This window comes from Sanguibacter keddieii DSM 10542, assembly GCF_000024925.1.
GTDB lineage: Bacteria > Actinomycetota > Actinomycetes > Actinomycetales > Cellulomonadaceae > Sanguibacter > Sanguibacter keddieii.
Genome location: NC_013521.1, coordinates 1,774,126 through 2,004,811, shown reverse-complemented (window position 1 = coordinate 2,004,811; position 230,686 = coordinate 1,774,126). Strand labels below are relative to the sequence as shown.

206 protein-coding genes, 7 tRNA genes and 1 pseudogene (2 of these 214 running past the window's edge) are annotated in these 230,686 nt (G+C 71.9%); 75 read left to right on the top strand and 139 right to left on the bottom strand.

Translation table 11 applies throughout. The features are described 5' to 3' along the window. From SKED_RS08820 to SKED_RS08775, 10 genes are all read right to left on the bottom strand, one after another. A protein-coding gene (locus SKED_RS08820; RefSeq protein WP_012866794.1) for a PH-like domain-containing protein crosses the window boundary here: on the bottom strand, positions 1-242 show its beginning. It extends 325 nt beyond the left edge of the window; the window shows 242 of its 567 coding nt (coding positions 1-242); its start codon is at positions 240-242; its stop codon lies beyond the left edge, outside the window. Next, the gene (locus SKED_RS08815) at positions 239-1,585 is read right to left on the bottom strand and encodes a dihydroorotase (protein WP_012866793.1); all 1,347 of its coding nucleotides are present in this window, start codon (positions 1,583-1,585) and stop codon (positions 239-241) included. The genes SKED_RS08820 and SKED_RS08815 overlap by 4 nt, the downstream gene beginning before the upstream one ends. Further along, positions 1,582-2,631 carry an aspartate carbamoyltransferase catalytic subunit gene (locus tag SKED_RS08810; RefSeq protein ID WP_012866792.1) on the bottom strand — a complete coding sequence of 350 codons (1,050 nt, stop codon included), beginning with the start codon at positions 2,629-2,631 and terminating at the stop codon, positions 1,582-1,584. The genes SKED_RS08815 and SKED_RS08810 overlap by 4 nt, the downstream gene beginning before the upstream one ends. Next, positions 2,628-3,284: a bifunctional pyr operon transcriptional regulator/uracil phosphoribosyltransferase PyrR gene (gene pyrR / locus SKED_RS08805; RefSeq protein ID WP_012866791.1), complete on the bottom strand. Its 657-nt coding sequence runs from the start codon at positions 3,282-3,284 to the stop codon at positions 2,628-2,630. The genes SKED_RS08810 and pyrR overlap by 4 nt, the downstream gene beginning before the upstream one ends. A 147-nt stretch (positions 3,285-3,431) precedes the next feature. Next, positions 3,432-4,805 carry a DHA2 family efflux MFS transporter permease subunit gene (locus SKED_RS08800; RefSeq protein ID WP_012866790.1) on the bottom strand — a complete coding sequence of 458 codons (1,374 nt, stop codon included), beginning with the start codon at positions 4,803-4,805 and terminating at the stop codon, positions 3,432-3,434. 104 nt (positions 4,806-4,909) lie between these two features. After that, on the bottom strand, positions 4,910-6,634 hold the full coding sequence (locus SKED_RS08795) for an AMP-binding protein (RefSeq protein WP_012866789.1): 1,725 nt from the start codon (positions 6,632-6,634) through the stop codon (positions 4,910-4,912). A gap of 227 nt (positions 6,635-6,861) precedes the next feature. Continuing rightward, positions 6,862-7,278, bottom strand: coding sequence for a transcription antitermination factor NusB (gene nusB, locus SKED_RS08790; protein ID WP_012866788.1), 417 nt, complete (start codon positions 7,276-7,278; stop codon positions 6,862-6,864). A 1-nt stretch (position 7,279) separates the two neighbouring features. Next, the gene (gene efp / locus SKED_RS08785; protein ID WP_012866787.1) at positions 7,280-7,843 is read right to left on the bottom strand and encodes an elongation factor P; all 564 of its coding nucleotides are present in this window, start codon (positions 7,841-7,843) and stop codon (positions 7,280-7,282) included. Positions 7,844-8,111: 268 nt separating this feature from the next. Beyond that, positions 8,112-8,546, bottom strand: coding sequence for a type II 3-dehydroquinate dehydratase (locus tag SKED_RS08780; RefSeq protein WP_042437902.1), 435 nt, complete (start codon positions 8,544-8,546; stop codon positions 8,112-8,114). Positions 8,547-8,608: 62 nt separating this feature from the next. After that, positions 8,609-9,181: a hypothetical protein gene (locus SKED_RS08775; RefSeq protein ID WP_012866785.1), complete on the bottom strand. Its 573-nt coding sequence runs from the start codon at positions 9,179-9,181 to the stop codon at positions 8,609-8,611. 186 nt (positions 9,182-9,367) lie between these two features. Here SKED_RS08775 and SKED_RS08770 point away from each other — a divergent pair, with 186 nt between their 5' ends. Beyond that, positions 9,368-10,507, top strand: a complete 1,140-nt coding sequence (locus SKED_RS08770; RefSeq protein WP_012866784.1) for a hypothetical protein — start codon at positions 9,368-9,370, stop codon at positions 10,505-10,507. A gap of 15 nt (positions 10,508-10,522) precedes the next feature. Here SKED_RS08770 and aroB read toward each other — a convergent pair whose 3' ends face one another. The 23 genes from aroB to SKED_RS08655 all read right to left on the bottom strand — a co-directional run bounded on the left by aroB (position 10,523) and on the right by SKED_RS08655 (position 35,319). Beyond that, the gene (gene aroB, locus SKED_RS08765; RefSeq protein ID WP_012866783.1) at positions 10,523-11,710 is read right to left on the bottom strand and encodes a 3-dehydroquinate synthase; all 1,188 of its coding nucleotides are present in this window, start codon (positions 11,708-11,710) and stop codon (positions 10,523-10,525) included. After that, complete coding sequence (locus SKED_RS08760; protein ID WP_012866782.1) at positions 11,707-12,273, bottom strand: shikimate kinase; 567 nt, start codon at positions 12,271-12,273, stop codon at positions 11,707-11,709. The genes aroB and SKED_RS08760 overlap by 4 nt, the downstream gene beginning before the upstream one ends. 2 nt (positions 12,274-12,275) lie before the next feature. After that, complete coding sequence (gene aroC, locus SKED_RS08755) at positions 12,276-13,463, bottom strand: chorismate synthase (RefSeq protein ID WP_012866781.1); 1,188 nt, start codon at positions 13,461-13,463, stop codon at positions 12,276-12,278. A gap of 89 nt (positions 13,464-13,552) precedes the next feature. Next, complete coding sequence (gene pilO, locus SKED_RS08750; RefSeq protein ID WP_012866780.1) at positions 13,553-14,347, bottom strand: type 4a pilus biogenesis protein PilO; 795 nt, start codon at positions 14,345-14,347, stop codon at positions 13,553-13,555. Beyond that, the gene (locus tag SKED_RS08745) at positions 14,347-15,042 is read right to left on the bottom strand and encodes a pilus assembly protein PilN (protein WP_012866779.1); all 696 of its coding nucleotides are present in this window, start codon (positions 15,040-15,042) and stop codon (positions 14,347-14,349) included. Before SKED_RS08745 ends, pilO begins: the two co-directional genes overlap by 1 nt. Further along, positions 15,039-16,100 (bottom strand): type IV pilus assembly protein PilM, encoded by a 1,062-nt coding sequence (gene pilM / locus SKED_RS08740; RefSeq protein ID WP_012866778.1) that lies wholly within the window; start codon positions 16,098-16,100, stop codon positions 15,039-15,041. Before pilM ends, SKED_RS08745 begins: the two co-directional genes overlap by 4 nt. Before the next feature lie 112 nt (positions 16,101-16,212). After that, a complete protein-coding gene (locus SKED_RS08735) occupies positions 16,213-16,998 on the bottom strand; it encodes a prepilin peptidase (RefSeq protein ID WP_012866777.1) in 786 nt (261 codons plus the stop codon). A 12-nt stretch (positions 16,999-17,010) separates the two neighbouring features. Next, complete coding sequence (locus SKED_RS08730; RefSeq protein WP_012866776.1) at positions 17,011-18,660, bottom strand: pilus assembly PilX N-terminal domain-containing protein; 1,650 nt, start codon at positions 18,658-18,660, stop codon at positions 17,011-17,013. Next, positions 18,660-19,292: a prepilin-type N-terminal cleavage/methylation domain-containing protein gene (locus SKED_RS20290; protein ID WP_012866775.1), complete on the bottom strand. Its 633-nt coding sequence runs from the start codon at positions 19,290-19,292 to the stop codon at positions 18,660-18,662. The genes SKED_RS08730 and SKED_RS20290 overlap by 1 nt, the downstream gene beginning before the upstream one ends. Beyond that, positions 19,289-19,702, bottom strand: coding sequence for a type II secretion system protein (locus tag SKED_RS20285; protein WP_169310139.1), 414 nt, complete (start codon positions 19,700-19,702; stop codon positions 19,289-19,291). The genes SKED_RS20290 and SKED_RS20285 overlap by 4 nt, the downstream gene beginning before the upstream one ends. Before the next feature lie 94 nt (positions 19,703-19,796). Next, entirely contained in the window at positions 19,797-20,228 is a 432-nt protein-coding gene (locus tag SKED_RS08715; RefSeq protein ID WP_042437897.1) for a type IV pilin protein, read from the bottom strand. 135 nt (positions 20,229-20,363) lie between these two features. Next, positions 20,364-21,614, bottom strand: coding sequence for a type II secretion system F family protein (locus SKED_RS08710; protein WP_012866772.1), 1,251 nt, complete (start codon positions 21,612-21,614; stop codon positions 20,364-20,366). Further along, positions 21,614-23,170, bottom strand: a complete 1,557-nt coding sequence (locus SKED_RS08705; RefSeq protein ID WP_281044383.1) for a type IV pilus twitching motility protein PilT — start codon at positions 23,168-23,170, stop codon at positions 21,614-21,616. Before SKED_RS08705 ends, SKED_RS08710 begins: the two co-directional genes overlap by 1 nt. Positions 23,171-23,240: 70 nt before the next feature. Further along, complete coding sequence (locus SKED_RS08700; RefSeq protein WP_012866770.1) at positions 23,241-24,914, bottom strand: GspE/PulE family protein; 1,674 nt, start codon at positions 24,912-24,914, stop codon at positions 23,241-23,243. 193 nt (positions 24,915-25,107) lie between these two features. Continuing rightward, on the bottom strand, positions 25,108-25,962 hold the full coding sequence (locus SKED_RS08695; RefSeq protein WP_012866769.1) for a shikimate dehydrogenase: 855 nt from the start codon (positions 25,960-25,962) through the stop codon (positions 25,108-25,110). Further along, positions 25,959-27,146 carry an endolytic transglycosylase MltG gene (mltG, locus tag SKED_RS08690; RefSeq protein ID WP_012866768.1) on the bottom strand — a complete coding sequence of 396 codons (1,188 nt, stop codon included), beginning with the start codon at positions 27,144-27,146 and terminating at the stop codon, positions 25,959-25,961. The genes SKED_RS08695 and mltG (SKED_RS08690) overlap by 4 nt, the downstream gene beginning before the upstream one ends. A gap of 168 nt (positions 27,147-27,314) precedes the next feature. Then, a complete protein-coding gene (gene mltG, locus SKED_RS08685) occupies positions 27,315-28,481 on the bottom strand; it encodes an endolytic transglycosylase MltG (RefSeq protein ID WP_012866767.1) in 1,167 nt (388 codons plus the stop codon). An 88-nt stretch (positions 28,482-28,569) separates the two neighbouring features. Then, positions 28,570-29,073, bottom strand: a complete 504-nt coding sequence (gene ruvX, locus SKED_RS08680) for a Holliday junction resolvase RuvX (protein WP_012866766.1) — start codon at positions 29,071-29,073, stop codon at positions 28,570-28,572. Beyond that, on the bottom strand, positions 29,070-31,757 hold the full coding sequence (gene alaS / locus SKED_RS08675; protein WP_012866765.1) for an alanine--tRNA ligase: 2,688 nt from the start codon (positions 31,755-31,757) through the stop codon (positions 29,070-29,072). The genes ruvX and alaS overlap by 4 nt, the downstream gene beginning before the upstream one ends. 259 nt (positions 31,758-32,016) lie before the next feature. Continuing rightward, a complete protein-coding gene (locus tag SKED_RS08670; protein WP_012866764.1) occupies positions 32,017-32,391 on the bottom strand; it encodes a hypothetical protein in 375 nt (124 codons plus the stop codon). Beyond that, entirely contained in the window at positions 32,391-32,765 is a 375-nt protein-coding gene (locus SKED_RS08665; RefSeq protein ID WP_012866763.1) for a DUF948 domain-containing protein, read from the bottom strand. Before SKED_RS08665 ends, SKED_RS08670 begins: the two co-directional genes overlap by 1 nt. A 212-nt stretch (positions 32,766-32,977) precedes the next feature. After that, positions 32,978-33,604, bottom strand: coding sequence for a 30S ribosomal protein S4 (rpsD, locus tag SKED_RS08660; protein WP_042437894.1), 627 nt, complete (start codon positions 33,602-33,604; stop codon positions 32,978-32,980). A gap of 242 nt (positions 33,605-33,846) precedes the next feature. After that, positions 33,847-35,319: a replication-associated recombination protein A gene (locus tag SKED_RS08655; RefSeq protein WP_012866761.1), complete on the bottom strand. Its 1,473-nt coding sequence runs from the start codon at positions 35,317-35,319 to the stop codon at positions 33,847-33,849. Positions 35,320-35,463: 144 nt separating this feature from the next. Here SKED_RS08655 and SKED_RS08650 point away from each other — a divergent pair, with 144 nt between their 5' ends. Then, positions 35,464-37,749, top strand: coding sequence for an MMPL family transporter (locus SKED_RS08650; protein ID WP_012866760.1), 2,286 nt, complete (start codon positions 35,464-35,466; stop codon positions 37,747-37,749). A gap of 92 nt (positions 37,750-37,841) precedes the next feature. Here SKED_RS08650 and SKED_RS18965 read toward each other — a convergent pair whose 3' ends face one another. The 3 genes from SKED_RS18965 to hisS all read right to left on the bottom strand — a co-directional run bounded on the left by SKED_RS18965 (position 37,842) and on the right by hisS (position 41,913). Continuing rightward, the gene (locus SKED_RS18965; RefSeq protein ID WP_012866759.1) at positions 37,842-38,618 is read right to left on the bottom strand and encodes a GNAT family N-acetyltransferase; all 777 of its coding nucleotides are present in this window, start codon (positions 38,616-38,618) and stop codon (positions 37,842-37,844) included. Then, positions 38,615-40,387 carry an aspartate--tRNA ligase gene (aspS, locus tag SKED_RS08640; RefSeq protein ID WP_012866758.1) on the bottom strand — a complete coding sequence of 591 codons (1,773 nt, stop codon included), beginning with the start codon at positions 40,385-40,387 and terminating at the stop codon, positions 38,615-38,617. The genes SKED_RS18965 and aspS overlap by 4 nt, the downstream gene beginning before the upstream one ends. Before the next feature lie 125 nt (positions 40,388-40,512). Beyond that, the gene (hisS, locus tag SKED_RS08635; RefSeq protein WP_012866757.1) at positions 40,513-41,913 is read right to left on the bottom strand and encodes a histidine--tRNA ligase; all 1,401 of its coding nucleotides are present in this window, start codon (positions 41,911-41,913) and stop codon (positions 40,513-40,515) included. Positions 41,914-42,171: 258 nt separating this feature from the next. On the opposite strand from hisS, the gene SKED_RS08630 reads away from it, so the two are divergent. Together SKED_RS08630 and SKED_RS19750 are read left to right on the top strand one after the other, a co-directional pair. Then, positions 42,172-43,851 (top strand): DUF349 domain-containing protein, encoded by a 1,680-nt coding sequence (locus SKED_RS08630; RefSeq protein WP_012866756.1) that lies wholly within the window; start codon positions 42,172-42,174, stop codon positions 43,849-43,851. Between the two features lie 109 nt (positions 43,852-43,960). Next, positions 43,961-44,590, top strand: a complete 630-nt coding sequence (locus SKED_RS19750; protein WP_012866755.1) for a hypothetical protein — start codon at positions 43,961-43,963, stop codon at positions 44,588-44,590. Here the strand turns inward: SKED_RS19750 and SKED_RS08620 are convergent. The 9 genes from SKED_RS08620 to SKED_RS08580 all read right to left on the bottom strand — a co-directional run bounded on the left by SKED_RS08620 (position 44,542) and on the right by SKED_RS08580 (position 54,377). Beyond that, positions 44,542-46,869: a RelA/SpoT family protein gene (locus SKED_RS08620; protein WP_012866754.1), complete on the bottom strand. Its 2,328-nt coding sequence runs from the start codon at positions 46,867-46,869 to the stop codon at positions 44,542-44,544. The two genes, SKED_RS19750 and SKED_RS08620, sit on opposite strands and share 49 nt — an antisense overlap. A 45-nt stretch (positions 46,870-46,914) precedes the next feature. Beyond that, positions 46,915-47,448 (bottom strand): adenine phosphoribosyltransferase, encoded by a 534-nt coding sequence (locus SKED_RS08615; protein WP_012866753.1) that lies wholly within the window; start codon positions 47,446-47,448, stop codon positions 46,915-46,917. Continuing rightward, complete coding sequence (gene secF / locus SKED_RS08610; RefSeq protein WP_012866752.1) at positions 47,445-48,560, bottom strand: protein translocase subunit SecF; 1,116 nt, start codon at positions 48,558-48,560, stop codon at positions 47,445-47,447. Before secF ends, SKED_RS08615 begins: the two co-directional genes overlap by 4 nt. Next, entirely contained in the window at positions 48,560-50,704 is a 2,145-nt protein-coding gene (gene secD / locus SKED_RS08605) for a protein translocase subunit SecD (RefSeq protein ID WP_012866751.1), read from the bottom strand. The genes secF and secD overlap by 1 nt, the downstream gene beginning before the upstream one ends. Before the next feature lie 101 nt (positions 50,705-50,805). Further along, positions 50,806-51,189: a preprotein translocase subunit YajC gene (gene yajC, locus SKED_RS08600; protein ID WP_012866750.1), complete on the bottom strand. Its 384-nt coding sequence runs from the start codon at positions 51,187-51,189 to the stop codon at positions 50,806-50,808. A 129-nt stretch (positions 51,190-51,318) separates the two neighbouring features. Then, positions 51,319-52,386, bottom strand: a complete 1,068-nt coding sequence (ruvB, locus tag SKED_RS08595) for a Holliday junction branch migration DNA helicase RuvB (protein WP_012866749.1) — start codon at positions 52,384-52,386, stop codon at positions 51,319-51,321. Further along, positions 52,370-52,990: a Holliday junction branch migration protein RuvA gene (gene ruvA / locus SKED_RS08590; protein ID WP_012866748.1), complete on the bottom strand. Its 621-nt coding sequence runs from the start codon at positions 52,988-52,990 to the stop codon at positions 52,370-52,372. The genes ruvB and ruvA overlap by 17 nt, the downstream gene beginning before the upstream one ends. Before the next feature lie 52 nt (positions 52,991-53,042). Continuing rightward, positions 53,043-53,612, bottom strand: a complete 570-nt coding sequence (ruvC, locus tag SKED_RS08585; RefSeq protein WP_012866747.1) for a crossover junction endodeoxyribonuclease RuvC — start codon at positions 53,610-53,612, stop codon at positions 53,043-53,045. Between the two features lie 6 nt (positions 53,613-53,618). Beyond that, a complete protein-coding gene (locus SKED_RS08580; RefSeq protein WP_012866746.1) occupies positions 53,619-54,377 on the bottom strand; it encodes a YebC/PmpR family DNA-binding transcriptional regulator in 759 nt (252 codons plus the stop codon). Positions 54,378-54,716: 339 nt separating this feature from the next. Between SKED_RS08580 and SKED_RS19970 the strand changes: the two genes are divergently transcribed. Beyond that, a complete protein-coding gene (locus tag SKED_RS19970) occupies positions 54,717-55,436 on the top strand; it encodes a hypothetical protein (protein ID WP_012866745.1) in 720 nt (239 codons plus the stop codon). Here SKED_RS19970 and SKED_RS08565 read toward each other — a convergent pair. The 11 genes from SKED_RS08565 to SKED_RS08520 all read right to left on the bottom strand — a co-directional run bounded on the left by SKED_RS08565 (position 55,318) and on the right by SKED_RS08520 (position 65,182). Further along, a complete protein-coding gene (locus tag SKED_RS08565; protein WP_012866744.1) occupies positions 55,318-56,688 on the bottom strand; it encodes a DEAD/DEAH box helicase in 1,371 nt (456 codons plus the stop codon). The two genes, SKED_RS19970 and SKED_RS08565, sit on opposite strands and share 119 nt — an antisense overlap. Positions 56,689-56,760: 72 nt before the next feature. Further along, entirely contained in the window at positions 56,761-57,378 is a 618-nt protein-coding gene (locus SKED_RS08560) for an NUDIX hydrolase (protein WP_012866743.1), read from the bottom strand. After that, a complete protein-coding gene (locus SKED_RS08555) occupies positions 57,368-58,072 on the bottom strand; it encodes a hypothetical protein (RefSeq protein ID WP_012866742.1) in 705 nt (234 codons plus the stop codon). The genes SKED_RS08560 and SKED_RS08555 overlap by 11 nt, the downstream gene beginning before the upstream one ends. Continuing rightward, entirely contained in the window at positions 58,069-59,277 is a 1,209-nt protein-coding gene (locus tag SKED_RS08550; RefSeq protein WP_012866741.1) for a glycosyltransferase family 4 protein, read from the bottom strand. The genes SKED_RS08555 and SKED_RS08550 overlap by 4 nt, the downstream gene beginning before the upstream one ends. After that, positions 59,277-60,230: a phosphatidylinositol mannoside acyltransferase gene (locus SKED_RS08545; RefSeq protein WP_012866740.1), complete on the bottom strand. Its 954-nt coding sequence runs from the start codon at positions 60,228-60,230 to the stop codon at positions 59,277-59,279. Before SKED_RS08545 ends, SKED_RS08550 begins: the two co-directional genes overlap by 1 nt. Positions 60,231-60,233: 3 nt before the next feature. Next, positions 60,234-60,881: a phosphatidylinositol phosphate synthase gene (gene pgsA / locus SKED_RS08540; RefSeq protein WP_012866739.1), complete on the bottom strand. Its 648-nt coding sequence runs from the start codon at positions 60,879-60,881 to the stop codon at positions 60,234-60,236. Next, the gene (locus SKED_RS08535; RefSeq protein WP_012866738.1) at positions 60,875-61,453 is read right to left on the bottom strand and encodes an HIT family protein; all 579 of its coding nucleotides are present in this window, start codon (positions 61,451-61,453) and stop codon (positions 60,875-60,877) included. The genes pgsA and SKED_RS08535 overlap by 7 nt, the downstream gene beginning before the upstream one ends. Next, positions 61,450-63,480, bottom strand: a complete 2,031-nt coding sequence (gene thrS / locus SKED_RS08530) for a threonine--tRNA ligase (RefSeq protein ID WP_012866737.1) — start codon at positions 63,478-63,480, stop codon at positions 61,450-61,452. Before thrS ends, SKED_RS08535 begins: the two co-directional genes overlap by 4 nt. Before the next feature lie 150 nt (positions 63,481-63,630). After that, complete coding sequence (locus SKED_RS20280; protein ID WP_012866736.1) at positions 63,631-63,801, bottom strand: hypothetical protein; 171 nt, start codon at positions 63,799-63,801, stop codon at positions 63,631-63,633. An 85-nt stretch (positions 63,802-63,886) separates the two neighbouring features. Beyond that, a complete protein-coding gene (locus tag SKED_RS08525) occupies positions 63,887-64,240 on the bottom strand; it encodes a DUF1801 domain-containing protein (protein WP_012866735.1) in 354 nt (117 codons plus the stop codon). 123 nt (positions 64,241-64,363) lie between these two features. Further along, positions 64,364-65,182: a metal-dependent hydrolase gene (locus tag SKED_RS08520; RefSeq protein ID WP_012866734.1), complete on the bottom strand. Its 819-nt coding sequence runs from the start codon at positions 65,180-65,182 to the stop codon at positions 64,364-64,366. Between the two features lie 253 nt (positions 65,183-65,435). Here SKED_RS08520 and SKED_RS19470 point away from each other — a divergent pair, with 253 nt between their 5' ends. Then, on the top strand, positions 65,436-66,263 hold the full coding sequence (locus tag SKED_RS19470) for a helix-turn-helix domain-containing protein (RefSeq protein ID WP_012866733.1): 828 nt from the start codon (positions 65,436-65,438) through the stop codon (positions 66,261-66,263). Here the strand turns inward: SKED_RS19470 and SKED_RS08510 are convergent. Continuing rightward, positions 66,203-66,595 (bottom strand): VOC family protein, encoded by a 393-nt coding sequence (locus tag SKED_RS08510; RefSeq protein WP_012866732.1) that lies wholly within the window; start codon positions 66,593-66,595, stop codon positions 66,203-66,205. The two genes, SKED_RS19470 and SKED_RS08510, sit on opposite strands and share 61 nt — an antisense overlap. Positions 66,596-66,605: 10 nt before the next feature. Further along, entirely contained in the window at positions 66,606-68,192 is a 1,587-nt protein-coding gene (locus SKED_RS08505; RefSeq protein ID WP_012866731.1) for an amidohydrolase family protein, read from the bottom strand. 236 nt (positions 68,193-68,428) lie between these two features. Here SKED_RS08505 and SKED_RS08500 point away from each other — a divergent pair, with 236 nt between their 5' ends. The 3 genes from SKED_RS08500 (at position 68,429) to SKED_RS08490 (ending at position 70,796) form a co-directional block, all read left to right on the top strand. Continuing rightward, positions 68,429-68,977, top strand: a complete 549-nt coding sequence (locus SKED_RS08500; protein ID WP_012866730.1) for a flavin reductase family protein — start codon at positions 68,429-68,431, stop codon at positions 68,975-68,977. 123 nt (positions 68,978-69,100) lie between these two features. Then, positions 69,101-69,547, top strand: coding sequence for a cupin domain-containing protein (locus SKED_RS08495; RefSeq protein ID WP_012866729.1), 447 nt, complete (start codon positions 69,101-69,103; stop codon positions 69,545-69,547). A gap of 10 nt (positions 69,548-69,557) precedes the next feature. Beyond that, positions 69,558-70,796, top strand: coding sequence for an acetamidase/formamidase family protein (locus SKED_RS08490; RefSeq protein ID WP_012866728.1), 1,239 nt, complete (start codon positions 69,558-69,560; stop codon positions 70,794-70,796). Positions 70,797-70,895: 99 nt separating this feature from the next. Here the strand turns inward: SKED_RS08490 and SKED_RS08485 are convergent, their stop codons facing one another. The 7 genes from SKED_RS08485 to SKED_RS08455 all read right to left on the bottom strand — a co-directional run bounded on the left by SKED_RS08485 (position 70,896) and on the right by SKED_RS08455 (position 78,800). After that, the gene (locus SKED_RS08485) at positions 70,896-71,696 is read right to left on the bottom strand and encodes a creatininase family protein (RefSeq protein ID WP_012866727.1); all 801 of its coding nucleotides are present in this window, start codon (positions 71,694-71,696) and stop codon (positions 70,896-70,898) included. After that, positions 71,674-73,038 (bottom strand): FAD-binding oxidoreductase, encoded by a 1,365-nt coding sequence (locus SKED_RS08480; RefSeq protein WP_012866726.1) that lies wholly within the window; start codon positions 73,036-73,038, stop codon positions 71,674-71,676. Before SKED_RS08480 ends, SKED_RS08485 begins: the two co-directional genes overlap by 23 nt. A gap of 145 nt (positions 73,039-73,183) precedes the next feature. Continuing rightward, a complete protein-coding gene (locus SKED_RS08475; RefSeq protein ID WP_012866725.1) occupies positions 73,184-74,365 on the bottom strand; it encodes a substrate-binding domain-containing protein in 1,182 nt (393 codons plus the stop codon). A gap of 178 nt (positions 74,366-74,543) precedes the next feature. After that, complete coding sequence (locus SKED_RS08470) at positions 74,544-75,521, bottom strand: ABC transporter permease (RefSeq protein WP_012866724.1); 978 nt, start codon at positions 75,519-75,521, stop codon at positions 74,544-74,546. Next, complete coding sequence (locus SKED_RS08465; RefSeq protein ID WP_081448069.1) at positions 75,518-76,333, bottom strand: ABC transporter ATP-binding protein; 816 nt, start codon at positions 76,331-76,333, stop codon at positions 75,518-75,520. Before SKED_RS08465 ends, SKED_RS08470 begins: the two co-directional genes overlap by 4 nt. Before the next feature lie 5 nt (positions 76,334-76,338). Beyond that, positions 76,339-77,760: an amidohydrolase family protein gene (locus SKED_RS08460; protein ID WP_012866722.1), complete on the bottom strand. Its 1,422-nt coding sequence runs from the start codon at positions 77,758-77,760 to the stop codon at positions 76,339-76,341. Next, positions 77,757-78,800 carry an MBL fold metallo-hydrolase gene (locus SKED_RS08455; protein ID WP_012866721.1) on the bottom strand — a complete coding sequence of 348 codons (1,044 nt, stop codon included), beginning with the start codon at positions 78,798-78,800 and terminating at the stop codon, positions 77,757-77,759. Before SKED_RS08455 ends, SKED_RS08460 begins: the two co-directional genes overlap by 4 nt. Before the next feature lie 191 nt (positions 78,801-78,991). On the opposite strand from SKED_RS08455, the gene SKED_RS08450 reads away from it, so the two are divergent. The 5 genes from SKED_RS08450 to SKED_RS08430 all read left to right on the top strand — a co-directional run bounded on the left by SKED_RS08450 (position 78,992) and on the right by SKED_RS08430 (position 83,778). Beyond that, entirely contained in the window at positions 78,992-79,720 is a 729-nt protein-coding gene (locus tag SKED_RS08450) for a helix-turn-helix domain-containing protein (protein WP_012866720.1), read from the top strand. Positions 79,721-79,729: 9 nt separating this feature from the next. After that, positions 79,730-80,353: a pyridoxine/pyridoxamine 5'-phosphate oxidase gene (locus tag SKED_RS18960; RefSeq protein ID WP_012866719.1), complete on the top strand. Its 624-nt coding sequence runs from the start codon at positions 79,730-79,732 to the stop codon at positions 80,351-80,353. 67 nt (positions 80,354-80,420) lie between these two features. Further along, entirely contained in the window at positions 80,421-82,028 is a 1,608-nt protein-coding gene (locus SKED_RS08440; RefSeq protein WP_012866718.1) for an AtzH-like domain-containing protein, read from the top strand. Next, positions 82,025-82,795 carry a cysteine hydrolase family protein gene (locus tag SKED_RS08435; protein WP_012866717.1) on the top strand — a complete coding sequence of 257 codons (771 nt, stop codon included), beginning with the start codon at positions 82,025-82,027 and terminating at the stop codon, positions 82,793-82,795. The genes SKED_RS08440 and SKED_RS08435 overlap by 4 nt, the downstream gene beginning before the upstream one ends. After that, the gene (locus tag SKED_RS08430) at positions 82,792-83,778 is read left to right on the top strand and encodes a bile acid:sodium symporter family protein (RefSeq protein ID WP_012866716.1); all 987 of its coding nucleotides are present in this window, start codon (positions 82,792-82,794) and stop codon (positions 83,776-83,778) included. The genes SKED_RS08435 and SKED_RS08430 overlap by 4 nt, the downstream gene beginning before the upstream one ends. A gap of 66 nt (positions 83,779-83,844) precedes the next feature. Here SKED_RS08430 and SKED_RS08425 read toward each other — a convergent pair whose 3' ends face one another. The 9 genes from SKED_RS08425 to SKED_RS08385 form a co-directional block, all read right to left on the bottom strand. Beyond that, on the bottom strand, positions 83,845-85,320 hold the full coding sequence (locus SKED_RS08425; RefSeq protein WP_012866715.1) for an SDR family oxidoreductase: 1,476 nt from the start codon (positions 85,318-85,320) through the stop codon (positions 83,845-83,847). A gap of 134 nt (positions 85,321-85,454) precedes the next feature. Next, positions 85,455-86,600 carry a YihY/virulence factor BrkB family protein gene (locus tag SKED_RS08420; RefSeq protein WP_012866714.1) on the bottom strand — a complete coding sequence of 382 codons (1,146 nt, stop codon included), beginning with the start codon at positions 86,598-86,600 and terminating at the stop codon, positions 85,455-85,457. A gap of 184 nt (positions 86,601-86,784) precedes the next feature. Next, a complete protein-coding gene (locus SKED_RS08415) occupies positions 86,785-87,378 on the bottom strand; it encodes a type 1 glutamine amidotransferase domain-containing protein (protein ID WP_012866713.1) in 594 nt (197 codons plus the stop codon). 110 nt (positions 87,379-87,488) lie between these two features. Continuing rightward, complete coding sequence (locus tag SKED_RS08410; RefSeq protein ID WP_012866712.1) at positions 87,489-88,538, bottom strand: NAD-dependent epimerase/dehydratase family protein; 1,050 nt, start codon at positions 88,536-88,538, stop codon at positions 87,489-87,491. Next, a complete protein-coding gene (locus SKED_RS08405) occupies positions 88,535-89,782 on the bottom strand; it encodes a zinc-dependent alcohol dehydrogenase (RefSeq protein WP_012866711.1) in 1,248 nt (415 codons plus the stop codon). The genes SKED_RS08410 and SKED_RS08405 overlap by 4 nt, the downstream gene beginning before the upstream one ends. A gap of 107 nt (positions 89,783-89,889) precedes the next feature. Further along, positions 89,890-90,813, bottom strand: a complete 924-nt coding sequence (locus tag SKED_RS08400; RefSeq protein ID WP_012866710.1) for an SDR family oxidoreductase — start codon at positions 90,811-90,813, stop codon at positions 89,890-89,892. Positions 90,814-90,915: 102 nt separating this feature from the next. Then, positions 90,916-91,617, bottom strand: coding sequence for a GAF and ANTAR domain-containing protein (locus tag SKED_RS08395; protein WP_012866709.1), 702 nt, complete (start codon positions 91,615-91,617; stop codon positions 90,916-90,918). Further along, positions 91,614-92,327: an ANTAR domain-containing protein gene (locus tag SKED_RS08390; protein ID WP_012866708.1), complete on the bottom strand. Its 714-nt coding sequence runs from the start codon at positions 92,325-92,327 to the stop codon at positions 91,614-91,616. Before SKED_RS08390 ends, SKED_RS08395 begins: the two co-directional genes overlap by 4 nt. Before the next feature lie 293 nt (positions 92,328-92,620). Next, positions 92,621-94,600 (bottom strand): cytochrome c biogenesis protein CcdA, encoded by a 1,980-nt coding sequence (locus SKED_RS08385; protein WP_012866707.1) that lies wholly within the window; start codon positions 94,598-94,600, stop codon positions 92,621-92,623. Between the two features lie 229 nt (positions 94,601-94,829). Between SKED_RS08385 and SKED_RS08380 the strand changes: the two genes are divergently transcribed. After that, positions 94,830-95,537 (top strand): fasciclin domain-containing protein, encoded by a 708-nt coding sequence (locus SKED_RS08380; protein WP_012866706.1) that lies wholly within the window; start codon positions 94,830-94,832, stop codon positions 95,535-95,537. Positions 95,538-96,215: 678 nt separating this feature from the next. Here the strand turns inward: SKED_RS08380 and SKED_RS08375 are convergent. The 6 genes from SKED_RS08375 to SKED_RS08350 all read right to left on the bottom strand — a co-directional run bounded on the left by SKED_RS08375 (position 96,216) and on the right by SKED_RS08350 (position 102,323). Beyond that, positions 96,216-96,917, bottom strand: a complete 702-nt coding sequence (locus SKED_RS08375) for an anti-sigma factor (RefSeq protein ID WP_217167965.1) — start codon at positions 96,915-96,917, stop codon at positions 96,216-96,218. 16 nt (positions 96,918-96,933) lie between these two features. After that, the gene (sigK, locus tag SKED_RS08370; RefSeq protein WP_012866704.1) at positions 96,934-97,509 is read right to left on the bottom strand and encodes an ECF RNA polymerase sigma factor SigK; all 576 of its coding nucleotides are present in this window, start codon (positions 97,507-97,509) and stop codon (positions 96,934-96,936) included. A 540-nt stretch (positions 97,510-98,049) separates the two neighbouring features. After that, positions 98,050-99,882, bottom strand: a complete 1,833-nt coding sequence (locus tag SKED_RS08365) for a choice-of-anchor G family protein (protein WP_012866703.1) — start codon at positions 99,880-99,882, stop codon at positions 98,050-98,052. Next, positions 99,879-100,877 carry a hypothetical protein gene (locus tag SKED_RS18955; protein ID WP_012866702.1) on the bottom strand — a complete coding sequence of 333 codons (999 nt, stop codon included), beginning with the start codon at positions 100,875-100,877 and terminating at the stop codon, positions 99,879-99,881. The genes SKED_RS08365 and SKED_RS18955 overlap by 4 nt, the downstream gene beginning before the upstream one ends. 52 nt (positions 100,878-100,929) lie before the next feature. Next, the gene (locus SKED_RS08355; RefSeq protein ID WP_012866701.1) at positions 100,930-101,628 is read right to left on the bottom strand and encodes a signal peptidase I; all 699 of its coding nucleotides are present in this window, start codon (positions 101,626-101,628) and stop codon (positions 100,930-100,932) included. Continuing rightward, the gene (locus tag SKED_RS08350; RefSeq protein WP_042437889.1) at positions 101,625-102,323 is read right to left on the bottom strand and encodes a SipW-dependent-type signal peptide-containing protein; all 699 of its coding nucleotides are present in this window, start codon (positions 102,321-102,323) and stop codon (positions 101,625-101,627) included. The genes SKED_RS08355 and SKED_RS08350 overlap by 4 nt, the downstream gene beginning before the upstream one ends. A gap of 452 nt (positions 102,324-102,775) precedes the next feature. On the opposite strand from SKED_RS08350, the gene SKED_RS20850 reads away from it, so the two are divergent. Together SKED_RS20850 and SKED_RS08340 are read left to right on the top strand one after the other, a co-directional pair. Next, positions 102,776-105,391, top strand: coding sequence for a helix-turn-helix transcriptional regulator (locus SKED_RS20850; protein WP_042437887.1), 2,616 nt, complete (start codon positions 102,776-102,778; stop codon positions 105,389-105,391). Positions 105,392-105,568: 177 nt separating this feature from the next. Beyond that, positions 105,569-106,609, top strand: a complete 1,041-nt coding sequence (locus SKED_RS08340; protein ID WP_012866698.1) for an iron-siderophore ABC transporter substrate-binding protein — start codon at positions 105,569-105,571, stop codon at positions 106,607-106,609. Positions 106,610-106,628: 19 nt separating this feature from the next. On the opposite strand, the gene SKED_RS08335 is transcribed toward SKED_RS08340, so the two are convergent. From SKED_RS08335 to SKED_RS08325, 3 genes are read right to left on the bottom strand one after another with little or no spacing between them, the layout of a single operon-like run. Then, positions 106,629-107,180 (bottom strand): GbsR/MarR family transcriptional regulator, encoded by a 552-nt coding sequence (locus SKED_RS08335; protein ID WP_217167963.1) that lies wholly within the window; start codon positions 107,178-107,180, stop codon positions 106,629-106,631. Further along, positions 107,173-107,874 carry a response regulator gene (locus SKED_RS08330; RefSeq protein WP_012866696.1) on the bottom strand — a complete coding sequence of 234 codons (702 nt, stop codon included), beginning with the start codon at positions 107,872-107,874 and terminating at the stop codon, positions 107,173-107,175. The genes SKED_RS08335 and SKED_RS08330 overlap by 8 nt, the downstream gene beginning before the upstream one ends. Continuing rightward, positions 107,871-109,127, bottom strand: coding sequence for a sensor histidine kinase (locus SKED_RS08325; RefSeq protein ID WP_012866695.1), 1,257 nt, complete (start codon positions 109,125-109,127; stop codon positions 107,871-107,873). Before SKED_RS08325 ends, SKED_RS08330 begins: the two co-directional genes overlap by 4 nt. 130 nt (positions 109,128-109,257) lie before the next feature. Here SKED_RS08325 and SKED_RS08320 point away from each other — a divergent pair, with 130 nt between their 5' ends. Then, complete coding sequence (locus SKED_RS08320) at positions 109,258-109,851, top strand: hypothetical protein (RefSeq protein WP_012866694.1); 594 nt, start codon at positions 109,258-109,260, stop codon at positions 109,849-109,851. A gap of 13 nt (positions 109,852-109,864) precedes the next feature. On the opposite strand, the gene SKED_RS08315 is transcribed toward SKED_RS08320, so the two are convergent. Continuing rightward, complete coding sequence (locus SKED_RS08315) at positions 109,865-110,833, bottom strand: family 43 glycosylhydrolase (protein ID WP_169310120.1); 969 nt, start codon at positions 110,831-110,833, stop codon at positions 109,865-109,867. A 139-nt stretch (positions 110,834-110,972) separates the two neighbouring features. Here SKED_RS08315 and SKED_RS08310 point away from each other — a divergent pair, with 139 nt between their 5' ends. The 5 genes from SKED_RS08310 to SKED_RS08290 all read left to right on the top strand — a co-directional run bounded on the left by SKED_RS08310 (position 110,973) and on the right by SKED_RS08290 (position 116,487). Beyond that, complete coding sequence (locus SKED_RS08310) at positions 110,973-111,686, top strand: GntR family transcriptional regulator (protein ID WP_042437885.1); 714 nt, start codon at positions 110,973-110,975, stop codon at positions 111,684-111,686. A gap of 11 nt (positions 111,687-111,697) precedes the next feature. Beyond that, positions 111,698-113,509, top strand: coding sequence for an allophanate hydrolase (gene atzF / locus SKED_RS08305; RefSeq protein WP_012866691.1), 1,812 nt, complete (start codon positions 111,698-111,700; stop codon positions 113,507-113,509). 145 nt (positions 113,510-113,654) lie between these two features. After that, positions 113,655-114,620, top strand: a complete 966-nt coding sequence (locus tag SKED_RS08300; protein WP_012866690.1) for an ABC transporter substrate-binding protein — start codon at positions 113,655-113,657, stop codon at positions 114,618-114,620. Between the two features lie 76 nt (positions 114,621-114,696). Further along, positions 114,697-115,665, top strand: coding sequence for an ABC transporter permease (locus SKED_RS08295; protein WP_012866689.1), 969 nt, complete (start codon positions 114,697-114,699; stop codon positions 115,663-115,665). Positions 115,666-115,677: 12 nt separating this feature from the next. Then, entirely contained in the window at positions 115,678-116,487 is an 810-nt protein-coding gene (locus SKED_RS08290; protein ID WP_012866688.1) for an ABC transporter ATP-binding protein, read from the top strand. Between the two features lie 91 nt (positions 116,488-116,578). Here the strand turns inward: SKED_RS08290 and SKED_RS08285 are convergent, their stop codons facing one another. From SKED_RS08285 to SKED_RS08275, 4 genes are all read right to left on the bottom strand, one after another. Next, positions 116,579-116,848, bottom strand: coding sequence for a DUF7218 family protein (locus SKED_RS08285; protein WP_012866687.1), 270 nt, complete (start codon positions 116,846-116,848; stop codon positions 116,579-116,581). Between the two features lie 107 nt (positions 116,849-116,955). Continuing rightward, complete coding sequence (locus SKED_RS08280) at positions 116,956-117,234, bottom strand: SRPBCC domain-containing protein (protein WP_245534622.1); 279 nt, start codon at positions 117,232-117,234, stop codon at positions 116,956-116,958. Continuing rightward, positions 117,231-117,401: an SRPBCC family protein gene (locus SKED_RS20685; RefSeq protein ID WP_245534621.1), complete on the bottom strand. Its 171-nt coding sequence runs from the start codon at positions 117,399-117,401 to the stop codon at positions 117,231-117,233. The genes SKED_RS08280 and SKED_RS20685 overlap by 4 nt, the downstream gene beginning before the upstream one ends. A gap of 96 nt (positions 117,402-117,497) precedes the next feature. Further along, positions 117,498-118,124 (bottom strand): nucleoside/nucleotide kinase family protein, encoded by a 627-nt coding sequence (locus SKED_RS08275; RefSeq protein WP_012866686.1) that lies wholly within the window; start codon positions 118,122-118,124, stop codon positions 117,498-117,500. A 156-nt stretch (positions 118,125-118,280) separates the two neighbouring features. Here SKED_RS08275 and SKED_RS08270 point away from each other — a divergent pair, with 156 nt between their 5' ends. The 3 genes from SKED_RS08270 (at position 118,281) to SKED_RS08260 (ending at position 121,264) form a co-directional block, all read left to right on the top strand. Next, on the top strand, positions 118,281-118,922 hold the full coding sequence (locus tag SKED_RS08270; RefSeq protein ID WP_012866685.1) for a malonic semialdehyde reductase: 642 nt from the start codon (positions 118,281-118,283) through the stop codon (positions 118,920-118,922). Positions 118,923-119,021: 99 nt separating this feature from the next. Further along, the gene (locus tag SKED_RS08265) at positions 119,022-120,491 is read left to right on the top strand and encodes a sensor histidine kinase (RefSeq protein ID WP_086015192.1); all 1,470 of its coding nucleotides are present in this window, start codon (positions 119,022-119,024) and stop codon (positions 120,489-120,491) included. Then, a complete protein-coding gene (locus SKED_RS08260; protein ID WP_012866683.1) occupies positions 120,488-121,264 on the top strand; it encodes a response regulator in 777 nt (258 codons plus the stop codon). Before SKED_RS08265 ends, SKED_RS08260 begins: the two co-directional genes overlap by 4 nt. A gap of 28 nt (positions 121,265-121,292) precedes the next feature. On the opposite strand, the gene SKED_RS08255 is transcribed toward SKED_RS08260, so the two are convergent. Next, the gene (locus SKED_RS08255; RefSeq protein ID WP_012866682.1) at positions 121,293-122,135 is read right to left on the bottom strand and encodes a helix-turn-helix transcriptional regulator; all 843 of its coding nucleotides are present in this window, start codon (positions 122,133-122,135) and stop codon (positions 121,293-121,295) included. Between the two features lie 117 nt (positions 122,136-122,252). Between SKED_RS08255 and SKED_RS08250 the strand changes: the two genes are divergently transcribed. Beyond that, a complete protein-coding gene (locus SKED_RS08250; RefSeq protein WP_012866681.1) occupies positions 122,253-123,023 on the top strand; it encodes an SDR family oxidoreductase in 771 nt (256 codons plus the stop codon). Positions 123,024-123,122: 99 nt separating this feature from the next. Here the strand turns inward: SKED_RS08250 and SKED_RS08245 are convergent, their stop codons facing one another. The 5 genes from SKED_RS08245 to SKED_RS08225 all read right to left on the bottom strand — a co-directional run bounded on the left by SKED_RS08245 (position 123,123) and on the right by SKED_RS08225 (position 128,417). Then, on the bottom strand, positions 123,123-125,249 hold the full coding sequence (locus tag SKED_RS08245) for a bifunctional copper resistance protein CopD/cytochrome c oxidase assembly protein (RefSeq protein ID WP_012866680.1): 2,127 nt from the start codon (positions 125,247-125,249) through the stop codon (positions 123,123-123,125). A 147-nt stretch (positions 125,250-125,396) separates the two neighbouring features. Next, a complete protein-coding gene (locus SKED_RS08240; RefSeq protein ID WP_143755697.1) occupies positions 125,397-126,086 on the bottom strand; it encodes a hypothetical protein in 690 nt (229 codons plus the stop codon). An 80-nt stretch (positions 126,087-126,166) separates the two neighbouring features. Further along, positions 126,167-126,238, bottom strand: a tRNA-Val gene (locus SKED_RS08235). A 101-nt stretch (positions 126,239-126,339) separates the two neighbouring features. Continuing rightward, on the bottom strand, positions 126,340-127,227 hold the full coding sequence (locus SKED_RS08230) for an aminotransferase class IV (protein WP_042437883.1): 888 nt from the start codon (positions 127,225-127,227) through the stop codon (positions 126,340-126,342). Positions 127,228-127,232: 5 nt separating this feature from the next. Further along, positions 127,233-128,417 carry a chorismate-binding protein gene (locus tag SKED_RS08225; protein ID WP_012866677.1) on the bottom strand — a complete coding sequence of 395 codons (1,185 nt, stop codon included), beginning with the start codon at positions 128,415-128,417 and terminating at the stop codon, positions 127,233-127,235. Between the two features lie 229 nt (positions 128,418-128,646). Here SKED_RS08225 and SKED_RS08220 point away from each other — a divergent pair. The 11 genes from SKED_RS08220 (at position 128,647) to SKED_RS08170 (ending at position 134,059) form a co-directional block, all read left to right on the top strand. After that, positions 128,647-128,718 (top strand) — tRNA-Gly (locus SKED_RS08220). A gap of 43 nt (positions 128,719-128,761) precedes the next feature. Then, positions 128,762-128,832, top strand: a tRNA-Cys gene (locus tag SKED_RS08215). A gap of 58 nt (positions 128,833-128,890) precedes the next feature. Then, a tRNA-Val gene (locus SKED_RS08210) sits at positions 128,891-128,962 on the top strand. A 310-nt stretch (positions 128,963-129,272) separates the two neighbouring features. Next, a tRNA-Gly gene (locus SKED_RS08205) sits at positions 129,273-129,344 on the top strand. A 41-nt stretch (positions 129,345-129,385) separates the two neighbouring features. Continuing rightward, positions 129,386-129,456 (top strand) — tRNA-Cys (locus tag SKED_RS08200). A gap of 67 nt (positions 129,457-129,523) precedes the next feature. Beyond that, positions 129,524-129,595 (top strand) — tRNA-Val (locus SKED_RS08195). Positions 129,596-129,685: 90 nt separating this feature from the next. Further along, positions 129,686-130,147: a hypothetical protein gene (locus SKED_RS08190; RefSeq protein ID WP_012866676.1), complete on the top strand. Its 462-nt coding sequence runs from the start codon at positions 129,686-129,688 to the stop codon at positions 130,145-130,147. A gap of 90 nt (positions 130,148-130,237) precedes the next feature. Beyond that, positions 130,238-131,902 (top strand): sensor histidine kinase, encoded by a 1,665-nt coding sequence (locus tag SKED_RS08185; RefSeq protein WP_012866675.1) that lies wholly within the window; start codon positions 130,238-130,240, stop codon positions 131,900-131,902. Further along, positions 131,899-133,083, top strand: a complete 1,185-nt coding sequence (locus SKED_RS08180) for a diguanylate cyclase (RefSeq protein ID WP_012866674.1) — start codon at positions 131,899-131,901, stop codon at positions 133,081-133,083. The genes SKED_RS08185 and SKED_RS08180 overlap by 4 nt, the downstream gene beginning before the upstream one ends. A 59-nt stretch (positions 133,084-133,142) precedes the next feature. Continuing rightward, positions 133,143-133,664 (top strand): hypothetical protein, encoded by a 522-nt coding sequence (locus tag SKED_RS08175; protein ID WP_012866673.1) that lies wholly within the window; start codon positions 133,143-133,145, stop codon positions 133,662-133,664. Positions 133,665-133,759: 95 nt separating this feature from the next. Next, positions 133,760-134,059 carry a DUF4235 domain-containing protein gene (locus tag SKED_RS08170; RefSeq protein WP_012866672.1) on the top strand — a complete coding sequence of 100 codons (300 nt, stop codon included), beginning with the start codon at positions 133,760-133,762 and terminating at the stop codon, positions 134,057-134,059. 87 nt (positions 134,060-134,146) lie between these two features. Here the strand turns inward: SKED_RS08170 and SKED_RS08165 are convergent, their stop codons facing one another. Beyond that, positions 134,147-134,449 (bottom strand): hypothetical protein, encoded by a 303-nt coding sequence (locus SKED_RS08165; RefSeq protein WP_012866671.1) that lies wholly within the window; start codon positions 134,447-134,449, stop codon positions 134,147-134,149. Between the two features lie 123 nt (positions 134,450-134,572). Between SKED_RS08165 and glgX the strand changes: the two genes are divergently transcribed. From glgX to treZ, 3 genes are all read left to right on the top strand, one after another. Further along, positions 134,573-136,735 carry a glycogen debranching protein GlgX gene (glgX, locus tag SKED_RS08160; RefSeq protein ID WP_012866670.1) on the top strand — a complete coding sequence of 721 codons (2,163 nt, stop codon included), beginning with the start codon at positions 134,573-134,575 and terminating at the stop codon, positions 136,733-136,735. 114 nt (positions 136,736-136,849) lie between these two features. Beyond that, positions 136,850-139,390: a malto-oligosyltrehalose synthase gene (gene treY, locus SKED_RS08155; protein ID WP_012866669.1), complete on the top strand. Its 2,541-nt coding sequence runs from the start codon at positions 136,850-136,852 to the stop codon at positions 139,388-139,390. Next, entirely contained in the window at positions 139,387-141,288 is a 1,902-nt protein-coding gene (gene treZ / locus SKED_RS08150; protein ID WP_012866668.1) for a malto-oligosyltrehalose trehalohydrolase, read from the top strand. The genes treY and treZ overlap by 4 nt, the downstream gene beginning before the upstream one ends. Positions 141,289-141,381: 93 nt before the next feature. Here treZ and SKED_RS08145 read toward each other — a convergent pair whose 3' ends face one another. Together SKED_RS08145 and zapE are read right to left on the bottom strand one after the other, a co-directional pair. Then, positions 141,382-142,431: a zinc-dependent alcohol dehydrogenase family protein gene (locus tag SKED_RS08145; protein WP_012866667.1), complete on the bottom strand. Its 1,050-nt coding sequence runs from the start codon at positions 142,429-142,431 to the stop codon at positions 141,382-141,384. 25 nt (positions 142,432-142,456) lie between these two features. Beyond that, entirely contained in the window at positions 142,457-143,503 is a 1,047-nt protein-coding gene (gene zapE, locus SKED_RS08140) for a cell division protein ZapE (protein WP_042438869.1), read from the bottom strand. Positions 143,504-143,630: 127 nt separating this feature from the next. On the opposite strand from zapE, the gene SKED_RS08135 reads away from it, so the two are divergent. The 5 genes from SKED_RS08135 to SKED_RS08115 all read left to right on the top strand — a co-directional run bounded on the left by SKED_RS08135 (position 143,631) and on the right by SKED_RS08115 (position 146,998). After that, a complete protein-coding gene (locus tag SKED_RS08135) occupies positions 143,631-144,134 on the top strand; it encodes a SufE family protein (protein ID WP_012866665.1) in 504 nt (167 codons plus the stop codon). Beyond that, entirely contained in the window at positions 144,127-145,026 is a 900-nt protein-coding gene (locus SKED_RS08130; protein ID WP_245534620.1) for a dihydrofolate reductase family protein, read from the top strand. The genes SKED_RS08135 and SKED_RS08130 overlap by 8 nt, the downstream gene beginning before the upstream one ends. Before the next feature lie 63 nt (positions 145,027-145,089). After that, positions 145,090-145,575: a hypothetical protein gene (locus SKED_RS08125; protein WP_012866663.1), complete on the top strand. Its 486-nt coding sequence runs from the start codon at positions 145,090-145,092 to the stop codon at positions 145,573-145,575. Between the two features lie 98 nt (positions 145,576-145,673). After that, on the top strand, positions 145,674-145,961 hold the full coding sequence (locus SKED_RS08120) for a DUF427 domain-containing protein (protein WP_012866662.1): 288 nt from the start codon (positions 145,674-145,676) through the stop codon (positions 145,959-145,961). Positions 145,962-146,116: 155 nt separating this feature from the next. Next, on the top strand, positions 146,117-146,998 hold the full coding sequence (locus tag SKED_RS08115) for a hypothetical protein (protein WP_143755696.1): 882 nt from the start codon (positions 146,117-146,119) through the stop codon (positions 146,996-146,998). Positions 146,999-147,119: 121 nt separating this feature from the next. Here the strand turns inward: SKED_RS08115 and SKED_RS08110 are convergent, their stop codons facing one another. After that, the gene (locus SKED_RS08110) at positions 147,120-147,314 is read right to left on the bottom strand and encodes a hypothetical protein (protein ID WP_012866660.1); all 195 of its coding nucleotides are present in this window, start codon (positions 147,312-147,314) and stop codon (positions 147,120-147,122) included. 121 nt (positions 147,315-147,435) lie between these two features. On the opposite strand from SKED_RS08110, the gene SKED_RS08105 reads away from it, so the two are divergent. Next, entirely contained in the window at positions 147,436-148,050 is a 615-nt protein-coding gene (locus SKED_RS08105) for a helix-turn-helix domain-containing protein (protein ID WP_012866659.1), read from the top strand. A 50-nt stretch (positions 148,051-148,100) separates the two neighbouring features. Here SKED_RS08105 and SKED_RS08100 read toward each other — a convergent pair whose 3' ends face one another. Next, complete coding sequence (locus SKED_RS08100) at positions 148,101-148,757, bottom strand: DUF1028 domain-containing protein (protein WP_012866658.1); 657 nt, start codon at positions 148,755-148,757, stop codon at positions 148,101-148,103. A gap of 131 nt (positions 148,758-148,888) precedes the next feature. Between SKED_RS08100 and SKED_RS08095 the strand changes: the two genes are divergently transcribed. Genes SKED_RS08095 through SKED_RS08080 form a run of 4 tightly spaced genes read left to right on the top strand, consistent with a single transcriptional unit; the run spans position 148,889 to position 154,001 of the window. Further along, a complete protein-coding gene (locus SKED_RS08095) occupies positions 148,889-150,421 on the top strand; it encodes an ABC transporter substrate-binding protein (protein ID WP_012866657.1) in 1,533 nt (510 codons plus the stop codon). A 60-nt stretch (positions 150,422-150,481) separates the two neighbouring features. Further along, complete coding sequence (locus SKED_RS08090; protein ID WP_012866656.1) at positions 150,482-151,447, top strand: ABC transporter permease; 966 nt, start codon at positions 150,482-150,484, stop codon at positions 151,445-151,447. Continuing rightward, entirely contained in the window at positions 151,444-152,409 is a 966-nt protein-coding gene (locus SKED_RS08085; RefSeq protein ID WP_012866655.1) for an ABC transporter permease, read from the top strand. The genes SKED_RS08090 and SKED_RS08085 overlap by 4 nt, the downstream gene beginning before the upstream one ends. Next, positions 152,406-154,001, top strand: a complete 1,596-nt coding sequence (locus tag SKED_RS08080) for an ABC transporter ATP-binding protein (protein ID WP_012866654.1) — start codon at positions 152,406-152,408, stop codon at positions 153,999-154,001. Before SKED_RS08085 ends, SKED_RS08080 begins: the two co-directional genes overlap by 4 nt. A 67-nt stretch (positions 154,002-154,068) precedes the next feature. Here the strand turns inward: SKED_RS08080 and SKED_RS08075 are convergent, their stop codons facing one another. From SKED_RS08075 to SKED_RS08060, 4 genes are all read right to left on the bottom strand, one after another. Next, positions 154,069-154,683, bottom strand: coding sequence for a hypothetical protein (locus SKED_RS08075; protein ID WP_012866653.1), 615 nt, complete (start codon positions 154,681-154,683; stop codon positions 154,069-154,071). Positions 154,684-154,758: 75 nt separating this feature from the next. After that, a complete protein-coding gene (locus SKED_RS08070; RefSeq protein WP_042437878.1) occupies positions 154,759-155,289 on the bottom strand; it encodes a hypothetical protein in 531 nt (176 codons plus the stop codon). A gap of 251 nt (positions 155,290-155,540) precedes the next feature. Beyond that, a complete protein-coding gene (locus SKED_RS08065; protein WP_012866651.1) occupies positions 155,541-155,732 on the bottom strand; it encodes a hypothetical protein in 192 nt (63 codons plus the stop codon). A 108-nt stretch (positions 155,733-155,840) separates the two neighbouring features. After that, positions 155,841-156,725, bottom strand: a complete 885-nt coding sequence (locus SKED_RS08060; protein ID WP_012866650.1) for an intradiol ring-cleavage dioxygenase — start codon at positions 156,723-156,725, stop codon at positions 155,841-155,843. 174 nt (positions 156,726-156,899) lie between these two features. Between SKED_RS08060 and SKED_RS08055 the strand changes: the two genes are divergently transcribed. Then, positions 156,900-157,265: an SdpI family protein gene (locus SKED_RS08055; protein ID WP_012866649.1), complete on the top strand. Its 366-nt coding sequence runs from the start codon at positions 156,900-156,902 to the stop codon at positions 157,263-157,265. Positions 157,266-157,300: 35 nt separating this feature from the next. Here SKED_RS08055 and SKED_RS19965 read toward each other — a convergent pair whose 3' ends face one another. Beyond that, positions 157,301-157,900, bottom strand: a complete 600-nt coding sequence (locus tag SKED_RS19965) for a hypothetical protein (RefSeq protein WP_143755695.1) — start codon at positions 157,898-157,900, stop codon at positions 157,301-157,303. Between the two features lie 312 nt (positions 157,901-158,212). Here SKED_RS19965 and SKED_RS18950 point away from each other — a divergent pair, with 312 nt between their 5' ends. Then, positions 158,213-159,721 (top strand): leucine-rich repeat domain-containing protein, encoded by a 1,509-nt coding sequence (locus SKED_RS18950; protein ID WP_052293879.1) that lies wholly within the window; start codon positions 158,213-158,215, stop codon positions 159,719-159,721. Between the two features lie 68 nt (positions 159,722-159,789). Here the strand turns inward: SKED_RS18950 and SKED_RS08045 are convergent, their stop codons facing one another. Next, positions 159,790-161,037: a carboxylate--amine ligase gene (locus tag SKED_RS08045; RefSeq protein WP_012866646.1), complete on the bottom strand. Its 1,248-nt coding sequence runs from the start codon at positions 161,035-161,037 to the stop codon at positions 159,790-159,792. Positions 161,038-161,040: 3 nt separating this feature from the next. Further along, positions 161,041-162,480, bottom strand: coding sequence for an NADP-dependent phosphogluconate dehydrogenase (gndA, locus tag SKED_RS08040; protein WP_012866645.1), 1,440 nt, complete (start codon positions 162,478-162,480; stop codon positions 161,041-161,043). 198 nt (positions 162,481-162,678) lie between these two features. Between gndA and SKED_RS08035 the strand changes: the two genes are divergently transcribed. The 5 genes from SKED_RS08035 (at position 162,679) to SKED_RS08015 (ending at position 169,286) form a co-directional block, all read left to right on the top strand. Then, positions 162,679-163,257 (top strand): DUF3000 domain-containing protein, encoded by a 579-nt coding sequence (locus SKED_RS08035; protein WP_012866644.1) that lies wholly within the window; start codon positions 162,679-162,681, stop codon positions 163,255-163,257. An 85-nt stretch (positions 163,258-163,342) separates the two neighbouring features. Next, on the top strand, positions 163,343-164,656 hold the full coding sequence (locus SKED_RS08030) for an HRDC domain-containing protein (protein ID WP_012866643.1): 1,314 nt from the start codon (positions 163,343-163,345) through the stop codon (positions 164,654-164,656). Between the two features lie 16 nt (positions 164,657-164,672). After that, complete coding sequence (locus tag SKED_RS08025; RefSeq protein ID WP_012866642.1) at positions 164,673-165,662, top strand: lipid II:glycine glycyltransferase FemX; 990 nt, start codon at positions 164,673-164,675, stop codon at positions 165,660-165,662. Positions 165,663-165,854: 192 nt separating this feature from the next. After that, positions 165,855-167,099: a thiolase family protein gene (locus SKED_RS08020; RefSeq protein WP_012866641.1), complete on the top strand. Its 1,245-nt coding sequence runs from the start codon at positions 165,855-165,857 to the stop codon at positions 167,097-167,099. A 9-nt stretch (positions 167,100-167,108) separates the two neighbouring features. Then, a complete protein-coding gene (locus tag SKED_RS08015; RefSeq protein WP_012866640.1) occupies positions 167,109-169,286 on the top strand; it encodes a 3-hydroxyacyl-CoA dehydrogenase NAD-binding domain-containing protein in 2,178 nt (725 codons plus the stop codon). A gap of 116 nt (positions 169,287-169,402) precedes the next feature. On the opposite strand, the gene SKED_RS08010 is transcribed toward SKED_RS08015, so the two are convergent. From SKED_RS08010 to dxs, 4 genes are all read right to left on the bottom strand, one after another. After that, positions 169,403-169,786, bottom strand: a complete 384-nt coding sequence (locus SKED_RS08010) for a VOC family protein (protein WP_012866639.1) — start codon at positions 169,784-169,786, stop codon at positions 169,403-169,405. A gap of 79 nt (positions 169,787-169,865) precedes the next feature. After that, the gene (pflA, locus tag SKED_RS08005; protein WP_012866638.1) at positions 169,866-170,729 is read right to left on the bottom strand and encodes a pyruvate formate-lyase-activating protein; all 864 of its coding nucleotides are present in this window, start codon (positions 170,727-170,729) and stop codon (positions 169,866-169,868) included. A gap of 94 nt (positions 170,730-170,823) precedes the next feature. Further along, positions 170,824-173,103 (bottom strand): formate C-acetyltransferase, encoded by a 2,280-nt coding sequence (gene pflB / locus SKED_RS08000; RefSeq protein WP_012866637.1) that lies wholly within the window; start codon positions 173,101-173,103, stop codon positions 170,824-170,826. A 133-nt stretch (positions 173,104-173,236) separates the two neighbouring features. Beyond that, positions 173,237-175,129 (bottom strand): 1-deoxy-D-xylulose-5-phosphate synthase, encoded by a 1,893-nt coding sequence (dxs, locus tag SKED_RS07995; RefSeq protein WP_012866636.1) that lies wholly within the window; start codon positions 175,127-175,129, stop codon positions 173,237-173,239. A gap of 198 nt (positions 175,130-175,327) precedes the next feature. Here dxs and guaB1 point away from each other — a divergent pair, with 198 nt between their 5' ends. Together guaB1 and SKED_RS07985 are read left to right on the top strand one after the other, a co-directional pair. Next, positions 175,328-176,782, top strand: a complete 1,455-nt coding sequence (gene guaB1 / locus SKED_RS07990) for a GMP reductase (protein ID WP_012866635.1) — start codon at positions 175,328-175,330, stop codon at positions 176,780-176,782. After that, positions 176,779-177,492 (top strand): NUDIX hydrolase, encoded by a 714-nt coding sequence (locus tag SKED_RS07985; RefSeq protein ID WP_012866634.1) that lies wholly within the window; start codon positions 176,779-176,781, stop codon positions 177,490-177,492. The genes guaB1 and SKED_RS07985 overlap by 4 nt, the downstream gene beginning before the upstream one ends. Positions 177,493-177,541: 49 nt before the next feature. Here the strand turns inward: SKED_RS07985 and SKED_RS07980 are convergent, their stop codons facing one another. Continuing rightward, positions 177,542-178,834: an alpha/beta hydrolase gene (locus tag SKED_RS07980; protein ID WP_012866633.1), complete on the bottom strand. Its 1,293-nt coding sequence runs from the start codon at positions 178,832-178,834 to the stop codon at positions 177,542-177,544. Positions 178,835-179,023: 189 nt separating this feature from the next. Between SKED_RS07980 and SKED_RS07975 the strand changes: the two genes are divergently transcribed. Both SKED_RS07975 and SKED_RS07970 read left to right on the top strand, forming a co-directional pair. After that, on the top strand, positions 179,024-179,854 hold the full coding sequence (locus SKED_RS07975; RefSeq protein WP_012866632.1) for a type 1 glutamine amidotransferase: 831 nt from the start codon (positions 179,024-179,026) through the stop codon (positions 179,852-179,854). Further along, positions 179,847-180,836 carry an aminoglycoside phosphotransferase family protein gene (locus SKED_RS07970; protein ID WP_012866631.1) on the top strand — a complete coding sequence of 330 codons (990 nt, stop codon included), beginning with the start codon at positions 179,847-179,849 and terminating at the stop codon, positions 180,834-180,836. Before SKED_RS07975 ends, SKED_RS07970 begins: the two co-directional genes overlap by 8 nt. A 19-nt stretch (positions 180,837-180,855) precedes the next feature. On the opposite strand, the gene SKED_RS07965 is transcribed toward SKED_RS07970, so the two are convergent. The 5 genes from SKED_RS07965 to SKED_RS07945 all read right to left on the bottom strand — a co-directional run bounded on the left by SKED_RS07965 (position 180,856) and on the right by SKED_RS07945 (position 188,106). Then, on the bottom strand, positions 180,856-181,299 hold the full coding sequence (locus SKED_RS07965; protein ID WP_012866630.1) for a DUF1801 domain-containing protein: 444 nt from the start codon (positions 181,297-181,299) through the stop codon (positions 180,856-180,858). A gap of 151 nt (positions 181,300-181,450) precedes the next feature. Continuing rightward, positions 181,451-184,207 carry an aconitate hydratase AcnA gene (acnA, locus tag SKED_RS07960; RefSeq protein WP_012866629.1) on the bottom strand — a complete coding sequence of 919 codons (2,757 nt, stop codon included), beginning with the start codon at positions 184,205-184,207 and terminating at the stop codon, positions 181,451-181,453. Between the two features lie 207 nt (positions 184,208-184,414). Beyond that, positions 184,415-186,793 carry an HAD-IC family P-type ATPase gene (locus SKED_RS07955; protein WP_012866628.1) on the bottom strand — a complete coding sequence of 793 codons (2,379 nt, stop codon included), beginning with the start codon at positions 186,791-186,793 and terminating at the stop codon, positions 184,415-184,417. A gap of 282 nt (positions 186,794-187,075) precedes the next feature. Further along, positions 187,076-187,483 carry an ImmA/IrrE family metallo-endopeptidase gene (locus SKED_RS07950; RefSeq protein WP_012866627.1) on the bottom strand — a complete coding sequence of 136 codons (408 nt, stop codon included), beginning with the start codon at positions 187,481-187,483 and terminating at the stop codon, positions 187,076-187,078. A 149-nt stretch (positions 187,484-187,632) separates the two neighbouring features. Then, positions 187,633-188,106 carry a helix-turn-helix domain-containing protein gene (locus SKED_RS07945; RefSeq protein WP_143755692.1) on the bottom strand — a complete coding sequence of 158 codons (474 nt, stop codon included), beginning with the start codon at positions 188,104-188,106 and terminating at the stop codon, positions 187,633-187,635. A gap of 251 nt (positions 188,107-188,357) precedes the next feature. Between SKED_RS07945 and SKED_RS07940 the strand changes: the two genes are divergently transcribed. Continuing rightward, entirely contained in the window at positions 188,358-188,624 is a 267-nt protein-coding gene (locus SKED_RS07940) for a helix-turn-helix domain-containing protein (RefSeq protein WP_012866625.1), read from the top strand. 42 nt (positions 188,625-188,666) lie between these two features. Here SKED_RS07940 and SKED_RS07935 read toward each other — a convergent pair whose 3' ends face one another. From SKED_RS07935 to SKED_RS07925, 3 genes are all read right to left on the bottom strand, one after another. Beyond that, the gene (locus SKED_RS07935; protein WP_012866624.1) at positions 188,667-189,995 is read right to left on the bottom strand and encodes a class I SAM-dependent RNA methyltransferase; all 1,329 of its coding nucleotides are present in this window, start codon (positions 189,993-189,995) and stop codon (positions 188,667-188,669) included. A gap of 196 nt (positions 189,996-190,191) precedes the next feature. After that, positions 190,192-191,868, bottom strand: a complete 1,677-nt coding sequence (locus tag SKED_RS07930; protein WP_012866623.1) for an HNH endonuclease signature motif containing protein — start codon at positions 191,866-191,868, stop codon at positions 190,192-190,194. Positions 191,869-192,161: 293 nt separating this feature from the next. Continuing rightward, a complete protein-coding gene (locus SKED_RS07925; protein WP_042438860.1) occupies positions 192,162-194,171 on the bottom strand; it encodes an APC family permease in 2,010 nt (669 codons plus the stop codon). A gap of 129 nt (positions 194,172-194,300) precedes the next feature. On the opposite strand from SKED_RS07925, the gene SKED_RS07920 reads away from it, so the two are divergent. Together SKED_RS07920 and SKED_RS19465 are read left to right on the top strand one after the other, a co-directional pair. Beyond that, the gene (locus SKED_RS07920; RefSeq protein ID WP_042438859.1) at positions 194,301-194,951 is read left to right on the top strand and encodes a potassium channel family protein; all 651 of its coding nucleotides are present in this window, start codon (positions 194,301-194,303) and stop codon (positions 194,949-194,951) included. Beyond that, positions 194,951-195,700 (top strand): potassium channel family protein, encoded by a 750-nt coding sequence (locus SKED_RS19465; protein WP_012866620.1) that lies wholly within the window; start codon positions 194,951-194,953, stop codon positions 195,698-195,700. The genes SKED_RS07920 and SKED_RS19465 overlap by 1 nt, the downstream gene beginning before the upstream one ends. Here the strand turns inward: SKED_RS19465 and SKED_RS07910 are convergent. The 4 genes and pseudogenes from SKED_RS07910 to dut form a co-directional block, all read right to left on the bottom strand. Next, positions 195,657-196,376: pseudogene (locus SKED_RS07910) on the bottom strand (DUF3159 domain-containing protein); the annotation flags it as partial. The gene SKED_RS19465 and the pseudogene SKED_RS07910 overlap by 44 nt on opposite strands. Positions 196,377-196,440: 64 nt before the next feature. Next, positions 196,441-196,809, bottom strand: a complete 369-nt coding sequence (locus SKED_RS07905) for an OB-fold nucleic acid binding domain-containing protein (protein ID WP_012866618.1) — start codon at positions 196,807-196,809, stop codon at positions 196,441-196,443. Next, on the bottom strand, positions 196,809-197,555 hold the full coding sequence (locus SKED_RS07900; RefSeq protein WP_012866617.1) for a DUF3710 domain-containing protein: 747 nt from the start codon (positions 197,553-197,555) through the stop codon (positions 196,809-196,811). Before SKED_RS07900 ends, SKED_RS07905 begins: the two co-directional genes overlap by 1 nt. Before the next feature lie 130 nt (positions 197,556-197,685). After that, on the bottom strand, positions 197,686-198,159 hold the full coding sequence (dut, locus tag SKED_RS07895; RefSeq protein WP_012866616.1) for a dUTP diphosphatase: 474 nt from the start codon (positions 198,157-198,159) through the stop codon (positions 197,686-197,688). An 83-nt stretch (positions 198,160-198,242) separates the two neighbouring features. Here dut and SKED_RS07890 point away from each other — a divergent pair, with 83 nt between their 5' ends. Next, positions 198,243-198,752, top strand: coding sequence for a DUF3093 domain-containing protein (locus SKED_RS07890; RefSeq protein WP_012866615.1), 510 nt, complete (start codon positions 198,243-198,245; stop codon positions 198,750-198,752). Positions 198,753-198,874: 122 nt separating this feature from the next. On the opposite strand, the gene SKED_RS07885 is transcribed toward SKED_RS07890, so the two are convergent. Further along, positions 198,875-199,174 carry a DUF4193 domain-containing protein gene (locus SKED_RS07885; protein ID WP_012866614.1) on the bottom strand — a complete coding sequence of 100 codons (300 nt, stop codon included), beginning with the start codon at positions 199,172-199,174 and terminating at the stop codon, positions 198,875-198,877. Positions 199,175-199,462: 288 nt separating this feature from the next. Beyond that, the gene (locus SKED_RS07880) at positions 199,463-200,314 is read right to left on the bottom strand and encodes an inositol monophosphatase family protein (RefSeq protein ID WP_012866613.1); all 852 of its coding nucleotides are present in this window, start codon (positions 200,312-200,314) and stop codon (positions 199,463-199,465) included. A gap of 162 nt (positions 200,315-200,476) precedes the next feature. Between SKED_RS07880 and sepH the strand changes: the two genes are divergently transcribed. Then, a complete protein-coding gene (gene sepH, locus SKED_RS07875) occupies positions 200,477-201,616 on the top strand; it encodes a septation protein SepH (RefSeq protein WP_012866612.1) in 1,140 nt (379 codons plus the stop codon). Positions 201,617-201,760: 144 nt separating this feature from the next. Here sepH and SKED_RS07870 read toward each other — a convergent pair whose 3' ends face one another. From SKED_RS07870 to SKED_RS07860, 3 genes are all read right to left on the bottom strand, one after another. Then, entirely contained in the window at positions 201,761-202,942 is a 1,182-nt protein-coding gene (locus SKED_RS07870; RefSeq protein WP_012866611.1) for an alkaline phosphatase family protein, read from the bottom strand. After that, positions 202,939-203,559 (bottom strand): DUF5998 family protein, encoded by a 621-nt coding sequence (locus SKED_RS07865; RefSeq protein ID WP_012866610.1) that lies wholly within the window; start codon positions 203,557-203,559, stop codon positions 202,939-202,941. The genes SKED_RS07870 and SKED_RS07865 overlap by 4 nt, the downstream gene beginning before the upstream one ends. Before the next feature lie 125 nt (positions 203,560-203,684). Next, positions 203,685-206,489, bottom strand: coding sequence for a bifunctional acetate--CoA ligase family protein/GNAT family N-acetyltransferase (locus tag SKED_RS07860; protein WP_012866609.1), 2,805 nt, complete (start codon positions 206,487-206,489; stop codon positions 203,685-203,687). 110 nt (positions 206,490-206,599) lie between these two features. Between SKED_RS07860 and SKED_RS07855 the strand changes: the two genes are divergently transcribed. The 5 genes from SKED_RS07855 (at position 206,600) to SKED_RS07835 (ending at position 215,559) form a co-directional block, all read left to right on the top strand. After that, positions 206,600-209,074 (top strand): DNA gyrase/topoisomerase IV subunit A, encoded by a 2,475-nt coding sequence (locus SKED_RS07855; RefSeq protein ID WP_012866608.1) that lies wholly within the window; start codon positions 206,600-206,602, stop codon positions 209,072-209,074. Between the two features lie 121 nt (positions 209,075-209,195). Next, complete coding sequence (locus SKED_RS07850) at positions 209,196-209,915, top strand: LpqN/LpqT family lipoprotein (protein ID WP_012866607.1); 720 nt, start codon at positions 209,196-209,198, stop codon at positions 209,913-209,915. A 110-nt stretch (positions 209,916-210,025) separates the two neighbouring features. Beyond that, a complete protein-coding gene (locus tag SKED_RS07845) occupies positions 210,026-210,904 on the top strand; it encodes an NAD-dependent epimerase/dehydratase family protein (RefSeq protein WP_012866606.1) in 879 nt (292 codons plus the stop codon). A gap of 89 nt (positions 210,905-210,993) precedes the next feature. Next, complete coding sequence (metH, locus tag SKED_RS07840; RefSeq protein ID WP_012866605.1) at positions 210,994-214,524, top strand: methionine synthase; 3,531 nt, start codon at positions 210,994-210,996, stop codon at positions 214,522-214,524. A gap of 75 nt (positions 214,525-214,599) precedes the next feature. After that, entirely contained in the window at positions 214,600-215,559 is a 960-nt protein-coding gene (locus tag SKED_RS07835) for a phosphotransferase (RefSeq protein WP_042437869.1), read from the top strand. On the opposite strand, the gene SKED_RS07830 is transcribed toward SKED_RS07835, so the two are convergent. Continuing rightward, complete coding sequence (locus SKED_RS07830; protein WP_012866603.1) at positions 215,513-216,757, bottom strand: DUF418 domain-containing protein; 1,245 nt, start codon at positions 216,755-216,757, stop codon at positions 215,513-215,515. The two genes, SKED_RS07835 and SKED_RS07830, sit on opposite strands and share 47 nt — an antisense overlap. Positions 216,758-216,850: 93 nt before the next feature. Between SKED_RS07830 and SKED_RS07825 the strand changes: the two genes are divergently transcribed. After that, positions 216,851-217,390 carry a TetR family transcriptional regulator C-terminal domain-containing protein gene (locus tag SKED_RS07825; protein ID WP_012866602.1) on the top strand — a complete coding sequence of 180 codons (540 nt, stop codon included), beginning with the start codon at positions 216,851-216,853 and terminating at the stop codon, positions 217,388-217,390. Positions 217,391-217,412: 22 nt separating this feature from the next. On the opposite strand, the gene SKED_RS07820 is transcribed toward SKED_RS07825, so the two are convergent. From SKED_RS07820 to SKED_RS07790, 7 genes are all read right to left on the bottom strand, one after another. Then, entirely contained in the window at positions 217,413-218,264 is an 852-nt protein-coding gene (locus tag SKED_RS07820; protein ID WP_012866601.1) for an ECF transporter S component, read from the bottom strand. Continuing rightward, complete coding sequence (locus SKED_RS07815) at positions 218,261-219,904, bottom strand: ABC transporter ATP-binding protein (RefSeq protein WP_012866600.1); 1,644 nt, start codon at positions 219,902-219,904, stop codon at positions 218,261-218,263. Before SKED_RS07815 ends, SKED_RS07820 begins: the two co-directional genes overlap by 4 nt. Continuing rightward, positions 219,901-221,007 (bottom strand): CbiQ family ECF transporter T component, encoded by a 1,107-nt coding sequence (locus SKED_RS07810; protein ID WP_012866599.1) that lies wholly within the window; start codon positions 221,005-221,007, stop codon positions 219,901-219,903. The genes SKED_RS07815 and SKED_RS07810 overlap by 4 nt, the downstream gene beginning before the upstream one ends. Continuing rightward, positions 221,004-221,780, bottom strand: coding sequence for a hypothetical protein (locus tag SKED_RS18945; protein WP_012866598.1), 777 nt, complete (start codon positions 221,778-221,780; stop codon positions 221,004-221,006). The genes SKED_RS07810 and SKED_RS18945 overlap by 4 nt, the downstream gene beginning before the upstream one ends. A gap of 9 nt (positions 221,781-221,789) precedes the next feature. Continuing rightward, positions 221,790-222,854, bottom strand: coding sequence for a prenyltransferase/squalene oxidase repeat-containing protein (locus tag SKED_RS18940; protein WP_012866597.1), 1,065 nt, complete (start codon positions 222,852-222,854; stop codon positions 221,790-221,792). 139 nt (positions 222,855-222,993) lie between these two features. Continuing rightward, positions 222,994-224,049, bottom strand: coding sequence for a GNAT family N-acetyltransferase (locus SKED_RS07795; protein WP_143755691.1), 1,056 nt, complete (start codon positions 224,047-224,049; stop codon positions 222,994-222,996). A 148-nt stretch (positions 224,050-224,197) separates the two neighbouring features. After that, positions 224,198-226,327: a DNA gyrase/topoisomerase IV subunit B gene (locus tag SKED_RS07790; protein WP_012866595.1), complete on the bottom strand. Its 2,130-nt coding sequence runs from the start codon at positions 226,325-226,327 to the stop codon at positions 224,198-224,200. Between the two features lie 202 nt (positions 226,328-226,529). On the opposite strand from SKED_RS07790, the gene SKED_RS07785 reads away from it, so the two are divergent. Together SKED_RS07785 and SKED_RS07780 are read left to right on the top strand one after the other, a co-directional pair. Continuing rightward, a complete protein-coding gene (locus SKED_RS07785; protein WP_012866594.1) occupies positions 226,530-226,751 on the top strand; it encodes a DUF7455 domain-containing protein in 222 nt (73 codons plus the stop codon). A gap of 303 nt (positions 226,752-227,054) precedes the next feature. Then, positions 227,055-227,510, top strand: coding sequence for a hypothetical protein (locus tag SKED_RS07780; RefSeq protein WP_012866593.1), 456 nt, complete (start codon positions 227,055-227,057; stop codon positions 227,508-227,510). 113 nt (positions 227,511-227,623) lie between these two features. On the opposite strand, the gene SKED_RS07775 is transcribed toward SKED_RS07780, so the two are convergent. The 3 genes from SKED_RS07775 to SKED_RS07765 form a co-directional block, all read right to left on the bottom strand. Beyond that, positions 227,624-229,174: an RNA polymerase sigma factor gene (locus SKED_RS07775; RefSeq protein WP_012866592.1), complete on the bottom strand. Its 1,551-nt coding sequence runs from the start codon at positions 229,172-229,174 to the stop codon at positions 227,624-227,626. A 329-nt stretch (positions 229,175-229,503) separates the two neighbouring features. After that, on the bottom strand, positions 229,504-229,914 hold the full coding sequence (locus SKED_RS07770) for a universal stress protein (RefSeq protein WP_012866591.1): 411 nt from the start codon (positions 229,912-229,914) through the stop codon (positions 229,504-229,506). Positions 229,915-230,019: 105 nt separating this feature from the next. After that, on the bottom strand, positions 230,020-230,686 hold the 3' portion of the coding sequence (locus SKED_RS07765) for a DUF4192 domain-containing protein (protein ID WP_012866590.1). 488 nt of this gene lie beyond the right edge of the window; 667 of the gene's 1,155 nt are visible here — the last part of the coding sequence; its start codon lies off the right edge, out of view; the stop codon is at positions 230,020-230,022.

Below are 230,686 nucleotides of genomic sequence, written 5' to 3'. Positions count from 1 at the left end.
CCGAGGTCGCGCGCCGCGACACGGTCGAGCCAGTCGCCCGCCGTCGTCGTCGTCACGTACGTGCCCTCGATCGGCTCCGAGCGCGCCGCACCCAGGTCCGCCTCGGCCGGCACCGCCGCCAGCGCCGACACCTTGGCCGCGCTGCGCGCCTGGAGCGACCGCCACCCGCGCCACATGATGACCAGCAGCAGGGCACCGACCGACAGCATGATCGCCACGGCGACCGGGAGGGGCAGGTTCACCGCGCCACCTCCGCCTGCTCGACCGGACGACCCTCGAAGACGGTCGCGCGTCCCCGCAGGAACGTCGCGACGACGGCGCCCGGCAGCTCGTAGCCGCCGAAGGGCGAGTTCGCGCTCGCGGTGGCCTGCTCGGCGGGGACCACGGTGCGGGTGGCGGCCGGGTCGACCAGCACGACGTTGGCGGGCTCGCCGACCTCGAGGGGGCGGCCCTGCGGGCGCGGGCCCTGATCGATCCTGCCGATCCGGGCCGGAGCGGTCGAGAGGACCCGGGCGACGTCGGCCCAGGTCATCCGGCCGGTGTCGACCATGGTCTGCTGGACGACGCTGAGAGCCGTCTCGAGGCCGGTCATGCCGAAGGCCGCGGCCGCCCACTCGCAGTCCTTGTCCTCGCGGGTGTGCGGGGCGTGGTCGGTCGCGACGATGTCGATGGTGCCGTCGGCCAGGCCCTCGCGGACCGCCTCGACGTCGGCAGCGGTGCGCAGCGGCGGGTTGACCTTGAACAGCGGGTCGTAGCCGCGGGCGAGCTCGTCGGTGAGGATCAAGTGGTGCGGGGTGACCTCGGCGGTCACGTTGATGCCCCGGGCCTTGGCCCAGCGGATGAGGTCGACGGAACCGGCGGTCGACAGGTGGCACACGTGCAGGCGCGAGCCCACGTGCTCGGCGAGCAGCACGTCGCGGGCGATGATCGCCTCCTCCGCGACGGCGGGCCAGCCGGCCAGGCCGATCTCGGCGGAGACGACGCCCTCGTTCATCTGGGCGCCCTCGGTGAGGCGGGGCTCCTGGGCGTGCTGGGCGATGACACCGTCGAAGGACTTCACGTACTCGAGGGCGCGGCGCATGAGGACCGGGTCCCACACGCACTTGCCGTCGTCGGAGAACACGCGGACCTGCGCGGCCGACGAGGCCATGGACCCGAGCTCGGCGAGGTGCTCCCCCGCCAGCCCGACCGTGACGGCGCCGACCGGGTGGACGTCCGCCCAGCCTGCCTCGGAGCCGATGCGCCAGACCTGCTCGACGACGCCGGCGGTGTCCTGGACGGGCGTGGTGTTGGCCATGGCGTGCACGGCGGTGAAGCCGCCGACGGCTGCGGCGCGCGTCCCGGAGGAGATGGTCTCGGAGTCCTCGCGGCCCGGCTCGCGCAGGTGCGTGTGCAGGTCGACCAGACCCGGCAGGGCGACCAGGGCGGAGCAGTCGACGACCACGGTCTCGCCGGTCTCGCCGCTGGCGTCTGCGGTGAGCGTGCCGGCGGGAGCGACAGCCTCGACGACCCCGTCGGCGAGGACCATGTCGACACGGTCGCCGCCGAGGGGCGACACGTGGGAGAGGAGGTACCTGGTGGTCATGACTGTCCTGCTTCCTTCGGGGAGACACCGTGCTTGTCGGACGCCTCGTGCGTCACGTCTCCCGCGAGCAGGAGGTAGAGGACTGCCATGCGGACGGCGACGCCGTTGGCGACCTGCTCGACGATCACGGCGCGCGGCGAGTCGGCCGCCTCTGCCGAGATCTCGAGGCCGCGGTTCATCGGGCCGGGGTGCATGACGATCGTGTGGTCGTCGAGCAGCCGCAGGCGGCGGGAGTCGAGACCGTAGTTGCGGGTGTACTCGAGCGGGCTCGGGAAGAACCCTCCGCCGGAGCTGCTCATGCGCTCGCGCTGGACGCGCAGCATCATCACGGCGTCCGGCCGGCCGTCGCCGAGCACCGCGTCGAGGTCGTACGACACGTCGCAGGGCCAGGCCTCGACCCCGACGGGGACGAGGGTCGGCGGCGCGACGAGGGTGACCCGGGCACCGAGCGTGGTGAGCAGCTGGACGTTGGAGCGCGCGACGCGCGAGTGCAGCACGTCGCCGACCACGGCGACGTGCAGACCCGCGAGGTCCTGGCCGACGCCGGCGCCGGCCAGCGGCGCGCTCGTCGGGTCGGTCGCGTCACGACGGGCACCCGAGAGGTGCCGGCGGATCGTGTAGGCGTCGAGCAGCGCCTGCGTCGGGTGCTGGTGCATGCCGTCGCCCGCGTTGATGACCGCCGAGTCGACCCAGCCTGCGTTCGCGAGGGTGTGCGGGGCGCCCGAGGCCTGGTGGCGGATCACCACGGCGTCCGCACCCATCGCCTGGAGGGTCAGCGCGGTGTCCTTGAGGGACTCGCCCTTGGAGACGCTCGAGCCCTTGGCCGAGAAGTTGATGACGTCGGCCGAGAGCCGCTTGGCGGCCGTCTCGAAGGAGATCCGGGTGCGGGTCGAGTCCTCGAAGAACAGGTTGACCACGGTGCGCCCGCGCAGCGTCGGGAGCTTCTTGATCTCGCGGGACTGCGTGGCGGCCATCTGCGCCGCGGTGTCGAGGATGCGGATGGCCTCCTCGCGCGAGAGGTCTGCGGTGGTGAGCAGGTGCTTCATCGTGACGCCTCCCCCGCGGCCTGCGCCGTGGTCGCCTCGGGCGACGTGGGCCCCTGGCTGATGAGCACCGCGTCGTCGCCGTCGATCTCCGCGACGCGCACGTGGACGCGCTCGTGGACCGAGGTGGGCAGGTTCTTGCCGACGTAGTCCGGGCGGATGGGCAGCTCGCGGTGCCCGCGGTCGACGAGCGCGGCCAGCTGGACGGCGCGCGGGCGGCCGATGTCGCTGATCGCGTCGAGGGCGGCGCGGATGGTCCGGCCGGAGTAGAGGACGTCGTCGACGAGGACCACCACCTTGCCGTCGATCCCGGCTGCCGGGAGCGTGGTGGTCCCGATGGCGCGTGGCGGCTGGCGGTGCAGGTCGTCGCGGTGCATGGTCACGTCGAGGGTGCCCACGAGGCCGGCGGCGTCGAGGCCGGGCTCGACCTCCGCCAGGCGCAGCGCGAGCCGCTCGGCGAGGGGGACGCCACGGGTGGGGATGCCGAGGAGGACGACGTCAGAGCCGCCCTTGTTCCGCTCGAGGATCTCGTGGGCGATGCGGGTGAGCGCCCGGGCGATCTCGGGGGCGCCGAGGACCTCTGTCGGCGCGGGGGGCTCGACGGGTGCGGTCTGCTCGGTAGCGGGTCGTTCGGGTACAGCAGGGCCAGACGTCATCTGGCGACCTCCTTCTCCGCCTCTCTGGACGGCTCTTAAAGGATGTCTTGCAGGATGTCTCCCACCTTACCGCGACGCCGGGCACGCCTCACCCACGCACGCGCATCGTGAGACGGGTCCGCTCAGGGGGCCGGTGAGACGGCCTGGTCAGGGAGCCCGGTCAGGCGCACGGGCACCGTCGCGGATGCCGAGCCAGCTGACGACGCCGCCGAGGGCGAGGAGGACCGCGGTGAGGACGAGGGCGCGGTGGAAGCCGGCGAGGTCGAGGGTCGGGCCGATCACCACGCCGGCGCAGGCGATGACCACCAGCCCGGCCACCCGGGAGACCGCGTTGTTGACTGCCGAGCCGATCCCGGCGTCCTCGGCCGGGATCGAGGCGAGGATGGCGGCGGTGAGCGGCGCGACGGTCGCTGCCAGCCCGAGACCGAACAGCAGCACCCCGGGCAGGATCTGCGTGAGGTAGACGGCCTCCTCGGTGGTGGTGAGCATGAGCAGGTACCCCGCGGAGGCGACGAGCGGGCCGACGGTCATGAAGACCCGCGCACCGTAGCGCCCCGCCAGGGCGCCTGCGCGGGAGGACAGGGCGAGCATGAGCAGGGTGACCGGGAGCATCGAGAGCCCGGCTGCCGTCGCGCTGTAGCCGGCGACCTGCTGGAGGAAGAGCACGAGGACGAAGCCGCCGAAGGCCAGCGCGCCGTAGACCGCTGCGGTCGTGAGGTTGCCGGCGGAGAAGTTGCGGACGGCGAAGAGCCGCAGCGGCAGCACGGGGTCCGGGGCGCGTCGTTCCCAGAGGACGAAGGCGACGAGCGCGGTCACCCCGAGCACGAGCGGCGCCCAGACGAGCGGTGCGGACCACCCGAGCCGCCCCTGCTCGATGAGCGCGAAGACTGTCCCGGCGAGCCCGAGGGCGACGAGCGCGGCCCCGACGACGTCGACGCGGCGTGACGTGTCGCGCGCTCCCCCAGGTGTCGAGCGGACCAGCCAGACGGTGAGCGCGACCGGCACGACGTTCACGGCGAAGACCCACCGCCAGGAGGCGGTGTCGACGAGGATCCCGCCGAGGAGCGGGCCGGCGATCATCGCCGTCCCGGTCCACGCGGTCCAGGTCCCGATCGCCTTCCCCTGGGCCTCGCCGCGGAAGGTCGCGACGATCATGGCGAGGGAGCTGGGGACGAGCAGCGCCCCTGCTGCTCCCTGGAGCGCGCGGGCTACGACGAGTACGAGGCCCGTCGGGGCGAGGGCGCAGAGCAGCGAGGTGATGCCGAAGCCGACCAGTCCCCAGGTGAGGACGCGCCGCCGGCCGAAGACGTCGGAGAGCGAGCCGGCGACGAGGATGAGGGCGCCGAGCGTCACGAGGTACGCGTCGACCACCCACTGCTGGAGCGCGAGCCCGTCGAGGACTCCCCCGTCGAGCTCACCCGCGATCGCCGGCAGCGCCACGTTGACCACCGAGCCGTCGAGGAACACGACGAAGGACGCGAGGATCGCGACGACGAGGACGCGGCGTTCGACAGTGGTCACAGCGCCCAGGCTAGACCTGGGCGGGAGGCGCTGCGCACCAGGCCCAGCGCGTTGCGTACCGGGCTCCGCGCATCGTGCGAGCGGACTTCACCGCGGGCGTCGGCTCACGCCCCGGCGATGACCTGCTCACGGACGACGCGACGCAGGACCTTGCCGATCTGGGAGCGGGGCAGGTCCTTCATGATGACGAGCTGCTTGGGCAGGGCGTAGCGGGCGACGTTCTTCTCGCACCAGGCACGGACGGCCTCGAGGTCGACGCCGCTGGCGTCGCGGGCCAGGACGAGGGCGGCGACGACCTTCTCGCCGAGGTCTCCGCCGGGCAGACCGACGACGGCGACGTCCTCGACACCGGGCATGGTGCGCAGGCAGTCCTCGACCTGGGACGGGAAGACCTTGAACCCGCCGGTGATGATCATCTCCTTGATGCGGTCGACCTGCTGGACGAACCCGCCGTCGTGCATGACGACCACGTCGCCGGTGCGGACCCAGACCTTGCCCTCGAGCTCGACGAGGGAGTCGGCCGTCTCCTCCGGGCGCTTCCAGTAGCCGGAGAACACCTGCGGGCCGCTGATGAGGAGCTCGCCGCGCTCCCCCGCCGGGAGGATCTTCGTGGGGTCGTCCTGGTCGACGACGAGCACGTCGGTCGACGGGAAGGGCAGGCCGAGCATGCCGGGCCGGCGCTCGTCGGACAGCGGGCTGCCGAGGGCGACCGGGGAGGTCTCGGTCATGCCGTAGCCCTCGATCGCGAGGCCCCCGGTGACCTCCTCCCAGGCCTGGGCGGTCGCGAGCGGGATGGGCATCGCGCCGCAGATGGCGTAGCGGAAGCTCGAGAGGTCGGCGGGGCCGGCCTTCGCGGCGGCGGACAGGCGGTCGAGCATCGGCGGGACGGCCGGCAGGAACGAGCCGGGGAGCCGCTTCTGGGCGGCGAGCACGGCATCGACGTCGAACTTCGGGAACAGCACGAGGGTCGCGCCGATGCGCATGGCATAGGTGAGGCAGAGCATGAGGCCGAAGGCGTGGAAGAACGGCAGGACGCCGTAGACGACCTCGTGGCCGCCCTCCTCGACGGACTCGCGCTCGGCGCCGGTCCACTCGGTGCCCTGGACGACGTTGGCGACGAGGTTGCGGTGGCTGAGCATCGCCCCCTTGGGCGTGCCGGTGGTGCCTCCCGTGTACTGCAGGAGCGCCAGGTCCTCGGCCTCGGGGTACGGGTGGTCTGCGGCGAGCGGCTGGGCCTTCGCGACGAGCTCGTGCCAGTAGACGGTCCCTGCGGGCAGCGTCGCGCGCATGGTGGCCTTGAGCGTCTTGGCCTTGCTGATCGGGAGCGACAGCGCGAGGCGCTTGAGGGTCGGCAGGTCGCGGGACATGTCGACGGCGACGACGGTGCGGACCGGCGTCTGGTCCTGGACCTCGAGGACCTTGACGGCCGTGTGCTCCCAGCAGATCGCGACGACGGCACCGGAGTCGCTCAGCTGGTGGGCGAGCTCCGCCGCGGTGTAGGTGGGGTTGTGCTCGACGACGACGGCACCGATGCGCAGCGCGGCGTAGAAGGCGACGACGTGGCTGGAGAGGTTCGGGAGGGCGATCGCGACCCGGTCACCGGGGCCGACGCCGAGGTCGAGCAGGACGGTCGCGGCGCGACGGACCTGGTCGAAGAGCTCGGCGTAGGTGGTGGTCGACCCCATGAAGTCGAGGGCGGCGCGGTCGGGGAACCTCTCGGCCGCGCGCTCGAGCGACGCGGTGAGCGGTTCGTCGGGCACGGTGATGTCGTGCGCGACTCCGGGCGCGTAGGAGGACAACCACGGGCGGCTTTCGATGGACGAGGTCACCTGACCAGAATAACTTACGGACGCGTAGGTTACGGGGTCGTAGGTCCTGGTCCGCCAGACCCTCGCAGAACCTCCTCACCTGGTGGGAGGGGCGCGCAGACGATACGACAGGAACGCCCGTCGCGCGAGGCGGGCGGGGTCGCGGAGACACGAGAAGGGCCGGACCTCGTGGAGGTCCGGCCCTTCGGGGAGAGCGGCTGCTGCGCAGACGCAGCGGCGGCGCGTGCTCAGGCGAGGATCGTCGGCTTCAGCTCGAGGATCCGACCGAGGAGCCCGTTGACGAACACCGGGGAGTCGTCGGTCGAGAGCGAGCGCGAGAGCTCGACGGCCTCGTCGATCGCCACGGCGTCGGGGACCTCGTCGTTGAAGAGGATCTCCCAGGTGCCGATGCGCAGCAGCGCACGGTCGACGGCCGGCATGCGGTCGAGGGACCACTCGTGCGAGTAGGTCTCGAGGAGCTCGTCGATACGGTCGAGCTGCTCGAGCACCCCCTCGACGATGTCGACGGAGTACTGCGGGAGGGACGCCTCGGTCCCCGGCTCGGCCACCCGGTCCGCGAGGAGGGTGATCGGGTCGAGGTGACGCTGCTCGGCCTCGAAGAGCACGTCGAGCGCGCGCTTGCGGGCCTTGGTCCGGGCTCCCACGTCAGTCGTTCACTCGGCCGAGGTAGCTCGAGTCGCGGGTGTCGACCTTGACCTTGGTGCCCTGCTCGAGGAACAGCGGGACCTGGATCACGTGGCCGGTCTCGAGCGTGGCGGGCTTGGTGCCACCGGTGGAACGGTCGCCCTGGAGGCCCGGCTCGCTGTAGGTGATCTCGAGGATGACCGACGGCGGCAGCTCGATGTAGAGGACGGTGCCCTCGTTGGTCGCGACGTTGACGACCTGGCTCTCGAGGAGGAAGTTGGCGGCGTCGCCGACGACCGTCTCGGGGATGTTGATCTGGTCGTACGTGGTCTGGTCCATGAACACGTAGTCCGTGCCGTCCTTGTAGAGATACTGCATGTCGCTCTTGTCGACGGTCGCAGTCTCGATCTTCAGGCCGGCGTTGAAGGTCTTGTCGACCGTCTTGCCCGAGGTCACGTTCTTCATCTTGGTGCGGACGAACGCGCCACCCTTGCCGGGCTTGACGTGCTGGAAGTCGATGACGGTCCAGAGCTGGCCGTCGAGCTTGAGCACAGTGCCGTTCTTGATGTCGTTGGTGGTAGCCACGGTGGTCTTCCTGTCGAGTGTTCAAGGATCAGGCACCCGACGACCACCCGACGAGCCGACGAGCACCACCGGAAGGGTGAGGCTGAGGGCTGACCAGGGAGCGGACCGCACGAGAGCGTGGGCCAGTCTACCTCAGCCGATCCACCGCACCCCGAGCCCTCGGGCACGGGGCCACCCCCTCGCCGTCGAGGCACGGTGTGCGGCTGTTCGTCGCTCGCCTAGGTGGCCCAGGGAGCACATGAGGTGCTTGGCACACTATTTCTGCTGCTCAGCCGGCGAGAGCGATCAGCGCGAGACGGTACGAGTCGAAGCCGAAGCCCGCGACCGTGCCCGTCGCGACGGGGCCGACCACCGAGAGGTGGCGGAACTCCTCGCGGGCGTACGGGTTGGAGATGTGCACCTCGACGAGCCGCAGTCCCCCCTTGGTCACCTGCGCAGCCGCGTCGCGGAGGGCGTAGGAGTAGTGCGTGAAGGCCGCGGGGTTGAGCACCACGTCCGTGCGCGTGTCGACCGCCTCGTGCAGCCAGTGCACCAGCTCGGTCTCGTCGTCCGTCTGACGGACCTCCACCTCGAGGCCGAGCTCGCTCCCCCACCGGGCGCCCGCCTCGACGAGGTCGGCGTAGGACAGCGCCCCGTAGACGTCGGGCTCGCGCACGCCGAGACGTCCGAGGTTGGGTCCGTTGAGCAGCAGCACACGTGTCATGCCCGGGAGCCTAGTACGGGGCGAGCACCGAGGGCGTGGACGCCCACCGACGGACGTCGCGCTCAGGTGGCAGCGGTCTGGACCTCGGTGACCTCCGGGTACCGGTCGGTCGACTCGACAGCATTCCCGGCCCACCACTCGCGCCGACCGTCGTGCGACCGCACCCGGACCGGTCCGCCGATCCGGCCCGCGCGCCCGGTCCGACGGAAGATCTCCACCGAGACCGGCCCACGGATCTCGTCGTGCTCCGCGCTGCGCGGGAGGGTGAGGTGCAGGTACGGCCGCCCACGGGCCCCGTGCTCGTCGGCGTCCTTGTAGGCGACCACCTGACGTCCTTGCGCGTTCGAGGTCCCGAGTCCGCGACCCGTGCGGGTCTCCACCGGGACGCCGCGCGCGGCGACCGACCAGCTGCGACGGTCGGAGACCGCCATGAGCAGCACCCCGACGGCGAACGGCGCGAGGAGCACCACGAAGAAGGAGCAGGCCCACCCGGCGGTCTCACCCCACAGCACCACGGCCCCCACCCCGGTCCCCAGGGTCGCGGCCCAGAGCAGCGCCACGCCGATCCAGAGACTCGAGGAGAGCGAGGCGCGGGCGGCCCGGAACGCGGAGTTGACAGGGCGGGAAGGCGTCATGGCCTGATCGTGCACGCCGCTCGGCGGCACCGCACCCGCCCACGATGGGGACCTCTGCCCGGTGGGGCCGGGTCGGGCGGGGCCGGAGGATTCACCTCCGACACCGCGACCCGGCCGCGGCCGAGCGCGAGGTCTTCTGCCACGATGAGCCCGCGCAGACCGTGGTTCGACAGAGGAGCAGACCGCATGAGGATCCTGTTCGACGGTGACGTACCGGTCCACTACGGGTTCCTGCACCTCCGGGCTGACGGCCACGACGACCCGGATCTCACGGCGGCCCGGGGCGGGCAGGCGAACGGCCTGTGCGGCGCCGCCGTCCCCGGAGGCCTCGCCCTGACCACCGGGACGCACACCGGGGCAGTCCCGGTGCGTGCCGAGCTGCACGACGCGGAACCTCCGCTCGGAGAGCACTGGGAGGACGTGGTCGAGGTCCCGCTCGAGCTGGCCGCCGGGGAGTACCTGCTGACCGCCTTCGGCTGGGCCGTGCAGATCGGCACGCTCCCTGCCGGGTCCTTCCGGGCGCGCTGGTGCGCCACGCGGATGGACGAGGGGTACGACGGTGCACGCCTGGACGACGACCCGGAGACCGACCGGTACCTCCTGCAGCTGTGGCCCGCTCCACCCGCGCCGGACGCCGTGGTCCGCCTGGGGAGCGACTGCGCCGCCTACTGGCACGGGGTCGCTGCCACGACGGACGCGCCGCCACCACCTCCGACGCCGGAGATGGTCGCCGAGCTGGAGGCCGAGGCGGAGCGAGCCCGGGAGGCCGCCGTGACAGCCTGGGACGCCGCGCTCGAGATCGAGGCATGGGGCGGCCGCGCGCCGACCGCGCAGCTGCGCGCCGTCGGCGGACGTGCGGCCCAGCTGGCCGGGCTCGACCGGGAGCTGGTGGACCTGCTCGCGGCGATGCCTGCACGACAGCAACGTCACCTGGCGGTCGAGGCGGCCCGGCACGCGTGCGACCTCGCCGGCGTGGGAGACGTCGCCCTGGTCCGGGAGGCCCTCGCCGCTGCCCGCGACGGCGGCCCGCTGCCCCACCCGTGGGGAGACTGGTCGGCCACCTGGGACGCTCTCGTCCCTCCCGACGAGCAGACCGCGGACGAGCTCGTCGCCGAGGTCCAGCTCGTGCTGAACCTGGGAGGCGACCGCCCGGTCCTCGCCCCTGAGGCGACTGCCATCGACGCCGTGCTCGCGGCCGGGGAGAGCGACCCCGCGCGTGCTGTCATGGGTGCGGTCGACGCCCTGGCGCGCGGGCAGCGGGACCCCCGCACCGTCCTGGACCAGGTCCGCCGGCACCTGGCCGACGGTGCCCCGCCGTTCGGCTAGCTCGGGTCCGGTCGGCTAGAGCGAGACGGCCCGACTGGTCGGGGCGTCGGCGCTGATCTCGGCGTAGGCGGCGGCGAGGAGCGTCGGGTCGGGCCCCTCGAGGCGACCGACCTTGCCGATGTCCTCGAGGACGACGAAGCGGAGCAGGTCGCCGCGGGACTTCTTGTCGCGGCGCATCACGGCGAGGAGCTGCTCCCAGCGGTCACCGCGGTAGGTGAGCGGCAGACCGACAGAGGCGAGGATGGAGCGGTGCCGGTCGACGACCTCGTCGTCGAGGCGACCCGCGAGGCGGGCGAGCTCGGCCGCGAAGACCATCCCGACGGACACGGCGGCACCGTGGCGCCACGCGAAACGCTCGACCTGCTCGATGGCGTGCGCGAGGGTGTGCCCGTAGTTGAGGATCTCGCGGAGCGACGCCTCCTTGAGGTCCTGGCTCACCACGCGTGCCTTGACGGCGACGCTGCGCTCGACGAGCTCGCGGACGACGCCCCAGAGATGGTCGTCGATGCTCGCGGGCCAAGAACCGAGGGCCTCGGCGTTGGCCTCGACGAGGTCGAGGATCACGGGGTCGGCGATGAACCCGGTCTTGATGATCTCGCCGAGCCCGGCCACGAAGTCCCACTTGGGCAGGGTCTCGAGGGCGACGAGGTCGCAGAGCACGCCGACCGGCGAGTGGAAGGCACCGACGAGGTTCTTGCCCTCGGCGGTGTTGATGCCGGTCTTGCCGCCGACGGCCGCGTCGACCATGGCGAGCAGCGTCGTGGGGATGTGCACCACGGCGATGCCCCGCAGCCAGGTGGCGGCGATGAAGCCGGCGACGTCGGTGGTCGCTCCGCCGCCGAGCGAGACGATCGCGTCGCTGCGCGTGAAGTCGGACTGCCCGAGGACCTGCCAGCAGAAGGCCACGACATCGACGGACTTCGCTCCCTCGGCGTCGGGGATGACGGCGAGGAGCGCCTCGTAGCCCTGGGCGAGCAGGTCTTCGCGGACCACGGCGGCCGAGGCCTCCATGGCCTCGGTGTGCACGACGAGCACCTTCTTGACGTCCGCGCCGAGCAGGCGGGGCAGCTCGCCGAGGAGCTGCTTGCCGATGACCACGTCGTAGCTGTGCTCGGCGTCGACGCGCACGACGGCGGGCGGCTGCGCTGCTGCCCCGGCGCTGGTGTCGGGAGTGGTCGCGCTGGTGGTCGTCTCGTCGGTCACGACGGGTCCTCCGGTGGGGTCGGTCGGGCCAGGGCCACGTGGATCTCACGGGCCACCTGGGCGGCGGTCTTGGCGTCGGTGTCGACGCGGTGGGTGGCGACCCGCTCGTACACGGGGCGGCGGGCCTCCATGAGGCTGGCCCACTTGGCACGGGGGTTGCCGAGCAGCAGCGGTCGCGCCTGGTTGAAACCGACGCGCGGGGCGACGTGCGTGAGGCTGACGTCAAGGAACACGACGGCTCCCCCGGCCTGCGCGTAGGCGGTCAGCGCCGCCTCGCTCAACGGGTCGAGGACAGCGCCACCACCGAGGGCGAGCACGCCGTCGTGGACCGCGAGGGCGGTGGTGACGGCCTCGCGCTCGAGCGCGCGGAAGTGCGGCTCGCCGTCGTCGACGAAGATGTCGGCTATGGCCTTGCCGGCGGAGGCCTCGATGTCGGTGTCGGTGTCGCGCAGGGCGACGCCGAGCAGCCCGGCGAGCAGCCGGGCGGTGGTCGACTTGCCGGACCCCGGGGGGCCGATGAGCACGACCGTCGGGCTCTGCGCCTGCTCTCCGCTCGGCACCACGGTCAGCGCAGCAGCTCGGGGATGGCCGCCAGGTAGGTGTCAGCGTTGCGCTGGACCTCGCTCACGGAGTCACCACCGAACTTCTCGAGGACGACGTCGACGAGCGTCAGCGCGACCATCGCCTCGGCGACCACGGCCGCCGGCGGGACGGCGCACACGTCGGAGCGCTGGTGCTGCGCGGTCGCCGGCTCCCCCGTCGCGACGTCGACCGTCGCGAGGGCGCGCGGCACCGTCGAGATGGGCTTCATCGCGGCGCGGACCCGCAGGACCTCGCCGTTGGTCATGCCACCCTCGATGCCACCGGCACGGTTGGTGCGACGGCGCAGACGGCCGTCCTCGTCGCGGTCGATCTCGTCGTGCGCCTGCGAGCCACGGCGCGCCGCGGTGCGGAAGCCGTCGCCGACCTCGACACCCTTGATCGCCTGGATGCCCATGAGCGCCGCGGCCAGCTTGGCGTCGAGACGACGGTCGCCGTGCACGTAGGAGCCGAGCCCCGTGGGGACGCCGTAGGCGAGCACCTCGACGACACCGCCGAGGGTGTCGGCGGCCTTGTGGCACTCGTCGATCTCCGCGACCATCGCGTCGGAGGTCGACTTGTCGAAGCAGCGCACCGGGTCGGCGTCGAGGTACGCGACGTCGTCGGGCGTCGGGAGGACGGCGTCCTCGGGCGTGAAGACCGGGCCGATGCTCGTCACGTGCGAGACCAGGCGGATGCCGAGGGCCTGCTCGAGGAACTTCGCCGCAACCGTGCCGAGCGCCACGCGGGTGGCCGTCTCGCGCGCCGAGGCACGCTCGAGGACCGGGCGGGCGTCGTCGAAGGCGTACTTGCGCATGCCGACCAGGTCCGCGTGCCCCGGACGGGGACGCGTCAGCGGCGCGTTGCGGGCACGGTTGAGCAGCTCCGGGTCGACCGGGTCGGACGCCATCACGTCCACCCACTTGGGCCACTCCGTGTTGCCGATCTCGACGGCCAGCGGACCACCCTGGGTGATCCCGTGCCGCAGTCCGGCGAGGATGCGCACCTCGTCCTGCTCGAACTTCATCCGAGCGCCACGGCCGTAGCCGAGACGACGACGAGCGAGAGCGTCCTGGATGTCCGAGGTGAGGACCTCGACACCCGCCGGGACACCCTCGATGATGCCCACCAGGGCAGGACCGTGCGATTCACCAGAAGTCAGCCAACGAAGCATGCCCACATCTTCCCACGGACCAGGCACGACGACGCCGGGCGCCCGAGTGTCGGACGCCCGGCGTGGGCGGGTGGTGCTGGGGGTGCGTGTCAGGGGGCGACGACGACGCCGAAGGGATCACGCTCGGACGGGTCGACGGGGACCACTCCCTCGAGAGGGTCGACTGCTGCCTCCGCGAGGACATCCGTGTAGACGTAGGCGTAGACCGTGACCGTCACCTCCAGGTTCCCCTGGCCTTCCACCATCTGCGTCGGGTCGACGGTCGTCACGACCGGGTTGGACGCCAGGTAGTACCGGCTCGAGCCAGTCTGCAGCCCGTTGAGGAACCCGCGCGTCTGGTCGATCCCAGCGGTGAACGACACGTGGACGGGGAAGAGCACGAGCGAGTCCACCCCGTCCGGGGTCCACACGGGTGGAGCCGCGGTCTCCACAGGCTCAGCTGCCGCCTCGGTCGTCTCGGCGTCGGTCGGCTCAGCAGAGTCCCCCTCGGCTGGCGCCGCAGCCGGAGCGGGCGTGGTGGCGAACCCTGGCATCTCTGCGAGGCTCGTGGCCGCGTCAGCCGTCATCTCGTCGATGACGATCCCGTTGTTCGAGGCGATGAGGTCGATCTCGTCGAACATGTCTTCGATCTCGGGCTGCGTCGGCAGCTTCACCTGCGTGGCGGCGAGCTCAGACCGGTAGCTGTCGATCTGGTCGAAGTCAGCCTTGAGCGCGGCAACGCGCTGCTGGAGTGCGTCGTTCTCGCCGATGAGCGTGGTCTCCTGCTCGCGGATCGACGCTTCCTCGTCGACCCGCGGTGAGATGAGCAGGAACCACCCGAGGACCGCGAGAACGAGGCACACGATGGCCGCGAGCCCGATCCAGGCTCCTTGAGTCTTCGGCATCAGCCCGTACCTTCCATTCCAGCAGCGTTCGACAGAGCGGTCTCGAGGACACGGACGGTCACGGTCGTCTCGAACCACTCGAGACCCTCACCATCGACCTGCGACGAGACGAGAACCCGGGCGTCGGCGAAGCCGGGCACACGGTTCAGCGCACGGCTCCACGCGGTGACGTCGGGCCGGGTCGCCGAGGTGGCACCGATGGTGATCATGCCGAGGCCCTCGTCCTGCAGAGGGTCAGCAGAGGTGGGCGGACCCGCGGTCGGGTCGGCAGTCTGGGCCGTCAACGACGTGATGAGCACGCCCTCCGGGGTCGCACCGGCCACGTAGGCGAAGAAGTCCGACCAGCGCACCTCCGTGCTCGAGGCGAAGAGGAGCGCTGCCTGGGTCGTGACGAGCCGCGCCTTGACTGCCGTCACCTCGATGTACTTGCTCTGCTCGAGGAGCAGGTCGCTCGTCCTCTGCTGCTCGCGCTCGAGGTCGGCCTGCGCGTTGTCGACCCGCATCGAGGTGAAGAAGACGATGATGACGACGAGGACGACGAAGCCGAGCATGGCGTAGACGAGCTTGCGCTGCAGCCCGCGGATCCCACGGGCGGCGACGGTCTCCTGCGGCAGCAGGTTGACCTGCGCGCGCGGCGGGACGCCGTCGAGCATGGAGGTCTGCTGCGGTCGGCGGGCGATCTTGAGGGCGGTCATGCGGCAACTCCCTGTGCGAGTCCCATCGCGATGGCGAACGTGGACTCACGGTCCTTGACGAGCTCACGGTCAGCGGTCTTGGCCCACGTCACGTGCTGGAAGGAGTTCCCGAGCACTGCCGGCAGGCGTGCGGCGCTCGAGAGGTACTGGCCGAGGCCGGAGAGGTGAGCACCTCCACCGGTCAGCACGAGCATCTCGACCGGAGGCCCGGCGACCTGCGAGGCGTAGTAGCTCAGCGTGTTCCGGACAGCCTCGACGAGGCCACGCGCTGCGGTGTTGACCGCGTCGGCGGCGTCGGCGAGGTCCGGCTGGACCTGCTGACCGACGCCCAGCTGGCGCTTGAGGCGCTCGGCGTCCGCGTCGGCGAGCTTCATGGCGCGGGCGACGGCGTCGGTCGCGTCCTGACCGCCTGCGGCAAGCACGCGGGCCAGCAGGGGCACGCCGCGGTCCGCCACGACGACGTTGGTGACTCGCGCGCCGATGTCGACGCAAGCCACCGTCCGCTCGGCGAGGTCCCCGATGACGACCGACCGGAGCAGCGCGAAGGCGGAGAGGTCGACCACCTGCGGGACAAGACCTGCGCCTTCGACAGCCAGCACGTTGGCCGACACGGTGTCCTTCACGGCAGCGACGAAGAGACCGCGCATGGCGCGGCCGTCAGCACCGTCGACCTCGCCCGTGGGGTAGAAGTCGAGCAGCGCCTCGTCGACCGCCATCGGCAAGGTCTCCTGCGCCTGGTAGACGAGAGCCTGACGCAGGTGCGCCATCGGCATCACGGGGAGGTCGAGCTGACGCACGACGACACGCTGGTTCCCGACACCGATGATGACGTTCTTGTCAGAGAAGCCAGCCTTGCTCCACAGCCGCTTGATGACCGAGCTCACCAGCGAGGGGTCGACGACCTCGGCGTCACGGACCGCCCCCGGAGGGAGCGGCGCCTCGGCGACCCGTACGACGGACCCGAGGCCTCCGGTGCTCCCTGGGTGCGTGGGGGCGAACTCGACAGCCCGCACCGCGGACGTGCCGATGTCCAGCCCGATCGTTCGTACCTTGGCCACCGGTGCGCCTCCTCAAGATGTGCTCCGAGCCCGGCGACCTGCCGAGCCCGTCGTGAGGTGATCGGCACCCTCGGCGCAGAACTTGAGCGTGCGGTGGGCGAAGTCCTCGGGGCTAGAGGAACAGACCGAGGTAGCCGTCCCAGGCTTGCTGCCCGACCCCGATCCCGACGGCTGCGCCGAGGAGCATCCACGGCCCGAACGGGATACCTGAACCGCGGCCGGCCTTCTTCCGCACCACCAGCGCCACCGCGAAGAATCCACCGAGCAAGAACGCCGCCATGGCGCCGACAGCGAGGACACCCCACCCGAGCCACCCGAGGTAGACGCCGAGGACTGCTGCCAGCTTGACGTCGCCGAATCCCATCCCAGCCGGGTACGCCACGAGCATGAGGAAGTACGCACCGAAGAGCACCGCTCCCCCGAGAGCTGCACGCCCGAGGCTCCCCCAGTCTCCGGCCAACGCAGCGGCCACCGTCAGGAGGACGACTGCGACCACGATCGACGGCAGGACGATCGCGTCCGGCAGACGGTGCACGTCGATGTCGATGAGAGCGAGGGCCACCGCCACAGCCGCCAGGTAGAGGTACGCGACGAGCACGACCGCCGATGCGGCGTCGTCGACCGGGAACCGCCAGGCGACGAGCGCGAAGAGCACGCCTGTCCCGAGCTCGACGAGCGGGTAGCGCACCGAGATGGGCTCCGCGCAGGTCCGGCACCGTCCACGCAGCACCAGCCAGGACAGGACCGGGACGTTGTCCCGAGGCTGGATCGGCGTGTCGCACCGCGGGCACGCGCTCGGAGGGCTGACGAGCGACGCACCCGCTGGCACGCGGTAGACGACCACGTTGAGGAACGAGCCGATGAGCAGGCCGAAGAGACCGACGAGGACAGGGATCACCGGAGGAGCATCTCAGCCGGTGATGTCGCGGAGGTACTTGAGCGCAGGCGCTCCGGTCGTGCCCTCCGAGCCAGAGGCGCCCGTCTTTGAGAAGGTGAGGTCGAGCTTGGTCGACGCGTTGAACTGGCAGCTGTACACCTGACCTCGGATCTTCGGGGGGTTCTGCGTCCCGATGGAGATCTCGTTGGCCGAGTAGAGCAGCACCGACGTCTTACTGTCCTGGTTCCACGCACCAGAGCTGAAGCTGATGCTGCTCTTCTTCAGCGAGGCCGCGCAGCTGGTCTGTGCCGCCGGGTACGGAGTCATGATGTAGAGCGAGTGCTCCTTGCCGTCTGCGGACTCGATCTTGATGTCTCCGTTGATCTTGATCACGTCGGAGAAGATCACCGCATCAGCGCTCAACCGGAACGTGATCCCGGCACCGAGGGTGAGGGTCCCTCCGCACTCTGTGCTGCCGGTCGTGTCGAACACGGTGTTCTCCTTGACCTCCAGCGGTGCGGCGAACTGCGAACCTCCCCACTCCATGGAGCACGGAGACATAGACACGTACTGGTTCCTCAGCGGGTTGATCGATCCCACCCACGACTTGCGCGCGAAACCGGTCCACAGCGGATCGTCCTGGCGGATCTTGGGGAAGTTCATGCTCGTCGCGCTCTCCCCGCTCGGCGGAGCGCCCACATTCTGTCCCTCGCGTGCACCCGGGTACCGCTTCATGAACTCGCCGTACCACCACCCGTTGGCTTCCTTGCCGCCGGCGATCTTGCCCGACACGTTGATCGATCCGTTCACCGTCAGGGTGGAGTCGTTGACCGGGAGGTCTCCGCGGACGGCCAGGCTGCCACCGGCACGGATTCCGTTGCTGGCGAGCACGCTCCCGCCTGTCCAGATGTCTCCCGACACCGCGCAGTCGGTCCGGAAGTCTCCCGTTCCCTGGACGTAGAGGTTCTTCCCGATGTTGTGAGACCCCTTCTGCGCCTTCGCCGGGCAGGAGAAGTTCCCGCCGCTGTAGACCGAACCGTTGACCGCACAGGGCCCCGTGCTGAAGGTGACGTCTCCTACGGCGTACAGGTTGCCCTCGACCTGCTGCGAGCTCGAGCACGTCCAGTTCCCGCCAGTGATCACGTCAGCACCAACGCCCCGGACGGAGAGATCTGTGTTGACGTTGGCGCCGCTGCCGGCGTAGATCGCGGCGTTGAACGTCGGCGACGAGGAGGTAGCCGACTCGATGAGTGCCTCCACGGTCCGGACGTTCCCGCCGGTGGACCCGACGCCCGACGCCGCAGCATCTCCCCGGGCGAGCAGGACGACAGACTTCGAGGTCGAGGTCGGGCACCCCACCGGCAGTGAGCTCGTCGCGGTCCCGGAGGACGACGGGTGGATCGTCACGGTGAACTTCGGGGAGCCGCTCGGAGAGCTGACGGTGCCTGAGGTGCACTTCCCCGACGCGATCTGAGCACGGACGTAGTCGACCCCCGCCTCGGCGGCCGCTCGGGCCTGGACGCTCGCGCGGGTCTCCGTCGTCATCCGGACGTTGAAGAGGGACGTCGTGACGATCGTGCTCACCAGGATCGTCAGCACCACCATGATGCCGATGACAGCGACTAGTGCGCCTCCGTCGTCGGGTCCGCGCCGGATCCGCGCGCTCAGGGACTCTCGCGACACTAGAAACATCCTCCACTGGTTGATGCCAACGCCTGGACTCGCGGCGCGACGGTGGTCTTCATGACGACGCCGGCGCCCGGCGTCCTCTCGGCGGTGGCCTGGGTCTCGAACTGGATGCCGTACGAGCCGACCGCAGGAGTCGTGAAGATGTCCCCGGTCGGCGGCTTCACGTCGGCGACCGCGAGGGTCCAGCCAGACGGCGGCCCGGACGAGAACGCCGACGCACTGACCTTCAAGGACGCCTTCTGCGCGCTGCTCCGCGTGTAGATCGCACCGTGTGTCGCTCCTGCGGCGGGCGGCACGTAGATCCAGGCCTGGCAGCGCCACGGCTGAGAGCCGTCGCCACCACCGGTGTGCGTGACCAGGAGCGTGTCCGCCTCGAGCACGCCTCCCTGAGAGGCGTTGCGGATCGCCCGTTCCATAGAGGACATCGTGACCTGGGCATCGTTCGACGCCTGGCTGGACCCGACCACCTTCTGCTGCCCCTTGAGCCCGTTGAGCAAGAGCGTGCCGGCCAGCGCCAGGACCAGCCCGAAGAGGAGGATGACCACGAGGAGCTCGACGAGCGTGAAACCACGGTCGCTCGGAGCGTCACCAGTGGTGCGACGGAGTCGTGCGTGAATGGACCTCACGAGACGTACACCTTTGTGTCGGCGCTCGAGAGCACCCTGCCCGCAGGGAACAGCGGTGTCAGGGCGGCCGTCGAGACACGGACCGTCACGTCGAGCAGGCCCGTCGTGGCGCACGCGGACAGGTTGGGGAAGGAGATCTCGCGGGTCAGCTGGACCCCACGGGCGTCCGTGGTGGTCGTCGCTGGAGGAGCTGTGGACGGGCAGCCTCCCGTCCCGAGAGACGCACGCTGGGTCTCCAGTCCGTCGTTGACGAGCTGCGTCGCCGTGGCAATAGTCGACATCTTCGCGGTGGCGCGGACTCCTCCGATGATCACGGGTGCGAGGACGACAGCGAGGATGGCCAGCATCATCATCGAGACGATGATCTCGACCATCCCGAATCCCGCGTCGTCGCGATGGTGATCGCTCACTGAACTCCGCCTCTGTGCGTGCTGAAAGAAAGGGGAACCACGGATTCCCGCTGCCGCTCGGTCAGCGGCAGCGGGAATCTCAGGGAAGAAGCTACTACTTCTCGGTGATCGTGCCGGCTTCGGTGGTCTCGAACACCTTGTCCGTGGCCGAGGTCACCTGGATGGTGAAGGTGCCGTCTGCGAGATCGACCGAGCTGGCGGTCTCGTTGAAGGTGACACCCTCGCTGAGCGCGATGGTGGTCACCTCACCGGTCGGAGTCGGCGTGATGGCGACCGAGTCCGTGCCGGTCAGCGCGATGCCGGTGACCTTGGTGTTCTCCGACATGACGACGGCGATGTTCGTGCGCAGCGTCGCGAGGTCAGCCTTGGCGGCCGAGTCCTTCGCCTTGTTCTGCTGGTTGAGGTAGAGCGGGACCGAGATCGCGGCGAGGATGCCGATGATGATCACGACGACGAGGAGCTCGACGAGGGTGAAGCCCTTGTCGCCGTCCTTCTTGTTCATGGCCTTCGAAACGCGAGCAATCATGTTGATTCTCCGTGGGAGTAGTCGTTGTTCAGAGCTAGGGAGCGACGTTCGCGGTTTGCCCGCGTGTCCGTCACGAGATCTTCATCGGCGGCCCTGACCTGCACCTTGAGCAGCTCGACGAAGTTTTTCTCGGCTTCACCCCATGAGATCGAAGATCTTGAAGATCGGCATGTAGAGGGCGATGATCATGCCGCCGATGATGGCCCCGAGGAACACGATCATGAGCGGCTCGAGGAGCGACGTCAGCTGTTCGGTGGTGGACTCGACCTCTTGGTCGTAGAACTCCGAGATCTTCGCGAGCATGAGCTCCATCGACCCGGCGTCCTCGCCGACCGCGATCATCTGCGTGACCATGGGCGGGAACACGTCGTGGTGCGCGAGCGGACCGGACAAGGACTCACCGGTGCGCACCGACTTCTCGACGTCCCGCAGCGCGTTCTCGATCGCCCAGTTCCCCGAGGTGCTGCCGACGATGTCCAGCGCCTGGAGGATCGGCACCCCCGCCCCGAGCATCGTCGAGAAGTTGCGGGTGAAGCGGGCGATGGCGATCTTCTGGAAGAGCTTGCCGAACACGGGCAGCTTGAGCTTGAAGGGGTCGGACTTCGACCGGACCTCCTCGTCGTTCTTGTGCCGCTGCCACCAGATCCCGACCACCGCGGAGACCACCAGCACGAGCGGCAGCAGCCACTTCATCCACGACGACAGCAGCACGAGGAACTGCGTCGGCGCCGGGAGCTCTCCACCGAGGCCCTCGAACATGTCCTTGAAGATCGGCACGATGAACAGGAGCATGCCGATCACCGCGGCGATCGCGATGAACAGCACGACCACCGGGTACGTCATGGCCGACTTCACCTTGGCGCGCAGCTTCACCTCGGCCTCGAAGTTGTCAGCGGCGGAGAGCAGCGACTTCTCGAGGAACCCGCCGGTCTCGCCAGCACGGACGATGTTGACCATGATCGGCGGGAACGCCTCGGGGTGCTTGACCAGTGCGTTGGAGAGCGACAGCCCGGTCTCGACATCGGACCTCACGATGCCGAGAACCTTGGCGAGCGGCTTGTTCTCCGTCTGGTCCGCGAGGATCCCGAGGGTGCGGATGAGCGAGAGACCGGCCGAGACCATCGTCGCCATCTGACGCGCCATGATCGCGAGGTCGGACAGCCCGATCCGATCAGAGATCCCCGGGATGTTGATCTCCTGCTGAAGGCCCGTCGTCTTGATCTCGGTGACCGAGAGCGGGACGAGGTTCATGGTCTTCAGACGAGAGGCGACCGCACCCTGGTCCAGGGCCTCGATCCGCCCCTTGACGATCTTCCCCTTCGAGTCGCGGACCGTGTACTCGAAGGTCCGCTTGCCCGAGGCTGTCTTGACGTCTGTCGATGCCATCAGTGACCACTCGCTCCGTATGACTGTCCGCCCATGCCGGCGGCGGCGAACCCTGCGCCTGTGGATCCGCCCGAGCGTCCGCTCAGCCGGTTGAAGTCCTCGATGTGGTGGCACTTCTCGAGGCCGGTCTCGTAGGAGATGCGTCCCTGACGGACGAGGTCCGCAAGGTGCTGGTCCATGGTGTGCATGCCCTGCTGCTTGCCAGCCTGCATCGCGGAGTACACCTGGTGGGTCTTGCCCTCGCGGATGAGGTTGCGCACCGCAGGCGTCGCGACCATGACCTCGGTGGCGACGACGCGACCCGGGCCGTCGGAGCGCTTGCAGAGGGTCTGGCAGACCACTCCCTGCAGGGCTCCGCCGAGCTGGGTGCGAACCTGCCCCTGCTGCTCGGGCGGGAACACGTCGATGATGCGGTCGATGGTCTGCGCGGCATCCTGCGTGTGCAGGGTCGCGAAGACGAGGTGGCCGGTCTCGGCGGCGGTGAGCGCGACGGAGATGGTCTCGAGGTCGCGCATCTCGCCGACCAGGATGATGTCGGGGTCCTGGCGGAGCACGTGCTTGAGGGCGTTGGCGAAGCTGTGGGTGTCCGCCCCGACCTCGCGCTGGTTGATGAGCGACTTCTTGTGGCGGTGGAGGAACTCGATGGGGTCCTCGACCGTCATGATGTGGTCGGAGCGCGTCCGGTTGGCGAGGTCGATGATCGACGCGAGCGTCGTCGACTTGCCCGAGCCGGTGGGCCCGGCGACGAGGACGAGGCCGCGGGGCAGGTTCGCGAAGCTCGAGACGACCGGGGGGACGCCGAGCTCTTCGAGGGGCTTGATCTCGTACGGGATGAGGCGGAACGCCGCACCGATGGACTCACGCTGCTGGTAGAAGTTCACACGGAACCGGGCCAGGCCCCGCACGGAGTACGAGAAGTCGAGCTCGAGGTTGGCCTCGAACTTCTCGCGCTGCTTCTGCGTGAGGATCGCGTACAGCGTGCGCTGCAGGCTCTCGGAGGCGACCTCGGGCTGACCGTCGACGGTCTGCAGCGAGCCGTTCACGCGGATCTTCGGGGCGGACCCCGCCGTGAGGTGGAGGTCGGAGGCCCCGGCCTCGACCATGATGCGCAGCACGGCGTCGAGGACGATGTCGTCGGCCTGCGTGGGGCGGCTCAGGCCGGTACGGCCAGCACCTGCGGGCGGGGCGTCCACGGGACGTCGTGCACCCTGCTGGGCTGCGGCCGGCTGCGCCGACGTGCCCGGGGCGGGGTGCGTGGGCTGCCCCGGGTGCTGGGACACCGGGGCTTGGTGCTGGGACACCTGGGCCTGGTACTGGGGTGCCGGAGCGCCGTACTGGGGCACGGGGGCGCCGTACTGGGTCCCCGGTGCAGGAGGCTGGGCGTGAGGAGCCGCAGACGCGGGCTCGGCCGCGCGCCGCGGTGCCTGCGGGGGGAGCCCAGCCGGCGGACCTGCGTCCGCGGGCGCCGGTGTGGGCTGCCAGCCCGTGATGCCCTGCTCGGCCAACGACCGTCGGGTCACGAACGGCGCGGTCTCCCCCGCAGTTGTCTCACTCACTGGCTACCCCTCAGGTCGGTTGTCGCAGGTTGCTGCGGCTCGTAGGTCATCGGCTCTTCATGCCCCGGACTTAAGCGACGACGCGGAGGATCTCCTCGATCGACGTCTGCCCGGCGACGACCTTCATCCAGCCGTCGTCGCGCAGGCTGCGCATGCCCTGGGCCACGGCGGTCTTCGCGATCTCCGCGGAGGAGGACCCGGCGACGGCGTGACGCTCGATGTCCTCGGTGACGCGCATGACCTCGTGGAGGGCGAGACGACCCCGGTACCCGGTGCCGGAGCACGTGGTGCAGCCGCCCGGGCGGTGCAGCACCGGCTTGGGCTCACCCTCCGTCCACGGGAACCGCGCGGCGACCAGCTCGACCTCGCTGGGCTCGTAGGGCTCCTTGCACTTCCCGCAGAGCCGACGCGCCAGTCGCTGCGCCACGATGCAGTCGATGGCCGACCCCACGAGGAAGGGCTCGATGCCCATCTCGACGAGGCGGGTGATGGCGGACGGTGCGTCGTTGGTGTGCAGGGTCGAGAGCACGAGGTGACCGGTGAGCGCGGCCTCGATGGCGATCTGGGCGGTCTCGTGGTCACGGATCTCACCGAGCAGCACGACGTCGGGGTCGGAGCGCAGGATCGAGCGCAGCGCGCCCGCGAAGGTCAGGCCGGCCTTGGGGTTCACCTGCACCTGGTTGATGCCGGGGAGGCGGTACTCGACGGGGTCCTCGACGGTGATGACGTTGATCTCGGGCTTGGACACCGCGTTGAGCGTCGCGTACAGGGTCGTGGACTTGCCGGACCCGGTCGGGCCGGTCACGAGGATCATGCCGTAGGGCTTGTTGTACGCCTCGGAGTAGACCTCGTAGTTCTCCTCGCCGAAGGACAGGTCGCGCAGGTCGAGGCTTGCCGTGGAGTTGTCGAGGATTCGCATGACGATCTTCTCGCCCCACACCGTCGGCAGGGTCGCGACACGGAGGTCGATCTTTCGGCCGTTGTGGGTGACGGACATGCGGCCGTCCTGGGGCTTGCGGCGTTCCGCGATGTCGATGTCCGAGAGGATCTTCACGCGGGAGATCACTCCCCCGGTGATGTTCTTGGGCGACCTCTGCATCTCGTGGAGCACGCCGTCGATGCGGTACCGCACGCGGAGGTCGTGCTCGCTCGGCTCGATGTGGATGTCGGAGGCGCGGTCCGTGATGGCCTGCGTGACGATGAGGTTCACGTACCGGACGATCGGCGCGTCGTCGTCGACGGAGTCGCCGATCTTGGAGAGGTCGACGTCGTCGACGCGCTGCTCCTCGGTGAACGCGTTGGTGAGGTTGTCCATCTCGTCGTCCGCGCGGACGAACCGGTCGATGGCGCGTGAGAGGTCCTCGTGCGTGGCGACGACCGGCAGCACCTGCATGCCGGTCGACGAGCGCACGTCGTCGACGGCGAGCACGTTGCCCGGGTCGGCCATGGCGAGGACGAGGGCGTCGCCCTCGAAGGCGATGGGCAGCACGGTGTAGCGCCGGCACACGGCGCCGGTGAGGCGGCTGACGGCCGCGCGGTCGACCGGGAAGGTGTCGAGGTCCACGAACTGCATGCCGACCTGCGCGGCCAGTGCCGACACGAGCTGGCCCTCGGAGAGGACACCGAGCTCGACGAGCACACGCCCGAGGCTGGTCCCCCGGACCACCTGCTCGTCGAGGGCAGCCATCAGCTGGGCCTCGTTGACGAGGCCTTCCTCGAGCAGGATCTCTCCGAGCTGCTTCATGACCTCTCCTCACCTCGCCGGCGCGGAGGGGCCCCCACCGGCAGTCTTGACGTGAAGACTGTCTCGGCACGGGGAGGCTCGACCTTGAGCGGGAGTAGCGCACGTCACGTCCGAGGACGAGACGGCCGTGCCCGGTGGGCGGACGCCTGAGGCCTCGACGGACCTCGAGCCTCCGGGTCGACGAGCAGGCGCCTCAGGCCGCGAGGGCCGCCTCGAGCGCGTCGTCCATCGCCGCCACGGGCGCCACGTGCCCGGTCATGAGCCGGACCTGCTCGGCGGCCTGGTGCAGCAGCATGCGCTGCCCGGGCACCGTGGCACCGTCGAGCGAGCTCCACGCGGCGGTGAGCGCCGTGACCCGGGGGTCGTAGGACACGTCGATGAGGACGCCCTCGACCGTGCGGCCCGAGGCGGCCAGCTCCGCAGCGACGGCGTCCGCGCCGTGGGCTGGGAGGGTCGAGACGACGACGTCAGCCCCGAGCGCGGCCTCAGCGGCCCCGGCGATCGGGTGGAACCGCGGTGCGAGCCCCATGCGGTGCGCGGCGCGCTGCAGGTCGCCCGTGCGCCCGAGGGAGCGGACGAACACGTCGACCGACGTGATCCCCAGCTCGGCCAGCGCAGCGAGCGTCGACGACGCGGTCGCCCCGGCGCCGAGGACGATGCCGGTGCCGCGACCGGTCGGCCCCTCTCCCCCGGCGCCCCCTTCACGCAAGGCGGCGACGAGCCCGTAGACGTCGGTGTTCGCCCCGATGAGGGTCCGCGACGTACCGGTCCCCTGGAACACCACGGTGTTCACCGCGCCCGTCACGACGGCCAGCGGGTCGACGTGGTCGAGCATCGGCATGACCGTCTGCTTGAGCGGCATCGTCAGGCTCAGACCTGCCCAGGTCTCGTCGAGCCCGTCGAGGAACCCCGCGAGGGTCTCCTCGGTCACGTCGACCGCCTCGTACTCCCAGCCGTCGAGGCCGAGCGCCTCGTAGGCGGCGCGGTGCAGCACCGGGGAGAGCGAGTGGCTGATCGGGTGACCGAGGACGGCGGCGCGAGAGGTCACCCGCGTGCGTCCAGCCACGCCTGGTACTCACGGCGGTTCACGTTGTGCTCGTCGTTGGTCTCCGCGAACTTGGTCTCCCCGGTGTCGGGGTTGACCGTCACGAAGTAGCGGTACGGCGTCTCCGGCGCGTTGAGCACCGCCTCGATCGCCGTCCGGCTCGGGGCAGCGATCGCCGTCGGCGGCAGGGTCGAGTTGAGGTACGTGTTGTACGGGCTCTCCGTGGCGCGCTGGTCCGCGGTGGTCGACGCGTCGGGCGAGGTACCGAACATGTAGTGGACCGTCGAGTCCATCTGCAGCCGCATGCCGTCCTCGAGACGTCCGTCGATCACTCCTGCGACGAGCGCCTGCTGCTCGGCGTCGAGGTTGCCGGCCTCGCGCTGGATGATCGACGCCTCGGTGAGCACGCGCTGGCGGTCCTCCACCGGGACGCCGAGCTCGTCGAGCATCGTCACCGTCCCGGCGACCATCTCGGCGATCATCTCGGTCGGGGTGGCCTCGTCGCTGAACTGGTACTGCTTGGTGGCCAGCCAGCCCTCGTAGTTGCGGAGGTCGTCCGCGGGGAACACCTGGGCCTCGGCAGGCAGGCCGGTCGCCGCGACGTCGACCATGGCCGCACGGAGGTCCTCCTCGGAGACACCGGTCACGGAGACGATCCGGGCGATGGTGTCCTCGACGGTGGTCCCCGGACGCTGGTCCACGAGGAAGTCGGTGCGGTTGCCGGTGTCGAGGAGGAACTCGACGGCGCGCGCCGAGGACATCTCCTCGCGCAGCGTGTAGGTCCCCGGCTGGATGGATCCGGAGGACGGGTTGGCGTTGAAGGCCGAGATGAAGGCGGGGACGGAGGCCACGACGTTGGCCTCGACGAGCTCCTGGCCGATCGCGGTCCCCGTGGCGCCCTGGGCCACGGTCACCCGCACCTCGCCCGTGCCGGGACCGGGGAAGTCCTGCGCGGCCTCAGAGCCGCCGAGGCTCAGCCCACCGAAGAAGTCTGCTCCGCGGTTCCAGGCGAGGTAGCCGCCGACACCGAGCACGGCCAGGGCGACGACCACGGCCACGAGGGCTCGCCGACGGCGCTTCGCGGCACGTCGACGTGCCTCGCGCAGCGCCCGCTTCTCAGCACGGGAGAGCTGTCGCTCGTCCTCCGGCTGGTCAGAGACGGCGGGTCCTTCGAAGAGATCGTTCACCGGTTGGAGCCTCCACTGTCATGACATGTGCTCTGCGCCCCCCACAGACAATCAGACAACCTACTGCACCATGGTCCTCCAGGACATCTTCCCACCGTGGAGCCCCCCGCGTCTCACCCGGTCAGGTCGGACATCCGGCGCGATCGCGACCGCACGTGAAGGCGCTGGTCAGCCGTTCGCGTCCAGCCAGGCCTGGTAGGCCTTGAGGCTGTCCTGGTACTCGGTGTAGGTGTCGGAGAACTGGATCTCGCGGGTCACCGGGTCGACCATGAGGAAGTAGACGGCGTCGGAGTCCGCGGGGGCGAGCACCGCCTGGAGGGCCTCGGCGCTGACCGTCGAGATCGCCGACGGCGGGAGACCGGCGTTGGCGAAGGTGTTGTACTCCGACGGGTCCTGGCGGTCTGCCTGCGTCACCGCGTAGTCGTCAGGCCGGCCCAGGGCATAGCGCACGGTCGAGTCACGCTGCAGGTTGGTGCCCGCGGCGAGACGGTTGTCGATGACGGCCGCGATACCGGCGAGGTCCTCCGGCAGCGCCCCCTCCTTCTCGACGAGCGACGCCTTGGTGAGCACGGCGACACGGTCCTCGACCGCGACCCCCAGGCCGTCGAGCGTCTCGACGGTCGTGGCGACCATGGTCGCCAGCATCTGCGTGGGGGTCGAGTCGAGCCCGAAGTGGTACGTCCCGGGTGCGAGCCAGCCCTCGTAGCGGCCGCCGGCCTCGTCCGGGAGCCCGGTCGAAGCGGTGTCCGCGAAGGCCTCGTCGACCTGGTCGATGCCGACACCGGTGACACGGGACAGCTCGGTCTTGATCTCGGGGACCGTGAGGCCCGCCTTGACCTCGACCGTGAGGTCCGCGAGGTTCTCGGGGTCGAGGAGCGCAGCGATCGCGTCGGCGGCGCGCATCTGCCGGAACACGTTGTAGGTCCCCGGTGCGATGGACGGCGCGTCGGGCGACTCGGCGTAGGCGGCCGTGAAGACCTCGACCGAGCTCACCACGCCGGCGTCCACGAGCGTCGCCCCGAGCAGCTCTGGGGTCGTCTCGGCTGCCACGGTCACCTGGACCGGCTCGCCGCCCGGCCCCGGGAAGTCGACGACGGGGTCCTTGGTGACCGCGACGAGGGACGGCTCGTCGGTCGACGAGAACATGTCGGCGCCCCGGGTCCACATGAGGTAGAACACGGCACCGATGACGAGCACGCCGACCAGCACCGAGAGCAGCACGGTGCGGCGCTGCTTGGCGGCCTTCGCGCGCTCGGCGCGCACCGCGTCCCGGCGGGACCGGGAGGCCTCGCCGCGGGTCGGTGCCACCTCGGGTGCTGCGCCCTGCTCGTCCACCGTCGCCGTACCTTCTCTCGATCACTCTCGTGTGCCGCTGCCCGCGGTCTGACCTCCGGGCCCGTCCTCCTCGGACGGGCGCCTGGCGCTACGCCTCGACGACCTCGCCGGGCCGTCGGCCCGAGCCACGCTCGAAGTCGAGCGCCGACTGCAGGATCACGACGGCGGCGACCTGGTCGACCACCGCGCGGTGCTTGCGCCCCGCCCGGCCGGAGGCGTGCAGCGCCTGGTGCGCCGTGACGGTGCTCATCCGCTCGTCGACCAGACGCACCGGGACCGGCGCGACCAGACGGGCGACCTGGACAGCGTACGCACGTGCCGACGCCGACGCGGTGCCCTCGGCGCCCGAAAGGTGCCGAGGGAGCCCGACGTACACAACCTTCACACCGCGCTCGACCACCTGCTCCGCGAGAGCCGCCAGGTCCGTCGGCACCGCGGCCGGGTTCTTGGCCGCGGTGACCACGTCACGCGGGAGCGTCTCGACCGGGGTGGCGATGAGCCCGTCGGGGTCGCTCACCGCGACCCCGACGCGCACGCTGCCGACGTCGACGCACAGGCGTGCGCCGCGCTCGAGCGCCTGGTCGTCGCTCACGCCAGCTGGGCCGCGACGCCGTCGCGCAGACCTGCGAGGGCCGCGGGCACGGCCGTGACGTCCTGGCCACCACCCTGCGCCATGTCGTCCTTGCCGCCGCCACCGCCGCCGAGGACGCCCGAGGCGGCCTTGACGAAGGCTCCGGCCTTGAGGCCACGCTCACGGGCGGTCGCGTTGGTGACGACGACGACGAGCGGACGGTCCTTGCTCACGCCGGCCACGGCCACGACGGTCGGGGCGGACTCGCCCAGACGGCCACGGACGTCGAGCGCGAGGGCGCGCAGGTCGTCGGCCGAGGCCACCTCGCCGGCGTCGTGCGTGACGACGCGGGCGTCGCCGACCATCTCGGCCGAGGCGGCGAGCTGGCCCGCCGCGGCGAGCAGCTGGCCCTGGCGGACCGCGGCGAGCTCCTTCTCGGCCTCCTTGAGGCGCGTGATCAGTCCGCCGATGCGGTCCGGGAGCTCCTCGGTGCGGACGTTGAGCATGCCGGTGAGCTGGCCGACGAGGGCGTGCTCCTTGGCCTGGAAGCCGTAGGCGCCGTCGCCGACGAGCGCGTCGACGCGCCGGACGCCCGAGCCGATCGAGGCCTCGCCGAGCAGGGTGACGAGACCGAGCTGGCCGGAGCGCTTGACGTGCGTGCCGGCGCAGAGCTCGCGCGACCAGTCGCCGCCGATCGAGACCACACGGACGCGGTCGCCGTACTTCTCGCCGAACAGCGCCATGGCACCGAGGGCGCGGGCCTCGTCGATGTTCATGACCTGCTCGGTGACCTCGAGGTCCTCGGCGAGCTGGGTGTTGACGCGCTCCTCGATCTCGGCGAGGGCACCGGTCGGCACCGCCTGGCTCGAGCGGAAGTCGAAGCGGATGCGGCTCGGTGCGTTCTCCGACCCGGCCTGGGTCGCGTCCTTGCCGAGCGACTCCTGGAGCGCCTTGTGGATCATGTGCGTGGCCGAGTGCGCACGGCTGATGGCCTTGCGGCGCGCGGTGTCGATCGTCGCGGTGCCGGACTCCCCCATCGTCACCACGCCGTCGACGACGCGTCCGCGGTGGACGGAGAGGCCCTTGATGGGTGCCTGGACGTCGTCGACCTCGATGGTCCCGCCGCCGTCGAGCACGATGGTGCCCTGGTCGGCGAGCTGGCCACCGGCCTCGGCGTAGAAGGGCGTCCGGTCGAGGATGACCTCGACCGTCGCGGGTGCGGTGGCCACCGGGCCGGGCACTCCGTCGACGATGAGGCCGACGATGGTCGAGCGCGCCGTGGTGTCCGTGTAGCCGAGGAACTCGACCGGGGCGCCGAGCCCCGTCTGCAGCGCCTCGTAGGCGGCCTTGTCGGCGCCGCCAGAGCGCTTGGCGAGGGCGTCGGCCCGTGCGCGGGTGCGCTGCTCCTGCATGAGGGTGCGGAACGCCGTCTCGTCGACGGTGACGCCGTGCTCGGAGGCCATCTCGAGCGTGAGGTCGATCGGGAAGCCGTAGGTGTCGTGGAGCTGGAAGGCCTCGGCACCGCCGAGGACGGCCTTGCCCGGGCCGGACGTGGACAGCGCCGAGCCGACGGCCGTCTCGAGGATGGTGGTCCCGGCCGTGAGGGTGCGGCGGAACGCCTCCTCCTCGGCGAGGGCGATCGACAGGATGCGGTCCGAGCCCTCCCCGAGCTCGGGGTACGAGGCCTTCATGACCTCGATGCTCGCCGGGACGAGGGCGGGCAGGGCCGGCTCCTCGACGCCCAGCAGGCGCATGGCGCGGACCGAGCGGCGGATGAGGCGGCGCAGCACGTAGCCGCGGCCCTCGTTCGAGGGGCGGATGCCGTCGCCGATGAGCATGACGGCGGAGCGGATGTGGTCGGCGACGACACGCATGCGCACGTCGTCGGCCTCGACCGCGCCGTAGGTCTTGCCCGAGAGACGCTGGGCGACCTCGATGACCGGGAACACCTCGTCGATCTCGTACATGTTGTCGACGCCCTGGAGCAGGAACGCGACGCGCTCGAGGCCCATGCCGGTGTCGATGTTGCGCGAGGCGAGCGGTCCGAGGATCGGGAAGTCGTCCTTGGTGCCGCCGTCGGCGCGCTCGAACTGCATGAACACGAGGTTCCAGATCTCGATGTAGCGGTCCTCGTCGACGACGGGGCCGCCCTCGGCGCCGTACTCGGGGCCGCGGTCGATGTAGATCTCCGAGCAGGGCCCGGCCGGGCCTCGGGCGCCGGTCGACCAGAAGTTGTCCCGCATGCCGCGCGACTGGATGCGCTCGTCCGTCAGGCCGGCGACCCGCTTCCAGATCTCACGTGCCTCGTCGTCCTCGTGGAAGACCGTGACCCAGACGAGCTCGGGGTCGAAGCCGAGCTTGCCGTCGTCGACCGAGCCCGTGATGAAGTCCCACGCGTAGGCGATGGCCTCTTCTTTGAAGTAGTCGCCGAACGAGAAGTTGCCGTTCATCTGGAAGAAGGTGCCGTGGCGGGTCGTCTTGCCGACCTCTTCGATGTCCAGGGTGCGCACGCACTTCTGCACGCTCGTCGCGCGCTTCCACGGGGCGGTCTGCTGTCCGGTCATGTACGGGATGAACGGCACCATGCCCGCGATGGTGAACAGCGTCGAGGGGTCCGGCGAGACCAGAGACGCCGAGGGGACCACGGTGTGACCGCGGTCCTCGAAGTAGGTGAGCCAACGCTGGCGAATCTCGGCGGTGCGCATGAAGTCCTCTGGCTGGGCGGGATCGGGGTGGAGCACCGTCGTCGGGCAGACGACGTGCACACAGGGCGCCCGAGCGGACGGGCGCGGTCAATCGTAGTCGCCCCGCACGCCGAACCGTTCAGCCGACCCTCCACCACCCACGCGACACGCGCGCGGGGGTACCGCGTGCGGTACCCCCGCGAGCGTGTCGCGTGCTCGTGGGAGGGAGGAGCGGAGGGCGAAGGCCGGGGCAGGGTGTTTCAGGGTGAGGCGGGGTGGGTCAGAAGGAGTAGCCGAGCTCGTCGTCGTCGGGGTCCTCGAGGTCGCTGTGGCGGCCGTGGGCGCGGGCCGACCCGGGGCGTGCGGCGCCGGGGCGCGACGTCGCGTCGCGGCGGGCACGGAGGTCGTCGACCGACCCCTGGGTGCGGGCCAGGAGCGAGTCGCTCAGCTGCTCCGCACGCTCGTCGCGCGCGGCGCGGAAGTCGTCGAGGAACCTCGACGCGGCCTCGGAGAGCGCCGAGCCCGTGGCCTGCGCGGTGGCCGTCGCCTGGTCGACGAGGGTGGCAGGTGCGTAGCGACGCACGACCTGGCGCCCCTTGACCACCACCACCACGGTGAGGGCGACGCCGGTGCCGAGCCAGAACAGCCGCGACATCAGCTGTCCTTCCCGGCGCCGCGGACGCGCGACACGCCCTGGCCGAAGGCCTTGCGGACGCCGTAGGAGAAGGCCGCGACCTTGACGATCGGCGCCCCGAACGCGGCCGCGTAGAGGCCGGTGAGGGCCGAGACGTTCTGGCTGACCTCGGCGGCCGAGGTCGTGATGGTGTCGACCTTGACCAGCTGGGAGTTGGCGCTCGCGACGGTCTGCGCGGACTCGTCGAGGATCGGCACCGAGTGCTCGGTGAGGTCCTTGATGCTCTCGGTCGTGGTGTCGAAGACCTTCCCGAGCTTGACGAGCGGGACCGCCAGCAGCCCGACGAGCGCGACGAACGCGACGGCCGCGATGAGTCCTGCGATGTCACCGATCACTGAGTACTCCTGCACTGTTCTCCGGGTCGCACGAGACCCGGGGCGAAGACGGGCGGCACCGTGCGCCACCTGCCTGAGGGCTGGTGCGACCATACCCGCCCGCGGGCGCTCGACGCATGCGGGTCGTGGACGGCCCAGGACGCACGACACCCCGCCCGCAGGGTCTGCGGACGGGGTGTGGTGGTGGAGCAGGTGCTCCGGGGTGCAGCGGGTCAGCGCGAGTAGTGCTCGACGACCAGCTGGACCTCGCAGGTCACGGGGACCTCGGCACGCTTCGGGCTGCGCGAGAGCACGAAGGAGAGCTTCTCGAGCGAGACCGTGAGGTACCCGGGGACGGCGGGGAGGACGTCGCGGTGGGCGCCGGCAGCGGCGACCTGGAACGGCGTCATCGACTGGCTCTTCGGCTTGACCTGGACCGTCTGGCCCGGCTTCACCTTGAACGAGGGGCGGTCGACGATCTTGCCGTCGACGAGGATGTGGCGGTGGACCACGGCCTGGCGGGCCTGGAGCGTGGTGCGGGCGAAGCCGGCACGGAGCACCAGGGCGTCGAGACGGACCTCGAGGAGCTCGACGAGCGCCTCACCGGTCAGGCCCGGAGCCTTGCGAGCCTCTTCGAAGGCACGGGCCATCTGCTTCTCGCGGAGGCCGTACTGGGCGCGCAGACGCTGCTTCTCACGGAGACGGACCGCGTAGTCCGACTCGGTGCGGCGGCGGGCACGGCCGTGCTCGCCGGGCGGGTAGGGACGCTTCTCGAAGTGCTTGACGGCCTTCGGGGTGAGCGCGATGCCCAGCGCGCGGCTCAGGCGGACCTGGCGGCGCGAACGGGTCACTGAAGACATAGAGAGTTCTTCCGTTCCTGTCGTGGAGTGTTCGATCACACGCGGCTGCGGTGCAGCAGCGTGCGGGACCAGCCGACGGAGACCCACGATCGTGCACGAGACGTGCTCGAGCGGGTCTCACCGGGCCGAGGTCCCAGGCGGTCACCCGTGAGGGCAACCTGAGAAGTCTAGCAGCAGGTAGAGGTAGGCCGGTCACAGCCGCTGCACGTCACGACCTCACGACCTGAGGCGCGTCCGGCGCCTCAGGACGACTCGCCCCGCAGGATCTTGCGCACGCGCTCCATCCGCTCGCCGACGGACCGCTCGAAGCCACGGTCGCTCGGGCGGTAGTACTGCGTGCCGACGAGGTCGTCGGGGAGGTACTGCTGGGTCGCGACCGCGTGCGGCGCGTCGTGCGCGTACCGGTAGTCCTGACCGTGCCCCAGGGCCTTGGCTCCCGAGTAGTGGGCGTCGCGCAGGTGCGGGGGCACCGTGCCGACCTTCCCGGCCCGGACGTCGGCGAGGGCGGCGTCGATGGCCGTGTAGGCCGCGTTCGACTTCGGGGCCGACGCGATGTGCACGACGGCCTCGGCGAGGATGATCCGCGCCTCGGGCATCCCGATGAGCGCGACGGCGTTCGCCGCGGCCGTCGCCGTCTGGAGCGCGCTCGGGTCCGCCATGCCGACCTCCTCGGCCGCCGCGATGACGACGCGTCGCGCGATGAACCGCGGGTCCTCCCCCGCCGCGATCATCCGCGCGAGGTAGTGCAGCGAGGCGTCGACGTCAGAGCCGCGCATCGACTTGATGAAGGCGCTGATCACGTCGTAGTGCTGGTCGCCGTCCCGGTCGTAGCGCACGGCGGCCACGTCGATCGCGCGCTCCATGGTCGCGAGGTCCACGGTGACGAGGGCGGCGCCGTCGTCAGCATCCTCGTCGGCCGCATCCTCGTCAGCGTCAGTCTCGGCAGCATCAGTCTCGCCGCTCGCGCCGTCCGGCTTCCCGACCAGCTCTTCCTCACGGTGGTCGGAGAGCGCCGCCCCGGCCGCCGCCTCGAGGATGGTGAGCGCCTTGCGCGCGTCGCCGCCGGCGAGCCGCAGCAGGTGGTCCTCGGCGTCGTCGTCGAGGCGCACCGTGGCGGCGAGCCCGCGCTCGTCCTCGACCGCGCGACGCACGAGCGTCCGGACGTCGTCGGTGGTGAGCGGCTGCAGGGTGAGCAGCAGCGACCGCGACAGCAGCGGGGAGTTCACCGAGAAGCTCGGGTTCTCGGTGGTCGCGGCGACGAGCGTCACCCAGCGGTTCTCCACGCTGGGCAGCAGCGCGTCCTGCTGCGACTTGGAGAACCTGTGCACCTCGTCGATGAACAGGACGGTCTCGGAGCCTCCGGTCGCCAGGCGCCGGCGGGCGTCCTCGATGACGGCGCGGACGTCCTTGACGCCCGCCGTCACGGCGGAGAGCTCGACGAACCGACGCCCGGAGCTCGTCGCGATGAGGTAGGCGAGCGTCGTCTTGCCGGTGCCCGGAGGGCCCCAGAGGATGACGGAGCCGGGCGCCGCCCGGCGGGACGAGTCGTCGGCCGGCTCGACGAGCCTGCGCAGCGGTGAGCCCTGCACGAGCAGGTGCTTCTGTCCCGCGACCTCCGCCAGCGACGCCGGACGCATGCGGACGGCGAGCGGGGAGCCTGCCCCGACCCGCGGGACGCCGCTGGTGTCCTGCGTCGTCGAGTCGAACAGATCCATGCGGACAAGCGTAGGTCCTCCCACCCACGCCGCCCGCCGCGGACGCCGCCTGACGGTGCCTCTCGGCTCCCTGCGCGTCCGGCGGTCGCGCTCACGAGACGTCCGGCGACCGCGCGACGTAGCCCCGAGGGCCCGCGGGATGGGATGCTGGCCTGCGTGTTCGAGAACCTAGGCCGTCGCATCAGCGACCACCCCCGTACCGCCATCTCCGTGTGGGCCGCGCTGACGACGCTCGGCGTCGCCCTGGCCCTCTTCGGGGTGCACGGCGAGAGCCTGTTCTCGCGGCTCACCACCGGCGACCCCGCGGTCGCGGGCTCCGAGAGCTACGAGGGTCAGCGGATCCTCGCGACGGTCGACGAGGACGGCGAGGACGTCACGCTCATCGTGGACAACCTCGCCCCGACCACCGACGGCCTCGCCGAGGTGCTCGAGCCCGCCCTCGCGGACGTCGCGGCGGTCGACGGCGTGGAGACGGTCCTCGACCCGGTGTCCTTGCCGGACGGCCCCACGAGCCCCGCGGGAGCCCTGCTGACCGCCGCCGACGGCGACGGGTTCGTCGTCATCGTCTCGGTGAGCGGCGACCTCACGGCCGACCAGGCCTCGGCCACCGTCGCGGAGGTCGTCACGGCCCTCGACGCCACCACCGCGCAGCTCCAGGCCTTCGAGCCGGAGACCACGGGCCTGGTCGGCGCGACATCGTTGGTCATCGATGCGATCACCCACCAGGTCGAGCGCGACCTCACCACCGGCGAGGCGATCGCCCTCCCGGTCGCGCTGCTCATCATGGTGCTCGTCTTCGGTGGGTTCCTCGCCGCCGCGATGCCCATGGCCGGCGCGCTGGCCTCGATCGGCACCGGCCTCGGCGTGCTCCTCGGGCTGTCGTACCTCATGGAGATCGACGCCTCGATCGTCAACGTGGTCACCGTCCTGGGCCTCGGGCTGTCCATCGACTACGGGCTGCTCGTCGTCTCCAGGTTCCGCGAGGAGCTCGTCCGGCTCGACGCGCTCGCGCCGACCGACGCGGACGCCCCTCGGCGACGCAGCCGCAAGGACACCGTCGTCGCCGACGCGCTCGTGCGCACCATGGCCACCGCGGGCCGCACCGTCGCGTTCTCGGCCCTCACGGTCGCGATCTCCATCGCGGGCCTCCTCGTGTTCCGCCCCGACATCCTGCGCGCCATCGGCGCCGGCGGGGTGTCGATCATCCTCGTAGCCGTCGCGACGGCCCTGACCCTGGTCCCCGCGCTGCTGCGGCTCGCCGGCCGTCGTCTGGTCCGCCCCGGCGTCCTCACCAAGGTCCCCGGTGCCGACCGCGTCCTGCGCCACACCGCGGCCGTCGACCGCGACGAGGGCGTCTTCTCCCGGCTCGCCGAGCGCGTCCAGCGCCGACCCGGCTGGGTCGCGGCCGGGTGCGTCGTGGTGCTCCTCGGCCTGGCCTCCCCCGCCCTCGGCCTGCAGATGCGCAACTCCGGGATCGAGATGCTCCCGGCGTCGTCGGACCAGCGCCAGTTCGTCACGCGGCTCGCCGAGCAGTTCCCCTCGACGTCGTCGCCCGAGATCGTCGTCGTGGCCGACGTGGACATCACCGACCAGATGACCGACGGGTCGATCACCGGCCCGCTGGCCGACTGGGGGGTGGACGTCACCGCGATCCCCGGCGTCGACACCGTCTCGGCGCCGGTACCCGAGGGCAGCTACTCCGTCGTCGGCATCACCCTGGACTCGGGCGACGCGGGCGGCCAGGAGGCCCTCGACGTGGTCGCCGAGATCCGCGCCCTCGACCCCGGCTTCGACACCTGGGTCACGGGCCAGGCGGCAGGGCAGGCCGACTTCGTCTCGGCCCTCGCCGACCGGGTCTGGTGGGCGGTCGCGATCGTGGTCCTGGCGACCTTCGTGCTGCTGTTCCTCATGACCGGTTCCGTGGTCATCCCGCTCAAGGCGCTGCTGACCAACGCGATCTCGATCAGCGCCTCGATGGGCATCCTCGTGTGGGTGTTCCAGGACGGGCACCTGTCCGGCCTGCTCGGCTTCACCTCGACCGGGGGCATCGAGACCTTCGTGGTCGCGCTCGTCGTCGCCTTCGCCTTCGGGCTCGCGATGGACTACGAGGTGTTCCTGCTGTCGCGGATCAAGGAGCTGTACGACTCCGGGACAGACCCCGACACGGCGGTCCGGCTCGGGCTGCAGCGCTCGGGCCGCATCATCACCTCGGCCGCGGCGATCATCATCGTGGTCTTCGCCGGGTTCGTGTTCGGCGAGCTGCTCATCATCAAGCAGGTCGGCTTCGCCCTGGCGGTCGCCGTGCTCATCGACGCGACGATCGTCCGCATGCTGCTGGTGCCCGCGACCATGACGCTGCTCGGCCGCTACAACTGGTGGGCGCCGGCGCCGCTGCGCCGCGTGCACGAGCGGCTCGCGATCATCCACTGACCGAGGGCACCCACCCACCGAGGGTCCCGGCTGCCCGCACCGTCCGCAGAGGACGAGCCGCGGGCAGCCTGCCGGAGATCAGGTCGGCGTGGTCACCCGGTCTCGACCTCAGCCGCCCGCACCGACATGAACTGGTGCGCGAGCGTGAAGCCGAGCCGGGTGTAGACCCGGCGTGCGACGTCGTTCGACGCGTAGAGCCCGAGGTGCACCATCGGTGCGCCGACGGCGGGGACCCGCCGCAGGCCGTCCTCGACCGCGGCGGCGAGCACGGCACCGGCCAGCCCCTCGCCCCGGTGCTCCGGGTCGACGCCGAGGGAGACGAGGTGCGACGGCGCACCGGGGAACACGTCGATCGACCCGACGGTCGCGAGCAGACGCGTCCCGTCCCTCACGCCCCACCAGGCCGTGAGCCGTGGGTCGCCCGGGAGCGTCGAGGCGACCGGGTGCGCCCGGTCGAGGCACTCCCTCACGAGCGCGTCGGCCTCGGGGCCGAGCGAGAAGCGCTCGACGGTCCGTGCGGCGCCTGAGAGACGCAGCGGCGCCCCCGTCCACATCCAGTCCCACTCGGACACCCGGTGCGCGCCCACGAGCACCTCACGCACGTCGGCAGGGACCCGCTCCCACGTCCCGCGCTCGAGGGTCAGGGTCCGGGGGCCGAGCGCGGCGAAGGCCGCCGCCGACTGCGTGAGCCGCCGGGCGACGGCCTCCGGGGTCCCGATGCCGACGAGCGACCGACCCAGGTGGTCGTCGAGCACCAGCACGCAGCCCTGGTCGTCCCAGGCGTGCGCGAGGAGCTCGGCGTCAGCGCGCTCCCCCACGAGGTAGGGGTCCGCGCTCCACGGGGTCGGCAGCGAGCCGACGGTCGTCACTCGACAGGAGGCTTGGGCGTGCTGTCGACACCGGCTTCCTTGCGCTGCTGCGCGGTGATCGGAGCCGGGGCCTGGGTGAGCGGGTCGAAGCCGCCGCCCGACTTCGGGAAGGCGATGACGTCGCGGATGGAGTCCGACCCGGTGAGCAGCGTGAGGATGCGGTCCCAGCCGAAGGCGATCCCGCCGTGGGGCGGCGCGCCGAAGGCGAAGGCGTCGAGGAGGAAGCCGAACTTCTCCTGCGCCTCTTCCTCGCCGATGCCCATGATCGCGAAGACGCGCTCCTGGACGTCGCGGCGGTGGATACGGATGGACCCGCCACCGATCTCGTTGCCGTTGCAGACGATGTCGTAGGCGTAGGCGAGAGCCTCGCCCGGGTTCTCCTCGAAGGTGTCGATCCACTCCGGGGTGGGCGAGGTGAAGGCGTGGTGGACCGCGGTCCACGCACCTTCGCCGACCGCGACGTCGTCGTCCTCGCCCGTGGGCTTGAACAGCGGCGCGTCGACGACCCACACGAAGGCCCACTGGTCTTCGTCGATGAGACCGGCCTTCTTGCCGATCTCCAGACGAGCCGCACCGAGGAGGGCACGGGCGTCGGTCGGCTTGCCGGCCGCGAAGAACACGGCGTCACCGGGCTTGGCGCCCGTGGCGGCCGCGAGGCCCTCGCGCTCGGAGTCGGAGAGGTTCTTGGCGACCGGACCGCCGAGCTCGCCGTCCTCGGTGAAGGTGACGTAGGCGAGACCCTTGGCGCCACGCTGCTTGGCCCACTCCTGCCAGGCGTCGAAGCCACGGCGCGGCGTGGAGGCACCGCCGGGGAACACGACGGCCCCGACGTACGGCGCCTGGAACACGCGGAAGGGGGTCTCGCTGAAGTACCCGGTGAGCTCGGTGAGCTCGAGGCCGAAGCGCAGGTCGGGCTTGTCGGAGCCGTAGCGCTCCATGGCGTCCTTGAACGTCATGCGCGGGATGGGCGTCGGGATCGTGACACCGATGAGGTCCCAGAGCGCGACGAGCAGCTGCTCGCCCAGGGCGATGACGTCGTCCTGCTCGACGAAGCTCATCTCGACGTCCAGCTGGGTGAACTCCGGCTGGCGGTCCGCACGGAAGTCCTCGTCGCGGTAGCAGCGGGCGATCTGGTAGTAGCGCTCCATGCCGGCGACCATGAGCAGCTGCTTGAACAGCTGCGGGGACTGCGGCAGTGCGTACCAGGACCCGGGGGCCAGGCGTGCGGGCACCAGGAAGTCGCGGGCACCCTCGGGCGTCGACCGGGTGAGGGTCGGCGTCTCGATCTCGACGAACTCCTGAGCGTCGAGCACGCGGCGGGCCGCGGCGTTCGCCTTGGCGCGCAGGCGCAGCGCCTTGGCGGGCGCCGGGCGACGCAGGTCGAGGTAGCGGTGCTTGAGGCGCGCCTCCTCGCCGATGGTCTCGGTGCCGTCGAGGGCGGTCGAGACCTGGAAGGGCAGCGGCGCCGACTCGTTGAGCACGACGACGTCGGCCGCCACGAGCTCGACCTGGCCGGTCGCGAGGTTCGTGTTCTCGTTGCCGTCGGGGCGCTGGGAGACCTCGCCGGTCACCTGCAGCACGAACTCGGAGCGCAGCGGGTGGGCGACGGACTCGTCACGGATGACCACCTGGGCCACGCCGCTCGCATCACGCAGATCGATGAAGGCGACGCCTCCGTGGTCACGACGACGGTCGACCCACCCGGTGAGGGTGACGGTCTGGCCGATGTGCTCGGCGCGCAACGATCCGGCGGTGTGAGTGCGTAGCACGAAGAAGCCTCTCAGACGGTGGTGGGGCAGAGGACCGCCGGCAGAGCCGTACGGTCGGGGACAAGTCTAGAGGGCCAGACCATCCCCTGGTGATCGGTCGCGGGCAGGCCCGGACCACGGGCAGGTCAGGGCTGGTCGACGGGGAGCACCCGCGGCCACCAGTCGTCGGCGCCGGGCTCCCACGTGGCGGGGTCGGCCTCGACCTGCTCGCCGGAGCGGATGTCCTTGACCTGGTGCGGGACGGGCTCGCCGTCCGCGCCCAGCCCGGCCGGGAACCAGACGAAGGGCACCCCGCGACGGTCGGCGTACCTGATCTGCTTGCCGAACTTCGCGGCGCTCGGCGCGACCTCGACGGGGATCCCGCGGGCACGCAGCGCGACGGCGACGGCCTCGGAGGCCGGACGGGTCTCGTCGGAGGTGACCGCCACGACCACGGCGCTCGGGACCGAGCGGGACGCCTGGACCAGGCCCTTGCCCACCAGGCGCGAGACGAGCCGCGAGATGCCGATCGAGAGCCCGACGCCGGGGTAGGTGTTCGCCCCGTCGGAGGCGAGCGTGTCGTAGCGCCCGCCCGAGCAGATCGACCCGAGCTCTTCGTGGCCGACGAGGACCGTCTCGTAGACCGAGCCCGTGTAGTAGTCGAGCCCACGGGCGATCTTCAGGTCGGCGACCACCACGCCCGGTGCGCGCACCGCAGCCGCCTCGACGAGCGCGCCGAGCTCGGCGAGCCCCTCGTCGAGGAGGTCGGACTCGATCCCGTGGGTCGTGGCGAGCGCGCGCACGCGGTCGACGACGGTGAGGTCCTCGCCCGAGATCGAGGCGAGCTCGAGGCAGGCCTCGGCCTGCTCCTGGGTCGCACCGAGGTCGGCGACGAGCGCGGCCGCGACCTTCTCGGGCCCGATCTTGTCGAGCTTGTCGATGACCTGCAGGACGCCGTCGACTGCCTCGAGGCCCAGCCCGCGGTAGAAGCCCTCGGCCACCTTGCGGTTGTTGACGAGGATCTTCACCGGCGGGACACCCACGGAGCGCAGCGCGCCGAGGGCCTCGGCCATGACGAGCGGGACCTCGACCTCGAAGTGGTAGGGCAGCGAGCCCGCGCCGACGACGTCGATGTCGGCCTGCACGAACTCGCGGAAGCGGCCGTCCTGGGGGCGCTCGCCGCGCCACACCTTCTGGATCTGGTAGCGCTTGAAGGGGAAGGCGAGGTGCCCGGCGTTCTCGAGGACGTACCGCGCGAAGGGCACGGTGAGGTCGAAGTGCAGACCCAGCCCCTGCTTGTCGGCCGCCGACAGGTTGGCCTCGGCCTTCTCGTCCTCGGTCGCCTGCAGACGGTTGAGGACGTAGACCTCCTTCGAGGTCTCCCCCTTGCGCAGCAGCTGGTCGAGCGGCTCGACGGCTCGGGTCTCGATCCCGACGAACCCGTGGAGCTCGAAGGTGCGCCGCACCGAGTCCAGGACGTGCTGCTCGACGATGCGAGCCGCGGGGAGCCATTCGGGGAAACCGGAGAGGGGTGTGGGGCGTGCCATGAGACGACATTCTTCCAGACCCGGCGGTCGACCGGCGCCCTCGCCCAGAGCACGGGCCGGCGCGCTCGTGCCCGGATCGCAGAAATCGTCAGCGCGGAGGCGCAGACTTCCCTAGACTGTGGGGAGCCCGTGGCGCGGGTGCCGTTCGGCGCGCGCACACGGACCGAGTGCACACATCGGCCTGGGGTACCCCAGGCAGTCGCTGGCCCGCGGGAGCACGCCTCTCGCACGAGCCATCATCCAAGGAGCGCAGTCCCCATGAGCGAGAGCACCGACAACACCACGGATGCCGTCCCGGACGCTGTCACGACAGCCGACGACGCTCAGGGAGCGTCGACGCCGGCGCAGCCCCAGGCTGCCGAGGCCCCCGCCGCGGTCGAGACCGCCGAGCCGGAGACCACCGAGCCCGCCGAGGCCGCAGCCGAGACCGAGCCTGCTGCCCCTGAGGCAGCCGAGCCCGAGGCCGCTGCGTCGACCAGCGAGTCCACCGAGCCCGAGCCGGCCGCAGCGCCCGCAGAGGCTCCCGCTGCCCCGGCCCCCGCCGCTCCCGCAGCACAGGGACGCCCGACCCCGCGTCCGGTCCCCCGCCCGGTGCCGCGCCCCGCGGCACGCCCGCAGGCCGCAGCGACCCCGAGCGCGGCCGAGCCCGCCGCCGCGGCGATCCCCGACGAGAGCGCCCAGACCCAGGCCGCCCTCGCCTTCGGGCGCGTCGAGGAGGACGGCACCGTCTACGTGACCGAGTCCGCCGGAGAGCGCACCGTGGGCCAGTTCCCCGGCGTCACCCCGGACGAGGCCATCGCCCTCTACGTCCGCCGGTTCCTCGACCTGCAGGCGAAGGTCGCGCTCTTCGAGGCCCGCCTCGGCACCGCGGAGCTCACCACCAAGGAGATCGACTCGACGCTCGCCAAGCTCGGCGAGGAGGTGGCCGAGCCGGCTGCCGTCGGAGACCTCGACGGCCTCCGTGCCCGCGTCGAGGCGCTGCGCACGGTCGCGGCAGGACGTCGCGCCGAGCTCGAGCAGGAGCGCTCCGCAGCCAAGGCCACCGCGCTGGCGGCCCGCACCGAGATCGTCGAGGCGGCCGAGAAGCTCGCGTCGACCGACCCCTCCCGCATCCAGTGGAAGCCGGCGGGCGAGGAGCTCCGCTCGCTCCTCGAGACGTGGAAGGACGCCCAGCGCAACGGACCGCGCCTGGACCGCCCGAGCGAGGAGGCGCTGTGGAAGCGGTTCAGCCACGCCCGCACCACCTTCGACCGTGAGCGCCGGCACTTCTTCGCCGAGCTCGAGAAGCAGAACTCGGGCGCCAAGGCCACCAAGGCGGCCCTGGTCGAGGAGGCCGAGAAGCTCTCGACCAGCACCGAGTGGGGCGCGACGGCCGGCGCGTACCGCGACCTCATGACCCGCTGGAAGTCTGCGGGCCGCGCCAACCGCAAGGACGACGACGCCCTCTGGGCACGGTTCCGCGGGGCGCAGGACGCGTTCTTCGCGGCCCGTGACGCTGCCAACGCCGAGATCGACGCCGAGTACGGCGAGAACCTCGTGGTCAAGGAGGCCATCCTCGCCGAGGCCGAGGCGCTCCTGCCCATCAAGGACCTCGCCCAGGCGAAGGTCTCGCTGCGCAGCATCCAGGACCGCTGGGAGGCTGCCGGCAAGGTGCCGCGCGGCGACGTCCAGCGTGTCGAGGGCCGCATGCGCGCCGTCGAGACGGCCGTCCGCGACGCGGAGCAGGCCAAGTGGACCCGCACCAACCCCGAGACCCGCGCACGCGCCGAGGGCGCCGCGGCGCAGCTCGAGGCCGCGATCGTCGGGCTCGAGGAGGACCTCGTCAAGGCCCAGGCCAAGGGCGACGCCCGCAAGATCAAGGATGCGGAGGCGGCGCTCGCCGCACGCCGCTCCTGGCTCGAGCAGGTCGTCAAGGCAGCCGAGGACGCTCAGGGCTGACCTCAGGTACGTCTCAGGGCTCGTAGAGCCTCGACCCACCGGCGGCGCTCGTCCACAGGACGGGCGCCGCCGGTGGCGTCTCCGGGCACGGTCCGGGCACGCTGGTGCGGTGACGACGCTCGCCTACCTGCTCGCAGACACCCCTCGGGTGGGTCCGCTCGTGACGCCGCGCTCCCCCGGGTGCACCGGCGCCGCCTGGGCGTCGCTGCTGCGTGACGGGTACCTCGTCGAGGTCCGCGACGGCTACGCCCTCGTCGCCGGGGTCGCGGAGTCAGCCGGGCTGAGGGCCTGCACCTTCGCCCAGGAGGTCACGGGAGGGCTCGTCCTGGCTCGCTCGTGGGCGGCGTGGGTGCACACCGGAGGCCCGCCTCCCCGCGGGAGGACGTGCGTCGTCTACCGCCCCGGCACCTCCCGGCCGAAGGCCAGGGCGTGGCTCGACGCCGTCCAGGCGCCGCTGCGACCCTGGGACGTCACCGAGCTGGGCGGGGTAGCGCTGACCACCCCGGTGCGGACCGCCATGGACCTGGCCACGTGGAGCACCGAGGACGACGCGCGACGGGCGCTCCTGCGGCTCGCGGCCGCCGGGACCGACCTCGGCGAGGCGGCCCTCCAGCTGGACCGCACCGCAGGCTGGCGCGGGTCGGCCGTGGCCAGGCGCAGGATCGACGAGGCCCGACGCGCAGCAGGCACTCAGGCGTGGACGACGGGCTCCGCGGCCTTCGAGCCCGTGATGCGGTAGACGTCGAACACCCCGTCGATCTTGCGGACGGCCGTGAGCACGCTCGCGAGGTGGCCGGGCTCGGCCATCTCGAAGACGAAGCGCGAGAGCGCGACCCGGTCGCTCGAGGTCGAGACCGTCGCCGAGAGGATGTTCACGTGGTGGTCCGAGAGCACCCGGGTCACGTCGGAGAGCAGACGGGAGCGGTCGAGCGCCTCGACCTGGATCTGCACGAGGAACAGCGCGCTGCTGCCCGTGGTCCACTCGACGTCCACGATCCGCTCGGGCTGCGACCGGAGGGCCTCGAAGTTGGCGCAGTCGGCGCGGTGCACGCTGACCCCCTGGCCCCGCGTGATGAACCCGACGATCGAGTCCCCCGGGACCGGGGTGCAGCACTTGGCGAGCTTGACCCAGATGTCGTCGACACCCTTGACGACGACGCCCGGGTCGCCGGTCCGCGCCCGGCGCTGCGGGTGGCCCGGCCGGGCGATCTCGGCCATGTCCTCGGCGTTGCTGTCCTCGCCGCCCATCGCCTGGACGAGCTTCTGGACGACGTTCGCGGCTGAGATCTGCCCCTCGCCGACCGCGGCGTAGAGCGCGGACACGTCGGCGAAGCGCATCTCGTGCGCGGTGGTGACGATGGACTCGTGCGACAGGATGCGCTGGATCGGGAGGTTCTGCTTGCGCATCGCCTTCGCGATCGCGTCCTTGCCCTGCTCGATGGCCTCCTCGCGGCGCTCCTTGGAGAACCACTGCCGGATCTTGTTCTTGGCGCGCGGGCTCTTGACGAAGGCCATCCAGTCACGCGACGGCCCGGCCGTCTCGGACTTGGAGGTGAGCACGTCGACCACGTCGCCGTTGTCGAGCGCGGAGTCGAGCGGGACGAGCCGACCGTTGACCCGGGCACCCATCGTGCGGTGCCCCACCTCGGTGTGCACCGTGTACGCGAAGTCGACGGGGGTCGAGCCCGCAGGCAGGGCGACCACGTCGCCCTTGGGGGTGAAGACGTAGACCTCTCCCCCGCTGATCTCGAAGCGCAGCGAGTCGAGAAACTCCGACGGGTCAGCGGTCTCGCGCTGCCAGTCGACGAGCTGGCGGAGCCACTGCATGTCGTTGCCGGCGGCGTCGGCGCCGTCCTTGGCGGCCTCTTTGTACTTCCAGTGCGCGGCGACGCCGTACTCGGCGCGGCGGTGCATCTCGTGGGTGCGGATCTGGATCTCGACGGGCTTGCCGCCGGGGCCGATGACCGTCGTGTGCAACGACTGGTACATGTTGAACTTCGGCATCGCGATGTAGTCCTTGAACCGTCCGGGGACGGGGTTCCACCGCGCGTGGAGGGCGCCGAGCGTCGCGTAGCAGTCGCGCACCGAGTCCACGAGGACGCGCGTGCCGACGAGGTCGTAGATGTCGGCGAAGTCGTGACCGCGGACGATCATCTTCTGGTAGATCGAGTAGTAGTGCTTGGGCCGGCCGGTGACCGTCGCCTTGATCTTCGAGGTCCGCAGGTCCGCCGTGATCTGCTCGCGGACCAGCGCCAGGTACTCCTCGCGCGCCGGCGCCCGCTCGCTCACCAGGTGCACGATCTCGTCGTACACCTTGGGGTAGAGGGTCTGGAAGGACAGGTCCTCGAGCTCCCACTTGATGGTGTTCATGCCGAGGCGGTGCGCGAGGGGCGCGTAGATCTCGATGGTCTCGCGCGCCTTGCGCTGCGCGGAGGACGACGGCACGAACTTCCAGGTGCGGGCGTTGTGCAGGCGGTCCGCGAGCTTGATGACGAGTACGCGGATGTCGCGGGCCATGGCGACGACCATCTTGCGGACCGTCTCGGCCTGCGCGGCGTCACCGTAGGTCACCTTGTCGAGCTTGGTGACGCCGTCGACCAGCATGGCGATCTCGTCGCCGTAGTCGCGACGCAGCTGGTCGAGCGAGTAGTCGGTGTCCTCGACCGTGTCGTGCAGCAGAGCCGCGGCGAGCGTGGGAGGCGTCATGCCGAGCTCGGCGAGGATGGTCGAGACCGCGACGGGGTGCGTGATGTACGGGTCGCCGCTCTTGCGCATCTGGCCGCGGTGGGCCTTCTCCGCGGTGACGTAGGCACGCTCGATGATCGAGACGTCGGCCTTCGGGTGGTTGGCGCGCACCGCGCGCAGCAACGGCTCGAGCGCGGGGGTGCCGACGGCGTGCCGCGAGCCGAACCTCACGAGGCGAGACCGGACGCGGCTGGCGGAGCTGATGCCGAGCGGCGGCGTGCTCACGGGGGCCGGGTCGACGGGCGCGTCTGTCGAGCGGGTGTCCTCAGTCATGCGCGCCTCCTCCTGACCTTCGGGACGAGCCCCGAAGATGCGATTCTACGACCCGGCCAGCAGCACCGTGGACACGGAGCGCCCTGCCAGCCTCTCGCGGCCTCCGAGGCCGTCGAGCTCGAGCAGGAACGCGAGGCCGACCACCTCGGCACCGAGCTCCTCGAGGAGCTGAGCGCCCGCTGCGGCGGTGCCGCCCGTGGCGAGCACGTCGTCGACGAGCATGACGCGAGCACCGGCAGGGACGGTGCCCTCGCGGATCTCGATGGTCGCCTCCCCGTACTCGAGGCCGTACGTGGCCGAGCGCACGGGAGGCGGCAGCTTCCCGGCCTTGCGGACGGGGACGAAGCCCAGCCCGAGACGGAAGGCCAGAGCCGCGCCGACGATGAACCCGCGCGCCTCCATGCCGGAGATGAGCTCGACGTCGTCGGGCACGAGCGCCGCGAGGCGGTCGACCGCCTCGGTGAGGGCGTCCGGGTCGACGAGCAGACCGGTGATGTCCTTGAACACGATCCCGTCGCGCGGGTAGTCCGGGACGTCCCGGATGTACGACGCGAGGTCCTCGACGCGCGTGCGGGTCACCGTGATCCCTTGCGCTTGCGGGGCTGTGCGGCGTGGCCCTGGTGCGAGCCCGGGCTCAGCTGGCCGACGTACTGGACCTGCGAGGTCTCGGCATCCTCGGCGCCGGTGTCGCCCGAGCCGTCCGCGGCAGAGACCTTCTCCGCGCGGCGGGCGAGCACGGTCTTCGTGTGCTCGACGATGGCGGGCTCGCGCATGCGCAGGGTCACCTCGAGCGGCGTCGCGAGGAAGATCGACGAGTAGGTGCCCACGGCCATGCCGACGAACAGCGCGAGAGCGATGTCGCGCAGGGTGCCGGCGCCGAGGATGAAGGCGCCGATGAACAGGATCGACGCGACCGGGAGCAGCGCGACCACCGAGGTGTTGATCGAGCGGACGAGGGTCTGGTTCACCGCGAGGTTGGCACGCTCGGCGTAGGTGCTCCGGGTCTGCTTGGTGATGTCCGCGGTGTTCTCCCGGACCTTGTCGAAGACCACGACGGTGTCGTAGATCGAGTACCCGAGGATGGTGAGGAACCCGATCACCGTCGCGGGGGTGACCTCCCACCCGATGAGCGCATAGACGCCCGCCGTGATGATGAGGTCGTGGAACAGCGCGACGAGCGCCGCCGCCGCCATGCGCCACGCACGGAAGTACACGGACATGACGAGGGTGACGAGGACGAGGAACACGACGAGGCCGGTGAGGGCCTTCCCCGAGACGTCGGCTCCCCACGACGGGCCGATGAACGAGCTGGTGACCTCGTCGGCGCTCACACCGTAGGCGGCGGCGAGGGCGTCGCGCACCGCGACGACCTCGTCCTCGTCGAGCGCGGCGGTCTGGACCCGCAGAGCGCTCGAGCCGACGCTCGAGATGCGCGGCTGCTCGGCCGGGGCGACGCTGGCCACCGCGTCGAGAGCCTCCTGCTGGCTCAGCGTCGACACGTCGGACACCGTGAACTCGGAGCCGCCGCGGAACTCGATGCCGAGGTTGAACCCACGGGTCAGCAGGACCACGAGGCTGAGCAGCACGATCACCACGGAGGCGATGTAGAACTTGCGACGCTTGCCGACGATGTCGTACGACTTCCGGCCGGTGTAGAGGTCGTTGCCCCACTGGGCGAATCCGACGGCCATCAGAGGTTCCCGTCCTTGCGCTCGTCGGACGCGGGCGTGCCGTCGGTCCGGGTGTCGTCAGCCGGCGGGGTGCCCGCCGGGTCGTGCTCGGTCTCGGCCTCCGAGGAGTCGGACGCCTCAGCAGCGTCGGACTTCTGCGCGGCAGCCTCGGCCGCGGCCAGGGCACGACGCTCGGCGATGGTCATCGTGGGCGCGGCCGTGGCAGCGCCGGCGGGGACCAGCTGCTTCTTCTTCTTCTTGCCCGTGGGCTCGGCGGGGCGGTCCTCGGTGAGGCCCGGGGTCGCAGCCGCCGTGGCGGGCGTGACCACGCGGCCACGGCCCGCGTAGCGGACCCCCGTCGCGCCGAGGCGGTGCGGGTCGAGGCCGGACGCCGGGTGCCCGTCCGCGAAGAACCGGGTCCTGGCGAGGAGCTTCATCAGCGGGTGCGTGAAGAAGAACACGACGATGAGGTCGACCAGCGTCGTGAGGCCGAGGGTGAAGGCGAACCCGCGGACCCCGCCGACGGCGAGGAAGTAGAGCACCACGGCAGCGAGGAAGTTCACCGTGTCCGAGGCGACGATCGTGCGGCGCGCGCGGTCCCACCCGGTGTCGACCGCGGACGTCAGAGACCTGCCGTCGCGCAGCTCGTCACGGATGCGTTCGAAGTACACGATGAACGAGTCGGCCGTGATGCCGATCGCGACGATGAGGCCGGCGACTCCCGGGAGGGAGAGGCGGTATCCCTGCGTCCACGACAGCAGGGTGATCATCCCGTAGGTCACCAGCCCGGCGATGAGCAGCGAGGCGACGGTGACGAGACCGAGGGCGCGGTACTGGAACAGCGAGTAGACGACCACGAGGAGGAGGCCGATGAGCCCGGCGATCATGCCCTTCTCGAGCTGCTCGCTGCCGAGGGTCGCCGAGATCTGCTGCTCGCTCTGCACCTCGAAGGTGAGCGGGAGCGCACCGAAGTTCAGCTGGTTCGCCAGTGCCGTCGCGGTCTCGCGCGTGTAGCTGCCCGTGATCTCGGCACGACCGTCGGGGATCGTCGCCGTGACACCGGGCGCCCCGATGACCTGGTTGTCGAGGACCATGGCGAACATGTTCGGTGCCAGGGTCGGGTTCTCCGTGGAGATCCACTGGGCGTACGTCGGCAGGGTCGCGAGACGCGTCGTCACGTCGGCGAACTTGTCGGTCCCGGCAGCGGTGAAGCGCAGGTTCACGGCCCAGGTGTTGAGCGCGACGCCCTGCGAGTTGACCTGGAGGCCGGAGCTGGCGCTGTCGATCTCGGTCCCGGCGATCTCCATCGGGCCGAGGATGTACTTCATCGTCCCGTCGACCGAGCAGACGGCGATGGGCGACGCGGGGTCCTTGGGCGCGGTGCCCGCGGCGCTCGCGTCGGGGCTGCAGGTCAGCGCCTGGAACTCGGCGAGGAGCTCGGGGGTGATCTGGGCGAGGTCGCTCGGGTTGGACGGGAGCGGGACCTCGGCGTCCGTCGTGGGCTCCACGGCAGGCTCGGTCGCGTCGGTCGTGGGCTCCACGGCAGGCTCCGTCGCCGCGTCCGTCGTCGGCTCGACGGCCGGGTCCGTGGCTGCGGCGACGCCGCCACCGGAGCCGGACTCGGCCGGCTCGGTCGTCGCGTCGGTCGCGGGCTCCTCAGGAGCGTCGGTGGTCGCACCGTCCTCGGGCGCGACGTCCTCGGTGGGCACGTCGGTCGGCGCCGTCGGACCGGTCGTCGGGTCCTCCGTGGGCAGGGCCGTCGGGGCCACCATCGAGAAGGAGAGGACAGGCCGGAACTGCATCTGCGCAGACTCCCGGACCAGGTCGAGCGTCTCCTGGCTCGGCTGGCCCGGCAGGGCCACCACGATGTTGCTGCCACCCTGGCTGGTGATCTCCGCCTCGGAGACGCCCGAGGAGTCGACACGCTGACGGATGATCGCGATCGCCTGGTTGATGTCCTCGGAGGTCACCGTCTGACCGTCCGTGGTCACGGGCTGCAGGATGATCTGCGTGCCGCCCTCGAGGTCCAGGGCGAGCTTCGGCGACCACGAGGCGTCAGACTGCCACGTCCCGATGCCGATGCTGCCGAAGAGGACCAGGACGATGATCCCGAGCCCGATGAGCGACCGTCCCGGACGGGAGGTGGAGCGGTTGGTGGTGGCCAACAGAGTGTCTCTTCTCGTGCGGGCGTCCGCTGCTCACGGCAGCGGGCGCTCAGACCACGCCCCGCCCTGCCCGGGCGGGAGCGTGGAACGGGTGGATGGGGCTACTTGCCGTTCTCGTCGGACTTCTTGTCGATGAGGCTCGAGATGTCCTCAGGGATGTCGAAGGCGCGCTCGTCCTTGGCGTCGACGGCAGCGGCCGTCTCGATCGAGGAGCCCTCGACGACGATGGCGTCAGCGGGCGGGTCCACGAGCTTGGCGATCGCGGCACGGAGCCAGCGCGACGTGTTGCCCGGGGTGGTCTCGAGCGTGATCGCGTCGTCCTCGACGGCGACGATCGTCCCGAAGTAGCCGGAGCCGGTCATGACCTCCTGGCCGACGGCCAGGTTGTCCCGGAAGGACATGGCCTCTTTCTGACGCTTGCGCGAGCTGCGGGTCATGAAGACCATCGCGACCGCGGCGAGCAGGAGGATGAAGATCGTAGTCATGACGTGAGATCACGTCTCCGTTCTGCGTAGGGAACTATCGGAGTCTAGGCGCAGTGGCGCCCAAGAGACTAACGCCCCGACACGCCAGAAAGTGCCCGCTCTCCCCCGGTGGGGTATCAGGGCCGTGCGTCACGCGAAGAGCGTCGCCCCGTCGGCCGGCGGGGTCAGTCCGAGGTGCGCCCAGGCTGCCGGGGTCGCGACCCGACCGCGGGGTGTGCGTCCCATGAGTCCCTCGCGCACGAGGAACGGCTCGGCGACCGTCTCGACGGTCTCCGGCTCCTCGCCGACCGTCACCGCGAGCGTCGTGAGCCCGACGGGCCCTCCGGCGAACCGCGTGCACAGCGCACGGAGCACGGCGCGGTCGAGCCGGTCGAGGCCGAGGTCGTCGACCTCGTAGACCTCGAGGGCTGCGCGCGCGGCCCGCAGGTCCATCGACCCGTCACCGCGGACCTCGGCCCAGTCGCGCACCCGGCGCAGCAGCCGGTTGGCGATGCGGGGTGTGCCGCGCGACCGGGACGCGAGCTCGCTCGCCGCCTGCGGCTGGAGCGCGGAGCCGAGCAGCCCCGCGGACCGCGTGAGGACCCGCTCGAGCTCGTCCGAGGAGTAGAAGTCGAGGTGCCCCGTGAAGCCGAAGCGGTCGCGCAGCGGCGCCGGGAGCAGCCCCGCGCGGGTGGTCGCCCCCACGACGGTGAACCGCGGGAGCGTGAGCGGGATGGCGCTCGCCCCGGCCCCCTTGCCGACGACGACGTCCACCCGGAAGTCCTCCATCGCCACGTACAGGAGCTCTTCGGCCGGCCGGGCGAGGCGGTGGATCTCGTCGATGAACAGCACCTCGCCCTCGTCGAGCGAGGAGAGCACGGCCGCGAGGTCGCCCGCGTGCTGGATCGCCGGTCCCGACGTCACGCGCAGGGACGCACCCAGCTCGGCGGCGATGATCATCGCGAGGGTCGTCTTGCCGAGCCCGGGCGGTCCCGAGAGCAGGACGTGGTCGGGCGAGGAGCCGCGGCCGATCGCCGCGTCGAGCACGAGGGAGAGCTGGTCGCGGACCACGCGCTGCCCGACGAACTCGTCGAGGCGTCGCGGGCGGAGGGCCGCCTCGGCCGCCCGCTCGAGGTCGCTCGCGTCCGAGCCTGTCAACCGGTCCGCCGCGAGGTCGAGCCCGTACGCGTCCGCGTCGACCTCATCCACGGTGGCCACCGAGGACCTTGAGCGCGGACCGGAGCACGACGGGGACGTCGGAGGTCGTCACAGAGGTGGCGCCCGACTCTGCCAGGACCGTGCCGATCGCGTCCTCGGCGACCTTCGCGGACCACCCCAGGCTCACGAGCGCCTCGACCACCTGGTCGCGCTGGTCCCCGAGGCCGGCGGTGGGCGCGACGGACCCGCCGTCGAGCCCGGTCGGCTGCCCGAGCTTGTCGCCCAGCTCGAGGATGAGACGCTGCGCACCCTTGGCACCGATCCCCGGGACACGGGTGAGCGCCTTGACGTCGCCACCGGCCAGCGCACGGCGCAGCCCGTCGGGGGTGTGGACGGCGAGCATCGCGAGGGCCAGGCGGGGACCGACACCGCTGACCGTCTGCGAGGCCTCGAAGACGGAACGCTCGTCGTCGTCCGAGAAGCCGTAGAGGGTGAGCGAGTCCTCGCGGACCACGAGCGACGTGGCGACCGAGGCCTCGGCGCCGACCCGCAGCGTCGCGAGCGTCGCGGGGGTCGCGTAGACGAGGTAGCCGATGCCGGCGACGTTCAGGACGGCACTGTCCAGACGGACGGTCTGGACGGTTCCGGACAGGGACGCGATCACGGTCTCACCGATCTGCTGGGACGAACATGTGTACGAACAACCGTAACAACCGCTACCGGGTGCCCTTCGCACGACGCGCCGACTGCTCGGCCGCCGCCCATGCCCGCTGCGCCGGCGTCTGGGCGAACCGCTCGGCCTTGTCGAGGATCGCCGACGGGCGCCAGAGGTGGCAGATCGCCAGGGCGAGAGCGTCGGCGGCGTCGGCCGGGCGCGGGACCTCGGACAGCCCGAGGATCTGGGCGACCATCTTCTGCACCTGCTCCTTGCCCGCCCGCCCGCTGCCGGTGACCGCGGCCTTGACCTCGCTCGGGGTGTGCATCGCGACGGGCACCCCACGGCGCGCGGCCGCCACCATCGCCAGGCCCGCCACCTGCGCGGTCCCCATGACGGTCGAGACGTTGTGCTGGGCGAAGACCCGCTCGACCGCCACGACGTCGGGCGTGTGCGCGTCCATCCACGCGTCGAGCTCGGTCGCGATCTGCAGCAGCCGGGCGTCGACGGTGTCGGTCGGTGGCGACATGGCGACGCCGACCGCGACGAGGCGCGCACGGCGCCCCGTCACGGAGTCCACGACACCGATGCCGCAGCGGGTCAGGCCAGGGTCGACGCCCAGGACTCGCACGACGCGTCAGTCGTCGTTCTCGAGCTCCGCCATGACCTCGTCGGAGGCGTCGAAGTTGGCGAAGACGTTCTGCACGTCGTCGGAGTCCTCGAGGGCGTCGACGAGGCGGAGCGCCTTGCGGGCGCCCTCGGCGTCGACCTCGACCTGCATCGAGGGGTGGAAGACGACGTCGGCCGAGTCGTACTCGATGCCGGCCTCCTGGAGCGCGGTGCGGACCGCGACGAGGTCCGTGGCCTCGGAGAGCACCTCGAAGGACTCGCCGAGGTCGTTGACCTCTTCGCCACCGGCCTCGAGGACGGCCTCGAGGACCGAGTCCTCGTCGGTGCCGTCCTTGGGCACGATGACGACGCCCTTGCGGGAGAACAGGTAGGAGACGGACCCGGGGTCGGCCAGCTGGCCGCCGTTGCGGGTGAACGCGATGCGGACCTCGGCGGCCGCGCGGTTCTTGTTGTCGGTGAGGCACTCGACGAGGAAGGCGATGCCGCCGGGGCCGTAGCCCTCGTACATGATCGTCTGGTAGTCGGCGCCGCCGGCCTCCTGGCCGGAGCCGCGCTTGAGCGCGCGCTCGATGTTGTCGTTCGGGACAGAGGTCTTCTTGGCCTTCTGGACCGCGTCGAAGAGCGTCGGGTTGCCGTTGATGTCACCGCCGCCCGTGCGGGCGGCCACCTCGATGTTCTTGATGAGCTTGGCGAAGAGCTTGCCACGCTTGGCGTCGATGACCGCCTTCTTGTGCTTCGTGGTGGCCCATTTGGAGTGACCTGACATGCCTGAGTACTCCTTGCGAACGATCGGTTCGGACAGCTGCTGTGGCGCCCTGCGGCGTCGAGCGGCCGGCTCCGCGGACCGGCTCCGGTCGGTGCTGACCGGTGCCCGCGCGTGTCGTTCGCTCGGCGCAGCCGCGCCGGACTGCGTCGATCTTACCGGGAGTCGAGCAGCGGTGCGGTCGGGCGGGCTGCGCCCGGCGCGGCTCGGTCGGCTCGATGGTGACCGGTCCCCCTGGCGGGCAGCCCGCCGAGCGCTACGCTCGACTCCTCGTCGAGGACCGTGCGCACCTCACCAGACCCGACGACCGCGACCCGCCCTCGACCGCACGGAGCACCCCTGATGAGCCAGCCGTACACGTCTCCCCCACCAGGACGGTGGCAGCCGGCAGGCGGCCCCTACTCGCTCCGCACCCCGAAGACCTCGACGACGGGCGGCCGGGTGCTCACTCTCCTGGGCGTGCTGGCTCTCGTCGTGGCGACCGTCCTCCTGATCATCGGCATCCGGTCGATCGCCGACGTGGTCGCCGACCCGCTGGACGGCGGCCCGGGGTCGATCGTCATCGCGCGGGGCGAGGCCGGCCAGCCGCTCGAGCTCGACGCCGAGGCCGGGCGCACCTACTCCCTCGTCTCGATCGACCGCACGAGCGGGCGCACCATGCCGTCGTCGACGGAGGTCACCGCGCCGGACGGCAGTCCGACCCGGGTGGTGCCCGAGGACGACTCGACGGACCTGGACCTCAACGGTGCCTCGGTCACCCGCTTCGCGTCGTTCACCGCCGGCCCGGCCGGGACCTACACGATCGACGTGGTCTCGTCGCAGACCCGGTCCTGGGACGTCGCCGTGGTCGACCCGAGCGCGGTCGAGGGCCTCGCCCGCGACATCGGGGTCGGGGTGGTCCTCGTGGTCGCCGGTGTCCTCGGCGGCCTGCTCGGGCTCGCGCTCACGGTCGCCGGTGCGATCTGGTGGGGCGTGCGCCGCTCGAACCAGAAGAAGGTCGCGGCGTCGTCGGCCTCCGGCTACGGCTACCCGCCGCCGGGCTACCGACCGCAGGGCTACTGACGGCGGGGGCCTCCTCGCCCGGGACCCGCGGTGCTCGGGCCGAGCGGAGCGCCTGGCCCGAGCCGGTGGTCCTCGACGGCCGCACGAACGGCGCCACCTCGCCGACCAGCCGGGTCACGACGACGTCGCCCACGGTCACCTGCTGGTGCTTCGCCGTGATCTTGGCCAGGCGCAGCAGGTCGCGCACCTCGCCCTGCTGCTCGGGGAGCATGATCGTCACCACGTCGCCCGCGCGCCCGGCACGAGCCGTCCGGCCCGAGCGGTGCAGGTAGGACTTGTGCTCGGCCGGCGGGTCCACGTGCACCACGAGCTCGACGCCGTCGACGTGGATGCCGCGGGCGGCGACGTCCGTGGCGACCAGCACCCGGACGAGCCCCGAGGTGAAGGCCTCGAGGTTGCGCTCGCGCACGTTCTGGGCGAGGTCACCGTGCAGCTCGACCGCGGGGATGCCCTGCGCGGTGAGGATCTTGGCGAGCTTCTTGGCCTGCAGCCGGGTCCGGGTGAAGAGCACCCGGCGCCCCGTGCCCGACGCGAGCCGTGCGACCACGGCGGCCTTCTCCCCGGGGTCGGGGACGGCGAGCACGTGGTGGGTCATGGCCGCCCCGGAGGACCGCGGGCTCTCGACGACGTGCGTCACCGGTCGGTCGAGGAAGCGGTCGACGAGCTCGTCGACGCCGTGGTCGAGGGTGGCGCTGAACAGCAGCCGCTGGCTCCCCCGCGGGGTCTTCTTCATGATGCGCCGCACACCGGGGAGGAACCCGAGCTCGGCCATGTGGTCGGCCTCGTCGATGACCGACACCTCGACGGCCTCGAGCGTGAGCGCCTTCTGCTGGAGCAGGTCCTCCAGCCGTCCGGGGCAGGCGATGACGACGTCGACGCCGCCGTTGAGCGCCGACACCTGGCGCCGCTGCGTCACCCCGCCGTAGATGACGGTGGTGACGAGCCCGAGCGACCGTGCGAGCGGCGCGAGGGTCGCCTCGATCTGGTTGGCCAGCTCGCGGGTGGGGCACAGCACCAGCGCGCGCGGCACGCGCACGGCGCGCCGCGGCTTGGTCGCCGCGAGCCGGGTGACCAGCGGCAGCGCGAAGGCGAGCGTCTTGCCGGACCCGGTGCGGCCGCGGCCGAGGACGTCCTTGCCCGCGAGGGTGTCCGGCAGGGTCGCGACCTGGATCGGGAAGGGCGTGGTGATGCCCTGCCGTGCGAGCTCGTCGCACAGGGCTGCGGGCAGGGAGAAGTCGGTGAAGCTCGTCATGACGGTGGTGCCTCTCGTACCCGGGGGTCTCCAGTGTGCCTGACCCTGCCGGACGGCGGGGCACGCTCGTGGCTAGTCGCGCTCCAGGCCGATCGCGCGGACGACGCCGTCCCACCCGCCGAGCAGCCCGTCGACGATGTCGGCGAGCTCGCGCGGGAAGACCTCGTCCTCGGTGCTGCGCAGGTCGGCGGTGGTGGTCCACGCCATCTCGTCGATGAACCCGGCCTCGATCTCGGTCCAGCCGTCGCGGACCAGCGTGCCGTCGTGCGTCACCCGCGCGTAGAAGAACTCCTCGTGCTGCAGGCAGCTCTCGCGGGCGAAGTCGAAGATCGCCGACCGGGTCACCACGGGGCCGACGAGCTCCTCGACGGAGAGCCGGAGCCCGGACTCCTCGAAGACCTCGCGGACCGCGGCCTCCCGGGACGTCTCCCCCGGGTCGATGCCGCCGCCGACGGTGAACCACCAGTGCCGGGTCGGCTCGTCGGCGTCGTGCCCGCGGACCAGCAGCACGCGGTCCTGCTCGTCGACGAGGATCACGCGCGCCGCAGAGCGTGTCCGCAGGCCTGTGGGCCCGACCGTCCACCCGGCGTCGAGCTGCAGGCTGCGCTCCTGCGCGTCCTGCAGCTCGCGCTGGTCGTCGCGCTGGTCGACCGGCTGGCCGCCAGGCTCGACCGGTGCGTCAGGCTCCACCGGTGGCCCCGGGCATCGCACGCGGGCGGCGCAGCGCCACCGGCCAGGTGTCGTCGAGCTCGACCGTCTGCGGCATGGAGGCGCGACCGGCCAGGCGGACCGCACGCACGAGGACCTTGGCCCGCATGCGCTGCGCCTGGTCGACGGCCTCGTTGTGGAACCGGCGGGCGAGCTGCACGCGGTACCAGGCACCCGCGAGGTCGTCGAGCAGCACCCCGGCCTCGGGGAGCTCGTAGAGGTCCTCGACCTCGGCCGGGTCGTCGAGCACGGCACGCAGGGTCGACGACAGGGTGCTCTCGGCCTGCGACCTCTCGTCGCCGAGGTCGCCCTCGAGCGCCCGGGAGACGGTCCCGCGCGAGGGGCCGCGGCCGGCGCGGCCGTCGGCCTGCGGCTCGCGGACGAGGGGCTCCAGGTCGGGGACCGCGACGGCGAGCTCGCGCTCACCGTCGGAGGAGCCCGAGGAGGCGTCCCGGGTCGCCTCGAGCAGGAGCACGGAGCTCACGGGGTCGAGCACGCCCGAGGTCGCGAGCTCGGCCGCGACGGCGGACCGTCGGAGCAGCTGGGCGTCGAGGGCGAGCCGGGACGCGACCACCTTGCGGTGCAAGCGGTCGAGGCGGGTAGCAGACACCCACACGAGCCACCCGAGCACCAGCACGACGGCGATGACGATCACCGCGGTCTCGGACCAGGTCATCGGGCCACCTCCGTCCGGCCGCCACGTCGCCTGCCGGTGACGGAGGTCGGGTCCTCCTCGACGCCGCCGAGGGCGCGCGAGGCCTCGAGGACCATCTCGTAGACCGTGAGCACCTGGCTGGTGACCGTCGACCAGTCGTACTGGCGCACCGCCGTCGAGGCCAGGGCCGTGCGTCGCGCACGCTCCTCCGGGTCGGACAGGGCCTGCAGGACGGTGCGTGCGAGGTCGGCGCTGTCACCCACCTGGAACACGTAGCCGGCGCGCCCGTCGTCGAGGACCCGCTCGAAGGCGCCGAGGTCGCTCGCGACCACGCAGGCGCCGGCGCTCATGGCCTCGACCAGCACGATGCCGAAGCTCTCGCCCCCGGTCTGCGGCGCGATGTAGAGGTCGACCGAGGACAGCAGCGCGGCCTTGTCCTCGTCGGTGATCGACCCGAGGAACTCGACCGAGGAGGCGTGCTCGCCGAGCTCGGCGAGGGCGGCGTCACGGCCGTCGTCGCCGCGCCCGGCCACCAGGAACCGCGCACCGGGGACGGCGCGGAGGATCTCCGGGACAGCACGGGTGAGGACCGGCAGGCCCTTGCGCGGCTCGTCGAGGCGCCCGAGGAACGCGATGGTCGGCGCCTCGGCGGTGCCCACCCAGCGTGGGTCGGCCTCGGCCTGCTCGAAGGTGTCGACGTAGACCCCGTTGGGGATCACCACGGCATCGCCGCCCATGTGCTCGACGAGCGTGCGCCGGGCGTCCTCGGACACCGCGATGCGCGCGGAGATCTTCTCGAGGCTCTGCCGCACGAGGGGGTAGGCGGCCTGCAGCGCGCGCGACCGGATGAGCGCCGTGTGCATGGTCGCCACGATGGGCCCGCGGGCGATCCACAGCGCGAGCATGCTCAGGCTCGGGGTGACCGGCTCGTGGAGGTGCAGGACGTCGAACTGCCCCTCCTTGAGCCAGCGGCGCACCTTGGCGGCGGTGCGCGGCCCGAAGGTCATCCGGGCGACGGACCCGTTGTACTTGACCGGGATCGCCTTGCCGGCCGACGTGATGTAGTCCGGGATGGGGGTGTCCTCGTCGGCGGGCGCGAGCACGGAGACGGTGTGCCCCTGGGCCATGAGCGCCTCGGCGAGGTCACGGATGTGGAACTGGACGCCCCCGGGGACGTCGAAGGAGTACGGGCAGACGATCCCGACCCTCAGGCTTCGCGTGGGCATCAGCTCTCCGACTTCTGCACGGTGCGTGCGTAGCGTGCCGCGTCGAGGTCCTCGACGAAGACCTTCTGCAGCATGTGCCAGTCCTGCGGGTGGGCACGGATGTCGCCGGCGAGGTCGTCGACCCATCGCTGGGTGACCACCTGGACGCGCTCCTTGGTGGTGCCCTCTGCCGGCACCGGGATCGACGGGTGGAACCTGATGACGATGCCCCACGGCGTCCCCGCGGCAGCACGGCGGGCGCCGGTCAGGCGCTCGTAGTAGATGCCGGCGGCCATGAGGGGCGCACCCGTGGACACCGCCAGGGCGGCAGGGCCGGCCGCGACGCGCGCACGAGCACCGAGGTAGTCGACCTCGACGCCGCGGTGCGAGAGGTCGCGGTCCGCCAGCAGGCAGACGATCCGACCGGGCTTCTGCGCGGCCCGGAGCAGCGAGCGGAACACGCCGGGGTCGCCGGCCGTGAGGATCTCCATGCCGAGGTCCTCGCGGAAGGCCTTGAACTCCTCGTAGAGCTCGGGTGGCTCGAGCCGCTCGGCCACCGTGAGGACGGGGGCGATGTGCACGCTGGCGTACACGCCGGCGAGGTCCCAGTTGCCCTGGTGCGACAGGGCGATCACCGGGGTGACGCCTGCAGCCACGAGCTCACGGGTCTCGTCGTAGCCGACGACCCGGACGCGCGCCTCGACCTGCTCGGGGGTCGCGTGGCGCATGACGAAGGCCTCGCCGTAGTAGCGCATGTAGGAGCGCATGCCCGCGCGTGCCAGCCGGCGCAGCTCGCGCGGGCTCGCCGTCGGCCGCGCCCGGGCGAGGTTGCGCGTGAGCTGCTGCACGCCGCCGGTGCGCATCAGCCAGACGACGTCGGCTGCGACCACCGTCACGCCGCGCAGGACGGGTGCGGGGACGGCTCCGGCGTGCCGCCACGCGAGGTGGAAGAGCCGTCCGGCGTCGAGCGCCACCCCTCAGCCCTCGACCGTCGTGGACGGCTCGGCGGCCGTCGCGGCCAGCGCCTGGCGATGGACCGTCGCGACCCGCTGGCCGACGGTGACGACGCTCGCGAGGGCGAGCACCACGAGGGCGACGACGAGCACGACGACGGGCAGGCCGAGCCCGACGACGCCGGCGGCCACGAGGGACACCACGAGGCGTTCGGCGCGCTCGGCGATCCCGACGTCCGCGGTCATCCCGAGCCCTTCGGCTCGTGCCCGGGCATAGGAGACCATCGATCCGACGACGAGGCAGGCGATCGCTGCCGCGGCGCCCCAGACGCGGGTCGGGCCGTCGTGGTGCAGCAGGAAGTACGCGGCGAGACCGCAGAAGATCGCGGCGTCGGCGAGCCGGTCGAGCGTCGAGTCGAGGAACGCGCCCCAGCTGCCCGAGCGCCCCGCCAGGCGGGCCATGGTCCCGTCGAGGGAGTCTAGGAAGGCGAAGAGCCCGATGATCACCGCTCCTGCGACGAGGTGGTCGGTCGGGAAGGCCCAGAGCGCGGTGACGAGCACCCCGACGGTCCCGAAGACGGTCACCGCGTCGGGTGAGACCTTCGCGGCGAGCAGCGCCTTCGCGAGGGGGTGGAAGAGGCGGCCCATGAGGCCCCTCAGGCGGCTCAGCACGGCTCGTCCTCCGGTGTGGTCGTGGTCGTGTGCGGGGTGGCGGGCCAGGCGTCGGCGAACAGGTCGCGGGTCTGGGACAGCAGCTGCGGCAGCGCCTTGGTCCGCCCCACCACCGGGAGGAAGTTCGCGTCGCCTGCCCAGCGCGGGACCACGTGCTGGTGCAGGTGCGCCGCGATGCCGGCACCGGCCACGGCCCCCTGGTTCATGCCCAGGTTGAAGCCGTGCGGACCGGAGACGGCCCGGACGACCGACATGGCCGTCCGGGTCAGCTCGGCGACCTCCACGACCTCGTCGGTCGTGAGGTCCGTGTAGTCCGCGACGTGCCGGTACGGGCACACCAGGAGGTGCCCGGAGTTGTACGGGTAGAGGTTGAGCACGACGTAGGCGTGCTCGCCCCGGGCGACGACGAGGCCGTCCTCGTCGGAGAGCGAGGGCACCCGGCAGAACGGGCACTCGTCGGAGGACGCGTCGGCCGGCTTGTCCTGCCCGCCGATGTACACCATGCGGTGCGGCGTCCAGAGACGTTCGAGCCCGTCGGGCTCACCCGGGTGGTCGGATGCCTGCTCGCTCACACCTGGACCCGGTCCCGGACTGCGGCGAGGACGCGCTCGATCGCCTCGGCGACCGGGACACCGTTCTCCTGGCGGCCGTCGCGGTAGCGGAACGACACGGCCCCGGCCTCGGCGTCCTCTCCCCCGGCGATGAGCACGAAGGGGATCTTCTGCGTGCTGGCCGTGCGGATCTTCTTGGCGAACCGGTCGCTGCTGTCGTCGAGGTCGGCGCGGACGCCGGCCTTGCGGAGCTGGGCGACCACGTCGGCGAGGTAGTCGTTGAAGGGCTCGGCGACGGGGACCGCGAGGACCTGCACGGGCGCGAGCCAGGCCGGGAAGGCGCCCGCGTAGTGCTCGGTGAGCACGGCGAAGAACCGCTCGATCGACCCGAAGAGCGCACGGTGGATCATCACCGGACGCTGGCGGGTGCCGTCGGCCGCGGCGAACTCGAGGTCGAACTTCTCGGGGAGGTTGAAGTCGAGCTGGATGGTCGACATCTGCCAGGTGCGACCGATCGCGTCCTTGGCCTGGACGGAGATCTTGGGGCCGTAGAAGGCGGCGCCGCCCGGGTCCGGGACGAGGTCGAGCCCTGAGGCGACCGCGACCTCCTCGAGGGTGCGGGTGGCCTCCTCCCAGGCGTCGTCGGTGCCGACGGACTTCTCCGGGTCACGGGTCGACAGCTCGAGGTAGAAGTCGTCGAGGCCGTAGTCCTTGAGCAGGCCGAGCACGAAGTTGAGCGAGGTGGTGAGCTCGTCCTTCATCTGCTCGCGGGTGCAGTAGATGTGCGCGTCGTCCTGCGTGAAGCCGCGCCCGCGGGCCAGACCGTGCACGACGCCGGACTTCTCGTAGCGGTAGACCGTGCCGAACTCGAACAGGCGCAGCGGCAGCTCGCGGTACGAGCGTCCGCGCGAGGCGAAGATGAGGTTGTGCATCGGGCAGTTCATGGGCTTGAGGTAGTAGTTCTGCCCGGCCTTGCGCACGGTCCCGTCAGCGTCGACCTCCTCGTCGAGGTGCATGGGCGGGTACATGCCGTCGGCGTACCAGTCCAGGTGCCCCGAGGTGAGGAACAGCTGCTCCTTGGTGATGTGCGGGGTGTTGACGAAGGAGTAGCCCTCCTCGACGTGCCGCTTGCGGGAGTACTGCTCCATCTCGGAGCGGATGATGCCGCCCTTGGGGTGGAACACGGCCAGCCCGGAGCCGATCTCGTCCGGGAACGAGAAGAGGTCCAGCTCGCTGCCCAGGCGTCGGTGGTCGCGGCGCTCGGCCTCGGCGAGACGCTCGAGGTGAGCCTTGAGCTCGTCCTTGGTGGGCCAGGCGGTGCCGTAGACGCGCTGCAGCTGCGGGTTCTTCTCGCTGCCGCGCCAGTAGGCGGCGGCCGAGCGCATGAGCTGGAAGCCGTTGCCGATGAGGCGGGTGCTGGGCAGGTGCGGGCCGCGGCACAGGTCTTCCCAGGCCACGTCGCCGTTGCGCCTGACGTTCTGGTAGATGCTCAGCTCGCCGGCACCGACCTCGACCGAGGCCCCCTCGCCCGCGGTGTCGCTCGAGCCCTTGAGGCCCACGAGCTCGATCTTGTAGGGCTCGTCGGCGAGGTCGACGAGCGCCTCGGCCTCGGTGACGACGCGCCGGCGGAAGGTCTGGCCCTCCTTGACGATGCGCATCATGGCCTTCTCGAGGGCCTTGAGGTCCTCGGGGGTGAAGGGCTCGGCGACGTCGAAGTCGTAGTAGAAGCCGTCGGTGATGGGCGGGCCGATGCCGAGCTTCGCGGTCGGGTTCACCTGCTGGACCGCCTGGGCGAGGACGTGCGCGGCGGAGTGGCGCAGCACGTCGAGGCCGTCGGGCGAGTCGATGGTGACCGGCTCGACGACGTCTCCCTCGGTGAAGGTGCTCGCGAGGTCCTTGAGCTCGCCGCCCACGCGCACCACGACGACGTCCTTGCGGTCGGCGAAGAGCTCGGTGCCGGTGGTCGCGGTGGTCACTGTCGTCTGCGTGCCGTCGAGGGTGATGGTGACGTCGGGGTGCAGCGCTGACGACTCGGGCGACTCGGGCACGGTGGTCTTCTCCTAGGACGATCGAGGGGCGCCCTCGTGCGAGAGCGCCCCTCGATGGTACCGACACCTGTGGGACCCGTGCCGCAGGCCACCGGCCGCGTTGCTGGTGGCCTGCTGATGGCCGGCTGGTGTCCGGGCGGAGGAGGTCGGTCAGTCGTTGGCCTTCTTCGCCTTCTCTGCCAGCTGGTCGACCTTCGCGTCGACGGAGTCCGGCGCCACGGACTTGATGGCGTCCGCGACGGAGTCGATCTTGTCGTCCGTGAGGAAGTCCTTCGCCTTGCCGGCGAAGTCTCCGAGTCCACCCTTGCCCTGCTCGCTCATGGTCTGCTCCCTCTGGTGGTGTGCTCCTGGTGTGCACCACCGGCGCGCACCGGCGGTACGTCAGAACCTAGTCCTGTGACACCCGTCACGCAGCAGGGAGGTCGTCGACGGCCTGGAGCCAGCCCGAGATGGTCGCCTCCCCGATGTCGTCGACGGTCGCGATCTTGGTCGAGGCCATCTGCGCGGAGCCGCTCCCCGCCAGCCTGCCGGTGGCGTCGTCGATGCGCTGGCCCTGCCAGAGCATCAGCGTGACGTACGCGCTGTAGGCCTTGAAGCCGGCGACGGGGGTCTTGCCGTCCATCCACACGGGGTGGCCGTGCCACATGACCCCGTCACGCCCCTCCAGGCCGGCGTCGAGGATCTCGACGAGACGCTCCGCGACCTCGCGCAGCGGTGGAGCGAGCCCGGCGACGTACGTGGTGACGGGGGTCGATGCCATGAGGGTCCTGCCCTTCGGTCGAGACCTCCGGTCGTCGCGGAGGGCTGTGGTCAGCAGCATCGCACCCGTGCACGTGTCCCGCCCCTCGGCGGGTGGCCCGGCACGACGCTTCACCCAGGGGCCTCAGCCGAGACCGGCGACGCCGGCGGCGCTGGCAGCACCGGCGGTGCCGCGACCGATGCCGTCGACGAGCCGCCCGGCCGCGACGACGACCAGCGCACCGGCGTAGAGGCTGAGGACGGCGGTGAGCGCCTGCTCCCGTGCCGACCCGGTGCGGCCGAGCACCGGCAGCGCGACGTACCCGTTCGGCAGCCACACCCGCCGGAGCACGGGGGCCTTGCGGAGCCTGCGCGGCGGCCTGACGAGGAACGGCCAGAGCAGCGGCAGCCCGCCGGTGGTGAGGAGGTCGCCGACGAGGTGGACGAGGAACCCGACCAGCACGGCCTGCGGGAGCCACTCGAGCTGCTCCGGCGCCCAGGCGAGCACGGCCACGGTCACCACCGTCGCACCGAGCCAGAGGTTGACCACCCCGGACCGCCCGAGGTCGAGCGCCTTGTTCGCGAAGGCGACCAGGGCCAGCAGCACCAGGGCCGACCCGAGCGGGATCGTGCCGAGCAGCGGGACCGTCGCGGTCAGCCGGTCCGCCAGCCCGGTGAGCAGCGCGGCACCGACGGCGGCGATCGCCGTGTGGAGCCCGTGGCGGTGACCTCCCGACGCCGCTCCGGCAGCACCGGCCAGGCCGCGGGTGAGGAAGCCGCCCGAGCGTGCGATGGTCGCGGAGTGGTGGTCGGCGTCGGGCAGCAGGGCGGCGCCGGCGGTGACGAGCGCTCCGATGATGACGCCCTGGGGCGGGAGAGGGTGCGTGCCGAGGGCGATCGGAGCGGTCGAGGTGAGCGCGACCCAGGCGGCAGCGCCCGAGACGGCGTGGCTGGCGCCCATCATCGGCGCGAGCCCCTTGCCGTGCGCAGGGTGGCGGCGCGTCGGGCGCGTAGGGCGTTCACTCGGGTGCTCCTCGGGTGGTGCGGGACGTGCCGTCGGGCCGGCCCAGGCTCGGCTCCGGGTCGGCTGGCTGCCGGCGCTGGGGCGTCGTGCCGTCGGCGGGAGAGCCGAGGTTATCACCGACCCGAACACGTGTTCGACCGCCTCGCCGAGCGTCGGGCTCGGCCGAGCGGGCTGCGTGGTGGACGATGGGTCCGTGTACAGCGAGCGGAGGTCCGCGGTCCCGGGCGGGACGGTGTGGCAGGTCGAGCCGTCGACCGCGTCGGCCCCTGCGGACGACGGCGCCGCTCCCCCGGTGCCCCGCGTGGCCGACCTGGTCGTGCCGGACGGGAGCATGGACATCCTGTGGTCCGAGGGGCGCCTGCTGGTCGCCGGCCCCGACACACGGGGGCACCTGGCGCCGCTGGGGCCCGGCAGGAGCGCGGCAGGCCTGCGGTTCGCGCCCGGGGCGGCTCCTGCGGTGCTCGGCGTCCCCGCCCACGAGCTGGTCGACCGTCGCGTCCCCCTCGAGGACCTGTGGCCCGCGACGGTGGCGCGACGCCTGTCCGACGCGGTCGAGCGGACGGTGTCCGGTGGCCCGACCGCCGGCACCGCTGCGCGCGTGGCAGGGGTGGTCGAGCGCGACGTCAGCCGTCGTCCTGGGGCGGACGGCTCCACAGGAGACGCCGTGGGTCGCGGCGTGATGCTCCGCATGGCGACCGCGGGCGCGGGCGTCGCCGAGGTCGCCCGGGCCACCGGGTGGTCGGAGCGCCAGCTCCGCAGGCACAGCCACGACCTCTTCGGGTACGGGCTCACGACGCTGCGTCGGGTGCTGAGGCTGCAGGCGGCGGTGCGCCTGGCGGCGCAGGGCTGGACGCTCGCCGAGGTCGCGGCCCGGTCCGGCTACGCGGACCAGGCGCACCTGTCGCGCGAGGTGGTCGCGCTCACCGGCCGGACCCCGGCGGTCGTGCTGCCGCGCCCGGCTCAGCCGAGCGGGGCGAAGAGGTCGACGGGGTTGCCGTCGGGGTCCAGCACGGTCGCGTAGCGCTGCCCCCAGAAGGCGTCCCAGGGCTGGTGGTGCACGGTGGTGCCCGCGGCCTCGAGGGACGCGGTGACAGAGTCGACCTCGGCGGGCGAGTCGCAGAGGAAGGCCAGCGAGCTGGCGTGGCCTCCGGTGGGAGGCGTCCACCCGGGGTCGAAGCTGCGGATGGTGTCGACGGTGTCCCAGGCGAGGCGCAGCCCTCCGGGCAGGGTGACCTCGACGTGCGGCTCCGTGTCGGCCTCTGCGGGGATGTCGAGGCCGAGGAGGCGGTAGAAGGCGAGCGAGCGGGGCATGTCGGCGGTGACGAGGCCGACGAGGTCGAGTCGAGGAGTCATGCGTCCGAGGCTAGCGGGGCTGGGCTGCGAGGTCTTGGACGGATCGGCCACGCTCCGAGGGCACGGGCAGCACGGGCAGCACGTGGCCCCGTCTCGCGGCGGCGCGCTCGAGGACCGCCTCGTCCGGGACGTGGTCGAGGTGCATGCCCTCGGACCGCGCACCGTGGACGATGCGTGCGTGCAGCTCGAGCGTGGCCTGCGGTGCGAGCGGGTTCGTCGAGACGCCGTCGCGCGAGGCGAGGCGCCCTCCCTGGTAGACGCGCGTGAGGTTCCGGAGCCCGCAGGCCATGACGTAGGTCGCGTAGACGTCCCACACGGGGCCGGTGTCGGGGTGCCGGGGGTCGACGACGAGCAGGTCGGCCTGCTTGCCCACCTCGAGGCTGCCGACCGACGCGGCGGCGCCGAGCACCTCTGCGGAGCCGAGGGTGTGCATGCGCAGGATCTCGCGCGGGGTCATGACGGAGGCGTCGCTGTGCCGGGCGCGGACCGTGTAGAGGCCGATGCGCATGTTCTGGAAGGGGTCGGACACGTCGGTGCAGGACTGGTCGTCGAGCCCCATGCCGATCCGCATGCCGAGGTCGCGGAACCGTGCGACGTCGGCCATCCCCGAGCCGAGCCGACCGTTGGAGGTCGGCTGCCACACCATGGCGCTGCCCGTCTCGACGGCGCGGGCCACCATGTGGTCGGTCGGGTGCACGAAGTGCCCGAAGAGGAAGGTGGGCCCGAGCGCTCCTGCGGCGTCGTACCAGTCGAACTTGGCGCGCTGGGTGTCGAGGTTCTCGGCCGTCTCGACGAAGTGCGCCTGGTTGCTCACCCGGTGGGTGCGCATCGTCAGCGCCTCGAGCTCGGCGGTGCGCGCGGCGGCCGACCACTGGACGGCCCCCATGATCGAGGTCCCGAGGTGCTGGTCGGCAGGCGCACGGGTCAGGCTGTCCTCGACGGTCTGGGCGAAGGCGTCGAGGGCCTCCGCCTCGGTGAACGCCTCGTCGTCGAGCCGGACGCTGTGGACCACGCGCAGGCCTGCGTCGACGCACCCGTCGAGCTGGCGCGTCACGTAGTCGGTGCCACGGATGCGCGCCGGTGCGTTGTGCCCGGTGGCGGCGTCGTAGAGCCAGGCGACGCGCGAGTGCGTGAAGTTGTACGCCGAGGTGATGCCGTTGTCGACGAAGTCGAGGCTCCCGTGGAGCGTGTACCAGTAGACGTCCTCGGCGCCCGAGCCGAGCAGCGCCTCGTTGTTCTTCAGCACCCAGGGGTAGAGCGTCTCGGAGTGCGCCAGGCCGCGCAGCCCTGAGGTGTAGATGTGGCTGTGCGCGGAGACGAACCCCGGGGCGACGATCGCACCGCGCGCGTCGAAGACCTCGCCCTGGTCGACGGCAGGTCCGCGAGCGCCGTCGGGTTCGGAGACCTCTCCGGTGGCGGTGGTGGTGGGCGGTTCGCCGGGGCCGATGCCGGTGATGCGTCCGTCGTGGCCGACGGTGAGCCACCCGACGTACCAGTCGGGGTGGGTGGTGGTGCCGGGGTCGGCCATGGGGAGGAGGAGCGCGTTGACGATGGTCAGGCGTGGTGCGGAGGTGGGGCGGGTCGTAGCGGTGGTCACAGGAGGCTCCTGGTGTGCCGGCGTCGTCGAGGTCGCTCCGGGTGGGGAGGCGTAGGCGTGCTCGCGTCGGCGGCTGTCCCGGACACTACGGTGCTGGTGGCGGCGTCTGGGCGTGTCTCACGTGGTCGTTCCACAACGTTTACACGCCGGAAACCGGGGTCTTCTCGTCTGTAACACATCGCCTCTAGCGTGAATGTTGATCACATCAACATCGTCGAGAGCACGAGGAGGTACCTGTGAGCACTGTCGTCCGGACCATCACCGGCACGCTGCCCGGGCAGGACGTCGGCGCCGCGTTCCGCGAGGCGATGTCGACCCTCGCCGGGGGTGTCTGCGTCATCACCACCGACGACGGAGGCACGCCGACCGGGCTGACGGTCACGACCGGGTTCAGCGTGAGCATGGACCCGCCGATCTTCGGCGTGTGCGTCGACAACACGTCGCGCACCCTCCCGGCCCTGCTGGCCCGGGGTGCCTTCGTGGCCAACGTCCTCGGCGGGCACGCCTCCCGGGTGGCCTCGGCCTTCGCCAGCCGTGCGGAGGACAAGTTCGCCCCGGAGTCGGGGCCGGTCGCGCGGGCGACCACGCGTGAGGGGCTGCCCTGGCTGCCGCGGGACAGCGTCCGTGCGGTCGCGTGCACCGTGTCCCGGGTCGTCGAGGCCGGTGACCACACGCTCGTGCTGGGCCACGTCACCGAGGTGCTGCGGCCCGAGGAGGAGCACCCGCACGCGCTCGGCTACCTCGCCCGCACCTTCCACTCCTTGCCGACCCGCCCGGCGGCCTGAGCCGTCGGGCCCTGTCCCGCCCCACCGTGCTCCCCCGCTCCAGCCATCAGTCACCGAAGAGCCACCGAAGCCCCACCGCCCCGCCCGCACCACCGCCCCGTCCGCACGTCGAGAGGAACCACCATGTCCGGCGCAGCACCCATCATCCGCAAGCTCTCCGACATCCCCGGCTACCTGATCTCCCCCGACGACACGGTCCGGCTGGCCGAGCTCGCGGGGCCGTCGCACGGGACGGGCACGAGCGTGTTCCTCGAGATCTGGGAGCCGGGCGGCGCGCAGCCGCTCAACTCGCACGAGGACTCGGCGGAGATCTTCATCGTGCTCTCCGGGCAGGCGGAGGCGCACAGCGACGCGGACGTGCACGAGCTGGTCGCCGGGGACGTGCTGATCCTGCAGCCCGGGTCGGAGCACCGGATCCTCAACACCTCCGCGGACCAGCGTCTCTACACGATCACGATCATGGCGAACGACGGCGGCTTCGCGAGGCTCGTCACCGACGGGACCCCGGCCCCGCTGACCGCCGAGGACCTGGGTCACCTGGTGGCCTCGCTCGCACCGACGGCGGTCTGAGGGCTCGCGCGTGACCAGCACCGAGACGATGTCCAGCAGCGAGACCGCGGCGGCGCCGTCCCTCCCGGGGGCGGCGCCGTCCGTCGCGTCCGGCGTGCGCGTCATGCAGCCGCTCGGCGACCGGCCGGTCGCACCGTCCGACGTCCCGGGGTACCTCCCGGCGACGCCGGAGACGGTGCTGTGGGGCCGGCTGCCGTGCGCGTCCGACTCCCCCGTGCTGAGCGTCGACCCGGGCCAGGAGGTCTGGGTCGACACGGTGAGCCACGAGGGGATCCTCGAGGACCAGGGCCGCGACCCGGTGGCGTTCTTCACCGGGCACGGCGTGCCGGGCGAGGACGTGCTCGACGACGCGGTCCGGGTGGCCCGGGAGGTCGCCCACGACCCCGCGGTCGACGGTCCGCACGTGGTCACCGGACCGGTCGAGGTCCGCGGCGCCCTGCCCGGTGACGTGCTGTCGGTGACCGTCGTGGACCTGCGCCTGCGTGCCGGGTACGGGGTCGTGTCGAGCCGGCACGGGCGCGGTGCCCTCCCGGGAGAGATGCCCGACCCGCGCTCGCCCGGTCCGGTCTCGCTCCTGTGCACGGTCGAGGACGGCCCGGACGGCCTCTCCGGCTCCCTCCCCGCCGGGCCTGGCGACCCGCGCCGGGTGCGGTTCCCGCTCGCCCCGTTCCTCGGGACGACCGGGGTCGCGGTCGCCGGTGGCACCCGCCCCCACTCCGTCCCACCGGGGCAGCACGGGGGCAACCTCGACGTCTCCGTGCTCGGGGTCGGGTCGACCCTGCACCTGCCCGTCCAGGTGCCCGGCGCCCTCGCCTACGTGGGCGACCCGCACTTCAGCCAGGGTGACGGGGAGGTCGCGCTCACCGCCTTCGAGGCGCCGCTGCGCGCCCTGCTGCGCTTCGACCTCGTCCGGCAGGGCGACGCGCACGGCGCGGGCGACGCGTCCGCGAGCGCGCCAGGTCCCACGACTACCCCGGGTCCGACCGGACCGTGGGCGGAGACCGACGAGCTGCTCGTGGCGATCGGTCTGGACGCCGACCTCGGTGAGGCGGTGCGCGACGCCACGCGGTGCGCTCTCGCGCTCCTCGAGCGGGAGGGGATGCACCCCGCCCACGCCTACGCCTATCTCTCGGCGGCCGGTGACTTCGCCGTGTCGCAGGTGGTCGACCAGGTGTGCGGGGTCCACGGGACCATCCGCAAGGCCGACCTCCGTGAGCTCCGGGGACCTTCGGCTCCCCCGCAGGTCTGAGGCACCGGCGCGAGAAGAGGTCCGTGCCCCTCCCGGGGTACGGACCTCTTCTCGTGCTCCACGCGTCACGCTGCGGTGCGTCGTGGCGTTGGGTGCGGGTCAGCCGATCTCGAAGACGCTCGCCTCGACGATGGCAGCGGCGACCTTCGACACGGCTCCCTCGAAGAGCACCTTGCCGTGGTCGGCGGTCGCACCGGTCGGGTCGCCGATCACGCCGCCAGGGCCGAAGTCGTCGGAGGTCCAGCCGAAGCTCACGGCCTTGCCGAAGCCGATGTGCTCGTACTGCGCCATCCGCTCGGGGACCTGCCGGGTGGCGAGGTCCATGTGGACGAGGTCCGGCCGCAGGTGCAGGACCATCGAGGTCTCCCCCCGTCCCCCGTGCACCCCGAAGCCGTTCTCGGGGTCGACGTCGGGCGCCAGGCCCCCGCCCTGGTCGCGCGGCATGCTCGAGTGCGCGAAGAAGGTCTTGAGGCCGAACCGCCGGTGCAGTTCGCGGCAGGCCACCTGGCCGAGCGCCGAGTTGCCGCCGTGGCCGTTGACGAACATGAGCCGCTCGACCGGCGACACCGCGAGCGAGCGCCCGATGTCGACCAGGGTCGCCATGAGCGTCTCCCAGCCGAGCCAGATGGTGCCCGGTGCCCAGTGGTGCTCGTCGGACTTGGTGTACGCCAGCCCGGGCAGCAGCAGGGCGTGCGCGGCACCGGACTCGGCGACGGTGGCCACGGCCGCCTCGGCGACGCTCGACGCCACGAGGTGGTCGGTCGAGACGGGCAGGTGCGCGCCGTGCTGCTCGATCGCGCCGAGCGGGAGGACCGCGACGGTGCTGGGCGGCAGGGCGCCGACCTGCTGGTAGGTGAGGTCGATGAACCTGGGGGCGTCAGGACGCTGGGGTGCGGGCAACGAGAACCTCGTTCCTGGTGTCCACCCGTGCGGGGGCGGCACCGTCTCGGTCGAGCTTGAGCTGGTTGAGCAGACCCTTGGGGTCTGTGACGGGGGCGGTGACGAGCGCCTCGGCGACGTGGCGGTCGACCATCCACTGGTGCGGGCTGTGGATGCCGACGCCGAGCGCCTCGAGGGCCTCGAAGCCGGCGAGGACCTGCGCCTCGGACTCGTAGTCGGCGACGTACATGCCGAGCGGGCCCTGCGTGCGCAGCTCGAGGTGGACCATGGCGTTCGGGTAGACCGTGCGGACCAGGTCCGGGGTGTCCCACAGGGCACGGCCGCCCACCTCGAGGTGGAAGCACGGGTACCCCGACTGCTGCAGGAAGTACACGGGGTGGTTGTAGGACATCGACGAGAGCCGGTCCGTCTCGGCGTAGTCCTCGTAGACGGCCACCACCTCGCCGCCCGCGGCGACCACGCGCCGGCGGACCTCGTCGACGGTCGACACCTCGAGGATGACGCGCAGGCTGGTGCGGGTCGCGTCGAGCTCGACCGGGGCCGGCAGGGTCCCCACGAGTCCGGGCTCGTCGAGGGACGCCAGCCGGGGCAGGACCGCGAGGTCGGCCAGGGTGCGGTGCACCGCGAGCGCTTGCCCGTAGTCGGCGAAGGCGGCGTACAGCGCGACCCACTCGCGCGCCGGGTCGGTCCGCACCGTGAGCTCGGTGGCGACCCCGGTGACCCCGTAGGTGTGGATGTACGGGACCGTGGCGCTCCCCTCGACACGGAAGTCCGTCCCGGACCCGTCACAGGGGGCGATGGTCATCGCGCGGACGAACCCGTCGGCGGTCGTGCCGTGCTCGACCGTGCCCGTGCCGGCGGAGCCGCCGGCGACGAAGCCACCGATGCTCGAGCCCTTGGTGGACGGGAACATCCAGAGGTCCTGCCCGGTGGCGCGCACCGCGTCGTCGACGACCGTCAGCCTCGCTCCGGCCTGGGCGGTGACGAAGCCGTCGCCGACCTCGAGCACCTGGTCGAGGCCGCGCAGGTCGAGGACCGCTCCCCCGGTGAAGGGGGTCGCCTGCCCGTAGTTCCCGGTGCCGGCACCGCGTGGCACCACCGGGACGTCGTGCTCGTAGGCCAGGCGCAGGAAGGCGGGCACCTGCCGGGTCGAGGTGGGACGGACCACGAGGTCCGCGGGGAACCGCCCGGGGGGCAGCTTCTCCTGGAGGATCGGCGACATCTTGGACCAGTCGGAGGAGCACTTGAGGATGAGGGCGGGGTCGGTGCTCGCGACTCCCTCGCCGAGCTCGCGGGTGACGAGGTCGGCGAACGAGGCGACGGCCTCGGGTGTGAGGGACATACGCATCCTTCGTTCGGGGCGGGACTGGACGGGGCGGGACGGGGCGGGGCAGGGGCGGCTGAGCCGGCAGGGTGCGGGCGGGCCTACGAGGTACGGGCCCGCCCGCGGGGAGAGCCTCCGGGGCGGCGTCGAGACCTGCGGACGCTCAGTCGAGCGTGATGGAGGTGTCGAGGAACTCGTTGGTGAACAGGTCCGAGGGCACGAGGTCGTCGGCCACGTCCGTGCCGGAGGCCTCGAGGATCGGCGTGAAGGTGTCCATGACCTCCTGGATGCGCGCCTCGTCCATGCCGCCGAAGATCCCCGAGGTGTCGGTCTGCACGATCCCGAGGTCCTGCATCGCCTGGACCGAGTAGTCGGCCACCCCCTGGGAGTAGACCCACCCGGTGCTGTACTTCTCGACGAGCTCGACGATCAGCGCGTTGGTCGCGTCGGGGTCGGACAGGTAGTCGATCTGGGTCTGCTGGAGGATCGGGACGAGCTTCTCGAGGCAGGGGCGGTACTCCTCGAGGTCGGCGGTGCGCACCGCGAGGGGCTCGGGGTAGATGGTGTAGCCCACCTCGGAGACGAGCTGGTAGGCGACGGGCTTGCCCCAGGCCGAGACCTCGTTCTCGTAGACGTACGGCTCGGCCGTGGCGAAGCCCTGCTGCGCGATGGTCGGGTCACCCACGAACCGCGACGGGTCGCCGTTGTACGACGGGTCGACCTGGTCGGCTGGGACGGTGCCGTTGCCCGACAGCAGCGCACCGAGGTTGCTGCCGCCGCCCGAGACGACGATCGTCGCGCCGTCGGCCGCGATCTCCTCGACGGTGGTGGCGCCCGGGTAGGCGTCCGGGTCCCACATGATGACCTGCGGGCTCATGTTGAGCTGTGCCACGACCGCCGTCACGGGCTGGTTCCCCGACGACGCCACGGCACCGTCGGTGTTCACGGCGCCCAGCATGATGTCCTGGTCGACGTACATCTGCGAGGTGACCGACTGGTAGCTGATCGCTGCGCCGCCGGGGCGGACCTCGATGTCGACGCCCGTGTCCACGCCCTGCGTGACGAGCGAGCCGGTGACGCGCTTCTTGTCGGTGTCGATCGTGTAGTCGGAGCCGACGAGGGAGTACATGCCGGCGTGCTCGGCCTCGGGCTCCCAGTCCTGCTGCATGACGACGGTCGCCGGGCAGACGTCGGCGAGGTCGAGGGCAGACCCCGCCTCGGCGGCCGGGACCTCCAGTGCGGAGGCGGCTGCCTCGTCCTCGCCCGACGAGCAGGCGCTCAGGGCGAGGAGGGAGAAGAGCGTGAGGGTGGACCCGGCGACGACGGTTGCTCTGGAGCGGATCATGGTGCGACTCCTTGGTGAGGGGCGGAGCATGGGGGGACGGGTGTGGCGGTCTGGTGCGCTGGTCACCGGCACGAGGGTGTGCTCGGTGGAGCGGCCCGCTCGTGCGGGTCGCTGGACTGTGGGGGTAGGTGCGGGAGCAGGTGCAGAGGTAGGCGGCTGCAGGCCTGTGGTCAGGCGGTCAGCGCTTGCCGTACCAGCGGCTGAGGACCGCCTTGTCGACCGCGGTGAAGAAGGCGAAGACCAGGACTCCGAACAGCGACGCGAGACCGATCGCCGTGAGCAGGTTCTCCGACTCGACCCGCGCCCGGTAGACGTCGAGCAGGCTGCCGATGCCCGGTGCGCCCTGGCGGAAGAACATGTCGCCGACGATCGCGCCGATGACCGCCAGGCCCGCCGAGATCTTGAGCCCGGCGAAGATCGACGGGACGGCCGCCGGCATCTGGAGCTTCCAGAGCCGCTGCGCCCGGGTGGCCTTGTTGAGGGTGAACAGGTCGTGGGCGGCGGGCTCGGCCGACTGGATGCCGAACAGCGTGTTCGAGATCATCGGGAACAGCGCGATGATCACGCAGACGATGACCCGCGAGGTGAAGCCGAAGCCGAACCACAGGCCGATGAGCGGCACCAGGGCCAGGATCGGGATCGTCTGCAAGATCACCGCGTAGGGGTAGAGGGACCGCTCGAGCCAGCGCGCCTGGCTCATGAGGATCGCCTGGCTGATGCCCAGGACCACGGCGATCACCAGGCCGGTGAGCGCCACCTGGGCCGTGAGCGCGAGCGCCACGAGCATCGGCTCGAGCTTCGACCAGTCGAGGACGGACTCGGTGAGGACCTGGTGCGGGGGCGGGAGCAGGAACCGTCGACCCTCGGGCAGCACCAGGTAGGTCATGGCGTACCAGAGCCCGATCGCGACGCCCAGCGCCCCGAGGACCGGCAGCGCCGAGCCCGTGGCGCTGCGCACCGCTGCCGGGACCGCGCGGCGGCGTCGAGAGCCCCGAGAGCCCTGCGGGCTGCTGGTCGTCGGCGTGGACGTGGCCCCGGCGGACGTCGCGGGCGCGGCACCGGGCGCGGTCACGGCACCCGGCTGCCCGGTCACCGGCGTCGCGTTCTCGGCCGTGGGCGACGTGCCCGTCGCGGGCGTGCGGGTCTCTGCGCTCATCGGTGGTCTCCTTCGAGGGCTGCGGACACGGTCCCGGCGAGCTCGGCGAACGCGGGGTCGAAGCGCAGCTCGGGCGGGCGGGGGTAGGAGAACGGCACGGGGAGGTCGGCCACGACGGTGCCGGGGCGACCGCTCATGACGATCACCCGGGTGCTGAGGTACACCGCCTCGGAGACGGAGTGGGTGATGAACAGTCCGGCGAACTGCTTGAGCGCGAAGAGCCGCTGCAGCTCGGTCTGCATGGTCAGCCGGGTGATCTCGTCGAGGGCGCCGAAGGGCTCGTCGAAGAGGAAGAGGTCAGGCTCGGCGACGAGCGCGCGGGCCAGCGAGACGCGCATGCGCATCCCCCCGGAGAGCTGCCGCGGGAACTGCCGCTCGAAGCCGCCGAGGCCGACGAGCTCGAGCGCCTCCTGGGCGGCGCGGCGCCGGTCGATCTTGGACCGCGACCGCAGCTCGCCGATGAGCTCGACGTTCTTCTGCGCGGTCCGCCACTGCAGCAGCGTCGGGTCCTGGAACACGTAGCTGGTCGAGTCGGTGTTGACCTCGACCGTGCCCTCGGTCGCGTCGTCGAGCCCGGACGCGAGGCGCAGCAGCGTGGACTTGCCGCAGCCGGACGGTCCCACCACGGACACGAAGTCCCCTGCCGCGACGGTCAGGTCGACGCCGGTCAGGGCGACGGTCCCCGTCGAGAAGGTCTTGGAGACACCCTCCATGACGAGGGTCCGGGTCTGGGAGACGTGCTGGATACGGTCTGGGGTGCTGGTGGTCGCCGTGCTGGTCGTGGTCGCCGTGCTGGAGGTCGGAGTGCTCATGGTGGTCACCTCACGTGCTCGAGGGCTGGGCGGAAGGAGGTCGAGACAGGTTCGCCGGGGGCGCCGGCCGGGTGGTGCCGTGCGCTGAGGTCGAGGGTCTGCGCCGTCCGGGTGTCGGCGAGGACCCGCCCGCCGTGCAGCACGACCCGGGAGCCGACGTTCCCGGCGAGCACGTCGCCCAGGTCGACGTCGGGGACGAGCACCAGGTCGGCGACGGGCAGCTCGGCGGGTGCCCCGTCGGCCCAGAGCCGGGCGGCCGGGCGGGTCGGGCCGACGTCGAGGACCGCCGGCAGACCGAGCACCGTCCGCGGCCCGGTCGTCACCGCGGCGAGCGCCTCGACCGGCGTGAGGTGGCCTGCGGTCACCAGCAGCGACGTCGTCTCGTAGGGGTCGGCGCGTCCGACGGGGTTGAAGGGGTCCCGCAGGTTGTCGGCACCGGCGGCGAGCGGGATGCCCGCGTCGAGGATCGCCCGGACCGCGGTGAGGCCGCGGGGGGCGAGGTGCGTCGCGTCCCAGCCCTGGAGGTACAGGTTGGTGATGGGCAGCGTGACGATCCCGATCCCGGCCCGGGCGACGAGGTCGAGCACCGGGCGGAGCTCGTCGGGGGGCAGCGAGCCGAGCCGGACGCAGTGGCTCGCGGTCACCCGCTGCGTCAGGCCGCGGGAGATCACCTGCTGGGCGAGGTCGACGACGTCGAGGTGCTCGGTGCCCGTCTGCTCGTCGGTGTGGAGGTCGACGGGCAGGCCGGTGCGCTCGGCGACGTCGAGCACGCGCGTCGTCTCGTGGTGCGGGTCGGGCGACAGGTGCGGGCACCCGCCGAGCACGTCGAGGCCGAGGTCGACCGCGTCGTCGATGACCGACCCGGGGGTGTGGAACCCGGTCAGGCCGGTGATCTGGAGCGTGAGGACCCCGGCGAGCGCCTCGCGGACCGCCACCAGCGCCCGCAGGCCGCGCAGCGGGTCGCCCGTCCGCGGGAAGTCGACGTGCGTGCGGACCGTGGTGGTGCCCTGCGCGACATAGCGGGAGACCGCCCGGGTGGCCCGGGTGCGGATGTCCTCCTCGTCGATGCTCTCCAGCAGGCCGCTCCACTGCTCGATCGCGGCCGGCAGGTCGTTCTGGGTGGTCCCGGAGAAGTAGTCGACGCGCTCCGCCGAGAGCGCCTTGTCGAGGTGGGCGTGCGGCTCCGTCGTGGCCGGCAGCGCCCGCCACCCGGACGCGTCGAGCGTGACGCCTTCGGTGGCACCGTCGGGAGCACCGTCGGCGGCGGACCCCGAGGCCGCCGGCACGATGCCGGTGATGCGTCCCGCGGCGAGCGTGAGGTCGACGAGGGTCCCGTCGACGAGCCGGACCCCGGTGATGCGGTCCGGGGTCAGCCCCGTCGCCCGGGGCGCACCGTCCGGTGCGCCGAGCGTGATGACCTGGTTCATGCGATCTCCTCGGTCTGCGGGTCAGTCCTGGATGGTGCGGCGGACGACGTGGGGCTGGGCGACGTGGGGCTGGGCGGCAGCAGCAGCGTCACGCCGTCGTGGGTGTGGCGGTCGACGGGGTTGCCCAGCAGGTCGGTCCCCGGCCTCGGCGTGCTCTGGCCGGCGCGCACCCGCTCGGCCGTCTGGGCCACCGAGCGGACGTAGGACGGCGGGCGCTCGGCGCAGAGGTTGTGGGCGGTGAGCACCCGGCGCAGCGGCAGCCCGGCGAGGGCGGCCGTCGAGCGGGCGAAGTCGTCGAGGTCGGCTCCCGCGCCGTGCAGCCACGAGGCGGCCGCGACGACGGTGTCCCCTGCGAGCAGCACGCCGTGCGCGTCGTCGACGAGGCAGAGCGAGTCCGGGCTGTGCCCGGGGGTGTGCACCACACGCAGCGACCGGCCGCCGAGGTCGAGGACGTCGCCGTCCGCGAGCGCGACGTCGGGCCGGACTGCCGGGACCGTCCACGACGTCGTGTCGGGGACGGGGCGCAGCGGGCTGTCGCCCGCGTCGAGGGTGGGCAGGACGTAGAAGCTCTGGGCGTCGAGGGCGGCGAAGGTCTCGTACTGGTCCACCACGGTGCGCATCGCCTGGGCGTACGCGTCGAGGAACCCGCGGTCGACCGCGCCGTGGAGGGTCGAGCCCGGCTCGAGGGCGGTCGGGTGGGCGGCGATGCCGACGAGCGCGAGCTCGTCGGCGTGCGCCACCACGTCGGCGTTCCCGCCCCGGTGGTCGAGGTGGTCGTGCGACACGACGACCAGGAGGGGGAGGTCGGTGAGGTGGCGGACCACCTCGGAGACGGGGGCGAGGCCGGTGCCGGTGTCGAAGAGGAGGGCGCGCTCGGTGCCCTGCACGAGGAAGCAGTTGACGTGCCCGGGCTCGGAGATCAGCGTGATGCCGTCGCCGAGGTCGGCGACGTGGAACCAGTCGGCTGCCGGGGCGCACGTGGCGTACCCGTCGTGCGTGGGGCCGGGGCCTGTCGTGGTGCCTGTGGTCGTGGTCGTCATGTCACCTCCTGCTGTCGTGGGACGGGGGGCCAGCGCGGGCTGCCGGGGGTGGGGCTGCGGGGCGGAGGCCGAAGGTGCGGTGCGTGCGGCGGGTCGTACCCGCTCGGAGCGATGTTGATGTGACTAACATTCAGAACCGTAGGCAGCGACTGTTTCGTCGACGTAACGACCAGGAACCGGATGTGTGACCGATGTCCTCGACCACGAACGAACCGACCACTCCCCCGCCCGGGGACCCCGAGCAGAGCGCCGACCGGCGCCTCGGCACCGTCGTCCGGGCGCGCCGGCACGCGCTCGGACGGACCCTCGTCGAGGTCGCCGGGTCGAGCGGGCTCTCGCACTCGTTCCTCAGCCAGCTCGAGCGCGGGCGCGCCCGACCCTCGATGCGCTCGCTCTACCTCATCGCCCAGGCGCTGGGCACCACGCAGCAGGCGCTCCTCGCCGCCGCCACCCCGCCGTCCACCTCGCCGGTGGGTCCGGGTGTCGTGTCCGGGCAGAGCCCTGCCCTCACGGTCCAGGCCGGGTCGGCCCGTCTGCTCAGCCACGTCGAGGGCGGCGCAGACGTCACCGAGTTCCTTAACGTCCCAGAAACCTTCGAGGGCTACTTTGCACACGGCCGGCACGAGCTCGTGTACGTCGTCTCGGGTCGCCTCGAGGTCGAGCTCGCCGCACCGGACCCCCACGAAGGCTCCTACGGCGCGGCCGGCACCGCCCTAGACGCATCCCCCGAGGCAGCACGGACCACCACGCTGTACACCCTCGAGGCCCGGCAGAGCATCGGCTACCCCGGCTCCGTCCGCCACCGCCACCGGCGCGTCGGCACGGACGAGTGCGTCGTCCTCGTCGTCCACTCGGGACCCGAGGACGCCGGTGACACCGACCACGAGCACGGGTCCGCGAGCGCAGACCCCGACACCTGAGGAGCACCCATGCTCGACCCGATGACGACGCTGGCGCGGTGGATCACCGAGGCCGAGGAGGCCGGCTCGCCGAGCCCACGGACGCTGACCTTCTCGACGGTCGACGCGTCGGGTGCGCCGCAGGCACGGACGGTCCTCAGCACGCGGGTCGGTGCCGAGGGTGTGCGGTTCCACAGCTCGTCGCCGACGGCCAAGACGCGAGACCTGCGGCACGACCCGAGGTCGGCCTGCGTGTTCTTCTGGCCGGAGACGGGACGCCAGGCGGTGCTGCACGGGACGGCGCGCGAGGCCGCGGTCGAGGAGTCGGTGGCGGCGTACGGGACACGCCCCCGGCAGCTGCGGCTGGTGGCGTGGGCCTACGACGACGTGCTGCGCGAGGCGGGTGGCGGGCAGGCAGACCAGGAGGTGGTGTCGGCCGACGTCGCCGCGCCGGCAGACCTGGTGGCCGCTCGGGTCGCGGTGCACGCGCAGCGGCAGGAACCGCTCCCGATGCCGCCGTCGTGGACGACGGTCGACTTCTCGGCCACCCGGGTGGACCTGTGGGAGGGCGTCGGGCCTGAGCTCGCGGCACGCAAGACCCGGTTCGACCGAGCTGCGGACGGGACCTGGACGGCGACGGAGATCCTGCCCTAGGCGGCTGCCCCGGCGTCGCCGCCCCGCTCGCTCGCTCCCCTGACCTGTGCCCACCTGGAGGACCCTCATGACCGCTCCGCACGACGACCTGCTCCGTGCCTTCGCCCGCTACGAGGACGCCCTCATGGGCGGGGACGTCGAGGTGCTCGACGAGCTCTTCGAGGACTCGTCCGAGACCGTGCGGTCGGACGGTGGCGCGACGCTCGTGGGCCACGGGCACATCTCGGCGTTCCGGGCCGGCAGGCCGGCGGCACCGCGCCGGTGGCTGGAGCGGGTGCACGTGCAGGACGTGAGCTCTGACGTGCACCGCAACCCCGTCGTGACGGTGATGGTCGCCGAGTCGGTGCGTCCGGACGGCAGCACCGGGGTGCAGACGCAGGTGTGGCGACGCGCCGAGGGCCGCTGGACCGTCATGACGGCGCACGTGTCCTCCGCTCCCCCGGCGCCGGCCCCGTCGCTCCCGGCGGACGCCGACCTGGGCGCCGTGTGGCGGGTGGCCCCGGCAGACCTCGAGCACGGCACCTCGGCCGCCGGCCGGGCGGACGTCCCGAGCGTGGCGCGTGGCCTGCCGCTGGCGGGCGTCGGCATCGCGGTCAAGGACCTCTTCGCTGTCGCCGGTCAGCGCACCGGGGCCGGCAACCCGGCATGGCTGGCGCAGGCCGAGGTCGAGACCGTCGACGCGGCGGCCCTGACCTCGTTTCTCACCGCGGGGGCGCACGTCGAGGGCGTCGCCCACACGGACGAGCTCGCCTTCTCCCTCGCCGGGACGAACGTCCACCACGGCACGCCGCCCAACGCCGCAGCACCGGGCCGGATCACCGGAGGGTCCACGAGCGGCCCGGCCGCCGCCGTGGCCGCAGGTCTCGCGGACCTGGCCCTGGGCACCGACACCGCGGGCTCGGTCCGCGTGCCGGCGTCCTACTGCGGGCTCTACGGGCTGCGGACCACGCACGACGCCGTCTCGCGCGCCGGTCTGGTGGGCCTCGCGCCGTCCTTCGACACCGTCGGCGTCCTCACCCGCGGCGGGCCGCTCCTCGCCTCGGCGGTCGAGACGCTGCTGCCCGAGCAGGACGTCACCACGGTGGACCGGCTGGTCGTGGTCCCCGCGCTGCTGGAGCTCGCCGAGCCGGACGTGCGGCTCGCGGTCGAGGCCGCGCTGCTCGCGCTCTCCGTGCGGACCGGCATCCCCGTCGAGACCGCCGGCGAGGTCGGCCCGGGCGCCCTCGAGTCGTGGTTCGCCGCCTTCCGCACGCTGCAGCAGGCCGAGGCGTGGGAGACCCACGGTGCCTTCGTCCAGGCGCACCCCGGGGCCTTCGAGCCGGCGGTCGAGGAGAGGTTCCTCGCCGGCTCGGCCGTCACCGAGACAGACGTCGCCCGGGCCCAAGCCACGATCACCCAGGCACGCACGACGCTCGCCCGGCTGCTGCCGCACGGCACCGTCCTGGCGCTGCCCAGCACGTCGAGCGTCGCACCTCGCACCGACGCAGGCCCCGCCGAGATCGACCTGACGCGCGCCGCCACGCTGCGGCTGACCTGCCTCGCGAGCCTCGGCGGCCTGCCCGCCCTCTCCGTGCCCACGCCACGCGTGGGCTCTCTCCCCGTCGGTCTGTGCCTGGTCGCCGCGCCGGGCCAGGACCGCACCCTCGTCGACCTCGCCACCGGAGGAACCCTGTGAGCACCGCCACCCCCCTGACCGGCAGGGACGCCTGGGGGCTCTCGGCCACCCACGTCGACCTGCGACGCCCCGTGCCGCGACCACGTCCCGTCGACGTCGAGGCCCTCCCGCAGCACCTCACCGTCGACCTGGCGCGCACGGCCCTGGTGGTCGTCGACATGCAGAACGACTTCTGCCACCCCGACGGCTGGCTGGCCGGGATCGGCGTCGACGTGACGCCGGCGCGCGCGCCGATCGACGTGCTGGTCGAGGCGGTCCCGGCGCTGAGGTCGGCGGGCGTACCGGTCGTGTGGGTGTCGTGGGGCGCCCGTCCCGACCGGGCCGGGCTCCCACCGGGCGTGCTGCACGTCTACGACCCCGCGGGCACCGGCGTCGGCATCGGCTCGCCGAGCAACGCCGCCGGGTCGCCCGTGCTCGAGGCCGGGTCGTGGGCCGCCGCGCTCGTCGACGAGCTCGCCGCGGTGGTCGCACCCGAGGACGTGCACGTCGACAAGGTCCGCATGAGCGGCTTCGTCGACACCCCGCTCGACTCCGTGCTGCGCGGGCTGCGCGTCGACACGCTGCTGTTCGCCGGCGTCAACGTCGACCAGTGCGTCTACGCGAGCCTCGTGGACGCCGCGAACATCGGCTACGACGTCGTGCTGCTCGAGGACGCCTGCGGGACGACGTCACCCCAGTTCTGCACAGATGCGACCATGTACAACGTGCGTCAGTGCTTCGGGTTCACCACCCTCACCTCCCTCCTGCTCGGCTCGATCACCGGATGAGCGCTGTACGGCGCCTCGTCGCGCGGATCGACCTGTTCATCGTCTCGCTGCTCCTCGCGGTCGCCGTCGCGTCCTTCTTCCCCGTCCGGGGGCAGGCCGCCGAGGGCCTCGACGTCGCCGTGGTGATCGCGGTCGGCTGGCTGTTCTTCCTCTACGGCGTGCGGCTGCCCACCAAGGAGGCCGTCAACGCGCTCCGGGACTGGCGGCTGCACGGGTCGGTGCTCGCGGTCACCTTCGTGGTGTTCCCGCTGCTCGGCCTCGCGATGCAGCTCGTGCCGTCGTCGGTCGTGCCGACCGACCTCAAGCTCGGCCTGCTGTTCCTCACGCTGCTGCCCTCGACCGTCCAGTCGTCGATCGCCTTCACCTCGATCGCCCGCGGCAACGTCGCCGGCGCCGTGGTCGCCGCGTCGTTCTCCAACCTCGCCGGCGTGCTCCTCACACCGCTGCTGGTCGCGGGGCTGCTCGGCGGGACGGTGGGCTTCTCGGCCGACTCGATCGGCAAGATCGGGCTCCAGCTGCTGGCCCCCTTCGTGGCGGGGCAGCTGCTGCGGCGCTGGCTGGCGCCCTTCGTGCTGCGGCACAAGCGGGTCACGACCCTCACCGACCGCGGGTCCGTGGTGCTCGTCGTCTACGCGGCCTTCAGCCACGGCGTGGTCGACGGGATCTGGACGACGGTCGACGTCGGCTCGATCGTCGCCGTCGCCGTCCTGTGCTGTCTGCTGCTCGCAGCCGTCCTGGGCCTGACGACCTTCGCGGGCAAGCGCTTCGGCTTCAGCCGGGCGGACCGTGTGGTGCTGCTCATGTGCGGGTCCAAGAAGTCCCTCGCGAGCGGCGTCCCGATGGCCACCGTGCTGCTCCCGGCCGCGACCATCGGCTTCATGGTGCTGCCCCTGATGATCTTCCACCAGATCCAGCTCATCGTCTGCGCCGTCATCGCGCGGCGCATGGGCGACGCGGCCGAGCCGGAGCCCGCCCGCCCCTGAGCCCCGGCCAGGGCACAGCGGCGGGCAGCAGGGCGCAGGCTGCCGCTGTCGATGCCGGGCCTCTGCTCAGCCCTGCTCGGCGTCCCGTGCCGCGCGGGCCAGGATGTTGCGGGCCATCGACGGGAAGATCAGACCGTGGAAGGGCCACACCGCCCACCAGTAGGCCTTGCCGAAGAGCCCCCGCGGGAAGTAGATCGCACGCTGGCGGTACCGCGTCCCCGTGCCCTCCGGCTCGGCCGTGAGCTCGAGCCACGCCTCGCCCGGGACGAGCATCTCGGCACGCAGCCGCAGCTGGCGGCCGGGCTCGAGGTGCTCGACGCGCCACCAGTCGACCGCGTCGCCCACCACGAGGGTCTTGGGGTTGCGACGGCCACGGTTGTGCCCGGCTCCCCCGAGCACCTTGTCCGCGAGACCGCGGATCACCCAGGCGGCCGGCAGCGAGTACCAGCCGTTGTCGCCGCCGATGCCCTCGATGACCTTCCACACCGCCGCGGGCGGGGCGTCACCGGTGCGGGACCTGTCGTCGACGTAGACCGTCCGGCCCGCCCAGTCGGGGTCGCTCGGCAGCGGCTCGTACGGCTTCCCCGACGACGCGCCCGTCCACGAGGTCTCGACGACGCCGTCCTCGATCTTGCTCAGCGCCAGGCGCACGGCGTGCCGGTAGTCCGTCAGGCCGGCGGCGGGCGGTGCGATCACGTCGTCGACGTCGTGCTCCTGGGCCACGGCGTCGTGCTGGAGGGACTGCACCAGCGGTACGGCCATCGAGTGCGGGATCGGGGTCACGAGGGCGACCCACCACCCGGCGAGCATCGGCGCCGGGATCGGGAGGGCGTAGATGCGACGGTGCGGCAGGCCGGCCTCGTAGCCGTACCCGTACATGAGAGCCGCGTAGGTCAGGACGTCCCGCGACCCGATGTCGAAGGTCCGGTTCACGTCGGCGTCCACGAGCGGGGCGTGCACGAGGTAGTGCAGCACGTCGCGCACGGCGATCGGCTCGATCCGGTTCTGCACCCAGCTCGGCGCCGGCATGAGCGGCACGTTCTCGGTGAGGTGACGGATCATCTCGAAGGACGCCGACCCGGACCCGATGACCACCCCGGCCTGGAACACGATCGCGGGGACGGCGCTGTCGAGGAACACCTTGCCGACGGCCGTCCGCGAGCGCATGTGCGTCGAGAGCTCGACGCCCTCGGGGTGCAGCCCGCCCAGGTACACGAGGCGCGAGGCGCCCGCCCGCTCGGCCGCCGTGGCGACGAGCCGGGCGGTCTCGCGCTCCTGCTCCTCGAAGTCGGACCCCGACCCCATCGAGTGGACGAGGTAGAAGACGGTGTGGACGCCCTGGAAGGCCCGCTCGGTGTCCTCGGCGGAGCTGAGGTCGCCCTCGACGACGTCGACCTGGTCGTGCCACGGGACGCCGTCGAGCTTGGAGGGGGTGCGGACCAGCACGCGGACGGCGAAGCCCTGCGCGAGGAGGCGTGGGACGAGCCTGCCGCCGATGTATCCGGTCGCGCCGGTCACGAGGACGAGGGTGGGAGAGGTCATCGTCTGATCGTAGGTACGGGTGGTGGTCCACGCGCGGGGTGGCGGCGCCCGGAGGTGGCGCGGTGACCCGTCGGTGTGCCGTCGGTGCCTCCTCGGTGACCCGTCGGTGTCTCGTCAGTGCCTGTCAGTGCCTGTCAGTGCCGCGGCGTGGGTCCGTCGTCGAGGCCGTCCTCGTCGCCGTCAGGCCGTGAGCCCTCGGCTGCCGGCCCCGTCTCGTCGCTGTGACGTCCCTGCCGCTGCGCCTCGAGCCGGATCGCGCGGCCCTCGGAGACGGCCTCGGCGGTCTTCGCCGCGCGCTTCTCGATCCCGCGTGCGTCACGCGGGGGCAGCTGGAGCGTCTCCTCCGCGGGGAGGCCCGACTGCAGCTCGCGGCCGCGCTCGAGCTCGGAGTCGAGCTCGGCCCCGAAGAGCAGCGCGAGGTTGGTGATCCACAGCCACAGCAGGAACACGATGACCGTCCCGAGCGTCCCGTAGGTGGAGCCGTAGGACCCCAGGGTCGCGACGTACACGCCGAACCCGGCGGAGGCGACGGCCCAGACGAGGATCGCGACGAGCGCCCCGACGCTCAGCCAGCGGAACCTCGGCTGCCTCACGTTCGGCGTCGAGTGGTAGAGCAGGGCGACCATGCCGATGACCACGAGGAGCACGACGGGCCACTTCGCGACGCTCCACACCGTCAGGGCGACGCTGCCGAGACCGATCGTGTCACCGACCGCCTGGGCGACGCCTCCGGACAGCACGAGCGCGACCACGACGAGCGCGGCGCCGACAGCCACCACGAGGGTGATGAGCAGGTTGGCCGGGCGCAGCTTCCACACCGGCCGGCCTTCCTCGATCTCGTAGACCCGGTTGAGCGCCCTCCCGAAGGCGCCCACGTAGCCGGAGGCGGACCACAACGCCCCCGCGAGGCCGATGACGAGGGCGAGGCCCGCACCGGAGGACTGGCTCGCGACCTGGTCGACGAGCGGCTCGACGGTCGCCATGGTCTCGGCGGGCAGGACCGACGACACGATGCCGAGCACGTCCTCGACGAGGGCGCCGCCGTCGCCGACGAGCCCGAGGATCGAGACCAGCGCGAGGAGCGCCGGCGCGGACGCCAGCACGGCGTAGTAGGTGAGCGCGGCGGCCAGGTCGAGGCACTGGTCGCGGGTGAACTGGCGGGCCGTCGAGCGGAGCACCAGCCTCCACGACCGCTCGGTCAGGTCGACCGGCGAGTCCGGGTGCTCGGACCCGGCCGTCTCAGCAGCCCTGTCCTGTCCGGGGCGGGTGTCTGCAGGCATGGGTCCTCCGTCGTGGGGTCGCGCGCGGTCCGTCAGCCGCCGGGCTGAGGCGTCCGGCACTGCTCCGAACCTAGGCCCTCGTCCGCTGCGCACAACAGGAACGGCTGTGGACGGCGCCCGTGAGGGGACCGTCCACAGCCGCCGGCGCCCTGTGCGGGCGGTGCCCTCTGCGGGCGTGGCGTGCTCAGCGAGCGGCGAGTGCCGCGTCGACCTCCCGGAGGAAGTCGTCGAGGTCGTCCGGGGTGCGCGAGGTCACGAGGGTCCAGCCGTCGGTCGGGTCGCTCACCACCGACTGGTCCTGCCAGGTGCCACCGGCGTTGCGGACGTCGGTCTGCAGCGTCGGGTACGAGGTGAGCGTCTTGCCGGTGGCGAGGCCTGCCTCGACCACGAGCCACGGTCCGTGGCAGATCGCGGCGACCGGGCGACCGGAGCGTGCGAAGGTGCCCACGGCGGCGACGGCCTTCTCCTCCAGACGCAGGGCGTCGGCGTTGATGGTGCCCCCGGGGACGAGCAGCAGGTCGTAGGAGTCGAGGTCTGCGTCGGTGAGGTCGCCGAGGGCCCGGTCTGCCTCGACCGGGCGACCGGGGTCCTTGTCGCCGACGAGGGTCTCGACCGTGCCCCGCTCGGGTGCTGCGACGTCGACGTGGGCGCCCGCGGCACGCAGGTGCTCGAGCGGGACGACGAGCTCGTCCTGCTCGACGCCGTAGGTGGTGACGACGGCGAGGACGCGGCGGCCGGTGAGGTCGGGCGTCTGGTGGGAGGTCGTGTCGGAGGTCATGGTGGTGCTCCTCTCGGGGGCGGTGCTGGGGTGTCCTTCGACGATATGCGGATCTCGGTCACGCACAACCGGGGAGGGTGGCTGGGCGGTGTGACCTCGGGTTCGTCGACTCAGGTCCGTGACCGTCGGAGCGGCGGGCTGTCGAGCCCTTCCCCGCTCGCGAGCCCGTGCAGCAGGTCGGCCAGGGAGTCGGCGGCGCTGTGCCGCGGCTGCCAGCCGAGGCGTGTCCGTGCCCGCTCGGTGCTCATGAGCGGAGCCCCCATGGCCATGTCCAGCCAGCCGGGGTCGGTCGGGACCAGGCGCAGGTCGTAGGCGACCGCCAGGAGGGTGCGCAGGGCGGCCGGAGGGACGCCGAAGGACTTGCCGTGGTCGAGGACCGCGGCGACGTCGTCGGCGCGGAGCACCTGGTCGTGGGCGACGTTGAAGGCGCCGCGCGCCTGGTCCCGGTGCAGCAGGGCGGCCAGGTAGGCGCGGCCGAGGTCGTCGGCGTGCACGGCCTGCAGGCGCAGCCCGCCGGGGAAGGGGACGACCGGCAGGAGCCCGGGTCGCAGCGCCCGGCGCGGGACGAGCGGCCCGAGGAAGTACCGGGCGATCTCGGCGCCGGCCTCGGGCTGGAAGATCAGTGCGGGGCGCAGCCGGGTGACGACCATCTCGGGATGTGCGGCCTCGACGTCGTCGAGCACGCGCTCCTGGGCCACCTTGTCGACGCTGTAGTGGGAGGTGGGGACGCCGCTGGTGCTCCACGACTCGTCGCGCAGGACGTCGTCGTGCACGGGAGCGTAGCTCCCCACGGACGACGCGACCACGAGCTGCGGGACCCCTGCAGCGGCAGCGGCGCGGGCCACGGTCCGGGTCCCGTCGACGTTGGTGCGCCGCAGCAGGTCGCGGTCCCTGTTGGGCTGGATGAGCCAGGCGAGGTGCACGACGGCGTCGGCCCCGGCGAAGACTCCTGCGAGGTCGTCGACCAGCGCGGCGTCCCGGGTGCCGTCGCCGAGCGCGACGTCCCGCTGGACCCACTCCGTCCCGCGGAACGGATCGCTCGTCAGGTCCGGGCGCCGACGCGAGACCCCGACGACCGCGGTGATCTCCGGTGCGTCGTGCAGGGCCCGCAGCACTCCCGTCCCGGCATTGCCGCTCCCACCGACCACCACCACCCTCATGCGGTGGTCCTGACCGTCGTGGCGTCGAGGGTCGAGGGCGCGGCGTCTGCCGGGAGGGTGGGGTCGAGGACGACCTTGATGCAGCCGTCCTCCTTCTTCTGGAACGTCGAGTAGGCGGCGGGCGCGTCCTCGAGGGCGACGCGGTGCGTGCGCAGGTCGAGGACGCCGAGCGGGTCGGAGTCGTCGGAGACCAGCGGCAGCACCTGGTCGGTCCACCGGTGGACGTTCGCCTGCCCCATGCGCAGGGTGACCTGCTTGTCGAACATCTCCATGAGGGGCATGGGGTCGACCGCGCCTCCGTACACCCCGGAGATCGAGACGGTGCCCCCGCGGCGGACCGTGGAGATCGCCGTGTGCAGGGCCGCCATCCGGTCGATGCCGGCCTTCTCGACGAGCGGCCGGGCGAGGGCGTCCGGGAGCAGGCCTGCGGCGGCCTGCGCGGCCTTGCCCACCGGTGACCCGTGGGCCTCCATGCCGACGGCGTCGATCACGGAGTCCGTGCCACGACCGTGCGTGAGGGCCCGGACCGCGTCGGGGACGGAGTCGACCTCGCGGAGGTCGATCACCTCGATGCCGTGCCGGCGGGCCATGGCGAGGCGCTCGGGGACGAGGTCCACGCCGATCACCTGCTCTGCTCCACGGTGGCGTGCGATGCGGGCGGCCATCTGGCCGATCGGGCCGAGGCCCAGGACCGTCACGGAGCCTCCGTCCGGGACCTGCGCGTAGTCCACGGCCTGCCATGCCGTCGGGACGACGTCGGAGAGGTAGAGGTACTTCTCGTCCGGGGCTCCGTCGTCGGGGACCTTGATGGGACCGTAGTGGGCCTGCGGGACGCGCAGGTACTCGGCCTGACCACCGGCCACCTGGCCGTACAGCTTGGTGTAGCCGAAGAGCGCAGCACCCTTGCCCTGCGCCCGGACCTGGGTGGTCTCGCACTGCGACTGGAACCCCCGGGTGCACATGAAGCACCGCCCGCAGGAGATGTTGAACGGCACCACCACGCGGTCCCCCGGGGCGATGTGCGTGACCTCGGGTCCCACCGCCTCCACGATGCCCATGGGCTCGTGCCCGAGGACGTCGCCGGGGTCGATGAACGCACCGAGGACGCTGTACAGGTGCAGGTCGGACCCGCACACGGCGGTCGAGGTGACCCTGATGACCGCGTCGGTCGGCTCGATGATGGTGGGGTCGGGGACGGTCTCGACGCTGACGTTCTCGCGTCCCTGCCAGGTGAGTGCGCGCACGGTGGCCTCCTGCTGTCGTCGACGGGAGGCCGCGGTCGGCCTCGCCGGTGGTGGTGCTCTGCGCGGGCGGCACCTCGACGAGGCGCCGCCCGCGCAGAGACGTCAGGTCACGGCGAGGGCGTGCCACCGTTGACGTTGAGGGTCTCCCCGAGGACGTAGCTGGACTCGGGCGAGGCCAGGAACACGTAAGCGGGGGCGAGCTCGGTCGGCTGACCGGCACGGCCGAGGGGCGTCTGGTGGCCGAACTCCGGGATGGCGTCGGCGGGCTGACCACCCGTGGGCTGCAGCGGCGTCCAGATCGGTCCGGGGGCGACCGCGTTGACGCGGATCCCCTTCGGGGCGAGCTGCTGCGCGAGCCCTTTGGTGAAGTTGTTGATCGCGGCCTTCGTCGAGGCGTAGTCGATCAGGTTCGGCGACGGGGTGTACGCCTGGATCGACGTCGAGTTGATGATCGCCGACCCGGCGGGCAGGACCGTCGCGGCGTCACGGGACAGGCGGATCATGGCCTCGATGTTGATCGTGAACGTCTCGGTGATCTGCTCGTCCGTGAGGTCCTCGATGGACTCGACCGCCATCTGCTTGCCCGCGTTGTTGACCAGGATGTCGAGGCCACCGAGGCCGTCGACCGCCGCCCGGACCAGCCCGGCGGTGTACTCAGGGTCCATGAGGTCCCCGGGGAGGGCGACGGCGGTGCGCCCGGCCTCCTCGATGATGCGGACGATGTTCTCCGCGTCGGACTGCTCGACCGGGAGGTAGGCGATCGCGACGTCGGCGCCCTCGCGGGCGAAGGCGATCGCGGTCGCCGCGCCGATCCCGGAGTCTCCCCCGGTGACGAGCGCCTTGCGGCCCTGCAGCCGGCCGGTGCCGCGGTAGGTGTGCTCGCCGAGGTCAGCCTTCGGGGTGAGCTCGGAGTCGAGGCCCGGCTCGGGCTTCTTCTCGGCCGGCGGCTCGATCGCCTCGTACCGGGTCACCGGGTCCTGGAAGGTGAGCTGGTCGTGCGAGCCGGTGGGCTGGGTGCTGTCAGACGTCATGCGGGGAGACCTCCGGAGTGCTGTGGTGGGGTCGTCCCACTGTGCGCGCCGGGCGGCCACCTCGCATCTGGACCGCTGTGGACGGTGACTCTCGCGAGCCGCTCAGGCCCGGTGCTGCGCGGAGGCGATGACCTCGGCCGCGACCTGCGCGAGCGTCTCGCCGCGCGCGTCGGAGAGGGCGACCAGACGGTCGAAGGCCTCGCCGAGGTCGATGTCCTCGACGACCGCGACCACGCCCTTCGCCTGCTCGACGACGACCCGCTGCTCGAGGACGCTCTGGATGCGCTCGTGCAGGTCGTCGTCCGAGAGCACGCCGCTGCGCGCGAGCGCGATGGTCGCGAGGTCGGCCAGGCTCTGCGCGAGGACACGCTCGTCGGCGGTGAGCCGCTGTGGAGTGGTGCTGAACAGGTTGAGACCACCGATGGCCTTGCCGCGCCAGACCATGGGGAAGGCGTGCGCGGCGGTGATGCCCGAGCGTGTGAACAGCTCGCCCACCACGGGCCAGCGGTCCACGAGAGCGTCGGCACCGACCACGGACAGCGCCACGCCCTCGGCGATCACCTCGACGCACGGTCCGGACTCGTGCAGCTCCTGGTAGATCTCGAGCTGGGTGGCGGTGTGCGAGGTCGTGCTGAGCAGCTCGAGGTTGCCGGTGACGTCCCGCACGAGGATGCCGGCCCCGACCACGGGCAGGAACGCGGTGCAGTCGCGGAGCAGCCGGGACAGCAGGTCAGACACGTCATGGTCGGCGACCAGCAAGGAGGTGGCCTCCGCGATAGCCTGGGCCGAGCTCTGGGGTTTCACCGTGCGTCATCTCCCGTCGAGGTGTCGTCGAGGCTGAAGACCAGCTGCCGCTCGACCAGTGCCGACGCGACCGCAGCGACTGTAGTCCCCTGAGCGTACGCGTGTGCGCGGATGAGGATCAGCGCGTCGTCCGGGGAGACCTTGAGCTGGGCGATCACCATGCCGGTCGCCTGGTGGATCTTGGCCCGGGCCGGCCAGCCGCTGAGCATCGACGACGACTCCTCGTCGACGTCGCGCAGCAGCGCCCCGCCGATGATCGCGGCGACGACCATCGCCTCGTCGTCGTCGCGCGACAGCGTCACCCCGGCGGCGAGGTGCACGCTGAAGACGCCGAGCACGGAGCCCGAGACGACCATCGGGTAGGAGTGGACACGCACCTCACCGACCGCCTCGCGGACCTCCTGGGCCAGGGAGGACGGCGCGTCCGGGGCGACTCCGACGTCGAGCGACGCCGGTCGCCTGGTCTGGTGGGCCTCGTGCCGCGGGCCCAGGCCCAGGACCTCTTGGAGCGACTCGATGCGCTCGGCGACGGTGTCCGTGGTGGCCAGCACGTAGGGCGCGCCCGGTGTCGCGGTGAGGGTCACGGCCCCGCCCTCGGCGCCGAGGAGCGTCGCGCCGGCAGAGCACAGGCGCAGCGGCAGCGGCTGCTCCGGAGGGAGCCGGGCGATGTGCAGGGCGAGCTCGGCGAGCACGCTGACGTCGTTGGTCACGCGTGCCCTCCTGTCGTCGTCTCTGGCGGGTCGAGCAACCACGTCGGGAGACCTGGCCGGTGCGTCAGGCGACCGTCGGCCGCGATCCACGAGTCAACTCTATGCCTCGTGCAGCCGCAAGGGTGGGGGCGGGTGGGATCGGGCCGCGCGACGCAGCCAGGCCCGGGTGCTGGTGCACCCGGGCCTGGACTGACGTGAGGCGGACGGCCGCCGAGACCCCGGAGGGGGGTGAGGTCTCGACCACCGTGCGCCGGTCTGAGGGCCGCCGCCCACGAGGGGCGGCGGCCGGTCGGTCACCCGAAGGTGAAGGTGAAGACCTGGACGTCCTGGGGGAGCTCGAGCTCCACGGTGCCCGTGGTCGCCGCGTCACCCTCGAGGACCGGGTAGAGGTTCGGGTTGCCCGTCACCTTGATGTCCTTGGTCTCGACGACCTTGCCGTCGGCGTCCTTGACCGTGGCCTTCACGGTGCCCTCGCCGCCGAGGACGGTGAAGACGTTGGTGCCCGAGTAGGCGAGCTGGACGGCCGCGCCGTCCGCGGCTGCCGTGGCACCCTGCGGGTCCAGGGTCCAGGACCCACCGAGAGAGAAGGTGTCCTTCGGCTGGTCAGGGTTGACCGTGAAGTCGCCGGACTTGTAGTCCTGCTCACCCGAGTAGTTGACGACCTTCGTGGACGAGAAGTACGTCTCCGGGGTGGTCGCGTCCTGCGGGGTGCCGTCGTCGACGGTCGTCTCCGCGGGGAGCTCGACGCCCGGGTTGGCCTGCTCGAGGAGCTCACGGACCAGCTTCTCGGTGTTCTCGTAGCCACCCTCGCCGAAGCGGATGTGGCGGACGGTCCCGTCCGAGTCGATGAGGTACTGCGCGGGCCAGTAGCGGTTCCGGTACTTGGTCCAGGTCGAGTACGCGTTGTCCTGGGCGACCGGGTAGGTCACACCGAGCTGCTCAGCTCCGGCGACCACGTTGCGGGTCTCACGCTCGAAGGCGAACTCCGGGGTGTGGACACCGATGACCTCGAAGCCCTTGCCGACGTCCTTGTACTGGTCGTACCAGGCGTTCACGTGAGGGATCGCGCGCTGGCAGTTGATGCAGGAGTAGGCCCAGAAGTCGACGAGGACGACCTTGCCCTCCTGCTTGAGGTCGGAGAGGTTCAGCGCCTCGTCGCCCGGGGTGTTGAACCAGTTGTTGATGCCGCTCAGCTGGGGAGCCGGACCACAGCTCTCGAGCTCGGAGGCGCCGTTGGTGCAGTTGGACAGCAGGCGGTTCTCGTCGGTGACCAGGCCACCGAGGTCGAGGGCCTCCTGGACGGTGTCCGACTCGTTGATCTGCGACTGGAGCGAGCCCGTGTAGTCCGGCAGCGCTCGCTGCAGGTACTGCGGGAGGTTGAAGGCCAGGCCGATCGCGAGCAGGATCATGGTGACGCCACCGAAGATGCGGATGCCCTTGGTGTGGCGCTTGAAGGCACCGACCCGCTCGGCGACCCGACGGCCTGCCAGCGCGAAGATCAGCAGCGGGATGGCCGCACCCACCGCGAAGGAGACGGTCAGGGCGACGGTGTCAGCCCCGATGTTCCCGGTCGCACCGGCGACGGTGATCGCCGCCAGGACCGGACCAGCACACGGCACGTACAGGACCCCGAGGCCCAGGCCGAGGAGAAAGGCCCCGCGGTCCTGTCGCGCCGAACCGCGCCGTGCACCCATTGCTGCGATGCGCTGGAACGGTCGTTCGATGATCTCCTCGAGGCGCGGGACGATCATCCCGACACCGATGATCGCCAGCAGCGACAGCCCGACCCACCGCAGCAGGTCCTGAGGCAGGCCCAGCGCGTTGAGGATCAGGGACCCGAGGAGGGTGAAGAAGCTGAAGCTCACGACGAGCCCCGAGATGACGAGGTAGGGGCGCAGCGACTTGCGGCGCGCCGAGACCTCCTTGACCGGCTTGTCACCGGCCGTGCTCTTGCCGCCCTTGCCGTTCTTGCCCCCGGAGAGGCTGACGGAGTCTCCCCCGGTGCCGGCCTTGGGCCGGTCGGCGACGGCGACGTTGCCGCGACCGTCGATCCGGACGGCGCCAGGCGCTCCTGCGAAGAGAGAGGCGGAGGGAGCAGCTGATGACGAGCCCTCGCCGGCGGCTGCCGACGACCCGTCTGTGCCTTCGCCGGAGCCGGGGCGGGCGCCCTGGATACCTCCTGCGAAGAAGATCACCGGGAGCATCGGGAGGATGCACGGTGAGATACCGGTGATGAGGCCACCGATGAGCCCGATGAGAATGAGCGTTTCCATGGCAGCGGTTCGTTCTAGGAGCGCTGCCGGATGGGTGCGAGAAACAATTGCTCGTCGACCCATCCACCCGCTCGACCGTTCCGAACTACCCGTGTGCCGCGCGACAGGAGAGGCGGTGGTGAGGCCGAGAAAATTACTTCTCGATCCGACCCATCCACTCCACCGCCCGGCTCCGAACTGATCGTGAGACGCCCCGCAGAGGTGGGGCGGCAGAGCTGAGGAGAGACCGATGAACGTTCTTACCCGCAAGTCCTACGCAGTCACCAGCGTCGCAGTCCTGGCCCTGTTCGGCCTCTCGGCCTGCAGCTCCGACGACAACGCGGAGACCACCCCGTCGACCAGCACCACGACGGACGCTCCGGCCATGACGGACGACCCCACCACCGACGCGATGACCGACGACGCGACGGAGGACGCCACCGACGGCGCCATGATGGACCCCGCGTCCAACCTCGTGGGCCCCGGCTGCGCCGCCTACGCCGAGGCTGTCCCGGACGGCGCCGGCTCCGTGACGGGCATGTCGACCGACCCGGTCGCCGTGGCTGCCTCGAACAACCCGCTCCTGACCACGCTCACCGCAGCGGTCAGCGGCCAGCTGAACCCTGACGTCGACCTGGTCGACACCCTCAACGGTGGCGAGTTCACCGTCTTCGCACCGGTCGACGACGCCTTCGCGAAGATCGACCCGGCCACCATCGAGGGCCTCAAGACCGACGCGGACACCCTGTCCTCGATCCTCACGTACCACGTGGTCCCCGGCCAGCTGACCCCGGACGAGATCGTCGGTGAGCACGAGACCGTCCAGGGTGGCATGGTCAACGTCACCGGCTCCGGCGACGAGCTCATGGTCAACGACGCCAACGTCATCTGTGGTGGCGTCGTGACCGCCAACGCGACCGTCTACCTCATCGACTCGGTGCTCATGCCGACGATGTGATCTGAGGCTGGTGCGCAGCTGCACCGGCACCAGCACGGCCGCTCAGCAGAAGGGCCCGCTCCCCCACCGGGGAGCGGGCCCTTCTGCTGTGCCCGGAGACCCGGGACGACGACGTCTGCACGCGTCTCACCACGGTCAGGCTCCGGCCCGCGCGCGAGCACTGGCACTGGCACAGGCACAGGCACAGGCACAGGCACAGGCACAGGCACAGCATGGTGCCCTCTCTGCTGCAGGGTCCACCCGCTCCCCAGCGGTCGCGACGCCCACTGCCGATCCCCTCCCTCAACACCTCGAGAGGTGTCCCTCGAGACGACCCTCTCGAGCCACCTGAGGTCCGTGAGCCACGGGGACCCTTGGTGCGGGGCTGCACTGCACCACGTGGAGCGGCCTGAGGCGGCTACCTGGAGCACGTAGCTCCCCCTCCCCCGTGGCGCCGGCGCCACAGCCAGGCGACCAGCACGAGCAACCCTCGGTCCGGAGGATCACGGTCCCCGGTGCCTCTCTCCGACCCGCGGCCCCTCGCACCAGAGACCACCGGACATCGCCCTCGGACCAGCCGACGTCACGCCGACGCACTCGTCTCCGCGTGCCCCCTCAGAGACGGACCCGGGTCCGGACGCACGAAGAGCCGGGCACCTCCCCTGAGGGAGGTGCCCGGCTCTCGTGGTGCGTGCGGTGTCAGATCTCGACGGCGACGATCGGGTCGGTGGTCGGCTGCTCGGAGCCGCCTCGCGGTTCGATCGTCACGGCAACAGTGGCTCCGGCGCCCGCCTCGACGAGCGCTGTCGACGACCCGTCCTCGGGGCGCATGAGCCCTGCGGAGCTGATGCCGTCGGCGTCGATCACCCAGAGCTGGTAGTCGCTGTCGGCGGCTGCCTGCTCCATGTCGCTGGTGGAGACGAACACGCGGTCGGAGGAGACCAGCGCGCTGACCTCTCCACCGCCGTCGACCGGTGCCCGCAGCACGCGGGCCTCGGGGTCGGCGATCATCTGGGCGACCGTGGCTGCCTCGGCCTGCAGCTGCTGCTGCTGGGAGTGCGACTGCACGGCGATGCTCGTCGGGACCGCGATGCCGACGGCGACCGCCGCCGCCACGCCGAGGCTGACCCAGCGTCGTCGGGCCGCGGTCGGCCGGTGACGGGTCTGGGTGACCGGAGCAGCCTTGAGGGGCTGCTGCGTGATGGTGTCGAGCACCTGGGCACGCAGGAACGCGGGCGGTGCCTCGTCGACGGTGAAGGTCGCGACGACCTCGCGGAACTCGTCGAGCTCGCGTCGTGCGTCGTCGTCGGTCGCGACCAGCCGGTCGACCTGGCGCCGCTCGAGGTCGTCGACGTGGTCGAAGACGTACGGGGCGATGAGGCCCCGGGGTCCCTCGGGCATCAGGTCGTCTCTCTCGTCAGCCATGGTCCACCCCCAAGCAGTTGCGCAGTCGGATGAGGCCGTCTCGGATGCGGCTCTTGACGGTCGGGAGGGAGGCGCCGAGGTCTTCGGCCACCTCTCGGTAGGTACGGTCTCCGTAGTAGGCGCGCATGACGGCGTCGCGCTGGGTGTCGGTCAGGGACCCCAGGCACCTGCGGACGCCTGCGGCCTCGAGCCGCTGCTCCACGTGCTCGGCAACCACGTCGTACTCACCTCCTGCACCCTTCTGGTCCGTGTCCTTCTGGTCACGGGTTCGTCGGGCTTGCTCTGAACGGACCCTGTCTACGGCACGACGTCGCGCGAGCGTGACCACCCACGTCCGGGCGGACCCACGGCTGGGGTCGAAGCGTGCAGCTGTCTGCCACACCTCGACCATCACCTCTTGAGTCACCTCTGCGGCGTGGTCCGGGTCACGGAGCACTCCGAGAGCCGTTCCGTAGGCGGCAGGCGCGAGCGAGTCGTAGACGGGTGCGAAGAGCGCCGGGTCACCGCTGGCGCAGGCATGCAGCGCCGCGTCGATGGCGTCGGGTTCACTCGTCCTCGGGTTCGGCACGCGGCCTAGTCTGCCTCAGTTCAGGGTTCTGTTCGATTCGGACACCCCGGCGGCGCCGGGGTTACCAGAGGTTCGGTGCCCTCGCCCGTCCGGATGGGTCGATGTTGCAGAACTGTGACGAGAGCTCCCCGGGGCTCCTCGGAGGAGACTCCTGACCGCCCCACGACAGACGACAGCGGCCCGACCCCTGAGGGGCCGGGCCGCTGTGACACGTCATGTGTCCAACAACTGTTACCACGACGCCTGCTCAGGCTTTTGTTCTCATCCCTGAGCTTGAACCGCTCCCGGCAAACTTGGGAGCCATCGTGTGGTGCCTTCGGTTCACATGCTGTCCGTAGCCAACAGACTCACGCAGCCATGTGCCGAACCGGGTCGAATCACGGGTGTTGGCACCATGTAGACGAACCGAAGTCGTACTCCGCGTGCCGTTGTCAGGCACCTGCGAAGAGCGCCGAGCGAACTCGACTTCGTCTAAGGTAGCACGGCCTTCTGCTCGGTGCAAGGGGTTCCGCTCTGGTGGTCTCCGTCACCGGGTCTGCGTCACCGCACCTGCGTCACCGGCCCGACCGTCGAGCGCGCGACGCCCAGGTATGCGAAGCCCGTCGGTGCGCCGGCCGTCGCGAGCCCGATGCGCAGCGCTGTGACGGAGTAGGTGGGGCTCGTGTAGGGCGGCGTCCCCGGGACCGGCACCGTGCCTGCAGGAGCCCCGGGCTGGTCCGGCTGGACGTTGACGGAGACCGTGAGCGCAGCCGGCATCCGGGTGGTCACCGCCCCGACCGCCGTCACGAGCGCACCGCGCGAGGTCGTGAGCGTCGTGCCCAGCGCCGTGACCCGGTCGGTGAAGGCGGTCCGCAGCGCGGTCGCGACGGGGGCGACCACCGCTGGCGGCACCTCGGTCTGGAGCCGCTGGATGATCGTGTTGAGGTTGAGCCCCAGCGCGTTGAGGAGCCCGGTGAGCAGCGCGTTCACCGTGCTCACGTACACCGTCGTGGCGAGGGACGCCGGCGGGGTCAGGTAGTCGCCGATGGTCGCGGACGGGTGCACCTGGACCCGTGCGACGTCAGCCGTCCCGAGGAGCCCGGTGATCCGGTAGAGCACGTTGACGTCCATCGCGAGGCTGGTCGACCTGATCCCCGTCAGCAGGGCGTTGGTCACCTGGGTGGACCACGTCTGCACCAGGGCGTCCACCCGGGTGCTGATCGCGGCGGCGGCCGCCCCGTCGAGTGCGAGCCTGCTGTTGGCGGGCAGGTTGTTGAGCCCCGTGGTGCTGCTGCCGAGCAGTCCCGCGAGGTTCGCGGTCACGCGCCCGTTGGCGAGGTCGACGGTGACCAGCCCGTCGGTCAGCGGCGCCGTGAGCAGCGTCCCGAGGGCCGTGGTGACGTTGAGGCTGAGGTTGCCGAGGGTGACGCTGCCCGTTGGCGTCTGCGGGAGCAGCTGGGTCGAGATGTTCCTCGCGGTCGCGTTCATCGCGGTCGAGGCCGCCTGCCCGACGGTGCCGTTGATGCCGGACGCTGTCGTGACCGCGGTACCGAGGGCGGTGACCGTCGCGTTGACGTCGGTGACCAGGCGGGAGACCGCGGGGCTGTCGACCTCGAGGGTGAGCCCCCCGACGCCGTAGCTGCGGGTGATCCCGGTGACCGCCCCAGGGCCCCAGATGCGGTTGCTCAGCGCCGAGCAGAAGTCCAGCCTCGCCGACGACGCCGTGGCACCCACCGCGAGCCGGGTGGCCGACACGTTCGTGATCCCGGGGAACACCGACGAGACGTCGACGCGCGCTGGAGCGGGCAGCGGGACCACCGGTGCCCCGCTGCCGACGAGCACCGCCCCCGTGCTGTCGACCAGACCGGAGGCGGCGACCGCCTGCCCCCGGGTCGAGACCTGCGTGTACTGGTTGAGCGCTCCCGCGGGCGCTCCCGGGATCGCTGCTGCGAAGCCGGTGAGGTTGAGCCCTGGCACGCCGGAGAGCGCCGAGACCACGAGCGGGCTGCCGAAGGTGTCGAGCGCCGGGTCCCCGTCGTTCACGCCGAGGTCGGTAGCGGTCGACGGCGTCGGGACCGCTGCGGCGGCCGGGTCGCGGAGGAGGTCGAGACCGCGAGCCGGCGCGAAGGTGTCGAGGTTCGTGGACAGCAGCGTCCCGCCGAGCGCCTTGGCCTCGGCGTGCGACCGGAAGTTCGTGTCTGTCCCGCACCGGATCTGCGAGGTCCCGACGGTCGCGTGCGCCCACCCGGCGTCGGTCCAGGACGCGAGCGACGGCACGGCCCGCAGGACCACGCCGACGACGAGCGCGCAGGCGACCGCGCACACCACGAGCAGCGGCCAGCGGCGGTCCTGGGCGCGCGGCGCGCTGAGACGAGGTGAGCGGGGCGGCGTCACGTCGCGCCTCCCCCGCTGCCCTCGCGGGTCGACCGGCGTCGAGCACGTCGGCCGTCCTCGACGACCGTCGCGCCCGTCAGCACCCCGCCCACGACGAGCGCGAGCCCAGCCGCCCACACCAGCAGGGAGAGGTCGGTCCCGGTCGACGAGAGCCCGTCGGGACCTCCAGGCCGGCCCGGACCGGCTCCCGGGGTCCCCTGACCCGGCCCTCCCCCCTCGGGCGGCGCGGTCGGACCCGGGACAGACCCCGGAGGACCTGTCGGCCCACCCGTCGGCTCGCCGGTCGGCGGCGGTGTCGGCTCCCCCGTCGGAGGTGCCGGCGGCTCCTCGGTGGGCGGGGCGGTCGGCTGCTCCGTCGGCGGGTCCGTCGGCTCCCCGGGCTCTCCCGGGATCGCCTCGACCGCCGTGATCCCGAGGCCGAGCATGCCGGTGAGCCCCATGAGCGACTCGTCGGCCCGAGCCTCCGGGGTGTCCGCGAGCGCCATCGTGACCAGCACGTACGACGGCTGCCGGGTGTCGACCGTGTCGACCCAGTACGTCGGGCTCTGGGCAGACAGGTCGTCCTCGGGCTCCGCGACGGCGACCAGCGCCTGCGCCTCAGGGCAGGAAGGGTCCTCCGGGACGTCCACCCACGGCTCGCCGCACCGCTCGACGGTGAGCGTGACGCCGTGGGGTACCTCCATGAGCTCGCCGTCCTTGCGGATCTCCAGCGTCAGGCGGGCGCCCTCGACGCCGACGACCCACGCGTCGACCAGCCAGTAGGCCGGCGTGCCGGGCGCGAGCTCCTTCAGGGACGAGGCCGACCAGTCGGAGGTGACCACGAGCGCCGGGTCGACACCGTCCACCCGGACCTCGACGAGCGGGCGAGCGGTGAGCACGTCGGCCTGCGCGGCGAGGACGACGCCGAGCACGATCATGAGGGCGGCGGAGACGGCGAGGACGACCCTGCGGGGCGTCGTCCACCCGCGGGCCGTCTGTCGTCCGTCCGCTCGCACCTCTCGCACCTCCTCTGGCAGTCGCCCTCCCCGGGTCGCACCGGTCTGTCGATCAGCGAGGACTCTCGCGGCCGGAGCCGTCCCGTCGTCCGCGGTGGTGGCGCTCCTGCTCCCGCAGCATCGCGCGCGTCGGCCCGCCGCTCCTCCCGGCCGCCACCGTGACCCGCTCGCCGCCCGTCACCGCAAGGCCGCCGTCGGAGCCGGCGGCATCGTCCTCGTCGCGCCGCTCGTCCCCGTCCTCGTCGTGGTCTTCCGCCCGGGGCCAGAACACCCAGACGGTGAGCGCGGCCATCGCCGCGGTGAGGATCGCCAGCGTCTTCGGCTGGGCGAGGACGGTCACGGCGTACCCGACGTAGGGGGCCCCGACGAGCACCTTGTCGGCCTCCGTGACCGTGTAGACCTCACGGTCGGGGTTCGCGTTGTCGTCGCCCTGGAGCACGAGCTCGCGGGAGCCGTCCCCCGTCCCCGGGTCGTCGACCGACACGACGCGGTGCGTCACCGGCAGGCCCCCCTCGGCCCGGGGCACGGTGACGACGTCGCCGGTCTCGATCTGCTCGGCATCCACCGGGACCGCGATCCCGGCAGCGCCGGTGGGGTACGTCGGCGCCATCGAGCCGGTCTTGAACAGCACGAGCGACCACCCGAGCAGCACGGACAGGAGGAACCAGACGATCACCAGGACGCCGACGGCGCAGGCGACGTTCAGGCAGACCTGTTGGACGCGTCCCGGTGCCCGGGACGCGTCGGTCACTGCGAGACCGCCGCGAAGTTCCAGGCGGGTGCCGCGGTACGTCCCTGGAGGTCGGCGAGCACGGTCCCGCCCGGGAGCGTGGGCGACGCCGGCAGGGTGATCTCGAAGCAGTAGTGCTGGACGGAGTCGCCGTCGCCCTCGAGCGGCTGGCTGGTCGAGGCAGCGGCGGTCGCCAGCGGCCCGGTGGCGACGATCGTCCCGGTGGTGAAGGCGGCGGCGTTGCACACGGTGTTCGTCGGGCTGACGGCGACCCGCACCGTGAGCGCACCGTAGAGCGCGCCGCCCGGGTCGGTCGTCGTGATCCCGTCCGCAGCCACGGCCGGCTGGAGGGTGACGGACCCGGCGATCGACCCTTCGACCGTGCGGAGGGCGACCGGGGCGTAGACGGCGTCGCCCGGGGTCAGGCTCAGGGCCGAGACACCGAAGGCGAGAGCGCCACCCGGGTTGGTCTCGTCCTGCACGTACGTCGCCTCGGCGTACGGGTTGGTGGTGTTCTGCTCCACCTCGAACGACGAGGTCCCGAGCCCGGGACCGTCACCGGCGGCGTTGCCGGCGAAGACCCACTCGGTGTCCGTCCAGGCGGCGAGCGTGACCGTGGCCCCGAGGCCGAGCACCGCACCACCGGCGAGCACCGCCTTGACCTTCGAGCTCCGCCGGGTCCCCCGTGCTACCCGTGCCGACCGACGTCCTGCCATGGTGCTCCCCCTCGTGTGTCTGGTGCTCTTCCGGTGCCCCCTGGTCACCGGAAGAGCGGCCACGCATCCGCAGCGGGCGGGCCATGCGACGACGCTAGGTCGGCGCCGACCCCGTGTGACCCCTCCGAGCCCGATCCCGGTACCCGAGCGGGCACATCCCGGCAGTACGGGGGCGCCTCGACGAGCGAGACCAGTAGTCCCCCAGTAGTGTTCGCAGTGTCGGGCGTCACACCGCGGCCGGGGCCTCGCTCCCCCGCGCGCCCCCGCGACGGACCAGAAGGCCCGGAGGGCGACACCCGGCACGAGGGCTGACCTGTGGGGGCAGAGATGGCAGAGGCACGGCGATGACAGAGAGCAGCACGTCCGGCAGACGCGCAGGACGCGCTCCGCGTCGTCCGGGGGAACCAGAGGCGCTCCGCACGCCGCCGCGAGGGCACCTGGTCCGTGAGGCCGTGCGCCAGGTCCGCGACGGCACCAGCGTCCTCGTGCTCGGCGCCCCGGGGTCGGGCCGGTCCCACCTGGCGAGGCGGGTCGTCGACTCGGTCCCCGAGCTGCGCGTCCTGTCGGTCCGGTCTGCCACCTCCGTGCCCGGGCTCATCGTCTCGACCGTCCACGACCCGGAGCAGGGCTCGGCGCCGGGCACCGTCCGCCGGGTGCCACCAGGGACCACGGGCGTCGACGACCTCGCCGGCACGGCCGGCTCCACCGTGGTGCTGGCGGACGACGCCCACCTCCTCGACGCAGAGCACCTGCAGATGCTCTGCGAGCTCGCGACGGACGGACGGGTCGTGCTCGTCGCCACCGCGGACGCCACCGCCGGGGCAGGGACCACGCACGGCGCCGCAGCCGCACGGCTCACCTCGCTCTGGCTCGACGGGCGGGCCGGCCGCGTCGACCTGGTCGGCCTCTCGGAGACCGAGGGTCACGAGCTCGTCCTGTCGGTCGCCGGCAGCAGGCCGCTCGACCTCGCCCTCCGGCACACCATCCTCGTCGCGGCCGGGGGCTCACCCGCGACGATCCGCGAGCTGACCCTCGAGGCGCTGCGCGACGACCGGGCCACCTCGAACCGCGACCTCCTGGGACTCCACGGGCCCGGCCTCCTCCCTCCCCGCACCGTCGAGCGGGCCCGGCACCGTCTCGACACGCTCTCCGAGCACGAGCGGGAGAGCCTCGTCCTGCTCGCCCGGCTCGACGGCCTCGACCCGGAGCGCGCCATGCACTACGTCGGCGACGCGACGCTGCGCCGACTCCTGCGGCACGGCAGCGTCACCCCTGCCGGAGCAGGGACCACAGCGCTGCGGGCCACACCCGTCGACGCCGAGGCGGTGCTCGCCGACGGGCACACCTGGTCCGCCAGCGGCCCCTACGCCCGCGCGCTGCGGTCGATGGTCGACCTCGACACCGCCGGCCTCGTGCTCACCCCCTTCGAGTGCCTGCTCCTCTCCGACGCCTGGCTCGGGGCGGCCGACGGACCGACAGGACCCACACCCGCGGTCGCACCCGACCAGGTGTCGCGCATCGCCACGGTCGCCGCCCGGAAGTCGACCGCGATGCTCCAGCCCTACCGGGCGCTCGCGCACGCGATGCTCGCGCTCGACACGCACCCGACCGGAGCCGCCGCGGTCGAGGCGTCCCGGGCGCTCGCGGCCCTCGGGAGCACCCGGGCAGCCCACGAGGTCCTCGGTCGGGTGCCACCGGGGACCTCTGACGAAGCGCTCGAGCTCGTCTCCCTGTGGCGCGCCGAGCTCGACGACTGGGAGGGAACCCGGTCGGACTCCTCTGCCGACCTGACAGAGCCAGGCACACCCGACGACCCACCCAGCGGCCCGGTCGCCACGGTCGAGCGCCTCCGCGGCGCGGTGCACGCACTCCGGGCGATGCGCTGGCGCGAGTCCCTCGACCTCGCCACCGGCCTCGTCGACGACGACCGCGCAGGCCTGGTCGTCCGGCTGCGGGCCTGCGGGCTCGCGGGGATGGCCGCGGCGTTCCTCGGCCACGGCGCGCAGCTCGAGTCGATCACCACGACCGGCCGCCGGCTGCACGACGCGCTCGCCCGGCAGGTGGGGTCCGCCTCGGCGCAGCAGGTCGTCGACGAGGGGACGGCGTTCTTCTCGGGGTCGGCCGCGGCGCACCTGGCCTGCTCCCTCGGGTGGGTCGAGATGCCGGCACGCCTCGACGCCCTCATGCGGCGCGCGGTGGCAGCGCGGGACGTCGCCCACACCAGCACGCTGAGCGCCCTCGCGGGGTACCTGGCGCTGGCCGACGGAGACGACGTGACGGCAGAGCTCGAGCTCGGTGCGGCGATCGACCGCGCACCCCGGCCGACGACCCACGAGACGCACGCCTGGCTCGTGTCCGTGCGGGCGACCGCACTCGCACGCCTCGGCCGGGCGGTGGAGGCGGAGCGCCTGTGCGCGGAGCTGGAGGCCCCGGGCGCGACGGTGTCGGCCTGGAGCGCGTACCTCGTGGAGTCGGTACGTCACCTGGCTGCCCCGACGACCAGCCTGCCCGCCGTCGCGCCGTCGCCTCTCGGGGTCGAGGCGGCCGCGCTCCAGCCGACCATCGCGCTGTTCGCGGCCGCCGAGGCAGCCGCGAGCCACGACGGCCGCGTGTCACGGCAGGACCTCGTCGACGCAGCGACCGCGGCGCGCCAGCAGACGGACATCGGCTCGTTGCAGGCCGTCGCCGACTACGTCATCGCCGCGTCCACCGCGGACGCCGGCTCGCTCGCCGACCTCACGCGGACCTTCGAGGGGCTGGGCATGCGCCATCTCGCGGACGCATGCGAGGAGCAGGCGCTGCGCCTGCTCGACCCGGACAGCCCGCACGCGCTCTCGGCGTGGCGGGACCGCGCGAACCGCGCCGAGAGCGAGCCGGCCGAAGAGCCCCTCACGGCCCGGGAGCGCGAGGTGGCCGTCCTGGCGGGACGTGGACTGAGCAACCGTGACATCGCGGCGCGTCTGTTCCTGTCCGTGCGGACGGTCGAGTCTCACCTCTACCTCGCGCGCCGCAAGCTCGGGGCCGCGTCGCGGCGGGACCTCGCGGACCGGCTGGGTGACGACGCCTGAGGGTCCGTCGTGGACCGGTCCTGTCCCGGAGCGCATGGTCGCGCTGTGTCTCCCTGTGGCGGTGCCGGCTGCGCGGCTACCCACGCCAGGAAGTTTCAGAACTTCTGAACGACCAAGTAAGGTGAGGCAACACTAAGATCCCGATCGGGGATCCGTCGCCGACGAAAGGCCTCACCCATGCTCGCCCTCCCCTCCTCGCGCCGCCCGGTGCTCGCGGCAGCGCTCGTCGCAGGGGCCGTCGTGCTCGCCGGCTGCGGGTCCTCCGACAGCTCCGCCGAGACCACCCCGTCTGCGGCACCCGCCGACGGCGCCTTCCCCGTCACGGTCGAGAGCGCCCTCGGTGACGCCGTCATCGACGAGGCCCCGGAGCGGGTCGTCACCCTCGGCATGGGGTCCGCCGAGACCGCGATCGCGCTCGGCGTCACCCCCGTGGGGATCGAGGAGTACCCCTGGGGCTCCGACGACACCGGCTACCTGCCGTGGATCCACGAGGCGCTCGAGGAGTCCGGCGAGGACCTCCCCGCGCAGTTCACCGGTGGGACGGAGATCGACATCGAGGCGATCCTCGAGCTCGAGCCCGACGTGATCCTCGCCCCGTGGTCGGGGATCACCCAGGAGCAGTTCGACACGCTCTCCGAGATCGCACCGACGGTCGCCTACCCGGACCTCGCGTGGAGCATCGACTGGGACCAGCAGATCACGACCATCGGGAAGGCCCTCGGCCAGCCCGACGAGGCGCAGGAGCTGATCACCGGCATCGAGGAGCAGTTCACCGAGGCCGCGGCCGCGCACCCCGAGTACGCCGACGTGACCTTCTCGTACGTCTACACCACCGAGCCCGGCTCGCTCGGGGTGTTCCTGCCCGACGAGCAGCGCGTCGCGATGGTCCGCGGGCTCGGGCTCACCGTCGACCCCGTCGTCGAGACCTTCGACGAGACCGAGGGCACCGACTCCGCGCTCATCGGCCTCGAGAACGCCGACCAGCTCGCGGACTCGGACCTGATCTTCACCTTCTACTCCGACGCGGCCGCCCGTGCCGAGACCGAGGCCCAGCCGCTCTACCAGGCCATCCCCGCCATCGGGCGCGGGTCGGTCGTGGCGCCGACCGACCAGCCCTTCGTCACCGGGTCCTCGATCATCAACCCGCTCACGGTCCCCTGGGCCCTCGAGCGCTTCGTCCCGATGATCGACGAGGCGATCGGGAAGGTCGACCAGTAGCACCGGCGCAGCAGAGGGGTCAGGGCCGGGGCGGACCTTCGTCCGTCTCGGTCAGCCCCGGCCCCTCGAGCCCTTCCTTGTGCCGCGCCCACTCGGAGCGCAGCGTCCCGTAGTACCCGAGCAGCCACTCCATGTACCCGTGCATGTTCCGGATGCGCTCGTGCGCGGGACCGGTCGGCGGCATGAGGGCGAGGGCTGTGCTCGCGAGCTCGCGCTGCCTGACCAGGTAGGCGTGCTCGTTGTCGAGGAACCCGCCCCACACGTCGGCGTCCATGACGAAGTAGTGCGACCGGTCCCCGGGGCGGCGGACCCGGCGCAGGAACCCGATGTCGATCAACCTGCGCGTGTACGTCGAGACGGACCCGCGGCTCGCGCCCGACGCCGCCGCGAGCTCGTCGGCCGACACGGGGCGGTCGCTCAGCAGCAGGAACCCGACCATACGTCCCTCGATGGCGGACAGGCCCTGCGACGACCAGTACTGCGCGTACCGCTCGACGAACCAGGGCTCGAGCTCGGCCCGGTCTCGGGGCTCGGTGAGGTCGGGCACAGGCGGCTCGTCGTGGTCATGCACCTGACGATCCTCTCAGGTGCTCCCCCGCGTCCCGTGCCACCAGCGCCGCCTGCACGCGCGAGGTCACCCCGAGCTTCATGAGGACCCGTGACACGTGCGTCTTGGCGGTCGCGGCACTGACGAACAGCTCGGTGGCGATCTGCTGGTTGGTCAGACCGCGCCCGAGGGCGGCCAGGACGTCCCGCTCGCGTGGGGTGAGGCCCGCGACACGGGTGACCTTCGCGGGCTCGGGCTCGCTCGGGGGCGTGGATGCGGGCGGGGTAGTCGACGCGGGCGCCGCCGCCGCGAGTGCCCGGATGACCCGGCGCGTGACCTCGGGGGCGAGGACGCCGTCGCCGTCGGCGACACGGCGGACGGCGTCGAGGAGCTCGTGCGGCTCGGCCGACTTGAGCAGGTACCCCGCGGCGCCCGCACCCAGCGCACCGGTGACGTAGTCGTCGAGGTCGAAGGTCGTCAGGACCAGCACCTCGGCGAGCCCCTCCGCGGTGATGGCTGCTGTGGCGGTGATGCCGTCCGTCCCGGGCATCCGGACGTCCATGAGCACGACGTCGGGCCGCAGCGCACGGGCGCGCTCGACGGCGCTCGCCCCGTCACCGACCTCGGCGACCACCTGGAGGTCCGCCGCCGACTCGAGCAGGAACCTCAGCCCCGCGCGCACGGCGGCGTGGTCGTCGGCCAGCAGCACCCGGATCACGGGGCACCTCCGGGCGTCAGCGGGATGGTGCTGCGCACGGACCAGAGGCCGGCCTCCGGCCCGACCTCCAGCGTCCCGCCCAGACCCTCGGCACGCTCACGCATGCTCAGCAGGCCGGTCCCCGGGGCGGCCGCGCCGCGCCCGGCAGGAGACGCGGCCGGTGTCACGGGCAGCGGGCTGGTGACACAGACAGAGAGCGAGTCCTCGACCTCCTCCAGCACGACGCGCACCTCCCCGCCGGCACCGTGCTTCGCGACGTTCGTCAGCGCCTCCTGGACGATGCGCAGCGCCGCCTGCTCGACCGCGGCCGGCAGGCCGCGAGGAGCACGATCCTCGAGGACGATCTCGGCACCGGCGTCTCGGTGCCCGGCGACGACACCAGCGAGGTCGGCGAGAGTGCCCGGTGCACTGACCGGCCCCGCTGCGGGGTCGTCGGCGCGGAGCAGCAGGATCATCGCACGCATCTCCTCGAGAGCCGCGAGGCTCGACGTCCTGGCCATCTCCAGGGTCTCGCGCTCTCGCCCCGCCGGACCGGCGAGGGCAGCGCCCGTCCGGATCGCGACGGCCGACACGTGGCCGGCGACCACGTCGTGCAGGTCCCGGGCCATCGTGCGGCGCTCCGCCTGGACGGCGTCCCGTCGCCGCAGCTCCTCGATGCGCGCCAGCCCCTCGGCGTTCGCGCTGGCCAGCGCCGCACGCTCCTCGGCGAGCACGGCGACCTCTGACGTCGCCCGGACGTTCCCCGCCCACCACAGCGGCACCACGAGGAACCCGGCAGCCTGGATGGCGCCCGTCGCCACGGCACGGGGCTCACCGTCGGACGCGACACCGGCGACCGCCGCCGCGACCCCGACGAGCGACCACGCCGCCACGACCAGCACCTGCCGCCCGGTCCGCGACGAGAACAGCGCCGCGGAGTAGAGGAGGTCGAGCACCACGAGGAGCGTCCCGAGGCTCCCGCCCAGGGCCAGGTCGACGGCCAGCAGCACGAGGCCTGCGGCGAGCGCCAGCAGAGGCCGGCGCCGCTTGCCGAGCATGACGGCCGTCCCCAGGACGAGCGGCACCGCGTGCCACCAGCGGTCCGGGTCGAGCGCGTCGTCCTGGGCCCACAGCCCGGACAGCCCGACGGCCAGCAGGGCGAGCCCCGCGACGAGGACCGCGAGGGCGACGCGCAGGTCGGACCGGAACCAGCCGGGGGCGGTGCGGCGGGCGGCCGTGAGCACCTCGTCGAGGTCACGGGTGATGGGCTGCACCCGTCGATCAGACCACACCCGCGCTCCCGCGCGCGTCGCCCGAAGGATGTACGGCGCGCCTGCGTGCTGCCGACCAGGGATCGCCCGGACGGCCGACGACGGCGCCCCGTGCGCCGCGGAGGATCGAGACATGGAAGACCTGCTCTCGGAGAACCCGCTCGTCCTGCTCGTGGTCGCCTGCGAGATCGGCTTCTGGGTCGTGCTCGTGGCCGGGCTCGTCGCCCGCTACCCGCTGCGCCGCCCCCGGCTCGGCGGTGTCCTGCTGGTGTGCGTGCCGGTCGTGGACCTGGTGCTCGTCACGGCGTCGGTCGCCGACGTCGCACGCGGCACGCCGCCGGGGTTCTCGCACGGGCTCGCGGCCGTGTACCTCGGGTTCACCGTGGCCTTCGGTCACACGCTCGTGCGGTGGGCCGACGTGCGGTTCGCGCACCGCTACGCCGGTGGCCCCGCTCCGGTCCGCGCTCCCCGCGACGGTCTGGCCGCTCTCCCCAAGGAGATGAAGGACTTCGGCCGGGCGGTGCTCGCCGCCGTGATCGCGGGCGCCGTGCTGCTCACGCTGAGCCTCGTCGCCGGATCCGGGGTACCGCCGCTCTCGGCGTGGCCCGAAGACCCGCTGTGGAGCTGGACGGCCCGCATCGGCGTGGTGCTCGCCGTGTGGTTCGTCACCGGCCCGGTGTGGGTCGCGCTCGGGCCGCGGAAGGCTGAGGCGAGCCGCTCGCGCTGACGCGCGTCGGCGGTCAGCCGGCCCTCGGCGCCGGGACCGGCCCGACGCCGCCGAGCGTCGGCACGACCGTCCGGATGCTGCCGTCGTCGTCGAACTCGAGCCTGTCGATCGTCGTCTCGCGGTGCGTGCCGTCGCCGTCCGGGATCGCGAAGCGGTGGTAGGCGACGTACCACTCGTCGGTCCCGGGCACCTGGAGGATCGAGTGGTGCCCGGTTCCCCGGATCCCCTGCTCGAGGTCCTTGGAGAGGATGACCCCACGGTTGGTCCACGGACCGTAGACCGACGGTCCTGTGGCATAGGCGACGCGGTAGTCCTCCGAGCGGGTGTCGTCGACCGACCACGAGAGGTAGTAGGTGCCGTGGCGCTCGACGAGGAACAGCGCCTCACGGAAGTCGTCGATGCCCTCGACGACCCGGACGGCGGCGGGGTCGAACCCTGCCATCGTGTCGTCGAGCGGGACGACGTAGCCGGTCGTGTTGCCCCACAGCAGGTAGTGCTGGCCGTCGGTGTCGACGAACACCGCCGGGTCGATCTGCTGGCCGTCGCCGTAGTCGGCCTTGTCGACGAGAGGCCGTCCGAGCATCTCGCGGAAGGGGCCGACGGGTGAGTCGGCGACCGCCACCCCGACCGACTGCTCGGCGGTGAAGTAGAAGTACGTCTTCCCGTCGCGCTCGATCGCCGCCGGGGCCCACGCGTGGGCGCTCGCCCACGGGACGTCGGTGCCGAGCGTGAGGATGGTGCCGCGGTTGGTCCAGCTGGCGAGGTCGGGCGACTCCCACACCTCGAAGTGGGTCCCGCCCCAGCCCTCGTAGCCGTCGGTCGTCGCGTACACGTAGTACCTGTCGCCGATCGCGAGGATGTTCGGGTCCGCGTAGTACCCCGGCAGCACCGCACCGCCCGGAGAGGTCTGCGCGCTCCGGGAGGCTGCGCCGGGAAAGGTCTCTGTGCTGCCCACGCCGTCGTGGGGGTGCTCGGTAGTCACCGGACCACCGTACCGGAAAGCGCTCGCCGGGCCTGGACGGCGAGAAGTCACCTGGACGCAACACACCATGCCCAGACGCAACGCCCCGGAAACACTCCACGGCCACCCGCGAAACATGTGTCCAGGACTGTATACATCCATGAGCACAGAACTGGACCCGGCGGTGTCGACACCCCCGCAGCGCCCCGCCTCACGGCGCGAGCAGGTGTACCTGGCACTGCGCGACGAGCTCATGAACGGCCGCATCTCGCCGTACGAGCGTCTGGCCGAGGAGCGCATCGCCGAGCGGCACGACGTGTCCCGCACCCCGGTGCGCGAGGCGCTCGCCCGGCTCCAGGCCGACGGTCTCGTGGAGAAGCGCGACGGGGGTCTGTACCTCTACCTGCCGAGCTTCCACGAGCTCGCCGGGCTCTACGAGCTCCGCGTGACCCTCGAGCTGCGCGGCATCGAGCGGGCCATCGCCGAGGTGGACATCCACCACGACCGTGCCCGTCTCGAGACCGAGCTCGACCGCTGGTACGGCCACCGCGACCACCGACCCACCCCGGATGCCGGGTTCGTCGCCGAGGACGAGCAGTTCCACATGACGCTCGTCGACTCCTCGGGGAACCCCGCGCTCACCCAGGCGCTGGTCCAGGTGAACAGCCGGATCCGCTCGGTGCGCATGTACGACTACCTGACCGAGAACCGGATGACGGCCACGATCACCGAGCACATCGAGATCGCCGAGCTCGTCGTCCGCGACCGCCTCCCAGCAGCGCTCGACGCGCTGCGCCACCACGTCGGCGCCTCCCAGGACGTCGTCATGGAGCGCGCCGCGAACGCCCTGGCCATGACCCGGATGATGAAGTGAGAGGACTCTCGATGACCCCCGTGACCGACCTGACCGAGGCGCCGACCGCGAGCGTCGGCGACGCCCTCCCCGCCGCGACCCTGCCCGACGGCCCCTGCGTCCGCCGGGTGCTCGCCGCCTTCGAGGCCCTCGAGGCCGCCGACCGCCCGGACGTGTGGACGCACGTGCGCCCCGTCGAGGACGTCGTCGCCGAGGCGGCTGCTCTCGACGCCCGGGTGGCGTCGGGCGAGGATCTCCCGCTCGCCGGGACCGTGCTCGGCGTCAAGGACAACATCGACGTCGCCGGGCTGCCGACCACGGCCGCGCACCCCGCCTTCGCCCGGGTCCCCGCCCGCTCGGCGACCGTCGTCGCGCAGCTCGTGGCGGCCGGCGCCCTCGTGCTCGGCAAGACGAACCTCGACCAGTTCGCGACCGGGCTCACCGGCTCGCGCAGCCCGTACGGCGTGGTGCGCAGCGCCGTCGTCACCGACCGGGTGTCCGGCGGCTCGTCCTCCGGCTCGGCCGTCGCCGTCGCGCTCGGCATCGTCGACGCGGCGCTCGGCACCGACACGGCCGGGTCGGGGCGCGTCCCGGCGGCCTTCAACGGACTGGTCGGGATCAAGCCGACGCTCGGCCTCGTCCCCAAGGACGGCGTGGTCCCGGCCTGCGAGTCCTTCGACTGCGTCACCGTGCTCGCCCCGACGCTCACGACGGCCCAGACCGTCCTGGCGCACATGACCGCCGTGAGCCCGCTCGACCCGTCGTCGCGGACCTGGCCCGCCGACGCGCCGCTCGCCGCTCCGGCCGCAGCACGGGTCGCAGTCCCCCGGGACGAGGACCTCCTGCGGCTGTCCCCCGAGGCCCGGACCCGGTTCGAGGAGGCACGTGCCCGGCTCGAGGCCACCGGCGCCACGACCGAGGCGATCGACCTCACCCCGTTCCTCCGGGCGGCGACGCTGCTCTACGACGGCGGGCTCGTCGCCGAGCGCTACGCGGCCTTCGGCGAGTTCGTCGCGGCGCACCCGGAGCAGGCCGACCCGACGGTCGCACGGATCGCCGCCGCCGCCGGTGAGGTCACCGCCGCGCAGTACCTCGCCGCCCAGGCCGCCCTCGCGGCCTACCGGCTCGAGGCGATGGCGACGCTCGACGGCTTCGACGCGCTCCTCGCCCCGACCGCCCCCGAGCACCCGACGGTGGCAGCCGTGGCGGCCGACCCGCTGGGCACGAACGCCCGCCTCGGCACCTACACGAACTTCGTCAACCTGTTCGACATGGCGGGCGTGGCCGTGCCGGCCGGCGAGGCCGACGGCGGGCTGTTCGGCGTGAGCGTCCTCGTCCGGGCCTTCGACGACCAGGTCGCGATCGACCTCGCCGCCCGGCTGGTCAGCTTCGGCGCTGACGGCGCTGACGGCACGGACGCCCCGCCCGCTGCGTACCCCACGACCGGCACGAGCCTGGTGGTCTTCGGTGCTCACCTCACCGGCGAGCCCCTCAACACGGACCTCGTCGCGCTGGGCGCCCGGTACGTCGGACCGGTGACGACCGCCCCCGAGTACCGGATGCACGCGCTCGACACCACCCCCGCGAAGCCCCTGCTCGCAGCGGTGGCGCCGGGCACCGGGACCCGGATCGCCGGCGAGGAGTGGCTGGTCACCCCGCACGCCCTCGGGCAGCTGCTCCTGACCGTCCCCCGCCCGCTCGCCCTCGGCGCCGTCACCCTCGACGACGGACGCGACGTCACCGGCTTCGTCGGCTCCCTCCCCACCACCGGCGAGCCTCCGGCAGACATCTCCCACCACGGCAGCTGGCGCACCTACCGCGCCTCCCTCAACCCCCTCACGTAACCCGCCCCCCTCTCATGCCCGTGGCGCGTTCGCCCAGCCCTCCGCGGCGCACCGTGCCCTCGCGCCCCGGGCATGAGAAGGGGTTCTGCACCCCCTGCACGCTCTGCACCCTGCACGCACAGCACCCGACAGAAGAGAGACTCCCGTGAAGACCTCCCGCACCCTGGCCGCCCTCGCGACCACGATGCTCGCAGCCGCCTCCCTCACCGCCTGCTCGGGCGACGCCTCGGCCGACGCCGACGGCAACACGATCGTCAAGGTCGGCACCCTCAAGGGGCAGCCGCACCTGTACGCCCCGTACTTCTACGAGGAGAACGCGCCCGAGGGCGTGACCTTCGAGATCGTCACCTTCGACACCTCCCCCGACATCAAGAACGCCGTGGTCAGCGGCAGCATCGACTTCGGTGTCGCTGGCGTCCCCTCGGCCATCTCGGGCGCCTCGGCCGGTCAGGACGTCGTGGTGGTCGCCGCCGCCGCCGACGGTGGCTCGGGCATCATCGGCAAGGAAGGGCTCGACGGCGTCGAGTCCCTCGCCGGCCTCAAGGTCGGGTACCCCAAGGGCTCCTCGCAGGAGATCCTGCTGCGCATGACGCTCGACGCAGCCGGCATGGACGCGGACGCCGACCTCGAGCTCGTCAACCTGCCGTTCTCCGACATGGCGAGCGCGCTCGCCGCCGGCCGGATCGACGCGTTCTCGTCGGCCGAGCTCGGCCCGTCCACCGCCCTGCAGTCCGGAGCCGTCGAGGTCGCCTCGCCCTACGAGACGCCCGTCGGCAAGGTGAACATCGGCCTCTACACGACCGGTGCGCTCGTCGAGGAAGACCCCGAGCTCGTCCAGGACGTCGTCGACGCGCACATCGCGGCGACCGAGCACATGGCCGAGGACCCCGAGGACTGGGCCGCCGGTGTGGTCGAGACCTTCGGCATCGACGCGGCCGTCGTCGACACGGCGATCACGAACATCTGGCCCCGCTGGGAGATCGACGCCGAGTACACCGAGCAGGTGACCGCGCTCGTCGGCCAGATGGCCGACCTCAAGCAGATCGAGTCCGAGCCCGACGTCGCGACCCTGATCGACACGACCTTCGTGGACGCGCACGCGTCCTCCTGACCCCCTGTGCCCCCTGGTGCTCCGGCCGACCGTCAGCCGGCCGGAGCACCCCGGCTCGTCCCGAGAGGGAAGTGACATGACCGCACGCACGGACGCACCGTCCACCACGGACACCCCGACCACCGCACCACGCCCGTCCTCGCCCGCCGCCGAGAGCTCGGCCCCGAGCTCCACCACCCCGGTCGCCCCGGGGAAGCCCACCGCAGACGCGGCGCCGGCGGCCCGCCGCCTGCGGCTGCCGAGCCGCAGCACCTGGACCACCGTCCTGCTCGCGCTCCCCGTGCCGATCGTCGGGCTCCTCCTCTGGAACCTCGGTGTGAAGCAGGCGTGGACGCTGCCCTTCGGCATCCAGATGGGGTTCCTGCCGACTCCGGTCGAGGTGGCCCAGCGCATCCTCGACCTCGCGGGCGCCGGCACCATCGACGACGCCTTCAGCGGTACCCTCCTCGACCACCTCGGTGCGTCGACGGTGCGCGTGCTCTCCGGCTTCGGGCTCGCCGCGCTGCTCGCCATCCCGCTCGGCGTGATCATGGGCCGCTTCTCGCTGGCCTTCAAGATGCTCGACCCGACGGTGAACCTCACCCGCCCCATCCCGGTGACGGCCTGGGCACCGCTCACCCTGCTCATCATCGGGTACGGCGACGGCTCGGCGATCTTCCTCGTGTTCCTCGCCGCGTTCTTCCCGATCCTGCTCAACACCATCTCCGGCGTCCGGCAGGTGCCTGTCCGGCTCGTCGAGGCGGCGTCCATGCTCGGCACACGCTCCGGCCAGGTGCTCTACAAGGTGATCCTCCCGGCGTCCATGCGCTCGATCGTGGGCGGCCTGCGCATCGCGCTCGGGCTGTCCTGGGTGATCCTCGTGGTCGGCGAGACCGTCGGCATCAGCACCGGGCTCGGCGCGATGATCACGCAGGCCCGCGACATGTCCAAGACCGACCTCATCGTCGCCGGGATGGTCGTCATCGGCCTCGCCGGGTTCGTCGCCGACCGCCTGCTCGTGGGCCTCGTCAAGCTCGTGACGCGCAGCCGTCCGACCCTCTCCTAGAAGGAGCGCACCATGCCTCGCATCGGAACCATCCGTCCCACCCGTCCCGCCGACATCGAGGTCCGTGACCTCGGCAAGCGCTACGGCCGCGCCGGCTCGGGCATCTTCGCCATGGACGACGTCGACCTCACCGTCCCCGCCGGGGAGTTCGTGTGCGTCGTCGGCGCGAGCGGTTGTGGCAAGAGCACGCTGCTGCGCATCCTCGCCGGCTTCGAGCCCGCCACCAAGGGCACGGTGACCGTCGCCGGCGAGGCCGTGTCGAAGCCCGACCCCGAGCGGGGAGTCGTCTTCCAGGACTACGGGCTGTTCCCGTGGCTCTCGGTGAGCGAGAACATCGCCTACGGACCGCGCCAGGCCCGGCTCCCCCGCGACGTGGTCCGCGAGCGCACCACCCGGTTCCTCGAGGCGGTGGGGCTCACACGCTTCGCGGCGAAGTTCCCGCACGAGCTCTCGGGCGGCATGCAGCAGCGCGTGGCGATCGCCCGGGTGCTGGCCAACGACCCGTCGGTCATGCTCATGGACGAGCCCTTCGGCGCGCTCGACGCGCTGACGCGCTCGTCGCTCCAGGCGGAGCTGTCCAAGATCCACCGCGAGACGGGCACGACGGTCGTGTTCGTCACGCACTCCATCGAGGAGGCGGTGTTCCTCGCGGACCGTGTCGTGGTGATGGCCGGCGGAGCGTCGCACGGTGTCCCCGGGCACATCCGGGAGATCGTGCCGATCGGCCTCGGGGCGGACCGGGACGTGACGTCGCCGGAGTTCAACGAGCTCAAGCGGCACATCTCGGCGCTGGTCCACCAGGGGGTGGAGGTCGCGGCCTGAAGCGACGGCCGTCGCGGCACAGCGCACCTCCCCGCTCGGGGTGGTGCGCTCTGCTGCGTCCAGGGCCCGACCTGGCGCTCGGCGGTGCTCGCTAGCGCTCCCGCAGCGCTTCGACGAGCTCAGCCTTCGCCATGCGTGAGCGGCCCTCGATCCCGAGCTCGCGCGCCCGGCGGCGCAGCTCGGGCACGGTCCACTCCTCGTAGGACGGAGCCTTGCCGCCCTTCTTCCCCACCTCGCTGCGGGACGACGCCGCGGCGGCGTTGGCGATGCGCGCCGCCTTCTCCTTGGAGCTGCCCTCGTCGCGCAGCTTCTCGTACAGGTGCTTGTCCTTGACCGACGGGCCGGGATCTTCCTTCGGCATCGCAGATCCACCTCTCAGGTCGTCCGGATCACGTCATCCCACCGTAGGACGGCCCCCAACAGGGTGCACGCGGCGCGAGCCCGCCGACGGCTCAGCACTGCACCCTCTCAGCCGAGCACGCCCTCGAGCCGGTAGAGCCACTCGGCTGTCCCCTGCTCGCGCCAGGCCGGCTCTTCGAGGTGGTCGAGGAAGATGCCGTGCTCGGTGAGCACGAGGGTGCTGCCCGTGCTGTTCTCGGTGATCTCGACGGAGGTGATCGACACGGTAGCGACCCGCCCGGCGTGGGCGAGCGTCGAGGAGTAGACGAGGCGCGCCCCGGGCTGGATCTCCTGGTAGGTCGAGGTGAAGACGAAGGGCACGTCCGGGTCCGGTCCGCCACGGGTCACCTCGGTCCCGCCGACCTGGAAGTCGAGCGAGTGCTCGGCACCGGGGCTGGCGAACCGCGGGCCTTGGTGGCGGGGTCCGCCCAGGCCGCGAAGACCACCGCGGGCGGGACGTCGTAGCGACGCTCGAGGGTGAAGGTGGCGTGCTCTGCGGGGTGCGTGGAGGTCATGGTGTCTCTCCTCGAGCGTCGGGGCTCAACCGGCCGGCTCGTACCGACGTCTTGTGTCGATCCTCAGTCTGTCGCCCGTCCGCGTAGTGTGCGAGCTCAGCGCGTGACCACCGCTGGCCGACGCGCGTCGTCGACCCGGACGACGACGTCGGCCATGACCTCGGGCTCGACCTCCTCGCGGTAGCGCTCGTAGGCCTCGAGCGTCCAGCGGTCCTGGTCGGAGGTGCGTCGCGTGATCGTCGAGGACCGCAGCGAGAGGTGCACAACGAGGTCGAGGTCCAGCCAGCGGCCCATCGCCAGCGACCCGTCGAGCAGCACCACGAGGCCGGGCGGCGCGTCGACGTAGGGTGCGCGGGTCGCACGGTCCGTGACGGGGTCGCGCAGCGTCGGCAGGTAGCGGCCCTGCCCCTCGGGCCCGACGGCGGTGAGCACCTCGCGGTTGAGACCGGCGACGTCGATCCACGCGTCGAGGAGGCTGTCGGGGTCGCGGCGACCCATCTCGAGGCGCAACGACGCGGGCCGCAGGAAGTCGTCGACCCGGATACGCGCCACGGGGCGTCCTGCGGCGCGCAACGGCTCGACGAGCGAGTCGGCCAGCTGGCCAGTATCCGTCGAGGGGTGGCCGTCGATCAGCACGCGCAGCGCAGCAGGCGCCGGGTGCACGAGGATGCGCTCGACGAGCCTGCCCCGCAGGGCGTCCTCGGTGACGGGTTCGACGCGCATGTCTCCAGGATGCCGTGGAGGTACCGGCGGCGGCGACCGGCGACGAGGTCTCCGGACCGCGAGGGGCCATCGAGAGCCGCCGACCGCGACTGTCCTGTGGCGCATCTCACGCCGCTCCCGGGAACTCCTCTCCCCCAGATCTCTGTTGACGCTCTCATGACCACCGAGACGTTCACCCCGACCGACGCAGCCTTCGACGAGCTGCTCGACATCGACGCGGCGACCGCGGACCTGCTGTTCCGCGAGGCCCGCTCCGTGAACGCGTTCGCGGACACGGAGGTCCCGGAGGAGAAGATCCAGGCCGCCTACGACCTGGTGCGGTGGGGCCCGACCGCGATGAACACCGTCCCGCTCCGGCTCCTGGTGCTCCGTGACCCGGCCGCCCGGGCACGCCTGGTCGAGCACATGGCCGAGGGGAACCGGGCCAAGACCCTCGCCGCACCGCTGACCATCGTCGCCGCCGCCGACACCCGGTTCCACGAGCACATGGACGTCCTCGCCCCGCACATGGACGGAGCCCGCGAGCGCTTCGAGGCCGCGGGCGAGGAGTCCCGCAGCGGCATGGCCCGCACCTCGTCGCTCCTCCAGGTCGGCTACCTCGTCGTCGGGCTGCGTGCCGCCGGCCTGCACGTCGGGCCCCTCGGCGGCTTCGACGCCGCGGGTGTCGACGGAGAGTTCTTCAGCGAGAACGGGTGGCGCTCGCTCGTCGTCCTCAACGTCGGGACGCCCGCGGCAGAGGGCGCGACCCGTCCTCGCGCGACGCGTCTGCGCTACGACCAGGTCAGCCAGACGCTCTGACCGGACGGCCCTCGTGCGCTGCCGCACCGGCACCCAGGGCCAGCAGGACTGCACCTGAGGTGGATCCGAGCAGGTCAGCCGGTCTCTAGTGTCGTGGGCATGACTACACCGAGCACGCTCAGCGCCCCGGAGACGGGAGCCGTGTCGCCGCCTGCCCCGACGCGATCGACAGGTCCACGCGACCGCCTCCCGTCGGAGTTCCGGCCTGAGCCGCCCGCCACCTGGTGGCCCGAGGTCACGGCCGGCGCGCTGACCCTCGCGTCCGGGCTCTGGGAGATCGTCACTCTCCTGCCCCACCTGTCCGTCGTGGGGCTCTCGTGGGTGATCCTCATGACGGTGCGCCTCGGGATGGTCACGGCAGCTGCGGCGATGTTCCGTCGTGCGCCGGGCTCGTCGCTCGCGCTCGTCTGGTCGGCTCTCGCCGTCCAGCTCGCTGCTGGCTCGACGGTCAGCCACGCGGGCGCCTCGGCCCTCGTCGTCGTCCTGGTCGCCTTCGGCGCGGCTCGCCACGGGCGTCGGCTGACGCTCTGGGCCGCCGCAGCCTCCCTGGTGCTGTCGACAGCCCTGACCGTGCTCCTCGTGATGGCCGCTCCCGGGCGCCTCCAGCGGCTCCCGTTCCCCCTTCGTGGCGTGACCGAGAACGTCGACGGGCCTCTCGGTGGAGTCGTGCTCGGCCTCCTCCTCGGCACCGGGCTGCTCGTTCCCTGGGCGTTCGGCGGTGCGCTGCGGCTGCGCGAGCGTGCCCGCCGGTCGGAGGACGACCGGATGCGCGCCACGGCTGAGCGCGACGAGGCCGACCGCCAGCGCTCTCTCGCCGAGGAGGTCGCCGCGCTGCGCTCCGTCCAGGCCCGCCTGGCCCGCGACGTGCACGACGTGGTCGGGCACTCGCTCGCCGTGGTGCTCGCCCAGGCGGAGTCGGCGCAGTACCTGCCCGACGACGACCCCGCCGCGCTGCGCCGGGCGATGGCGAGCATCGCGACGTCGGCGCGCACCTCCCTCGTCGACGTCCGTCAGGTGCTGGCGTCGATCGACGGTGAGCACACCGAGGGTCCGGCTCCGCGCGGCACCCTCGACACCCTGCTCGACGACGTGCGCGCGGCCGGCACACCGGTCGAGGAGGACACCGCGGGCACGGCCCGCCCTCTGCCCCCAGAGCTCGAGACCGTCACCTACCGCGTGCTGCAGGAGATGCTCACCAACGCTCTCAAGCACGGCGCACGCGGCGAGCCCGTACAGGTGGAGCGCGTGTGGGGCGAGGACCTTCTCCTGGCGGTGGAGAACGTCGGAGGCCCGGTCGTCGGGACCGACGTCGCCGAGCGTGCCCCGACCGGTGGTGCAGCAGCCGACGAGGCAGCGACGGTGGTCGATGCCTCCGAGGCCGCGCCCTTCGTCGAGGGCCTCGGCCTGGCGAGCATGCGACGGCGCCTCACCCAGGTCGGCGGCACGCTCGACATCACGCGGTCCACCCAGCCCGACGGCTCGGTGCGTGTCCGCGCGGAGGCCCGGGTCCCCCTGGGCCGTACGCTGCGCACGACGGCCGACCACGTGACACCCGAGGACCGCGCATGACGACGCACACCGGCGCCCCTGACCAGCCCAGCAGCGCTGCCGAACCTGGCACCGCTGCGCCGCAGAACGCCGCTGACCAGCCCGGCACCCCCAGGATCCGGGTGCTGCTCGTCGACGACCAGGAGCTGTTCCGCTCGGGCATCGCGGTGATCGTCGACGCGCAGGACGGCCTCGAGGTCGTCGGCCAGGCGGCCGACGGGAGCGAAGCCGTCCGGATGGTCGACGACCTCTCTCCCGACGTGGTCCTCATGGACGTGCGGATGCCCGAGCTCGACGGTGTCGAGGCCACCCGGCAGATCTTCGCTCCGGCCCGTGCGGCCTCTCGCGCCGGCCCGGTCCGGGTGATCGTGCTGACCACCTTCGACCTGGACGACCGCGCCGCGGCGGCCATCCGCTATGGCGCGAGCGGGTTCCTGCTCAAGGACGCGACGCCGGCCATGCTGCGCGACGCGATCCGCACGGTGCACGCGGGCAACGCCGTCCTCGCGCCGGACGACCTGTCGACGCTCCTCGACGGCAGGTTCCGCGCGCGACGGCCGAGCCCTCCCGGCCTCGAGGACCTCACCCCGAAGGAGCGCGAGGTGCTGGCGGCGGTCGCCGCAGGCCTCAACAACGCCGAGATCGCCCGACGCGCGTTCGTCAGCGAGTCGACGGTCAAGACCCACGTCGGCGCGGTCCTGCGCAAGCTCGGCCTGCGTGACCGGGTCCAGGTCGTCGTGCTCGCGCACGAGCACGGGCTGGTGGACCCAGCCCTCGGCCGCGAGAGCCCCTGAGCCTTGAGCCCTTGAGCCCCGCGCCGGCTCAGTGCTGGAAGGTCTGGTGACCGACGACCCTCAGCAGCGCGAGCCTTGCCTGCTCGTCCGGGCGTTCTGGCGGGGCGGTGAGGACCAGCAGCGACTGGCTCTGGTCCTCGGTGAACAGCGCCTGGCAGTCGAGCTCGAGCGCGCCGACCTCGGGGTGCAGCAGCGTCTTGTGGTCCGCGAACCGGCGCGCGACCTCGTGCGTGGCCCACAGGGCGGCGAACTCGGGGCTCGTCCGCTCGAGCTCGGCGGCGATCGCACCGGCCGGCGAGCCCGGGCCGGTCCGGCCGTAGGCGACGCGGAGCGAGGCGACCAGGGCCTTCCCCTGCCGCGCGTGATCGTCCACCGGATAGACGGACCTCGCTCCAGGTATGGCGAACCATCGATAGATGTCGCTGCGCTCCATGCCGGCCCGCCCCGAGGCGTCGCCGAAGAGTGCGACCGCCATCGCGTTGGCCGCGAGCGTCTCGCAGAGCTCCGAGAGGATCAGCGCCGGGCAGTCGTCGAGCCGGTCGAGCACACGCAGCAGCGCCGGTGCGACGTGCTGGCTCGCGCTCGTCCGGTCCGGGGCCGGGTGGCCCGCGGCGCGATACAGGTAGTCACGCCCGTCCGCCGTCAGGCGCAGGGTCCGGGCGAGGGCCGCGAGCATCTGCGTGCTCGGCTGCGGGCCACGACCCTGCTCGAGCCGCGCGTAGTAGTCCGTCGACATGCCGGTCAGCGCGGCGACCTCCTCGCGGCGCAGCCCGGGAGCCCGACGGCGGGCACCGGGCGGCAGCCCGACGTCGCCCGGCTGGAGCGCCTCTCGTCGCGCACGGAGGAATCCTGCGAGCTCGTCTCGGTCCATCGCACCATCATCGCCTCGTGCGTGGCAGTGGAACCAGGGACCGCCGATCCCTGGGTCGCTGCTCCCCGGATCACCAGGTCTCTCCCGCCCACCGAACCGCGGGTGCACGGTAGGTCCATGGACATCACCACGAGCACAGTCTTCATCCCCGGCGCCACGAGCGGCATCGGGCTCGCCCTCGCCCTCCGGCTGCAGGCCCGGGGCAGCACCGTCGTCGTCGGAGGACGACGCACCGACCTGCTCGAGCGCATCGCCGTCGAGCACCCCGGCATCGGCACCGTGCAGGTCGACACCGCCGACCCGGCGAGCATCACCAGGGCGGCCGCCGAGGTGCTGGCCGCCTACCCCCGGCTCGACACCCTCGTCACGATGGCGGGCATCATGCGCTCCGAGGACTGGCTCTCCCCCGGGACCTTCCTCGCCGACGCCGAGGCGACGGTCACGACCAACCTGCTCGGCCCGATCCGCCTGGTCGCCGCGTTCCTCGAGCACCTGCGGACCCGCCCGGACGCGACCATCGTCACGGTGTCGAGCGGCCTGGCGCACGTGCCGCTGCGCGTGACCCCGACCTACAACGCCACCAAGGCCGCCGTCCACATGCTCAGCGAGTCCCTCCGTCTCCAGCTGGCGGGGACGAGCGTCTCCGTGCTCGAGCTCGTCCCGCCGGCCGTGCAGACCGACCTCATGCCCGGCCAGGCCGAGAACCCCGTCGCGATGCCGCTCGACGCCTTCGTCGACGAGGTCGTCACCCTGCTCGAGACGCAGTCCGACGCCCACGAGGTCCTCGTCGAGACCGTGGGCTTCCTGCGGTTCGCCGAGGTCCGCGGCCAGTACGACGAGGTGGTGGCGACGCTCAACAGCACCGACCGCCACGCGTCGGCCGAGTGACACCACCCTGATGGCTGGGTACACCTAGTTCGCTGTCGAGACGACGTCAGGAGGCGTCGTCCCGACAGCGCGCCCGGTCGTGTGCTGAGCCCAGCCGTCTCAGCGCTGCTCGTCCGCGCGCCGCCCCAGGTCTGCCAGCCTGGCGTTGTAGGCGTCGAGCTCTGCGTCGCCGTCCCGCTCGGCCTGGCGGTCGTAGCGCTTGGCGTCCCGGGCGTCGGACCGGGTCCACTGGAAGACGACGATGAGCGCTGCGAGCACCACGGGCAGCTCGCCCGCTCCCCAGGCGATACCACCCCCGGTCTGCTGGTCGGCGAGCAGCGCGACCTGGTCGTCACCACCCATCGCGCGCCACCAGTCAGGCGCCAGCAGGGTGTTCGACTCCATCACCGCCACCCCGAAGAACGCGTGGAAGGCCATGGTCACAAGCAGCACCACGAGCCGGATCGGCGGGCTGGCCTTCGCCGGCCCCGGGTCGACCCCGATGAGCATCCAGAAGAACAGGTAGCCGCTCGCGAGGAAGTGCACCTGCATGAGCACGTGCCCCTGGTGCTTGAACAGCGCGAAGTCGAACCATCCGGTGTAGTAGAACGCGACCAGGCTGCCGGCGAACAGGACCCCGGCCACGGGTGGCAGGGCCAGGAACCGCGCGTAGCGCGAGTGGACGAGCACGAGGATCCACTCGCGCGGCCCGCGGCTGGCGTCCGTGCGGTGCGGCAGCACCCGCAGGAGCAGCAGGACCGGACCGCCGAGCACGAGCGGCATCGGGGCGAACATCATGAGACCCATGTGCTGGATCATGTGCGTGCTGAAGTGCACCGACCCGTACACGGCGGGCCCGCCGCTCGTCACGTAGGCGAGCACGAGGCAGCCGAGGAGCCAGGACACCGTCCGACCCACGGGCCAGGAGTCGCCCCGGCGCCGCAGTCGCACGACGCAGGCGACGTACCCGCCGGCCAGGACGCAGACCAGCGCGAGCCACGCCCAGTCGACGTGCACCTGGGTGAGCATGTTCCGCACGGAGACGGGGTCCGGGTAGGGGAACCCGAGCAGCGCGTGCCTCGGGTCCCCCACGACCGGGTTCTGCGGGACGGGCGGGGCTGACCGTGACAGCGCGACAGAGGCGCCCATGGTCGTGGCCATGACGACCACCTCGGTCACGGAGAGCCGGACGAAGGCCCGGGAGCTCCGTGCCGGGTCGCGCAGCAGCGGCAGGATCCGGCGGCGCTGCAGGTACCCGGCGGCGCCGAGGAGGCACAGGGCGACCGTCTTGCCCACGAGCAGCAGCCCGTACGGCGTCGCGAGGTCGTCGAGACCGTCGAGGCGCAACGAGGCGTTGACGACCCCCGAGAACGCGACGGCGACGAAAGCCCAGCCGGCGATCGTCGAGTAGCGCGCGACGACCGTGGGCAGGTGCGTCCCGACGCGACGTCGCAGCAGCACGAGCGCGACGAGCCCGCCGACCCACGCGGTGACGCCCACGAGGTGGATGGCGAGGGAGTTCACGGCGTTCGCGTGCTCGTCGGCGCCGGCTGCGTGGCCGCTGAGCGACAGGGGCAGCAGCGCCGCGACGCTCAGGGCGCACGCGACCGCCACCCAGGACACCTTCCGGCTCACGAGGAGCACGACCATCGCCGCCGCGACGCAGGCTGCTGAGACGACCATCGTCTGGCCGAGCTCGATGCCGGTCGCGAAGTAGCGCAGCTGACCCGCGAAGCCGGGAGAGGTCACCGGCGCACCGATCGCGTCCGCCGTCGTGAGCACGAGCAGGACGAGCGCGGTCGCGAGCCAGCCCGCGGCCGCGCGCGCCGCCCAGCGGGCAGCCGTCCACTGCGAGTAGCTCACCACCCCCGGCACGTCGCGCTGCCCCGGGAGGACGAAGGTCGCGAGCAGCAGCAGCCCGATGGTCACGGCAGCGAGGGCGTCGTGCAGGGCTCGCGCGGCAGGCAGGCCGTAGGTGACCAGGTCGCCGGGCCCGGCGAAGACGCTCGGGGCGAACTCACCGGTGAGGACGAGCCCCGCGAGCGCGACCGCGACCGTGAGCGGCAGGCAGAGCAGCAGCACCACCTCGTCGGTGCGCAGCGTCGGGAAGCGGAACGGCTCGGGAGCCTCGTCGGAGGGCGGCCGGGTGGCGCCGTCGGCGGTCGGCCGGTCGGCGCCGTCGGCGCTCGGCTTGTCGGCGCCGTGGGCGCTCTGCCCGGCAGCGGGGCGTGGTGCTGTGGTGCTCATGGGGGTCCTGTCCTGGGACGAGCCTGCGGGCGGCGCGGCTCGTGGAACGTGCGGGGTGCGCGCGGCGGGGCGCGCGGCGACGACCGCGACGGCTGCGCGCGGTGCGTGGACTGCGGCGCGCTCGGCTCCTGAGGGCGCGCGGCGGTGTCAGACGGCCAGGACGACCGGCGGTCCCCGTCGCGCGACGGGGCTCGTGAGGGCAGAGAGCGCCGGGCGGGCAGACAGCAGCCCCTCGACGACCGGCAGGGGGCATCGCTCGACCACCACGGCGACGACGCGCGGCACGACACGGACGAGAACCGCAGACGCGACCTGCAGCAGCCGGGCGAGCACCAGCTCACCTCGGCGCAGCGCGAGGACCGTCACGGTCGCAGCAGCCCCGTGCGCGAGCCACATCCACCCGCCGGTGTGCCCGAGGTGCCCCAGGTGCGCCGCAGCGCTCGCGCCGGTCGAGACGACCACGTCGGCGTCGTGCCCGAGATGGTCATGCCTGCCGCCCCCGACGGGCATCACCGTGGTGCCGGCCGGGACCGTGCCCAGGACGAAGAACGTGTGGAACAGCAGCTGGCTGCTCACGACGGAGAGGCTCAGCCGCAGCGAGGAGAGCCGGACCCCGGCGAGCACGATGCACGCGGCGGCGGCGAGCACCAGGGGTACGACGATCCCCAGAGCACCGGGGACCGGCGCACCGGCGAGCAGGTGAGAGGCCAGCGCCACCCCAGTCGAGAGCACCGCGGCCGCGCCACCGCGGGCGACGCGCGCCCCACGTCCGTGCTGGCGACCTGTGCCGGGTCCCGTCGCACCGGTGCGCAGCACAGGTGTTCCGACGGGAGGCATGCCGTCGAGCCTATCCGAGGCGGACGCAGCAGAGGCCGCCTCCAGGATCTGGAGACGGCCTCGGGCTGTCGATCTTCGTGTGGGCGATACTGGGTTCGAACCAGTGACCTCTTCGGTGTGAACGAAGCGCGCTACCACTGCGCCAATCGCCCGTGCGTGCACGGCAAGCTCTTGCGACTCTGCGCGGTGTGCTCGTGGAAGAGCGTAACCGGTCGAGGGCCTCGAACGCGAACTGGCTCGCCGGCACGACCTCTCAGGGGTCGACCTGCTCCGCCAGACGACGCCCGAACAGCCCCTGAGCAGCGAGGACGAGCGGCCCGGGCGCGACGTCCTGGCCGTCGAGGGAGACCACCGGCGCGACGTTACGGATGCTCCCGGCGAGCGCGAGGCTCACGCCCCGCTCCCCCGAGACCCCGCCGATCGTCCCGCCCGCGGCGAGCGTCACCTCGTCGAGGATGCCGAAGGGGAGCTCGTCGACGCGAGCCTCCCGAGCAGGCAGGCCTTCCTCGCGAGCCCACTCGAGCATGAGCTCACGCGTGATCCCGGCCAGGCAGCCGGTGTCGAGGTGCGGGGTGAGCAGCTCGCCGCCGATCTCCACGAAGACGTTGGAGGCGGTGCCCTCGCAGAGCGCACCGACGGTGTTGGCCATGAGGCCCTCGTCACCTCCACGCTCGCTCGCGTAGGCGTAGCCGACGACGTTCTCGGCGTACGAGGTCGTCTTGAGGCCCGCGACGGCGGAGCGCTCGTTGCGGACCCACGGGAGCCGCACCGCGCGCGAGACGCTCGAGGGAGACGCAGGCCCTGCTGCCACGAGGAGCGAGAGCGGGCCGTCGCCGCGCATCGAGCCGAGCGGGGCGGGCCCGCCCGTCACCGTGATGCGCAGGCGCCCGGAGTCCGGGGCGGCGGCGAGCACCTGGGCGACGGCGTCGCGGACCAGCTGCTCCTCAGGCGCCACGAGGCCGATGCCGGCGGCGGAGCGTGCGAGACGGCGGAGGTGGCGGCTGAGCGCGAACGCCTGCCCGCCGTAGACCGCGCAGGTCTCGAAGACGCCGTCTCCGACGGTGATGCCGTGGTCCACGGCGCTGAGCGCGGGCTCCTCCGGCTTGAGCAGGTGGCCGTCCGACCAGATCACGACTGTCATGGACCTCAGTCTGCCGCAGATGCGAGCGCGATCAACCGGGCGGCCTTGAGCTCGGTCTCCTCCCACTCGCGCTCGGGGTCGCTCCCCCACGTGATCCCGGCACCGGTCCCGAAGCGCAGACGGCCGGTCCCGCGGGGCTGGTCCTCGGACCACCAGAACGTCCGGATGCCCACGGCGAGCTCCGCGGTCCCGGTGTCCGCGTCGACCCACCCGACGGCCCCGCAGTACGGACCACGCGGCGCGGTCTCGAGCTCGTCGATGATGCGCAGGGCCGACGACTTGGGCGCTCCCGACACCGAGGCCGGCGGGAAGGTCGTGGTGAGGAGCGTCGCCCAGAGGTCGTCCGATGCTGCCACCTCCGGGAGCAGCTCCCCCGCGACCGTGGAGACGAGGTGGACCAGCCCGGGGTGCTCCTCGACGCCGAGGAGCGTGGTGACCGCCACTGTCCCCGGGACGCACACGCGCTGGAGGTCGTTGCGGACGAGGTCGGTGATCATGACGTTCTCCGCCTCGTCCTTGCCGGTGAGCCCGTCAACCGTCCGGGCGGTGCCCTTGATGGGGGCGGACGTGATCGTCGCGGAACCAGGCCCGTGGAGGCCGTCGACGCGCAGGTAGAGCTCGGGCGACGCCGTCACCACCCAGACGGGGTCGAGGTCGGCGCCGGGGTCGGCCGCACGGTGCGAGGCGTCCGGCGTCCCGCGCGGCACGTGCACGAGACCTTGGTAGGGCGCGGGGTTCCCGGCCACGAGGCGGTCGGCGAGCGCCCGCGGGTCCGGCTCGTCGCCCGCCACCCGCCCGAGCGGGGCGTCGAGGACCCGGCAGATGTTGGCCTGGTAGACGGCACCAGCCCGGACGTGCTCGCGCACGCGCCGCACGGCGTCGCCGTAGCCCGCCCGGTCCAGGGACGACGTCCAGGTGTCAGGTCGTGGGCCCGACCAGGCATCGTCCGAGTCGATCTCGTCAGCTGTGCCGAGCGGGTGAGCGTCCACCGAGACGGCGTCGGCCGCGCCGCGGGAGACCCGCGTCACGTCGTCGAAGCGCCAGGCTCGCGCCCGCCCCTCGAACTCCGCGACCACGAACCACACGCCACCCCGCCGGAGCGCACGGGGATCGGTCGCGAGGTCGACCATCTCGACCGGACGCCGGGCCTCGATCCCGGCGAAGCGCGCGTATCCCTGCTGGTTGTCCACGCCGCAACGCTACCCAGTAGCCCCGGGACGGGCGGCGACGTCCGTCGAGAGCACGCGCCGGGCCGTCCGCGCACCCCCTCTCATCACCTCTCGGCGGCGGGTTCTCGCGCCTCACGAGCCGCGTCGTGACCTGCGACGACGAGCCAGTTGGACTCCGCGCCGAAAGTTCAATAGAGTCTGTGACGCGCCAAGAACACCGACGCAGTTCGGCCGGTGTTCACAGCAGCATGCGGACGTGGCTCAGTGGTAGAGCATCACCTTGCCAAGGTGAGGGTCGCGGGTTCGAATCCCGTCGTCCGCTCGGAGATAGTTCTTCCGAGCAATCTGAAGATCTGTGTCTCTACGGTGGAGTGGCCGAGAGGCGAGGCAGCGGCCTGCAAAGCCGTCCACACGGGTTCGAATCCCGTCTCCACCTCGCAGAACGACACGAACGACCGGTAGTTCAGCACCACCAGCTCCAGAGTTTCACCTCTGGGCGATTGGCGCAGCGGTAGCGCGCTTCCCTGACACGGAAGAGGTCACTGGTTCGATCCCAGTATCGCCCACAGAGCAAGGCCCCAGGTCATCAGACCTGGGGCCTTCGTCGTACCTGAGGCCTCGTGACGACCGCCTCCCCTGACCTGGTGGTCGACGCCGGGGAAGGCCCGCACGGATCACGTGCAGGCACGTGCCGTCAGTTCTCCACACATGGCGCCGGGCGCCAGAGAGACGGCTCGCCGACCAGTCCGCACGCCTCTCCGCCGCAGGATCTCGCCCGTTCGAGGGCCCTGAAAGAGGCTGGTTTGGGGGAACGCGAAACCTGGTCTACTGTAATCCACGCACCGAACGGCGCTGAGAGATCAGCCCGCGAGGCTTGCGGACGTGGCTCAGTGGTAGAGCATCACCTTGCCAAGGTGAGGGTCGCGGGTTCGAATCCCGTCGTCCGCTCGGAGAATGGAACTCAGGTTCGCCTGAACGCCAGCTCATACGGTGGAGTGGCCGAGAGGATAGGCAGCGGCCTGCAAAGCCGTCCACACGGGTTCGAATCCCGTCTCCACCTCTCAGCACCACCTCTCGCAGCATCATCGCGAGAGCAGCACGACCAGCATCACCCCGAGAGTCATCACGGGCGATTGGCGCAGCGGTAGCGCGCTTCCCTGACACGGAAGAGGTCACTGGTTCGATCCCAGTATCGCCCACAGCAGCACGACAGCCCAGAGGCCGTCCCGGACAGACCCGGGGCGGCCTCTGCTGGTATCAGGCTGGTATCCGACGCCGGAGGAGGACCGATGCGCAGACGCACCTGGGTCGTCGCCGGGGCCGCCGCGGTGACGGCCGGAGTCATCGCGTACGTCACCGTGGACGCCCCACCGCCCGGTCCAGGCGACGTGACCGGCAGGTACCAGGCGTACGACGACACCGGGATGAGAACCCGCCCGATCGGCAAGGGGGTCTTCCTCGTCCTCCCAGGGACCACCGTCCACGACATCTGGCCCGAGGCAGAGGCCGGCCTGCGGCAGTACCCGGACTTCGCACCCGCGACCCTGGACGTCGACGAGCTCGTCGACGCACACGGCGGCCGGCTGGTCGAGGTCCAGCCGGACGGGCAGTTCCGCATCGACGTCCCCGAAGGGCCTGCGGTGGTCTGCCTGATGGGCATCAGGACCCTGAACGGTTGCGTCGACGTCGAGCTCTCAGAGTCCGAGTCCGTCGAGGCACGCTTCGGCGAGGGCGGCTTCCACGTCGAGTAGTCGTGGATCGACCCGCCCCTGCACAACTTCCACCCGCTCGTCGTCCGGCCCCAGCCGCCGGACGACGCCCCTAGCAGCTACCGTGAGGCCGTGACGACCGCACCGCGACCAGACCTGGGCAGCGGCACCGCCGTGCCCGGCGACAGGCGCGGTCCGCAGATCAACCGCTCGGTCATCCTCATGCAGCTGCTCTTCGGGGCGGCGGTGCTCAGCGTCCTCACCCTCATCCAGTGGTTCGCCCCCGGCCGGCTCACCGACCACGTGATGTTCATCGGCGTGGTCCTCGCCTTCGTGGCGTCGGGCGCCGCGATGCTCGTGCCGTGGAACCGGTTCGACAAGCGCTGGATCATGGTCCTGCCGGTCACCGACATGGTCGCGATCTTCTTGCTGCGGATCGAGACGCCCGAGATGGGCCTGGGCGTCCTGTGGATGCTGCCGGTCATCTGGCTCTCCACCTACTTCGGGCTCACCGGCACGATCACGGCCGTCGCGATGGCCACCCTGGGCAGCTGGGCCACCGTCGCGATCGAGCCGAGCGCCATCAGCCTGTCGTCCTTCACCCTCCTCGTCCTGCTGCCGCTGGTGCTCTCCTTCGTGGCCGCCTCGACGTACATCAGCTCGCGACGGGACCACGCGCAGCGCGCCCTCATGCGCAAGCAGGCGGCGCTCCTCAACGAGGCGTTCATGTCCGCGCGCCACCACGAGCAGCTGCTCACGGAGGTCCTCAACACCGTGACCTTCGGGGTGGTGCGCTTCGACCGCGAGGGTGTCGTCACCTTCGCGAACAGCGCGCACACGCGGATGCACGAGCGCGGCACCGCGATGCCCGACAGGCCACGCCACGACGTCGTCTACCAGGCGGACCGCAGCACACCGTTCCGCGAGGAGGACCGTCCCTTCTACCGGGCGCAGCGCGGCGAGGCCTTCGACGACGTCCTCATCTGGGTCGGGAACCCGGGCGAGGACCGCCACGCCTACTTCATGACGTCACGACGCCTCGTGGACGCCCGCGACGGCTCCTTCGACGGGACCATCCTCGTCTCGGGCGAGGTGACGACCGAGCTCAACGCGATCTCGGCGCGCGACGACCTCATCGCCTCCGTCTCGCACGAGCTCCGCACCCCCCTCACCTCGATCCTCGGGTACCTCGAGCTCGTCCTCGACGACGAGCTCCCCGACCACGCGCGACCCTCGCTCGAGATCGTCGAGCGCAACAGCAACCGCCTCCTCGACCTCGTCACCGAGATCCTCTCGGCGTCGCGGCAGGCGTCCAAGCCCCTCGAGATCACCCCCGTCCCCGTGGACCTCGGGGCCACCGTCCTCCAGTCGGCGGAGTCCCTGCTCCCCCGCGCCCGCGAGCGCGACGTGGTGGTCGACACCAGCGGCGTGCACAACGTGCTGACCGTCGCCGACCCCTTCCGGATGCGGCAGGTGGTCGACAACGTCCTCTCGAACGCGATCAAGTACAACGTCGACCACGGGCGTGTGGACCTCGCGCTCGAGCAGGCCGGTGACCAGCTCGTGCTGACAGTGCGCGACACGGGTATCGGCATCTCGGGCGAGGAGCTCCCCCAGCTCTTCGAGCACTTCTTCCGCTCGGCGGCCGTCCGCAACTCCGCGGTCCACGGGAGCGGTCTCGGCATGGGGATCGCCCGCGAGATCGTCCGCAAGCACGGTGGCGACCTCACGGTCGACAGCGCGCTCGGCCAGGGCACCACCGTCACCATCACCGTCCCCACGAGAGCCGCACCATGACCCTCGACCAGCAGACCCTCAGCCTCGCGACGGGCATCGTCGTCCTCACCGCCGGGCTCCTCTTCGTCTTCGAGACCGTCGTCAGGCGGGACAGCACCACCAGCCGGCTGTGGTCCTTGGGCTACCTCGGCGGGATGCTCACGGCCTTCTCGTACCTGCTGTGGGCGAGCTCGCCGAGCATGTGGTGGGCCGTCGCGGTGGGCAACGCGGCCTTCGTGGTGAGCGCGGGGGCGATCTGGAACGGCAACCGGTCCTTCAACGGTCGCCGGAGCCTCGTGGAGGTCACCCTCGCCGCGGCCGTCGTCACCGGTCTGGCCGCCGCGGTGGCCGGCCCCGACGGGGGTGACTGGGCCGGTGCTCCCGTGTGGCTGCTGTGCGTCGCCGTCCTCGCCGGGCTCGGCGCCGCCGAGACAATGACCGGGGCGCTGCGCAAGGACATCAACGCCCGGGGTCTCACCATCGTCCTCACGCTGCAGTCGGCGCTGTTCGCGGCGCGGCTCGTCGCCTACCTCGTCTTCGGCACCGAGAGCGACGTGTTCTCCAGCTACCTCGGCACCATGACGACGTCGATCGTCACGATCGTCCTCATGGTCGTGGCGGCAGTGTCCATGTCGGTCCTGCGCTCGGAGACGTCCTTCGCGCGGTCGCGGAGCCGGACGTCTCCGGTGTTCACCGCCCGGCGGCTCGTCGACAACGAGTCGTTCGAGCAGGTCGCGGCCGACAGGCTCGAGCGCGCGCAGAACCACGACGAGCGGGTCGCGCTCCTGCACGTGGACCTCGACGACCTCGACACCATCAACACGGCTTTCGGACGGTCTGTCGCGGACGTGGTCATCACCGCCTATGCCACGACCATCCGCAACGGGACGCCCACCTCGTCGGTGATCGGCGAGGTCGGGGCGGGCCGGATCTCCATCGTCTTCACCGAGGCGCAGCCGGGAGCTGCCCTGGTGACCGCGACGTCGCTGCGCCGGGCGCTGCTCGACACCGACGTCCCGGAGGCACCGGGAGCGAGCCTCACGGCGAGCATCGGCGTCGCGACCACGGAGCACTACGGCTACGACCTCACCCCTCTCCACCAGGCTGCTCGCACCGCCGCCGACGACGCGAGCGCGTCCGGCGGCAACCGGGTCAGCGACGCCTGGCTCCTCGAGCTCTCGAAGCGCCCCGACCGGGGCTGAGACGACACCGTACCCGCGACGTCACGAGCACGACACCACGCCCACCTGGAGGATCTCCCATGGACACCACCGTCGAGCCCCGCCTGCTCTCCGTCTACGTCAACGACCACGTCACCGGTGCGACGGCTGGTCTGGGACGCGTGCAGCGCATGGCGTCCGCCTACGAGGACTCGACGCTCCTCGGCCCGCCACTCGCCCGCTTCGTCGGTGAGTTCACCGAGGAGCGGCAGTGGCTGATCCGCACCGGCGCCTCCCTGGGCGTGACCCGGAACCGCCCCAAGGCGCTCGTCGCTGCCGTCGCCGAGAAGGTCGGCCAGCTCAAGCTCAACGGCCGTGCGGTCGAGCAGTCGCCGCTGAGCCCGCTCCTGGAGCTGGAGATCCTGCGCGGCGCGGTCTTCGGCAAGCTCAGCGGGTGGGAGACCCTCGAGGCCCACGCCGACGAGCTCCGCCTGTCCGCGGAGCAGGTCGCCCACCTGGCGCACCTCCAGCGCCAGGCCGTCGCCCAGACAGAGACGATCACCGGGCTGCTCGAGTCCCTGCGTCCGCAGGCCTTCAGCGGCTCCGCACCAGGAGACGCGTAGCCGCTTCGGCGTCCGTCCACCACTGCCGACCTCGATCGGTCGACGACCGTCCCGCTCGGGCTGCGGGTCGGGTCAGTCCGCACTAGCGTCGACGCATGAGCACAGACACCGTTCGCGCCTCGAAGTCCGCCAAGATCCTCTACCGCCCCTTCGGCCTCGTCAGCTCGATGGTCGGCGGGCTCCTCGCCGGCCAGCTGTTCAAGCAGGTCTACAAGCGGGTCGCCCGCACCGAGCACGAGGAGTCTCCCGGCCCGCTCGTCGACGAGTACCCGGTCAAAGAGCTCCTCGTCGCGTCCCTCATCCAGGGTGCGATCTACGCGGCGGTGAAGGCGCTCATCGACCGTGGGGGCGCACGCGCCTTCCAGCGCTGGACGGGCGAGTGGCCGGGTAAGTAGCACCAGCAGCACCACGCACGAGAGAGCGGGGGCCCACGACGTCGTGGGCACCCGCTCTCTCGTGCGTCTCAGGTCTACGCGTGCGTCTCAGATCTCCTCGGGGTTGTCCCAGTCGTCTCCCGCGAGGATGGCGCCCTTCTTGGCCTGCCGCTCGGCCTCGCGCAGCGAGCGGGGTGCCTTGCTGGCGTCGCCCCCGGCGACGGTGTCGCCCATGCCCGGCTGGTCGGAGTCGTAGTAACGGTCGTCACGTACCTCGGGGACCGGGGTGGCGCGCCGTCGCGGTCGGATCCCGGCCTTCTCCCCGGCAGCCTGACCGGTCGCGAGGTGGTCGCTGCGGCCGCTGCTCTCGGTCTCGTCGCTCTCCTGCTGTGCACTCGGTGAAGAGATCATGCCCTCTATCCCACCAAAGTCTCGGGCCTCGCGCCAGAGGAACGACACGAGCGACGCATCTTCTCCCCCGTTCCTCACCCTCTATCGCAGGACGCCGACGGGTTCCTAGGGCAGTCTTACGCCATGCAGATCTGGCCAGGACATCCGTACCCGCTCGGCGCGACCTTCGACGGCAGCGGGACCAACTTCGCGATCTTCTCTGAGGTCGCCGAGCGTATCGAGCTGTGCCTCTTCGACCCGTCGGGCGAGGAGACCCGCATCGACCTCGTCGAGGTCGACTCTTTCGTCTGGCACGCGTACCTGCCGACGGTCCAGCCCGGACAGCTCTACGGCTTCCGCGTGCACGGACCGTACGAGCCCGAGAACGGCCTGCGGTGCAACCCCGCGAAGCTGCTGCTCGACCCGTACGCCAAGGCGATCGACGGAGAGGTGGACGGCGACCAGAGCCTCTTCTCCTACACCTTCGGCGACCCGGACTCCCGCAACGACGAGGACTCCGCCGCGCACACCATGAAGTCCGTGGTCATCAACCCGTTCTTCGACTGGGGCCACGACCGACCGCCGAGCCACGAGTACCACGAGAGCGTCATCTACGAGGCGCACGTCAAGGGCATGACGCAGAACCACCCTGCCGTCCCCGAAGAGCTCCGCGGCACGTACGCCGGCATGGCGCACCCCGCCGTGATCGCGCACCTCGTGGACCTCGGTGTGACCGCCGTCGAGCTCATGCCGGTGCACCAGTTCGTCAACGACTCGACCCTCGTCGAGAAGGGCCTGTCGAACTACTGGGGCTACAACACCATCGGGTTCTTCGCGCCGCACAACAAGTACTCGTCCTCGGGCTCCGACGGCCAGCAGGTGCAGGAGTTCAAGCTCCTCGTCAAGGCGCTGCACGAGGCCAACATCGAGGTCATCCTCGACGTCGTCTACAACCACACCGCAGAGGGCAACCACCTCGGCCCGACCCTGAGCTTCCGGGGCATCGACAACCAGGCGTACTACCGTCTCGTCGACGACGAGCAGCAGCACTACTTCGACACCACGGGCACCGGCAACTCGCTGCTCATGCGTCACCCGCACGTGCTCCAGCTCATCATGGACTCGCTGCGCTACTGGGTCACCGAGATGCACGTCGACGGCTTCCGCTTCGACCTGGCCTCGACCCTCGCCCGCCAGTTCCACGAGGTCGACCGGCTCTCCGCCTTCTTCGACCTCGTGCACCAGGACCCGGTCGTCTCGCAGGTGAAGCTCATCGCCGAGCCGTGGGACCTCGGCGACGGCGGCTACCAGGTCGGCGGGTTCCCGTCGATGTGGAGCGAGTGGAACGGCAAGTACCGCGACACGGTCCGGGACTTCTGGCGCGGTGAGCCCTCGACCCTCGCCGAGTTCGCGAGCCGCATCACCGGTTCTTCCGACCTGTACGAGCACACGGGCCGCAAGCCCATCTCGTCGATCAACTTCGTCATCGCCCACGACGGCTTCACGCTCGCCGACCTCGTGTCGTACAACGAGAAGCACAACGATGCGAACGGCGAGGGCAACAACGACGGCGAGAGCCACAACTCGTCGTGGAACTGCGGCGTCGAGGGTCCCACCGACGACCCGGAGATCCTCTCGCTGCGCGCTCGCCAGCAGCGCAACGTCCTCGCGACGCTGCTGCTGTCCCAGGGTGTGCCGATGATCGCGCACGGCGACGAGATCGGCCGTACCCAGCAGGGCAACAACAACGTGTACTGCCAGGACAACGAGCTCTCGTGGATGGACTGGGACCTCGACCCGGCCCGTCAGGAGCTGCTGACCTTCGCGCAGCAGGTGGTCCACCTGCGTCTGCGCCACCCGGTGCTGCGCCGCCGCCGGTTCTTCTCGGGCGACGACAACTGGTCGGACGACCAGCTCGGTGACATCGCCTGGCTGAACATCGGCGGCGACCACATGCGGGACGAGGAGTGGAACGAGGGGTACGCGCGCTCGGTGGCCGTGTTCCTCAACGGCGAGGCGATCGGCGAGCCCGACGCCCGCGGTGAGCGGATCGTCGACGACAGCTTTCTCATCCTCTTCAACGCGTACTCCGAGGAGCTCGACTTCACCATCCCGCCCGAGCACTTCGGGTCGGAGTGGTCGATCGTCTTCGACACCTCGCGCACCTCGACCGAGTCTGTCACCCCGGTGACCCAGGAGACGGCCATCGAGCCGGTCGACGGGCCGCACACCGCCACGGCAGGGTCGACGCTCTCCGTCAAGGGACGCAGCATCGTCCTGCTCACCCGGTCGCCGCTCGGCGCCTGACGCCGCTCAGCACCACCCGCACCACCTCGCTCGACCCCGCCGGCGGGGCCCCGCACCTGCGGTGGCCTCGCCGGCAGACGTCTCTGCCGCCCTCTCCCCGGACAAGGACCCACCATGACCGACGACGTCACCCCCGAGGCCCGGACCGCTGGTCAGCGGTCGGCCGACCGCCGCTTCCCGGCTCCTGGCAAGGCTCTGCCGATCTCGACGTACCGCCTGCAGCTCGGCGCGGACCTCACCTTCGACGACGTCGCCGCCCGGCTGCCGTACTACGCCGACCTCGGCGTCACCCACCTGTACCTCTCCCCCGTCCTCGCCGCGGCCCCCGGGTCGACGCACGGCTACGACGTCGTGGACCACACCCGGGTGAGCGAGGTCCTGGGAGGCCGGGACCGCCTCGAGGCCCTCGCCGAGCAGGCGCACGCCGTCGGGCTCGGCATGATCCTCGACATCGTCCCCAACCACATGGCCGTCCCCACCCCCGCATGGCACAACCTGCCGCTGTGGTCGGTCCTCGCGCACGGCGCCGAGTCCCCCTACGCCCGCTGGTTCGACGTCGACTGGTCCTCGGGCGACGGCTCGCTCCTCATGCCCGTGCTCGGCGGTCGCATCGGCGACGTCCTCGCCGGTGACGAGCTGACCCTCGACGTGGCCGACGTGCCCGGCGTCGGCGAGCAGCAGACGGTCCTGCGCTACTACGACCACGTGTTCCCGGTCCGGCCCGGCACGGAGAGCCTCCCGCTCGCCGAGCTCGTCGACCGCCAGCACTACCGCCTCGCGCACTGGAAGGTCGGCGACGAAGAGCTCAACTACCGCCGGTTCTTCGACGTGGGGACCCTCGCTGCCATCCGCGTCGAGGACCCTGAGGTCTTCGACGAGTCCCACGCCCTCATCCTCGAGCTGCTGCGCGACGGCGTGATCGACGGGTTGCGCATCGACCACCCGGACGGTCTCGCCGACCCGTCCGGCTACCTCGCCCGGCTGGCCGAGGCCACCGGCGGCGCGTGGGTGGCCGTCGAGAAGATCCTCGCCGGCGAGGAGGAGGTCCCCCGTGACTGGGAGACCGTCGGCACCACCGGTTACGAGGGGCTGTGGCGCCTCCAGGCGACCTTCGTCGAGCCGTCGGGCGAGTCCAGCCTGGCCAGCCTCATGCACCGGGTGACCGGGGACGAGGGCGACGGGCTCGAGGCCCTCGTCGAGACCTCCAAGCGCGAGGTCGTCGACGGCCCGCTCTACGCCGAGGTGCACCGCCTCACCGACCTCGCGGCCGCCGTCTGCCGCGACGACCTCCGCCTGCGCGACCACACGTGGCGGGCGCTCCGCGAGTGCTTCGTCGAGCTGCTCGTGGCCTTCGACCGCTACCGCGCCTACGTGGTGCCGGGCGAGCAGCCCTCCCGCGACGCGCTCTCCGCGATGGACGAGGCAGCCGGGATCGCGCGGCGCCACCTCGGTGCCGACCGCGCCGAGACCCTCGACGTGCTCGTCGAGCTGCTGCTGGGCCGCGAGGTCGGCAGCGCAGGGCGACGCCGCGAGCCACGGCGCGACGAGCTCGCCGTCCGGTTCCAGCAGGTGTGCGGCGCGGTCATGGCCAAGGGCGTCGAGGACACCGCCTTCTACCGGTGGACGCACCTGGTCTCGCTGTGCGAGGTGGGCGGCGAGCCGAGCCGGTTCGCGCTGAGCGCCGACGAGCTCCACGCCTTCGCGGCCCGCGCTGCCGACCACTCCCCGGCGGCGATGACCACCGGGTCCACGCACGACACCAAGCGCAACGAGGACACCCGTGCCGCCACGAGCGTGCTGTCCGAGCACGCCGTCGAGTGGACGGAGACGGTCGGCCGGCTGCGGTCGGTCTCAGCTCGGGCCCGCACCGCGCTCGTCGACGGCCGCACGGAGAACCTCGTGTGGCAGACCCTCGTCGGCACGTGGGCGGACGGTCCGATCTCGGTCGACCGCATCCAGGAGTACCTGCGCAAGGCGGTCCGCGAGGCCAAGACGCACACCGCCTGGACCGCGCCGGACGAGGCCTACGAGGACGCCGTCCTCGGGTTCGCCGCGTGGGCGGTCACCGACGAGGCCGTCCTCGACATCGCCGCGGCGTGGGCGACGACGGTCGCTCCCTCGGTGCGTGCCACGAGCCTCGGCATCAAGCTCGTGCAGCTGACCATGCCGGGGGTCGCCGACGTGTACCAGGGCACCGAGCTGTTCACGCCGACGCTCGTGGACCCGGACAACCGTCGCCCCGTCGACGCCGCCGACCTGCACCAGCGGCTCGGCCGCCTCGACTCCGGGAGCAGGCCGCGGGACCTCGGCGAGGAGAAGCTGCTCGTCACGGCCGGGGCGCTGCGCACCCGCCGCCGGTTCCCCGACGCCTTCGTCGGACCGGAGTCCGGGTACCGTCCGGTCGCCGCCTCGTCGGGCAGCGCGCTCGCCTTCGCCCGCACCCAGGGCGACAGCCCGCGCGTCGTCACGCTGGCAACCCGGGGCGCCGCGAGCCTCGCCCGCCTCGGCGGCTGGCGGGACCACATGCTCGTGCTGCCCGAGGGCCGCTGGCACGACGTGCTCACCGGCACCGTCGTCGACGGTGGCCACCAACCTGTCGCACCGCTGCTCGAGCAGCTGCCGGTCGCGCTGTTCGTCCCCGAGGAGGACGCATGAGCACCAGGACGACCTTCGCGGTCTGGGCACCCGACGCCGAGCGCGTCGACCTCGTCCGGGTCGACCCCGCCCGGCAGGACTTCTCGCACGTCGACGAGACCGTCCCGCTCGTCCACGACCCGGTCCGGGGCGCGGGCTGGTGGTCGAGCACCGAGGGGGCGCACGACGGCGACCTCTACGGGTTCTCGGTCGACGGCGGACCCGCCCGGCCGGACCCGCGCAGCACCCGGCAGCCCTTCGGCGTGCACGGCCCGAGCCAGGTCTTCGACGCGGCAGCCCACCTGTGGTCCGACGGCGGGTGGCAGGGCCGTGCGGTCGAGGGCTCGGTGGTCTACGAGCTGCACCTGGGGACCTTCACCCCGGCAGGCACCCTCGACGCGGCGGTCGAGCGCCTCGGCCACCTCGCCGACCTCGGCGTCGACCTGGTCGAGCTCATGCCCGTCGCTGCCTTCGACGGCGACCACGGCTGGGGCTACGACGGTGTCCACCTCTTCGCCGTGCACGAGCCGTACGGCGGCCCGGCCGCCCTCCAGCGCTTCGTCGACGCGGCCCACGCGGCCGGGATGGGCGTCGTGCTCGACGTCGTCTACAACCACCTCGGTCCGAGCGGCAACTACACCTCGACCTTCGGGCCGTACTTCACCGACGACCACGAGACCCCGTGGGGCGCCGGTCTCCACCTCGACGGCGAGGGCTCGCACGAGGTCCGCCGCTGGGTGATCGACAACGCGCTGCGGTGGTTCCGGGACTTCCACGTCGACGGCCTGCGCCTCGACGCCGTGCACGCCCTCGTCGACGACTCCGAGCGCCACCTGCTCGCCGAGCTCGCCGACGAGACCGCGGCGCTGAGCCGGGCGCTGCACCGTCCACTCGGGCTGATCGCCGAGTCGGACGAGAACGACCCCGCGACGGTCACGCCGACCCGGGCGACCGGGTCGGTCGACGAGCCCGGTGCGTCGGGAGAGCCGGTGGAGGACGTCCGCCCCAAGGGCATGACGGCGCAGTGGGCGGACGACGTCCACCACGCGCTCCACGCGCTGCTCACGAGCGAGCGTCACGGGTACTACGTGGACTTCGGCTCCCCCGAGGTGCTGCGGACCACGCTCACCGAGGTGTTCCTGCACTCGGGGACCTACTCCACGTTCCGGGGCCAGACCTGGGGCCACCGGGTCCCCGTCGACGTCGACGGGCACCGCTTCGTGGTGTTCTCGACCGACCACGACCAGGTCGGCAACCGGGCCCTCGGAGACCGTCCCGGCCGCCCCGCACGCCCCGGGGAGGGCGAGGTCGACCTCGACCTGCTCGCCGCGTCGGCCGCGGTCGTGCTCACCTCGGCGTTCACGCCCATGCTGTTCATGGGCGAGGAGTGGGGCGCCACCACGCCCTGGCAGTTCTTCACCGACTTCACCGACCCTGAGCTCGGTCGCCTGGTCACCGAGGGACGCACCAAGGAGTTCTCGGGGCACGACTGGTCGAGCATCTACGGCGACGACGTCACCGTCCCCGACCCGCAGGACCGCGCGACCTTCGACGGCAGCAAGGTCCGGTGGGAGGAGACCGCAGCTCCCGGGCACGACGCCCTGCTCGAGTGGCACCGGGTGCTCATCGCGCTGCGACGCTCCGAGCCCGACCTCGGGTCCGGCGACAGGTCCCAGGTCGAGGTGCGCTGGTCCGGGACGTCGTCCGAGGACGGGACGCCCGCGGTCCTCGTGCTGCGGCACGGGAGCGTCGTGACCGTCGTCAACCTCTCCGACGAGGTGCAGGCCGAGACGCTCGAGGAGAGCGACCTCGGCTCCGCCGGGGTGGCTCCGGAGATCCTGGCCACCTGGAACGAGGCGGCGCTCACGGGCCGAGAGCTCCGGCTCTCCCCCGGGGCGGTCGCCGTCGTGAAGGCCTGAGGAGATCTCGCAGCACGACTGCAGCACGACCCGAGGCCGGCCAGGACACGAGTCCTGGCCGGCCTCTCGTGCGAGATCAGCGCTGCTGCACCGTCAGGGCCGCAGCATCGACTTGATGGCGCGGCGCTCGTCCATGGCGGCGTAGGCCTCGGCGACCTCGGCGAGCGGGAGCGTCAGGTCGAACACGCGTCCCGGGTTCACCGTCCCGGCGTAGACGTCGGCCATGAGCTCGGGGATGTACCCGCGCACCGGGGCGACGCCACCGTTGACACCGACGTTCGAGGAGAACATCTGGCGGACCGGCAGCTCGGGCCCGCCCGCGGGGACACCCACGAAGCCGACCTTGCCGCCGGGGCGGGCGGAGTCGAGCGCCTGCTGCATGGACTCCTTGGTGCCCACGCACTCGAGCGCGCAGTCGACCCCCACGCCGTCGGTGAGCTCCATGAGGGCCGCGACGCCGTCGGCGCCGCGGGCCGCGACGATGTCGGTCGCCCCGAACTCGGTGGCCACCACCTGGCGTGACTCGTGGCGGGACATGGCGATGATGCGTCCGGCGCCGAGCCGCTGCGCCGCGAGCACGGCCGACAGGCCGACGGCGCCGTCACCGATGACCGCGACGGTCGACCCGGCCTGCACGCCGGCGCTGACGGCCGCGTGGTGGCCGGTGCCGAACACGTCCGCGAGCGCGAGCACGCTCGGCAGCAGCTCGTCGGAGGGGTGCTCGGGCGTCACGACGAGCGTGCCGTCGGCCATGGGGACGCGCACGTACTCCCCCTGGCCGCCGTCCGTCGGGTCGCCGCCCTGGTCGGTCGAGCCCCACCACGCGAGGTTGGTGCACGAGGTGTGGATGCCGTTCTGGCAGTGCACGCAGGTGTTGTCGCAGATGGAGAAGGGGGCAACGACGAACTGGCCGGGGCGGACGTGGCGGACCTCGGGCCCGACCTCCTCGACGACGCCGACGAACTCGTGCCCGATGCGGCTGGGCTTGGTGACCTCGTTGACTCCGCGGTACTGCCACAGGTCGGAGCCGCAGACGCAGGAGGCGACGACGCGGACGATCGCGTCGGTCGGCTGGTGGATCTGGGGGTCCGGGACAGACTCCAGGCGGACGTCGCGGTTGCCGTGGATGACTGTTGCTCGCATGCTTCGAGCCTCTCTGAGAGGTGTTTCAGGCCTCGTCGAGCGTAGACCTCGAAGCCATCTCCCGCTGCCCGTCCTGGGCGAGCGAGCCGAGGCGCGAGAGCGCCCGGAGGTACTTCTTGCGGTAGCCGCCGTCGAGCATCTGCTGGCTGAACAGGTCCTCGAGACCGGTCCCGCCGAGCAGCACGGGGACGTCACGGTCGTAGAGGCGGTCGACGAGCACCACGAAGCGCAGGCCCTGCGACTGGTCGGTGAGGGGGCGGACGGCGGTGAGCCCGAGCAGGCGGACGCCGTCGAGCATGGCGCCGTACCGGCTGGGGTGCACGTGCGACAGGTGGCTGAGCAGCACGTCGAAGTCGTCGACGACTGCCCCCTCTCGACCGGCGACGGCCTGCTCGACGGCGTCGTCGGCCGTGGCGGTGCCGGTGGTGACGAGGGTGCGCTGGCGGTAGTCCTCGCCGTCGACGCGCATCACCTCGAAGCGTGCGGAGAGCGCCTGGATCTCGCGGAGGAAGTCCTCGGCGGCGAAGCGGCCCTCGCCGAGCGAGTCGGGCAGCGTGTTGGACGTGGCCGCGAGCGCGACGCCGCGGTCGGCGAGCTCGCGCAGCAGCCGGGACATGAGCACCGTGTCGCCCGGGTCGTCGAGCTCGAACTCGTCGATGCACACGAGGGTCTTGGTGGCGAGCGCCTCGACGGTCTTGGCGAACCCGAGGGCGCCGACGAGGTTGGTGTACTCGACGAAGGTCCCGTAGGAGCTGGCCCCGGTGCCGACCGCGTGGGCCAGGGAGGTGAGCAGGTGGGTCTTGCCGACGCCGAACCCGCCGTCGAGGTACACGGCGGGCGCTGTCTTCGGGGCCTTGCGGCGGCGGAAGAACCCGCCGGTGCCGCCGGTGAGCTGTGCTGCCACCTCGGTGAGCCGGTCGACCGTCGCCTGCTGGCTCGGGAAGGCGGGGTTCGCCCGGTAGGTCGCGAAGGACGCGTCGGCGAAGTGCCGCGGCGGGACGAGGTCGGCCAGCAGCCTGTCGGTGGGGACGGCGGGGCGGACGTCGCTGAGGTGGGGGGTGGTGACGGTCACGGTCTCCGAGAGTACCGGTGGGAGCCGTGCGAGGGCGGCCCGCGTCGCCCTGCGGACCGTGGCGCGCAGCACACCGACGGCCTGCTCCTCGCGGTGCGGACCCGGGCAGACGTCCTAGGCTGGTCAGATGAGCGCACCGACCCCCTCCATCGTCCCCCTGCCCGCAGCCCTCGCCGAGCTCGTCGAGGACTTCCAGGCCATGCCGGAGGCGCAGCGGCTCGAGCTGCTCGTGGAGATGGGCGACAGCGTCGCCGAGGTCCCCGAGCGGTACACGCAGGACCTGTCGACGATGGAGCAGGTGGTCGAGTGCCAGTCCCCCGTCTACGTGGCGGTCGAGGTCGCCGACGACGCACCGCACACCGTGACGCTGCACGTGCTCGCCCCGAAGGAGGCCCCCACGACGCGCGGCTTCGCCGGCGTGCTGTCGGAGGGCCTGGCCGGCTGCTCCGCCGACGAGGTCCTCGCCCTGCCGCACGACGTCCCGGCCCGGCTGGGTCTCGACGCGCTCGTGAGCCCGCTGCGGCTGGCCGGCATGGCGTCGATGCAGGGCCGCATCCAGCGGCAGGTGCTCGAGCAGCTCGAGGCTCGCGGGGTGGAAGCGCGTGGAGTGGCCGGACCCTCGCGTGACTGACCAGCCCACGGCCGACCGCCCTGTGCTGGCGGACCACCCTGTGCTGGACGTCCAACCCGTGCCGGACGACCGCCCCGTGCTGGACTTCCTGGTCGCCGACGGCGCACCGGTCGAGGAGGCCCGCACCATCGCCCCTGACCCCGACGAGGCGATGCTCAGCGTCCTCTACGCCCACCCGGCACCCGAGCCGGGTCGCCGGACATGGGTCCGTGCCAACATGGTGACCACACTCGACGGTGCCGCGACCGGCGCAGACGGCGTCTCGGGGGCGATCAACGACGACGCGGACTACCGCGTCTTCCGGGTGCTGCGCGCTCTCGCCGACGTCGTGCTCGTGGGTGCCGGGACCGTGCGCGCCGAGGGCTACACGCCGCTGTCGGTGCCAGACGGGCTCTCCGACCTCCGCGCTGCTGCTGGCCGCGCACCGGCGATCGAGCTCGCCATCGTCTCGCGATCTGGCGACCTCCCTGGGCAGATCACCGATCTCGACCAGCACCCCGCCGGGACCGTCCCCCCGATCGTCCTCACGACGACGTCAGGCGCCGCGAACCTGCGCGGCTACCCGGCCGACCGGGTGGTCGTCACCGGCGACACCGACGTCGACCTCACCGTCGCGCTCGACGCGCTCGCCGACCGTGGTCTGGTGCGGGTGCTGGCCGAGGGCGGTCCGTCGCTGCTGGGTGACCTGGTCGACGGCCAGCACCTCGACGAGCTCTGCCTGACCACGAGCCCGCTGGTGGTCGGCGGCCCCGCGCCGCGCATCGTCCGCACGGGCGACTACCTGCAGCGCGAGGGTCGCCCGCCCGCCCGCCTGGTGCACCTGCTGCACTCCGGCGGCGTGCTGCTGGCCCGCTGGCACCTGGGCCGCGCAGGGCTCCCAGACCACACCTAGACCACACCTGAGAAGTGCTCGCTCACCCGGCCAGACGCTGCCCGGAACTGTAGAGTCGACGGTGTGACTGACACCATCCTCGTGCTGACCGAAGACACCCTCGCGACCACCGACGTGCAGAACATCGCCCGCCTCTACGGCGAGGAGGAGCTCGACTTCCGCGTGCTCGTCCCCGCCGACACCGAGCAGAACCTGCTCGGAGCGATCTTCAACCACCTCGGGTCGGGCCAGTTCAAGGAGGCGTGGGAGACCGCGACCGAGGGTGTCCCCTCGCGCACGGAGGCCCGTGCCGAGGCAGGCGAACAGCTCGCCACGAGCATCGCGGAGTTCCAGGCCGCCGGGCTCGCCGCCACCGGGGCACTCGTCGAGGAGGACCCGCTGCCCGCCCTGCGTACCGCCGTCGCCGCGGGCGGCGTCCGCGAGGTCGTGGTCGTCACCTACCCCAACATCCTCGAGGACACCTTCCACCGTGACTGGGCCTCCAAGGCCCGCGAGGAGCTGCAGGTCCCCGTCCTGCACCTGTACTCGGGCACCTCCGAGCTCGGCTGAGCAGCGCTCCACCGGCAGAGCCCGACCCGCAGCACCAGCGTCACAGCTCCACTGCTCCATCCCGGCACCGCACCGCACGACCGACGAGAAGAGGCACCATGTACCGCGCTCTCTGGAACGGCACCGTCATCGCAGAGTCCGACGCGACCCAGGTCGTGGAGGGCAACCAGTACTTCCCGCCGGACTCGATCGTGCGAGACCTCTACACCTCGACGAGCACCACGACCGTCTGCCCCTGGAAGGGCACCGCGAGCTACTACACGGTCACCGTCGACGGCCAGCAGAACACGGACGCGGCGTGGACCTACGCCGACCCGAAGCCCGACGCGGAGCACATCCGTGACCACGTAGCCTTCTGGAAAGGCGTCGAGGTCGTCGAGGTCTGACACTCTCGAGCAGCACGCACACGCCACGAGGGCGCCCGAGCACCGCCCGGGCGCCCTCGTCGCGTCCTCGCTACCTGCCCGTCGGCGTCCTCTCGGATCGCCGGTCCGCGCCTTCTCGACCTGCCGGTCGGCGCGACCCTCGTTACGGTGAATCGATGGAGACACCACTGAGGACCCCATCGAGGACCCCGCTGTCCGTCGTGACCGCCGGCGCCCTCGCGCTCGCCCTCCTCGGAGGGTGCGCGACCGAGTCGGACGCCCCGGACACCACGTCGCCGGCGTCGACCGAGACCGCCGCGCCGAGCACACCGTCGGAGACGACCGCAGCCCCAGGACCCTCCGGCACCGTGTCGGACGCACCGTCCGACGAGCCTGCCGACACCCCCGAGGGCGAGGCCCAGGCGCTCGCCGTCGACTACCTCGAGGCGATCGCGGCGGGTGACGACGAGGCGGCGTTCGCGCTGCTGTCCCCCGAGTCCCGGGAGTGGTACACCGACGCGACCGTCTTCTCGTCGGCCCGCACGCAGGACGGCTCCCTCACCGCTGAGGCCGCGGCCGACGTCCTCACGGCGAACGTCCGGACGACGGAGGGGCCCGAAGGCGGGTTCTACGTCGTGACGCTCTCGTCGGGTCCGGTCGCCGACTCGTTCGTGGTCCGGGCCGAGGAGACCGGGATGGTGGTCGACGACCCGGGCGTGCCGACGACCGGCCCGACCGCCTGGGAGTGGCAGAACCCGGCCGTGGGACCGGACGACGACCGTGAGCCGGAGCCGTACTCGGGCTCGTCGGCACCCACGATGCTCTTCGCCACGGTCGTGGACGCGGGCGGTGAGGTCGTCGTCACTCCCCCGGCGTCGGCCTTCGGCGTGGTCGACGGCACCGAGGTCCCCGTCGTCGTCAACCCCGACGAGGGCGAGGGCGCCCTGGCGACCGTCGGTGAGCAGCTCTCAGCCCGGGGCCAGACCGTGACCATCGCCTGGCAGGCCGCACCGACGTCCCCCATGTGGCGCACCAGCACGGTGAGCCTCACGCCGTAGCCGGCAGAGCTCTCACCGCTGAGCCGTCTCCGCATCGCACACGTGGCGGTGGTCCTGTGCCGCCAGCGCGCACAGCGGGTGCGGTGCGGTGCGGCTGAGCCCTCGGTTGTCGGTGCTGTGCTCACGCAGCCGTCGTGCGGTCCTCGGAGAGCAGCGCACGCTCAGGCGGCAGGCTCTGCGCCGCGGCGCTCCGCCACCCGGCGGGGAGCGCCGCGTCGAGCGCAGCGCGCGCGGCGGCGTAGGCCGCCCCGGCTGTGGTGAGTCGGTCGGTCGGGTGGTCGTGGTCCTGTCCGGTGAGCTGGTCGCTGGTGGCCATGCAGGGAGAGTAGGACGAGCCACCGACACGACCCTCGAGCCTCAGCGCCAGGGCGGCCCCGACACACGCCTACGCCCCCATCAGCGCCTTCGCGCCTCACACACCCTCTAGGGTGGCTCCCATGACTGAGGCACGTGAGACGTCAGCGGGGCACGCGCCGTCGGACGACGCGGACACGGTGGCCATGCTCGGCGCGACGGTGCGTGCGGCGCGCAAGCAGCTCGACCTGTCGGTCCAGGCGCTAGCGCAGCGCGCGGGTGTGAGCCTGGGGCTCGTGAGCCAGCTCGAGCGCGGCCTCGGCAACCCGTCGCTGCACTCGATCCAGCGGCTGGCCTCCGCGCTCGGGGTCTCGGTGACACGCCTCCTCGAGCCGCCCGCCGAGGAGCTCGTCGTGGTGCGTGCCGGTCGACCGCACGTCCTCCCGCTCGCCCCGGGGACCCCGGACGACGGCCAGGCCGTCCGCGAGCTGCTCTCCCCGCGCGGGGAGACGGCGATCCAGCTGATCCGGACCACCCTGCCGCCCGCCTTCACCAACGTCGAGCGACCGTTCCGGCACCTGGGGACGGAGACCGTCACCGTGCTGAGCGGGGTCCTGCACATCACCCACGGTGACCGGGAGATCGAGCTCGGCGCAGGCGACACCGCGACCTACGGGTGCTCCACCCCGCACTGGTGGGCCAACGGGCACGACGGCGAGACGGTGGTCCTCGGAGCCGTCGCACCGTCCGAACGCTGAGACGTCTCTCCTCGGTACCGGCGGCGCTAACGGGCAGGTCCCACGAGGGGTCAGCCCGCGGCAGCCTGCACCCGGAGCAGCCGGAGGAGCTCGGCCACCGGGCGCTCGTGGTCGTCGGCACGCAGGTCGACCGCGAGCAGCGGCGGGTGCTCCCGCTCGCCCGTGACTCGTGCGGCGACGACCGCCGCGCTCTGCCGCCCGCGGAGGTCTCCCCCGGCCAGGTCGCCGGCCTCGAGGGCTGCCAGGAGACGCGCCGCGAAGCCGAGCGGAGTGCTGGGGTCGGCCTCGGGCAGCGTCGTGGCAGCGTCCGCGTAGGCGCTGCTCATCGCGTCGAGCACCGCGGGTCCGACGAGCAGGTTGCCGAGCACCGCGTGGTCGCGCGCGACGCTGTGACCTGCCCAGGCGCTCGTCCGGTCCCCCGTCCACGCGGCGGTCCCGCCGCGCAGGTCGAGGGCGGCCACCTGCCGCAGACCGGCCTCGTCGTCCCAGGACGGCACACGGTCGACGGCAGCCTGCGCGTCGTCGCCGTCAGCGATCGCGTCGAGCATCCGGTGGCGCAGCGTGCGGTTGGTCCAGGCCTGGCTGGCGACGACGCCGACGGCCGGGTCGACGGTGATGACCGCGTTGCCGACGGCCAGCGAGCGGCTGGCCGTCGCGGCTCCCAGGAGCCCGTGCTCCCGGTCGACGGCGATGAGTGTGAAGGTCAATCGGTCCCCCTGACGGTGCGGTCCGCGTGGTGCGGGGCCTCGTGTTTCGATCGTGTTTCGCGGCTTGTCCCTCCGACAAGCGTGACACATACTGATCGAATCATCATCAGAATGATCGAACGGAGACCGCGATGCGAGCACGATCTGCAGCCCTGGCCACGGCCGCGGCAGGCGCACTGATACTCACCAGCTGCTCCTCGGGCGAGAGCGTCGACCTCGGCGGCGGCTCCGGCACCGAGACCCAGGGCACGGTCCTGCGAGCCGCGATCGGCGGCGAGCCCGACCAGCTCGACCCGCACCGCACGAGCTCCTACTTCAGCTTCCAGGTCCTCGAGAACGTCTTCGACACCCTCGTCGAGCCCGACGAGAACCTCGAGATGCAGCCCGCGCTCGCCGAGAGCTGGACCGTCAGCGACGACCAGCTCACCTGGACCTTCGAGCTGCGCGACGGCGTCACCTTCCACGACGGCAGCGACTTCACCGCAGACGACGTCGTCTACTCCTACGACCGCATCGTCGACGAGGAGCTCGCCAACGCCTGGAAGTTCGCCGCCGTCACCGAGGTGACCGCCGTCGACGACGACACCGTCGAGATCACCGTGGCCCAGCCCACCCCGAACCTGCTGTCCAACCTCGGCGGCTTCAAGGGCATGGCGATCGTCAGCGAGGAGAACGTCACCTCCGGCGACATCCAGACCAAGCCGATCGGCACCGGCCCGTTCAAGGTCGACTCGGTGGTGAGCGGCGACCGCATCAGCCTCTCCGCGAACGCCGACTACTGGGGCGGCGCCCCGGCTCTGGGCGGGGTGGAGTTCAGCTTCATCTCCGAGGCCTCGACCGCCCTCGCAGCGCTGCGCAGCGGCGAGATCGACTGGACCGACGTCGTGCCCGACCAGCAGGTCGCCGAGCTCGAGTCCGCCGACGACCTCACCCTCGAGACCAGCCCGTCGAGCGACTACTGGTACCTCGCCCTCAACGAGAACAAGGCGCCGTGGGACGACGTCCGTGTCCGCCAGGCCATCGCCTACGCGATCGACCGCGAGGCCATCGTCCAGGCCACGAGCTACGGCACCGCGCAGGAGAACCAGCTCGCCATCCCCGAGGACAGCGTCTGGTTCACCGAGTACGACACCTACAGCACGGACCTCGACGAGGCGCAGCGTCTGCTCGACGAGGCCGGCTTCACCGGGGGCACCCTGGAGTTCCTCGCGACGAGCGACTACCCCGAGACCGTGACGGCCGCGCAGATCATCGCCTCCAACCTCGAGCCTCTCGGCATCGACGTGCAGATCAGCCAGCCGGACTTCTCCACCTGGCTCGACGAGCAGAACTCCGGGAACTTCGACCTGCTCATGATGGGCTGGCTCGGCAACATCGACCCGGACGACTTCTACTACGCCCAGCACCACAGCACCGGCGGGAGCAATGCCCAGGGCTACTCGAACCCGACCGTCGACGAGCTCCTCGACGCCGGTCGCACCGAGACCGACGAGACGGCCCGCAAGGACCTCTACGCCCAGGCCGCCACGATCATCGCGGACGAGGCCAGCTACATCTACCTCTACAACCCCTCGGTCATCCAGGCGTGGAGCCCGGCCGTCCAGGGCTACGAGGTCCGCGCCGACGCCGCGATCCGCTTCCGCGACACCTCGCTGACGGAGTGATGACGGAGTGATCTGCGCGATGACGACCACCGGCACGAGACCAGAGGGGGTGAGCGGACGATGAGGTTCTCCGCAGCATCGACCGCCCGGTTCCTCGGGCGACGTCTGCTCTCCTCAGCCGTGGTGCTCCTCGGCGTGCTGGTGGTCGTCTTCGCGATCGTGCAGCTGGTCCCCGGCGACCCGGTGCGCCTCGCCCTCGGCACCCGCTACACGCAGGAGGCGTACGACGCCCTCAACGCGGCGTCCGGCCTCGACCGGCCGATCGTCGAGCAGTTCTTCGGCTACGTGGGCGGTGCGCTCACCGGCGACCTCGGGGTGAGCTTCCGCAACGGCCAGCCCGTCACGCAGCTGCTTCTCGAGCGGCTGCCCGCGACCCTGTCGCTCGCCGCGGCCGGGATCGTCGTGGCGCTGCTCATCGCCGTGCCGGCCGGCATCTGGTCGGCGCTGCGCGAGGGCAAGGTGTCGGACGCGATCGTCCGGCTCGGCAGCCAGGCCGGCGTGAGCATCCCCGACTTCTGGCTCGGCCTGCTGCTCATCGGGCTCTTCTCGACGACGCTCGGGTGGCTGCCGCCCAGCGGGTACACGGCCCTCGCCGACGACCCGCTCGGCTGGCTGCGCCGGGTCGCGCTCCCCGGCCTCACCGTCGGGCTCGTGGCGGGCGCCATCATGACGCGGTACATCCGGTCCGCGGTCCTCGACGTGGCATCTGCCGGCTACGTGCGCACGGCGCGCTCGAAAGGCCTCGCCCCGTCGGTCGTCACCGGCCGCCACATCGTGCGCGGCGCGCTGGTCCCCGTGCTCACCATCGTCGGCATCCAGCTGGCGACCATCCTCGGCGGCGTCATCGTCGTCGAGGTCGTGTTCGCCTGGCCGGGCCTGGGGCGTCTCGTCTTCGACTCCGTGTCGGCACGCGACTACCCGATGATCCAGGGCTCCGTCCTGCTCATCGCCGTCATGTTCCTGATCGTCAACCTGATCGTGGACGTGCTCTACGCCGTCGTCGACCCGAGGATCCGTCTCGCATGAGTGACACCACAGGACACGAGAAGGCTGCCGCCACGACGCCAGCAGCCCAAGCACCGTCGACCGGACCGGGCGCCGGGCAGGCCCCGTCCGACGACGGCGGTACCGGGCGCGTCGCCGCCTGGCGCCTGCTGGCCGGCAACCCCGTCACCCTCGTCAGCGGCGTGGCGCTCGCGCTGATCATCGTGCTCTCGGTGCTCGCGCCGTGGATCGCCCCCTACGGCATCAACGACGTGAACGTCGCGAACGCTCTGCAGGGGCCGAGCGGTGCGCACTGGTTCGGCACGGACGACCTCGGCCGTGACATCCTCTCGCGGGTGCTCGTGGCGGGCGGGACCAGCCTGCGCATCGCGCTCGTCTCGGTCGCCTTCGCCTTCGTGGTGGGCGTCCCGGTCGGCATCGTCTCCGGGTACACCGGCGGGGTCCTCGACACCGTGCTCATGCGCGTCGTCGACGTGATGTTCGCCTTCCCGGTGCTGCTCCTGGCCCTCGCGATCGTCGCGATCCTGCAGCCCGGCGAGCTCACGACGATGCTCGCCATCGGCATCGTGTACACGCCGATCTTCGCCCGTGTCGCCCGCGCCTCGACCCTGTCGGTCCGGGTGGAGCCCTACGTCCAGGTGTCCCGGACCATGGGGACCCCGGCCCGGACGATCCTCGTCCGTCACGTCCTGCCGAACATCACCGGCCCGATCGTGGTGCAGACGTCCCTGTCGCTGGCCTTCGCGATCCTCTCCGAGGCGGCCCTGTCGTTCCTCGGGCTCGGCATCCAGCCACCGTCGCCCAGCTGGGGCGGGATGCTCTTCAACGCCCAGGGCTTCATCAGCCAGGCGTGGTGGATGAGCATCTTCCCCGGTGCCGCCATCTTCGTCACCGTGCTCGCGTGCAACCTGCTCGGTGACGGCCTGCGCGACGTGCTCGACCCCAAGCAGCGCACACTCGCCGAGCAGAGGAGGATGCGATGAGCACCCCGGTCCTGACAGTCACCGACCTCAGCGTCTCCATCGGACGACGCGAGATCGTCCACGGGCTCGGCTTCGCCGTCGAGCCTGGTGGCACGCTCGGCATCGTCGGCGAGTCCGGCTCCGGCAAGTCGCTCTCCGTGCTCGCCGCGACCGGCCTGCTCGACGCACCCGGTGCGCGGGTCACCGGCAGCAGCGTGCTGCGCGGTGCGGGCGACAAGGACGGCGTGCAGCTGGTCGGCGCCTCCCCCAAGGCGCTGCGGAAGGTGCACGGCAACAGCATCGGCTTCGTGTTCCAGGACCCGAGCACGTCGCTGCACCCGCTGCTGACCCTCGAGCGGCAGATCACCGAGACCCTCGAGACGCACCGCGGGCTGTCCCGCCGCCAGGCGCGCACCCGGGCCCTCGAGCTCCTCGAGGCCGTCGGGCTCCCCGACCCGGAGCGTCGCCTCGACTCGTACCCGCACCAGCTCTCCGGCGGGCAGCGCCAGCGCGTGATGATCGCGATCGCCCTGGCCTGCGACCCGGCGCTGCTGGTCGCCGACGAGCCCACCACGGCGCTCGACGTCACCACCCAGGCGCAGATCATCAGCCTGGTCCAGCAGCTCCAGCACGACCGCGGCACCGCCGTCGTGTGGATCAGCCACGACCTGGGGGTCGTGGGCCAGGTCGCCGACGACGTCCTCGTGCTGCGCGACGGCGAGGCCGTCGAGCACCGCCCCGTGCTCGACCTGCTCGACTCACCGCAGCACCCGTACACGCAGAAGCTGCTCGAGGCGCGACCCCGCCTCGGCAAGGTCGCTCCCCCGGCGCCCGAGGGCGAGGTGCTGCTCTCCGTGCGGGACCTCGACGTGAAGTTCCCCGTGCAGACGCCGGTCGGCAAGACGGTGGTGCACGCGGTCGACGGCGTGTCCTTCGACGTGCAGCGTGGGCGGACCCTCGGGATCGTCGGCGAGTCCGGGTCGGGCAAGTCGACCATCGCCAACGCCCTCACCGGGCTGGTCGCCCCCGAGTCCGGGACCGCGACCCTCGGCGGCACCGACCTGTTCCGCGCCGACCGCGGCCTGCGCCGCCGGCTCGCCATGGTGTTCCAGGACCCGTTCTCGTCCCTCGACCCGCGCATGCGCGTCGGCGACTCCATCGACGAGCCGCTGCGCGTCCACGGCCTCCCGTCCTCCGGCACGCGTGCCGAGCGGATCGAAGAGCTGCTGGGACTCGTCGACCTGCCCGCCGACTTCGCGACCCGCTACCCCCACGAGCTCTCCGGCGGGCAGCGCCAGCGCATCTCGATCGCCCGCGCGCTCGCCCTCGAGCCCGACGTCGTCATCCTCGACGAGGCCACGGCTTCATTGGACGTGTCGATCCAGGCCCGGGTCCTCGAGCTGCTGCGCCGCCTGCAGGTCGAGCTCGGCCTCACCTACGTGTTCATCGCCCACGACCTCGCGATCGTCCAGGAGATGAGCCACGACGTCCTGGTCATGCAGAACGGCCGCGCCGTCGAGCACGCCCCCGCCGGGCGGCTCTTCGCCGAACCGGCCGAGGAGTACACCCGGGCGCTGCTCGCGGCGGTCCCGCCGGAGCGGCCTGGGCGGTAGCGGTAGGCGAGCTGCCGCAAGACGCACGGATGCTCCTCGGGCACCGCCCCGCTGCCTGCTGGCTCCTTCAGCTCTCGAACGCCCAGATAGCCGCGTCCAGGTCGCCGGCGCGCCAGCCCTTCTCGGAAGCGACCTCGCGGATGAGGGCGGCGAGGTGCGCGTAAGAGTCGTCGGCGATGCCCGCAGCAGACATCACCTTCCGGATCCTGCTGTCGATCGCGACGCCCGAGGGCAGGCCGACGAGGATGTCCAGGTAGTCGACCGTCTTGGGACCGACGTACTTCACCGTCCGCAGCTGCGTGCGGAGGGCTGCGCGGGACTCGGGGGCGGTGAGCCGACCCCGGAGATCGTCGACCGTCTCGATCTCAGCCAGCTCGAAGACCGTCGTGAGCTCGCTGATCTGCGCCAGCCGAGAGGACTCCCGCCAGGCGATCGTCTCGCTCAGTGCTCCACTCTCGATGCGACGCCGCATCCCTGTGGTCGTCGATGCATCCGGCCAGGCGTTCTTGAGCCTGATGACGCGCGGGAGGACGACTGCCGTGTACTTCCGCTGCCGCTGAAGGACCGCATCGACGATGACGGCCCCTACGTGATCCCACCCTCGGGTCGTCTCTTGGCCGCCGTCGATGCCATTCGTGTCCAAGAATTCGAGGAGCCGTGCTCCGTCGCCGCTCAGTGTCATGGGCTCAGGGTGCCAGAGGCGACGATCTCTTCGAGCAAGAACCACTCCGCCGACCAACTAATCACCCGAAGTTCGTCAGGGAACGAGGGAAGTTGTTCTCCGCGCGGACTCCGCGTACTTCTTCCGAGCGGCTCGGGTGCGCTCCCGCTGATTCCTCAGCTGTCCTAGCGTCACCCCCGCTTCGGCACCACCGGCCCCGGTCTCGGTCAGGCTTCTCAGCTTTGCCGCCTGGAGTACCTCCCAGTAGGCCTCTGTGGCTAGGTCAGAGATCTCGGGCTTCACGAGAACACTCAGCCGGCTCATGGCTTCGTCGATCTCGGAGCGATCGAAGGAAAGGTCCGGGACTGAGGCCAGGCTGAGGAATTCGCTGTCGTGCCCAAACCCTACGGACAAGCGATACCAGTCCTCCACCGGACGCCACAGGCCGTACAGCGCCCGCAGGACCGAAGCGTGAGCCTCTTGGTCTCGCTCGCGTGCCTGTTCTGCTCGCGCTCTCGCGTCTCGCTCGGCGTCACGACGATTGTTGAGGATCTGCTGCGCGAGGAGCGCAACGCTCGTCAGAGCAACGGGGACCACTGCGATCAGGAGTGTCTGCCACCATGTCATGGGCGAAATGATGGCACGGCTGCACAAAGACCGATCGTGGTCACGTCTGTTGGGGCAGGAGTGGGCGGGATCCCAGTCGCGACCGCAGCGCGAGGACCCCGCCTCGACGGACCCGGCCCGGCTCGAACGGGCAACCACCCTCACCTGCTGCGGTCGGACGCACCATTACCGGGTAGACGCGCCTTGGGCGGGTTCGCCCGCGAGCATAGCGGAGGCCCGCACCGTCGGGCGAGAGTCCGTCTGGCGCTGCGCTACGACGACCGCTTCCGGACCACCGCGCGGAGCGCCTCACGGTCCGGGTTCATCCCGAGCGCGGTGAGCTCGGCGACGAGGTCGTCGACCTGCTCGTCCTCGCTCTTGCGGCTGTCGACCGCGAGCTTCACGGGCTCGGTGCGTCCTGCTGCACCGGTGCCTTCGCTGCCGTCTGTGGGTGTCCCGGTCATGTTCGTCCCTCTCGTCGTGCTGTCATGCTGTCGTCTCGTCAGACCCTAGATCGTCTAGGCCCGACCCCGCAGCCCGCAGCCCGCAGCCCGCAGCCCGCAGCCCGCAGCCTACGGTGCCGTCGTCGTGTCGACGCGCACCCGCAGAGCTGCCGTGTACCCCGACGTCGCGTCGCCGGTGACGGTCGCCATCTGGAGAGCACCGCCGTCGTCTCCGAAGACCATGTCGCTCGCCAGCGAGACCTGCGACAGGTTCTCGGACGACCCGTCGTACCCGGGCAGGGCGTACACGGTGCCGGAAATGCCCGCGGGCAGGGCGACCTGCGACGTCGCGATGACGTTCGCGGCGTCGGAGATGGAGTCGACGTCGTGGTACACCTCGAAGTGGACGTGTGGCCAGCGGCCCGTGTAGCAGCCAGGGAAGATGGTGGTGAAGGTGACCTTCCCGTCCGCGTCGGCCACCTGCACTCCACGCAGGTAGGTCACGTCCTCGAGCCCGTCGGAGTACATGGAGTACCCGCCCTCGGCGTCGCAGTGCCACACGTACACGGCGACGTCGCGGAACGGGACGTCGCCTCCGGCCATGTCGAGGATCGAGAGCGTGAGGGTCAGCGGCACGCCCGCTGCCGTCGCCCCACCGTCGATGCTCGACCGGATGTCGCTGCGGACGATGCCGGACTGCTCGAGCACGTCGACGCCGTTGGACCCGTCCGCCGGGAACGGCCCGGCGGTCTCCTCAGGGATCTCCCCCGACGCGAGACCCGAGTCCCCGCTCGACGCACCAGAGCCTGGGCTCGTGGACCCGGTGCTGCACGCGGCGAGGGCCATCGACCCGGCGCCCAGCCCCAGGAGCGACAGCACCCGACGCCGGCTGACGAGCGTCCCGAGGTCGAAGGCGACGCCCTGGTCGACAACCTCCTCGTCGGCCCGCTCGAGCAGACGCCCCTCGTACGCGGGGCCGAGGTCGGTCTGCTCGGGTTCGGGGATGCGCGTCACGGTTGTTTCCTGACGTTCGAGGGCCGTTGGAGCCCGAAGGCTCGCACGCCCGCCTCGAAGAACACTGGGGCTAGGCTGAACCTCGGCTGTTAGAGCCGGCACACAGCTGATTTTCGTCCGGTGCAAGTCGAGGGACCGACACCCGGACAGCATTCACCACGACACAGGGGCCACATGCACTTCTTCCCAGCGATCCTCGGCTACGTAGTCCTCGCCGTGACCCTCGGTGCCGTCGTCGTCGCGCAGCGGTCCGGGGCGATCCGGCGGGACTCCGTCGTCGGCATCCGTACCCAGAAGACGCTCCGCAGCGACGAGGCCTGGGACGCCGGGCACCAGGCCGCGGCACCGTACCTCGTGGGTGCGGCGGTGGTCGCGGTTCTCGTCGCCGCAGCCCTCGCGGTAGTCGGTGCCACGGGCGCCTCGCAGACGGTCGGGGACGTCGTCGCGCCATCTGGATACCTCGTGGTCCTGGCGGGCGTCGTGATCGGCGCGGTCGCGGCCGGCAAGGCCGCGGACCGGGTCGCGCCGCCGGTCAGATAGGAGCGCTGCAGACCCAGAACATCAGCAACCGCGTATCAGTCCTGCCGGCCGAGCGGAGGAGCGAGGAGTGCGGCTGGCTGAGAGGCAGGAGCAGCACGTCGCTGGGGCGATCCGCACGATTCCGACTGACTTGGGTCTGGAGTCGGAGCAGGAGGCTCGGGTGTCTGAGATGGTGCCGCAGCATCCACGGCTCCCCGCCAGCGGCGTGCCCTGAGCATGCCTGAGACCCGCGCACCGGCTTCGTCGCGCTCGACCTTGCCCCAGCCCTCCCAGGCCATCAAGAGTCCGAAGAGCATGAGCACGAATGCCAGGGCCCCAGGTATCCACGATGCCCACGACGGCCCGTCCCACATGAGCACGGCTACCGGGAACAGGAACGCCCACACGAAGCCGCCACCGATCGCCTGCCAGTCTCGGCGCCTGCGGTCTACGGTCATGAGTTCGGTCAGCCGAGCTTCGATGTACGTCATGAGCTCGGCACGGCTCACGCTCTCGGCGGGAAGTTCCTTCCAGATTCGCAGGTCGTGCTCGATGGTGTCTCGCCGGCGCCGGTTGGGCACGAGCTTGGTCTGGAAGCGTGCGGCAGCGAGCACCCCGATCAGGGTGAGAGCGGAAGTGACGACTGTCTCGATCATGGCCGGAGCGTACCGATGGCGACGTCGTGGCCTGCGGTCGCCGCCCGCGAGTTCGAAGAAGTCACCCGCAGCACCTGGCCCCTACCCACCTCACGACTCTCGTGCACGTACCCGACGACGAGTACGCGCCAGCATCCCCAGGATCCCGTACCAGGTCAGGCCCGCCCACTACCCTCGGTCCCACCCTCTCTGACCACCGACGACGCGACGGAGCCCCCCGTGGACCTTCAGCCTGACCGGACCTCACGCACCCCACGAGGTGCAGCCCTCTGGGCAGGCACGAGCGCTACAGCCGGGATCCTCGCGGCTACGGTGCTCGAAGCCACCCCGGCGTGGACGATGCTCGTCGTCCTCGTGGCGCTCCTCCCAGCCATCTCCCTCCTCGCCCCACGGGTGCGGTTCGCCGGTCATCTGTCGGTCGTGACCGGGATCGGCGTCGTGTCCCTCGGCGCGGTGCTCGAGTCTCGCGCACTCGTCCACCCCGTCCCGCTGCTGGCCGACGGTGACCTGTCGACCCTCGCCGCCGGGACGCGTGCCTACGTGCCGTTGGCTCTGGTCGTGGCGGGCGTCGCGCTCGTCCTCCTCGGACTGGGGTGGTGGCGGCGGAGCCGCGCGTGGGTGGTCTCCGGGATGGTTGTCGTCGCCGTGCTCGCCGTAGGTCTGCTGCTCGCCCTGCTCGCACGGAACGCCTACCTCTCGTCGAGGTATCCCGAGGTCCCGTCCTTCGACGTGAGCTTCTGGTTCGAGGCCCTCACCTGGTCGATCGCGTGCGTGGCCTCGGTCGTCGCCGCTGCTCGACCGCCTGCCCTCGCCCACCACTCGTCCGTCCCGGATGGTGAGAGCACCTCCACCCCCGCCCCCAGCCGGCGCGCCGTCCTGGTCGTCACCAGCCTCGTCGTCGTCGGCGCGGTCGGTGGCGCTGCGGCCTGGTGGTGGGACGGGTACGCGCCGCGCATCGTCCTGGCCGACGCCTTTGCCGACCCTGCCCTCGGCCGGTGCGTCGGGAGCATGCTGGGATCGACCGAGAAGACCTCGAAGTCGGCCCTCGCAGACCTCTCCTTCCTGGAGTGCCCTGGCAAGGACGTCGGCGACCTCGACGGGATCGACCGCCTGCAGGGCCTGAACACCCTCGACCTGAGCGGCAACCGACTCGGCGACCTGACCGAGCTCGGCACCCTGGAGGACCTCAGGCACATCGACCTCTCGTCGAACGCAGTCAGCGACCTCTCGCCGCTCGCGCCTCTCGTGCAGCTGAGCACCCTGACGCTCTCGAGCAACCAGGTGCAGGACCTCACCCCGCTGGCCGGGATGAGCCGGCTGGTCGACCTGGACGTGGCCGGCAACCAGGTGATCTCGCTCGCCGGGGTCGGGTCCCTGACGTCGCTCCAGTACCTCGTGCTGTCGGGCAACCCTGTCGCCGACCTCACCGAGCTCGGGCAGCTGCCACTCCTGGGCGAGCTCGTGGCTGCCGATGCACAGATCGCGGACCTCTCGCCGCTGGCGTCGAGCACCGGGCTGACGAGAGTCACGCTGGACCGCAACGAGGTGGTCGACCCGTCCCCGCTGTGCGGCTCCCCCGTCCTCGCCTACCTGGCGGTCAGCGACAACAGGATCACCGATGCCTCGACGCTGAGCGGCTGCCCGGCGCTCAGCGAGCTGTGGCTCGGCGGCAACCAGGTGACGGACGTGTCACCTCTGCTCGAGGTGCGCACCCTCCTCGGGGTCGACCTCTCCGGCTCCGGCCCCACCGTCGACCGAGGCGTCGAGCAGCTCCGGGAGAGCGGGGTCTACGTCGGCGGCCTCGCCTCAGGGCGCGGCTGACCAGACGCAGAAGAGCGCCCCGCTGCTGCGGGACGCTCTCCTGGAACCATGCCGTGCTCTGACCTAGGTCAGTACCCGGTCTCCGTGGCCTCCGGGTAGTACTGCTTGTACTTGCGCCAGAAGTTCGCGGTCATCAGCTCGATGACCAGTCGCCTCTTGAGGCCGCCGTCGGCGCGGTACCGCAGCGGGTGTACGACACCCTTGCGCTTGACGACGCCCTTGAGCCGGGACTTCAGCCCGGGCTCGAGGATGTACCGCATGAGCAGCTTGACCGGCACGACGGTGTACAGCACCTCGCCGGTGGCGCGCACCGGCTCGATGCGGTTGCCGTGGACCTGGTCCTCGACGAGCACCCGTGCGGGGTTCGCCCCGGCGGCGGTGACGTAGTAGTTGTTGCGGCCGATGCGCGGGTTCATCTCGAAGTACACGTGGCGCCCGGTGCGGGGGTCCCACTTGTAGTCGAAGTTCGCGAACCCGAGGTACCCGACGCGGTCGAGGAACCTGCTGGCCGCCTCCATGGCGTCCTCGTACGGCTCGGTGAGGATCGCCGCGGGGATGCCGAGCGTGCCGGGCGTGTGCTCCTCGAGGAGCACGCGCCCGGTCGCGAGCAGCGTGATCTCGCCGTGCGAGTCGCGGTACGCGGTGAGCGACCGCATCTGCGTCTCGTCACCGGGGATGAACTCCTGCACGAGGAAGGTCCCGGTGTACCCGGCGTCGACGAGGTGGCCGAGCAGCTCGTCGAGCTCCGCCCGGGTCTCGACGTGGTGAATCTTCTTCTTGCCGGGGAACGAGATGTAGTGGTACTCGGCGCTCGACGACGGCTTCGCGACGACCGGGAACTCCAGGTCGACGTCGAGACCGGCGACGAGCGACCGTCCTCCCCGTGCCGTGAGGTCCGCGACGTCGACCGCCACGGTCCGCGGCGTCGGGATGTCCAGCTCGTCGCACACCTCGGCGAAGGCCTCCTTGGAGGAGACCACGTCGAGCACGTCGAGCGTGCAGAACGGGATGAGGTAGTGCTTCTCGAGCCGTTCGCGGTGCTCGATGATGGCGCGCACGTACCAGTCGGCGTTCGTGAGCAGCAGCAGCTGCACACCGGGGTGCTCTGCTGCGACCTTCTCGAGCGCGGCGACGAGCTTCTCGGGCTCGTCGATGCCGGGCGTGACGACGTTCGTGACGAACGTCGAGTCCGTCATCGCACGGGTCGCGACGCTGGAAAGGACCAGCGACCGCGAGCCGTACTGCTCGTGGAAGGCGCGCAGCAGCGCGTAGACGCCGATGTCACCGCCGACGGCTACGGGGAGGAAGTCGACCATCCGTCAGGACTCGGTCGACTCGCTGCGGTCGAGCGACCACTCCGTGTGGAACACGCCGGCCTTGTCGGTCCGCTGGTACGTGTGCGCACCGAAGAAGTCGCGCTGCGCCTGGATGAGGTTGGCCGGGAGGCGGTCCGCACGGACGCCGTCGTAGTACGACAGCGACGACGCGAAGGCCGGGGTCGGCACACCGTTGAGGGCAGCCTGCGACACGACGCGGCGCCAGGCGCTGACACCGTGGCCGACGGCCGAGACGAAGTACTCGTCGGCGAGCAGCAGCGGCAGCTCGGCGTTGCGCTCGTACGCCTCGGTGATGCGGTTGAGGAACCGGGCACGGATGATGCAGCCCCCGCGCCAGATGCGAGCCATCGCACCGCGGTCGATGTCCCAGCCGAACTCCTCGGACGCGGCCGCGATCTGGTCGAAGCCCTGCGAGTACGCGACGACCTTGGAGGCGTAGAGCGCGAGGCGCACGTCCTCGATGAAGGCCTCGCGGTCGGTGATGTCCCAGGCGCCGGCGTGGGCCTCGAGGACACCGTTGGCGGCGGTGCGCTGCGGCACGGAGCCGGAGAGCGCACGCGCGAAGGTCGCCTCGGCGATGCCGGTGATCGGCACACCGAGGTCGAGGGCGTTCTGGACCGTCCAGCGGCCGGTGCCCTTCTGCTCGGCGCGGTCGAGGATGATGTCGACGAAGGCGCTGCCGGTCTCCGCGTCGACGTGCTGCAGCACGTCGGCGGTGATCTCGATGAGGAACGACTCGAGGTCGCCCTTGTTCCACTCGGCGAAGATCTCGCCGATCTCCTTGGCGGAGGCACCCAGGCCCTGCTTCAGCAGGTCGTAGGCCTCGGCGATGAGCTGCATGTCGGCGTACTCGATGCCGTTGTGCACCATCTTGACGAAGTGGCCGGCACCGTCGGAGCCGACGTAGGTGCAGCACGGCACGCCGTCGACCTTCGCGGAGATGTCCTCGAGGATCGGGCCGAGCCACTCGTAGGACTCCTTGGAGCCGCCGGGCATGATGCTCGGGCCGTTGAGCGCGCCCTCCTCGCCACCGGAGACCCCGGTGCCGACGAAGTGCAGGCCGTGCTCCTTGAGCTCGGCCTCGCGACGACGGGTGTCGGGGAAGTGCGCGTTGCCGGCGTCGATGACGATGTCACCCTCGTCGAGCAGCGGGATGAGCTCGGCGATGACCGCGTCCGTGGGGCCGCCGGCCTTGACCATGATGACGACCTTGCGCGGCTGCGCGAGCGAGGCGACGAAGTCCTCCATGGACTCGGACGGGACGAAGTCCCCGTCGGTGCCGTGGTCCGCGATGAGCGACTCGGTCTTGGCGTAGGAGCGGTTGTGCACGGCGACGGTGTACCCGTGCCGGGCGAAGTTCCTCGCGAGGTTGCGACCCATGACTGCGAGTCCTGTGACGCCGATCTGTGCGCGTGCTGACATCCGAGCTCTCTCCTTGGCCTTCGACGGGCATTCACCTGCCACTGCATGCTTCCAGACCACCCTAGCCCTGGGGGCCGACGGCGCCTGCGGAGTATCACGATGCGTACGTCACCCTCTCGCGGGTAACGATCGAGACACGCCCGCGGCACCGGGCGTGGCACACGGGGCTTCGTCGCACGTCAGCCCTACAGTGCGAGTGTGATCAACACCGCAGGCGCCCAGGTCCCCGAGGCCTTCGTGCGCGCCCTGCAGTCGCTGCGCCGGCCTCGGCTGCGTCCCGGGCTCGAGCTCGAGGAGGTCCCCGCCCCCGTGCGCGTGGCCCCGTTCGCCGCCGCCCTCGCGGGCACGCTGAGCCGTCCGGGCTCCCCCGACGACGAGCTGGCCGACGGCAGGTTCATCGTGCTGCACGACCCCGAGGGCCGGGACGACTGGCAGGGCGACTTCCGCGTCGTGACGCTCGTGCGCGCCGAGATCGAGCCAGACCTCAGCACCGACGGCCTGCTCGGCGACGTCGCCTGGAGCTGGCTCGTGGAGAGCATCGCGGACCGGGTGGGTGAGGTCGTGGCGCTGGGCGGCACGGTCACACGCTCGATCAACCAGAGCTTCGGTGCGCTCGACGAGCAGCCCGACACGGTCGAGCTCGAGATCCGCGCGTCGTGGACGCCGGTCGCACCCGACCTCACCGCGCACCTGCACGCCTGGGCCGACCTGCTGGGCGCTGCCGCTGGGCAGCCGCACCACCTCGAGGGCGTGTCCTCGCTCGACGACCGCCGGTGACGATCCTGCGCCGCGCGCGCCACCGCTGGTCTCGCCAGCGGCCCGTCGCGCCCGCGTCACCCGCTCGACGCAATACCGTTGTCCTATGACCTCCACAGCACCCGTCGGCGAGCCGAGCTCTCCGGCGCCCGGAGCAGCAGCGACCGTCGACCAGCCCGAGGCGCCCACCGTGACCCCGCTGACCGCTCCGGCCGACGGTGTGCCGCGCGTCGTCGACACCCCCTCCGCGCTCGCCCGGGCGGTCACCGCCTTCGCCTCCGGCAACGGGCCGGTGGCCGTCGACGCCGAGCGCGCCTCCGGCTACCGGTACGGGCAGAGCACCTACCTCGTCCAGCTGCGCCGCGAGGGTGCGGGCACCGTGCTCATCGACCCGGTCGCCCTGCCTGACCTCTCCGCCATGAGCGACGCGCTCGACGGCGTCGAGTGGGTCCTGCACGCGGCCTCGCAGGACCTGCCCGGACTCGCCGAGCAGCACCTCGTCCCGTCGGCGGTGTTCGACACCGAGCTCGCCGCACGGATCCTCGGCATGGAGCGCGTGGGCCTCGCGGCCGTCGTCGCCGAGGTCCTGGGCCTCGGCCTCGCCAAGGAGCACTCGGCGGTCGACTGGTCCACCCGCCCGCTCCCCGACGCCTGGCTGCTCTACGCCGCGCTCGACGTCGAGGTCCTCGTGGAGCTCCGTGACCGCATGGCCGAGCGCCTCGAGGCTGCCGGCAAGACGGAGTGGGCCCGTCAGGAGTTCGAGGCCGTGCGCCTCACCGGCCCGGCCGCCCCGCGCGTCGAGCCGTGGCGTCGGGTCTCCGGCAGCCACACGCTGCGCCAGGCGAGGCAGCTGGCCGTGGTGCGCGAGCTGTGGCTCACCCGCGACGAGAACGCCCGCAAGCGCGACATCGCCCCGGGACGCGTCCTGCCCGACCGCGCCATCGTCGCGGCAGCGCAGGCGATGCCCCGCACCGTCCCGGCGCTCACGAAGCTCCCCACCTTCGCCGGCAAGGGCACGCAGCGCCGAGCGGTGCTGTGGCAGTCGGCCATCGACCGGGCTCTCGCCCTGCCGCAGTCCGAGCTCCCGTCGCTGCACGGTCCGCGCTCGGACGCACCGCCGTCGCCCCGCAGCTGGGCAGACCGCGACCCGCTGGCCGCCGCACGCCTCGAGGCAGCCCGCGAGCTCGTCACCCGGCTGGGTGAGGAGCACCACATCCCGGTCGAGAACCTGCTGCAGCCCGACGCCCTGCGCCGGCTGTGCTGGACTCCCCCAAAGCCCATCACCGCCGAGACGGTGGCCGAGTTCCTGCGGGGGCGCGGGGCACGTGCCTGGCAGACCGACCTGCTGGCCGGCCCGCTCACGACGGTGCTCACCGAGGCCCGACCGGCGCCGCCGGAGGCCCCCGCCGGGTCTGCCTGACGGTAGGGTCTGAGAAATGCTCAGCATCGACGTCGTCACCGACCAGCCCACGTGGGACGGGGAGGTCCTCCCCCTCGGCGGGCACCCCCTCCAGCTCTGGGGCTGGGGTGAGCTGAAGGCCGCGCACGGCTGGCGCGCGCTGCGCCTGCGCGTCACCGAGGAGGGCCGCACCGTGGGGCTCGCCCAGGTGCTCGTGCGCCCGCTGCCCAGCGTCTTCCGCGCGCTCAGCTACGTGCCGCGAGGGCCCGTCGTCCCCGACGAGACGGACCGCGCACGCGTCTGCGACGCCGTGGCCGACTACTGCCGCCGGCAGGTCCGCGGTGTCGGCATCACCTTCGAGCCCGACTGGGACGCTGCCGACGCCGCCCTCGACATCACCGACGGCCGCATCGCCGAGAACCCGATCCTCTACCCCGAGACGCTGATCGTCGACGTCACGCAGACCGAGGACGCGCTCCAGGCCGTGATGTCCAAGTCGACGCGCTACGACATCCGCAAGGCCGGGCGCTCCGGCCTGGACGTCCGACGCGTCACCGACGAGGACACGGTCCGCGCCGTCCTCGGCGTCTACCACGAGACGGCGGAGCGCGCCGGGTTCGCGATCCACACCGACGAGTACTACCTCGACATCCACCGGATGCTCGGCGAGCACTCGGTGGTCGTCGCGGCCTTCGACGAGGACGGCTCGCCCGTCGCCTTCGTGTGGTGCGTGTCCTCCGCGACGACGTCCTTCGAGCTCTACGGCGGCATCAACGACCGCGGCCGCAAGCTGCGTGCGAACGCCCCCGTCAAGTGGGAGTCGATGATGGAGGCCAAGCGCGGCGGCCTGACCCGCTACGACATGAACGGGCTGCTCAACGACGGCATCTCCGACTTCAAGCGCAGCTTCGCCCAGCACACCGACACCCTCGTGGGCAGCATCGACGTGCCGTTCTCGTTCTGGTACTCGACGTGGAACCGCGCCCTGCCCGCCGCCAAGAAGGTGCTGCGCTCCGTCAAGCGCTGAAAGCGCTGACCTTCCCCGGGCGGCTACCGCGCCGGGTCGAGCTCTGCCATGCCCGGAGAGCGCCTCGGGCAACCCCTGGACACACCTCCGTGCACCACTCCGTGCATCTGACTGAGACTGCCGGTAGCATGTACCTCGTCGGCGGACCGCCGACCACAGGACACCGTCGTCCACCAGTCAGGAGCCCAGCGAATGACCACCTCTGCTCACCGGCCCACCGCTCGCGACGTCGTCTTCGTCGACGGCGTGCGCACGCCGTTCGGCAAGGCCCGCCCCGACGGCCTCTACGCCCACACCCGGGCCGACGACCTCGCCGTGAAGTCCGTCCGTGAGCTCGTCCGCCGCCACCCGTCCCTGCCGCCGGAACGCTTCGACGAGGTCGCCATCGCCGCGACCACCCAGAGCGGCGACCAGGGCCTCACCCTCGGCCGCTCGGTCGCGGTGCTCGCGGGCCTGCCGCGCTCGGTCCCGGGCTACGCCGTCGACCGCATGTGCGCCGGCGCGATGACCGCGGTCACCTCGACCGCGTCGGCGATCGGCTTCGGGCAGCAGGACGTCGCGCTGGCCGGCGGGGTCGAGCACATGGGTCACCACCCGATGGGCTTCGACGCCGACCCGAACCCGCGCTTCGTCTCCGAGCGCCTGGTCGACAAGACCGCGCTGATCATGGGGGCCACGGCCGAGAACCTGCACGACCGCTTCCCCCACCTCACCAAGGACCGAGCAGACCGCTACGCCGTCGCGAGCCAGGAGCGCTACGCCGCTGCCCTCGCCGCGGGCCAGATCAGCCCTGACCTCGTCCCGGTCGCCGTGCGCTCCCCCGAGCTCGGCTGGGGGCTCGCCACGGCCGACGAGCTCGCACGCCCGGGCACCACGGTCGCCGACATCGCCCACCTCAAGACCCCGTTCCGCCCCGGAGGGAAGGTCACCGCCGGAAACGCCTCGCCGCTGACCGACGGCGCGGCGATGTGCCTGGTGGCGTCTGGCGACACGGCAGCCGAGCTCGAGCTGCCCGTCCGCATGCGCATGGTGTCCTTCGCCTACGCGGGAGTCGCCCCCGAGGTCATGGGCATCGGCCCGGTGCCGGCCACCGAGCGTGCGCTGCGCACCGCAGGGCTCTCCATCGACGACATCGGCATCATCGAGGTGAACGAGGCCTTCGCCGTCCAGGTTCTCAGCCTGCTCGACCACTTCGGCATCGCCGACGACGACCCGCGGGTCAACCCCTACGGCGGCGCGATCGCCGTAGGGCACCCCCTCGCGGCCTCAGGTGTCCGACTCATGACGCAGCTCGCCCGGCAGTTCGCCGAGCGGCCGGACGTCCGGTACGGCATCACGACGATGTGCGTCGGCCTCGGGATGGGCGGCACAGTCGTCTGGGAGAACCCGCAGCACGCCGACTACTCCGGCCACACCACCACGTCGCACGAGAGCTGAGGACACCCCATGACCGGAACGACCTCGACCCAGACGCACGACACCTCTGCGCACGACGCCCCGACGAACAGCGAGGCCCAGCCTCGCGGCGAGCGCGTCACGCGATCCCTGGTCCGCGACGTGACGCTCCCGAGCGGCGGCACCCTCGCCCTCGTCACCCTCGACAACGGCCTGGACCACACCAAGCCCTCGACCCTCGGTCCGCTCGGCCTCGCCGAGCTGCACACCGCCCTGAGAGCCGTCACCGAGCGTGCTGCCCGTGGCGAGATCGTCGCGGCCGCCGTGACCGGCAAGCCCTTCGTGCTCGCCGCCGGGGCCGACCTCACGGCCGCGAGCGCCGTCACCACCCGCGACGACGCGAGGGCGCTGGGCAGCGCGGGCCACGCGGCCTACCGGCTGCTGCAGGAGATGGCCGTCCCCACCTTCGCCTTCGTCAACGGCGTCGCGCTCGGCGGCGGCCTCGAGCTGGCCCTGGCGTGCACCTATCGCACGGTTGCGACGGACGTGCCCGCGATCGCGCTCCCGGAGACCTCCCTCGGGCTGGTCCCGGGGTGGGGCGGCTGCTTCCGGCTGCCCCGGATCGTGGGGATCGAGAAGGCGATCGACGTCATCCTCACGCGTCCCGCGGCGAACAAGCCCTTCACCGGCCCGCAGGCCTACGAGGCGGGCATCGCCGACGCTCTCCTGGACTCTGCGGACTTCCTCGAGCAGTCGATCGTGTGGGCCGATGCGGTGCTGCGTGGCGAGATCACCGTGGAGCGTCCCGACCTGGCGCCCGCGGAGGTCTGGCAGGCGACGGTCGACGGCGCACGCGCACGGGTCGACGCGCTGCTCCACGGCTCGCGCCCGGCCCCCTACCGGGCTCTCGACCTGCTCGCTGCGGCCCGGGACTCCGACCCGGACACGGCGTACTCGGCGGAAGACGACGCGCTCGCCGACCTCATCATGAGCGACGAGATGCGGGCGTCGGTGTACGCCTTCCAGACCGTCAACCGGGCGAAGAAGCCGGTCGGCGCCCCGGCACGCGACCTGGCTCGGCCGGTCACGCAGGTGGGGATCGTGGGTGCCGGGCTCATGGCCGCCCAGCTCGCCCTGCTCTTCGCACAGCGCCTCGGAGTCCCCGTGGTGATGCGCGACCTCGACGACGAGCGTGTGCAGCACGGCCTCGACCACGTCCGCGCGACCGTCGAGAAGCTCGTGTCGACCGGGCGGGTGCCCGCCGAGAAGGGCGCGGCGATCGCCGCCGGCATCCGCGGGACCACGGTGCTCGACGACCTGTCCGGGTGCGACTTCGTCATCGAGGCCGTCACCGAGGTGCTCGGCCTCAAGAAGAAGGTCTTCGCCGAGCTCGAGGGCATCGTCTCCCCCGAGACGATCCTGGCGACCAACACCTCCGCGCTGTCGGTCACGCAGATGGCCGAGGGTCTCGAGCACCCGGAGCGCGTGGTCGGGCTGCACTTCTTCAACCCGGTGGCGCAGATGCCGCTCGTCGAGGTGGTGCGGGCGGAGCGTTCGTCCGACGAGGCCGTCGCCACGGCCTTCGCCGTCGCGAAGACCCTGCGCAAGACGGCGGTACTGGTCCGGGACCGTCCGGGCTTCGTGGTCAACCGGCTGCTCGTGCTGCTGCTCGGCGAGATCGTCGACGTGGTCGAGGCCGGCACGCCGGTCGAGGTGGCTGACAGGGCGCTGCGCCCGCTCGGGCTCCCCATGGGACCCTTCGCGCTCTTCGACCTCGTGGGGCCTGCCGTCGGCCTGCACGTGCTGACGTCGCTGCGTGAGGACCTGGGCGACAGGTTCCCCGCCTCCCCCGCGCTCGAGAAGATCGTGGCGGAGAAGGTCCCTGTGGTCCTGCCGTCGCCCGCTCGCGGTGTCCCCGCTACGGTCGACCCGGCGCTGCAGGCCGTCTTCGACGAGGTGCGCGACCCAGGACGGGACCAGGTGGTCCTCGACGAGGCCGGTGTCCTCGACCGGGTGCTGCGCACGCTGGCCCGGGAGGTCGGGCTCATGCTCGACGAGGGCGTGGTGTCCGAGGCGTCGCAGATCGACCTCTGCATGATCCTCGGGGCGGGCTGGCCCTTCAGCGCCGGCGGGATCTCCCCGTACCTCGACCGGGCAGGCGTGTCGGAGTCGGTCCTGGACCGACGGCTGCTGCCGGACGGCGTCGCGAACGTCCCGTCGCAGGCCTGACAGGACAGCACCAGCTAGACCAGACCGCGAGGGTCTGACAGACGACGAACCCCTCGGACCCGTTGCTCACGGGGACGAGGGGTTCGTCGTCGGGTGCTTCTGGGGACGTGCCCTGCTCAGATGAGCACCCGGTTCGTCGTGTGCTGCAGGACGATGCCGTTGCCGTCGGGGTCGTCGAAGGTCGCGAAGCGGCCCCAGGGCTGCTCCTCGACCCCGCTGGTGAAGGTGACGCCTGCCTCGGTGAGCCGGGCGACGTCGGCGTCGAGGTCGTCCGTCTCGAGCACGACGCCCTTGAGGTCCCCGGGCTTCATCGTCGGGAACCAGGTGACCAGGGTGATGCTGGTGTCCCCGCGTGGCGGTGCGAGCTGGAGCCATCGCATCTCGGGGGTCATCTGACGGTCCCCGAGCACCTGGAACCCGAGGACGTCACGGTAGAAGTCGCGCGAGCGGTCCTGGTCGGAGACCGGGACGGAGAACAGCTGGATCTGTGAGATAGCCATGCTCCACTCTGGCATCCCCCGAGGCAGAGGGCATGTCGGTGGCCCAGGGCACGTCGGCCGTCCGGCACCTGTCGGTGGCTCAGTAGACCTTGAGCCCCTTGCTGCGGAACTGCTCGCGCACCCGATCGAGGAGCTCGGTGGTCGGCGGCTCGACGTCGCCGAGCTCGTAGGTCATGCCGAGGGCCTTCCACTTGTCCTGGCCCATCTGGTGGAAGGGCAGCACCTCGACCCGGGACACGGAGGACAGGGTCGCGGCGTACTCGGCGACCGACTCGACGTTCGCGACGTCGTCGGTGAGGCCTGGGACGAGCACGAACCGGAGCCAGATCTCGATCCCCTTGTCGGCGAGCCGGCGACCGAAGTCGAGGGTGGGCTGGAGCTCGCGCCCGGTGACCTTGGTGTAGGTCGCCTCGTCGCCCGACTTCACGTCGAGGAGCACGAGGTCGACGTCCTCGAGCATCTCGTCGGTGCACGACGCGCCGAGGTACCCGGAGGTGTCGATCGTGGTGTGGATGCCCTCGGCCTTGGCCCCGGCGAGGATGGTCGCGGCGAAGGCGGGCTGCATGAGCACCTCGCCGCCCGAGATCGTGAGTCCGCCACCCGTCGAGCGGAAGACGGCCTTGTAGCGACGGATGCGACGCAGCAGCTCGTCGGAGGTGACCGACTCGCCGTCCTTCATCTTCATGGTGTCGGGGTTGTGGCAGTAGAGGCAGCGCAGCGGGCAGCCGGCGAAGAACACCGTCATCCGTGTCCCGGGCCCGTCGACCGCGGTGACCAGCTCCCAGGAGTGGATGGAGCCGAGGGTCCCGGCGCGCATCTGGGCGAGCCTGTCGCCGCGGCTCGCGTCCGACACCTCGAGCCCCTCGGTACCCGCGCCCACCGTGCGGTGCTCGGGGGCCTCGAAGTCCTTGTCGAAGGTGGAGGCGGTGCTCTGAGCGCTCATGGTGCTTCCTCTGGGCAGGTGTGCTCGGTGGCGCCGGTCGAGCCGGCCGGGCGGTGGTGGCTGCCCGGCCGGGCAGCCACCACCGCGGGTCGGGTCAGGCCGACTGGTGGAACGTGCGGGTCAGGACGTCCAGCTGCTGCTCGCGCGTCAGCTTGACGAAGTTCACCGCGTAGCCGGAGACCCGCACCGTGAGGTTGGGGTAGTTCTCCGGGTTCTCGATCGCGTCCTCGAGGGTCTCCCTGCTGAGGACGTTGATGTTGGCGTGGAAGAGGCCCTCGGTCATGCCGGCGTCGAGGATGCCGACGAGGTTGCCGACCTGCTCCTCCTTGTTACGCCCGAGACCCGACGGGGTGATCGTGTTCGTCAGCGAGATGCCGTCGAGCGCGTCGTCGTAGTCGAGCTTTCCGACCGAGAGCATGGAGGCGACCATGCCGTGCGTGTCCATGCCGTTCTCCGGGTTGGCGCCCGGGGAGAACGGCTCGCCCTTGCGGTGGCCGGAGGGGAAGCTGCCGGTCGCCTTGCCGTAGACCACGTTCGAGGTGATGGTCAGGACGGACTGGGTCGGGACGGCGTCGCGGTAGAGCGGCAGCGCCCGGATCTTGTCCATGACGGTCTTGACCACGAGCTGGGCGATCTCGTCGGCCTTGTCGTCGTCGTTGCCGTAGACGGGGAAGTCGCCCTCGGTGACGTAGTCGACCACCAGGCCGGTCTCGTCGCGGACGGGGGTGACCTTGGCGTACTTGATGGCCGAGAGGCTGTCGGCCACGATCGACAGGCCGGCGATGCCGCAGCCCATCGTCCGGACGATCTCGGAGTCGTGGAGCGCCATCTCGATGGCCTCGTAGGCGTAGCGGTCGTGGCTGTAGTGGATGATGTTGAGCGCCTCGACGTAGGTCTGGACGACCCAGTCGAGCATCGCGTCGTACTTGGCCCACACCTCGTCGTAGCGCAGGGGCTCGTCCGAGGTGATGGCCTCGTACCCGGTGACGACCTGCTTGCCGCTCATCTCGTCGCGCCCGCCGTTGACCGCGTAGAGCAGGCTCTTGGCGGCGTTGACGCGCGCGCCGAAGAACTGCATCTGCTTGCCCACGCGCATCGGGGACACGCAGCAGGCGATCGCCGCGTCGTCGCCCCAGTGCTGGCGGATCTGGGCGTCGGACTCGTACTGGATGGCCGAGGTCTCGATGGAGATCGCGGCGCAGAAGTCCTTGTAGCCCTGGGGCAGGTCCTCGTGCCAGAAGATCGTGATGTTCGGCTCGGGGGCCGGGCCGAGGTTGCGCAGCGTCTGCAGCAGGCGGAACGACGTCTTGGTGACCTGCGTGCGGCCGTCGTCGCCGAAGCCCGCGTCGGACCAGGTGGCCCAGTACGGGTCGCCCGAGAAGATCTGGTCGTAGTCGATGGTCCGCAGGAAGCGGGTGATGCGCAGCTTGATGACGAGCGCGTCGACGAGCTCCTGGGCCTCGGACTCGGTGAGCGTGCCCTCCGCGAAGTCGCGCTCGATGTAGGTGTCGAGGAACGCGGAGAGGCGTCCGATGCTCATGGCGGCGCCGTCCTGCGACTTCACGGCGGCGAGGTAGCCGAAGTACGTCCACTGGACGGCTTCCTTGGCGGTGGCGGCGGGGCGACCGAGGTCGAAGCCGTACTGCTCGCCGAGGTTCTTGAGCTTCTTCAGTGCCTTGACCTGCTCGGAGTGCTCCTCGCGGTAGCGGGCCCAGCTCTCGGAGAAGCCCTGGTCGGCGACGAGGTCCTTGTCCTTCATCTTCTCGGAGATGAGGAAGTCCACGCCGTACAAGGCGACGCGGCGGTAGTCGCCGATGATGCGGCCGCGGCCGTAGGAGTCGGGGAGCCCGGTGATGATGTGCGAGGACCGCGCGGCGCGGATCCGCGGGGTGTAGATGTCGAAGACCCCTTCGTTGTGGGTCTTGCGGTACTTGGTGAAGATCTCCTTCACCTGCGGGTCGGGCTCGAGGCCGGCCTCCTTGATGGCGGTCTCGACCATGCGCCAGCCGCCGTACGGCATCATCGCGCGCTTGAGGGGGACGTCGGTCTGGAGTCCCACGACCACGTCGTCCTCGGCGCTGATGTACCCGGCCGGGAAGGCGTCGACGTCGGCCGGGATGTGCGTGTCGACGTCGAAGACGCGCTTGGCGCGCTCGACGGAGAGGTAGTCCTTCTCGAGGGTGTCCCACACGGACAGCGTCTTCGCCGTCGGACCGGCGAGGAACGACGCGTCGCCCTCGTAGGGCGTGTAGTTGCGCTGCATGAAGTCGCGGACGTCGACCGCGTCCGTCCACGGGCCGGCCTCGAACGTCCGCCACGCCTCGGGGGCGGCGGCTCCAGCCGTGGTGGCGGGGCCGTCTGCGGTAGTAGTCATCGTCGTCTCCTTCGTCCTGCACTGACCGTTTGATCGTGCTTCCAGACTATGGAGATATTCATAGGACGACTTGGGACCTTCGGCCCTCGTCCGACCAGGGCGGCGAGGCGTGCGTCACACGCCTCGCCGCCCCTCAGCGGGCCAGCAGGTCCAGCACGTCGCGCGCCACGTCGGGCGCGGTCAGCCGGTTCGCGACGACGATCTGGTCGCGCGTCGCGTGGTCGAGGAACGCCGACGGCAGGCCGACCGTGTGCACGGGGACACGCACCCCGGCCTGGCCGGCGCGCTCACCGAGCAGCGCACCGATGCCGCCCTCGGCGAGCCCGTCCTCGAGGGTCACGACGAGGTCGTGCTCCCCCGCCATCTTGACGAGCATCGAGGGCATCGGCAGCACCCACGTCGGCGAGGCGACGGTGGTGTCGAGGCCGTGCGCGGCGAGGATCGAGCTGACCTCGAGGGCGGTGGTCGCCATCGAGCCGATGCCCACCACCAGGACCTTGCGCGGGGAGTCCGCACCGGCCGGGACGTCGTGGGTCTCCCGTCCGATGACGTCGACCCCGTCGGTCGAGTCGAGCGCCGGGATCGCGTCGCCGACCGACCCCTTGGGGTAGCGCACGACGCTCGGGGCGTCGTCGACGTCGACCGCGGTCCGCAGCGCGGCGCGCAGCGTCGCCTCGTCGCGCGGGGCGGCGAGGTGCAGGCCCGGCACGATGCGCAGCATGGCCATGTCCCACATGCCGTTGTGGCTCGCGCCGTCGTCACCGGTGATGCCGGCACGGTCCAGGACGAAGGTCACGCCCGCGCGGTGCAGCGCCACGTCCATGAGGACCTGGTCGAAAGCACGGTTGAGGAAGGTCGCGTAGAGCGCGACGACCGGGTGCAGGCCGGCGAAGGCCATACCGGCGGCGCTCGTCGCGGCGTGCTGCTCGGCGATCCCCACGTCGAAGGTCCGCGTCGGGAACGCCTTCTCGAAGGGCGCGAGGCCGACCGGTGCGAGCATCGCCGCGGTGATCGCGACGACGTCGGGGCGGGCGTGGCCGATCGAGACGATCTCGTCGGCGAACACCTTGGTCCAGCCGAAGCGCGAGGGCGCGACGGGCAGCCCGGTCTCGGGGTGGATCTGGCCGACGGCGTGGAACCTGTCGGCGACGTCCTGCTCGGCCGGGCTGTAGCCCCGGCCCTTCTCCGTGATCACGTGGACGAGGACGGGCGCACCGAAGGTTTTCGCGCTCGTGAGCGCGCGCTCGACGGCGCCCACGTCGTGGCCGTCCACCGGCCCGATGTACTTGATGCCGAGGTCCTCGAACATGCCCTGCGGGGCGACGACGTCCTTGATGCCCTTCTTCAGGCCGTGCAGCGCGTCGTAGGCGACACGTCCGGGCGGGCCCGAGCGGCGCAGCGTGCGCCGGCCCCACGAGAGCATGCTCTCGTAGCCCTGGGTCGTGCGCAGGGTGTCGAGGTGGTGTGCCATGCCGCCGATGGTGGGCGCGTAGGAGCGACCGTTGTCGTTGACCACGAGCACGAGCCGGCGGTCGTGCCCGTCGGCGATGTTGTTGAGCGCCTCCCAGGCCATGCCACCGGTGAGGGCGCCGTCGCCCATCACGGCCACGACGTGGCGGTCGTGCAGGCCACGGACCACGTTCGCCTTCGCGATGCCGTCGGCCCAGCTGAGCGCGGTCGAGGCGTGCGAGTTCTCGACGATGTCGTGCACGGACTCCGCGCGGCTCGGGTATCCCGACAGCCCCTCGCGGCGACGCAGGTCGCCGAAGTTCTGACGCCCGGTGAGCAGCTTGTGCACGTACGACTGGTGGCCCGTGTCGAAGACGAAGGAGTCCGTCGGCGAGGCGAACACGCGGTGCATGGCGATGGTCAGCTCGACGACGCCGAGGTTCGGGCCGAGGTGCCCTCCCGTCCGCGACACGGACTGGACCAGGAACGTACGGATCTCTGCCGCGAGCTGGTCGAGCTGCGCCGGGCTCAGCCGGCGGAGGTCTGCCGGCGACGCGATGGTCTCCAGGACTGCCATGGCCACTCCTCCTTGCTGCGTGCGCTGCGCCGGGGAGGCCCCGCACACGCCGTCGTCGTGCGGATGCACGGTGATCCACTCTATAAGCGTGCGCGCGAGAGCACCGCCCGGGGGCGGGCAGGATGCCCGGATCGTCTGGGAGTGTCGCCATGCTCACACAGTTCCGCCACGCCCGGCGCGGGTTCGTACACTGGACCCATGCGCTTCTTGGACGGACAGACCCCCACGACCGACCTGACCTACGGGGACGTGTTCCTCGTCCCCGGCCGGTCCGAGGTCACCTCACGATTCGACGTCGACCTCTCGAGCACCGACGGGACCGGCACCACCATCCCGCTCGTCGTCGCCAACATGACGGCCGTCGCCGGCCGCCGCATGGCCGAGACCACGGCCCGCCGCGGTGGCATCACCGTGATCCCGCAGGACATCCCGACCGACGTCGTCGCCGACGTGGTCGCGAGCGTCAAGGCGAAGGACCCCGTCGTGGAGTCGCCCGTCGTGGTGTCCCCCCACGACACCGTGCACACCGCGCTCACGCTCATCGGCAAGCGCTCCCACGGCGCCGCGGTCGTCGTGGACGGCGACCGCCCCGTCGGCGTCATCACCGCCTCCGACTGCACCGGTGTCGACCGCTTCACCCAGGTCCACCAGGTGATGTCCGCCAACCCCACGTCGATCGACGCGCAGGTCCTCGAGGCTGCCGGCGCCGACGGCCTGCGTCGCGCCTTCGACCAGCTGCACGAGTCGCGCCGCAAGCTCGCGCCCGTCGTCCGCGACGGCCGCCTCGTGGGCGTCCTCACCCGCACCGGCGCGCTGCGCTCGAGCATCTACGACCCGGCGCTCGACGGGAGCGGCCGCCTGCGTGTCGCGGCCGCCGTAGGGATCAACGGCGACGTCGCGGCCAAGACCGAGGAGCTCCTCGCCGCCGGCGTCGACGTCCTCGTGGTCGACACCGCCCACGGGCACCAGTCGAAGATGATCGCGGCCCTCAGGGCCGTCCGGTCCGTGTCGCCCAAGGTCCCCGTGGTCGCGGGCAACATCGTCACCGCCGAGGGCGTCGAGGACCTCGTCGAGGCCGGGGCCGACATCATCAAGGTCGGCGTGGGCCCGGGCGCCATGTGCACCACCCGCATGATGACCGGTGTCGGTCGCCCGCAGTTCTCCGCCGTCCTCGAGTGCGCCACGAAGGCCACCGAGCTCGGCAAGCACGTGTGGGCTGACGGCGGCGTCCGCCACCCGCGCGACGTAGCCCTCGCCCTCGCGGCTGGCGCCTCGCAGGTGATGATCGGCTCGTGGTTCGCCGGCACGCACGAGAGCCCCGGCGACCTCCACGACGACGGCAACGGCCGCCTGTACAAGGAGAGCTTCGGCATGGCCTCGGCCCGCGCCGTGGCCGCACGCACCGCCGGTGGCTCGCCCTTCGACCGGGCTCGCAAGTCGCTCTTCGAGGAGGGCATCTCGTCGTCGCGCATGTACATCGACCCGAAGCGTCCCGGGGTCGAGGACCTCATCGACGAGATCACGTCGGGCCTGCGCTCCTCGTGCACCTACGCGGGCGCCACGAGCCTCGCCGAGTTCGCCGAGCGTGCCGTCGTCGGGATCCAGTCCGCCGCCGGCTACGAAGAGGGCCGTCCGCTCCCCGCCGGCTGGTGACCCACCTGCCACAGCCCTCGACCTCGGTGCGGGGAGCGCTCGACGCGCTCGTCCGCACCGGGGTCGACTGGGGCTGGCGCACCGGGCCCGTGCCCGGTGCGCGCACACCGCTGCCCGAGCGAGAGCGGCCCGCCACGACCCGGCCGGCCGCAGTCCTCGTGCTGCTCGGCGAGAGCGAGGGTCTCGGCGGTGGTCTTGGGCGCGCACCAGCCCCCGCCGGCCTCGACGTCCTGCTCGTCCAGCGAGCCGCGTCGCTCAACCACCACCCGGGCCAGATCGCCTTCCCCGGCGGTCGACTCGACCCCGAGGACGACGGTCCCGTCGGCGCCGCGCTGCGCGAGGCGGTCGAGGAGACCGGGCTCGACCCGACCGGGGTCGACGTCGTGGGCACTCTCGGCGGCCTCCCGCTCCCCGTGAGCAACCACGTGGTCACCCCGGTGCTCGCCTGGTGGGCCCGACCGACCCCTGTCGGCGTCGTCGACGCCGGGGAGTCAGCCGCTGTGTTCCGCATCGCCGTCACCGACCTGCTCGACCCCGCCAACCGCCGCCTGGCACGGGTGAGCCGCGCGGGCCGCTCTCTCGACAGCCCGGCGTTCCTGGTCGACGACCGGCTGGTCTGGGGCTTCACCGGCATCGTGCTGGACCGCGTGCTCGACGGGCTCGGGTGGACCCGCCCGTGGGAGCCGCAGGTGCTCGACATCCCGGTCTGAGCGATGCTGCAGTGCGGGGCGGTGCTGCTGAGCGTGGCGGTGCAGCCGGCTATCGAGCCGTCTCTGCCGCCACCATCTGCTGCTCGAAGAACTCGAGCGCGTACGGCAGCGCCGTTGTCGCGGTCGTCCAGCTGTGCCCGAGGCCGGGCTCGGTGCGCAGCCCGACCGGCTGACCGCGCGCCTCGAGACGCTCGGCGAGGTCCTCCGCCGTCGCCGGGACCTCCGGGTCCGGCTCGCTGGTGCCGTAGTCGAGGAACACTGCGGTCGGGTCGGTGAGGTCGACGGTGTCGACGTAGTCGCTCGGGCTGTGCGCGGCCACCTCGTCGGCGGTCGAGAGCCCGGCCCCCTGAGCGTCGCCCGGGTTCCCGTAGGGCATGATCGCGAGGATCGTCCCGGTGTCTGCGGAGTGGCGCAGCCCTTGGTCGAGGGCGCAGTACGCCCCGGCGGACATCCCGCCGATCGCCTGGTACTCGCGGCCCGTGGCCACCGGGTAGTGGTCGTCCACCCAGGGCATCACGACGTCGCGCAGGTAGGTCTCCACCTGGGAGCCGCCGCGCGTCGAGTCGACGCAGGTGACCTCGCTCTGGTCCCGCCCGTTCATGTCCGGGGCGACGACGATCATCGGGCGCACCGCCCCAGACGTGATGAGCGAGTCGAGGACCGCCGGCAGGCCCGCCCCGAACCAGTCGGCGGACCCTCCCGGAGAGCCGTGGATCATCACGACGACCGGGTAGAGGGTCTCCCCCGAGTCGTCGAAGCCCGGGGGCGTGTAGACCCACGTGTCGCTCGGGTCGACGCTGAGGTCGGCGGGGGCGTCGATGCGCACCGAGCCGAAGGCGCCGGTCCCCGTCGGCAGGTCCGCCGGGTCGGCTGCGACGGTGGCGACGGTCGCGCCCGGCACCGGCCCAGTACGCACGGGCGGCACCTCGAGCCGCGGCCCCAGGCCGAGGTGGATCGCGAGCGAGTCGACCGTCGGCAGGTACCCGACCCACGTGTTCACCCCCACCCCGATGGCGAGCAGGAGCGCCCCGACCCCCGCGAGGACCAGGTGCCAGCTGCGTGGGCGGCGTGCGTGCGGGCGGGCCGCGGTCGGAGCGCCGGCGCCCTGTGCGGCCCTGGTCGCCCGGCGGTGCCGCACCCTCCGCACCACCGCGAAGGTCACCGCCCCGCCCGCGAGCACCGCCAGCACCACGACCGTCCACCACGACGAGATGAGGTCCGTCGGGACGACGTGCACCGAGGCTGAGCTTCTCGAGGCCGAGCTTCCCGCGACGCCACCTCCGAAGGCCGCGCCTCCCGAGACCATGCCTGCCACGGCCGCGCTCCCCGAGACCGTGTGCACCGGCCACGCTCCTCTCGAGCCGTTCCGGCTCCTCAGGTCTTCCCTCGATCTTCCACCCCGATCCTGGGCGTCTGCCGAGAGCCACGCCGACAGGAGCGCGGGAGGCCGGTGGGTTCCGCACCGGAGCGCATAACCTGGTGCCATGCCCGCCACGCTGCTGCGCCCCGCCCCCTCGCCGGTCCTCGCCTCGTGACCGCCGCGCACGCGGCCGAGCCCGCGCCCGGGGCAGCGGCAACACCCACGGCGACCGTCCTGGTGGTCCAGCACGCCGCCTGGGAGGGTCCGGGCCTCGTCGGTCGCGCCCTCGACGAGCGCGGCGTCTCGTGGCGCTCTGTCACCGTCCTCGACGACCCCGACCCCGCCCTTCCCGACGTCGGGTCGCTGGCGGGCCTAGTCGTCATGGGCGGCGGTATGGGAGCGCTCGACGACGCCACGCACCCCGGCCTCGCCGCCGAGCGCCGCCTGCTGGCAGAGGCCACGGCAGCCGGCTTCCCCGTCCTGGGCATCTGCCTCGGGATGCAGCTGCTGGCCGTCGCCCTCGGCGGTGAGCTGAGCACGGCGCACGGCGAGGAGATCGGGGTGGCCCCCGTGTCGCTCACGGGCGCCGGCCTGCGCGACGCGTACCTGTACCCGCTGACCGTCGACGCCTCGCCCGACCCCGAGGTGCTCCACTGGCACGGCGACGCCGTCTCGGCGCCCCCGGGTGCGACGGTGCTCGCGTCGACGCCCCTCACCCCGGTGCAGGCCTTCCGGTCCGGCAGCGCGGTCGGCCTCCAGTTCCACCTCGAGCTCGACGCCGCGCACGTCGACGAGTGGCTGGACCAGCCCGAGATGGCCGCGGAGCTCGGCCCGGGCGTGGCCGACCAGATGCGCGCCGACGTGGCGCGCCGGATGCCGAGCCTCGTCCCGCGGGCCCTGGTGGTCTTCGGTGCCTTCGCCGACGAGGTCCGCGCCCGCCGGGACCGGCTCGCGGCCGCTGCCTCTGGCTCTGGCGACGACGGTGTGAACCAGGGTGGCTGACCGCCCCGCAGCCGAGGTCGACGTCGACGTCCCGCTCGTCCGACGCCTCCTCGAGGCGCAGTGCCCCGAGATCGACGGCGTCGGCCGCACCGCCGACCTCTCGCTCGAGATCGTCGGCGAGGGCTGGGACAACGTCATGCTGCGCCTCGGGAGCTCCCTGGCCGTCCGTGTCCCTCGGCGTGACCTGAGCGCCCGGCTGGTCGTCCACGAGCAGCAGTGGCTCGCGGAGATCGCCCGTCGCGTCGACGTGCTCGTGCCCGCACCGGTCGTCGCCGGCACGCCGTCCGACGAGTACCCGTGGCACTGGTCCGTGGTGCCCTGGGTCGAGGGGGTCGCCGCCGGGTCGGTCGACCGCTCACGTCTCCGTGGCGTCGCCGCTCCGCTCGCCAGGTTCTTCAACCAGCTGAGGACGCCAGCGCCTGCCGACGCGCCCACGAGCGCCGTCCGTGGCGGTCCGCTCGCCAGCCGCGACGCCGTGGTCCGAGACCGGCTCGCCCACCTAGACCACCCGCGCCGCGACGAGCTGGCACGCGCCTGGGACGTCGCCCTCGCTGCACCGGTGTGGGAGGGCCCAGCCCTCTGGCTGCACGGCGACCCCCACGCCTACAACATCGTCGTGTCCGACGAGGACGTGGTGTCTGGAGAGTTCGTCGTGTCCGACGAGGACCTCGCGTCTGAAGACCCCGCGGCCGACGTGACCCTGCGAGCCGTCGTCGACTTCGGCGACATGACCTCGGGCGATCCGGCGGGCGACCTCGCGGCTGCATGGCTGATCTTCGACGTGGCCGGCCGGAGGACCTTCCGCGACACCGTCGATGCCGAAGCTGCAGGATCCGCCGTGCTGCTCGACCCGGCGGTCTGGGAGCGTGCACGCGGGTGGGCCCTCGTCCTCGCGACGGCCCTCCTGGCGCACAGCGACGACGCGCCCGATCTCGCGGCGGCGGGCAGGCAGACGGTCGATGCGCTTCTCGACGACGTCTGAGCGTCCTCAGCGGCTTCCCTCAACCGCCCTGCAGGCCTGACCCGTCCGACGGCCACGACGTCACCGTCGTGAACGAGCGCCGCACCATCCGCTCCAGCACCTCGAGGTCGACCGCAGCGAGGTCCTTGAGGTACAGGCAGGACTTCCCGAGGGTGTGGGGACCGAGCGATGCGAGGTCGTCGGCGTGGTCCTCGAAGCCCTCGACCAGGTAGACGGTCGTCGCCGCCTTGCGCGGCGAGAACCCGACCGCGGCCATGTCGCCCTCGCGTCCTGACGCGTAGACGTAGTGGTACGAGCCGAACCCGACGATGGCACTCCCCCACATCCGCGGCGGCAGACCGGTGACGCGCTCCATGAGCGCGACCAGGGTGTGCGCGTCACGCCGTCGCACCGGGTGGACCACGCCGTCGAGGAAAGCCCCGACAGGCTCGTCGTTCTCGACCGTGACTGCTGAGGACGCCATACGACCAGTGTGGCGCACGGTGGCGCGGCGGAGAACAGCGCGGCGGGGAACAGCACAGCGGGGCGCCCGTCCCCGAGAGGATGGACGCCCCACTGTGGCATGTCGTGCTGTCGTTCAGTCGTGCGGTCGTGCGGTCGTGCAGTCAGTCAGCTCACTTCTGGACGAGCGACCGGAGCACGTACTGGAGGATCCCGCCGTTGCGGTAGTAGTCCGCCTCGCCCGGGGTGTCGATGCGCACGACGGCGTCGAACTCGACGGACGTGCCGTCGGTCTTCGTCGCCGCGACCTTGACGGTCGACGGGGTCGAGCCGTCGTTGAGGACCGTGACACCGGAGATGTCGAAGGTCTCGGTGCCGTCGAGCCCGAGGGACTCGGCGTTCTCGCCGACCGGGAACTGCAGCGGGAGGACTCCCATGCCGATGAGGTTCGAGCGGTGGATACGCTCGAAGCTCTCGGTGATGACGGCCTTGACGCCGAGGAGCGCGGTGCCCTTGGCCGCCCAGTCGCGGGACGAGCCGGAGCCGTACTCCTTGCCACCGAGGATCACCAGAGGGGTGCCCTGTGCGGCGTAGTCCTGCGCAGCGTCGTAGATGAACGACTGCTCGTTGGTGACGAAGTTGAAGGTGTAGCCACCCTCGACGTTCTCCAGGAGCTGGTTGCGCAGGCGGATGTTCGCGAAGGTCCCGCGGATCATCACCTCGTGGTTCCCGCGGCGCGAGCCATAGGAGTTGTAGTCGCGACGCTCGACGCCGTTGCCAGCGAGGTACTCCGCGGCCGGGGTGCCCGGCTTGATCGCACCAGCAGGGCTGATGTGGTCGGTGGTGACGGAGTCGCCGAGCTTGGCGAGGACGCGCGCACCGGAGATGTCCGTGACGGGCGACGGCGTGAGGCTCATGCCGTCGAAGTACGGGGGCTTGCGGACGTAGGTGGACTCCGCGTCCCACTCGAAGGTGTTGCCGACCGGGGTCGGCAGGGCGCGCCAGCGCTCGTCGCCGGTGAAGACGTCGGCGTAGTCCTTGGTGAACATCGCACGGTCGATCGACGCGTCGATGGTCTCCTGGACCTCTTCCGGCGTGGGCCAGATGTCCTTGAGGAAGATCGGCGAGCCGTCCTCGGAGCGCCCGAGGGGCTCGTGGTCGAAGTCGAACTCCATGGTCCCGGCGAGCGCGTACGCGATGACGAGCGGCGGCGAGGCGAGGTAGTTCATCTTGACGTCGGGGTTGATGCGACCCTCGAAGTTGCGGTTGCCCGAGAGCACCGAGACGACGGCGAGGTCGTGGTCGTTGACCGCGGTCGAGATGTTCTCGTCGAGCGGGCCGGAGTTGCCGATGCAGGTGGCGCAGCCGTAGCCGACGAGGTGGAAGCCGAGCTTCTCGAGGTAAGGCCACATGCCGGCCTTCTCGTAGTAGTTCGTGACGACCTGCGAGCCCGGGGCCATGGAGGTCTTGACCCACGGCTTGGCCGTGAGGCCCTTCTCGACGGCCTTCTTGGCGACGAGCGCGGCGGCCATCATGACCGACGGGTTCGACGTGTTGGTGCAGGAGGTGATCGACGCGATCGCGACCGCACCGTGGAACAGCCCGAAGGACCGGCCCTGGGTGTCGGTGACGTCGACGACGCGGCGGACCTGGGTGCCGACGGCGGGGGCGTCGGAGGCGGGGAAGGACTCCTTCTCCGCCTGGTCGACGGCGTCGATGACCTCGGGCGCGTACGTCGGCAGGTCGCGCTCGAAGGCGGACTTGGCGTTCGAGAGCTCGATGCGGTCCTGGGGGCGCTTCGGGCCGGCGATCGAGGGGACGACGGTCGAGAGGTCGAGCTCGAGGTACTCGGAGAACTTCGGCTCCACGTACGTCGGGGCCGACGGGTCGAGCCACATGCCCTGCTCCTTGGCGTACGCCTCGACGAGCGCGAGCTGCTCCTCGGAACGGCCGGTGAGGCGCAGGTAGTCGAGCGTGACGCCGTCGATCGGGAAGATCGCCGCGGTCGAGCCGAACTCGGGGCTCATGTTGCCGATGGTCGCGCGGTTGGCGAGCGGGACCGCCGCGACGCCCTCGCCGTAGAACTCGACGAACTTGCCGACGACGCCGTGCTGGCGCAGCTGCTGCGTGATGGTGAGGACCACGTCGGTCGCGGTGACGCCCGAGGGGATCTGACCGGTGAGCTTGAAGCCGACGACGCGCGGGATGAGCATCGACACGGGCTGGCCGAGCATCGCGGCCTCGGCCTCGATGCCGCCGACGCCCCAGCCGAGCACGCCGAGGCCGTTGACCATCGTCGTGTGCGAGTCGGTGCCGACGCAGGTGTCGGGGTAGGCGCGGAGGACGCCGTCCACCTCGCGCGTCATGATCGTGCGGGCCAGGAACTCGATGTTGACCTGGTGCACGATGCCGGTGCCCGGGGGGACGACCTTGAAGTCGTCGAAGGCCGTCTGGCCCCAGCGCAGGAACTGGTAGCGCTCACGGTTGCGCTCGTACTCGAGCTCGACGTTGCGCTCGAAGGCGTCGGCGCGGCCGGCGACGTCGATCTGCACGGAGTGGTCGATGACCAGCTCGGCGGGGGCGAGCGGGTTCACGCGCTCGGGGTCTCCGCCGAGGTCGGCGACGGCCTCGCGCATGGTGGCGAGGTCGACGACGCAGGGCACACCGGTGAAGTCCTGCATGATGACGCGCGCAGGGGTGAACTGGATCTCGGTGTCCGGCTGAGCGTCGGGGTCCCAGGAGGCCAGGGCGTTGACGTGGTCAGCGGTGATGTTCGCGCCGTCTTCGGTGCGGAGGAGGTTCTCGGCGAGAACCTTGAGGCTGAACGGAAGCTTGTCCGTCCCCTGTACTGCGGCGAGCCGGAAGATCTCGTACGAGGTGCCATCGACCTCGAGAGTTCCCTTCGACCCGAACGTGTCCACGCTGCTCACGTAGGCTCCTTCATCTTCGGCGAGACAGGTGCGCGCACGGGGGCGTCGGCGAGACGTCCGCTGCGGCCCGCACCTGGTGTTGGGGGGCTTCGCCCAGCGTAGCCGGGCAGTGCTCGACGAGCCGCTCGTGCGGCCGTCGTCGAATCCGGGACAAGCATACCGCATGTATCTTGACGTCAAGATATATACGGCGGTGTGGCGCGCTGGTCAGTCCGCCGTGCGCTCGCCTCGCGCCACCAGGTACGGCGTGAACCACCGGTGGATCGCCTCGACCGCGAGGCACCCGACGATCGCGGTCGCTGCGATCCACGGCGCAGACTCGCGGCTCGGGTACTCGAGGCTGATGAGCTCGCGTGCCGGCTCGACCAGCAGCACCGCGACGGCCGCCGCGGCGAGCGCCACGATCATCGCGACCTTCCACGCCTGCCACGGCCGAGCGAGGACCCCGACCACCCAGAGGCCGATCGAGATGAGCACGATGAACACCGCGGTGCGTCCCTGGACGAGCGAGTCGCTCCCCCACACGTACGCGTAGATGGAGAGCACGAGGGTCCCGACCACCAGACCGACCGGGATCGCGAAGGACAGGCAGCGACGCAGGAAGCCGGGGACGAAGCGCTGGTTGTTCGACGGCAGCGAGAGCAGGAACGCGGGGATGCCGATGGTCAGGGCCCCGATGATCGTCATGTGCCGCGGCAGGAACGGGTAGTCCCACGAGAGCAGGACCACCACGACGGCCAGCAGCGCGGCGTACGTGGTCTTGGACAGGAACAGCGTCGCGACGCGCTCCATGTTCGCCATGATGCGTCGGCCCTGCCCGAGGACCCCCGGCAGGGTCGAGAACTCACCGTCGACGAGCACGATGCGGGCGACGGCCTTGCTGGCCCCCGCTCCGTTGCCCATCGCGATACCGAGGTCGGCGTCCTTGAGCGCGAGGGCGTCGTTGACGCCGTCCCCGGTCATGGCGACCACGTGACCGTCGCCCTGCAGCGCGTGGACGAGGTCGCGCTTCTGCTCGGGCGAGACACGACCGAAGACGTCGTTCTCGCGGACGATCCGCGCGAGCTCGGCAGGGTCGTCGTGCGGGAGGTCGCGGGCGTCGTAGCCCTCGACGGCCACCCCCTCGCCGCGCAGCCCGACCCGGGTCGCGATGGCCGCGACGGTGCCCGGGTTGTCACCCGAGATGATCTTGGCGTGGACGCCCTGCTCGCGGAAGTACGCGAGCGTCTGGGCGGCGTCAGGCCGCACACGCTCCCCCAGCACCGCGACGACCGCCGGCTGCAGGTCTCCGGGCAGCGAGCCGTCGGGCGCAGGCAGCGGGAGGGCGCTGCGGGCCAGCAGCACGACGCGGGCCCCGGTGTCGGCCTCCCGGACGACGACGGTCCGCGCGGCCTCGGCCGCGGCGTCGACACGCTCGCCCAGGAGGATCTCCGGAGCACCCATGACCCAGACACCGTCCGACGTCTCGACCGCGCTCCACTTGCGGGCGGAGGAGAACGGGACCGCACCGAGAACGGTCGCCGGCGCGGTCGTGGCGACACCTGCCGCGATGGCCTTCGAGGTCGCGTTGCCCTCCGCGTCGGTCGCGATCGCGGCGAGGGCCTCGAGGGCGCCAGGCACCTCGGCGAGCGTCTCGAGAGAGGTGAGCGACACGGTGCCGTCGGTGATGGTCCCGGTCTTGTCGAGGCAGAGCACGTCGACGCGGGCGAGGATCTCGACCGCGGCGAGCTCCTGCACCAGGACCTTCTGGCGTGCCAGGATCATCGCGGCGAGGGCGAAGTTCAGCGACGTGAGGAGCACGAGCCCCTCGGGGATCATGCCGACGACGCCGGCGACCGCCGCCACGACGGCGTCCTTCCAGTGGCCCTCGTCGAAGGCCGTCGCCCATCCGCCGGTCGCGCGCAGCTGGCTCCAGGCGAGCAGCAGGGCGATGGGGACGATCGCGAACGAGACGACCCGCAGCACCTTGTTGACGCCGTCGCGCAGGTCCGACTGCACCGTCGAGTACTGCTTGGCGACGGCGGTGATCTTGTTGGCGTACCCGTCGGCCCCGACGCGGGTGACGCGGAACGCCGCGCTGCCGGCGACCACCGAGGCACCCGAGAGCACCTCGTCGTCGACGGCCTTGTGGACCGAGCGAGACTCGCCGGTGAGCATCGACTCGTCGACCTCGAGCCCCGCCGAGGTCAGGACGGTGCCGTCTGCCGGGACCTGGTCGCCGGTGCCGAGCTGGACGACGTCGTCCTGGACGATCTCCTCCAGGCGAACCTGCTGCTCGGAGCCGTCGCGCAGCACGCGCGCGAAGGGCGCGTCGAGGATCGCGAGGTTGTCGAGGGTCCGCTTGGCGCGGTACTCGGTGACGATGCCGATCGCCGCGTTGACGACGATCACGAACCCGAAGAGCGCGTCGGCCCACCTGCCGGTGAGCAGCACCAGGACGAGGGCGATCGCCAGGATCAGGTTGAAGAGCGTGAAGACGTTCTCCCGGAGGATGTCCTTGAAGGACCGAGAGGTGGTCGTGTCGACCGTGTTGACGAGGCCCTGAGACCTACGGTCGGCGACCTCGGCGGACGTCAGTCCGTGCACTGGCGTTCTCCCTGCTGACGGCCGGCGGCGCTGATGTCCGGCGGCACTGCTGGCCGCCGACGCTGGTGGCCGACGACGGCCCGCTGACGGCGTGAGGGATCAACATACCCGGCGTGGCGCGGGCGAACCTGGGAAGTCCGCGCGGTCGCAGGAGGACGTCATCGGGGCCGCGTTCCCACGGGTACCAGAAGGGCGTCGTCGGGGTCGTGCTCTCGTGCGGTGTCGTGCTCTCGTGCGGAGTCGTGCTCTCATGCGGTGTCGTGCTCTCACGACAGGATGCCCTCAGGGCACGTCGACCTCGGCGCAGACGCGGACCAGCTCGGCGCGCTCGGGCTCCGTGAGGATCGCCAGGCGGGTCTCGACGGTGTCGACGTCGACCCAGAGCTCGTCGGCGAGCTCCTGCATCGACCGTGCCCAGCGCGCGGCGTCGACGAGCCGGTCGAGCGGGACGAGCCATGTGGCGGCGAGGGCGCAGGCGTCTCGTTCCTCCCCGGCGCTGCCGCCAGGACCGTGCCTCAGCTCGAGGTGCGCGAGCTCGTGGGCGAGGGTCGACCGGCGCTGCGCCTGCGACTGGTGAGGGTGCAGGAGGATCCGTCGGCGCCCGTCCGTGAGCCCCAGGACGCCGGGCATGACAGCCCAGGTGAGCTCGACGTGGTCGAGCTCTCTGAGTCGGCGCCAGGGGTTGAACACGGTCAGACCGTAGCGCCGACCACCGACACGGAGCAGCGGTGACGGCCGAGGCCTCGCACGTCGCGTCACGGGACGCGCGGACCGCGCGATCGGCCGCGGCCCCACGACGGCTCGGCGAGGACGGTCCGAGGCGCTGGCAGACCAGGTCGCTACGGGGTCTCGGGGCGCCCGTCGTCGTGGCCGGGGCTGACGTCGGCTGCGGCACCGGTCGGCGGCTGGTCAGGGAGTCCCACGCGCGCAGCCCACGCATAGTCGTCGCTGCTCGCCGGACCGTGGTCGGAGCGACTGCCCGAGGCCTGAGCGCGAGACTCGAGCCGGTGCGCCAGCTCACGCAGCAGGTCGGAGTCCGCGACGCCGCTGGCGTCGTAGACGACCACGGGTTCCGCGACCGGCAGGCCCATGGACTGCGCGATGAGAGCCCGAATCACGTCGCCGTCGACCTCGAAGGCTCGGGCGAGCCCGTCGATCGTCTTGTCCTGCGGCATCCGGTCGAGCCGCGTGCGCTCACTGCCGACGATCCCGTTGATGACCTGCTTGGAGAGCCCTGACTCGCGGGCGAGCGTCGCCTGCGACCAGCCGCGCCGTTCGAGCCCTTCTTCGAGGAACCGTCGGAGTGCGTGCACGTGGAGACCCTTCGTCGTCAGTGTGTGGATCGCCGACGCAAGGCCGGTCATGTCCACCTGATCGACCCAATATATGTCAACCTGCCCGGAGAGCACAGGTGCGACATTCTTGCTTTGGCCCGCCGTCGCCACGTCGACAGCCAGCGCCAGGCGTCAACCGGCTGCCCACAACCCGTCAACCATGGGTTGACGAACGGTCAAATCAGACGCAACGATAGGAATCACCACAGACCGGCGATCGAAGGAGAGCGATGAGGCTCAGAGACCCGAGACTCCTCAAGGCGTACATGATGCTGGCGGGCATCAACCAGGCGCGCCTGGGGAGACGTGCCGGTTGCTCACGGCAGTTCATCCACATGCTGCTGACCGGCGAGAAGCGCAGCTGCCGCAGCGACGTCGCCGACCGCATCGAAGAAGCCGTGCGCGTCAGGAGCGGGACGCTGTTCGTCCCCACCGACCAGCCTGTCGAGCGCAACGTCACCCACGTACGACCGACGCGCACCAGACCATCGGTCTGACGCGCGTCGAGGTGCCGCACGGCGGCACTGCAGACTGCCCGCTCAGCGCGTGAGGACCGCCACGCACTCCACGTGGTGCGTCATCGGGAAGAGGTCGAAGGCACGCACGCTCTCGAGCTCGTAGCCGTCCTTGGCGAGGTAGGCGATGTCGCGTGCGAGGGCGGCGGGGTCGCAGGCGACGTAGACGATGCGGCTCGGCGAGAGCGCGACGATCTGCGCGATCGTCTTGGCGCCGGCCCCGGTCCGCGGCGGGTCGAGGACGACGACGTCCGCGCCGGCGATCGCTCCGTGGCCAGCGGTCCGCAGGACCTGATCGACCTGCCCGACGTGCAGCTCGACCTGCTCGAAGGCGTGAGCGTTGCGGCGGGCGTCCTTGACGGCACGCTCGTCGCCCTCGATTGCGACGACGCGCCCGACCTGGCCGACGGCCTTGGCGAGCGGCACGGTGAAGAGGCCGGCACCCGAGTAGAGGTCGACGACGGTGGCGTCCGTGAGGTCACCGTCCGCTCCCCCGCGTGCGGCGTCGAGCACGACCTGCGCGAGCAGGGACGGCGCCTCGCGGTGCACCTGCCAGAAGCCGTCGGCCGCGACCCGGTAGCTGATCTCCTCACCGTCGACCGTGACCGTCTCCGACACGGAGCGGCGCACGTTCGGTCGGGTGTCGAGGTGGCCGTTGCGGAGCACCTGCCCGTCGAGGAGGACGATCGGGTCCGAGCCGTCGGCGGGCGCCACGATCTCGATCTCGGCGCCGGGCGTCCAGCGCTTGGCGAAGATCTTCTCTGCGTCAGCGGCCGCGAGCACCTCGGCGGAGGCGAGGGGCATGGTGTTCAGCGGGAGCACGTCGTGAGAGCGGAACTGACGCATGCCGGCACGACCGTCGGCGTCTGCGACGAGGTCGATGCGGGTGCGCCAGCCGAGGCCGCCACGCTCGTCGTCACCGGGGGCAGGCTCGACGGTGACCTCACGGTCGATCTTGGCCAGGCGTGAGAGCTGCTCCTCGACGACCCCGGCCTTCCAGCGGCGCTGCGCCTCGAGCGCGACGTGCGCGAGCTCGCCGCCACCGACACCGTCAGCACCTGCCTGCGGCCACGCCGACCGCACACGGTCCGGCGAGGCGACCAGGATCTCGACCGCGTCGGCACGCCAGAACTTGGCGGTCTCCCCCGAGTCGGTGAGACGAGCGCGGACGGTCTCCCCCGGCAGCGTGTGCCGGACGAACACGACGCGTCCCTCGTGCCGCGCGACGCAGTGCCCGCCGTGAGCGATCCGACCGATCTCGAGCTCGACCAGGACGTCGGGCGCGCTCCCCGCAGGGTCGACGACGTGGGAGGCGGGGCTCAGGGCTTCGGAGGACTCAGGGGTGGTAGGCACCAGACCAGTATCCCAGGCCGCCGGTGCGTGGGTCACCAGAACCACCGTGGCGTCCGGCACCACGCCGAGGGCCGGCGAACCGGCCGAGGGCCGGCGGACCGGCCGAGGGCCGGCGGACCGGCCGAGGGGCGGCGGACCGGCCGAGGGGCGGCGGACCGGCGGAGCCCGGGCTCAGACGCCCCGTCCGGGCCTGGGCTCAGAACGGCGGCTCGTCGGGGAACGGAGACGGGTCACCTCCAGCCGGGGCACGCCCGCGCTCGTCAGCCGTCCTCCCCTGGTCCTGCGTGATCGTCGTGGCGGCATGGTCGAGGTAGGTCCGCCCTGAGGGCGCGGTCCAGTGCACGATGTCGGCGGAGGGGGCAACGCCGTCGTGCGCTCGGGCGCGGTGAGGTGAGTCCCGGCCTGACGAGGGCCCGTCAGGTGGGCTGGTCGCCTTCCTCGCGGGCGGACCGGTCGACGAACCGCCGGGCGTCCGGCTGCCCGTGCCCGGCGGCCCGGTCCCGACACCTGGTGGTTCGGTGCGGACGGTCCAGCTGGTGGTGTGCTTCAAACGGTGGTGGTTGCGGCACAGGTGGATGAGGTTGTGGTGGTCGGTGGTTCCTCCGTGGGCCCAGTCCTTGATGTGGTCGATGTCGCAGCGTTGGGCTCTGCGTGAGCATCCGGGGAATCGGCAGGTCTCGTCGCGGATGCGCAGCCAGGACTTGAGGTCTGCGGGGACGGCGTAGCGGTCGCGGCCTACGGACAGGACGGTGCCGGTCTCGGGGTGGGTCAGGATCCGCAGGAAGCTCGGCGCCTGGGCGGCGAGGCGCCTCGCGGTGTGGGCGTCGATCGGGCCGTGTCCGGCCAGGTCGCCGGGCTCGTCGGAGTGACCGAGCAGGGTCATGACGGGGATGGTGACCGCGACCTGGGGCTTGATGCCACCGAGGGAGACGCGGTCGGCGATGCCCGCGATGGACTGAGTCGGCCCTCCGGCGGTGTGGTGGTCCGCGGTGTCAGCCATGACGGCGGTGCCCACGGCGCTGCTGTCGATCATCCTGCCGGTGCCGGTGCCGGTGCCGGTGCTGGCGCTTGCGCTCTTGCCCGAGCCGCCCGTGGGGGTCTCACCTGCCGGTGGCTGTTCGGCGTCGCAGGGTGCAGCCATCAAGGCCGCCCGTGCGTCGTCGTCGAGGAGCGGGTCGACGCTGGCGTCGGCGCGCAGCTGGGCCAAGGTGCGGGGCTCGTCGGGGCCTTGGACCGCCGTCGCGATGTCGGTCAACCGGTGGAAGATCGCGGTGGCCTGGACCGCGGGGAGGAGGTGGTGCAGCCACGCCATGCCGTCTCCGCACGGGTGCAGCTCGACGTGTCGGTCTTGGGCTGCGACCTGGTGGCGCTCGACCAGCGGACGGGAGTCGCGGCGCTCACGCTCACGCCGGGCGACCGTCTTGAGGCGAGAGACCGTCAACGTCAGGGCCTTCTGGGCCAGCAGTGCGTCCAGCTCGAGGACTGATGGTTCGTCCAGGCCCATGGTGGCGTCGAGGAGCGTCTGCGCGCGCCGGTAGGACACCACGCCCTCGCGCAGCGCGGCCATCGTGGCGGGGTGCTCGTGCACGAGGGCCTGCGACTCGATCAGCAGGGCCCCGGCTGAACGTTCAGGCAGGCGCAGTGCGCACGCGATCTCAGAGACCAGGGACCGCTCGGCCAGGCGATGGTCCAGGAACGGTGCCCTGTCCTCACCACGGCCCCGAGCGACGGCGTCGGTAGCCTCTCGTGACCACCGCCGAGCGCGGTCGACCAGTGCCGCTCGACGCGCCGACAGCGCCGCGATCTCAGCCTCGATCGCCACGACCGCGTCGACCAGCACGGCCAACCCCTCGCCCGCCTCAGCCGGCGTCATCGTCCAGGGAACGCCGGAGCCCGCTACCTCCGACGGGCCAGGCGCAGCAAGCACACCGGCATCCCGTCCGGTCGGTTCAGGCGTTTCGGTCGTCATGAGATGAATCTACCGATACCCACTGACATCCCTCTCGGGTGCCGGAACGAGAGACACCGCTGCTACGTCGCCCGCACCTCAGCACTCAGCACCTCGCCTTCGAGCACCCTCAGCAGCCAGCGCCCTCAGCACTACGCCCAGCACCGAACCGCGCCCGCGCCTCGCCCCAGACCGGGACCGGGACCGCGAGCCCAGCCCTAGTACCCGACCCGCCGGTTCTTCGCCGAGTAGCCGGTGCCCTCGAGCCCGGTCTGCCCCTGCGTCGACGACAGCTGCCACGGCACGGACGCCACGACCACGCCGGGGGTGAACAGCAGGCGGCCCTTGAGGCGCAGCGCGCTCTGGTTGTGGAGCAGCTGCTCCCACCAGTGCCCGACCACGTACTCCGGGATGTAGACCACCACCAGGTCGCGCGGGCTCTCGCGGCGCACCGACCGGACGTACCCGAGGATCGGTCGGGTGATCTCGCGGAACGGGGAGTCGAGCACGCGCAGCGGCACGGGGATGTCGAGGCTCTCCCACTGGGCGGTGAGCCTCTCGACGTCCTCGCTGTCGACACCGACCGTGAGCGCCTCGAGGGTGTTGGGCCGCGACGCGCGGGCGTAGGCGATGGCCCGCATCGTCGGCTTGTGCAGCTTCGACACGAGGACGATCGCGTGCACCCGGCTCGGCAGGGCCCGGGCGGCCGACGCGTCGTCGCCCAGCTCGATCTCCTCCGAGACGGAGTCGTAGTGCTTGCGGATGGACTTCATGAGGACGAACACACCGCCCATCGCCAGGAGCGCGATCCACGCGCCGTGCGTGAACTTGGTGAGCAGGACGATGACCAGCACCGTCCCGGTCATCGCGAAGCCGATCGAGTTGACGACCCGTGAGCGGGTCATCTGCGACCGCACCTTGGGGTCGGTCTCGGTCCGCAGCTTGCCCGTCCAGTGCCGGACCATGCCCAGCTGGGACAGGGTGAACGACACGAACACCCCGACGATGTACAGCTGGATGAGGCGCGTGACCTCGGCGTCGAAGGCCCAGATGAGGATGATCGCACCGGCCGCGAGGGTGAGGATGCCGTTGGAGAAGGCGAGCCGGTCACCACGGGTGTGGAGCTGCCGCGGCAGGTAGCCGTCCTTGGCGAGGATCGACCCGAGGACCGGGAACCCGTTGAACGCCGTGTTCGCCGCGAGCACCAGGATCAGCCCGGTCACCGCCGACACGATGTAGAACGCCACCGGCACACCCTGGAACACGGCCTCGGCGAGCTGCCCGATGACCGGGTGCTGCACGTAGTCGACGGGCAGCGCCTGGCCACCCGACGTCAGCTGCTCGTGCGGGTTCTCGGCGTAGTGCACGCCGGTGAGCCGAGCGAGGAACAGGATCACGAGGATCATCAGCGCAGAGATGCCACCCAGCAGCGCCAGCGTCGTCGCGGCGTTCTTGGACTTGGGCTTCTGGAACGCGGGCACGCCGTTGCTGATGGCCTCGACCCCGGTGAGGGCCGCACAGCCGGAGGCGAAGGCGCGCGCGATGAGGAACGCGCCCGCCAGACCCATGAGTCCCTCGTCGAACCCGGGCTGCACCACGAGCTCGAAGCCCGCGCTCTCCGCCATCGGCAGGTTCCCGGTGAGGTGGCGCAGGAACCCGACGACCGCCGTGACACCGATGGCGAACATGAACAGGTACACCGGTATCGCGAAGAACCGTCCAGACTCCTTGACACCGCGCAGGTTCACGAGGGTCAGCAGCATGACGAGCACGATCGCGAAGGTCGTCTCGTGGTCGCGCAGCGCCGGTATGGCGCTCGCCGCGTACTGGGCGCCCGAGGAGATGGACACCGCGACGGTGAGCACGTAGTCGACCATGAGCGCGCTCGCGACACCGACGCCGGCGCTGGGCCCGAGGTTCTTGGTGGCGACCTCGTAGTCACCGCCGCCCGAGGGGTAGGCGTGCACGTTCTGCCGGTACGACGCGACGACCGTGAGGAGCACGACGACGACGGCCAGACCGACCCACGGGGAGATGGTCGTGGCGGTGAACCCGGCGACGGCGAGCGTCAGCAGGATCTCGTCGGGTGCGTAGGCGACGGACGAGAGCGCGTCCGAGGCGAAGACCGGCAGCGCGATGCGCTTCGGCAGGAGGGTATGCCCCAGGTTCTCGCTGCGGACGGGACGTCCGAGGAGGAGCCGCTTGGCGGCATCAGCAATGTCCGACACGTTGAGCAATGCTAGGCCCACTTCGCCCTTCTCGGGGCGTTCGCGAGCATCCAGATCTGGCGGCACCTGCGCAGCGGTACCGGCGGGCCCGAACCTGGAGTAGCGTTCCGGCTTGTGCACTTCGTCATCATGGGATGTGGGCGCGTCGGCGCCACTCTGGCCCAGTCGCTCGAGAGCTACGGCCACTCCGTCGCGGTCATCGACCAGAACGCCGAGGCGTTCCGTCGGCTGAACGCCGACTTCGGCGGCAAGAAGGTGACAGGGCTCGGCTTCGACCGGGACACCCTGCACCAGGCGGGCATCGACGACACCTTCGGCTTCGCCGCGGTGTCGGACGGCGACAACTCGAACATCCTCGCCGCCCGCGTGGTCCGTGAGACCTACGGCATCGAGAACGTCGTCGCCCGGATCTACGACCCGCACCGCGCCGAGATCTACCAGCGCCTGGGCATCTCGACGGTCGCGACGGTCCGGTGGACCGCCGACCAGATGCTCCGCCGCATGCTCCCCATGGGGGCGACCGACGAGTACCGCGACCCCTCCGGCCAGATCCGTCTCGCCCAGGTGGACGTCCACCCGGGCTGGTACGGCCGGTCGATCCGGGCGATCGACGAGGCGAGCGGCGCGAAGTCGGCCTTCGTCACCCGCTACGGCGACGGGCTCATCGTGCACCCCGAGACCGTGCTGCAGGAGAACGACATCCTGCACGTGCTGGTCCACACGGACGCGTCCTCCACGATGGAGCGCATCCTCACCCACGCACCACAGCTGGAGGCCTGATGCGCGTCGTCGTCGCGGGAGCCGGGTCGGTCGGTCGCTCGATCGCCCGAGAGCTCCTCGCCAACGATCACGAGGTGACGATCATCGACCACCAGCCGACGTCGATGCGCGTCGCGCAGGTGCCCGACGCCGAGTGGCTGCTCGCGGACGCCTGCGAGCTGCCCACCCTCACCGAGGCCAAGGTCGACGAGTGCGACGTCATCGTCGCGGCGACCGGGGACGACAAGGCGAACCTCGTGATCTCGCTGCTCGCGAAGACCGAGTTCGGCGTCCCGCGCACCGTCGCGCGCGTCAACAATCCGAAGAACGAGTGGATGTTCGACGAGTCCTGGGGCGTCGACGTGGCGGTGTCGACCCCGCGCATCATGACGGCGATGGTCGAGGAGGCCGTGGCCGTCGGCGACCTGGTGAAGATCTTCACCTTCCACCAGTCGGGTGCCGACATCCTCGAGATCACCCTGCCGCCGACCTCGCCCCTGTCAGGTCAGCGCATCGGCGACATCAGCTGGCCGAAGGACACCGTGCTCGCGGCGATCGTGCGCGGCACCCTGCCGATCGCACCGTCGCCCGACGACACCCTCGAGGCCGGCGACGAGCTGCTCATCGTCACCGGCCAGGAGTCCTCGCTCAGCGACCTGCAGGCGCTGATGGCCGACGGACCAGGATCCACGTCCCCCACAGCACCAGACCCCACAGCGGGATCCCCATCACGAGACGAGCCGTTCCCAGCCATCCCACCGACGAGCTGAGGTAGAGCGGGACCTGCACCGCGAGGCGCGCCGCGAACATGCCGATCCACAGCCACGTGGCCAGCTGGTAGCGGCGCATCAGCGCACGGTCCTTGCGCCAGGCGGTCGAGAAGGCCGGAGCTGCGGCAGGCGCGGGCTCGACGACGTCCGAGCCAGCGGCAGGACCGTCCGCCGGGACCTCTCCCCTGCCGGTCGCGTCCAGGACGGTCGCGTCGACGCCGGGAGCGAGCGGCTCCTGCCGAGCGTCGGCGGTCGTGCTGCGGGCCGCCGCCGACGACGGCTGCGCACCGAAGCCGCCGCGGAGCGCCTCGACGACCACGCCGACGAGCGGCCAGGAGACGGCGACAGAGATCAGCATGGCGACGAGGTACGCGCCGTTGGTCCACAGCCCGTAGGCGAAGTACTGCGTGGCGTCACCCGAGCGCCACGCCCAGAACACGCCGATCGCGACGCCGAAGAGCCCGCCGAAGGCCTGCGTCACGGGCGTGCGCTGCACGAGGCGCGCGACGACCGCGGCGACCGCGACCGCGAGGGAGGCGACGAGCGGGGGCATGAGCTCGTTGGTCACGACGAACACGACGACGAACACCAGGCCCGGGGCCATCGTCTCGACGACGCCGCGGGGGCCACCCACCGAGTCGGCGATCGAGAACTCCTCCGAGGCCAGCGAACGCATCCCCGAACCCTTGCGGGCAGGCTCTGCTCCCTGGGGTCCAGGCGTCGCGGGCGGCTGCTCCGCGCTACTCACCGGGCCGCGCCCGGAGCTCGTAGCGCGGGTTGAAGATGGTCGCGCGACCGCCCATCTGGCACACGAGACCCTCGACCCGGGCACGACGGCCCGGCTCGATCCCGGCGATGCGCCGGCGCCCGAGCCACACGAGGTCGATCGACGCGGAGCCGTCGTACAGCTCGGCCTCCAGCGCGGGGACACCCTGCCGGGGGCGCAGCACGACCGAGCGGATGACGCCCGAGAGCACCACCTGCTCGCGGTCGCCCGCGGTCGCGGCGGCGATGCAGCCCGCCTGGGCCGACGAGTCGGTCCGCTCCTCGACCGCGGCGATCTCCTCCTGCGAGGCGAGCGCCGAGCGCAGCGCGGTGCGCAGGCTCATCAGCGGATCTCGGTGATCTCGGGACCGCGGGTCAGCGGGTCGAAGGTGGGGGGCGCCACGACGGGCTCGGCGGGGCGCTTGCCGGGCAGCGTGAGCGAGAGGAGGTCGCGCGGGGGGCGGGCGTCGTCACCGCGCACCACGACGATCTGCCGGAAGAGCGACTCGAGGGTCTTGGCCTCCTCGACGTCCACCGCCGCCTTGCCGCTGATGACGCCGCGGAGGAACCAGCGCGGGCCGTCGTGCCCGATGAAGCGCGCCGGGCGGTGACCGGTGCGGCCGTCGGCCGTCCGCGCGGGCAGGCGGGCGAGGAGCTCGCGCCCGAAAGGCCCGGGGACGTCGTCGACGGAGCCACCCTGCTTGACGATCGACTCGGCGATCTCGGCGCGGATCTCGTCCCAGATGCCGTCGGTGCGCGGCGCCGCGAAGGCCTGGACCTGCAGCGCGGAACCCTCGACGGAGAGCCCGGCCCCGGTCACCCGGTTGGTCTTCTGGTCGACCTCCATGCGCAGCTCCATGCCGCTGACACCAGGCACCCGGATCGCGCCGAGGTCGACGCGCGCGCCGAGCTCGGGGACGTCGGAGACGTCGAAGGGCCCCTCTGCACCGGCAGCGTCGGTCACCGTGTCGGACGAGCCTGCCTCGGAGGTCGTCTCGGCACCGTCCTGCGCCTCGGCGGAGTCGGTCTCGGTCCCCGGGGCGGGTGCGCTCGCACCGGTCCCCTTGGGTCCGCGTCGGAACAGAGCCACTGGTTCGTCTCCTTCGGTGGGTGCACGTGCAGCGCACGTGGCACGGCGGTGCGCCGGCCTCCCGGCCAGCACGAGGATGGTCCGCCGTGACCGTCTTGTGACAAGACTATGCCGCGGCGGCGCCCCTGAACTACTTCTGTGCTGACGGTGAACCGGACCATCCACCGCTCGACCCGAAGCCGCCCGCACCGCGGGCAGAGCCGGGCAGGCGCTCCGCCTGGACGAACCGCGCCCGGGCGACCTGCTGGACCACCAGCTGGGCGATCCTGTCGCCGCGCGCGAGGACGATCGGCTCGCTCGGGTCGCTGTTGTACAGGGTCACGGCGATCTCGCCGCGGTACCCGGCGTCGACCGTGCCCGGGGCGTTGACGATGGTCAGCCCGTGCCGCGCGGCCAGGCCGGAGCGCGGGTGCACGAAGGCCGCGTAGCCGTCGGGCAGCGCGATCGACACGCCGGTCGGGACGGTCGCGCGCCCGAGCGGGGCGAGCGTCACGTCGACCGTGGTCACCAGGTCGGCACCGGCGTCACCCGGGTGGGCGTACGCGGGGACGGGGATGCCGTCGTCGAGCAGGGTGATGAGGACCTCGGGGCTGTGCGTAGTCACGGTAGGTGACTCTAACGGCTCGCACCGCCAGGACCCCAGCGCCGCGCGCCGCCAGCCGGTCGACGGCCTGCGATGATGAGGACATGACCTCCGCCTCGCCTCTCGAGCCCTCCGACCGCGCTGCCACCTCCCCCACCGAGGGTACGAGCCGCACGACGGGTGCCGTCTACTCCGAGCGGCTGGTGCCCAGCCCGGCAGGGTGGTTCGGCGTCGTCGCCTTCGCGGCGGTGCTCGCGGTCGCCCTCACGGTGGCGGGCCCGACGGTCGCCGTGGTCACGGGCGTGGTCGCCCTCGTCGTCGGCTGCGCGATCGCGTGGTGGACGTCGCCGGTCGTCGAGGTGCGTGATGGCGTGCTCACCGCGGGCGGCACGTCGATCCCGACGGCCCTCCTCGGCGAGGTCGTCGTCCTCGACCGCGCCGGCGTCCGCGAGCAGATGGGCACCGGCTGGGACGCGCGCGCCTTCGCGTGCCTGCGGACCTGGACGGGCAGCGCCGTCCGGATCACGGTCGTCGACCCGGAGGACGCGACGCCGTTCTGGGTCGTCTCGACCCGCAGGCCGGACGACGTGGCGGCTGCCGTCGCGGCCCGGTGATCCGGGCCCGGACGCAGCCGCCGGGTCGAGCAGGGTAGAGCTGGTCGATCACGCCCGGCGCGAGGGGGGACGAGCGGCGCCGAGCGGGTGGAGCTGGTGGAGTGGTGTGCGGCCCGACAGCGTCAGGCTGCGCACTCCGAGCAGATCTGCTGGCCGTTCTTCTCGACGGCCAGCTGGCTGCGGTGGTGGACGAGGAAGCAGCTCGCGCACGTGAACTCGTCCGCCTGACGCGGGAGGACACGGACGGAGAGCTCTTCGCCCGAGAGGTCGGCGCCGGGAAGCTCGAAGCCTTCTGCGGCCTCGGTCTCGTCCTCGTCGACAACGCCTGAGCTCTTGTCGGAACGACGCGCCTTGAGCTCTTCGAGCGAGTCCTCGCTGAGGTCTTCCTCGGTCTTGCGGGGGGCGTCGTAGTCAGTTGCCATGTGTGGGCTCACACTCCAGTGCAGATGTATCGGTGGTAGCCGAGGTGACTCGCACGTCACTCGGTGTGTCGCAGCTCGGTGCTGGTTCAGGGCTTGTGCAGGGGGTTGCTAGTGCTGTAATGCTCGAGCGCGCCCGGTTGTTCCCAGGTGGCGATGGGATTGTCCATCATTTCCGGCCAGCGCGCACCTCGCACCGGCCGAACCCTCTCACACCCTCGGAGAGACTGCGCTCAGCGCACCGGTGCGCGAGCGCACGACCCGGGGTGAAGCGCCCACCCTAGTGCACTCTCAGGCTCCGCTGTCCGCGTCCAGACCGGCGAGCAGCGTCGCGAGCTCTCCGGCCGACCTCACGGGCCCGGCGACCGTCATGTCCGGGCTGGCCCCGCGCCCGCGCAGCCCGGTGACGGCGCCGCCGGCCTCGGTCACCAGCAGCGCTCCTGCGGCCATGTCCCAGGGGTTGAGGCCGCGCTCGAAGACGAGGTCGAGCTGCCCCTCCGCGACCATCGCGAGGTCGAGGGCGGCCGAGCCGATGCGGCGGATGTCGCGGACCCGCGGCAGGACGTGGGTGAGGACCTGCGCCTGCGCCGCACGACGCTCGGACGCGTAGCCGAAGCCGGTCCCGACGAGGCTCAGCGAGAGGTCGGTGGCCTCGTTGACGTGGATCGGCTCGCCGTCGGCCGTGGCCCCCTCACCGCGGCCTGCCGACCACGAGCGCCCGTCCGGGACGCGCACGACGCACCCCGCCAGCGCGTCCCAGGTCTCCGGGTCGGCCGTGCCCGCGACGACCGCGATCGACACGGCGTAGGACGGGATCCCGTAGAGGTAGTTGACCGTGCCGTCGATCGGGTCGACGACCCACGTCAACCCGCTCGTGCCGGCCACGTGGCCGTCCTCCTCGCCGAGGATCGCGTCGTCGGGCCGCGCCTCCAGGATCAGGCGCCGGATGAGGACCTCCGACGCCGCGTCCATGGCGGTGACGACGTCGACGGGCGACGACTTGGTCGCGGCGACCTCGACGCGCGCCGGGCTCGTGGTCCGCACGAGGTCCGCGGCCTCGGCGGCGACCCGCTCGGCGAGGCGGCGGAGCTCGCTCACGAGGGCGGCGTCGTGGGCAGGGGCGGGAGAGGCGGGAGCAGTCATGGCTCCATCCTGCCCGACAGTGTTCCTAGGTTCTCAGGTTCCCAGGTTCCCTGGTTCCCTGGTTCGCGGAGATCATCTGTTCCTGCGGCACACCGGCGCGGGTGCGCACCTGCGGGCCGCAGAGGTGGCACCCTGGCACCAACAGGTGCCACAGGAGGACCAATGGTTGAGCAGAGTGCAGGTGAGCTGCGTCTCGTCGGGCTGGACGACGACGGGGAGCACCTCGTGCTGTCGCGCCCCGGTGGCGAGACGTTCCGGCTGGCGATCACGGACGGGCTCCGTGCTGCCGTGCGCCGAGACCGTCCGCGCCTCGAGCACCTCAAGACGCAGGAGCGGGGCTTCCTGGCGCCGCGAGAGATCCAGGCGCGGGTCCGTTCGGGCCTGACCGCCGAGGAGATCGCCGCAGAGGCGGGCATCACCGTCGAGCAGGTCCGTCGCTATGAGGGCCCCGTGCTCGCCGAGCGACAGTTCATCGCGCAGCAGGCGGCCGCCACCCGTGTGGGCCGTGACAGCAGCTCGCCGAGCCTGGGCGACCTCGTCACGGACCGGCTCGCCGCACGTGGCGTCGAGACGTCGGGGCTGGAGTGGGACGCCTCGCGGCCCGACGGCCACGGCTGGATCGTCTCCGTCGCGTTCAGCGTCGGAGGCCAGGACCGCCTGGCCCGGTGGACCTTCGACCCGCCGGCCCGGTCGCTGCACGCCCTCGAGGACGAGGCACGCTGGCTCTCGGAGACCGAGATCGCCGACGAGCCCATCCCCCGTCGCCACCTCGCGTCGGTGCGCTCCTCGGTGTACGACCTCGACTCGGACGGGTCCGTGCGGCCGGTGCTCGACGCCGTCGACCTCGACCCGCGCCTGCTCCCCGTCCCGGAGCAGCAGGAGACGCCGAGCGAGCTCGACCAGACGGCAGCGATCCTCGACGACCTCCAGGGTCGACGCGGTGTCCGCCAGCAGATGGAGCTCGGCGAGGAGGACTCCCTCTTCGAGGGTTTCGGCCCGCCCGCAGCCTTCGGCGACGACGCGCACGAGCCCGCTGGTGACGTCCCCGGCGCACACCCGGCCGAGCCCGCGAGCGGGCTGCAGGAGGCACGCGTCTATGCGCTGCCCCCGCTCTCGCTGCCGGCCGACGCGCCGGACGCGGACGAGACGCCCGTGGCGCTGGCCCCCGATGCAGAGATCCCCGCGGCGGAGGAGACCTCGACCGAGGCCCCTGCCGAGAAGTCGCCGGCACGCCCCGCGCGACGTGGACGCTCGAAGGTCCCCAGCTGGGACGAGATCGTCTTCGGCGGCAAGCAGGACTGAGCCGCCCCTGCTCGTGGCCGGGCTGCCCCTCAGCGGTCAGCCTGGCCACGGTGGTGCTGTGCGCCTGGGCAGGGCTGCCGTGCACCTGGGCAGAGGTGCCGTGCACCCGGGCGGTCGTGCTGCGTCGCTCTGACGGAGAGAGCCTCAGACCGTCAGGCGGAGGTACGGCACGCGCATCTCGCGCGGGGTGAGCGACCCATGGACGCCCACCAGCGCGATCGATCGAGCGGACTGCACGCGGGAGTCGACCACGGTCGCCCTCCCCCGCGCCGCGACCACGACGTCGCCGATCCACGGCTCGACGTGCTCGGCGACCTCGCCGAACCAGCCGGCCTCGACCACCTCGTCCCGGGTGGCCACGAGCGCGTCGTCGCCGAGGATGTCCGCCCAGCGCTGCGCGAGGGCAGCGGCCCCCTTGCGCTTGGTGGCGTGGAGGTGGACGGCCCGCGGCTCGCCGGCGACGGCACGCACGCCCTCCTGGAGGGCGGCGGTCCGGCCGACGTCGCGCTGGCGGCTCCGGTCGACGTCGACCATGCCGTGGTCGGCGGTGACGACCACCTCGGTGCCGGCCGGCAGGACCGTCCGCAGCCGTGCGAGCTCGCGGTCGGCGAGCTCGAGGGCGTCGCCCCACTGCCAGGACTCCGAGCCCTCGTGGTGGCCGACCTTGTCGACGTCGCCCCAGTAGAGGTAGACGAGACCCGGTGTCATGAGCTCGAAGGCCGCGGCGTCCACCCGCGACTCCAGGCTCTCCGCGGCCCAGTAGCGCGCTCCGCGCAGCGCCGCGCGCGTCATGCCAGACTCGGCGAAGCGGGCGGGGCCGATCGACGTCACCCTGACCCCGGCCGCCGTGAGCTCCTCGAAGAGCGTCGGCTCGCGCTGCAGGTCGAGGGGGTCCGGTGCGCCCTCCCACGAGACGAGGTTGGCCAGCGAGCCGGTGCGCGGGTCACGGGCCGAGTAGCCGACCATCCCCGTGCGTCCGGGGCCGGTGCCGGTGCCGAAGATCCCCATCGAGACCGCGGTGGTCGACGGGAAGCCGCAGGTGAGCTCGGCACCGTCGTGGAGCAGCGACCGGAGGAACGGGGCATGCCCGCTGCGGTCGGAGAGGTTCTCGAAGCCGAGGCCGTCGACGAGGACCACGCACACGCGCTCGGCGGCCGGGAGCCCGAGCGCCGCCTGCGCGGCGGCGTTGCGGCCCTGCGCGTCGAGCACCCCGAGCGACGCGGCCGCGGCCGGCAGGACGGACGCGAGCGACCGGCCGGAGCGGTCCGGTGCGACGAGGCCGAGGGCCTGCGCGCGTGCGGCCAGGCCGGACGGGCCTGCGGTCACCGCCGCCCGCCGTGCGCCGCGTGCCCGGTCGCCGCGGACAGCGCCTTGGCGAAGGCCACCGCGGCGCGGACCGCCTCGACGCCCTCGGCCTGGGCGCTCACGCGGACGAGCACGTCGTCGTTGGCCATCGAGCCGGTGAGGCCGTGGTCGGCGTCGCACTGCGGGTCGGGGCACTGCGCGGGCTCGAGGTCGATGCGCGAGACGGCGCCCCACCCGATCGCGAGCGTGAGCTCGGTCGGCGCGGCGCCCGAGACGTGCTTCTCCGGCGCGTCGACCATGTGCGTGAGGACCACCGAGGTGACCTTCGCGAGCGGCACCGCCTCGGTCGTCGCCGCGGCGCTCGAGCGGGCGGTCTGCTCGCCGGCGTCCGGGTCCTCGGAGGCGTGGTCGTCGACGTGCGCGAGCACGAGCCTCGACGAGGTGAGGACCAGCACGGTCACGTGCCGGCGGACCTCGGAGGTCGCGAAGGTCGTCTCGACGTGCACCAGGTGCGCCTCGACGGGTTCGTCGGCGATGGCCACGTCGAGCACGTCGGCGACGAGCTCGGGGTAGTACCCGGCCCTGTCGAGCTGGCGGCGGAGGTCTGCGGAGAGGTCGGGGCTGCTGGTCGAGGACACCGCACCATCCTAGTCACGGCGCGGTGCAGGCTCAGCGGTGCAGGCTGAGCGGTGCGGGCTGAGCGGTGCGGGCTCAGCAGCGTCGTCGGCTCGACCCGGCGTCCTCCCGGCGTCCTCCCGTCGCCTCAGTCCGGCAGCGCGCGGCGCAGCCCGTCCTTGCGGTTCGCGTCGCTGACCGTGACCCGGGCGCTGAGCACGGCGGCGCCACGCTCGGACACGACCACGGGGTACAGCTCGAGCGAGCGGATCTCGGGGTGGTCGTCCGCGAGCTCGCTCACACGGCCGATGAGGTCCTCGATCGCCGCCGCGTCCGCCGACGGCAGCCCCTTGTAGCCGAAGAGGCGCGGGGCCGCCCGGACCGAGCGGACCATGTGCGCCACGTCGGTCGTGGTGAGCGGCGGCACCCCGTAGCTCACGTCTCCGAGGAGGTCGACCGCGTCCCCGCTCAGCCCGAAGGACACGACCGGGCCGTAGAGCTGGTCCTCGGTCGAGCGGATGACGCAGGCGACGCCTGCTGGTGCCATGCGCTGCACCTCGAGCGGACGCGCGGTCGGGTGGCGCAGCTCGGGCACGTGGTCGGCGAGCGAGGTCTGCATCTGCAGCACGTCGGTGCGGAGCTCCGACTCGTCCAGGATGTCGAGACGGACCCCGCCGAGGTCCGCGCGGTGGCGCAGCGACTCGGCCGTGCTCTTGAGGGCGACGGGCCAGCCGAGCTGGTCGGCCGCCGCGACGGCCTCGTCGGCGTCGCGCACCGGGACGGACTCCCAGACGTCGATGCCGTAGCAGGCCAGCAGTGCTCGGACCTCGGCGGGCGCCAGGTCGACGCGCTCCCCCTCACGGGTGTGCCGCGCGATGATCGTGCGCGCCACGGCGGGGTCGACGTCCGGGTAGGTCAGCGGGACGCCGTGGTCCTGGTGCCGCCAGCCGGCGTACCGCACGACGGCTCCGAGCGCCTGCACCGCGTCCTCGGGGGTCGAGTAGGCGGGGACGGTCACGGTCCGGGAGGCGGGCTCTCCGGCCTCCTCCCCGGTCGCCTCGGACGGCTCTCCCGGCGCGTCAGGCACCTCGACGGTGAGCTCGGGCAGCAGGCCGTGGAGGCCGAGCACGCTCGCGACGGTCGGTCGCCCGGACCGTGCCGCCGCTGCGGCGACGGCGGCGCAGAACTGGGTGTCGGTCCCGCCCAGCACAGGGACGTGCACGGCGACGACCACGTCGCAGGCCCCCTCGGCGTAGACCGCGTCGATCGCGGCGAGGTTCTCCTCCTCGGTCGCGTCCTCGCGGACCACGCCCACGTGCCCGGTGACGACCAGCCCGGCCGCGCCCGCCGCCTCGGCGACGATCGCGGACAGCGGCGCGGAGCCGGCGACGATGCCCACACGGCGGCCCGACGGCAGCGGCTGGTGGGCGAGCAGCTGGATGATGTCGAGCATCTGGTGGGTGTTCTCCGCGCGGATCACGCCCGACTGGCGCAGCATCTCCTCGAGGGTGCGTCGCGGCGCACGGGTGGTGCGCACCGCGTGGCCCGCCGGGACCACGTGGCCGGAGCGCCCCGCCGTCACGACGACGACGGGCTTGACGAGCGAGAGCCGACGGGCGATCCGCGAGAACTTCCGCGGGTTGCCGATGGACTCGAGGTAGAGGCCCGCGACGTCGGTGGACTCGTCGTCCTGCCAGTACTGCATGAGGTCGTTGCCGGACACGTCCGCGCGGTTGCCCGCCGACACGAAGGACGACAGGCCGACGCCGCGGCGCCACACGGTCGCGAGGACCGTCACCGCCATCGGCGCGGACTGGCAGAAGATCCCGACGCGCCCGTCGGGCGGCAGCACGGGGGCGAGCGAGGCGTTGAAGGCCCCCTCCGGACGACGCGCGAACATCCCGTACGACCCGGGCCCGACGACCCGCATGCCCGCGGCGTGCGCGGCACGGACCACCTCGCGCTGGAGCACCAGGCCCTCGGGGCCGGTCTCCGCGTACCCCGGGCCTGCCACGACCACGCCGCGGGTGCCGAGGCGGGCGAGGGCCCGCACGGTCGCGAGGACGTCGCCGGGCAGCACCACGACCAGGGCGAGGTCGACCGGGGCCGTCACCTCGTCGAGAGTGCCGACGAACAGCAGCCCGGTGGCGTCGCCGATCGCCGCGCGGAGGGCGTCCGAGGCGCCCACGACGGTCATGGTCACGTCGCCGTCGCGCAGGTGCGCGCCGACGGCACGCACCGTCATCCGCGACTGCAGGCTCGTCGCGTCGGCGTCGTCCGGGGCGACCACGAGGACCGACCGCGGGGTGAGCAGGCCGAGCATGCTGCGCGCCTCCGCGCGGTGCTCCCGGTCGATCATCACCTGCCGCGAGCGCTCCGTCGGGTCCAGGTCGATGCTCACGGTGACGATGCCGTCGTCGACGTGCTGGGTGGTCTCGTAGCCGGCCTCGCGGAACACGGCGAGCATCTTGCCGTTCTGCGGGAGGACCTCGGCCGCGAAGTGCGTGATGCCGACCTCGCGGGCGGCTGCCGCGATGTGCTCGAGGAGCGCCGAGCCCAGGCCGCGGCCCTGGTGGGAGTCGGCGATGTTGAAGGCGACCTCGGCCTCACCGGGCGCGATGGTGTCGAAGCGCGCGACGCCGATGATCTCCTCGGAGCCGTCGGAGGTCCACGAGACGGCGACCAGGGCGACCCTGTCGCGGTGGTCGAGCTCGGTGAAGCGGGTGAGGTCGCGGGCGGAGAGGCGCTCCATCGCGGCGAAGAACCGCATGTAGGTGGAGCGCTCCGACTGGCCGGTGTGGAAGCGCTGCAGCGCGTCGCGGTCGGCGGCGGTGATCGGGCGGAGGTGCGCCGTCGTGCCGTCCTGGAGGACGACGTCGGCCTCCCACTCCTGCGGGTAGCCGGTCTCTGTCGCGACGCCGTCGTCTGCGGGCGAGCCTTCGGGGTTGGTCACAGGTACAGGCTATGCGGCGCTGGCGCGGCACGGGACCTGGCGCACCGGCACTCGTGCGAAACTGTGGGCCAGCACGCCCGCACCCGCACCAGACCAGGAGCCTTGAACCGATGGCACGTCAGACGCGATCCGGCTCGACGACCGACCTCGGCGACTTCACCGAGAAGATCGTCGACATCGACGTCGCCCAGGAGATGGAGGGCTCGTTCCTCGAGTACGCCTACTCCGTCATCTACGCGCGCGCCCTCCCCGACGCCCGCGACGGGCTCAAGCCGGTGCAGCGACGCATCCTCTTCCAGATGTCCGACATGGGGCTGCGTCCGGACCGCGGCCACGTGAAGTCGGCACGCGTCGTCGGCGAGGTGATGGGCAAGCTCCACCCGCACGGTGACACGGCGATCTACGACGCGCTCGTCCGCATGGCGCAGCCCTTCTCGCTGCGCCTGCCGATGGTGGACGGGCACGGCAACTTCGGCTCGCTCGACGACGGCCCGGCGGCGCCCCGGTACACCGAGGCACGCCTCGCCCCGGCCGCGCTGGTGATGACGACCGGTCTCGACGAGGACGTCGTCGACTTCGTGCCGAACTACGACAACAAGCTGGTCCAGCCCGAGGTGCTGCCCGCGGCGATCCCGAACCTGCTGGTCAACGGCGCGTCGGGCATCGCGGTGGGGATGGCGACGAACCTCGCCCCGCACAACCTCATCGAGGTGGTCGCGGCGGCACGGTTCCTCGTGGCGAACCCGAAGGCGAGCCTGGAAGACCTCATGCGGTTCGTGCCGGGGCCGGACCTGCCCACGGGCGGGAAGATCGTCGGGCTCGAGGGCATCCGCGACGCGTACCGCACGGGCCGTGGGTCGTTCAAGACCCGGGCGACCGTGCGGGTCGAGAACGTCACCCCCAAGCGCAAGGGGCTCGTCGTCACCGAGCTCCCGTACCTGGTCGGCCCGGAGAAGGTCATCGAGAAGATCAAGGAGGGTGTCCAGGCGAAGAAGCTCGCCGGCATCACCGCGGTCACCGACCTCACCGACCGGTCGCACGGTCTGCGCCTGGTCATCGAGATCAAGACGGGGTTCAACCCTGAGGCCGTGCTCGAGCAGCTCTACCGGTACACGCCGATGGAGGACTCCTTCGGCATGAACAACGTCGCGCTCGTCGACGGTCAGCCGCGCACCCTCGGGCTGCGCGAGATGCTCTCCGTGTGGGTCGACCACCGCATCGACGTGGTGCGCCGCCGCTCGCAGTTCCGCCTCACCAAGCGCCTCGACCGTCTGCACCTCGTCGAGGGCCTGCTGCTGGCGATCGTCGACATCGACGAGGTCATCCAGGTGATCCGCAGCTCGGACGACGCGGACACCGCGCGCGGTCGCCTGCGCGAGGTGTTCGACCTGTCCGAGGCGCAGTCCGAGTACATCCTCGAGCTGCGGCTGCGACGGCTCACCAAGTTCTCGCGCATCGAGCTCGAGAAGGAGCAGTCGGCGCTCGTCGAGGAGATCGAGCAGCTCCGCGCGATCCTCGGCGACGACGCGCTCCTGCGCCGCGTGGTGAGCGACGAGATGGCCGAGGTGGCCAAGGTCTACGGCACGCCGCGCCGCACCATCCTGCTCGACTCGGCCGGTGGCGGCGTGACCGGCCTGCCCGGGCCCTCGAGCCCGCGCGGCGCCCCCGTCTCGCTCGAGATCGAGGACACCCCGTGCTGGGTGCTGCTGTCGTCGACCGGGCTGCTCGCCCGCACGAGCGACGAGACCGAGCCCGTGCGCGACGACCACCGCCACGCGCACGACGTCCTCGCGTCGGGCGTGCTCGCGTCCGTACGCGCCGAGGTCGGTGCGCTGACGTCCGCCGGACGGGTGGTGCGCCTCTCGGTGCTCGACCTGCCGGCGCTGCCTCCCACGCAGGGCGCGCCGAGCCTGTCCGGAGGCGTGCCCGTCGCCGAGGTGTGCGCCCTCGAGCCGGGCGAGCGGCTCGTCACCGTCGTCTCCCTCGCCGAGGACGCGCCGACCCTCGCGCTCGGCACGGCCGCCGGCGTGGTCAAGCGCGTCGCCCAGGGTGACGTCCCGAACCGCGACAGCTGGGAGGTCGTCGCCCTCAAGCCGGGCGACGCCGTGGTCGGCGCGGTCCCGGTGACCGACGACGACGAGCTCGTGTTCGTCAGCTCCGAGGCCAGCCTGCTGCACTTCCCGGCCACCGCGGTGCGGCCGCAGGGGCGGACCGCGGGCGGCATGGCCGGCATCAAGCTCGCGGGCGACCAGCGGGTCGTGTTCTTCGGTGCGGTCCGCGCGGGGCAGTCCGAGGAGTGCGCCGTGGTCACCGTGGCGGGCGCCTCCGACGCCCTGCCCGGCACCCAGACGGGGAGCGTCAAGACGACGGCCTTCGCCGCCTACCCCGGCAAGGGGCGGGCGACCGGCGGCGTCCGGGCCCACCGGTTCCTCAAGGGCGAGGACACGCTGCTCCTCGCCTGGGTCGGCACCGCTCCCCCGCACGCCACGGGAGCAGCAGGGCAGCCGCTCGAGCTCCCCGAGGCGGACCCGCGGCGCGACGGCTCGGGCACCATGCTCGACGCGCCGGTGCACGCGGTCGGGTAGCACCGGGAGCCGTGCCGGGGGTGCAGGGCCCTCTCGCCGTGCGGTCGCGGCGATGTGCGGAGAGAATCGCAGCGTCGCCACGATCTGCGTGGTGACACCCGCGACCCCCTGGAGACTCCCCATGCGCACCCCCCTGCTCGTCCGGTCGACCGCACTGCTCGCCGTGGCAGGACTGGGGCTGGCCGGGTGCTCGGGCGGCGAGACCGAGAAGGTCACCTCCGAGGTCACGAGCACCGCGAGCGCCGAGCCGACGACGGACCCCACCGACGACACGACCGACGAGCCGACCAGCGAGCCTTCTGAGGAGCCCACCGACGACTCGACCGCCACCGACGACGCGGACGACACGTCCGGCAGCACCTCGGTCGACGGCACCCAGGTCGTCGACCTCACGGGCACCGGCACCGAGCTCACCCTCGAGATCCCCGAGGGCTGGCAGCCGTCGGACGCCGCCGCGGACGTCCCGTCGATCGTGCTCGTCGCGGTGGACCCCGAGCCCTACGAGGCCTTCGCGTCGAACGTCGTGGTCACCGTCGAGCCGCTGCCCTCGGGGCTCACGGCAGAGGACGTCTTCGCGACCCACGACGCGGCGGGACTGGGCTACGAGTCGGAGATCCCCGAGGGGACCGACGGCACGACGGACGGGTACCCGTCCCACGTGGTCTCCGGGCTGCTCGAGGGCCCGTCCGGGGAGCAGCTCGCCCAGAGCTCGACGGTCGTGATCGTCGAGGGCGACGACGGCACAGGTGTCGTCCTGGCGCTCGCGCTCACCACGCACGCCGACGACACCGAGGGCCGTGACGCGCTGAGCGCGATCCTCGAGGGCGCGACGATCGACTGAGGTGCTCTGCAGGCTCAGGACACCCTCTGCTGCCTGGTCTCACCACCTCACCCCCGCCACGGCCGGTACCCGGCTCGCGCGTCACCCTCTGCACCCACGACAGGAGTCTCATGGACAGGACCACGGACCAGGCACGACGCGTCGTCGTCACCGGCGGCAGCGGCAAGCTCGGGCGCGCCTGCGTCGCCGACCTGCTCGAGCACGGCTACGAGGTGGTCAACGTCGACGTCGCACCGCCGCCCGCCGACCAGGGCTGCGCGTACGTGCGGGCCGACCTCACCGACCTGGGTCAGACCGTCGCGGTGCTCACCGCGGTCGACGACCGGTACCGCGGCGTCGACGCCGTCGTGCACCTCGCGGCGATCCCCGCCCCTGGCGGGTTCCCCGACCACGTGATCTTCGAGACGAACACGGTCTCGACGTACAACGTCTTCTCCGCGGCGCGCACCGCGGGGATCCGCACCGTCGTGTGGGCGTCGAGCGAGACGGTCCTCGGCCTGCCCTTCGAGACTCCCCCGCCATACCTCCCGGTGGACGAGGAGTACCCGGGCCGCCCCGAGAGCTCGTACTCGCTGTCCAAGCTGCTCGGCGAGCACACCGCCGAGCAGATGTGCCGCCAGGACCCGTCGCTGATGATCCACGCCCTGCGGTTCTCGAACGTCATGGAGCCCCACGACTACGCGGCCTTCCCCGGGTTCGACGCCGACCCCTCGCTGCGCCGCTGGAACGCCTGGGGCTACATCGACGCCCGGGACGGGGCGCAGGCGGTCCGACGGTCGCTCGAGCACGGCCGGCCCGGCTTCGAGGTGTTCGTCGTCGCCAACGCCGACACCGTGATGAGCCGCAGCAGCGCCGAGCTCGCGGCGGCCGAGTTCCCCGGCGTCCCGGTGCGCGGGACCCTGGGCACGCACGAGACGCTGCTGTCGATCGACAAGGCGCGGCGCGTGCTCGGCTTCGAGCCGCAGCACTCGTGGCGGGACCAGGTCTGAGCAGCCCGCACCCCGAGGGCACCCGCCCGGCAGCCGACCACCTGGCGGGCGCCCGCCTGGCTGTCGGGCGTCGTCCCTAGACTGGCTCCATGCTCACCGCGCGCGCTGCTGCCCTGAAGTCCGCCATCGCCACCCGGGTCGTCGTCGCCGACGGCGCGATGGGCACAATGCTGCAGGCGGCCGACCTCAGCCTCGACGACTTCCAGGGGCTCGAGGGCTGCAACGAGATCCTCAACGTCACCCGGCCCGACGTCGTCGAGTCGGTCCACGACGCGTACTTCGCGGTCGGCGTCGACTGCGTGGAGACCAACACCTTCGGGGCCAACTGGTCGAACCTCGGCGACTACGGGATCGACGACCGCATCTTCGAGCTCGCCGAGGCGGGTGCACGGGTCGCGCGGCGCAGCGCCGACAAGCACGCCACGCCCGACAAGCCACGCTGGGTCCTCGGCTCGATGGGGCCGGGCACCAAGCTGCCGAGCCTCGGGCACACGAGCTACGCGCACCTGCGCGACACCTTCGCGCAGCAGGCCGCCGGTCTCGTCGCGGGCGGTGCCGACGCGATCCTCGTCGAGACCAGCCAGGACCTCCTCCAGACGAAGGCGGCGGTCAACGGGTCGAAGAAGGCCATGGCCGAGTCCGGCGTCGAGGTGCCGATCTTCGTCCAGGTGACCGTCGAGGCGACGGGCACCATGCTCATGGGCTCCGAGATCGGTGCGGCGCTCACCACGCTCGCCGCGCTCGGCATCGACTCGATCGGCCTCAACTGCGCGACGGGTCCCGCGGAGATGAGCGAGCACCTGCGCCACCTCGCCAAGCACTCGGCCGTCCCGGTCACCTGCATGCCCAACGCCGGGCTCCCGGTGCTGGGCGCGAACGGCGCGCACTACCCGCTGAGCCCGGCCGAGCTCGCGGTGGCGCACCAGCAGTTCGTCCGCGAGTTCGGCCTCGGCCTCGTCGGCGGGTGCTGCGGCACGACGCCCGAGCACCTGCGGGCCGTGGTCGACGCCGTGGGTGGGGCGCCCGTCGTCGAGCGCACCCCCGAGCCCGAGAAGGGCGTCGCGAGCCTCTACACGCACGTGGACTTCGACCAGGACGCCTCGTTCCTGGCCATCGGCGAGCGCACCAACGCCAACGGCTCCAAGGCCTTCCGCGAGGCGATGCTCGCCGAGGACTGGGACGAGTGCGTGCAGATCGCCCGCGCGCAGACCCGCGACGGCGCGCACCTGCTCGACGTGTGCGTGGACTACGTGGGCCGCGACGGCGTGGCCGACGTGCGCTCCGTGGTGTCGCGCCTCGCGTCGGCCTCGACGCTGCCCCTCGTCATCGACTCGACCGAGCCGCCCGTCATCCAGGCCGGCCTCGAGCTCGTCGGCGGACGCGGCGTGGTCAACTCGGTGAACTTCGAGGACGGCGACGGCGAGACCTCGCGCTACGGGCGCATCATGCCGCTGGTCAAGGAGCACGGCGCGGCCGTCATCGCCCTCACCATCGACGAGGAGGGCCAGGCACGCACCGCCAAGACCAAGCTCGCGATCGCGAGCCGGCTCGTCGACGACCTCACCGGCCGGTGGGGCATGGACGTCGCCGACATCATCGTCGACACCCTGACCTTCCCGATCGCCACCGGCCAGGAGGAGACCCGACGCGACGCCATCGAGACCATCGAGGCGATCCGTGCGCTCAAGGCGAAGTACCCAGGGGTGCACACGACCCTCGGTGTCTCGAACGTGTCCTTCGGGCTCAACCCCGCCGCGCGCGTCGTGCTCAACTCGGTGTTCCTGCACGAGGCGGTCCAGGCCGGGCTCGACTCGGCGATCGTGCACGCCGCGAAGATCCTGCCCCTCGCCAAGATCCCCGACGAGCAGCGCAAGGCGGCCCTCGACCTCGTGTGGGACCGCCGCGAGTACGACGCCGACGGCGCGATGACCTTCGACCCGCTCGCACGCCTCCTCGACCTCTTCGCCGGCGTCGACACCGCGGCGCTCAAGGACCAGCGGGCCGCCGAGCTCGCCGCGCTCCCCCTCGGGGAGCGGCTCGAGCGGCGCATCCTCGACGGCGACCTCAAGGGCCTCGACACCGACCTCGACCTCGCGCTCGGCGAGGGCATGACGGCCCTCGCGATCATCAACGACCACCTGCTCGAGGGCATGAAGGTGGTCGGAGAGCTGTTCGGGAAGGGCGAGATGCAGCTGCCCTTCGTGCTGCAGTCCGCCGAGGCCATGAAGACGGCCGTGGCGTACCTCGAGCCGCACATGGAGAAGACCGACGAGGCCGGCAAGGGCACCATCGTGCTCGCGACGGTGCGCGGCGACGTGCACGACATCGGCAAGAACCTCGTCGACATCATCCTCACCAACAACGGCTACACGGTCGTCAACATCGGCATCAAGCAGACCATCGCCGCGATGATCGAGGCCGCCGAGGAGCACCACGCCGACGTCATCGGCATGAGCGGGCTGCTCGTGAAGTCGACCGTCGTCATGCGCGAGAACCTCGAAGAGCTCAACGCGCGCGGCCTGGCGCAGAAGTACCCCGTGCTGCTCGGCGGCGCGGCGCTGACCCGCACCTACGTCGAGGACGACCTCGACGCCGTCTACGACGGCCAGGTCCGGTACGCCCGCGACGCCTTCGAGGGGCTGCGCCTCATGGAGCCGCTCGTCCGGGTCGCCCGAGGGGAGGACGTCGCCGCCGTCGGGCTGCCCGCGCTCAAGAAGCGCCGCCACGCGACGGTCACCGTCACGCAGACCGCCGACGAGGACCTCCCCCCGCGCTCGGACATCGCCTCCGACAACCCCGTGCCGACGCCGCCGTTCTGGGGGTCGCGCATCGTCAAGGGCATCCAGCTCGCCGACTACGCCGCGTTCCTCGACGAGCGCGCGACCTTCATGGGCCAGTGGGGCCTCAAGCCCTCCCGTGCCGACGACTCCGCCAGCTACGAAGAGCTCGTCGAGGTCGAGGGGCGCCCGCGGCTGCGCGACTGGCTCGACCGCATCAAGACCGAGGACATGTTCGACCCGTCGGTGGTCTACGGCTACTTCCCCGCCGTGGCCGACGGCGACGACATGGTGATCCTGCACCACGAGGGCCCGGACGGCGGCTCGGGCGGCGAGCCGGGCACGGAGCGCATGCGCTTCACCTTCCCCCGGCAGCGCCGCGACCGGCACCTGTGCCTCGCCGACTTCGTCCGGCCGAAGGACTCAGGCGAGGTCGACGTCGTCGCCTTCCAGCTGGTGACGGTGGGCGCCTCCGTCGACCCGCACACCGCCCGGCTGTTCGCCGAGAACCGGTACCGCGAGTACATGGAGCTGCACGGCCTCTCGGTGCAGCTCACCGAGTCCCTCGCGGAGTTCTGGCACTCCCGCGTCCGCGAAGAGCTCGGCTTCGCCGCCGAGGACCCCGCAGACCTCGACGGCATGTTCAAGGTCGACTACCGCGGCGCCCGGTTCTCCCTCGGCTACCCGGCATGCCCCGACATGGAGGACCGCCGCAAGGTGATGGAGCTGCTGCGCGCCGAGCGCGTCGGCGTCGTGCTCTCCGACGAGCTCCAGCTGCACCCTGAGCAGTCGACCGACGCGATCGTGTTCCACCACCCGGCCGCGAAGTACTTCTCGGTGTGACGGGGCGATGAGTGTGACGGGGCGATGTCTGTCACGGGGCGATGTCTGTGACGGAGCGTTGTCTGTGACGGAGCCATGAGCAGCGGCGACACGGCGTCCGCGCCTCCCGTGCGCGGGGGCGCGGTGCCGACCGGGGCGACCGCGCTGCGGCCCCGGTGGTCCTCGCTGCCGGTCGGCGTGCGCGAGGCCGTCGAGTCCCGGCTCGGCGCCCTGGTGGTCGAGGCCCGGTCGCAGGACTCCGGCTTCACGCCGGGTCTGGCGTCGCGCCTGCTCCTCGCCGACGGGCGCCGGGTGTTCGTCAAGGCCGCGTCGTCCGAGACCGCGTCCTGGGTGGTCGACGCCTACCGGCGTGAGTGCGAGGTCACGGCGGGCCTGCCCGCCGGTGTGCACGCCCCGCGAGCGCTCTGGACCCTCGAGCACGGCCCGTGGTTCGTCGCTGTGATGGAGGACGTCGAGGGGCAGCACCCGCGGCGGCCCTGGCAGGAGGACGAGCTCGACCTCGTGCTGGCGATGCTCACCGAGAACGCCCGGCTGCTCACGCCCCCGCCCCCGGGGCTGGTCGTCCCGCTGCTCGCCGACGAGCTCGCCACGGAGCTCGACCTGGTCCGCAGGCTCGAGCCGCCCTGGCGCGACACCTGCGTCGGGCTCGCCGAGCGGATGCTTGCCTCCCCCGCGACCACCGTCGTCCACACGGACGTCCGCGACGACAACGTGCTCCTGACGGACAGCGGCGCGGTGGCCGTCGACTGGAACTTCGTCGCGGCGGGTCCTGCCTGGTTCGACATGGTCTCGCTGCTCGTCCAGGCGCACGGCGACGGCGTCGACGCGGACGCGCTGCTCGCCCGGGAGCCGCTCACCCGGGACGTCGACCCGGACCTCGTGGACGGCGTGCTGGCGTTGCTGCTCGGGTACCTCACCTGGGCGGCCGCGCAGGACCACGTCGAGACCTCGCCGTACCTGCGCGCCCACCAGGCCTGGTACCGGGACGCTAGCCGGTCCTGGTTGTCGAGGCGTCGCGGGTGGTCTCTGGGCTGAGCGTCGGCCGCGGGTACGCCAGGTGGCGCAGGAGCCGCTCGAAGGGCCCGCGGCGCCCCGTCCGGTCGAGCCAGACGGCGACCGCGACGGTGACGAGCCAGACGGCGACGGCGTAGAGGGCGACCTGCCAGTCGGTGAGGCCCGTCCCGAGGCCGAGGCCCCAGGCGGCCAGGACCGGGGCGAAGAGCAGCGACTGCAGCAGGTAGCAGGTCATGGACCGCCTGCCGACAGCCACGAGGGCGTCACCAGCACGGCCCAGGCCTCGGCGCTGCCAGGCGGCCGCGACGAGGGCGAAGGCTGCGGCGTACCCCAGCCCGCCGGCGAGACCGGTCGCGACGACCAGCACGTCGAAGGTCCAGGGGGCGATGCCGGGCAGGGCCCCTGCGGCCTGGGCGACGGCGAGGGCACCGGCACCCCAGGCGAGCGGGATGCCCGTCGCGGCCGTGGCCAGGAGCAGCCTGCGGTGCGCGTCAGGGTGCTCGAGGACGCCGTGACGGGCGGCGAGGATCCCAAGGAGCACAGCCGCGGGGACGGCGAGCGTGAGGACCCCTTGGCCGACGGTGACGACGAGCCACATGCCCGACCGGAGGGCGACAGACGCGGCGTAGCCCTCGGCCGCGGCCGGGTCCGGCAGGTCGGCGGGGTCGCCTGGTCCCCCGGGGGCGCCGACGAGGACCCCGGCGACCACTGTCACGGTCGCTGCCACCACGAGCAGGCCGCCGAGGGTGCCCGCCCAGACGGCGAGGGTCCGGTCACGACGGTCGAGCAGGAGCCAGCAGACGAGCAGTCCGACGAGCCCGTAGGCGCCGAGGATGTCGCCGCCCCACAGGAGTGCGGCGTGGACCGCGCCGAACACCAGCATCCAGGTGTGGCGGCGGCGCAGCAGCCGGTGGGCCTCGCGTGGTGGGGTCCCCGACCGGACCTGGCGGGAGTAGAGCTGCCAGATGCCGTAGCCGAAGAGGAAGGCGAAGAGCGGGTAGCTGCGGCCGTCGACCGTGGCGGTCGCGACGGCCTGCCAGACGCGGTCCGGGAGGCTGCCGTCCGGGTCGTAGGTGGTCCGGCCCGAGGAGCCGGAGCCGGCGGTGTGCCAGGGCACGTTCGCCAGGGCGATGAGGAGCAGCATGAGGCCCCGGGCCAGGTCGGGAGCCAGGACGCGGCCTGCTGCTGGTGGGCGTGCGGGCTGTGCGGTGGTTGCCATGACACCACGCTACATTACAAGTGTTATGTGGGTGCGTCGGTAGAGTCTCCCCCGACGCCACGACGGCATGACGGCACGACGGAGGGACAGAGGATGTCAGACGACCAGGCGCGCGCTGCGCTCGTCGCCGCAGCGGTGACGATCCTCGGTACACCGCACCCCCCGGCGATGCCGCTGCGCGAGGTCGCACAGGCCGCCGGGGTCACCACCGGCGCCATCCAGCACCACTTCGGCAACCGGCACGGCTTGCTCGTCGCCGCCGTCGACCACCAGGTCGGGCGCCTGGCCGAGCGCCTCGAGGCCGCGAGCGTCGCGCACCCCGCAGGCGGCACACCCCGGCTGCGCGCCCTGCTGCTCGAGCTGCTCCCGCTCGACGACGAGCGCACGCGGGAGACCCGGGTCGTGACAGCCTTCGAGCGGGGGGCCACCGACGACCCGACCCTCGCCGAGGAGTTCCGCACTCGCTACCAGCGGCTGGTCGACATCTTCAGCGTCGACCTGCCCGGCGGTGAGCCTGACGCCGCGCTGCTGCTCTCAGCCGTCTACGGCACCGGGTCTGACCTGCTGCTCGGCGTCCTGACGGAGGAGGGCGCGATCGCCAACGTCGACCGGATCCTCGACCTGCTCACCTGAGGGCCCGGTCGCCCGGACTACGTCAGCTACGCGCGAGCACACCGCGGCGCTGCGCGCGGCGCAGCGTCCCGAGTACGGGGCGCCCGAGCAGGAGCACGGCGACGACGTTGGTGACGGCCCGCACCGTGTCCCACGTCGGGGTCGACGTCGTGAGCGTGAAGACGGCGAAGCGCCGCAGGTTCTCGCCGAGGTCCCCGCCGGGGACGTACGACACCGAGGTGTCGCCGCCGATCGCGAAGGGCCAGAACCACAGGTTCATCAGGGCGCCGAAGAGATAGGCGACCAGTGCCGCGTAGACCGCGAGCGCGCCGATCTCCGCCCACCCCCGGGGCCGGACCCTGCCGGCGAGCGCACGTCCGAGCAGACCCGCGCCGAGCCCGATCCACCCGGCGGCCATCATCTGGAAGGGCAGCCAGGGGCCGACGCCGGCGGTCACCAGCGCCGACGCGGCCAGCGACACCGTCCCGAGCAGGAACCCGAAGGTCGGGCCGAGGACGTAGCCCGAGAGGACCAGCAGGAAGAAGACCAGCTCGATGCCCCCGGTCCCGGCGCTGAGCAGGCGCAGGGCGGCGTTCACCGCCGACAGCACGCCGAGCAGCGCGAGGGTCCTGGGGTCGAGCTCTCCACCGGTCAGCTGGACCAGCAGCAGGACCAGGAGGACCGGCAGCAGCACGACGAGCAGCCACGGGGCACCCTGCTCGGAGGACCTCGGCAGGACGCTGGCCACGAGAGGCCAGGAGAACATCGCCAGGCCGAGCAGGCTCGTCACGACGAGCAGCGCGCCGGAGGCCCAGCGCGCCACCAGCGGGCCTGCGCCGGGGTGGACCAGCGGGTCCGCGCCGACGCGTCCGTGCGTCGCCCCGCTGCGGGTCACGATCGCTCCTCGAGCCCGGGGACGTCCGACAGCCGGACCCAGGGGCGAGGCGCGAAGACCTTGGCCACCTGGGGCGCGAAGCCGGTCGACGCGGTGAGCATCTCGCGGGCCGGGCCGTCCGCGACCACCTCGCCCTGGGCCATGAGGACGACCCGGTCGGCGAGGTCGGCCGCGAGCTCGACGTCGTGCGTGGCGACGAGCACGGCGGTGCCGTCCGCGGCCATGCGGTGCAGGGTCTCCACGAGCCGCCCCTTGGCGGCGTAGTCGAGACCGCGGGTCGGCTCGTCGAGCAGGAGGACCTGCGCAGGCACGGCGAGGACGACGGCCAGGGCGAGGGCGAGCCGCTGGCCCTCGGAGAGGTCTCGGGGGTGGGTCCCGCCCTCGACGCCCTCGACCATGGCGCCGAGGAGCGTCCGCGTCGTGCCCTCCGGGGCCCCGGCGTCGGCGTCGGCCGTACGGCACTCGTCGTCGACGGTCTCGCAGAAGAACAGGTCGGACACGTCCTGCGGGACGAGGGCGACGAGCTCGCGGGCTCGCCGTGCCCCCATCCGGGCCGGATCGGTCCCGTCGACGCGGACGTCGCCCCGCTCCCGTGGCCCGCTGCCCTGGAGCGCCCACAGCAGGGAGGACTTGCCCGAGCCGTTGCGGCCCATGAGGGCGACCACCTCGCCCTGCGCCAGGTCGAGCGAGGCACGGCGCACGGCCTGGACGTCGCCGTGGGAGACGTCCAGGCGGCGGGCCGAGAGGCGGGGCTGCGGAGAAGGCGGCGACTTCGGGGCTGGTGATCGGACCGGACCGGAGACGTGGCCGGAGGGCCCGGCGGCGACTGGCTCCGCCGTCACGCGCACCAGCTCGCGGGCGAAGGGGCGTGCCGCGCGGACCGTGAGCGGTGCCGGGTCCCAGCCGAGGGCGTCGGCGAGGCGCAGGATGGGCGGGGCGCTGGAGGTCCCGCGCAGCAGGTCGGTGGCGCCGCCGGAGCGGACCGATCCGTCGCCCGGCAGGTAGAGGACACGGTCCGCGGCGTGCAGGACCCGCTCGAGACGGTGCTCGGCGAGCACCACCGTGAGACCGAGGTCCTCGACGAGCCGACGGACGATGGCCAGCACCTCCTCCGCCCCGACCGGGTCGAGGGCCGAGGTCGGCTCGTCGAGCACGAGGACCTGAGGGGTCGCGGTGAGGACCGCGCCGATGGCGACGCGCTGCTGCTGGCCGAGGGAGAGCGAGCGCAGCGGACGGTCGCGCAGCTCGGCGAGACCGACGAGGTCGAGGGTCTCCTCCACGCGGCGCCGCATGGCTGCCGGCGACACCCCGCGCTGCTCCATCGAGAAGGCGAGCTCGGACTCGACCTGCGACGTCACGAACCCGTGCGCGGGGTTCTGGGCGACGTACCCGACGACGTCGGCGAGGTCGCGCGGCCGGACCAGGCGGGTCGAGCGCCCGTCGACCGTGACCTCGCCGGTCATGCGCCCGGGCGAGAAGTGCGGCACGAGCCCGTCGACCATGGCCAGCAGCGTCGACTTGCCGGAGCCGGTGCCGCCCGCGACCAGCGTGAGCTCACCCGCCCGGACCGAGGTGGTCACGTGGTCGAGGACGACCCGGCCGTCGTCGTGCACGAGGGTGACGTCGTCGAAGGTGATCATGCGTGGGCCTCCGCGGGCTCGTCGTGGTCCGTCCCGCGGGCCCGCTGTCCTCCGTCGGCTCGTGCTCCCACCGCACCTGCTGCCACGAGCGGGACCGCGACGAGCAGCGCGGCCACGAGGGCCGTCACGGAGAGGTCGGGCACCAGGGCGGGCCCGGGGTGCGCGACACGCGGCGACACGGCCGTCGCGAGCAGCAGGAGGCTGCCGGCCCCGGAGGCGGCGACCACCACCGACCGTGGTGTCCACCGCTCTGCACGGTAGACGGTCCGGCGCAGCGTCGTCCCGGTCCTCAGGGCGACGACGCAGAGCAGCACCGCCAGGCCCGCGAGCACGGGCGCGCCCCAGCCGGGCCAGGACGCGTCGAAGAGCGCGTAGGTCGCGAGGGCGACCGCCGCCACCGCGCCGAGCAACGCGAGCGGCTGGACCAGCCGAGGGCGCGCCGACGCGACCAGCGGCTGGTCGGCGGCCGGGGTCGCCCCGTACCCGCGGGACTCCATCGCCGCCGCGAGCGTGAGAGAGCGCTCCATCGTCGCCTCGAGGACCGGCACGACCGTCCGGCGCAGGCCCGGGCGCCGACCCCGCAGGCGGGCCGCCCGACGGACGTCGAGGACCGCGCGCCCGAGGGCCGGCAGCACCGAGACCGCGACCACCAGGGCCGTCGTGATCCCGGCGAGCGAGGACGGAGCGTGCCGCAGGAGCCCCAGGGCGTCGGCGAGGGTGTGGGCGGCCCCGACCGCCAGGATGACGACGGCCAGCTGGAGCCCACCCGTCAGACCGCTGAGCAGAGCCTCTCGGCTCACGACCCCGAAGAGCACGACCGGTCCCACGCTCAGCTCGGGCAGGGTGAGGACACCCTGCCCCGAGCCCGTCGGGAAGACCACCCGGAACGCCAGACGGACCGCGACCGTCCAGGCGGCGACCCACAGGTAGGTGCGGAAGGTCGAGCGCCGTCGGGCCGGGTCGGCGCACGACGCCACGACGGCGAGCAGCGCGCTCCCCAGGACCGCGAGGACCACCGGGTGGGTGGTGGTCGTGGCAGCGGCCGCGACGCACAGTCCCCACACCCACCAGGCGACCGGGTGGACCTGACCAGCGCCGGTCACAGTCGTCGCGCCCGTGACCGCAGGACGGCGAGGGCGAGCAGGGCGGCCGCCAGACCGAGACCGACGAGCGCCACCCCACCCGGGCCGCCGGGGCCGCCGGGGCCACCGGGGCCGTCAGCGTCGGTCCCACCAGTCGCCCCATCGACGGGCTCCGATGCCTCGCCGTGGACCGTACCGGTGGCCGTCGACGCGCCGTCGGCCCTCCAGCCCGTCGGGGCAAGGCCGGCGAGCGACTCGGCAGGCGCGACACGCGGCGGCTCGGGCCTGTCAGAGGTCACGAAGACGAGACCGACCGCGTCGCCTGGGCCGACCTCCAGCGTCGTCGCTCCCTGGTCCGCATAGACCCACGCCGATCCCCCGGAGGAGGTCCACAGCGCCCAGTACGCCCCCTGTGACGGGGTACGGAGGCACGGCTCCGTACCGACGCTCCCGTCGGCGCGCCGCAGCCCCTCGTCGACCGCCGGGCGGCCGTCCACGCGGCACACGAACGCCGCACCCCACTGCTGCGTGCCCTCCAGCTCGACCCCGGCCACCGTCGCGGCGTCGTGGGCGGTGACCGAGACGTCGACGTCCGCGCAGCCGAGAGCACTCAGCACGCCGGGCGAGACACTGCCTGGGGCACCGCCGTCGAGCGCACCTGCGTCCAGCGCACCGCCGTCGACGACCACGGCCACGCCGTCGCACGGGGTCGGGACGGCCCCGGGCGTCGCCGGCGCTGCGGCGCTCACCAGGAGAGCCGTGCCGACCGCGGCCGCGAGGGCGAGCACGTCCACCGGTCCGGGCTAGCCGAGCAGGTCGTCGAGGCCCTCGCCCGCGAGGGCGACGGCGGCCTGGGCGGTGGTGCGCACGTCCGGCTCGTCCGCGAGGAGGAACGCTCCGGCGTCGTCGCCCTCCGTGACCTGCTGGGCCACGAGCCATGAGATCGCGGCGCTCGCGTCGGCGTCGCCGTCCTCGAGCGCGGAGACGGCCACCGCGGTGCTGTTGATGCTCGGCCCGTCGCTGTCGGCCGAGGCCCACGAGGTACCGGCGTCGTCCGTGGCACCGACCGAGTCGAGCCAGGCGAGGGCCTGCACGACGACCGGCGCGTCGTCGTCGGTCCCCGCGACGACGAGGGCGGACACCGCGAAGGCGGTCGCGTCCACGTCGGGCGTGCAGTCGGCGGGCGCGGTGCTCGACAGCTGGGCGGGGAAGCCCGACCCCTCGCACTGCTGCGCCGCGAGGTAGTCGACGGCCGCCTGCGGTGCGGCGTCCTGGGTGGCCAGCGCAGCGACGGCCCACGACTGCGAGATGGTCTGCGAGTAGTCGTCGGCGCCGAGGTCGGAGAACCGGCCCTCGTCCGTCTGGAGAGCGAGCAGCTCGGCGACGAGGTCGCGTCCGCCGATGCTGGTGGTCGGCAGGTCGGCCGCGTCGACGACGGCGAGCAGCTTGCCGGTCGCGCCCGCGTACTGCGCCGTGGTCCCGTCGCCGACATAGGCGGCGACGGCCTCGTCCGTGGTCAGCGCGGTCGCGTACTGCTGCGCCGCGTCGTCCTGGTCGGCTGCCAGCAGCGCGAGCACGACGTCGCCGGTCAGGCCGTAGTCGTCGTACGCGACACCGTCGAACTCCGTCTGGAAGACCGTGCCGGACGCCGCCTGCGACTGCAGCCACGTCGCCGCAGCCGTCGCCGCGGGATCGCCGTCGCCGGCCGCCGGGGCGCTCGTCTCCCCGGAGGGCGCGTCGGTCGTCGCGTCCGTCGTGGCAGGCGCAGAGGTCGCGGTGGTGTCGCCGTCGTCCGAGGAGCAGCCAGCGAGCAGCCCGAGAGCCAGTGTCACGGAGGTGGCGAGCAGCAGGTGGGGGCGACGGTTCACTGGGGTCCTCTTCGGTGGTGTGGCTCGGTCGTACGACGGGTGGACGAGGCAGCCGTGCGCCGTCGGTGGAGCAGGCGGCGACGCGGGCCTGGTGGGGTGCAGTCTAGGTCGGCACGTCCCAGCGCTGCGGGGCTGACCGTCAGGCGAGCGGGACGCCGACGCGGTCGATCTCGATCGAGTACATCCGCGACCCCTGCGCCTTGGTGAAACCGAGGGTGGAGTACAGGCCGAAGGCCCCCGACGGGTTGTCGGTGTCGACGTCGAGCTCGGCGAACTCCATCCCGGACTCCTTGTAGGCCTCCATCGCCGCACCGAGCAGCGCGACGGCGAGCTTGCGCCCGCGGTGCTGGCGCCGGACCCCGAGCGTCTCGATGTAGCCGCTCGAGTACCCCGCGATGGGCCAGTCCTGCTCGTACCGTCCCGAGAGCAGGTAGGCGGCCACCGTGGGCATCCCCTCGCTCTCGTCGAGCGCGACGAAGCTCCAGCCGGGTGCGAACATCGACCGCCCCTGCGCCCAGGACTCGGGGGTCGCGGGCTCGCTGCCCCAGTGGTCGCGGAAGGCGTCGTTGTGGGCGAGGCGTACCTCGTCGTCGAGCTCCTCGGTCCAGGGCACGATCCGCAGGCCGGGCTCGAGCTCAGGGTGGCGCACCGGCTCCCGGAGGTCGCGCCGGAGGTTGGAGTAGAAGCGGTTCGCCTGGAAGCCTGCAGCCTCGTAGAGGTGCCAGTGGTCGGGCGAGGTGTCCTCGAGGTAGGCGGCAATGCGCCCGGGCACCTGCTTGTCCGAGGCCTCGAGGATGTCCTTGGCGCGCCGTGTCATCCAGGCGACCAGCGCACGGCCGACGCCCGCACCGCGGGACAGCGGGTGCACGCCGCCCATGACGAAGACGCGCTGGGTGGTCTCGTCACCGGGCCGGGCCTCGAGGCAGGCGTAGGCACGCAGGACGCCGTCGGTGTCGAAGCCGGCCACGGTGTCGGCCGAGACGTCCTTCCAGTCCCCCTCGAAGATCTCCTCGACCTCCTCGTGGGAGGTCCGGTACGGCTGCTTGTCGGCGACCTCCATCGACAGGACGAGCTCGTAGAGGGCATCGACGTCTGCGGTGGTGAGGGGGCGCCAGGTGAGGCCGAGGTCGCCGGGCAGCATCGCGACGCTGGCACGTGTCGCACCGGGGGTACCGCCGGGCTTCTCGACTGTCATGAGGTCAGCCTAAGGACACTCTGGCCCGCAGGCACGGCTATTGCCGCGCTGTCGGCGCGTTGAGACGTGCGTCGTCGTGCGTCGAGATGTGTGTCGAGACGTGTGTCGTGGTGCGTCGAGCCTCGCGTCGTCGTGCGTCGACACGACCTCAGGCGTCGATGCGAGCCCGGTCGAGATCGCTCGCGCCCGCCACGATGAAGTCCTTGCGGGGCGCGACGTCGGAGCCCATGAGCAGCTCGAAGACGCGCTCGGCGTTCTCCGCGTGCTCCGCCGTCACACGACGGAGCGTGCGGTGGCGCGGGTCCATGGTGGTCTCGGCCAGCTGGTCGGCGTCCATCTCGCCCAGGCCCTTGTACCGCTGGATGTCGTCCTTGTAGCGCTTGCCGGAGCGGTCGAGCTTCTTGAGGACGGCCGCGAGCTCGGCCTCGGAGTACGTGTAGATGTACTCGTTCTTGCGCGACCCGGCACCGATGACCTCGACCCGGTGCAGCGGCGGGACGGCCGCGTACACCCTGCCGGAGTCGACCAGGGGGCGCATGTACCGGAAGAACAGCGTCAGCAGGAGGGTGCGGATGTGCGCACCGTCGACGTCGGCGTCGGTCATGAGGACCACCTTGCCGTAGCGCGCCGCCTCGAGGTCGAAGGACCGGCCCGAGCCTGCGCCGAGCACCTGGATGATGGCCGCGCACTCGGCGTTGCGGAGCATGTCGCTCACCGAGGCCTTCTGCACGTTGAGGATCTTCCCGCGGATCGGCAGCAGCGCCTGGAAGTCGGAGGACCGCGCGAGCTTCGCGGTGCCGAGCGCGCTGTCACCCTCGACGATGAACAGCTCGGAGCGCGCGACGTCATCGCTGCGGCAGTCGGCCAGCTTGGTGGGCAGCGAGCTCGTCTCGAGGGCGTTCTTGCGCCGCGAGATCTCCTTCTGCTTGCGGGCGGACAGGCGCGCGCGCATCTCGGCGACGACCTTGTCCATGAGGAGGGCCGCCTGCGTCTTCTCGTCCCGCTTGGCCGAGGTGAGCATGGCGCCGATCTGCTGCTCGACGACCCGGGCGACGATCGCGCGGACCGGGGCGGTCCCGAGGACCTCCTTGGTCTGCCCCTCGAACTGCGGCTCGGCCAGGCGCACCGTCAGCACGGCCGTCAGCCCTGCGAGGACGTCGTCCTTCTCGATGCGCTCGGCGTTGTCCTTGGTCGACACCTTGAGCTTGCGCGCGTTGGTCTCGACGGCCTTGCGCATCACCTTGAGGAGGCCAGCCTCGAAGCCGGAGAGGTGCGAGCCGCCCTTGGGCGTCGAGATGATGTTGACGAAGGTCCGGACCTCGGTGTCGTAGCCGGTCCCCCAGCGCAGGGCGAGGTCGACCTCGCAGTCGCGCGACACCTCCTGGGCCACCATGTGACCGCGGTCGTCGAGGACCGGGACGGTCTCCTTGAAGCTGCCCTCACCGGTGAGGTGCCACGTGGCGGTCACCGGTGTGTCGGGCGCGAGGAACTCGACGAAGTCGACCGTCCCGCCGTGGTGCACGAAGGTCTCCTCGTGCGGGCCGTCGGCGCCCGGGGTCCCCTCGAGGCCGCGCTCGTCGCGCACCGTGATGGTCAGGCCCGGGACGAGGAACGTGGTCTGGCGCACGCGCGTCACCAGCTCGTCGTAGGCGAACACCGCGGTCTTGGGGAACACCTGGCGGTCCGCCCAGTAGCGGACCCGGGTGCCCGTGGTCCCCCGCTTGGCCTTGCCGACGATCGCGAGCTCGGAGTTGCTGACGAAGGGCGTGAACGCAGAGTCGGGGCTCGGCCCGGTCTTGGGGTCGTCGAACAGCCCGGGCTCGCCCCGCCGGAAGGTCATCTTGTGGACCTTGCTCGCCCGGTCGACCTCGACGTCCAGGCGTGCGGAGAGCGCGTTGACGACGGAGGCGCCCACACCGTGGAGACCACCCGACGCCGTGTAGGACCCGCCGCCGAACTTGCCGCCGGCGTGCAGCTTGGTGAAGACGACCTCGACGCCGGTGAGCCCGGTCTTCGACTCGATGTCGACGGGGATGCCTCGACCGTCGTCGGTGACGGTCACGGAGGTGTCAGCGTGCAGCACGATGCCGATACGGGTGCAGTGCCCGGCGAGCGCCTCGTCGACGGAGTTGTCGATGATCTCCCAGAGGCAGTGCATGAGCCCGCGCGAGTCGGTCGACCCGATGTACATGCCCGGTCGCTTGCGCACCGCCTCGAGCCCTTCGAGGACGGAGAGGTGCCGAGAGGTGTAGCTGGATTCAGCGGATGCGGTCGTCACGACCCTGAGCCTAGTAGGTGACGCTGACACGACCGGTAGCGCAGGCAGCGCGTCGCCGACCTGCCGCAGCCGCGCCGGTGCTCCCGCTGGCGTCACGTGGCGTTGCCGGGACGACGACCTCCCGGGCCCGGACGAATACGCGGGGAGCGAACCACCCGATCCTGAGGGGAATGATCTGGCCCCGAGGTGGTTACATACTGGTGTGACTACAGAAACGACGGAGACCCTGACCGTGGCCGACCGCTGCGACCGCTGCGGCGCTCAGGCCTACGTACGCGTGCAGCTCCCCTCGGGAGAGCTGTTCTTCTGCGCGCACCACGCGCGAGCCCACTCTGAGGCCTTCTCCTCGGTCGCGACCCACGTCCAGGACGAGACCGACCGCCTGCTCGCCGAGCACGGCGCTGGTTCGGCCGCACGCGGCTGACCCTCCCTCCCCGCACCGGCAGAGCGCCGGTCCTCACCCGCCACCGCGGGTCAGGACCGGCGCTCTCGTCGTCTGGGGAGTCGTCGGCGGACCGGTGCGCCGACGAGCCCGACCGGAGCCACCCGCACCCGGCGTCCGAGGCGCCCCCACCTGCGCAGAGACCCGTCTCGCGGGACTTTTCTCCATCGATGCACGACTCGCCCGGCCGAGGGCGGTGGACACCCTGCGGCGGGTGAGCGACGCCACTGCGCCAGAACGCGTCCTCGACCGGCCGGAGCGGTCTTCGCGTGAGATCGTCGGGGCATGCTCTACCGACCTGCCTGCGGTCTCGCCGCCGCCCTCGTCGTGAGCGTCCTGACCGGGTGCACCGGTGACAGCGACACTCCGACCACGCCCTCCTCGACCACCTCCCCGACGACCTCCGCAGCACCGCCCACCGCTCCGCCCGAGTACAGCCCGAGCCCCGGGGAGACCGTCGTCGTGACGTGGCTCGCGGTGGCCCCGGCCGCCGACGGCGACGAGGCCTTCGACCTCACCGTCCAGCAGCTCGCGGACATTGGCTACGATGTCGCTCCGATGGACCTGAGCTGCCAGGACGCCGCGCTCCCATCCCTCGGCCTGCCGGACGACCCGACGGCGCGTGGCGTCGGCCTCGTGTTCGACGACTTCGGGTCGAGCACCGAGTTCGCGTCCGTGTGGCAGGGCGACATCGTCGGGAGCGTCCAGAGCCCCCTGCTCTGCGACCTCGCCACCGGCTGAGCCCCCTCCGTCTGACGCACGAGAAGAGCCCGCCCACGTCCTCTCGGACGTGGGCGGGCTCTTCTCGTCGGCTCGTACCCACAGCCTGGCCTTCTCGAGGCCAGCCCGGACAATCAGTCGAGATAGTCGCGCAGCACCTGGGAGCGGCTCGGGTGACGCAGCTTCGACATGGTCTTCGACTCGATCTGGCGGATCCGCTCACGCGTGACGCCGTAGACCTTGCCGATCTCGTCGAGCGTCTTCGGCTGGCCGTCGGTCAGGCCGAAGCGCATGGAGACCACGCCGGCCTCACGCTCGGAGAGCGTGTCGAGGACCTGGTGGAGCTGCTCCTGGAGGAGCGTGAAGCTCACGGCGTCCGCGGGGACGACCGCCTCGGAGTCCTCGATGAGGTCACCGAACTCGCTGTCGCCGTCCTCGCCGAGGGGGGTGTGCAGGGAGATGGGCTCGCGGCCGTACTTCTGGACCTCGACGACCTTCTCCGGGGTCATGTCGAGCTCCTTGGCGAGCTCTTCCGGCGTGGGCTCGCGGCCCAGGTCCTGGAGCATCTGGCGCTGGACACGGGCGAGCTTGTTGATGACCTCGACCATGTGCACCGGGATGCGGATGGTGCGGGCCTGGTCGGCCATCGCACGCGTGATCGCCTGGCGGATCCACCACGTGGCGTAGGTCGAGAACTTGTAGCCCTTGGTGTAGTCGAACTTCTCGACGGCACGGATCAGGCCGAGGTTGCCCTCCTGGATGAGGTCAAGGAACAGCATCCCGCGGCCGGTGTAGCGCTTGGCCAGCGAGACGACCAGGCGGAGGTTGGCCTCGAGCAGGTGGTTCTTGGCACGACGTCCGTCACCGGCGATCCACTCGAGCTCACGGCGGGCCTTCGGCGCGAAGGAGGCGTCAGGGGCGCTGAGCCGCTCCTCGGCGAACAGACCGGCCTCGATGCGCTTGGCGAGGTCGACCTCCTGCTCGGCGTTGAGGAGGGCGACCTTGCCGATCTGCTTGAGGTAGTCCTTGACCGGGTCGGCGGTCGCTCCTGCGGTGACGACCTGCTGGGCGGGCTGGTCGTCGTCGTCGGCGTCGGAGTAGACGAAGCCGCCTGCGGCCTCGGTCTCCTGCTTCTTGGCGGAGGCCGGGCTCTCCCCCGCCTCACCTTCCTCGGCCTCGGGCTCGGCCTGCTCGGCCTCGTCGACGTCGTCGGCCTTGCGGCGTCCGCGCTTGGCGGGGGCAGCCTTCGCGGCCGTCTTGCGCGGTGCACGCTTGGTGGTGGTCACCGGGGCGTCGCCGGCCTCGGCCGCGACCGACTCGGCGGCGACGGTCGACCCGGTCACCTCGGTGGGCTCCGGGGCGGGCTCGCCGACGGTGCGCGTGGTCACGGCGGCAGCCTTCTTGGGCGCCGCCTTCTTCACCGCGCGCGCAGTGGTGCTGGTGGCCCGGGTGGTCGACGCCGCGGCGACGGTCGAGGTCGGGAGGTCGACGTCGACCCCGGCCGCGACGAGCGCGCGGAACACCGTCTTGAGGCGCTTGGCGTCAGCGACCTGCGCCTGCTCGCAGGCGTCGCGGAAGGACTCTGCGTCGACACGGCCGTGGGTCGAGCCACGGCGGATGAGTTCTTGCAGAGCAGGGTGCTCGAATTCGCGCGGGAGGGCGGGATTCGCAGAGATGGGCGCCACAAACGACCTTTCGGCATCTCAGGGAGTCAGGGTCGGCGGGCTCGGACGATGGTCTGGGGGACTCATCGAAGCCGCCGGAGAACCACCATTATACTCGGCGGACCGTCCGGCCGGTGCGCGCCCGGGCACGTCAGGACGTGCCGGACGACCTCTGGCCGACTCGACTCGTAGGCGTCTCGCGCGGCCGCCCGGCAGGGTCGCCGCCGGCGGTGCGCGTGGTGCACGGCGGGCGCCGCGCACTGCCCGGACAACGTCCGGCCAGCCCGGATGATTCCCGAGGCAGGCAGTGCGCTCCGCGCCAGGTTCAGGCGGTGTGCTCCGCGCCCGGCTCAGGCGGGCGTGCTCCGCGCCGGCTTGACGGCGAGGACGGGGCACGGGCTGCCCAGCAGGATCTTCTGCGCGTTGGACCCGAGGATCAGCTTGCCCACCGGGCTCCTGCGGCGCAGGCCGATGACGATCACCTCGGCGTCCACCTCCTCGGCGACGGCGATGAGGTCTTCGGCCACGTCGCGCTTCTCGCCCAGGACCCGGACGTCGACAGCGACCCCGGCGGCCTCCGCGGTGCGGCGGAGGACCTCGAGCTCGAGGTCGCGCTGCTCGACCGCGTCCGGCGCCGGCGTGCCGCCCTTCTCCGTGACGACCACCACGAGCCCCGTCCCGCGACGCCCCGCCTCGACGACCGCGGCATCGAGGCCCTGACGCCCCTCGACCGTTGCGAGATACCCGACGACGACGCTCATGCAGCCCTCCGAAGACTCGTTGCCACCGCCTGGTCGGCGTCGGCCCGTCTGAAACTACCCGAACGACCGGCCCGGTGGCACCTGGTAGGCACGCGACGGTGCGCGTCATGCCGCCCCGGCCGCGGCCCAGCCCGGAGGCAGGCCTGCGTCGACGGCGCGGCGCAGCAGCTGCGCGAGCCTGTAGCGGGCACGGGCGTCCCCCCGCTCGAGGTGCGCCCGGGCCAGCGCCGAGTCGCCACCCCACCAGGCGATGAGCGCGAGCAGCGTCCTCGCGGGGGCGCTCGGGTCGTCCCGGTGGGCGACGACCCGCTCGAGGGCGCGTCTCGCACGCTCGGCGTCGTCTCCAGGTCGCACGCCCACCCCCGGGTCGATGATCGACGCGACCGCGTCGCCGACGGCCACGCCCGTGCTGTCGGCACCACCAGCACCGTCGGCACTCCCGGCGCTCTGGTTGCTGGACGGACCGCCAGCACCCACGGACCGCACCAGGTCCTCGGGGAGGCTGTCCGCCCCGGGCACGAAGGAGAGGAGCACGGCGTCCCGGAGCACCACGTCCTCGAGCGCCGCACCGAGCTGCCCCAGCTCGGCAGCGGTCGCTCGCCCCTCGACAGCGAGCCGCCAGAGGGCCAGGCTGCGCTCGAGCCAGTCGACGTGCGCCGGTCCTCGCAGGCCGTCGGCGGCCCGGGCGCGTGTCCACGCCACCCCCGCCGCCCGCGACCGGCGCAGGTCTGCCTCGTCCGCCGACGGGACGTGCGCGAGCGTGTCCCGCGAC

Bases quoted from the DNA above. Each gene is read 5' to 3' on its own strand.
- SKED_RS08815 (WP_012866793.1), bottom strand. From the start codon at position 1,585: ATGACCACCAGGTACCTCCTCTCCCACGTGTCGCCCCTCGGCGGCGAC.
- SKED_RS08810 (WP_012866792.1), bottom strand. From the start codon at position 2,631: ATGAAGCACCTGCTCACCACCGCAGACCTCTCGCGCGAGGAGGCCATC.
- pyrR (WP_012866791.1), bottom strand. From the start codon at position 3,284: ATGACGTCTGGCCCTGCTGTACCCGAACGACCCGCTACCGAGCAGACC.
- SKED_RS08780 (WP_042437902.1), bottom strand. From the start codon at position 8,546: ATGACACGTGTGCTGCTGCTCAACGGACCCAACCTCGGACGTCTCGGC.
- SKED_RS08775 (WP_012866785.1), bottom strand. From the start codon at position 9,181: ATGACGCCTTCCCGCCCTGTCAACTCCGCGTTCCGGGCCGCCCGCGCC.
- SKED_RS08770 (WP_012866784.1), top strand. From the start codon at position 9,368: ATGAGGATCCTGTTCGACGGTGACGTACCGGTCCACTACGGGTTCCTG.
- aroC (WP_012866781.1), bottom strand. From the start codon at position 13,463: ATGCTTCGTTGGCTGACTTCTGGTGAATCGCACGGTCCTGCCCTGGTG.
- pilO (WP_012866780.1), bottom strand. From the start codon at position 14,347: ATGCCGAAGACTCAAGGAGCCTGGATCGGGCTCGCGGCCATCGTGTGC.
- SKED_RS08745 (WP_012866779.1), bottom strand. From the start codon at position 15,042: ATGACCGCCCTCAAGATCGCCCGCCGACCGCAGCAGACCTCCATGCTC.
- SKED_RS08715 (WP_042437897.1), bottom strand. From the start codon at position 20,228: ATGATTGCTCGCGTTTCGAAGGCCATGAACAAGAAGGACGGCGACAAG.
- SKED_RS08710 (WP_012866772.1), bottom strand. From the start codon at position 21,614: ATGGCATCGACAGACGTCAAGACAGCCTCGGGCAAGCGGACCTTCGAG.
- SKED_RS08700 (WP_012866770.1), bottom strand. From the start codon at position 24,914: ATGAAGCAGCTCGGAGAGATCCTGCTCGAGGAAGGCCTCGTCAACGAG.
- alaS (WP_012866765.1), bottom strand. From the start codon at position 31,757: ATGCGCACCGCCGAGATTCGCCAGCGTTGGCTCACCTACTTCGAGGAC.
- SKED_RS08670 (WP_012866764.1), bottom strand. From the start codon at position 32,391: ATGTCGCGGCTGTTCTGGCTCGGCACCGGCGTCGCCCTCACCGTGGTG.
- rpsD (WP_042437894.1), bottom strand. From the start codon at position 33,604: ATGTCTTCAGTGACCCGTTCGCGCCGCCAGGTCCGCCTGAGCCGCGCG.
- SKED_RS08655 (WP_012866761.1), bottom strand. From the start codon at position 35,319: ATGGATCTGTTCGACTCGACGACGCAGGACACCAGCGGCGTCCCGCGG.
- SKED_RS08650 (WP_012866760.1), top strand. From the start codon at position 35,464: ATGCTGGCCTGCGTGTTCGAGAACCTAGGCCGTCGCATCAGCGACCAC.
- hisS (WP_012866757.1), bottom strand. From the start codon at position 41,913: ATGGCACGCCCCACACCCCTCTCCGGTTTCCCCGAATGGCTCCCCGCG.
- SKED_RS08630 (WP_012866756.1), top strand. From the start codon at position 42,172: ATGAGCGAGAGCACCGACAACACCACGGATGCCGTCCCGGACGCTGTC.
- SKED_RS08620 (WP_012866754.1), bottom strand. From the start codon at position 46,869: ATGACTGAGGACACCCGCTCGACAGACGCGCCCGTCGACCCGGCCCCC.
- secF (WP_012866752.1), bottom strand. From the start codon at position 48,560: ATGGCCGTCGGATTCGCCCAGTGGGGCAACGACCTCTACACCGGCCGG.
- yajC (WP_012866750.1), bottom strand. From the start codon at position 51,189: ATGACTACGATCTTCATCCTCCTGCTCGCCGCGGTCGCGATGGTCTTC.
- SKED_RS08580 (WP_012866746.1), bottom strand. From the start codon at position 54,377: ATGTCAGGTCACTCCAAATGGGCCACCACGAAGCACAAGAAGGCGGTC.
- SKED_RS19970 (WP_012866745.1), top strand. From the start codon at position 54,717: ATGAGCCAGCCGTACACGTCTCCCCCACCAGGACGGTGGCAGCCGGCA.
- SKED_RS08565 (WP_012866744.1), bottom strand. From the start codon at position 56,688: ATGACGAGCTTCACCGACTTCTCCCTGCCCGCAGCCCTGTGCGACGAG.
- SKED_RS08555 (WP_012866742.1), bottom strand. From the start codon at position 58,072: ATGACCTGGTCCGAGACCGCGGTGATCGTCATCGCCGTCGTGCTGGTG.
- SKED_RS08550 (WP_012866741.1), bottom strand. From the start codon at position 59,277: ATGCCCACGCGAAGCCTGAGGGTCGGGATCGTCTGCCCGTACTCCTTC.
- SKED_RS20280 (WP_012866736.1), bottom strand. From the start codon at position 63,801: ATGAGCGAGCAGGGCAAGGGTGGACTCGGAGACTTCGCCGGCAAGGCG.
- SKED_RS08525 (WP_012866735.1), bottom strand. From the start codon at position 64,240: ATGGCATCGACCCCCGTCACCACGTACGTCGCCGGGCTCGCTCCACCG.
- SKED_RS08520 (WP_012866734.1), bottom strand. From the start codon at position 65,182: ATGATGGGCGCCAGCCACGCCGTCTCGGGCGCTGCCGCCTGGGTCGCG.
- SKED_RS08510 (WP_012866732.1), bottom strand. From the start codon at position 66,595: ATGACTCCTCGACTCGACCTCGTCGGCCTCGTCACCGCCGACATGCCC.
- SKED_RS08495 (WP_012866729.1), top strand. From the start codon at position 69,101: ATGTCCGGCGCAGCACCCATCATCCGCAAGCTCTCCGACATCCCCGGC.
- SKED_RS08480 (WP_012866726.1), bottom strand. From the start codon at position 73,038: ATGTCCCTCACACCCGAGGCCGTCGCCTCGTTCGCCGACCTCGTCACC.
- SKED_RS08475 (WP_012866725.1), bottom strand. From the start codon at position 74,365: ATGATCCGCTCCAGAGCAACCGTCGTCGCCGGGTCCACCCTCACGCTC.
- SKED_RS08470 (WP_012866724.1), bottom strand. From the start codon at position 75,521: ATGAGCGCAGAGACCCGCACGCCCGCGACGGGCACGTCGCCCACGGCC.
- SKED_RS08465 (WP_081448069.1), bottom strand. From the start codon at position 76,333: ATGAGCACTCCGACCTCCAGCACGGCGACCACGACCAGCACGGCGACC.
- SKED_RS08460 (WP_012866722.1), bottom strand. From the start codon at position 77,760: ATGAACCAGGTCATCACGCTCGGCGCACCGGACGGTGCGCCCCGGGCG.
- SKED_RS08455 (WP_012866721.1), bottom strand. From the start codon at position 78,800: ATGACGACCACGACCACAGGCACCACGACAGGCCCCGGCCCCACGCAC.
- SKED_RS08450 (WP_012866720.1), top strand. From the start codon at position 78,992: ATGTCCTCGACCACGAACGAACCGACCACTCCCCCGCCCGGGGACCCC.
- SKED_RS18960 (WP_012866719.1), top strand. From the start codon at position 79,730: ATGCTCGACCCGATGACGACGCTGGCGCGGTGGATCACCGAGGCCGAG.
- SKED_RS08440 (WP_012866718.1), top strand. From the start codon at position 80,421: ATGACCGCTCCGCACGACGACCTGCTCCGTGCCTTCGCCCGCTACGAG.
- SKED_RS08430 (WP_012866716.1), top strand. From the start codon at position 82,792: ATGAGCGCTGTACGGCGCCTCGTCGCGCGGATCGACCTGTTCATCGTC.
- SKED_RS08425 (WP_012866715.1), bottom strand. From the start codon at position 85,320: ATGACCTCTCCCACCCTCGTCCTCGTGACCGGCGCGACCGGATACATC.
- SKED_RS08420 (WP_012866714.1), bottom strand. From the start codon at position 86,600: ATGCCTGCAGACACCCGCCCCGGACAGGACAGGGCTGCTGAGACGGCC.
- SKED_RS08415 (WP_012866713.1), bottom strand. From the start codon at position 87,378: ATGACCTCCGACACGACCTCCCACCAGACGCCCGACCTCACCGGCCGC.
- SKED_RS08410 (WP_012866712.1), bottom strand. From the start codon at position 88,538: ATGAGGGTGGTGGTGGTCGGTGGGAGCGGCAATGCCGGGACGGGAGTG.
- SKED_RS08400 (WP_012866710.1), bottom strand. From the start codon at position 90,813: ATGACGTCTGACAGCACCCAGCCCACCGGCTCGCACGACCAGCTCACC.
- SKED_RS08385 (WP_012866707.1), bottom strand. From the start codon at position 94,600: ATGGAAACGCTCATTCTCATCGGGCTCATCGGTGGCCTCATCACCGGT.
- SKED_RS08380 (WP_012866706.1), top strand. From the start codon at position 94,830: ATGAACGTTCTTACCCGCAAGTCCTACGCAGTCACCAGCGTCGCAGTC.
- SKED_RS08375 (WP_217167965.1), bottom strand. From the start codon at position 96,917: ATGCCCGAGGGACCCCGGGGCCTCATCGCCCCGTACGTCTTCGACCAC.
- SKED_RS08350 (WP_042437889.1), bottom strand. From the start codon at position 102,323: ATGGCAGGACGTCGGTCGGCACGGGTAGCACGGGGGACCCGGCGGAGC.
- SKED_RS08340 (WP_012866698.1), top strand. From the start codon at position 105,569: ATGCTCGCCCTCCCCTCCTCGCGCCGCCCGGTGCTCGCGGCAGCGCTC.
- SKED_RS08320 (WP_012866694.1), top strand. From the start codon at position 109,258: ATGGAAGACCTGCTCTCGGAGAACCCGCTCGTCCTGCTCGTGGTCGCC.
- SKED_RS08310 (WP_042437885.1), top strand. From the start codon at position 110,973: ATGAGCACAGAACTGGACCCGGCGGTGTCGACACCCCCGCAGCGCCCC.
- atzF (WP_012866691.1), top strand. From the start codon at position 111,698: ATGACCCCCGTGACCGACCTGACCGAGGCGCCGACCGCGAGCGTCGGC.
- SKED_RS08295 (WP_012866689.1), top strand. From the start codon at position 114,697: ATGACCGCACGCACGGACGCACCGTCCACCACGGACACCCCGACCACC.
- SKED_RS08290 (WP_012866688.1), top strand. From the start codon at position 115,678: ATGCCTCGCATCGGAACCATCCGTCCCACCCGTCCCGCCGACATCGAG.
- SKED_RS08285 (WP_012866687.1), bottom strand. From the start codon at position 116,848: ATGCCGAAGGAAGATCCCGGCCCGTCGGTCAAGGACAAGCACCTGTAC.
- SKED_RS20685 (WP_245534621.1), bottom strand. From the start codon at position 117,401: ATGACCTCCACGCACCCCGCAGAGCACGCCACCTTCACCCTCGAGCGT.
- SKED_RS08275 (WP_012866686.1), bottom strand. From the start codon at position 118,124: ATGCGCGTCGAACCCGTCACCGAGGACGCCCTGCGGGGCAGGCTCGTC.
- SKED_RS08270 (WP_012866685.1), top strand. From the start codon at position 118,281: ATGACCACCGAGACGTTCACCCCGACCGACGCAGCCTTCGACGAGCTG.
- SKED_RS08265 (WP_086015192.1), top strand. From the start codon at position 119,022: ATGACTACACCGAGCACGCTCAGCGCCCCGGAGACGGGAGCCGTGTCG.
- SKED_RS08260 (WP_012866683.1), top strand. From the start codon at position 120,488: ATGACGACGCACACCGGCGCCCCTGACCAGCCCAGCAGCGCTGCCGAA.
- SKED_RS08255 (WP_012866682.1), bottom strand. From the start codon at position 122,135: ATGGACCGAGACGAGCTCGCAGGATTCCTCCGTGCGCGACGAGAGGCG.
- SKED_RS08250 (WP_012866681.1), top strand. From the start codon at position 122,253: ATGGACATCACCACGAGCACAGTCTTCATCCCCGGCGCCACGAGCGGC.
- SKED_RS08245 (WP_012866680.1), bottom strand. From the start codon at position 125,249: ATGAGCACCACAGCACCACGCCCCGCTGCCGGGCAGAGCGCCCACGGC.
- SKED_RS08240 (WP_143755697.1), bottom strand. From the start codon at position 126,086: ATGCCTCCCGTCGGAACACCTGTGCTGCGCACCGGTGCGACGGGACCC.
- SKED_RS08230 (WP_042437883.1), bottom strand. From the start codon at position 127,227: ATGACAGTCGTGATCTGGTCGGACGGCCACCTGCTCAAGCCGGAGGAG.
- SKED_RS08190 (WP_012866676.1), top strand. From the start codon at position 129,686: ATGCGCAGACGCACCTGGGTCGTCGCCGGGGCCGCCGCGGTGACGGCC.
- SKED_RS08180 (WP_012866674.1), top strand. From the start codon at position 131,899: ATGACCCTCGACCAGCAGACCCTCAGCCTCGCGACGGGCATCGTCGTC.
- SKED_RS08175 (WP_012866673.1), top strand. From the start codon at position 133,143: ATGGACACCACCGTCGAGCCCCGCCTGCTCTCCGTCTACGTCAACGAC.
- SKED_RS08170 (WP_012866672.1), top strand. From the start codon at position 133,760: ATGAGCACAGACACCGTTCGCGCCTCGAAGTCCGCCAAGATCCTCTAC.
- SKED_RS08165 (WP_012866671.1), bottom strand. From the start codon at position 134,449: ATGATCTCTTCACCGAGTGCACAGCAGGAGAGCGACGAGACCGAGAGC.
- glgX (WP_012866670.1), top strand. From the start codon at position 134,573: ATGCAGATCTGGCCAGGACATCCGTACCCGCTCGGCGCGACCTTCGAC.
- treY (WP_012866669.1), top strand. From the start codon at position 136,850: ATGACCGACGACGTCACCCCCGAGGCCCGGACCGCTGGTCAGCGGTCG.
- treZ (WP_012866668.1), top strand. From the start codon at position 139,387: ATGAGCACCAGGACGACCTTCGCGGTCTGGGCACCCGACGCCGAGCGC.
- SKED_RS08145 (WP_012866667.1), bottom strand. From the start codon at position 142,431: ATGCGAGCAACAGTCATCCACGGCAACCGCGACGTCCGCCTGGAGTCT.
- SKED_RS08135 (WP_012866665.1), top strand. From the start codon at position 143,631: ATGAGCGCACCGACCCCCTCCATCGTCCCCCTGCCCGCAGCCCTCGCC.
- SKED_RS08120 (WP_012866662.1), top strand. From the start codon at position 145,674: ATGTACCGCGCTCTCTGGAACGGCACCGTCATCGCAGAGTCCGACGCG.
- SKED_RS08115 (WP_143755696.1), top strand. From the start codon at position 146,117: ATGGAGACACCACTGAGGACCCCATCGAGGACCCCGCTGTCCGTCGTG.
- SKED_RS08110 (WP_012866660.1), bottom strand. From the start codon at position 147,314: ATGGCCACCAGCGACCAGCTCACCGGACAGGACCACGACCACCCGACC.
- SKED_RS08105 (WP_012866659.1), top strand. From the start codon at position 147,436: ATGACTGAGGCACGTGAGACGTCAGCGGGGCACGCGCCGTCGGACGAC.
- SKED_RS08095 (WP_012866657.1), top strand. From the start codon at position 148,889: ATGCGAGCACGATCTGCAGCCCTGGCCACGGCCGCGGCAGGCGCACTG.
- SKED_RS08090 (WP_012866656.1), top strand. From the start codon at position 150,482: ATGAGGTTCTCCGCAGCATCGACCGCCCGGTTCCTCGGGCGACGTCTG.
- SKED_RS08085 (WP_012866655.1), top strand. From the start codon at position 151,444: ATGAGTGACACCACAGGACACGAGAAGGCTGCCGCCACGACGCCAGCA.
- SKED_RS08080 (WP_012866654.1), top strand. From the start codon at position 152,406: ATGAGCACCCCGGTCCTGACAGTCACCGACCTCAGCGTCTCCATCGGA.
- SKED_RS08075 (WP_012866653.1), bottom strand. From the start codon at position 154,683: ATGACACTGAGCGGCGACGGAGCACGGCTCCTCGAATTCTTGGACACG.
- SKED_RS08070 (WP_042437878.1), bottom strand. From the start codon at position 155,289: ATGACATGGTGGCAGACACTCCTGATCGCAGTGGTCCCCGTTGCTCTG.
- SKED_RS08065 (WP_012866651.1), bottom strand. From the start codon at position 155,732: ATGACCGGGACACCCACAGACGGCAGCGAAGGCACCGGTGCAGCAGGA.
- SKED_RS08055 (WP_012866649.1), top strand. From the start codon at position 156,900: ATGCACTTCTTCCCAGCGATCCTCGGCTACGTAGTCCTCGCCGTGACC.
- SKED_RS19965 (WP_143755695.1), bottom strand. From the start codon at position 157,900: ATGATCGAGACAGTCGTCACTTCCGCTCTCACCCTGATCGGGGTGCTC.
- SKED_RS08045 (WP_012866646.1), bottom strand. From the start codon at position 161,037: ATGGTCGACTTCCTCCCCGTAGCCGTCGGCGGTGACATCGGCGTCTAC.
- gndA (WP_012866645.1), bottom strand. From the start codon at position 162,480: ATGTCAGCACGCGCACAGATCGGCGTCACAGGACTCGCAGTCATGGGT.
- SKED_RS08030 (WP_012866643.1), top strand. From the start codon at position 163,343: ATGACCTCCACAGCACCCGTCGGCGAGCCGAGCTCTCCGGCGCCCGGA.
- SKED_RS08025 (WP_012866642.1), top strand. From the start codon at position 164,673: ATGCTCAGCATCGACGTCGTCACCGACCAGCCCACGTGGGACGGGGAG.
- SKED_RS08020 (WP_012866641.1), top strand. From the start codon at position 165,855: ATGACCACCTCTGCTCACCGGCCCACCGCTCGCGACGTCGTCTTCGTC.
- SKED_RS08015 (WP_012866640.1), top strand. From the start codon at position 167,109: ATGACCGGAACGACCTCGACCCAGACGCACGACACCTCTGCGCACGAC.
- SKED_RS08010 (WP_012866639.1), bottom strand. From the start codon at position 169,786: ATGGCTATCTCACAGATCCAGCTGTTCTCCGTCCCGGTCTCCGACCAG.
- pflA (WP_012866638.1), bottom strand. From the start codon at position 170,729: ATGAGCGCTCAGAGCACCGCCTCCACCTTCGACAAGGACTTCGAGGCC.
- pflB (WP_012866637.1), bottom strand. From the start codon at position 173,103: ATGACTACTACCGCAGACGGCCCCGCCACCACGGCTGGAGCCGCCGCC.
- dxs (WP_012866636.1), bottom strand. From the start codon at position 175,129: ATGGCAGTCCTGGAGACCATCGCGTCGCCGGCAGACCTCCGCCGGCTG.
- guaB1 (WP_012866635.1), top strand. From the start codon at position 175,328: ATGCGCTTCTTGGACGGACAGACCCCCACGACCGACCTGACCTACGGG.
- SKED_RS07965 (WP_012866630.1), bottom strand. From the start codon at position 181,299: ATGGCGTCCTCAGCAGTCACGGTCGAGAACGACGAGCCTGTCGGGGCT.
- SKED_RS07940 (WP_012866625.1), top strand. From the start codon at position 188,358: ATGAGGCTCAGAGACCCGAGACTCCTCAAGGCGTACATGATGCTGGCG.
- SKED_RS07930 (WP_012866623.1), bottom strand. From the start codon at position 191,868: ATGACGCCGGCTGAGGCGGGCGAGGGGTTGGCCGTGCTGGTCGACGCG.
- SKED_RS07920 (WP_042438859.1), top strand. From the start codon at position 194,301: ATGGGATGTGGGCGCGTCGGCGCCACTCTGGCCCAGTCGCTCGAGAGC.
- SKED_RS19465 (WP_012866620.1), top strand. From the start codon at position 194,951: ATGCGCGTCGTCGTCGCGGGAGCCGGGTCGGTCGGTCGCTCGATCGCC.
- SKED_RS07905 (WP_012866618.1), bottom strand. From the start codon at position 196,809: ATGAGCCTGCGCACCGCGCTGCGCTCGGCGCTCGCCTCGCAGGAGGAG.
- SKED_RS07890 (WP_012866615.1), top strand. From the start codon at position 198,243: ATGACCTCCGCCTCGCCTCTCGAGCCCTCCGACCGCGCTGCCACCTCC.
- SKED_RS07885 (WP_012866614.1), bottom strand. From the start codon at position 199,174: ATGGCAACTGACTACGACGCCCCCCGCAAGACCGAGGAAGACCTCAGC.
- SKED_RS07880 (WP_012866613.1), bottom strand. From the start codon at position 200,314: ATGACTGCTCCCGCCTCTCCCGCCCCTGCCCACGACGCCGCCCTCGTG.
- sepH (WP_012866612.1), top strand. From the start codon at position 200,477: ATGGTTGAGCAGAGTGCAGGTGAGCTGCGTCTCGTCGGGCTGGACGAC.
- SKED_RS07855 (WP_012866608.1), top strand. From the start codon at position 206,600: ATGGCACGTCAGACGCGATCCGGCTCGACGACCGACCTCGGCGACTTC.
- SKED_RS07850 (WP_012866607.1), top strand. From the start codon at position 209,196: ATGCGCACCCCCCTGCTCGTCCGGTCGACCGCACTGCTCGCCGTGGCA.
- SKED_RS07845 (WP_012866606.1), top strand. From the start codon at position 210,026: ATGGACAGGACCACGGACCAGGCACGACGCGTCGTCGTCACCGGCGGC.
- metH (WP_012866605.1), top strand. From the start codon at position 210,994: ATGCTCACCGCGCGCGCTGCTGCCCTGAAGTCCGCCATCGCCACCCGG.
- SKED_RS07835 (WP_042437869.1), top strand. From the start codon at position 214,600: ATGAGCAGCGGCGACACGGCGTCCGCGCCTCCCGTGCGCGGGGGCGCG.
- SKED_RS07830 (WP_012866603.1), bottom strand. From the start codon at position 216,757: ATGGCAACCACCGCACAGCCCGCACGCCCACCAGCAGCAGGCCGCGTC.
- SKED_RS07825 (WP_012866602.1), top strand. From the start codon at position 216,851: ATGTCAGACGACCAGGCGCGCGCTGCGCTCGTCGCCGCAGCGGTGACG.
- SKED_RS07815 (WP_012866600.1), bottom strand. From the start codon at position 219,904: ATGATCACCTTCGACGACGTCACCCTCGTGCACGACGACGGCCGGGTC.
- SKED_RS07795 (WP_143755691.1), bottom strand. From the start codon at position 224,049: ATGACAGTCGAGAAGCCCGGCGGTACCCCCGGTGCGACACGTGCCAGC.
- SKED_RS07780 (WP_012866593.1), top strand. From the start codon at position 227,055: ATGCTCTACCGACCTGCCTGCGGTCTCGCCGCCGCCCTCGTCGTGAGC.
- SKED_RS07770 (WP_012866591.1), bottom strand. From the start codon at position 229,914: ATGAGCGTCGTCGTCGGGTATCTCGCAACGGTCGAGGGGCGTCAGGGC.